Annotated in this window: 175 protein-coding genes, 4 tRNA genes and 6 pseudogenes (1 of these 185 cut by a window edge); 109 read left to right on the forward strand and 76 right to left on the reverse strand. The window is 67.3% G+C overall.

Annotated features, from left to right (window positions below):
- Positions 1 to 231 precede the first annotated feature (231 nt).
- Positions 232 to 1,707: a chromosomal replication initiator protein DnaA gene (dnaA, locus tag RM25_RS00005; protein WP_036941572.1), complete on the forward strand. Its 1,476-nt coding sequence runs from the start codon at positions 232 to 234 to the stop codon at positions 1,705 to 1,707.
- Here the strand turns inward: dnaA and RM25_RS00010 are convergent.
- A complete protein-coding gene (locus tag RM25_RS00010; protein ID WP_052809037.1) occupies positions 1,682 to 3,151 on the reverse strand; it encodes a DHA2 family efflux MFS transporter permease subunit in 1,470 nt (489 codons plus the stop codon). The genes dnaA and RM25_RS00010 overlap by 26 nt on opposite strands.
- 241 nt (positions 3,152 to 3,392) lie before the next feature.
- Here RM25_RS00010 and RM25_RS00015 point away from each other — a divergent pair, with 241 nt between their 5' ends.
- Complete coding sequence (locus RM25_RS00015; protein ID WP_013159930.1) at positions 3,393 to 4,010, forward strand: MerR family transcriptional regulator; 618 nt, start codon at positions 3,393 to 3,395, stop codon at positions 4,008 to 4,010.
- On the opposite strand, the gene RM25_RS00020 is transcribed toward RM25_RS00015, so the two are convergent.
- Complete coding sequence (locus tag RM25_RS00020; protein WP_044635814.1) at positions 4,007 to 5,188, reverse strand: glycosyltransferase family 4 protein; 1,182 nt, start codon at positions 5,186 to 5,188, stop codon at positions 4,007 to 4,009. The two genes, RM25_RS00015 and RM25_RS00020, sit on opposite strands and share 4 nt — an antisense overlap.
- A gap of 13 nt (positions 5,189 to 5,201) precedes the next feature.
- A complete protein-coding gene (locus RM25_RS00025) occupies positions 5,202 to 6,449 on the reverse strand; it encodes an NAD-dependent epimerase/dehydratase family protein (protein ID WP_013159932.1) in 1,248 nt (415 codons plus the stop codon).
- 479 nt (positions 6,450 to 6,928) lie between these two features.
- On the opposite strand from RM25_RS00025, the gene RM25_RS00030 reads away from it, so the two are divergent.
- The 6 genes and pseudogenes from RM25_RS00030 to RM25_RS13445 all read left to right on the forward strand — a co-directional run.
- Positions 6,929 to 7,864, forward strand: a complete 936-nt coding sequence (locus RM25_RS00030) for an ABC transporter ATP-binding protein (protein WP_052809229.1) — start codon at positions 6,929 to 6,931, stop codon at positions 7,862 to 7,864.
- A 28-nt stretch (positions 7,865 to 7,892) separates the two neighbouring features.
- Positions 7,893 to 10,424 (forward strand): ABC transporter permease, encoded by a 2,532-nt coding sequence (locus tag RM25_RS00035; protein ID WP_158487013.1) that lies wholly within the window; start codon positions 7,893 to 7,895, stop codon positions 10,422 to 10,424.
- Positions 10,425 to 12,299: 1,875 nt separating this feature from the next.
- A complete protein-coding gene (gene dnaN / locus RM25_RS00040; RefSeq protein WP_013159935.1) occupies positions 12,300 to 13,460 on the forward strand; it encodes a DNA polymerase III subunit beta in 1,161 nt (386 codons plus the stop codon).
- A 73-nt stretch (positions 13,461 to 13,533) separates the two neighbouring features.
- Positions 13,534 to 14,835, forward strand: a complete 1,302-nt coding sequence (recF, locus tag RM25_RS00045) for a DNA replication/repair protein RecF (protein WP_044636531.1) — start codon at positions 13,534 to 13,536, stop codon at positions 14,833 to 14,835.
- 286 nt (positions 14,836 to 15,121) lie between these two features.
- Complete coding sequence (locus RM25_RS13375) at positions 15,122 to 15,610, forward strand: DciA family protein (RefSeq protein ID WP_044636532.1); 489 nt, start codon at positions 15,122 to 15,124, stop codon at positions 15,608 to 15,610.
- A 1,137-nt stretch (positions 15,611 to 16,747) separates the two neighbouring features.
- Positions 16,748 to 17,098: pseudogene (locus tag RM25_RS13445) on the forward strand (S-layer homology domain-containing protein); the annotation flags it as partial.
- Positions 17,099 to 17,182: 84 nt separating this feature from the next.
- Here the strand turns inward: RM25_RS13445 and RM25_RS00055 are convergent.
- Positions 17,183 to 18,217 carry an IS30 family transposase gene (locus RM25_RS00055; protein ID WP_044635816.1) on the reverse strand — a complete coding sequence of 345 codons (1,035 nt, stop codon included), beginning with the start codon at positions 18,215 to 18,217 and terminating at the stop codon, positions 17,183 to 17,185.
- 53 nt (positions 18,218 to 18,270) lie between these two features.
- Here RM25_RS00055 and RM25_RS00060 point away from each other — a divergent pair, with 53 nt between their 5' ends.
- The 5 genes from RM25_RS00060 to RM25_RS00080 all read left to right on the forward strand — a co-directional run bounded on the left by RM25_RS00060 (position 18,271) and on the right by RM25_RS00080 (position 26,252).
- Positions 18,271 to 18,636 carry an S-layer homology domain-containing protein gene (locus RM25_RS00060; RefSeq protein ID WP_044635817.1) on the forward strand — a complete coding sequence of 122 codons (366 nt, stop codon included), beginning with the start codon at positions 18,271 to 18,273 and terminating at the stop codon, positions 18,634 to 18,636.
- A gap of 242 nt (positions 18,637 to 18,878) precedes the next feature.
- Positions 18,879 to 19,901: a hypothetical protein gene (locus RM25_RS00065; protein ID WP_144406015.1), complete on the forward strand. Its 1,023-nt coding sequence runs from the start codon at positions 18,879 to 18,881 to the stop codon at positions 19,899 to 19,901.
- Positions 19,902 to 20,378: 477 nt separating this feature from the next.
- Positions 20,379 to 22,364 (forward strand): DNA topoisomerase (ATP-hydrolyzing) subunit B, encoded by a 1,986-nt coding sequence (gyrB, locus tag RM25_RS00070; protein ID WP_097776018.1) that lies wholly within the window; start codon positions 20,379 to 20,381, stop codon positions 22,362 to 22,364.
- A 46-nt stretch (positions 22,365 to 22,410) separates the two neighbouring features.
- Entirely contained in the window at positions 22,411 to 25,146 is a 2,736-nt protein-coding gene (gene gyrA / locus RM25_RS00075; protein WP_013159944.1) for a DNA gyrase subunit A, read from the forward strand.
- 221 nt (positions 25,147 to 25,367) lie between these two features.
- Positions 25,368 to 26,252 carry a hypothetical protein gene (locus tag RM25_RS00080; protein WP_144406016.1) on the forward strand — a complete coding sequence of 295 codons (885 nt, stop codon included), beginning with the start codon at positions 25,368 to 25,370 and terminating at the stop codon, positions 26,250 to 26,252.
- 130 nt (positions 26,253 to 26,382) lie between these two features.
- On the opposite strand, the gene RM25_RS00085 is transcribed toward RM25_RS00080, so the two are convergent.
- The gene (locus tag RM25_RS00085) at positions 26,383 to 26,658 is read right to left on the reverse strand and encodes a DUF1540 domain-containing protein (protein WP_013159946.1); all 276 of its coding nucleotides are present in this window, start codon (positions 26,656 to 26,658) and stop codon (positions 26,383 to 26,385) included.
- Between the two features lie 240 nt (positions 26,659 to 26,898).
- Here RM25_RS00085 and amrB point away from each other — a divergent pair, with 240 nt between their 5' ends.
- The 5 genes from amrB to RM25_RS00110 all read left to right on the forward strand — a co-directional run bounded on the left by amrB (position 26,899) and on the right by RM25_RS00110 (position 30,243).
- Positions 26,899 to 27,696, forward strand: coding sequence for an AmmeMemoRadiSam system protein B (amrB, locus tag RM25_RS00090; RefSeq protein WP_044635820.1), 798 nt, complete (start codon positions 26,899 to 26,901; stop codon positions 27,694 to 27,696).
- Positions 27,697 to 27,760: 64 nt separating this feature from the next.
- Positions 27,761 to 28,333: an AmmeMemoRadiSam system protein A gene (amrA, locus tag RM25_RS00095; RefSeq protein ID WP_013159948.1), complete on the forward strand. Its 573-nt coding sequence runs from the start codon at positions 27,761 to 27,763 to the stop codon at positions 28,331 to 28,333.
- Positions 28,330 to 29,418 carry an AmmeMemoRadiSam system radical SAM enzyme gene (gene amrS, locus RM25_RS00100; RefSeq protein ID WP_013159949.1) on the forward strand — a complete coding sequence of 363 codons (1,089 nt, stop codon included), beginning with the start codon at positions 28,330 to 28,332 and terminating at the stop codon, positions 29,416 to 29,418. The genes amrA and amrS overlap by 4 nt, the downstream gene beginning before the upstream one ends.
- A 156-nt stretch (positions 29,419 to 29,574) precedes the next feature.
- Positions 29,575 to 30,093 (forward strand): DUF3566 domain-containing protein, encoded by a 519-nt coding sequence (locus tag RM25_RS00105; RefSeq protein ID WP_013159950.1) that lies wholly within the window; start codon positions 29,575 to 29,577, stop codon positions 30,091 to 30,093.
- A 73-nt stretch (positions 30,094 to 30,166) separates the two neighbouring features.
- Positions 30,167 to 30,243: transfer RNA gene (locus RM25_RS00110), tRNA-Ile, on the forward strand.
- A 487-nt stretch (positions 30,244 to 30,730) separates the two neighbouring features.
- Here RM25_RS00110 and RM25_RS00115 read toward each other — a convergent pair.
- The 8 genes from RM25_RS00115 to RM25_RS00150 form a co-directional block, all read right to left on the reverse strand.
- Positions 30,731 to 31,411 (reverse strand): hypothetical protein, encoded by a 681-nt coding sequence (locus RM25_RS00115; protein WP_044635821.1) that lies wholly within the window; start codon positions 31,409 to 31,411, stop codon positions 30,731 to 30,733.
- Between the two features lie 44 nt (positions 31,412 to 31,455).
- The gene (locus RM25_RS00120; protein ID WP_044635822.1) at positions 31,456 to 31,740 is read right to left on the reverse strand and encodes a hypothetical protein; all 285 of its coding nucleotides are present in this window, start codon (positions 31,738 to 31,740) and stop codon (positions 31,456 to 31,458) included.
- Between the two features lie 203 nt (positions 31,741 to 31,943).
- Entirely contained in the window at positions 31,944 to 33,524 is a 1,581-nt protein-coding gene (locus tag RM25_RS00125; RefSeq protein ID WP_044635823.1) for an AAA family ATPase, read from the reverse strand.
- Positions 33,518 to 34,039 carry a protein kinase family protein gene (locus tag RM25_RS00130; RefSeq protein ID WP_044635824.1) on the reverse strand — a complete coding sequence of 174 codons (522 nt, stop codon included), beginning with the start codon at positions 34,037 to 34,039 and terminating at the stop codon, positions 33,518 to 33,520. Before RM25_RS00130 ends, RM25_RS00125 begins: the two co-directional genes overlap by 7 nt.
- The gene (locus RM25_RS00135) at positions 34,036 to 34,338 is read right to left on the reverse strand and encodes a hypothetical protein (protein WP_044635825.1); all 303 of its coding nucleotides are present in this window, start codon (positions 34,336 to 34,338) and stop codon (positions 34,036 to 34,038) included. The genes RM25_RS00130 and RM25_RS00135 overlap by 4 nt, the downstream gene beginning before the upstream one ends.
- A gap of 129 nt (positions 34,339 to 34,467) precedes the next feature.
- Positions 34,468 to 34,689 carry a helix-turn-helix domain-containing protein gene (locus RM25_RS00140; protein WP_044635826.1) on the reverse strand — a complete coding sequence of 74 codons (222 nt, stop codon included), beginning with the start codon at positions 34,687 to 34,689 and terminating at the stop codon, positions 34,468 to 34,470.
- A complete protein-coding gene (locus RM25_RS00145; protein WP_044635827.1) occupies positions 34,686 to 34,970 on the reverse strand; it encodes a hypothetical protein in 285 nt (94 codons plus the stop codon). Before RM25_RS00145 ends, RM25_RS00140 begins: the two co-directional genes overlap by 4 nt.
- A gap of 254 nt (positions 34,971 to 35,224) precedes the next feature.
- Positions 35,225 to 36,421, reverse strand: a complete 1,197-nt coding sequence (locus RM25_RS00150) for a tyrosine-type recombinase/integrase (RefSeq protein ID WP_052809038.1) — start codon at positions 36,419 to 36,421, stop codon at positions 35,225 to 35,227.
- A 329-nt stretch (positions 36,422 to 36,750) separates the two neighbouring features.
- Here RM25_RS00150 and RM25_RS00155 point away from each other — a divergent pair, with 329 nt between their 5' ends.
- Entirely contained in the window at positions 36,751 to 37,197 is a 447-nt protein-coding gene (locus RM25_RS00155; protein ID WP_013159951.1) for a YbjN domain-containing protein, read from the forward strand.
- 14 nt (positions 37,198 to 37,211) lie between these two features.
- Complete coding sequence (locus RM25_RS00160; protein WP_013159952.1) at positions 37,212 to 37,670, forward strand: YbjN domain-containing protein; 459 nt, start codon at positions 37,212 to 37,214, stop codon at positions 37,668 to 37,670.
- A 36-nt stretch (positions 37,671 to 37,706) separates the two neighbouring features.
- Here RM25_RS00160 and RM25_RS00165 read toward each other — a convergent pair whose 3' ends face one another.
- A complete protein-coding gene (locus tag RM25_RS00165; protein ID WP_144406017.1) occupies positions 37,707 to 38,129 on the reverse strand; it encodes a hypothetical protein in 423 nt (140 codons plus the stop codon).
- Positions 38,130 to 38,389: 260 nt separating this feature from the next.
- Between RM25_RS00165 and RM25_RS00170 the strand changes: the two genes are divergently transcribed.
- From RM25_RS00170 to RM25_RS00180, 5 genes and pseudogenes are all read left to right on the forward strand, one after another.
- Positions 38,390 to 39,172 (forward strand): LacI family DNA-binding transcriptional regulator, encoded by a 783-nt coding sequence (locus RM25_RS00170; RefSeq protein WP_048734422.1) that lies wholly within the window; start codon positions 38,390 to 38,392, stop codon positions 39,170 to 39,172.
- Between the two features lie 15 nt (positions 39,173 to 39,187).
- Positions 39,188 to 39,277, forward strand: a pseudogene (locus RM25_RS13450) (substrate-binding domain-containing protein); the annotation flags it as partial.
- A 29-nt stretch (positions 39,278 to 39,306) separates the two neighbouring features.
- Entirely contained in the window at positions 39,307 to 39,465 is a 159-nt protein-coding gene (locus tag RM25_RS13065) for a hypothetical protein (protein ID WP_013159954.1), read from the forward strand.
- Positions 39,466 to 39,887: 422 nt separating this feature from the next.
- Positions 39,888 to 41,032 (forward strand): annotated as a pseudogene (locus tag RM25_RS00175) (Gfo/Idh/MocA family protein).
- Between the two features lie 52 nt (positions 41,033 to 41,084).
- Positions 41,085 to 42,701, forward strand: a complete 1,617-nt coding sequence (locus RM25_RS00180; RefSeq protein ID WP_196487421.1) for an MFS transporter — start codon at positions 41,085 to 41,087, stop codon at positions 42,699 to 42,701.
- Between the two features lie 213 nt (positions 42,702 to 42,914).
- On the opposite strand, the gene RM25_RS00185 is transcribed toward RM25_RS00180, so the two are convergent.
- The 4 genes from RM25_RS00185 to RM25_RS00200 all read right to left on the reverse strand — a co-directional run bounded on the left by RM25_RS00185 (position 42,915) and on the right by RM25_RS00200 (position 47,838).
- On the reverse strand, positions 42,915 to 43,574 hold the full coding sequence (locus RM25_RS00185) for a response regulator transcription factor (protein ID WP_013159957.1): 660 nt from the start codon (positions 43,572 to 43,574) through the stop codon (positions 42,915 to 42,917).
- Positions 43,575 to 43,593: 19 nt separating this feature from the next.
- On the reverse strand, positions 43,594 to 45,072 hold the full coding sequence (locus tag RM25_RS00190) for a sensor histidine kinase (protein WP_080774410.1): 1,479 nt from the start codon (positions 45,070 to 45,072) through the stop codon (positions 43,594 to 43,596).
- Between the two features lie 201 nt (positions 45,073 to 45,273).
- Entirely contained in the window at positions 45,274 to 46,608 is a 1,335-nt protein-coding gene (locus tag RM25_RS00195; protein ID WP_013159959.1) for an MFS transporter, read from the reverse strand.
- Positions 46,609 to 46,626: 18 nt separating this feature from the next.
- Entirely contained in the window at positions 46,627 to 47,838 is a 1,212-nt protein-coding gene (locus RM25_RS00200) for a M20 metallopeptidase family protein (RefSeq protein WP_013159960.1), read from the reverse strand.
- A gap of 689 nt (positions 47,839 to 48,527) precedes the next feature.
- Here RM25_RS00200 and RM25_RS00205 point away from each other — a divergent pair.
- The 4 genes and pseudogenes from RM25_RS00205 to RM25_RS00220 all read left to right on the forward strand — a co-directional run bounded on the left by RM25_RS00205 (position 48,528) and on the right by RM25_RS00220 (position 55,479).
- Positions 48,528 to 50,267: an ABC transporter ATP-binding protein gene (locus RM25_RS00205; RefSeq protein ID WP_013159961.1), complete on the forward strand. Its 1,740-nt coding sequence runs from the start codon at positions 48,528 to 48,530 to the stop codon at positions 50,265 to 50,267.
- Positions 50,267 to 51,997, forward strand: a pseudogene (locus tag RM25_RS00210) (ATP-binding cassette domain-containing protein); the annotation flags it as partial. The gene RM25_RS00205 and the pseudogene RM25_RS00210, both read left to right, overlap by 1 nt.
- A 460-nt stretch (positions 51,998 to 52,457) precedes the next feature.
- Positions 52,458 to 53,573, forward strand: a complete 1,116-nt coding sequence (gene ald, locus RM25_RS00215) for an alanine dehydrogenase (RefSeq protein ID WP_044635832.1) — start codon at positions 52,458 to 52,460, stop codon at positions 53,571 to 53,573.
- Between the two features lie 367 nt (positions 53,574 to 53,940).
- Positions 53,941 to 55,479 carry an amino acid permease gene (locus tag RM25_RS00220; RefSeq protein ID WP_044635833.1) on the forward strand — a complete coding sequence of 513 codons (1,539 nt, stop codon included), beginning with the start codon at positions 53,941 to 53,943 and terminating at the stop codon, positions 55,477 to 55,479.
- Positions 55,480 to 55,695: 216 nt separating this feature from the next.
- Here RM25_RS00220 and RM25_RS00225 read toward each other — a convergent pair whose 3' ends face one another.
- A complete protein-coding gene (locus RM25_RS00225; RefSeq protein ID WP_080774411.1) occupies positions 55,696 to 56,895 on the reverse strand; it encodes a L,D-transpeptidase in 1,200 nt (399 codons plus the stop codon).
- 296 nt (positions 56,896 to 57,191) lie between these two features.
- On the opposite strand from RM25_RS00225, the gene RM25_RS00230 reads away from it, so the two are divergent.
- A complete protein-coding gene (locus RM25_RS00230; RefSeq protein WP_044635834.1) occupies positions 57,192 to 57,479 on the forward strand; it encodes an acylphosphatase in 288 nt (95 codons plus the stop codon).
- Between the two features lie 46 nt (positions 57,480 to 57,525).
- Here RM25_RS00230 and RM25_RS00235 read toward each other — a convergent pair whose 3' ends face one another.
- The gene (locus RM25_RS00235; protein WP_044635835.1) at positions 57,526 to 58,209 is read right to left on the reverse strand and encodes an IMPACT family protein; all 684 of its coding nucleotides are present in this window, start codon (positions 58,207 to 58,209) and stop codon (positions 57,526 to 57,528) included.
- A 130-nt stretch (positions 58,210 to 58,339) separates the two neighbouring features.
- Between RM25_RS00235 and RM25_RS00240 the strand changes: the two genes are divergently transcribed.
- Positions 58,340 to 58,849, forward strand: a complete 510-nt coding sequence (locus RM25_RS00240) for a nitroreductase family protein (RefSeq protein ID WP_013159968.1) — start codon at positions 58,340 to 58,342, stop codon at positions 58,847 to 58,849.
- A gap of 236 nt (positions 58,850 to 59,085) precedes the next feature.
- On the forward strand, positions 59,086 to 60,735 hold the full coding sequence (locus RM25_RS00245) for a glycosyltransferase family 39 protein (protein WP_044635836.1): 1,650 nt from the start codon (positions 59,086 to 59,088) through the stop codon (positions 60,733 to 60,735).
- Between the two features lie 37 nt (positions 60,736 to 60,772).
- Here RM25_RS00245 and RM25_RS12675 read toward each other — a convergent pair whose 3' ends face one another.
- The 4 genes from RM25_RS12675 to rfbA are packed head-to-tail and all read right to left on the reverse strand — an operon-like array spanning position 60,773 to position 65,352.
- Positions 60,773 to 61,351, reverse strand: coding sequence for a hypothetical protein (locus RM25_RS12675; RefSeq protein WP_044635837.1), 579 nt, complete (start codon positions 61,349 to 61,351; stop codon positions 60,773 to 60,775).
- On the reverse strand, positions 61,324 to 62,340 hold the full coding sequence (locus RM25_RS00255; RefSeq protein ID WP_013159971.1) for a putative glycosyltransferase family protein: 1,017 nt from the start codon (positions 62,338 to 62,340) through the stop codon (positions 61,324 to 61,326). Before RM25_RS00255 ends, RM25_RS12675 begins: the two co-directional genes overlap by 28 nt.
- The gene (locus RM25_RS00260; RefSeq protein ID WP_044635838.1) at positions 62,337 to 64,427 is read right to left on the reverse strand and encodes a DUF6541 family protein; all 2,091 of its coding nucleotides are present in this window, start codon (positions 64,425 to 64,427) and stop codon (positions 62,337 to 62,339) included. Before RM25_RS00260 ends, RM25_RS00255 begins: the two co-directional genes overlap by 4 nt.
- A gap of 55 nt (positions 64,428 to 64,482) precedes the next feature.
- A complete protein-coding gene (rfbA, locus tag RM25_RS00265) occupies positions 64,483 to 65,352 on the reverse strand; it encodes a glucose-1-phosphate thymidylyltransferase RfbA (RefSeq protein WP_044635839.1) in 870 nt (289 codons plus the stop codon).
- A 163-nt stretch (positions 65,353 to 65,515) separates the two neighbouring features.
- Between rfbA and RM25_RS00270 the strand changes: the two genes are divergently transcribed.
- The 5 genes from RM25_RS00270 (at position 65,516) to RM25_RS11630 (ending at position 70,428) form a co-directional block, all read left to right on the forward strand.
- On the forward strand, positions 65,516 to 66,262 hold the full coding sequence (locus RM25_RS00270; RefSeq protein WP_230954647.1) for a glycosyltransferase family 2 protein: 747 nt from the start codon (positions 65,516 to 65,518) through the stop codon (positions 66,260 to 66,262).
- Complete coding sequence (locus RM25_RS00275) at positions 66,259 to 66,684, forward strand: DUF2304 domain-containing protein (RefSeq protein ID WP_052809040.1); 426 nt, start codon at positions 66,259 to 66,261, stop codon at positions 66,682 to 66,684. Before RM25_RS00270 ends, RM25_RS00275 begins: the two co-directional genes overlap by 4 nt.
- A 138-nt stretch (positions 66,685 to 66,822) precedes the next feature.
- Positions 66,823 to 67,704 (forward strand): glycosyltransferase family 2 protein, encoded by an 882-nt coding sequence (locus tag RM25_RS00280; RefSeq protein ID WP_036940954.1) that lies wholly within the window; start codon positions 66,823 to 66,825, stop codon positions 67,702 to 67,704.
- Positions 67,705 to 67,714: 10 nt separating this feature from the next.
- Complete coding sequence (locus RM25_RS00285; RefSeq protein WP_044635841.1) at positions 67,715 to 68,506, forward strand: glycosyltransferase; 792 nt, start codon at positions 67,715 to 67,717, stop codon at positions 68,504 to 68,506.
- Positions 68,507 to 68,520: 14 nt separating this feature from the next.
- Complete coding sequence (locus tag RM25_RS11630) at positions 68,521 to 70,428, forward strand: glycosyltransferase (protein ID WP_060759089.1); 1,908 nt, start codon at positions 68,521 to 68,523, stop codon at positions 70,426 to 70,428.
- Here RM25_RS11630 and RM25_RS00300 read toward each other — a convergent pair.
- The 5 genes from RM25_RS00300 to RM25_RS11635 all read right to left on the reverse strand — a co-directional run bounded on the left by RM25_RS00300 (position 70,416) and on the right by RM25_RS11635 (position 79,964).
- The gene (locus tag RM25_RS00300; RefSeq protein WP_048769702.1) at positions 70,416 to 71,693 is read right to left on the reverse strand and encodes a lipopolysaccharide biosynthesis protein; all 1,278 of its coding nucleotides are present in this window, start codon (positions 71,691 to 71,693) and stop codon (positions 70,416 to 70,418) included. The genes RM25_RS11630 and RM25_RS00300 overlap by 13 nt on opposite strands.
- A 247-nt stretch (positions 71,694 to 71,940) precedes the next feature.
- A complete protein-coding gene (locus RM25_RS00305; RefSeq protein WP_129931201.1) occupies positions 71,941 to 73,116 on the reverse strand; it encodes a hypothetical protein in 1,176 nt (391 codons plus the stop codon).
- 510 nt (positions 73,117 to 73,626) lie between these two features.
- Positions 73,627 to 75,087: a sugar nucleotide-binding protein gene (locus RM25_RS00310; RefSeq protein ID WP_044636541.1), complete on the reverse strand. Its 1,461-nt coding sequence runs from the start codon at positions 75,085 to 75,087 to the stop codon at positions 73,627 to 73,629.
- 4 nt (positions 75,088 to 75,091) lie between these two features.
- The gene (gene rfbB / locus RM25_RS00315; protein WP_013159981.1) at positions 75,092 to 76,090 is read right to left on the reverse strand and encodes a dTDP-glucose 4,6-dehydratase; all 999 of its coding nucleotides are present in this window, start codon (positions 76,088 to 76,090) and stop codon (positions 75,092 to 75,094) included.
- Between the two features lie 130 nt (positions 76,091 to 76,220).
- Positions 76,221 to 79,964 carry a glucosaminidase domain-containing protein gene (locus RM25_RS11635; protein WP_052809042.1) on the reverse strand — a complete coding sequence of 1,248 codons (3,744 nt, stop codon included), beginning with the start codon at positions 79,962 to 79,964 and terminating at the stop codon, positions 76,221 to 76,223.
- A 19-nt stretch (positions 79,965 to 79,983) separates the two neighbouring features.
- On the opposite strand from RM25_RS11635, the gene RM25_RS12680 reads away from it, so the two are divergent.
- The 5 genes from RM25_RS12680 (at position 79,984) to RM25_RS00350 (ending at position 85,403) form a co-directional block, all read left to right on the forward strand.
- Complete coding sequence (locus RM25_RS12680) at positions 79,984 to 80,223, forward strand: hypothetical protein (RefSeq protein WP_041703941.1); 240 nt, start codon at positions 79,984 to 79,986, stop codon at positions 80,221 to 80,223.
- 324 nt (positions 80,224 to 80,547) lie between these two features.
- Positions 80,548 to 81,735: a UDP-galactopyranose mutase gene (gene glf, locus RM25_RS00335; RefSeq protein WP_044635843.1), complete on the forward strand. Its 1,188-nt coding sequence runs from the start codon at positions 80,548 to 80,550 to the stop codon at positions 81,733 to 81,735.
- Positions 81,732 to 83,744: a glycosyltransferase gene (locus RM25_RS00340; RefSeq protein WP_080774414.1), complete on the forward strand. Its 2,013-nt coding sequence runs from the start codon at positions 81,732 to 81,734 to the stop codon at positions 83,742 to 83,744. Before glf ends, RM25_RS00340 begins: the two co-directional genes overlap by 4 nt.
- Before the next feature lie 4 nt (positions 83,745 to 83,748).
- On the forward strand, positions 83,749 to 84,633 hold the full coding sequence (locus tag RM25_RS00345) for an ABC transporter permease (protein WP_044635844.1): 885 nt from the start codon (positions 83,749 to 83,751) through the stop codon (positions 84,631 to 84,633).
- Positions 84,633 to 85,403 (forward strand): ABC transporter ATP-binding protein, encoded by a 771-nt coding sequence (locus RM25_RS00350; protein WP_044635845.1) that lies wholly within the window; start codon positions 84,633 to 84,635, stop codon positions 85,401 to 85,403. Before RM25_RS00345 ends, RM25_RS00350 begins: the two co-directional genes overlap by 1 nt.
- Before the next feature lie 112 nt (positions 85,404 to 85,515).
- On the opposite strand, the gene RM25_RS11640 is transcribed toward RM25_RS00350, so the two are convergent.
- From RM25_RS11640 to RM25_RS00400, 10 genes are all read right to left on the reverse strand, one after another.
- Positions 85,516 to 87,924, reverse strand: coding sequence for a polysaccharide pyruvyl transferase family protein (locus RM25_RS11640; RefSeq protein ID WP_052809043.1), 2,409 nt, complete (start codon positions 87,922 to 87,924; stop codon positions 85,516 to 85,518).
- Positions 87,925 to 88,099: 175 nt separating this feature from the next.
- A complete protein-coding gene (locus RM25_RS00360; protein ID WP_013159988.1) occupies positions 88,100 to 88,957 on the reverse strand; it encodes a glycosyltransferase in 858 nt (285 codons plus the stop codon).
- Positions 88,954 to 89,916: a glycosyltransferase gene (locus RM25_RS00365; RefSeq protein WP_044635846.1), complete on the reverse strand. Its 963-nt coding sequence runs from the start codon at positions 89,914 to 89,916 to the stop codon at positions 88,954 to 88,956. The genes RM25_RS00360 and RM25_RS00365 overlap by 4 nt, the downstream gene beginning before the upstream one ends.
- Positions 89,917 to 90,139: 223 nt before the next feature.
- Positions 90,140 to 90,556, reverse strand: coding sequence for a thioredoxin family protein (locus RM25_RS00370; protein WP_036940972.1), 417 nt, complete (start codon positions 90,554 to 90,556; stop codon positions 90,140 to 90,142).
- Between the two features lie 4 nt (positions 90,557 to 90,560).
- On the reverse strand, positions 90,561 to 91,070 hold the full coding sequence (locus RM25_RS00375) for a DUF4395 domain-containing protein (protein ID WP_044635847.1): 510 nt from the start codon (positions 91,068 to 91,070) through the stop codon (positions 90,561 to 90,563).
- A gap of 1,118 nt (positions 91,071 to 92,188) precedes the next feature.
- Positions 92,189 to 92,983, reverse strand: coding sequence for a lysophospholipid acyltransferase family protein (locus RM25_RS00380; RefSeq protein ID WP_036940975.1), 795 nt, complete (start codon positions 92,981 to 92,983; stop codon positions 92,189 to 92,191).
- Positions 92,983 to 93,789, reverse strand: a complete 807-nt coding sequence (locus RM25_RS00385; RefSeq protein WP_044635848.1) for an SDR family NAD(P)-dependent oxidoreductase — start codon at positions 93,787 to 93,789, stop codon at positions 92,983 to 92,985. The genes RM25_RS00380 and RM25_RS00385 overlap by 1 nt, the downstream gene beginning before the upstream one ends.
- A 102-nt stretch (positions 93,790 to 93,891) precedes the next feature.
- Positions 93,892 to 95,082 (reverse strand): acetate/propionate family kinase, encoded by a 1,191-nt coding sequence (locus RM25_RS00390; protein WP_044635849.1) that lies wholly within the window; start codon positions 95,080 to 95,082, stop codon positions 93,892 to 93,894.
- 160 nt (positions 95,083 to 95,242) lie between these two features.
- Positions 95,243 to 96,775, reverse strand: a complete 1,533-nt coding sequence (gene pta, locus RM25_RS00395) for a phosphate acetyltransferase (RefSeq protein WP_044635850.1) — start codon at positions 96,773 to 96,775, stop codon at positions 95,243 to 95,245.
- A 599-nt stretch (positions 96,776 to 97,374) separates the two neighbouring features.
- Positions 97,375 to 98,682, reverse strand: a complete 1,308-nt coding sequence (locus RM25_RS00400) for an ISL3-like element ISPfr1 family transposase (RefSeq protein WP_013159941.1) — start codon at positions 98,680 to 98,682, stop codon at positions 97,375 to 97,377.
- Positions 98,683 to 98,906: 224 nt separating this feature from the next.
- Here RM25_RS00400 and RM25_RS00405 point away from each other — a divergent pair, with 224 nt between their 5' ends.
- On the forward strand, positions 98,907 to 99,272 hold the full coding sequence (locus tag RM25_RS00405; protein ID WP_044635851.1) for a hypothetical protein: 366 nt from the start codon (positions 98,907 to 98,909) through the stop codon (positions 99,270 to 99,272).
- 140 nt (positions 99,273 to 99,412) lie between these two features.
- Here RM25_RS00405 and RM25_RS00410 read toward each other — a convergent pair whose 3' ends face one another.
- The 3 genes from RM25_RS00410 to RM25_RS00420 form a co-directional block, all read right to left on the reverse strand.
- Positions 99,413 to 100,723, reverse strand: coding sequence for an ISL3-like element ISPfr18 family transposase (locus tag RM25_RS00410; protein ID WP_044635852.1), 1,311 nt, complete (start codon positions 100,721 to 100,723; stop codon positions 99,413 to 99,415).
- 244 nt (positions 100,724 to 100,967) lie between these two features.
- A complete protein-coding gene (locus RM25_RS00415; RefSeq protein ID WP_013160219.1) occupies positions 100,968 to 101,384 on the reverse strand; it encodes a hypothetical protein in 417 nt (138 codons plus the stop codon).
- Positions 101,385 to 101,437: 53 nt separating this feature from the next.
- Complete coding sequence (locus RM25_RS00420) at positions 101,438 to 102,598, reverse strand: glycoside hydrolase domain-containing protein (protein WP_158487017.1); 1,161 nt, start codon at positions 102,596 to 102,598, stop codon at positions 101,438 to 101,440.
- On the opposite strand from RM25_RS00420, the gene tnpC reads away from it, so the two are divergent.
- The gene (gene tnpC, locus RM25_RS00425; RefSeq protein ID WP_097784151.1) at positions 102,512 to 103,891 is read left to right on the forward strand and encodes an IS66 family transposase; all 1,380 of its coding nucleotides are present in this window, start codon (positions 102,512 to 102,514) and stop codon (positions 103,889 to 103,891) included. The two genes, RM25_RS00420 and tnpC, sit on opposite strands and share 87 nt — an antisense overlap.
- Here tnpC and RM25_RS00430 read toward each other — a convergent pair.
- A complete protein-coding gene (locus tag RM25_RS00430; RefSeq protein WP_158487019.1) occupies positions 103,834 to 105,177 on the reverse strand; it encodes a glycoside hydrolase domain-containing protein in 1,344 nt (447 codons plus the stop codon). The two genes, tnpC and RM25_RS00430, sit on opposite strands and share 58 nt — an antisense overlap.
- Before the next feature lie 540 nt (positions 105,178 to 105,717).
- On the opposite strand from RM25_RS00430, the gene RM25_RS11645 reads away from it, so the two are divergent.
- The 6 genes from RM25_RS11645 (at position 105,718) to RM25_RS00460 (ending at position 112,493) form a co-directional block, all read left to right on the forward strand.
- Complete coding sequence (locus tag RM25_RS11645; RefSeq protein ID WP_257009064.1) at positions 105,718 to 106,983, forward strand: ISL3 family transposase; 1,266 nt, start codon at positions 105,718 to 105,720, stop codon at positions 106,981 to 106,983.
- A 154-nt stretch (positions 106,984 to 107,137) separates the two neighbouring features.
- Positions 107,138 to 107,647 (forward strand): hypothetical protein, encoded by a 510-nt coding sequence (locus RM25_RS00440; protein WP_048734242.1) that lies wholly within the window; start codon positions 107,138 to 107,140, stop codon positions 107,645 to 107,647.
- 445 nt (positions 107,648 to 108,092) lie between these two features.
- Entirely contained in the window at positions 108,093 to 109,418 is a 1,326-nt protein-coding gene (locus RM25_RS00445) for an ISL3-like element ISPfr2 family transposase (protein ID WP_026138135.1), read from the forward strand.
- A gap of 227 nt (positions 109,419 to 109,645) precedes the next feature.
- The gene (locus RM25_RS00450; RefSeq protein WP_138427876.1) at positions 109,646 to 110,659 is read left to right on the forward strand and encodes an efflux RND transporter periplasmic adaptor subunit; all 1,014 of its coding nucleotides are present in this window, start codon (positions 109,646 to 109,648) and stop codon (positions 110,657 to 110,659) included.
- A complete protein-coding gene (locus RM25_RS00455) occupies positions 110,656 to 111,348 on the forward strand; it encodes an ABC transporter ATP-binding protein (protein ID WP_196482710.1) in 693 nt (230 codons plus the stop codon). Before RM25_RS00450 ends, RM25_RS00455 begins: the two co-directional genes overlap by 4 nt.
- Positions 111,345 to 112,493, forward strand: a complete 1,149-nt coding sequence (locus RM25_RS00460) for an ABC transporter permease (RefSeq protein ID WP_036940993.1) — start codon at positions 111,345 to 111,347, stop codon at positions 112,491 to 112,493. The genes RM25_RS00455 and RM25_RS00460 overlap by 4 nt, the downstream gene beginning before the upstream one ends.
- Before the next feature lie 157 nt (positions 112,494 to 112,650).
- On the opposite strand, the gene RM25_RS00465 is transcribed toward RM25_RS00460, so the two are convergent.
- Positions 112,651 to 115,905 (reverse strand): DEAD/DEAH box helicase, encoded by a 3,255-nt coding sequence (locus tag RM25_RS00465; protein ID WP_052809046.1) that lies wholly within the window; start codon positions 115,903 to 115,905, stop codon positions 112,651 to 112,653.
- A gap of 809 nt (positions 115,906 to 116,714) precedes the next feature.
- Between RM25_RS00465 and RM25_RS00470 the strand changes: the two genes are divergently transcribed.
- The 5 genes from RM25_RS00470 to RM25_RS00490 all read left to right on the forward strand — a co-directional run bounded on the left by RM25_RS00470 (position 116,715) and on the right by RM25_RS00490 (position 123,326).
- Complete coding sequence (locus RM25_RS00470) at positions 116,715 to 117,749, forward strand: IS30 family transposase (RefSeq protein ID WP_044635816.1); 1,035 nt, start codon at positions 116,715 to 116,717, stop codon at positions 117,747 to 117,749.
- Entirely contained in the window at positions 117,730 to 119,466 is a 1,737-nt protein-coding gene (locus tag RM25_RS11650) for an S-layer homology domain-containing protein (RefSeq protein WP_052809047.1), read from the forward strand. Before RM25_RS00470 ends, RM25_RS11650 begins: the two co-directional genes overlap by 20 nt.
- 102 nt (positions 119,467 to 119,568) lie before the next feature.
- Positions 119,569 to 120,288: a hypothetical protein gene (locus RM25_RS00480; protein WP_036940996.1), complete on the forward strand. Its 720-nt coding sequence runs from the start codon at positions 119,569 to 119,571 to the stop codon at positions 120,286 to 120,288.
- Positions 120,289 to 120,519: 231 nt separating this feature from the next.
- The gene (locus tag RM25_RS00485) at positions 120,520 to 121,323 is read left to right on the forward strand and encodes a deoxyribonuclease IV (protein ID WP_036940999.1); all 804 of its coding nucleotides are present in this window, start codon (positions 120,520 to 120,522) and stop codon (positions 121,321 to 121,323) included.
- The gene (locus tag RM25_RS00490) at positions 121,320 to 123,326 is read left to right on the forward strand and encodes an AMP-dependent synthetase/ligase (protein WP_044635855.1); all 2,007 of its coding nucleotides are present in this window, start codon (positions 121,320 to 121,322) and stop codon (positions 123,324 to 123,326) included. The genes RM25_RS00485 and RM25_RS00490 overlap by 4 nt, the downstream gene beginning before the upstream one ends.
- 39 nt (positions 123,327 to 123,365) lie before the next feature.
- Here RM25_RS00490 and RM25_RS00495 read toward each other — a convergent pair whose 3' ends face one another.
- Entirely contained in the window at positions 123,366 to 124,739 is a 1,374-nt protein-coding gene (locus RM25_RS00495; protein WP_196488126.1) for a sugar porter family MFS transporter, read from the reverse strand.
- A gap of 399 nt (positions 124,740 to 125,138) precedes the next feature.
- Positions 125,139 to 125,936: a TIM barrel protein gene (locus RM25_RS00500; protein ID WP_044635856.1), complete on the reverse strand. Its 798-nt coding sequence runs from the start codon at positions 125,934 to 125,936 to the stop codon at positions 125,139 to 125,141.
- A gap of 491 nt (positions 125,937 to 126,427) precedes the next feature.
- On the opposite strand from RM25_RS00500, the gene RM25_RS00505 reads away from it, so the two are divergent.
- The 8 genes from RM25_RS00505 to RM25_RS12160 all read left to right on the forward strand — a co-directional run bounded on the left by RM25_RS00505 (position 126,428) and on the right by RM25_RS12160 (position 135,447).
- Positions 126,428 to 127,450: a LacI family DNA-binding transcriptional regulator gene (locus tag RM25_RS00505; RefSeq protein ID WP_158487021.1), complete on the forward strand. Its 1,023-nt coding sequence runs from the start codon at positions 126,428 to 126,430 to the stop codon at positions 127,448 to 127,450.
- A gap of 265 nt (positions 127,451 to 127,715) precedes the next feature.
- Entirely contained in the window at positions 127,716 to 128,288 is a 573-nt protein-coding gene (locus RM25_RS00515) for an isochorismatase family protein (RefSeq protein ID WP_013162128.1), read from the forward strand.
- A gap of 380 nt (positions 128,289 to 128,668) precedes the next feature.
- Positions 128,669 to 129,529 carry a transporter substrate-binding domain-containing protein gene (locus RM25_RS00520; RefSeq protein WP_060759093.1) on the forward strand — a complete coding sequence of 287 codons (861 nt, stop codon included), beginning with the start codon at positions 128,669 to 128,671 and terminating at the stop codon, positions 129,527 to 129,529.
- A gap of 293 nt (positions 129,530 to 129,822) precedes the next feature.
- Positions 129,823 to 130,734: an ABC transporter substrate-binding protein gene (locus RM25_RS00525; protein ID WP_044635860.1), complete on the forward strand. Its 912-nt coding sequence runs from the start codon at positions 129,823 to 129,825 to the stop codon at positions 130,732 to 130,734.
- A gap of 166 nt (positions 130,735 to 130,900) precedes the next feature.
- Positions 130,901 to 131,812 carry an ABC transporter substrate-binding protein gene (locus tag RM25_RS00530; protein WP_044635861.1) on the forward strand — a complete coding sequence of 304 codons (912 nt, stop codon included), beginning with the start codon at positions 130,901 to 130,903 and terminating at the stop codon, positions 131,810 to 131,812.
- A 93-nt stretch (positions 131,813 to 131,905) separates the two neighbouring features.
- The gene (locus tag RM25_RS00535) at positions 131,906 to 132,874 is read left to right on the forward strand and encodes an amino acid ABC transporter permease (RefSeq protein WP_230579873.1); all 969 of its coding nucleotides are present in this window, start codon (positions 131,906 to 131,908) and stop codon (positions 132,872 to 132,874) included.
- Position 132,875: 1 nt separating this feature from the next.
- Entirely contained in the window at positions 132,876 to 133,703 is an 828-nt protein-coding gene (locus tag RM25_RS00540; protein ID WP_044635862.1) for an amino acid ABC transporter ATP-binding protein, read from the forward strand.
- Between the two features lie 862 nt (positions 133,704 to 134,565).
- Positions 134,566 to 135,447, forward strand: coding sequence for a PadR family transcriptional regulator (locus RM25_RS12160; protein ID WP_055346808.1), 882 nt, complete (start codon positions 134,566 to 134,568; stop codon positions 135,445 to 135,447).
- Between the two features lie 257 nt (positions 135,448 to 135,704).
- Here the strand turns inward: RM25_RS12160 and RM25_RS00555 are convergent, their stop codons facing one another.
- On the reverse strand, positions 135,705 to 137,819 hold the full coding sequence (locus tag RM25_RS00555; protein WP_404908164.1) for an NAD(+) synthase: 2,115 nt from the start codon (positions 137,817 to 137,819) through the stop codon (positions 135,705 to 135,707).
- A 179-nt stretch (positions 137,820 to 137,998) separates the two neighbouring features.
- Here RM25_RS00555 and RM25_RS00560 point away from each other — a divergent pair, with 179 nt between their 5' ends.
- From RM25_RS00560 to RM25_RS00580, 5 genes are all read left to right on the forward strand, one after another.
- The gene (locus RM25_RS00560) at positions 137,999 to 139,192 is read left to right on the forward strand and encodes a MalY/PatB family protein (RefSeq protein ID WP_013162120.1); all 1,194 of its coding nucleotides are present in this window, start codon (positions 137,999 to 138,001) and stop codon (positions 139,190 to 139,192) included.
- 102 nt (positions 139,193 to 139,294) lie between these two features.
- Positions 139,295 to 139,741: a ribose 5-phosphate isomerase B gene (gene rpiB, locus RM25_RS00565; RefSeq protein ID WP_044635863.1), complete on the forward strand. Its 447-nt coding sequence runs from the start codon at positions 139,295 to 139,297 to the stop codon at positions 139,739 to 139,741.
- Positions 139,742 to 140,033: 292 nt separating this feature from the next.
- Positions 140,034 to 141,044: a 4-hydroxythreonine-4-phosphate dehydrogenase PdxA gene (locus tag RM25_RS00570; RefSeq protein ID WP_036941015.1), complete on the forward strand. Its 1,011-nt coding sequence runs from the start codon at positions 140,034 to 140,036 to the stop codon at positions 141,042 to 141,044.
- 5 nt (positions 141,045 to 141,049) lie between these two features.
- Positions 141,050 to 142,393, forward strand: coding sequence for a GntT/GntP/DsdX family permease (locus RM25_RS00575; protein ID WP_013162117.1), 1,344 nt, complete (start codon positions 141,050 to 141,052; stop codon positions 142,391 to 142,393).
- A 113-nt stretch (positions 142,394 to 142,506) separates the two neighbouring features.
- Positions 142,507 to 143,418 (forward strand): sugar phosphate isomerase/epimerase family protein, encoded by a 912-nt coding sequence (locus tag RM25_RS00580; RefSeq protein WP_013162116.1) that lies wholly within the window; start codon positions 142,507 to 142,509, stop codon positions 143,416 to 143,418.
- A 345-nt stretch (positions 143,419 to 143,763) separates the two neighbouring features.
- Here RM25_RS00580 and RM25_RS00585 read toward each other — a convergent pair whose 3' ends face one another.
- Positions 143,764 to 145,071, reverse strand: coding sequence for an ISL3-like element ISPfr1 family transposase (locus tag RM25_RS00585; protein WP_044635864.1), 1,308 nt, complete (start codon positions 145,069 to 145,071; stop codon positions 143,764 to 143,766).
- A 27-nt stretch (positions 145,072 to 145,098) separates the two neighbouring features.
- Between RM25_RS00585 and RM25_RS00590 the strand changes: the two genes are divergently transcribed.
- The 6 genes from RM25_RS00590 (at position 145,099) to RM25_RS11660 (ending at position 151,781) form a co-directional block, all read left to right on the forward strand.
- Positions 145,099 to 145,842, forward strand: a complete 744-nt coding sequence (locus RM25_RS00590; RefSeq protein ID WP_158487023.1) for an oxidoreductase — start codon at positions 145,099 to 145,101, stop codon at positions 145,840 to 145,842.
- A 2-nt stretch (positions 145,843 to 145,844) separates the two neighbouring features.
- On the forward strand, positions 145,845 to 146,189 hold the full coding sequence (locus tag RM25_RS00595; protein WP_013160047.1) for an ArsR/SmtB family transcription factor: 345 nt from the start codon (positions 145,845 to 145,847) through the stop codon (positions 146,187 to 146,189).
- 43 nt (positions 146,190 to 146,232) lie between these two features.
- Positions 146,233 to 147,786: a bifunctional phosphopantothenoylcysteine decarboxylase/phosphopantothenate synthase gene (locus RM25_RS12905; protein ID WP_044635865.1), complete on the forward strand. Its 1,554-nt coding sequence runs from the start codon at positions 146,233 to 146,235 to the stop codon at positions 147,784 to 147,786.
- Positions 147,787 to 147,958: 172 nt separating this feature from the next.
- Entirely contained in the window at positions 147,959 to 149,107 is a 1,149-nt protein-coding gene (gene alr / locus RM25_RS00605) for an alanine racemase (protein WP_013160045.1), read from the forward strand.
- Between the two features lie 21 nt (positions 149,108 to 149,128).
- A complete protein-coding gene (locus RM25_RS00610; RefSeq protein WP_158487025.1) occupies positions 149,129 to 150,733 on the forward strand; it encodes a S8 family serine peptidase in 1,605 nt (534 codons plus the stop codon).
- A gap of 214 nt (positions 150,734 to 150,947) precedes the next feature.
- The gene (locus tag RM25_RS11660; protein ID WP_055346839.1) at positions 150,948 to 151,781 is read left to right on the forward strand and encodes an SdpI family protein; all 834 of its coding nucleotides are present in this window, start codon (positions 150,948 to 150,950) and stop codon (positions 151,779 to 151,781) included.
- 110 nt (positions 151,782 to 151,891) lie between these two features.
- Here the strand turns inward: RM25_RS11660 and RM25_RS00620 are convergent, their stop codons facing one another.
- The gene (locus RM25_RS00620) at positions 151,892 to 152,695 is read right to left on the reverse strand and encodes an EcsC family protein (protein ID WP_044635866.1); all 804 of its coding nucleotides are present in this window, start codon (positions 152,693 to 152,695) and stop codon (positions 151,892 to 151,894) included.
- 518 nt (positions 152,696 to 153,213) lie between these two features.
- Here RM25_RS00620 and RM25_RS00625 point away from each other — a divergent pair.
- The 6 genes from RM25_RS00625 to RM25_RS00650 all read left to right on the forward strand — a co-directional run bounded on the left by RM25_RS00625 (position 153,214) and on the right by RM25_RS00650 (position 161,539).
- The gene (locus RM25_RS00625) at positions 153,214 to 154,518 is read left to right on the forward strand and encodes a citrate synthase (protein ID WP_044635867.1); all 1,305 of its coding nucleotides are present in this window, start codon (positions 153,214 to 153,216) and stop codon (positions 154,516 to 154,518) included.
- 212 nt (positions 154,519 to 154,730) lie between these two features.
- Positions 154,731 to 155,339, forward strand: coding sequence for a LysM peptidoglycan-binding domain-containing protein (locus tag RM25_RS13350; RefSeq protein ID WP_044635868.1), 609 nt, complete (start codon positions 154,731 to 154,733; stop codon positions 155,337 to 155,339).
- A gap of 310 nt (positions 155,340 to 155,649) precedes the next feature.
- On the forward strand, positions 155,650 to 157,707 hold the full coding sequence (locus RM25_RS00635; RefSeq protein ID WP_044635869.1) for a serine/threonine-protein kinase: 2,058 nt from the start codon (positions 155,650 to 155,652) through the stop codon (positions 157,705 to 157,707).
- A gap of 408 nt (positions 157,708 to 158,115) precedes the next feature.
- Positions 158,116 to 158,841 (forward strand): leucyl/phenylalanyl-tRNA--protein transferase, encoded by a 726-nt coding sequence (gene aat / locus RM25_RS00640; RefSeq protein WP_044635870.1) that lies wholly within the window; start codon positions 158,116 to 158,118, stop codon positions 158,839 to 158,841.
- Positions 158,834 to 159,697, forward strand: coding sequence for an Fpg/Nei family DNA glycosylase (locus tag RM25_RS00645; RefSeq protein WP_013160037.1), 864 nt, complete (start codon positions 158,834 to 158,836; stop codon positions 159,695 to 159,697). Before aat ends, RM25_RS00645 begins: the two co-directional genes overlap by 8 nt.
- 306 nt (positions 159,698 to 160,003) lie before the next feature.
- Positions 160,004 to 161,539: a gluconokinase gene (locus RM25_RS00650; RefSeq protein WP_158487027.1), complete on the forward strand. Its 1,536-nt coding sequence runs from the start codon at positions 160,004 to 160,006 to the stop codon at positions 161,537 to 161,539.
- Positions 161,540 to 161,569: 30 nt separating this feature from the next.
- Here RM25_RS00650 and RM25_RS12490 read toward each other — a convergent pair whose 3' ends face one another.
- The 7 genes from RM25_RS12490 to RM25_RS00680 all read right to left on the reverse strand — a co-directional run bounded on the left by RM25_RS12490 (position 161,570) and on the right by RM25_RS00680 (position 172,366).
- Positions 161,570 to 162,172 carry a hypothetical protein gene (locus RM25_RS12490; protein ID WP_155641070.1) on the reverse strand — a complete coding sequence of 201 codons (603 nt, stop codon included), beginning with the start codon at positions 162,170 to 162,172 and terminating at the stop codon, positions 161,570 to 161,572.
- A gap of 142 nt (positions 162,173 to 162,314) precedes the next feature.
- On the reverse strand, positions 162,315 to 165,374 hold the full coding sequence (locus RM25_RS00655) for a type I restriction endonuclease subunit R (RefSeq protein WP_044635871.1): 3,060 nt from the start codon (positions 165,372 to 165,374) through the stop codon (positions 162,315 to 162,317).
- On the reverse strand, positions 165,371 to 166,555 hold the full coding sequence (locus RM25_RS00660; protein WP_052809051.1) for a restriction endonuclease subunit S: 1,185 nt from the start codon (positions 166,553 to 166,555) through the stop codon (positions 165,371 to 165,373). Before RM25_RS00660 ends, RM25_RS00655 begins: the two co-directional genes overlap by 4 nt.
- The gene (locus RM25_RS00665) at positions 166,552 to 168,120 is read right to left on the reverse strand and encodes a type I restriction-modification system subunit M (RefSeq protein ID WP_044635872.1); all 1,569 of its coding nucleotides are present in this window, start codon (positions 168,118 to 168,120) and stop codon (positions 166,552 to 166,554) included. Before RM25_RS00665 ends, RM25_RS00660 begins: the two co-directional genes overlap by 4 nt.
- Before the next feature lie 54 nt (positions 168,121 to 168,174).
- A complete protein-coding gene (locus RM25_RS00670; protein ID WP_044635873.1) occupies positions 168,175 to 169,992 on the reverse strand; it encodes an ATP-binding cassette domain-containing protein in 1,818 nt (605 codons plus the stop codon).
- Positions 169,989 to 171,176: an ABC transporter permease gene (locus tag RM25_RS00675; protein ID WP_044635874.1), complete on the reverse strand. Its 1,188-nt coding sequence runs from the start codon at positions 171,174 to 171,176 to the stop codon at positions 169,989 to 169,991. The genes RM25_RS00670 and RM25_RS00675 overlap by 4 nt, the downstream gene beginning before the upstream one ends.
- 200 nt (positions 171,177 to 171,376) lie before the next feature.
- Positions 171,377 to 172,366: a ketopantoate reductase family protein gene (locus tag RM25_RS00680; protein WP_044635875.1), complete on the reverse strand. Its 990-nt coding sequence runs from the start codon at positions 172,364 to 172,366 to the stop codon at positions 171,377 to 171,379.
- A gap of 236 nt (positions 172,367 to 172,602) precedes the next feature.
- On the opposite strand from RM25_RS00680, the gene RM25_RS00685 reads away from it, so the two are divergent.
- Entirely contained in the window at positions 172,603 to 174,336 is a 1,734-nt protein-coding gene (locus tag RM25_RS00685) for an anthranilate synthase component I family protein (protein WP_158487029.1), read from the forward strand.
- Positions 174,329 to 175,282 carry an aminotransferase class IV gene (locus RM25_RS11665; RefSeq protein WP_157761606.1) on the forward strand — a complete coding sequence of 318 codons (954 nt, stop codon included), beginning with the start codon at positions 174,329 to 174,331 and terminating at the stop codon, positions 175,280 to 175,282. The genes RM25_RS00685 and RM25_RS11665 overlap by 8 nt, the downstream gene beginning before the upstream one ends.
- Positions 175,283 to 175,575: 293 nt before the next feature.
- Here the strand turns inward: RM25_RS11665 and RM25_RS11670 are convergent, their stop codons facing one another.
- Positions 175,576 to 176,256, reverse strand: a complete 681-nt coding sequence (locus tag RM25_RS11670; RefSeq protein ID WP_052809053.1) for a hypothetical protein — start codon at positions 176,254 to 176,256, stop codon at positions 175,576 to 175,578.
- 478 nt (positions 176,257 to 176,734) lie between these two features.
- Between RM25_RS11670 and pheA the strand changes: the two genes are divergently transcribed.
- Entirely contained in the window at positions 176,735 to 177,721 is a 987-nt protein-coding gene (pheA, locus tag RM25_RS13080) for a prephenate dehydratase (RefSeq protein ID WP_013160061.1), read from the forward strand.
- Here the strand turns inward: pheA and RM25_RS00705 are convergent.
- Positions 177,694 to 179,241 (reverse strand): annotated as a pseudogene (locus tag RM25_RS00705) (bifunctional phosphatase PAP2/diacylglycerol kinase family protein); the annotation flags it as partial. The gene pheA and the pseudogene RM25_RS00705 overlap by 28 nt on opposite strands.
- Positions 179,242 to 179,352: 111 nt before the next feature.
- Here RM25_RS00705 and serS point away from each other — a divergent pair.
- Both serS and RM25_RS11675 read left to right on the forward strand, forming a co-directional pair.
- Positions 179,353 to 180,627, forward strand: a complete 1,275-nt coding sequence (serS, locus tag RM25_RS00710; RefSeq protein WP_013160063.1) for a serine--tRNA ligase — start codon at positions 179,353 to 179,355, stop codon at positions 180,625 to 180,627.
- 120 nt (positions 180,628 to 180,747) lie between these two features.
- Positions 180,748 to 181,428 carry a GOLPH3/VPS74 family protein gene (locus RM25_RS11675; protein ID WP_013160064.1) on the forward strand — a complete coding sequence of 227 codons (681 nt, stop codon included), beginning with the start codon at positions 180,748 to 180,750 and terminating at the stop codon, positions 181,426 to 181,428.
- A 139-nt stretch (positions 181,429 to 181,567) separates the two neighbouring features.
- Here RM25_RS11675 and RM25_RS00720 read toward each other — a convergent pair whose 3' ends face one another.
- Positions 181,568 to 184,528 carry a glucose PTS transporter subunit IIA gene (locus RM25_RS00720; protein WP_338110440.1) on the reverse strand — a complete coding sequence of 987 codons (2,961 nt, stop codon included), beginning with the start codon at positions 184,526 to 184,528 and terminating at the stop codon, positions 181,568 to 181,570.
- A gap of 261 nt (positions 184,529 to 184,789) precedes the next feature.
- Between RM25_RS00720 and RM25_RS00725 the strand changes: the two genes are divergently transcribed.
- From RM25_RS00725 to RM25_RS00735, 3 genes are all read left to right on the forward strand, one after another.
- Positions 184,790 to 186,184: an MBL fold metallo-hydrolase RNA specificity domain-containing protein gene (locus tag RM25_RS00725; RefSeq protein WP_044635878.1), complete on the forward strand. Its 1,395-nt coding sequence runs from the start codon at positions 184,790 to 184,792 to the stop codon at positions 186,182 to 186,184.
- The gene (locus RM25_RS00730) at positions 186,181 to 186,900 is read left to right on the forward strand and encodes a winged helix-turn-helix domain-containing protein (RefSeq protein ID WP_196488131.1); all 720 of its coding nucleotides are present in this window, start codon (positions 186,181 to 186,183) and stop codon (positions 186,898 to 186,900) included. The genes RM25_RS00725 and RM25_RS00730 overlap by 4 nt, the downstream gene beginning before the upstream one ends.
- A 164-nt stretch (positions 186,901 to 187,064) precedes the next feature.
- Positions 187,065 to 188,186 (forward strand): sensor histidine kinase, encoded by a 1,122-nt coding sequence (locus RM25_RS00735; RefSeq protein WP_013160069.1) that lies wholly within the window; start codon positions 187,065 to 187,067, stop codon positions 188,184 to 188,186.
- A gap of 61 nt (positions 188,187 to 188,247) precedes the next feature.
- Here RM25_RS00735 and RM25_RS00740 read toward each other — a convergent pair whose 3' ends face one another.
- Positions 188,248 to 188,895: a CueP family metal-binding protein gene (locus tag RM25_RS00740; RefSeq protein ID WP_080774423.1), complete on the reverse strand. Its 648-nt coding sequence runs from the start codon at positions 188,893 to 188,895 to the stop codon at positions 188,248 to 188,250.
- A gap of 333 nt (positions 188,896 to 189,228) precedes the next feature.
- On the opposite strand from RM25_RS00740, the gene tpx reads away from it, so the two are divergent.
- Positions 189,229 to 189,726 (forward strand): thiol peroxidase, encoded by a 498-nt coding sequence (gene tpx / locus RM25_RS00745; RefSeq protein WP_013160071.1) that lies wholly within the window; start codon positions 189,229 to 189,231, stop codon positions 189,724 to 189,726.
- 167 nt (positions 189,727 to 189,893) lie between these two features.
- Here tpx and RM25_RS00750 read toward each other — a convergent pair whose 3' ends face one another.
- A complete protein-coding gene (locus RM25_RS00750; protein ID WP_044635879.1) occupies positions 189,894 to 190,640 on the reverse strand; it encodes an NAD-dependent protein deacylase in 747 nt (248 codons plus the stop codon).
- Between the two features lie 200 nt (positions 190,641 to 190,840).
- Here RM25_RS00750 and RM25_RS00755 point away from each other — a divergent pair, with 200 nt between their 5' ends.
- Complete coding sequence (locus tag RM25_RS00755) at positions 190,841 to 192,550, forward strand: LCP family protein (RefSeq protein ID WP_013160073.1); 1,710 nt, start codon at positions 190,841 to 190,843, stop codon at positions 192,548 to 192,550.
- Between the two features lie 653 nt (positions 192,551 to 193,203).
- Here RM25_RS00755 and argG read toward each other — a convergent pair.
- Together argG and RM25_RS00765 are read right to left on the reverse strand one after the other, a co-directional pair.
- The gene (gene argG, locus RM25_RS00760) at positions 193,204 to 194,637 is read right to left on the reverse strand and encodes an argininosuccinate synthase (RefSeq protein ID WP_216847331.1); all 1,434 of its coding nucleotides are present in this window, start codon (positions 194,635 to 194,637) and stop codon (positions 193,204 to 193,206) included.
- A 164-nt stretch (positions 194,638 to 194,801) separates the two neighbouring features.
- Positions 194,802 to 195,773, reverse strand: a complete 972-nt coding sequence (locus tag RM25_RS00765) for an NAD(P)H-quinone oxidoreductase (protein ID WP_013160075.1) — start codon at positions 195,771 to 195,773, stop codon at positions 194,802 to 194,804.
- Positions 195,774 to 195,832: 59 nt separating this feature from the next.
- On the opposite strand from RM25_RS00765, the gene RM25_RS00770 reads away from it, so the two are divergent.
- Positions 195,833 to 195,918 (forward strand) — tRNA-Ser (locus RM25_RS00770).
- Between the two features lie 104 nt (positions 195,919 to 196,022).
- A complete protein-coding gene (locus RM25_RS00775; protein WP_036942942.1) occupies positions 196,023 to 196,460 on the forward strand; it encodes a hypothetical protein in 438 nt (145 codons plus the stop codon).
- Positions 196,461 to 196,841: 381 nt separating this feature from the next.
- Here the strand turns inward: RM25_RS00775 and RM25_RS00780 are convergent, their stop codons facing one another.
- Positions 196,842 to 199,451: an LCP family glycopolymer transferase gene (locus tag RM25_RS00780; protein ID WP_155641127.1), complete on the reverse strand. Its 2,610-nt coding sequence runs from the start codon at positions 199,449 to 199,451 to the stop codon at positions 196,842 to 196,844.
- Positions 199,452 to 199,699: 248 nt separating this feature from the next.
- Between RM25_RS00780 and RM25_RS00785 the strand changes: the two genes are divergently transcribed.
- Together RM25_RS00785 and RM25_RS00790 are read left to right on the forward strand one after the other, a co-directional pair.
- Positions 199,700 to 199,792, forward strand: a tRNA-Ser gene (locus RM25_RS00785).
- 184 nt (positions 199,793 to 199,976) lie between these two features.
- A tRNA-Arg gene (locus tag RM25_RS00790) sits at positions 199,977 to 200,052 on the forward strand.
- Between the two features lie 365 nt (positions 200,053 to 200,417).
- On the opposite strand, the gene RM25_RS11680 is transcribed toward RM25_RS00790, so the two are convergent.
- Entirely contained in the window at positions 200,418 to 201,773 is a 1,356-nt protein-coding gene (locus tag RM25_RS11680) for a VanZ family protein (protein ID WP_052809054.1), read from the reverse strand.
- Between the two features lie 132 nt (positions 201,774 to 201,905).
- Between RM25_RS11680 and RM25_RS00800 the strand changes: the two genes are divergently transcribed.
- Entirely contained in the window at positions 201,906 to 202,589 is a 684-nt protein-coding gene (locus RM25_RS00800; protein ID WP_013160081.1) for an SDR family oxidoreductase, read from the forward strand.
- Positions 202,586 to 203,305: a glycerophosphodiester phosphodiesterase gene (locus RM25_RS00805; RefSeq protein ID WP_013160082.1), complete on the forward strand. Its 720-nt coding sequence runs from the start codon at positions 202,586 to 202,588 to the stop codon at positions 203,303 to 203,305. Before RM25_RS00800 ends, RM25_RS00805 begins: the two co-directional genes overlap by 4 nt.
- A gap of 90 nt (positions 203,306 to 203,395) precedes the next feature.
- Here the strand turns inward: RM25_RS00805 and RM25_RS00810 are convergent, their stop codons facing one another.
- Positions 203,396 to 204,214 (reverse strand): shikimate dehydrogenase, encoded by an 819-nt coding sequence (locus RM25_RS00810; RefSeq protein ID WP_044635881.1) that lies wholly within the window; start codon positions 204,212 to 204,214, stop codon positions 203,396 to 203,398.
- A gap of 86 nt (positions 204,215 to 204,300) precedes the next feature.
- On the opposite strand from RM25_RS00810, the gene RM25_RS00815 reads away from it, so the two are divergent.
- Together RM25_RS00815 and RM25_RS00820 are read left to right on the forward strand one after the other, a co-directional pair.
- A complete protein-coding gene (locus RM25_RS00815; protein ID WP_044635882.1) occupies positions 204,301 to 205,350 on the forward strand; it encodes a lactonase family protein in 1,050 nt (349 codons plus the stop codon).
- 104 nt (positions 205,351 to 205,454) lie between these two features.
- The gene (locus RM25_RS00820; protein ID WP_013160085.1) at positions 205,455 to 206,297 is read left to right on the forward strand and encodes an aldo/keto reductase; all 843 of its coding nucleotides are present in this window, start codon (positions 205,455 to 205,457) and stop codon (positions 206,295 to 206,297) included.
- 153 nt (positions 206,298 to 206,450) lie between these two features.
- On the opposite strand, the gene RM25_RS00825 is transcribed toward RM25_RS00820, so the two are convergent.
- From RM25_RS00825 to RM25_RS00845, 5 genes are all read right to left on the reverse strand, one after another.
- A complete protein-coding gene (locus RM25_RS00825; protein WP_044635883.1) occupies positions 206,451 to 208,904 on the reverse strand; it encodes an ABC transporter permease in 2,454 nt (817 codons plus the stop codon).
- The gene (locus RM25_RS00830; RefSeq protein ID WP_048770099.1) at positions 208,904 to 209,842 is read right to left on the reverse strand and encodes an ABC transporter ATP-binding protein; all 939 of its coding nucleotides are present in this window, start codon (positions 209,840 to 209,842) and stop codon (positions 208,904 to 208,906) included. The genes RM25_RS00825 and RM25_RS00830 overlap by 1 nt, the downstream gene beginning before the upstream one ends.
- A 354-nt stretch (positions 209,843 to 210,196) precedes the next feature.
- Positions 210,197 to 210,883 (reverse strand): response regulator, encoded by a 687-nt coding sequence (locus RM25_RS00835; RefSeq protein WP_044635884.1) that lies wholly within the window; start codon positions 210,881 to 210,883, stop codon positions 210,197 to 210,199.
- Entirely contained in the window at positions 210,873 to 212,192 is a 1,320-nt protein-coding gene (locus tag RM25_RS00840) for a sensor histidine kinase (RefSeq protein ID WP_052809055.1), read from the reverse strand. The genes RM25_RS00835 and RM25_RS00840 overlap by 11 nt, the downstream gene beginning before the upstream one ends.
- 163 nt (positions 212,193 to 212,355) lie before the next feature.
- Positions 212,356 to 213,009 (reverse strand): class F sortase, encoded by a 654-nt coding sequence (locus RM25_RS00845; RefSeq protein WP_044636565.1) that lies wholly within the window; start codon positions 213,007 to 213,009, stop codon positions 212,356 to 212,358.
- Between the two features lie 128 nt (positions 213,010 to 213,137).
- On the opposite strand from RM25_RS00845, the gene RM25_RS00850 reads away from it, so the two are divergent.
- The 3 genes from RM25_RS00850 to RM25_RS00860 all read left to right on the forward strand — a co-directional run bounded on the left by RM25_RS00850 (position 213,138) and on the right by RM25_RS00860 (position 214,543).
- Positions 213,138 to 213,743, forward strand: coding sequence for a TMEM175 family protein (locus RM25_RS00850; RefSeq protein ID WP_044635885.1), 606 nt, complete (start codon positions 213,138 to 213,140; stop codon positions 213,741 to 213,743).
- A gap of 103 nt (positions 213,744 to 213,846) precedes the next feature.
- On the forward strand, positions 213,847 to 214,221 hold the full coding sequence (locus RM25_RS00855) for a GNAT family N-acetyltransferase (protein WP_080774426.1): 375 nt from the start codon (positions 213,847 to 213,849) through the stop codon (positions 214,219 to 214,221).
- An 88-nt stretch (positions 214,222 to 214,309) separates the two neighbouring features.
- Positions 214,310 to 214,543, forward strand: coding sequence for a (4Fe-4S)-binding protein (locus RM25_RS00860; protein ID WP_013160093.1), 234 nt, complete (start codon positions 214,310 to 214,312; stop codon positions 214,541 to 214,543).
- Between the two features lie 133 nt (positions 214,544 to 214,676).
- Here RM25_RS00860 and RM25_RS00865 read toward each other — a convergent pair whose 3' ends face one another.
- The gene (locus RM25_RS00865; RefSeq protein WP_044635887.1) at positions 214,677 to 215,051 is read right to left on the reverse strand and encodes an FKBP-type peptidyl-prolyl cis-trans isomerase; all 375 of its coding nucleotides are present in this window, start codon (positions 215,049 to 215,051) and stop codon (positions 214,677 to 214,679) included.
- 73 nt (positions 215,052 to 215,124) lie between these two features.
- Entirely contained in the window at positions 215,125 to 215,739 is a 615-nt protein-coding gene (locus tag RM25_RS00870; protein ID WP_173425122.1) for a nucleoside/nucleotide kinase family protein, read from the reverse strand.
- A 147-nt stretch (positions 215,740 to 215,886) separates the two neighbouring features.
- Here RM25_RS00870 and RM25_RS00875 point away from each other — a divergent pair, with 147 nt between their 5' ends.
- The 5 genes and pseudogenes from RM25_RS00875 to cydC all read left to right on the forward strand — a co-directional run bounded on the left by RM25_RS00875 (position 215,887) and on the right by cydC (position 223,245).
- Complete coding sequence (locus tag RM25_RS00875) at positions 215,887 to 216,498, forward strand: 3'-5' exonuclease (protein ID WP_013160096.1); 612 nt, start codon at positions 215,887 to 215,889, stop codon at positions 216,496 to 216,498.
- A gap of 351 nt (positions 216,499 to 216,849) precedes the next feature.
- Positions 216,850 to 218,352, forward strand: a complete 1,503-nt coding sequence (locus RM25_RS00880; RefSeq protein WP_044635889.1) for a cytochrome ubiquinol oxidase subunit I — start codon at positions 216,850 to 216,852, stop codon at positions 218,350 to 218,352.
- Between the two features lie 16 nt (positions 218,353 to 218,368).
- A complete protein-coding gene (gene cydB / locus RM25_RS00885) occupies positions 218,369 to 219,502 on the forward strand; it encodes a cytochrome d ubiquinol oxidase subunit II (RefSeq protein ID WP_013160098.1) in 1,134 nt (377 codons plus the stop codon).
- An 83-nt stretch (positions 219,503 to 219,585) separates the two neighbouring features.
- Positions 219,586 to 221,154: pseudogene (gene cydD / locus RM25_RS13455) on the forward strand (thiol reductant ABC exporter subunit CydD); the annotation flags it as partial.
- Positions 221,155 to 221,556: 402 nt separating this feature from the next.
- On the forward strand, positions 221,557 to 223,245 hold the full coding sequence (gene cydC / locus RM25_RS13460; protein WP_230845429.1) for a thiol reductant ABC exporter subunit CydC: 1,689 nt from the start codon (positions 221,557 to 221,559) through the stop codon (positions 223,243 to 223,245).
- A gap of 348 nt (positions 223,246 to 223,593) precedes the next feature.
- Here cydC and RM25_RS00895 read toward each other — a convergent pair whose 3' ends face one another.
- The 3 genes from RM25_RS00895 to RM25_RS00905 form a co-directional block, all read right to left on the reverse strand.
- Entirely contained in the window at positions 223,594 to 224,775 is a 1,182-nt protein-coding gene (locus RM25_RS00895; protein ID WP_080713599.1) for an ArgE/DapE family deacylase, read from the reverse strand.
- 137 nt (positions 224,776 to 224,912) lie between these two features.
- Positions 224,913 to 226,610 (reverse strand): MDR family MFS transporter, encoded by a 1,698-nt coding sequence (locus tag RM25_RS00900; protein ID WP_052809057.1) that lies wholly within the window; start codon positions 226,608 to 226,610, stop codon positions 224,913 to 224,915.
- 453 nt (positions 226,611 to 227,063) lie between these two features.
- A complete protein-coding gene (locus tag RM25_RS00905) occupies positions 227,064 to 227,687 on the reverse strand; it encodes a TetR/AcrR family transcriptional regulator (protein WP_157761803.1) in 624 nt (207 codons plus the stop codon).
- 203 nt (positions 227,688 to 227,890) lie between these two features.
- Here RM25_RS00905 and RM25_RS00910 point away from each other — a divergent pair, with 203 nt between their 5' ends.
- The 3 genes from RM25_RS00910 to nifJ all read left to right on the forward strand — a co-directional run.
- The gene (locus RM25_RS00910; RefSeq protein WP_013160106.1) at positions 227,891 to 228,208 is read left to right on the forward strand and encodes a thiamine-binding protein; all 318 of its coding nucleotides are present in this window, start codon (positions 227,891 to 227,893) and stop codon (positions 228,206 to 228,208) included.
- Between the two features lie 325 nt (positions 228,209 to 228,533).
- A complete protein-coding gene (locus tag RM25_RS00915) occupies positions 228,534 to 230,165 on the forward strand; it encodes an NAD(P)-binding protein (protein ID WP_044635891.1) in 1,632 nt (543 codons plus the stop codon).
- 179 nt (positions 230,166 to 230,344) lie between these two features.
- Positions 230,345 to 230,686, forward strand: the beginning of a protein-coding gene (gene nifJ / locus RM25_RS00920; protein WP_044636569.1) for a pyruvate:ferredoxin (flavodoxin) oxidoreductase. The gene runs 3,252 nt beyond the window's last position; 342 of the gene's 3,594 nt are visible here — the first part of the coding sequence; it begins with the start codon at positions 230,345 to 230,347; its stop codon lies beyond the right edge, outside the window.

Raw genomic sequence — 230,686 nt, forward strand, 5'->3', positions numbered from 1 at the left:
TTTGGCCAGTCGACACGCCGTAATCGGGTGTGTTCGCCGGTCATGGCTTTGCAAGTACTCGGCTGGGAAAGTAGCGTACTCAGCCGACCCCCCGATCCGATGCACGATGGTCCCGCTTCCCCCGGAAGCGCCCGTTCGGCGTCCCCTCCCGGGTGGTCAGTGACAAAAGCAGACACGACCGCGGCGTGTGATCCGAGTAGGGTCGGCACAATCCGCCGACGAGAGCGAAGGATGGACGGTGTGACTCGGGCTACAGACAGTGCTCAAGGGGCCCCCGACCTCCCTGATGCGTGGAAGCACGTGCTCTCTGACTTCGGTGGCCGCGACAAGGCCTACCTCAGGGGTGCCAAGGCCCTCACCGTGCATGAGTCCACCGTGATGATCGCGGTGCCCAATGACTACACGCGCGAGAACATCGAATCGAAGCTGCGCGACACCATCGAGTCGCGCCTGTCCGATGTGTACCACCGCGAGATGCGCCTGGCCATCACCGTCGAGCCGAGCCTGGAGCTCGACCTGCGTCCCCCCGAACGCGACGAGGAGGCCGAGCGCGAGGTGGAGCCGGTGCAGTTCATCCCGCGCCAGGACGCCCCGGCGCCGAGCCTGCGTGCGGTGGAGACCCCGCAACCGGCCAGCGCGGAATCCGCCGATGACACCGCGATCGCCGATGGACGCCTCAATCCGCGCTACACCTTCGACAACTTCGTGATCGGCTCGTCGAACCGCTTCGCCCATGCTGCCGCGGTGGCCGTGGCCGAGGCACCCGGCAAGGCGTACAACCCGCTGATGATCTATGGCGAATCAGGGCTGGGCAAGACGCACCTGCTGCATGCGCTGGGTCACTATGTGCGCAACTACTACTCCAATGTGCGCGTGAAGTACGTGAGCACCGAGGAGATGACCAATGAGTTCATCAACGCGGTGGGCGAGAACCGCACGGCCGAGTTCCGCCGCAAGTACCGCGACGACGTCGATGTGTTGCTGATCGACGACATCCAGTTCCTGGAGGGCAAGACCCAGACCCAGGAGGAGTTCTTCTACACGTTCAATGCGCTGCACAATGCCCAGCGCCAGATCGTGCTCACCTCCGACCGTCCGCCCAAGGCGCTGGAACAGCTCGAATCACGCCTGCGCAGCCGCTTCGAATGGGGGCTGATCACCGATATCCAGCCGCCCGACCCCGAGACGCGCATCGCGATCCTGCAGCGCAAGGCCGCCGCGGACAACCTTTCGGTGCCCCCGGGCGTGCTGGAGTTCATTGCCTCGAAGATCCAGACCAACATCCGTGAACTGGAGGGAGCGCTCATCCGCGTGACCGCCTTCGCCTCGCTCAATCGCGAGGAGGTGTCGCTGGCCGTGGCCGAGCAGGTGCTGCGCGACCTGATTCCCGACGGTGCCGAGGCCGATGTGACCGCCCCGACGATCATCCACGAGACCGCCAACTACTTCGGCGTGAGCGTCGACGACCTCATCGGCCCGAGCCGCAACCAGACCCTGGTGATGGCCCGCCAGATCGCCATGTACCTGTGCCGCGAGCTCACCGACCTGTCGTTGCCGAAGATCGGCCAGGAATTCGGTGGCAAGGACCACACCACGGTGATGCACGCCGATCGCAAGATCCGCAAGCTGATGAGTGAGCGCCGCAGCGTCTACAACCAGGTAACCGAGCTCACCAACCGCATCAAGCAGAATTCCGCGCGCCGCTAGTCGCAGGCGAGATGAGGCCGCAGACGCCGACCCCCACCACGAGCACCCCCACGCACATCCACAACGCGGGCAGCAGCCCATCGACGAACGGCTGACCGGGACGATAGCTGCCGGCGCTGGTGAAGATGGCCGTGCAGACGGCGACCCCCAGCGTCACGCCCACCTGGCGCAGGGTGGAGTTCACGCCCGACGCCACTGCGTACTCGGGGCCCTGGCGACCCTGCAGCGCCGCCGTGGACAGCGGTGCGAAGCTCAGGCCCATGCCGACGCCACCGACGAACATCGGGGCGATCACGGCGCCGTAGGTGACGCCCGGCGACAGCACGAGGGCCATCCACAGCAGCGCCACCGCCTCCAGGCCGAGTCCGATCATGAGCACCAGGCGCACGCCGATGCGCTGCACGATCAATCCGACGATCGGCGCCATCACCATCGGCATCAGCGTCCAGGGCGCGGCGCGCCAGCCGGCACCCAGCGCCGAGTAGCCCATCGACACCTCCAGGAACTGGCTCAGCAGGAAGATCGCGCCGAACACCCCGCCAGCGAACAGGAAGGTGGCGGCATTGGCGGCGCTGAACACCCGGTCGCGGAACATGGCAACCGGCAGGAAGGCCGAGCGCGCGCGACGCTCACGCATCAGGAAGCAGACGATGCACACCAGGGCCACGGCCAGTCCGAGCAGTGTGCGGGCGCTGGTCCAGCCGTGGTCGGGGGCCTCCACGATCGTCCACACGAGCATGAAGATCGACGCGATACCCAGGGCCATGCCAAGCAGGTCGATGCCCCGACGCTCCTGCGACCCACGCGCGGCGGCGGCACCCCGCAGGCTCACCAGGGCGAGCACGATGGCCACCACGCCGACGGGCACGTTGATCCAGAAGATCGCGCTCCAGTGCAGGCCCTGGATCACCGCGCCACCGACGATCGGACCCGCGGCAGTGCCGATGCCATTGACCCCGCCCCAGATGCCGATCGCCATCGGACGCTTCGCCGGCGGCACCATGTCGGCCAACAGGGCCAGCGACAGGGTGACGATCGCCGCCGCCCCGGCCCCCTCCACGGCACGCGCCGCGATGAGCATGGCCGATGAACCACTCACCGCGGCCCAGGCGGAGGCGCCGGTGAACACGGTGATGCCGATGAGGAAGACGCGACGGCGTCCGAAGCGGTCACCCAACGCGGCCGCGGGCAACAAGAGCGCCGCGAAAACGATCGTGTAGGCGTTCACGAACCACTGCAACTGCGTCACCGAGGCGTTCATCGCCTTCTGGATCACCGGCAACGCAAAGGTCATCACCAGGTCGTCCAGGGCGGTCATCAGGGTGGGGAGGGCGGCGGCGATGATCACCATCGCCAGGCCGTGGCCGGCGCGCCCGCTTGGTCGGCGCGCATCGGACTCGGGTGCCTCGGGGGCGCCCGGGGACTGCCTCAGGATTATCGTCATGTTGACTCCGTTCCACTAGATAGTGTTTCTATCTAACAAAACTAGATAGTATGTCTATCCAGTGGCGGGTGCAAGATCGTCCCATGGCAGGCGCCGACGATGCGTTCGACACCGGGACGCCGAACCCCGGGCGCTGGGCCCCAACGCAATGGGAACAGTGCAATGAACAACAGTGCAGCGAACAACGGGGCAACGGAGAACAGGGCGAAGGACGACAGGGACCTCAGGGAAGGGTGCATCGATGCGCATCTCGGAGCTGGCGCATGCGGCGAAGGTGCCGCTGCCAACCGTGAAGTACTACCAACGCGAGGGGCTGCTTCCCCCCGGACGGGCGGTCAACGCCCGCGAGTCGCAGTACGGCGAGGAGCACCTGTCCCGGCTGCGCGTGGTGCGCGTCCTGGTCACCGGGCTGGGCCTGACCATTGCCCAGGTGCGTCATGTGCTCGACGTGCTCGACGGCCCCCAGCGCGATCCCTACCAGGCGATGGGCGAGGCGACGAAGAACCTGCCGCTCACGGCACCGGCGTCGCAGACCAGCACCCCCGACGATGACGTCGCCATGGTGCGCGCCCTGGGTTTCACCCACATCATCGATCCGCAGTTGGCCGGCCAGCTCGGCAATGCCCTGCGCTGGGCGGCCGAATCAGGCGTCAGCGTGACCCCGGAGCTCCTCGGCGCCTACCTGGACGCCACCCGGCAGATCGCCCGGGCCGACTTCGAGGTGATTCCCCGCACGAACTCCCGGGAGTCGGTCTCCTTCGCCGTGGTCGGCACCGTGGTGATGGAACCGGTGTTGCTCGCGCTGCGTCGACTGGCCCACGAGGAGCTTGCCCAGGAGATGGAGGACGACGAGGGCTAGCCGGGCCCGCGGCGCGACCGGCCACCCCGTGCGCGCTCGATCCCGTGCCGCTCGATGGCCTCGCGATAGCGCTCCACCAGGCTGCGGGTGGCCGCGGCCCAGTCGTGGCGCTCGGCCTCGGCCCGGGCCGCCACGGCCATGAGGGTACGCAGCCGACGCGCGGCGTCGTCGTCGCCCAGCAGGCGTCGGGCACGGTCGGCAAACCCGGCGCCGTCATGGGGCGTCACCAGAAAGCCATCGGTGCCGTCGTGGATCACATCGGGCAGCCCGCCCGCCGCGGCCGCGATCACCGGCACGCCCGAGGCCATCGATTCCAGCGCCACCAGGCCGAGCGTCTCGGTGGTGGAGGGAAAGACGAAGGCGTCGGCGCTGGCATAGGCGGCAGCCAGCTCACTGCCCGCCAGGTAGCCGGTGAACACGGTGGGCGTACCCACGAAGGCCCGCTCCAGCTCGGCGCGGGCCGGGCCCGAACCCACCATCGCCAGGCGATATCCCTGCGCGCCCAGCACGCGCATCGGCTCCACCAGGTCGGCCAGGTCCTTCTCCCGACTCAGCCGCCCCACGTAGATCAGCAGCCGGGCATCGGGGTGGCCGTCGGTGAGCCGGGCGCGCATCGCGGCACTGGCCCGCCCGGGCCGGAACGTCTGCACGTCCACCGCCTTGGGCCACAGTTCCACGTGGCGCACGCCGCGACGCCGGGCCCGGCGCACCATCGTCGGCGAGGTGCACAGGTTCACCTGCGCCCGGTTGTGCAGGAACCGCGTCCACCCGACCATGGGACGCCGCGCCCACCCGACGCCCAGCTTGCCCAGGTAGTCGGCCAGGTCGGTGTGATAGCTCGCCAACAGCGGCAGCCTGCGATGCACGGCCACCTCGACGCCGAACGCCGCCAGCGCCACGGGGTTGACCGCATGCACCACGTCGGGACGAAAGTGCACCATCTTGTCGGCGATGCTCGGTGTGGGCAGCCCCACCTTGATCTCGGGATAGATGGGGCGCAGCGAGAAGGAGCGCACCCGCGACACCGGTTGACCCGCATGGCTGGCCGGTGGATTCCCGGGCGCGAAGACGAGCACCTCATGGCCGATCTCGCCGAGCTGCTCCAGGGTGTGGGTGAGCCGGGTGACCACCCCGTCGACCTTGGGCAGGAAGACCTCGGTGAACATGGCGACGCGCATGGCGTCGGTTCCCCTAGCCCGCGTCGATCGCGGTCACCGGATCGGTCGGCAAGCCGCCGGGGGAATCCTCGCGGTATGCGGCCGGGATACCGGGCTGGCGGTCCTTCGTCCACAGGGAGCGGGCCGGGATGTGGGCGAAGTCCACCCGGTCGCGATATTTGGCGGCGGTCTGGTTGATCTCGCCGAGCAGCCCCTGGCTCAGCGTGGTGGGATGCAGGCCCAGGTCGAGGAATGCCTCGGCGGTGACGTGCAGTTCGTTCTCGTCGGCCTCGTTGCGCGGATCGGGCACGTTCTCCACCACGGCCCCGGTGAGGCGTGCCACCATCGCGGCCAGGTCGCGCACCCGGTGGGTCTCGGTCATCTGGTTGAAGATCTTCACCCGCACGCCGCGCTCGGGAGGGTTGGCCAGCGCCAACTCGATACAGCGGGTCATGTCCTGGATGTGGATGAACGCCCGCGTCTGACCGCCGGTGCCGTGCACGGTGAGCGGATAGCCGACCGCGGCCTGCACCAGGAAGCGGTTCAACACGGTGCCGTAGTCGCCGTCGTAATCGAAGCGGTTCACCAGCCGCTCATCGAGCTGCGTCTCGGGGGTGGACGTGCCCCAGATGATGCCCTGGTGCAGGTCGGTGATGCGCAGCGCGTCGTTCTTCGCGTAGTAGGCGAACAGGTCCTGGTCGAGCACCTTGGTCATGTGGTAGATCGAGCCGGGGCTGGTGGGATAGAGGATCTCGCGGTGCATCTCGCCGGCCTCGCCGTTCACGGCGACGTCGAGATATCCCTCGGGGATCTTCATGCCGGCGGTGCCGTAGCCGTAGACGCCCATCGTGCCCAGGTGCACCAGGTGGATGTCCAGGCCCGATTCGACGATGGCGCACAGCACATTGTCGGTGGCGTTGACGTTGTTGTTCACCGTGTAGCGCTTGTGGCGCGATGACTTCATGGAATAGGGCGCCGAGCGCTGTTCGGCGAAGTGCACGATGGCGTCGGGACGCAGCGTGACCAGCAGGTCGAGCAGGCGCTCGTAGTCGGTGGCGACGTCGAGCTCCACCAGGTCGAGATGGCGTCCGGTGGCCTCGGCCCAGGCAGCACGGCGCTCGGCGTTCGAGCGGATGGGGGTCAGTGATCCGGCCCCGAGTTCCTCGTCGATGCGGCGTCGGGAGAAGTTGTCGACGATGGTCACCTCGTTGCCCAGCGCCGACAGGTGCAGGCTTGCGGGCCACCCGCAGAAGCCGTCGCCACCGAGAACCACAATCTTCATCTGCGTCATCCTTTGCTCACGAGGTCGGGCCCCGGGGGTGCTTCGCGTGTGAACGCCGTCGCTCACCACATTAACCAGACGGCCCTGCCACACTTCGCCCACCTGCGGCCGGCCTGACGCGAACGGACGGCCGCAGCCATCAGATTTCACCAAGTTTTCATGCGGTTCTCCCTGTCCGCAGACCTGTGGATAACTCGCCGTTCATGGGGAGATCATGTGGACGCCCATCCCCAACCCTCCGCCGCTGTCCACAGGCGTCCACAGGCGCATGGCGTGTCGTCAACAGCGCATCAACAGGCAGATCGGGCCGAATCACGCCTGAAACGGCAGTTGTCCACCGGATCCACACGTGTGAAGAGGGGTACTGAATGGACATACAAAGAAGAAATTCCAAGTCTGCTGCACCCATCTGTGGACGGCCCCACGAGCCACGGGAAGACGGCTCGGCAGGGCCCCGAAGGTGCGCTAACGTGACCGTCGTGCCCCCACAAGACAGTCCACGAGCACGTCGTGCCGCAGCCGACGATCCGGGTGTATCAGACGGCGTTCCCGAAGCGACGTCCGCCGCCCTGCATGCCGACGAGCAGCCCCCGCTGGGCGAGGTCCCCGTACCGCGGGATGACAACTCGGAGATCGCTGCGTACACCAGGGACCTGACCAAGGTCTACGGCAGCGGCGACGCCGAGGTGGTGGCGCTCGACCATGTTGACGTCGACTTCTTCAAGGCACGCTTCACCGCCGTGATGGGCCCCTCGGGGTCGGGCAAGTCAACGCTGATGCACTGCGTGGCCGGCCTGGACGCACCCACCTCAGGCGAGGTGGTGATCGGCGACACCAACATCGCCACCCTCAAGGACTCCAGGCTCACCGAACTGCGCCGTGACCGCATCGGCTTCGTGTTCCAGTCATTCAACCTGATTCCCACGCTCACCGCGCTGGAGAACATCGAGTTGCCGATGGCGATCGCCGGGCGCAAGCCCGACCCGGAATGGCTCGACCACGTGATCGACATCGTGGGGCTGCGCAGCCGCCTCAAGCACAAGCCGTCGCAGCTTTCCGGCGGCCAGCAGCAGCGCGTGGCGTGTGCCCGCGCCCTGGTGGGCAAGCCCGACATCATCTTCGCCGACGAACCCACCGGCAACCTCGACTCGGCGGCCTCCGCCGAGATCCTGGGCTTCCTGGCCTCCAGCGTCACCGACCTGGGCCAGACCATCGTGATGGTCACCCACGACCCCACCGCGGCCGCCTACGCCAATCGGGCGTTGTTCCTGGCCGACGGGCGCATCGTCGCCGACATGGACGATCCCGACCGCGACAAGGTGCTCGCCCGCATGGTCGAGCTGAGCTCCCCGGTTGACGCGTCCGCACCCGGTGCGTCGACGCAGGCTGCCGGTCCTTCGACAGTTCAGGGCTGACATGTGGAAGGCGTCGTGGAAGTCCCTGATGGGACACAAGGTCCGGCTGCTGTTGTCCGCCCTGTCGGTGGTGTTGGGCATCGCCTTCCTGTCGGGTGCGCTCACCTTCACCGGCATGCTGTCGAACACCTTCGCCGCGATCACCCAGGGCACGATCGCCGATGTGTCGGTGGGGGTGAAGGGCACCCAGAGCATTGACTCGGTGGTGACCCCGGATTACACGAAGAACCACCTGACCAACGCCGATATCGACCGCATCCGCGGCGTGGCGGGTGTGGAGTCAGCCTCGGGGCAGATCACCCAGATGAACACGGTCTACCTGTTGGGCACCAACAACAAGGTGGTCGGCATGGCCGGGCCACCGTCGATCGCCAGCAATTTCACCACCGAGCCGGCAATGAATCACAAGCCCGGCATCGAGGTGCGCAGCGGGCAGGCACCCACCACCGACGACGAGGTGGCGGTGGATCCCAGCTCGTTGGAGCGCAGTGGCTATCACCTCGGTGACACGGTGAAACTGCTTGCCAATGGACAGACCATCACCAAGAAGCTGGTGGGCACGGCTGCCTGGGGTTCGGGTGGCAGTGCCGGTGCCGCCTATGTCTTCTTCGACGACGTCACCGCTTCCCAGCTGTTCATGGGTGGCGCACCGGGCTATATGCAGGCGGCCGTCACGGTGAAGGCTGGCTCCGATGTCGACGCCGTGACCAAGGCTGTCGCTGCCGCGGTGCCGGATGGGTTCGAGGCGGTTCCGGGACATCAGGTGGCCGACCAGTTGAAGACCGCGCTCGACCAGGCGATGGACTTCGTCAACATCTTCCTGGGGGTCTTCGCGGCGATATCCCTGGTGGTGGCCTGCTTCCTCATTGTGAACACCTTCTCAATGCTGGTGGCTCAACGCAGTCGTGAGCTGGCGCTGTACCGGGCACTGGGCGCGTCCCGCGGTCAGGTGGCACGGTCGGTGATCTTCGAGGCCCTGCTGACCGGTCTGGTCGGCGGGGTCATCGGGGTTGGGCTGGGTGCCTTTCTGGCTTATGGAATCGGAGAAGCCGTGACGGCGGCTGGCATGGATATGGTCTCTTCGGTGCCCATGCCGTCGTGGCAGAACGCATTGTTGTCGGTGGTGATCGCCGTGGTGGTCACGGTGGTCGCCGCCTGGTTCCCCTCGCGGCGCGCGAGCCGGGTGCCGCCGATCGCGGCAATGACTGGTGAGGTGACGTCGGGCGAGGGGGGTCTGGGGCGTCGCACGCTGGTCGGCACGATCATGCTGGTGGTCGGCATCGCGGGCATCTGGTCGGGTGTCACCCTGAAGGTCAGCAAGAATATGTGGCTGCTGGGTGGAGGTGCCTTCCTGGTGCTCATCGCGGTCACCTTGATGAGCCCGGTGATCGGGCGTCCGCTCATCTGGGTGATGGGACGGGCCTACCGGTTGTTGTTCGGTGAGACGGGAAAGCTTGCCGAGCTGAATGCGATCCGACTGCCCCGACGCACCGCCGCCACCGCGTCGGCGTTGATGATCGGCATCACATTGGTGTCAACCCTGTCGATCCTGGGCGCCTCCGCGAGCACATCCACCGAGCACTCCGTGCGGGACAGCCTTCGTGGCGACTTTGTCATATCGAGCCTCAATTATGGGCCGCTGCCTGCCAGCCTCTTCGACGAGGTGAAATCGACGCAGGGCGTCGCCTCGGTGCATCGGGCACGGACGGCGGCGACCACAATCAACGGCGCGCGCGCCCGGGTCATCGGCTATCCGACCAGCGATTTCAACAAGATCCAGGCGCAGTCGATGGTCACCGGCACCATGGGCGATGCGCTGGGCGAGGTGATCGTCTCGCAGGCCTACGCCGACGAGCAGAAGCTGCAGGTGGGCGGCACGCTCGAGTCGGTGGACGCCGCCACCATGGCGCCGCTGAAGCTCACCGTCACCGGCATCTTCACCACGCCCAAGGGAGGTGGCTTCGGATCGATCAACGCGAACCTTGCCACCGTGGCAGCCCTGGGCAACCGTGACCGCGACAGCCAACTGTCGGTGGACGCCGCACCGGGCGCGTCGCACCAGTCGGTGCAGGACGCCCTCGATTCGGCCACCAGCGACAACCCGCTGATCGTGGTGCAGAACCAGCAGGAATATGCCAAGGCGCAGAGCGCCCAGATCGACCAGATGCTCACCACTGTGTACGCCCTGCTGGGGTTGGCCGTGGTGATCGCGGTGCTGGGCATCGTGAACACGCTGGCCCTGTCGGTGGTGGAACGTACCCGCGAGATCGGGTTACTGCGCGCCGTGGGCATGAAGCGTGGCCAGCTGAGGCTGATGATCACCCTGGAATCGGTGATCATCGCCGTGCTTGGTGCCGTGCTCGGCCTGGTGATGGGCCTGGGCTTCGGCGTGGCCCTGCAGCACGTGCTGGTTGACCAGGGACTGTCGATCCTGTCGATCCCGTGGGGCCGGTTGGGAATCTTCCTGGCCGTGTCGGTGGTGGTGGGCGTGCTGGCCGCAGTGGTGCCCGCCCGACGCGCCACCAAGCTGAACATGCTCGACGCCATTTCCAGCGAATAGGGATATTGCGACGCCGTGCTGCGATATTCCCCGGAGTTATCGCTTGCGGATATCGATTATTGGCCTCGTGGGGCCCGCCCGGTGACGAGCAGGTGAATTCCCTGCCGGACGCCCATCCCTGACGCCCAGCTCCGCGCGCCGGCGGGTGGCTCGGTGTCCCGCCCGGTGGTGCAACCCGGTGGCGCGACCCATGTCCCCTGCCGATACCCCGGATGGCATGGCACGTCGCCCGAGGCGGGGCTTCGGGGTGTGGGGGCTCGCAGGGTGGGGGCTGGCCCGTCTCGTCGGATGAACGCGCCCCGGACGGCGTCGTGGCTGGTCAGGGCCGTGTGGCCGCAACGACGGCCCTGCACGCGGTCGCGTCCCGGGCCCGATGACGCCTGGTGAGGGACGCCATGGTCGGTGTGCTCGTCCCGGCGGTTTCCCATGCCGGCAGTCCCCCATGCCGGTGGTGAGTTCGCGGTCCTGACTGGTGGGCTGGCCGGGGCGTCCACCGGAAGTGGGCCCAACCCGGCGGAATCTGCTTTCGCGACGCTGTTGCCGCAACTATCGCGTCGACAAACCGCGCTCGTGGATTGGCGCGACATCCGCCGACTGCGACGCCGTGATCGGCCCGTGATGGCGCGCGCTCAGTGGAATCGGGTCGCCTGGGGAAGCTGCGCACACCGGTGGACAAACTGTTGATAACTTCGCTGATCGGAGCCGATGTGCGGTGTTTCCTGCTTGTCGGGCTGTGGTGTTGTGGCGGTTCGCGTGCCGGGGCGCCACCGACGGAGTGACGCTTTTCCCGCGTGAAAGTGCGATCGTTGAAGCATTTACGGCCTCGCCGGTCGGTGCCTGCGGGTGCTCCGCGGGCAGCCGATGGTTACCCAGAGAGTTATCCACAGGGCGGTGGGTTGATTGGTGGATAAGTCGACAGGCGGTGGGTTCGGCGTCGCCAGCGCGGCGCAGGGCTTGGGGGTGACGATGCGTCACGATCGGGCCCGCTTGTCAACCGACACGAAGGTGACCACTGCCCCCACCGTGACGGGGCCGGCACAGCACAGATCTTGCGGCCGAATGCCCCCTGTGGCGCATGATTTCCCGGGATGGGTACGTCGCCGATCACGACGCGCCAAGGGCTCGGGGCGAGGTCGGTCTGCGATGCGCCGGTCGATCCCCCCGTCCGGTGTTGCGGCCGTGCCGTCCCATGTCGGCCGGGACGCCGCAGGGCGCCGTGGCACGCCCTCGCCGCGCCCCGCTATTGGGGCACTCCGCTGTTGGGGCTGCCACCGAAGGAACCGGTGTCCTGAGGCGGAACCCAGGTCGCCGTCGAGCCCCTGCGGCCATGACGCAGGAAATCCGTGGGTTCGCTGCCCTACGCGCTCGATTTCTTCGGCCCGGCGGCGGTCACCGCAGGCGGCGTCAGAGTGACGTCGGGCGGGACGTCGGGCGGTCGGCAAGGCGGTCGGAATGGGTGAACAACGCGTGAACACATTGCGGGGTGCTTTCAGGGAGCGCCATAAGGGAGCGCGATAAGGCAGCGCCATAGGTGATCTCGCAGAGATAAGGGATTGGCACAAGGGATTTCGTGCCGGAACCGCTATTTTCTTCACCCGGTCCTCGTCCGCGCGGGATATCGCCGCCATCCCGCGGGATTGACGGGGCAACGCCGCGTCCACACGACCATTCCATGGGTGCATCGGCGTCCGCTCGCCGCTATTGCCGGCCGATGGGGTGCCCGCAGCTCTGTGATGTCGCGGGGTCATGCGTCAACCCTCAACCGTCACTTGCCACCGCTGAACAGAACGTCGGAGCAGGCCGATATGATGCAAGCGCCGCGGTAGGCGGCTTGCCGAGTGGTCGAGAAAGACAGCACAACGGAGCGAGGAATCAGTGAAGATCACAGTCGAGCGCGATGTCATGGCGGAGGCTGTTGCCTGGGTGGCACGCAGCCTGCCCAATCGCCCGAGCGTTCCGATCCTTGCCGGCCTGCTCATGAGGGCCACGGGGAGCCAGCTCGTGCTGTCGAGCTTCGACTATGAGACCAGTGCACGCATCACCATTGACGCGCAGGTCGATGAGGAGGGCGAGGCCCTCGTCTCGGGGCGCCTGCTGTCAGAGATCGCCCGCAGCCTGCCCAATCGTCCGGCCCGCTTCACCGCCAACTCCAACCACGTGGAACTGGTGTGTGGCTCGGCCCGCTTCACCCTGCAGATGCTGCCGGTGGAGGACTACCCGCAGCTGCCCGAGATGCCCGCCGAGAGCGGCACCGTCCCCAGCGACGAGTTCACCCGTTCCGTGGCCCAGGTGGTGGTGGCCGCCGGTCGCGACGAGCTGCTGCCCGTGTTCACCGGCGTGCGCATCGAGATCAACGACGATCGCCTCTCGCTGCTGGCCACCGACCGCTACCGCATGGCGTTGAAGGAACTCACCTGGAATCCGGCCACCACGCAGGCCGAGAGCGCCGCCCTGGTGCCCGCCCGCGTGCTGTCGGAATCGGCCCGTTCCATGGGTGGTGGCGAGGCCGTTGCCCTGGCATTGTCCAATGGCATCGAGGGCGAGGGGCTCATCGGATTGTCCGGCGAGGGCGCCGGCGGACGCCGCGAACTCACCACCCGGCTGCTCGACGGCGAATTCCCCAAAGTGCGCCACCTGATGGACATCAAGCCCAATGTCACCGTGCGCGTGAAGACCGAGGAGGTGCTCGAGTCGGTCAAGCGCGTCTCCCTGGTCGCCGAGCGCAACACCTCGGTGCGCATGGTCATCGAGGACGACCGCATCGCACTCGACGCCGCCACCGGCGACCAGGCGCAGGCCACCGAGGCCATTGAGGCCCAGGTGAACAATGTGGCCGGCGGCGAGATGGCCGTATCGGCCGTGGGGTTCAACCCCCGCTACCTGACCGATGCGCTCTCGGCGCTTGATACGCCCTATGTGCAGTTCTCGTTCACGGCCCCCGGCAAGCCCTGCCTGGTGCAGGGACTGCCCGACGTCGATGGCGAGCCCGAGGCCGACTACAAGCATGTGATCATGCTGATGCGCCTGCCCGGCTGACCGATCGACCGCGGAGCGGGGCTGGCCTAGGCTGGCACCGTCGCATTGATGTCGTTCGGGAGGGGTGCAGCCGATGTTCGTCGAGCACCTCGAGCTGAAGGACTTTCGTTCCTACGAGGCCGCCAAGCTCGATATCGGCCCGGGTGTGTCGGTGTTCGTGGGGCCCAACGGCCACGGCAAGACCAACCTGGTGGAGGCCGTCGAATACCTGTCGACGCTGTCGAGCCACCGGGTGTCGGCCGATGCGCCATTGATCCGCGCCGGCACCAGCCAGGCGATCGTCAGGGCGCTGGTGGTGGCGGGTCGCGACGACCCCCGCAAGCTGCTGCTGGAGCTCGAGATCAACGCCGGACGCGCCAACCATGCGCGCATCAACCGGGCGCCGGTGCGGCGGATGCGCGATTTCATCGGGGCGCTGCGCACGGTGGTGTTCAGCCCCGAGGACCTGGCGATGGTGAAGGGCGATCCCACCGACCGGCGTGCCTTCCTCGATGCCCTGGTGATCACCCGGTGGCCGCGGCTGGCCGGCGTGAAATCTGACTACGACCGGGTGCTGCGGCAACGTAATACCCTGCTGAAGACGCTGGCGCGACGCTCGTCGCGCGTCGATGGGGGCGACGTGGCCACCCTCGACGTGTGGAACGAGCGGCTGGCCCAGTTCGGCGCTGAGCTGTTGGCGGCGCGGCTGGCAACCCTGTCCGACCTGATGCCCTATGCGCGGGCGAGCTATGCGGCGATCGCGCCGGTGAACAACCGGGTGGACGCCCGCTACAAGTCGTCGTTGGGTGGGCTGTCCGAGCTGCTGGGCTATGCCACCGACGGTGCACCCGGTGAGCTTCCGGAGGCCGCGGACACCGACGACGAAGTGCGCACCCCGGCGCCCGGGCCCGACCAGCTGGCGGTGCTCATGATGGACGCCATGGCTGCGCGGCGCGGCGACGAACTCGCCCGCGGCGTCACCCTGGTGGGTCCCCACCGCGATGATGTGACCCTGACGATCGGCACCCTGCCGGCGAAGGGCTATGCCAGCCACGGTGAGAGCTGGTCGCTCGCCCTGGCGCTGCGGTTGGGATCACTCGACATGCTGCGCGCCGACGACGTGGAGCCGGTGCTGGTGCTCGACGATGTGTTCGCCGAGCTCGACGTGACGCGACGTGATCGCCTTGCCGACGCCGTCGCGAAGGCCGAGCAGGTGCTGGTGACTGCCGCGGTCGGCTCCGACGTGCCCGGGCAGCTGAATGGGCAGCGCTTCGACGTCGACCTGCGCGGATCGGCGCACGCCGGGCATGAGGAGAGCGCCACCGGGCCGCGTGTTTCGATCGTGTCCCCAGCCTTGTCCACAGGCTCTGTCCACAGGTCTGTGGACAATGACTGAGCGCGAACGGCACCCCGGTGAGGCGCCGATGCCCTGGGGCGATGGGCTGCCGCCGTGGCAGCGCGACCAGGAAGCCCCGCCGGAGCCTCCCGATCCGACCCCGCCGGATCCGATCCTCCCCGATTCGACCGAACCCGTTTCCACAGGGCCCGATCCCGCGGAAGATGATCCGACGAGCTCTGGCTCGTCGAACGGCGAGCGCTGGGACCCATCGGGGGGCGACCCATCGGCAGGCGGGCCGGATGAGGGGGCGGTTCCGGACGACCACGATCCCGAGGGCTTCGAGGTGGCCACCAGCGTGGCCCACCAGCTGTCGGGGATGTTGCCCCCGGCCAGGTTGGGCCCGCGCAAGAAGGGCAGAAAGCGCCGTCGGCGTGCCCGACTGTTCGACGAGGAGCGATCCGGTGCCGGCCCCGATGTGCGCGACCCGCAGGCGGTCGGATCGGCGATGGAGAAGCTCGTCAACGAGCGTGGCTGGCGCACCCAGTTGGGCCTGCGCCTGATCGTCGGGCGCTGGGCCGAGTTGGTGGGGCCGACGAATGCCGCCCATTCGCGTCCCGAGAGCTATCGCGACCGGGTGTTGGTGGTGCGGGCCGAGTCGAGCACCTGGGCGTCGGCATTGCGGCTGCTGGCGCCCCAGCTGGTGGCGGAGCTGAATCGTCGCCTGGGCGATGGTTCGGTGATCCGGGTGGACGTGCGTGGCCCCGCCGCGCCCAGTTGGCGCCATGGGCGTCGAACGGTGAATGGACGCGGTCCCCGCGACACCTATGGGTGAGTGATGCGGTGGGCGAGTGACGCCGGGACGAGTGGGCAGTGGCTGAGTGACGCCCCGACGGGCCGGCTCTGGCAAGGGGATTCGTGGCGAATCCGGCCGCCCCACGGTCACCACGGTGGGCGCATGTGACCACGATGTGAAAGTCGGGGACAGGGTCTTCACAGGAACCTATGAGTTCCAGTAATCTGCACTACAGGACGACCGGGTGCCGTTCAGCCCTTGTTTCAACCCCACCTCAAGGAGCACTGCCCCATGAAGACTCGTGTTCGCTCCCGCAAGCCGGCCGCTGGCCTTGCCGGGATAGCCCTTTTCGCCAGCGGCCTCAGCCTCATGTCAACCGTCGCATCCCGTGCCGATTCCGGGCTGCCCAGTGGAGTCCACGAGGGGGTGTGCATCCCGAAGGACGGTGCTGGATCGTTCAACATCATCAACAATGACGACCAGATGAGTCGAACGAAGTACACCGACAGCTACGACAACATCTACCGATGCATTACTCCCCCAGCAGCCCAGGCAGCTGGGCTGACCTATTCATCACCGATGAAGTCATTCCTGCATGCGGCCGGATTTACGTCAACCGATGTCTCTGACAAGTCAATTCTTGCCCAGGATGATCAGTGGAAGGGCTATACAAATGGCGCAGATGGTACGCCGCTGACGAATTCCTACGGGGCCCCTTTGAACTCGATGATCGCCGCTTATGATCGTGATGGATCCGTTACCACGAAAATTGACGGAAATCCGAGCAAGTACGGTCAGGATCTGCCGATTCCGGGCTACTGGGATACGCAAGTGGGAACGGCATCAAGTGGTAACTGGTGGATTCCAAACAACGGCCCGACCGGAACCGGCGGGGTCGTGGCAGGGTCGTATCTCTGGAACCAGCGAGTAGCTGCTGGAACACTCGGCCAGCAGGACGACGGCACGCCTTTTGAGGAGATACAGAAGGGTAATCCGGCACTGAAGCGAGATTGGAACACGATACATTGGAACACAATCCAATTCAATTTCAATCCATCGAACACACCCGCGTTCACATTTATTGATTATTTAGGCTTTCGTGACCTGAATAATCTGCCTCCGATTGACGTAACTCAGCGGGACATCAATGCAAATGTGACGCTCAAACTCTCGACCATGTATGAGGGATATCCTGGAACATCCTTCCCGGCGCGTCCAGAGAGTGACTTCGCGGCCGGAAAACTCAAGACAGTTCAGCGAACGCACGAGAACGATCCTGACGTGATACCTGCAGATGACGTGTCGGAACCCTCCACCCCAGGTGTGAGCACTCCGTCACCGCAGCCTTCTTCGCCGCAGCCGTCGTCTCCTGCGACGGGTGGTGATGGTGGTGGTACCACGGTGCCGCCGGCGGGTGATTGCTTCGTGGATGTGCATGCGGGTGATCAGTTCGCGGATGATATTTGCTGGGCGAAGTCCCAGGGGATCACCACGGGTTGGCCTGATGGTACGTATCGTCCGGTGACGCCGATCAATCGTGATGCGTTGATTGCCTATATCTATCGTTTGGCTGGTTCTCCGGCGTTTACGCCGTCGGGTCAGACGGCGATGTCAAGGCGTCGAAGCAACATGGGGCTCGCCGGCGAGCAGTCGAGCGAATGCCTCGGTGGGCGTGAGATAGCCCAGTCGGCGGCGGGGTCGATTGTTGATCTCCTCGGCGATGGTGGTGAGGTAGGGCTGGTGATCGGGGATCACCGTGCCCTTGGGCAGATACTCCCGGTAGAGCCGGTTCGTGTTCTCGTTGCTGGGCCTCTGCCAGGGCGAGTGGGGATCGGCGAAGTAGACCGGCATCGCCGTGGCCAGGGAGACCTTCGCGTGCTGGGCCATCTCGCTGCCCTGGTCCCACGCCAACGATGCCTTCATCATCTCGGGCAAGTCGTTGAAAAACTCGATGACCGCGTCAGCGGTTGGCTCGGCGTGTTTCGAGGACAGGGCCAGCAGCCCGGTGAACCCGCTCATCCGCTCCACCAGCGTCGCCGCGCACGAGGTGCCGTTCTTCCCGATGATCAGGTCACCCTCCCAGTGCCCCGGCACCCGACGCTGGGCGGCGTCCTCACCTCGCTCCGCGATCGGGACCATACCTACGATTGGGCCACCGCGCGTCCGCCCGGTCGTACGTGGTCGGCGCTTGGTCCGCTTGGACTGCAGGAAGATGCCCTTGCGGGCGAGCTCACCCTTCGGGATTGCGTAGATGTACTGGTAGATAGCCTCACCGGAGACGGTTCGGCCGCGTGCGTCAGCAGAGTTCGCCATGCGTTCAACGGTCGGGTCTGTCGCCTCCAGACGCAACCGGCCCGCTATCTCGTTCGGCGTCCACGACGCGGCCAGATCCGCCTCCACCCTCGCCTGCAGCACCGGATCCCCCGCGACCTTCCGCTGCTGCGGGCGAGCCCGCCGACGCTGCGCTCTGACGTCTGCGGTCACGGCCTGGTAGCCGCGGGTCTTCGTCGAGTTCCGGTGAAGCTCCCGCAAGATCACCGACGGGCAACGCCCCAGGTGACGGGCGATCCTCCGCACCGACCAGCCCGCTTTCGAGGCCGTCGAGATCTCCGACCTGTCACTGAACGACAACCCCACCCGCGCCATCCGCACACTCCACCGATCAGACCCCCGCCGACCGGGAGTGTTGCTTCGACGCTATGACACCACCGACGTTCTCGGATGTGGCCCCGTCGAATCAGTTCTACAAGGAGATCGAGTGGGCCGCGAGCACCGCTATCACCACTGGTTGGCCTGATGGCACGTTCCGTCCGACGACTCCGGTGGCGCGTGATGCGATGGCTGCTTTCTTGTATCGGCGTGCCGGGTCTCCTGCTTTCCTGGCTCCTGGTGTTCCGTCGTTCACTGATGTGGGTGCGGGGAACATGTTCTATCAGCAGATCGAGTGGATGAAGTCGACTGGTGTGTCCACGGGTTGGGTTGATGGGACGTATCGTCCATTGGACGCTACGAACCGTGACGCGATGGCAGCATTCCTGCACCGCTACAGCAACATCGGGAAGTAACCACCCGAACAAACAAACCAGCTGAGGGCTTGTGGGCGCGGCATTGAATCGTCGCCCCGCAAGCCCTTACTGCGAGCCCTGATGTTTCGCGAACCAGGCCGATGCCCACCCACGTGGCATTGGCCACCTCATTGGCGGGAATGGCCCTGATCGTCCGACAAGGACCGCGCCATCTACCGCCGCCTTGTGCCCCCGGGATGGACCTGTTGGGCAATGACAGTGCAATCAGAAGGGATGTGGCGATGGCCAGCGAAGGTGAATGGGCCAGGTGGCGTGGCGACATGAGGAGTTCCGCGCGCGGCGTGGAGAATTCGGCCGCGAACATTGAGCAATCGTCGGCGCGGGCCGCGGCGGCATCCGACCGGACCGCCGAGAACTCGGCCCGCACCGCCAGGGCGTCAGAGGACACGGCGCGTTCGGCGCGTTCGGCGCGCAGTGCGGCCACCGCTTCATGGGTCAGCGCTGGATTCGCCGCCGTCTCGGCCATCCAGAACGCACGTGCCGCCCGGGCAGCCGAGGAACAGACCGCCATCACGCAGTCGATGGCCGCACAGGAACAGACCCACCAGTTCGCCATGTGGCGCCAGACCGAGGAGGGCAAGCAGTACGTGGCGTGGCGCAACCAGGCCATTCCGCTGGCGCAACTGCTGCGCGATCGCCAGACGCAGTGGCAGCTGGCGTGGGCCCAGGCCATCGGCAACGCCCAGGACTCGGTGTCCGCCCAGGAACTGGAACACATGAAGCCCCACACCGTCCAGGTGCGGTCGGGGCGACTTAAGATCGCCGCAGTGATCCTGTTCATCCTGGGAGGCTTCGGCCTCATAACCACCCTGGCCGGTGCGTCCATGACGCGCGTCACCGTCCTGGGTGTGGCTGGTCCGCTGCTGCTCGCGCTACTCATGCTCGCGGTGGCGGTCTACCTCACCGTGAACGGCAAGCGCCGCCGCCAGGAGGAACAGACGGGCATCACCTGGATGAACACCGAGCTGAGGAGCATCGTGGCCGCCGAGGCGGCCCAGCGCGTCGCGCGCTTCGGCTTCGACCCGCTGGCGGTGCCGCAGGGCTACACCGGCTTCGCGTGGGGCGCCACCTTCGACCCGAGCGCCTATGCCGACCAGCTCATGTGGATGATCATCAATGGGCCGGTGAACTTCCCCGAGCCCGATGAGTTGCCGGCGCTGGTGATGCCCGACGTGTTGGCTCCCAACCCCGCCTTCCGGCCGGAGGTGAATGCTGCGCTGGCCGACTTCCAGCAGCAGTCCTGAATCAATCCGCTCGCCCGGGACGACCGCGTCCCTACCGATCCGACGCGAGGTGCCCCCACCGGGGGCCGGACGCGCAGGACAGGGGCGACAAGGGCACCGTCCACAGTGCCCTTGTCGCCCCTGTCCTGCGTTGAGCCCTCGGCGTCCACGTCCAACCCACCCGGTGCGCCCGGCCGTCCACGCGCTGCACGCACCGACCCGGCGAAAACCGCCACAACGCCCTGAGCGCCGCAGCACCGTCGCAAGTGGAGGGGCACGCGAAACGGGGTTAATCGGCTCTGAGCGCCGATTTTGCCGCGATTTAGGGCAGGCGGCCCCCGATCGACCCCGTCCAGACATGGGTATCGGGCACTTTGGCTGGTAGAATCGTCAGGGTGTGCTGCGAGCATTCGCGCACTGTGATGACAGGAGTCCCCACCGGTGAGTGAACAGCTGAACGAATCAGCCGTGACTGAGAAGACCGAAGACGAGAAGAGGATGGACGCCCTCACCCTCACAGACACCGAGGACGACTCGGTTGACGGCGAGTACGGCGCTGACGAGATCCAGGTGCTGGAAGGCCTGGAGGCCGTGCGCAAGCGTCCCGGCATGTACATCGGCTCAACCGGCGAACGCGGCCTGCACCACCTGGTGCGCGAGATCGTCGACAACTCCGTGGACGAGGCCCTGGCCGGCTATGCCGACTCCATCGAGGTGACGCTGCTCAACGGCGGCGGCTGCCGCGTGGTGGACAACGGCCGTGGCATCCCCGTGGCCGAGCACCCCGCCGAGCACATCTCCACGCTCACCCTGGTGCTCACCGTGCTGCACGCCGGCGGCAAGTTCGGCGGCGGCGGATACAAGGTGTCCGGCGGCCTGCACGGCGTCGGCTCGTCGGTGGTCAACGCGCTCAGCTCGCGCTTCGACGCCGACGTCTACCGCGACGGCTACCACTGGCACCAGAGCTTCACGCTCGGCGATCCGGTGGCCCCCGTCGAGCGCCTGGAGGAAACCGAGCGCACCGGCACCACGATCACCTTCTACCCCAGCGCCGACATCTTCGAGACCACCGACTTCAGCTACGAGACGCTGGCCACCGGCTTCCGTGAGATCGCCTTCCTCAACAAGGGCCTGCGCATCGCCATCACCGACGAGCGCACCGACCATGTGGACGAGGACGGCAAGCAGCTGCACGACGTCTTCAAGTTCGACAACGGCCTGGTCGACTATGTGACCTTCCTCAACGGCAACCGCGAGACCATGACCCCGGTGATCGACGTGGAGGCACACGCCCCCGAGGTGGGCATGGGCGTCGAGGTGGCCATGCAGTGGAACACCAGCTACGTCACCAGCCTGCACACCTTCGCCAACACCATCAACACCCGCGAGGGCGGCACCCACGAGGAGGGCTTCCGCGCCGCGCTCACCACCACCATCAACAAGTGGGGTGAGAACTGGGGCCTGATCAAGAAGCGCGAGGACCGCGTCAGCAATGACGACATCCGCGAGGGCCTCACCGCCATCGTCTCGGTGAAGCTGGTGAACCCGCAGTTCGAGGGCCAGACCAAGACGCGGCTCGGCAACACCGAGGCGCGTGGCTTCGTGCAGCGCGCCGTCAACGAGCGCCTGGGCGACTGGATGGAGCAGAACCCCGGCGACGGCAAGCTCATCGTGCGCAAGGCACAGGCTGCCGCGTCGGCACGCATCGCCGCCCGCAAGGCCCGCGACATGGCCCGCAACCGCAAGGGCCTGCTCGGCTCCGGCGGCCTGCCCGGCAAGCTCGCCGACTGCTCCAGCAACAACCCGGAGGAGTGCGAGATCTTCATCGTGGAGGGCGACTCCGCAGGTGGCTCGGCCAAGGGCGGGCGCAACCCCCGCATCCAGGCGATCCTGCCGCTGCGCGGAAAGATCCTCAACGTCGAGAAGGCACGCATCGACCGGGCCCTGCAGTCCGAGACCATCGAGGCGATCATCTCGGCGCTCGGCACCGGTGTGCACGAGGAGTTCGACATCAACAAGCTGCGCTATCACAAGATCGTGCTGATGGCCGATGCCGACGTCGACGGCGCCCACATCCGCACGCTGCTGCTGACGCTGCTGTTCCGGTTCATGCCCGAGCTCATCGACGGCGGCTACGTCTACCTGGCCCAGCCGCCGCTGTTCCGGCTGCGCTGGACCAACGCCCCCCACGAGCTGGCCTACAACGACGGCGAGCGCGACTCGCTGCGCGACAAGGGCCTCGAGGCGGGCAAGAAGCTGCCCTCGGTGAACCCGATCCAGCGCTACAAGGGCCTCGGCGAGATGGACGCCCAGGACCTGTGGACCACCACCATGGACCCCGACAACCGGATCCTGCTGCAGGTGAACCTCGACGACGCCGCACGCGCCGACCAGACCTTCTCGATCCTGATGGGTGAAGACGTGGAGGAGCGGCGACGCTTCATCCAGCGCAACGCCAAGGACGTCCGTTTCCTCGACGTCTGATCCGCGCGCGCCCCGCGTCCCCATCCGTGCCTGACAAGGAAGAACAATGAGCGAAACACCACAAGGCCCCGGCGACAACGCCGAGACGCCCACCAACAACCAGCGGGCCCGCAAGGGCTCCGGCGTCGATGCCATCGCCGGCCCCGCCAAGGGCCGCGTCGACCCGGTTGACCTCACCTCCGAGATCCAGAACTCGTTCCTCGACTATGCGATGAGCGTGATCGTCGAGCGTGCCCTGCCCGATGTGCGCGACGGCCTCAAGCCCGTGCATCGCCGCGTGATCTACACGATGTACGACGGCGGCTATCGTCCCGACCGCGGCTGGAACAAGTGCTCGCGCGTCGTGGGCGATGTGATGGGCAAGTACCACCCGCACGGCGACTCGGCCATCTACGACACCCTGGTGCGCCTGGCCCAGCCGTGGGCCATGCGCTATCCGCTGGTGTCGGGCCAGGGCAACTTCGGCTCGCCCGGCAACGACGGCGCCGCCGCCATGCGTTACACCGAGTGCCGCATGGCGCCGCTGGCGATGGAGATGGTGCGCGACATCGACCAGGGCACCGTCGACTTCCAGCCCAACTACGACAACCGCGACACCGAGCCCACCGTGCTGCCGGCGCGCTTCCCCAACCTGCTGGTCAACGGGTCCACCGGCATCGCCGTGGGCATGGCCACCAACATCCCGCCGCACAACCTGCGCGAGGTGAACGAGGCCGTGCAGTGGTTCCTCGAACACCCCGAGGCCTCCGATGAGGAGCTGCTCGAGGCGTCGATGGCACGCGTGAAGGGCCCCGACTTCCCCAACGGCGCGCTGATCGTGGGCCGCAAGGGCATCGAGGACGCCTATCGCACCGGGCGTGGCTCGGTGACGATGCGCGCGGTGATCAACATCGAGGAGGACCGCAAGGGCCGCACCGAGCTGGTGGTCACTGAACTGCCCTATATGTGCAACCCCGACAACCTGGCCCAGAAGATCGCCGACCTGGTGAACTCCGGGCGCCTCACCGGCATCTCCGACATCCGCGACGACAGCTCGGCGCGTACCGGCCAGCGGCTGGCCATCATGCTCAAGCGCGACGCCCAGCCGCGCGTCGTGATGAACAACCTGTACAAGCACACCCAGCTGCAGGACACCTTCGGGTGCAACATGCTGGCGCTGGTCGACAATGTGCCGCGCACGCTGCGCCTCGACCAGTTCATCCGCTACTGGGTGCTGCACCAGATCGAGGTGATCGTCCGGCGCACCGAGCACCAGCTGCAGCAGGCCGAGAAGGAAGCGCACATCTACCGCGGCCTGGTGAAGGCCCTCGACATGCTCGACGAGGTGATCGCCCTGATCCGGCGCTCGCCCACCACCGAGCAGGCGTCGGCAGGCCTGCAGAAGCTGCTCGACATCGATGACGTGCAGGCTGCCGCCATCCTGAACATGCAGCTGCGTCGCCTGGCCGCCCTGGAGCGCCAGAAGATCATCGACAAGATGAAGGAGCTCGACACCCTCATCGCCGACCTGAAGGACATCCTGGCCAACCGGGAGCGCCAGCGTTCGATCGTCAGCAATGAGCTGGGCGAGATCGTCGGCAAGTACGGCGACGAGCGTCGCACCCAGATCATCGCCGCCGAGGGCGATTTCAGCGACGAGGACTTCATCCCCGACGACGACATGGTGGTGACCATCACCCGTGGTGGCTACGCCAAGCGCACCCGCACCGACCAGTACCGCCCGCAGCGTCGTGGCGGCAAGGGCGTGCGCGGGGCAACGCTGCGTGCCGACGACGAGGTGCAGCACCTGTTCGCCACCACCAACCACCAGTGGATCCTGTTCTTCACCGACCACGGGCGCGTCTACCGCATCAAGACCTGGCAACTGCCCGAGGGCGGCCGCGACGCGAAGGGCGGCCACGTGGCGGGGCTGTTGAGCTTCCTGCCCGACGAGAAGATCGCCCAGGTGTTGGCGCTGCGTTCCTACGAGGACGCCGAATACCTGGTGCTCGCCACCAAGCAGGGATTGGTGAAGAAGACGGCCCTGTCCGCCTACGACTCACCGCGCCAGGCGGGCCTCATCGCGGTGAACTTCCGTGCCGACGACGATGAGCTGATCGGCGCCGAGCTGGTGGACGCCAGCGACGACGTGCTGCTCATCTCCCGGCTCGGCCAGGCGATCCGCTTCCGTGCCGACGACGAACAGATGCGTCCGATGGGTCGCACGACGTCGGGCGTCACCGGCATGCGCTTCCGCGAGGGCGATGAACTGCTCTCGATGAGCGTGGTGCCCGCCGAACGTGGCGAGGCCAGCGACGAGCATGCCGACGAGGAGGATGAGCCGCTGTACGTGTTCACCGTGACCAATGGTGGATTCGCCAAGCGCACCCCGGTGGGCGACTACCGCGTGCAGAATCGTGGCGGACTGGGCATCAAGGCGATGCGCATGGACGACGAGCGCGGCCACCTGGTGGGTGGCCTGGTGGTGACCGACTCCGACGAGGTGATCGCGATCAAGGCGTCGGGCCAGGTGACCCGCAGCTCGGTGGCCGAGGTGAATCCGACCGGGCGCGACACGATGGGCGTGAAGTTCGTCGGCGTGCGCGGCAAGGACGAGGTGATCGCCATCGCGCTCAACCCGGAGAAGCCCGAGGAGGAGGGTGAGGGCGACGAGACCGAGCCCGAGGCCACCGACGAGATGGGCAATGCGGTGCCGGCCACCGATGTGATCGAGGCCGACGCCAGCGAGGACGGAACCGCCGCGGCCGATGACGACGAGGACGCGCGAGCGTCCGACGAGTAGTTGCCGGGCAACTGGCATTAGCGGGAGTCTCCCGCAACCGGCATGAGCGCTGGTTGCGGGAGATTCCTGCGTTCGGGGCTTGATCGGCGAACCACCGCGTCCACATGGCGGAAATATTCCCCACCGGCTTGAACTGCGGCCGGTCATGCGAGAAGGTAAGGCTAACCTAACTAGCTGATCCCACCAGTTGGTTTGACCTGTTCGCAGAGAGGCTGCCGACGTTGTCACCTTCCTCAAGCAACTCGCATGACCTGGAGCCCACCGTCTCCGACCAGTCACTGTCGGTTGCCCGACGACTCATGCGCGGCCAGGGCCGTGCATCAATGCTTGCCTACCGCATGGACCCCGCACAGTCCGTGCAATCGATGGCCCATGGCGTCGACGCCAAGGGCCGCTTCCTCGTGTCGTGGATCGGCAATGCCTGCTGCCCGGTCCCCGAATCGGCCGAGGTGAATCCTGTGCGCACCGGGGGCCAGCCCGAGCCGGTGCCGGTGCGCCTGGAGATCCTGCGTCAATCACCTGATCCGATGACGCGGATCGCTGCAGCGAGCCTCCACCTGCTCGGCTCGCTGTATGTCTTGAGCGACGATGAGCGCATCGACCTGCTCGCCGAGCGCGCACTGCCCACCATGGTGGGCGACGTGGCCGGCATGCGCGGCGCCCATGTGGGCGTCCTCGTCTCCGACCGCGTGCTGCTGCACGATTGCTACGGCGTCACGCCGCTGTCCTTCGATGCGTTGGTCGGCGAATCCGCCGACGCGGCCCCGGTGTTCCCCACCATGGCCGACGACCTGGAGGCCTTCGAATGCGTGGCCTGCCTGGCGGAGCCGACGCTGCGCCGCGTCTGCGATTCGGTGATGTGCGGGCTGCTGCGCGGCCGCGTGCATTCCACCAAGGCCGTGGTCAATCCCTGCCCCGCCGTGGCCGACAAGGTGTTCTGCGTGGACGTTGACCAGACCGGCATCCTGTTCATGCGGGTGCTCAACGGCCGCGCCACCTCCGTGGTGGCCGACTTCTCACGCAATGTGCATTCACTCGAGGGCCTGGACGCCGAAGTGTCCGCCCTGGTCGAGAGCTCGACGCTGGTTGACGATTACTGCGTCTGACAAGGCCGGCGTCGGGAGTGGGCGGGCCCGGGACAACCGGGCCCGCACGCTTCATTGCACCGTCGCCGGAACATGAACAGGCGGGCCACCGCACATGGGGATGTTGGTGGCCCGCCTGCAAGTTGTGGAACTACTTGGCCTGGTAGGCGAGGCAATCAGCCTGCGAGCCACCGACCTCGATGGAGCTTGCGGTGCACATGAGGTCCTTGTTGTGCGTGCACTCGAGACGCTGGCAGGCACCGACCTTGCCATTGGCCGACGACAGGCCGCCGCGGGCGTCGAGTTCGATGAAGGTGCGGCAGGTGGGCTTCGCGTCGCTGCCACCGATGGTGACGGCGAATGCGGTGCAGCCGTTGTGGTTGAAGGCGCAGGCCGAGGTGGAACAGGACTTGATGGCGGTTTCCATGATGATTCTCCCTTTGTTCGTGACCACGTCTGACAATTACCAATGTAAGTGCGCATACCGCCCCTGACAATCAAGGTCATCCTAAGAAATAGGGCCGGGAAAGGTTAGGTTCACCTACATTCTGAGTATTCACACGGCGTGCACGGCCCATTCCTGAGAAATTCATGTCACCAGGGTTTCTCCCCGCGTTTTCCCGGCTGGCCTACCCTTGGGGTGGAGCACTTCTTAGGGGTGGCGCATATGGTGACCAGGCCGACAGCAGTGGCCGGCAGCTTCTATCCGGGCCAGCGGGGGCGGCTCGCCCGCGAGCTGAACACGCTCTTCGAGCAGGCGGATCGTCCACCGGCGCAGGTGAGCCCGGCCAGGGTGAAGGCGATCGTGGTGCCGCACGCCGGCTATGTCTACTCGGGCACCACGGCCGCAACCGGCTACGAACTGCTGCGGGGACGCCCCATCAACCGCGTGGTGGTGCTGGGGCCCACGCACCGGGTGGGGATCCGCGGCATGGCGCTTGCCGGTGCCGACGCCTTCGACACGCCGCTGGGCTCCGTGCCGGTCGATCCCGACCTCACCGCCATCGCCGAGGCGGTGCCGTTGGTGGTGACGCGTCCCGATGTGCACGCCCGGGAACACAGCCTGGAGGTGCAGCTGCCGTTCATCAGGACGGTACTGCCGCAGGCCAGCGTGCTTCCGGTGGCCGTGGGCGACGCGCTGCCCGACGAGGTGGCCGCGCTGCTGGACGCGGTGTGGGGCGAGTCCGACACCGCAATCGTCATCAGCTCCGACCTGTCGCACTACCACTCCTATGACGACGCCCGGAAGCTTGATGCCGGCACCATCGACAAGGTGCTGGCGCTGGACGACACCGTGGCGCCCAACCGGGCCTGCGGTTGCTTCTCGTTGAACGGGCTGCTGCTCGCCAGCGGGGAACACCATCTGACGCCCACCCTGCTTTCCGCCCGCAATTCCGGGGATACCGCCGGCGACAAGGGACGCGTCGTGGGATATGCGTCCTTTGCATTCCAGGCGGACCAGTGATGTCGCACCGCGACAATCCCGTAGCCCAACAACACCGCATAACCACACAGTGAGGAGCCAGATCATGAATGACATCCCCGCGGGTGCCCGCGAGACCCTCATCGACATGGCGCGCGGAGCCATCGAGCGCCAGTTCGGCATGACCGTGCACCACCGCGAGCAGGCAACCGGCGAGCTGGCGAAGTGGTTGGCGCGTCCGGGCGCGTCGTTCGTCACGCTGACCCTCGACGGGCGGCTGCGCGGCTGCATCGGCACCCTGGAGGCCTATCGGCCGCTGGGCCAGGACGTGCGCGACAATGCGGTGCTCGCCGCCTTCCACGACCGGCGCTTCACCCCGCTGCGGGTTGCCGAATACCCCGGACTGCACGTTGAGGTGTCGGTGTTGTCGGCGCCCGAGCCGATGGAGGTGACCAGCGAGGCGGACGCGATCCGCCAGCTGCGTCCCGGCGTCGACGGGGTGGTGCTCACCGAGGGTTCCCACCGGGCCACCTACCTGCCCCAGGTGTGGGACCAGCTGCCCGACCCGCATGAATTTCTGTCCACGCTGCGCGAGAAGGCCGGCCTGGCCCCCGATCGGTGGGGGCCGGACACCCGGCTGGCGCGCTACGCCGTCACCGCCTTCGAGGACACCCGATGACGACCTCGCCCACCCGACGGGACCCCGCGGGCACGGACAGGGCCGTCCACGACACCGATGGGCTGCCCGGACGCACCGCCCGCTGGTGGCATGCGCTGCCCGACGGACGGCTGCGCTGTGAGCTGTGCCCGCGCGAATGCACCCTGCGCGACGGCCAACGCGGCTTCTGCTTCGTGCGCGCCCGCCACGGCGACGAGATCCGCCTGGACACCTACGGGCACTGCTCGGGCCTGGCGGTCGACCCCATCGAGAAGAAGCCGCTCAACCACGTGCTGCCCGGGTCGCGGGTGCTCAGCTTCGGCACCGCCGGCTGCGACCTGGCCTGCCGCTTCTGCCAGAACTGGGAGATCTCCACGGCCCGGTCGATGACCGCGGTGGGCGTGCCGGCCATGCCCCGCGACATCGCCCACGACGCGTCGGCACGCGGCTGCAGCGCCGTGGCCTTCACCTACAACGATCCGGTGGTGTTCGCCGAGTACGCCATGGACACCGCCAGGGCGGTCAACGAGCAGCAGATGCTGTCGATCGCCGTGACGGCCGGATACATCAATCCGGAACCGCGCGACGAGTTCTTCGCCTGCATGGACGCCGCCAATATCGACCTGAAGGGCTTCACCGAGGGCTTCTACCGGCGTATTACCGGCGGACGCCTCGACGTGGTGCTCGACACGATCGATGCCGTGGTGCACAACGGACGCACCTGGGTGGAGCTCACCACCCTGCTGATCCCCGGCATGAACGACTCCGACGAGGAGTTGCGGGCGATGTGCGGGTGGATCGTGCGCCAGCTCGGCCCCGATGTGCCGCTGCACTTCACGGCGTTCCACCCGTCGAACCGCATGAGGGATGTGCCGCCCACCACCGCCACATCGGTGGAGCGGGCCCGCCAGATCGCACTCGATGCCGGCATCCACTTCGTCTACACCGGCAATGTGCACGATCCGGCCGGTCAGACCACCTGGTGCCCGCAGTGCGGGACGGCGCTCATCGAGCGTGATGGCTACCGGGTGGGGCCGGTGCGCCTGGACGACCTGGGGCGCTGCCGTTCCTGCGGCTACGCGTTGCCCGGCATCTTCCGGCGCTGACGGGGCACCGGGTGGGCGCTGGACGCACCGGCGATCCCTGCCGCGGCGACGCGGTGCGCATGCGGTGGCCGCGCCCGGTAGTCTGAACACGCCCGAAACCGTCGGTGTGGCCCAGCAGGGTGGTCGCGTTGCCGACATGCACGCAGGAGGGTCTGGATGGCTGACAATTCCGATGCCACAACCGCGAAGGCGGATGGCGGCTCGCGACGCTTCGCGCGTCCCGGCAGCCGACGCAGGTCGGGGCGCAAGCCGGCGCTGTCCTTCGCCACGCTGAAGGAGAAGGCCGGGGCCGGACGTCCCGAGGGTCCCACGCGCAAGGCGCAGCTGCGCATCTCGCGGGTCGACCCGTGGTCGGTGATGAAGACCTCATTCCTGTTCTCGGTGGTCGGCGGCATCGCGTTGATCATTGCGGTGTGGGTGTTGTGGGGCATCATCAGCCTGTCCGGTGGCCTCAACGCCATGCAGCAGGGCATCACGGCCATGGTCGGCGCCGATAGTGGCGGCGGGTCCAACCTGGCCAACTATGTGACCATGTGGCGCGTGCTGGGGTTCACCGTGCTGGTGTCGGTGGTGAGCATCGTGCTGGTCACGGCCATCACCACGCTGTTCAGTTTCGTGTACAACGTGGCCGCCAATGTGATCGGCGGCCTCGAGGTGACACTGGCCGAGGACTGAGTGAGTTGAGCGTGAGGGACGTCGTGCGATAAAGTCTCTCTTCGGTACGGGGGACAACCTCCCCAGCACCGATGGGCCTATAGCTCAGTTGGTTAGAGCGCGTCCCTGATAAGGACGAGGTCACTGGTTCAAGTCCAGTTAGGCCCACCAAAGAATGTGCCTCTGACAAGCTTCGATGCTCTGAGCCCTCTCGACAGGGTACGAATCGGGTACGAATTCCCGTCGGTCCTCGCGTACGCGCGCGTGTGAGAGCGGGCCCGCCCACGCGCTCACCGGCGTGGCTCTCGCACGGCCTACACATAGCCCTGACACCGCGAATCATGGGTGACAACTGATACCCCCCTGGGGTATCAGTTCCGTGGGGAATGCCGCTATGTCTGGTCGGGTCGAGGGATACAGTCCAGACTTTCCCCCCATGTTTTGTGGAAAGGGTGCCCATACAGGGCATGCAGGGTGATTGGGGTTGGGCGACCGGAAACCGCGTTCTCCCGGGTCCAGGATCACCGACCCTACGACTACACCACCCATGGGCTGCAAGTCCGGGAGATCTGCGACGGTGGGCCTCTAATCATGACTGGAGCACAGCAGCGCCCCGGGTAGTTCGCGGTGAACCACTCGGGGCGGTGATGTTGGTCGGTCAGACGGCCACGTCCGCAGACGTGAGCTGTTGCCTCTGACCGAACGGCTGGACATTTGTCACCGGCAGCGCGTCGGCATCGTCCAGCTCGCGGAACAGATCGGGGTCGCCGTCGGCCAGGCCCAGGAGGTCCTGGGAATCCAGCTCCCCGCCCAACGCGATCTTGTGCGCAGCCCGGGCCACACCTGCCTCCTGCTGTGCCGTCGCGAGTTGGCTGGCCAGGGCGCCGTAGAGTTCCTGGTTCTCGGGCAGCGCCGGGTACGCCCGGACCACGGCCTCGGGGATGTACGCGGCCTCGTCCTCGGGCAGCTCGTGGGCGCCGATCGTGGCCAGGGTCTCCAGCTCGTGGGCGGAGGCGGACGGGGCGATTGTGTCGACGTTCGCCGTCCCGGCTGCGATACGTGCCGAAAGCCGCTGCCAGGTCAACTCTCGGGCGATGACGGTCTGGGGATCGGACGACGGCGCCAGGTCCTTGGCGAACTGATCGTTGAGAGCCTGCTGAGCCTTCTCTTCCCGGGCCAGCGCCACCTTCACCTCCGAGATGACCCATTCGCGGGTTGGCGCGATCTGCTTCTCTCGGTACTCGGCCAGGCCGCTCGCTGACAGGCTCGGGTTGGTGTAGGCATCGGCGGCCTTCTTGTCTGCCATGAACTTGCGGAATGCATCGGTGATGCTAGACATGATGGACTTCCTTTCGAGGAGCTATCTGATGGTTGGGGGTGTAGTTATGCGGGATCGGGCTGCGCGGCTGGGAGATCTGCGACGGTGGGCCTCCAATCGTCACTTCCGGGCCAGTGCCATACGCCCTTGGCATTCCGCACGAGGCCCTTGGCGGCTATCTCGTCGGGTGTGAGGCAGCGGCGCGGTATGTAGGGGCGCTGCGGGTCGTGGTGGTCGTAGTAGTCACCAACCCGGTGCAGGTCCCCCGCCGATGTGCCCGAGAACAGCTCGTTGCAGACGGGGCAGAGCTCTGTCTTGAAGCCAGGGATTGCGGGGCGCTTCGCGCTCATGCTGGATTCCCCTCCCGAGCCAGGGGGGCATCCAATCGGAGGGCAGAACATACCGGCGTTTTCTTGGCCCCCGGTATGTTCCGCCGGATCTACCGATGAAGAACCTACCTCGAACCCCCCTAAAGGGGTACGTTCGGTAGGTTTCTTCGAACCTACCGAGCCGGTATGTTCCGGTATGTTCCGGTACCTTCTGGAAGGGCACCTCATTTCGCTCCTCCTGGCTCGGTATTTTCGGCCAGCTTGTAGTAGAACCCGCCACCCTGTTTGTGGCGAGGCACGGTTCCGACTACCCCGTTCTTGACCAGCTGATCGCGCGCCTTGGTGAGGGACGAATCCTTGATCCCTGTCGCGTCTCCCAGCTCCTTCCCCGATAGACCCTCCGGGCGAACGGGGCGAGGATCGGCCTGATAGTCGGACAGCGCCTTCAGGACGGCTTGGGTGGCCTTCTGCTGGTCTCGGGAGGCCTTGGCGGTCTTCCGGCTACCGACGCCGGACAGACGAACGTGCTGGGTTCTTGGGTCGAAGTCCATCTGGTCCTCGGGCACGTCCACGTCTCGCCCGTAGGCGGAGAAGTAGCGCGGCGCAGCATCCTCGGTGTTGCCCTGCTGGTCGTGCTCTTTTGTGAGCTTCCACGTGGCATCTGGCCAGTCGAGAATGCGGCTGTCACCCCGGCTGCGCTCCCCGCTGTGGCCCATGTGGTGCACCACGAGCAAGTTGGGAATGCCCGCCTCAGCTACGAGAGAGTCGAGGGCGTCGAGAATCCGCCCTGCATCGTGGTCCTCGTCTAGCCCCAGAGCATCCATGAGTGGCCGGAGGCAGTCGAGGATGAGCACTTGGTGGCCGCGCAGCAGGTCGGCCCACTGGTGGCGGACATCCTCGTCAAGGATGTCGAAGGAGGAAACACGGCCCCGCAGAGGGACGATAGACACCCGGTCCTGGTTGACTATCCCCTGCTGGGTCAGCCACCGGCGGAGCATGTTCCGGCTGAGTTCGTCGTCGATGATGGCGGTCCTCCACTGGCCAGGCATCGGGGCGAACCTGTTCAGCAGAGGCACCCCGTCCACGATGGCGCGGGTCACGTTGCCGACCAGAGTCGTCTTGCCTGCCTTGAACTGGGCTGCCAGGACAATGTGCCCGTCCATCGGCCACACCTGCTCTACAAAGTAGACGGGCGCATCATCCGGTTCCGAGGCCAGGGCGTCGAGGGTAACGATGGGCGGGATTGTGGACTCCCGGCCTTCGGCCTTGAGTTCACGGGCTGCGATCTGGCGGGCCTGCTGGCGCAGCTTCTCCCGATCGATCAGCTCGCGCAGCTCATCCTTTCCCCCCGCCTCCCGCCCTGGCTCGGGCTTCCCGCTCATGTACGGGCCGAAGTCTTCGTCCGCGCTGGGATTCTGGGGATGAAGAGGATCGTCGCCTGCCTTCTCGAGCGCGTCGCTCCACTTGTGCGCCACCCTGTCAGGACCGAACCCGTCGTCCGTCGGGCAGCGATTCTTGAAGTCCTTCTCGGCCTGCTCGATCGTGTAGTCCGTGCCAGAGTTAGCAGCGCGGACGAGCTGGCAGGCGACAGCGAAGCATCCCGAGTCCCACCCGTCGCCGCGCTCGGTGCGATCCCCAGGTGCCAGGGCTTCGAGCTTGTCGAGGTCGCCCAGCACGCCCGCCACGGTCCGGCGGACGTAGTCGGCAGAGACAGGATCCTCCTGGCCAGGAGCGGTAGCTGGAGCCGGAACGGTCTCCGCGTCCTTCTCGGCCGTCTCGGCCAGTATCTCGTCAGGGCTCAGCATGCGTCTGCCCCCTCGTAAATCTCGTAATCGTTCCAGCGCCGATTGTTCGAGGGCAGGAACGAGAACTGGATGGGGTCGGCGCACGTCTGGTCGAACTGCTCGGTGCCGAGTTGTCGGATGAGCTTGCCAGCGATGATCGTGTACTCGTCGGGCATCACCGGGCGCGATAGCGGGATGATGATGCGGTAGCGGGGGGCCTTGGGCCTGCTTCTCCAGGTGCTGTGCACAAGGCACCGCACTCCGAGCGCCAGAACTTTGTCGGGAAGATCGGGCCAGGCCGCGTCGGCATCCAGCAGGACCGCTGAGCGGGACAGGATGGTCGTCTTCCGGCGGTACACCTCACCGGTCAGCGGGTCGCGCATGAGTGTGCCAAACAGCCAGCACCCGCATTCCTTGTGGTTTGCGGGATGCCGAACCACCTCGATAATCTCGTCCCAGGTCATGGAGCCGTTGGTCCAGACCTTGGAGTCCTTGCGTGGGGCACGCGCGACGGCATACGTGGTTGGCTCAGTCATCGGGAGTCACCACCGTAGGGCCGCTGGCGTGTCTGCTGCTCAAATTCCAGCGAGACGAAGTTGGCATGGTCGTCGCCACCGTCGTAGAGGAACTGGCGGGACCGCCAGCCCGGTCGTAGCTCGGTGATCCGGACACGAGTTGGAAGGGCGACGCCCATCGTCTCTGCCTCTGCGCGTTCACCCCACGTCGTGTCGCGCTCATAGCTATCCTGGCCAGGATGAAGGATGAACCACGCTTCATCGCGGGCCTGGGCGCGGTCGGCCTTGAGGCCTGCCGGGCACGTCGGCTCGTGAACCATTCCTCCAGCTGGAGAGAACGTCGCTCCGCAATCGGGGCAGGCGGTAGCCTTGAAGGCACGTTGCTTAGCTGATCTACCTTGAGCCGCCCAGTCGCCCGCTGGGCGGTTTCTCTTTGATCGAGACATTGCTTAGGCCACCCTCTCTACGAGTGAGAGGACATCGGCCGTCTTGACGCGCAGAGTGCGGGTCCGGCCGATGCGGTAGCACGGCAGCTGACCGTCGGCGGTCAGGCGCTTGAGGGTGCGCACGGAGCAGCCGAGGAGCTCTGCTGCCTGGGGATAGCCCACGAACTTTCCGTGCTGCTGGAGCGCGGCGGAGCGGTCCTGCGGGGTGAAGGCTGAGGTGGTCATCGTTCCACCGCCGCATCGAGCAGCATGGACGCGAGGAAGTCGGTCTGCTCCGGCGTGAAGGCTGGCCCCTTGGCGAGCGCGTCGGCAATGTGGCGAGCCAGCACAACCGTGTTGATTTCGCCCTTTGCCTTGGCCACGGCGGCAGGGTCGGGCGTTGGGTTGCCCACGTAGAGCCGAGCCAGGCGGGCCTTGGCATCCGCGATGGCGGGGTCTCTACGGTGATCGAGATTGGGGTCAATGAGCTGTCGGTAGGGCCTCTTCGGATGGGTAGATTTGGACATGCGGAACTCCGGGAGATCGTTCTCGCGGCTTCCGCTGGCGCCTCTGCGACGAGACGGCGGACTGTGTTGCCGATACCCAATCCCGGCCCACCCGGGATGCCCTAGCATGATCTGTCCGCCACGGGGAATCGCACCCGTGGTAAGGCTCCGTGTATGTTGCCTAGGAATGACGCGGCTACCTGGCTGGACTACAGAAGTTGAGCCACTTCCTCCGGCGACTCAGACTACCCAACTTGAGGCAAGTATACGCCGATTCAACTAGTTCCGCTGCTCTGCACCTTCGACAGCTCCGACACCCGATCTGCGAGCTCAGCAATGCGGCTGTGGGCGGCATGCTGATACCGCATGGCGATCTCGGGATCGGCGTGACCCATGAGTGTCATGAGTTCCTTGGTGGTGGCACCGGCCACGGCGTAGTTGGTGGCGGCGAAGTGGCGGAGCTTGTGGAAGCTCAGGTCATCTCGTCCCAGCATGTGCCTGGCTCGGTAATAGCCACCGCCCTGCTTCTTGACGTTCCCGTCCTTGTCGTACGTGGGCCGGTGACCGTACAGCTGCCCCGGTGTGAGGTAGTCCGTGCCGGGCGTGGTCGGTGGGAACAGGAGGCCGTCCTTGCCCCACTGCGCGTAGCGCTTCAGGTGTTCGCGTAGGTCTGGCCAGATGTTGCGAGGGATGGGCACGCGGCGCTCTCCGCTGTCGCTCTTCGGTGTCGTGACCTGCTGGTGCCCGTCCACCGTCACAATGCCCCGAGCCACGGAGATGTAGCCCCCGGTGTCGTTGAGCTCGATGTCGGATCGGCGGAGCGCTGCAAGCTCACCGAACCGCAACCCGCACCATGCGGCGATCAGGACCGCTGCACGATGCTGAGGAGGCATGAGATCGGCTAGCTGGCCAACTTGTTCGACGGTGAACAGCTCGACCTCGGGATGACGACGGCCCCCGCTGGCGCCCCGCACGTGCACAGGGTTGGTGGCGATGATGCCGTCCTCCACAGCGCTGGCCAGGATGGAGCGGAAGAGCGCATAGGCATGAGACCGGGCAACCGGCGCGCCCGGGTCCATGGACTCGTACCATGCCAGCGTTTGAGCCCGGTCTATGGCGGTGATCGGCACGTCGAGGAACCGAGCCAGGGCATGAGCACGCATGGCCCGGTAGTCCGCTGCGGTGCGGGCCTTGAGCGGTCGCCCACGAACCTGCCGGTGCTCGATCCAGCGTGCGGAGTAGACACCGAACGTGATCTGGTCGGCTTCCTCAACCGCGCGGCGTTGCGCGGGAGGAGTCCACTCGTCACGGTCGATGAGAAGTTGCTCGCCGATGAGCCACTGGTCCGCGAGCTCGAAGCTGGCGAAAGTGTGCCCCGGCGTGTGCAGCACTCCCAGACGCCAGTAGCGGGCCTTGAATCCTCGGTCCTTGGCCATGATGGTGCCCAGCGTGGACTTCCGACGGCGCTTCATCGCTGGGCCGTCCTATGGAAGTTGTGGCTCAGTTCGCTCATTTCGGTTCCTCAAACAGGGTACGATCCGGGTACGATCCGGGTACGATTTGAGGCTAGTTTAGCCCGTTGAGCCCGCTTAGCGCTACAACGAGAGTGGTTTCTGTGGTCTCCATATTCCCTAGCCAGGAGGCATATCTCCTCGTCGGGGTGGGATCAGCGATTTCCAGAGGCTAACGGGTTCAAGTCCAGTTAGGCCCACCGCACCACGAAGGCCGGTTGACGGGTGAAAGCCCTTGTCAACCGGCCTTTTGCATGTGCCGGGTGCGTGCCCGGCCGGAGGGGGAGTCCATGTCGCAACGAGCCGCACCGCATGCGGTCACGCCGTGCCCGGAGGTGACCTACGACCGCATCCAGAAGGCGGTGAAGCGGGCCATGCGCTCGGCGCCCGTCGAGCACGAGGGGGTGCTGGCGCTGCAGACCGAGCGCGCCATCCTCACCTTCCAGCTGATCGCCGAGGCGGAACTGCTGCGCGTGGCGGCCCTGATCGGCCTGCGCCTGCGCGCCGACGACAGCGCCGCTGCCGCCATCGAGGCCATCAACCGGCTCAACTCGCAGTCGGTCGACGGCACGATCTACCTGTATCCCAGCGACGACCCCGGCACGCGCAGCGTCGGCATCGACTCCTTCATCCCGGTTGACCAGGGACTCACCGATGCCCAGCTCAATCGATCGGTGGCGCTGGCGCTGTCGTCGATCGGCGACCTGATCGGGGCCCTCCCCGGGCCCTCGGACTAAGGACTTCCGCCATCATGTTCTTCACCAGGAAAACAGTCGCGACGCCGGCCATGACGCCCGACCGGCTCGCCGAGGCCCTCGACGGGCTGCCCGAGGTGTTCGTCCTCGACGACGCAGGGAACTACCACTACCGCGACGACGTGGGCATTGCGGTGCAACTGGGCTACAACGACGATTCGACCCTGCTGGAGGCGCATTTCACGGGCGTGCCCGTGGTGCAGGAGCTGATGCCGCGCGCGCTCGACATGGTGAACCAGTGGAACCTGGCCGCGCGTCCCGTGCGCGCCTACCTGGGCCGGGTGTCCGAGGAGTTGCCCTTCCAGGCGCCCCACCTGCGTGCCATCCTCACCACCGGGGTCGGCGTCACCGACGGGCAGCTGGTCAGCTGGTTGCGTCGCTGCGACGAAGGGATCGGCGCCTTCAACGACCACCTGCGGCAGTTCTTCTCGCAGGTGGGCACGCCCGGGAACTAGTGGCACCCGGGCCAGTGGCGCCCAAGCCAGTGACACTCAGGTGACATTGGCGGGCCGCAGCCGGGTGGCCGGCAACCACTCGGCATAGAAGTCGTCGACCCCACCCGCCTGGGCCACCAGGCCCTCCCAACCCTGCGGAGTGTGGCGCCACCGGGCGATCAACCCCGGCTTGGCGCCGTCGATGAGCACCACCACCACGGTGGGGATGCGATTGGCATCGGGTGCCGACATGGATTGGGGGGAACCCGGCGCGCGGTACGGGCCGGGTGGCGGCTGGGGCGGCGGTGACTGTGCGGGCCGCGACTGTGTGGGCGGGGACTGCCGGCCCGCCCGGTCGCCCAGCTCGTCCTCCGCCTGCGCCGCAGCGCGTTCTGCCGCCTCACGTGCCTCGGCCGCATGGGTATTGGCCACACGCTGCGACAGTGGCACCCCGGCGCCGCGATTCATACCTCCAGACATGTCAGTGAGTGTAGATGCCAGCGCCTACATTTTCGAACACGCGTTCGACACGGACGTGCTCCGGACAGCCCTCCCGGCGCGATAACACCATGTGAGTCACAATGGGGAGGGAACCCTCCCTCCGGCCAGTGCTGACCGGGGTGGACGCCCGGCGACGGGCGTCAGCGCGAGGGACCCACGACCGTGGGGTCGGTAGGCCCTGCGGGGCGGCGGCCCACATGGGCAGCGGAGCGGTACGACAGCTGACAAGGGGGAATGACATGCACGCAACGGCACCGGATGACGCGCGGGTTCCCGGGGATGCCGAGCGTCCGGTGCCCCGACGCCGGGTGACGATCCGCGACGTCGCACGCGCCTCCTTCACATCGGTGGCCACCGTCTCCGTGGCGCTGTCCGGCGGCGCCGGCGTGGCCGCCGAGACTCGCGCCCATGTGCAGGAGGTGGCAGACCGGCTGGGTTGGCGTCCCAACAGGTACGCGTCGAACCTGCGCAAGACCGACTCGCGGCTCATCGGCTTCGTCTGCGAGGTGGAACAGGTGTTCCAGATGGGCCTGGTGGACTCGCTGTACGTTGCCGCGCAACGCAAGGGCCTGGAGCTCGTGCTCGCGGGCGCGACCGCCCACCACGACGAGCGCACCTGCGTCGACGAATCGCTGCGCGCCCGGTGCCAGGCGATCATCCTCACCGGATCGGGACTGACCGAGGCCGAGATGAGCGAGCTGGCCGGGGCCGTGCCGTTGGTGAGCCTGTGCCGGCTGGTGCATGCGCCCGGCGTCAACGTGGTGGTCTCCGACGACCGGATGGGGTTGGGGCAGGCCGTCGACCACCTCTCGCAGCTGGGCCACCGGCGCATCTACTACGCCGACGGTGGGCCGGCCTATCCGTTGGCGGCAAGCCGCTCGAACGCCTACCTGTCGGCCATGGACGCCTGTGGGCTCGGCGACAATGCACGGGTGATCGAGGGCGGGAACACCGCCGCCGACGGGGTGCGCGCCGCGGGACGCGTGCTCGACTGCAAGCCGTTGCCCACCGCGGTGATCTGATTCAACGACGCATCGGCTGCAGCGCTGGTGCGTGAGCTCAACCGCCAGGGCGTGCGGGTGCCCGCCGCCATCTCGGTGGTGGGCTTCGACGACACGGAGATGGCTGCCGAACCGTCGACCTGCCCACCACGATCGTGCAGGACCCCCGGCGGCTGGCAGAGGCCGCCATCGACCTGGTGGCCGCCCGGATCAATGGGCCGCAGGGGTCGGGCGACAATCCGACGTCGGAGGAGTTGGTGGTGCTGCCCACCGAGTTGCGCGTCCGCAAGACGACGGCCCCACCCAAGCGCTGAGCCACCGGCAGCGGCCACCCGATGGTCCAACTGCCCGCAGCTTCGTCGGAAAGGGCCATTAAGTGGTCAACTGTGCGGCAATGACGCCGCACAACTGTCCACCTAGCCGTCCTTCCCGCAAGGCCCTGCACTCGGCTCGGGGCGCACCCGGGGGCGTCGGGCACGGCGCCGGAGCGACCCATGGCCTGAGCGGCCCGGAGCCCGGGCCTGCCAGAGCGCTGGTCCGGACCGCCCCCACCTCCGACCGCGCCGCGACAAGCGTCGATGGGCAAGTCCGAAACGTTTCGGACGCCCAATTTGTCCTGACATGGCGCCTTTCGTGCAACGGTGAGCATGCGCCACATCGCAGTGGCGCTAAAAAGCACAAGGAGACATCCGTGTCAGAGAAGACATTGGGCGTTGGCGTGATCAGCCTGGGTTGGATGGGCCGGTTGCACACCCGCGGATACAAGACATTGGCCGAGAAATTCCCCGAACTCGACGCCCGGATCCGGCTGGTGAGCGTCTGCGATCCCGTGGAGGCGAACCAGGCCTTCGCCACCGAGCACCTCGGCTTCGCCCGCGCCGTCGCCGGGTACCAGGAACTGCTCGACGACCCCGAGGTTGACGTGGTGTCGATCTGCTCGCCGAACTACCTGCACCGCGAGATCGCCCTGGCCACCGTGGCCGCCGGCAAGCCTTTCTGGATCGAGAAGCCATGGGCACCTCGGCCGCCCAGTCCCGCGAGATCGCCGAAGCCGCCGCGGCCGCCGGCCTGGTGACCAGCGTCGGCTTCAACTACCGTCACACCCCGGACATCGAGAAGGCCCGCGAGGTGATCCGGTCGGGACGCCTGGGCCGCATCACCAATGTGCGCTGCTGGCTGATCGCCGACTACGCCTCGTCGCCGCTCGGCCCGCTCACCTGGCGCTACGACCCCGACAAGGCCGGCTCCGGCGTGGTGGGTGACCTGATGAGCCACGGCGCCGACCTGGTGCAGTACCTGTGCGGACGCATCTCACCGGTCTCCGCACTCACCGACACCTTCATCACCGAACGCCCGATCCCCACCAAGGTGGGCGTCGGCCACTCCGGCTGGGAGGTCTCCGACGAACTCGGCCCGGTGGGCAACGAGGACTATGTGGCCATGATCGCCCGGCTCGACTCCGGCGCGGTTGGCACCTTCGAATCAAGCCGCGTGTCAGTGGGCCCGCGTGCCGAATACATCATCGAGGTCTACGGCACCGACGGCTCGCTGCGCTGGAACTTCGAGCACCTCAACGACCTGGAGGTCTGCCTGGGCGCCGACAACGAATTCCAGGGCTACACCCGCGTGATGGCCGGACCCACCTTCCCGAACTTCTCGCGCTTCCAGCCCGGCGCCGGCACGTCCATGGGCTTCGACGATCTGAAGGCCATCGAGGCAGCCCAGTTCATCGAATCGGTGCTCACCGGCAAGCAGCTGGCACCCTCGGCAGCCGACGGATGGGCGGCCGCAGAGGTGGACCAGGCAACGGTGGCGTCGGCACGCGACGGCCAATGGCACGACGTGGCGCCCGTGACCGGCCCGACAACCTACGACGCATGAGGCGGGGGGACCAACCATGAGCACAAACAATCAGCTCGACATCCGGCTGGACATGCCGCGCGCCGAGCTCGATGCCGCCGTCGCCAAGGTGCCGGCCGGGGGCAAGCACCGCTCCATCGGCCTGATCGCCCTGGTGGCGACGCTCGGATCATTCCTGTTCGGCTATGACACCGGCGTGATCTCGGGCGCACTGCCCTATATGTACATGCCCTTCGGGGCCCACGGACTGGAGATCACCGCCAGCGAGGAGGGCTGGATCGGCGGCACGTTGCTGGTCGGCGCAGCCGTCGGTGCACTGATCGGCGGACGCCTGTCAGACCGCTACGGACGACGCCACAACATCCTGCTGCTCGCCTTCATCTTCGCGATCGGCGCCATCGGCACGGCCCTGGCACCCAACATCTGGGTGATGTACCCGATGCGCTTCGTGCTCGGCTTCGCCGTCGGCGGTGCGTCCGCAACGGTGCCGGTGTACCTGTCGGAGACCGCACCCAAGCGCATCCGCGGCCGCATCGTGGCCATCGACCAGGTGATGATCGTCACCGGCCAGCTGCTCGCCTTCACCTTCAACGCGCTCATCGACAACGCGGTGGGTGGCCCGCAGCTGGACGTGGCCGGCAACACCCAGGGCCACCTGCAGACCGGCACGCAGACCTGGGACAATGTGCTGGCCCTGCAAACCTCACAGGGCGGCCCCTTCGACCCGGCCGCCTGGCACTCATTCGTCAACGCGCTGCTCGTGGACGGCGGCAACGGCATGGCCTGGCGGGTCATGTTGATGCTGTGCACCATTCCCGCCATCGCCCTGTGGATCGGCATGCGGTTCATGCCCGAATCGCCGCGCTGGTACGCCGCGAACAGGCGCTACTACGAGTCGATCGGCGCACTGAAGCAGGTGCGCGACCCGCACCGCGACGGCGACCCCGCCGACGAGTTCGACGAGATGCTCGTCTCGCACCGGCGCGAGGAGGGCCAGAAGAAGGGCACCTTCGGGGACATCTGGCGTACGCCATGGCTGCGCAAGCTGTTCCTGGTGGGCGTCTTCCTGGCCATCTGCAACCAGACCACCGGCGTCAACACGGTGATGTACTACGCCCCCAAGGTGTTGCAGTACGCCGGCATGGGCACGTCGGCATCGATCACCGCCCAGACCGCCAACGGCATCATGTCGGTGATCGGCTGCTCGGTGGCGCTGTGGCTGATCGGACGCTTCCGCCGCCGCCAGATCCTCATCACCTGCCTGTTCAGCGTGTTCGTCACGCTCGGCGTGATCGCCCTGCTGTTCGAGGTGACGATCGCCCCGGCAATCACCGAGGGTGGACGCCCGCCGTCGTGGGCACCGATGGTGATCCTGGCCATGATGGGCCTGTTCATGCTGGTGGTGCAGGCCGGCAACGGCCCGGTGGTGTGGACGATGCTGGGCGAGATGTTCCCCAGCAAGGTGCGTGGCATCGCCAACGGCACCGCAGTGTTCTGCATGTGGATGGTCAATGCACTGATCACCGCCACCTTCCCCACCATGATGGAGGGCCTGGGTGGCGGCATCACCTACGGCATCTACGCCGTGATCAACCTGGTGTTCGCGTTCATCCTCATCAAGATCATGCCCGAGACGTCGAACAAGTCGCTCGAGGAGATCGAGGTGTACGCAGAGGCGCGCTACTCGTGACCCACGCCGTGGGGAGGACGCACTCCTGCTGAAGATGTGGTGGGTGGCCGGTTCGGGGGGATCGGCCACCCACCCTCATCCCCGAACCCCCGACGAGTTCTCGCCCACCCCGGTGATGACCCGCGAACGCGCGACCCGATCGGGTTGCGCGTTCGTGCGTGCGTCAATGCCCCCGGGAACAGCGACGCGGATTATTGGCTGAAGCCGCGCGGATTACTGGGCGCGCAACCACGCGAGGACGGCCCGCACCCGTCGGTGTTCGGTGCCGGTATCGGCCAGCCCCAGCTTCGCGAACACGGCCGCGATGTGCTTCTCCAGCGTGCCGACGCCGATATGCATCTGGCGGGCGATCTCGGTGTTGGAATAGCCCTGGGCCATCAGCTCCAGCGACTGCGCCTCGCGGGCCGTCAGCGCGGCCAGCGGATCATGCTTCGAGCGCAGCAGCCCCGACACCACCTGCGGATCGAGCGCCGTGCCGCCGGCATGGACGCGTCGGATCGCGTCGGTGAGCGAATCCAGCGACGTCACCCGCTCCTTGAGCAGATAGCCCAGGCCGCCCTGCCCGCTGGCGAACAGCTCCTCGGCATACAACGACTCGAGGTATTGCGACAGGATCAGGATCGCCACCCCGGGATGGTCGCGACGCAGCCGCAATGCCGCCCGGATGCCCTCATCGGTGAAATCCGGCGGCAGGCGCACGTCGAGCATCGCCACATCGGGACGCGCCCGGCCCACGTCGGCCAGCAACTGCTCGGCATCGCCATAGGCGCCGGCAACCTCGAACCCGGCCTCGTCGAGCAGCCGCACCAGGCCCTCGCGCAGCAGCGTGGAGTCCTCGGCCAGCACCACCCGCACCGCCGGGCCGGACATCATGCTCGATTGCTCCAATCGGTCAGGGGAATGCGCAGGGTGATCGTGGTGGGACCGCCGGCCGGCTGGCCAGCGTGAAGCTGCCACCCAGGCCCTGCATCCTGCGGGCCACCCCGTCGAGGCCGTGGCCGGGCACCACCACGGCACCACCCACACCATTGTCACGCACCCTCACCTGCACCGCCGGCGGCTGATCGGTGCGGGCCGGGTCGGTGAGCGTCGGGCAGGGGCCCTGCGCGCCCGGATTGGTGGCCTGCGGGGAGCCGGCGGGCAACGCGTCCACCATGATCTCGGCGCTGCTCGCCTGTGCGTGCTTGGCCACATTGGCCAACAATTCCGAGGTGGCCAGCAGCAGCCCCTGGGCGCTGGTCTGCTCGATGCCCTGGGGACGGTCGAGCTGCTCGGGCAGGTGGTTGGTCACCCGCACCGGAAGCGTGGCGCGCTCCGCCAACGACTCCAGGGCGGCACCCAGCCCGCGCTCCACGAGCAAGGGGTGCACCAGGCCGCGCGACAGGTCGCGCAGCTCCTCCAGGGTGTCCTGCGAACGGTCGCGCAGCTCGTCGAGCATCGCCGCGGCCCGCTGCGGGTCGTCGGCAAGGTGTCGCTTGGCGGTGTCCAGGTCCATCTGCATGCGCAGCAACTGCTGTTGGGGCCCGTCGTGCACATTGCGCTCCAGGCGACGCAGGGCCTCACCCTCGGCGTCGGCCGAGGCCGAATGGGCGTCGGCCAGCTTGCCGACGCGCCGGTTGAGCTCGGAGATGCGCCGCGTGAGTTCGCGGCTCTTGTTGGCCGACAGCAGCGCGCCACCCAGCAGGCGGTGCATCCACACCAGTGCGAAGGTGAGCACCGGCAGCGTGACCAGCGCGATCACCGCCAGCGCGGTGTCGGCGATGTGCACCCCCATCGCGGAGCGCATCGACGCCGGCAGCAGCAGGTCGCCCAGCGTGTTGATGTCAGCGCTGAGCCGAATCCAATGGGTGTCCAGCCAGGTGCTGACGCCCTGCGCGATCACCGCCAGCCAGACCGCCACCAGGCTGAAGCTGACCATCGACACGATGAAGTTGACGACATTGTGGGCCACGGCGCGCCAGGCGTCGACGTCCAGGATCGCCTGCCACGCCCGGCGCCACAGCGTGGGACTACCGCTCGGGGCAGGGGCGGGTGCCTCGATCGGGGTGGTTCCGGCCCACCGCAGGCGTGCGCGCTCACCGGCGCCGACGGCGCGTGCGCAGATCACCAGCGCCCACAGGCAGGCCATGCCCAGGGGCGTGAGGATCAGCAGCGGGATGCCGGCGGACAGCAGGGAGATGAGCACGCTGAAGGTGACCACCGCCCATGGCAGGCCGCCGAGCAGGTAGCCGAGTCGGCCGGGCACATGGCGCCACGACCACACCCCGCCGAGCATGAGCGACGGCGGTTCAGTTGGCGCATCGGATCGGGTCACGGTGGGGTCTCCGTTCGCAGTGCGCAGGGAGGCTGGGGAACCACTGATTGAGGTCATGCCTCCACTCTTGTCGCGCGGGGCTCATCCTAGAAGGTGGTTGGCCTCCGCATCGGGTGGGGGACAGCCCCCATGTCGCGGTCCGGGCCGGTTCAGGCGACTGTCCGATCTGGTCGGCGGCCCCCACCCCGGCACCGGACGCAGCAGGGTCCCGGACCGATCGGCCCGGGACCCTGCTGGTCACGACAAGGAGGCGTCGAGTCAGCTCGTCGCCACGTCGTCGGGCCTCGGATTGAACTTCGGGTGGTACGACAGGTCGATGCCCTTGGTCTCGGGCAGCGTGAGGATCGTCGCCGCCGATATCAGCAACAGCACGATCACATAGATCACGAACCGATTCGGCGTGGCCGCCCAGGCCGACATGATGTAGGGCGCGGTGCCGCCGAACAGGGCGATCGCAATCGCATAGGGCACGCCGAACGCGGTGGCGCGCACCTCGGTGGGGAACATCTCGGCGTAGGCCGCCGGGGCAATGGCCAGGTAGGCACCCAGCAGCACCAGCATCACGCAGATGGCCACCACCAGACGCCAGAACTCATTGCCACCACGCACCATGTTGTTGAGCGGCACATAGAGCACGGCGCAGCCGATCATGGCGATCAGCATGTTGGTCTTGCGTCCGAACCGGTCGGAGAACATGCCCCACAGCGGCAGCGAGACCATGAACACCAGGTTGCCGATGATGGACGCGCCGAAGGCGTCATTCGTCGAATAGCCCAGGTTCTTCTGCGCCACCGACGCGGTGGACACCGACCAGATGTAGTAGGCGACGGTGAGGCCACAGGTCATGCCGATCACCTGCAGGGCGATCTTCTTGTGCTTGAGCACCTCGCGCACCAGGCTCTTCTTGAGCTCGCCGGCCTTCTTCTCGTCCTCGAAGGCCTCGGTCTCCTCCATGCGTTCGCGAATCCAGAAGGCGAACACGCCCAACACGGCACCGGCCGCGAACGGGATGCGCCAGCCGTACTGGTTCATCGCGTCGGAGCCCAGCGTGTCGCGCAGCACCACACCGAACAGCAGGCCCAGCGTCAGGCCGAACGAACCGGTGACGTAGATGGCGCTCGCCCACAGGCCACGACGGTTGGGCGGGGCCATCTCCGACAGGTAGGTCTGTGCCGACGGCAGCTCACCTCCGTGCGCCAGGCCCTGGATCAGCCGCGCCAACAACAGGATCAGCGACGACCAGGCACCCACCTGGTGGTAGGTCGGGCACACCGCGATGAGCAGCGAGCCACCCGAGGCGAAGATCACGGCGATCGCCAGGGCGTGCTTGCGGCCGATGCGGTCGGCCAGCCAGCCGAAGAAGGCACCACCGAAGGGACGCGCCACGAAGGCGACGGCGAAGATGCCCATCGTCTCCAGGAACGCCGACGTGGGGTCCTTCGAGCTGAACAGTTCGCGGGACATGTAGATGGCGAAACTGGCGTAGATGTTCCAGTCGTACCATTCCAGCGCGTTGCCGACGCCGGTACCCAGCAGGGTACGGAACGCGGATTGACGCGGTGCCGGCGGCGCGGCCGCGGGAATCGTGGTCATAGTTGGGCCTTCTGGGTACTAGTTGGCGTCAGCGAGCGTGCGGGTTGCCAGCTCGGAAAGCAGGGCGGCTGCGTCCAACAGGACGGAGTCGTCGTACAGGGCGAACGGCGAGTGGTTGCCGTGCACCTGTGCGGGGTCCTTGTCGGGCGGGGTGGCCGGCAGGATCGCGAAGGCCCCGGGCACCTGCTCGAGCACCAGCGAGAAGTCCTCGGCGGCGCCCATCGGGTTGGCCATCTCCACGAAGTGGTCGGCACCGAACAGGTCGGTGGCGGTCTTCGCGACCAGGGCGGCACCCTCGTCGTGGTTGATGGTGGCCGGGTAGAGGTTGGTCAGCTTCACATTGGCGGTGACGCCGTGCGAGGCGGCCACGTCGGTGACCACGCGGGGCACCATGTCGAACAGCTGCTGCTGGGCCTGCTTGGAGAAGGCGCGCATCGTGGCCTCGATGGTGGCGGTCTCAGGGATGATGTTGCGTGCCACGCCGGCCTCGACGTGGCCACAGGTGATCACCACCGGGTCCCAGATGTTGAAGTGGCGGGCGATCATCACCTGCAGGGCGGTGATCACCTCGGCCATCGCGGGCACCGGGTCAACGGCCAGGTGCGGCGCGGAGCCGTGGCCGCCCTTGCCGACGAATTCGAAGTCGGCCATGTCGGACGACGCCATGATCGTGCCGGGACGGCAGTAGAAGATGCCGGCCTTGTCGAGGCCCGACCACACGTGCAGGCCATAGGCCGCGTCGACGCGCTTGCCGGCGGCGTCGAGCACGCCCTCGGCGATCATCAGTTCGGCGCCGCGGTCGCTCTCCTCACCGGGCTGGAACATGAACACCACGTCGCCGGGCAGCTCGTCGACCTTGTGCGACAGGGCGCGGGCGGCGCCCACCAGGCCGGTCATGTGGCAGTCGTGGCCGCAGGCGTGCATGGCGCCGTTGGTGCTGGCCCAGGCCAGTCCGGTCTGCTCGACCACGGGCAGCGCGTCCATGTCGCCGCGCAGCAGCACCGTCCTACGGGGGCCGTTCGAGGGGGCCTTGCCGCGCAGCACTGCGGTGATCGAGCTCAGCTTCTTGCCCAGGGTGATCTCCAGCGGCAGTCCCTCGAGCGCCTTGAGGACGCGCTGTTGGGTCTGGGGCAGGTCGAGACCGACCTCCGGGATCTGGTGCAGTTCGTGGCGTAGCGCCACCAGCTCGTCCTGGATGGAGACGAGATACGGGTCTGGGCCAAGCGGCATGTGTTGTTCTCCTCGATGATTCCTGACTGTGCCTATTCGAGCACCGACGGGACCCCTGTGGCCCGTTCGCACAGCCTTGATGCGTAGTTACACGGTGTTTACATGCGCCGTTAGGCTATTGCGCCCGCTTCGTGGGATCTGCCGCGTCCATTGTTGGTGTGGGCGGGTGTGGGTCGGCTCGGGTGTGGGTCGGCCGTCGCCCGCTCCGGTCGGTTAGGTGGGCACCTGTGCGGCGTCATTGCCGCACAACTGTCCACTTAGGACCGAACCGCGGTGGGTAGTGGGTGCAATCGGCACTCAGGGAGGGCCTTTGCAGGGCAGATGACGCAAAAGTCCTCCCTGAAGCGCGGTGGACCACCAGGGCCGACCCGAAACCCCACAAAGTGGGCACCTGTGCGGCGTCATTGCCGCACAACTGTCCACTCAGTGGTGGTGGGCCGGTGGTGGCCGACGGCGATGCAGCGGGTGGACGCGGGTCGCCGGCGGGGGATGGCATTTCGCCGACTTGGGATGATGGGTGCCGTGAGGCACTTCCTGTGACCGGTACCGATACGACCGGCTCCCCCGCGGCCGGCACCCCCGCAACCGGACATGTTGCAGCTGGGCGACATCGTGCAGCTGGACAACGTGCAGCCGGAACCCGTCGGGCCCGCTGGTGGGCGACGTTGTGGCCGCACGGCCTGGCGGGTGTGGCACCTGACCAGGACGCCACCCTGATCGACCTTGCGACGCTGCGTTCCAGCGGTGCCGTCCTGCGCGCCATGGTGCGCCGCGATCCACTCAAGTTCAGCCTCGGGGCACTGGGGGCCGCGCTGGTGAGCGTGGCGAATGTGTCCATCCCGCTGGCCATGGGACGCGCCGTGCAGGTGGGCCTGGTGGACCACCGGTTCAGCGGGTTCGCGCTGTGGCTGGGCGTGGTGGCACTGGCCTATCTGTTGCGTGCGGGCGCCACCACCCTGCGCCTGCACTCGAACATGTCCGCGTCGATGCTGCAGCACGACATGCGCGTGCAGGCCCTGGCCCGCACCGTCGATCCCACCGGGCTGGGCTCGGCCCGGCGCCTGCCCGGCGACCTGCTCACCGTGATGATCACCGACGCCCGCACCACCTCGCGCGCGCTGGTGGCGCTCACCGGCGTCCCCGGCCAGCTGGTCACGCTGATCGGCGCGCTGGTGGCCCTGCTGCTCATCGATTGGCGCCTGTCGGTGGCCGTGCTGGTGCTCACCCCCTTATTGGTGCTGATGTCGCTGAAGGGCCTGGCACCGATCCAGGAGCGCACCCGCGCCGAGCGACGCGCCGAGGCCGCCGCTGCCGGCATCGCCGCCGACCTCACCGAGGGCCTGCGCGTGGTGCAGGGGCTCGGGGCGTCGGCCCGCGCGTCGTCACGTTTCCGCACCGCGAGCCAGACCGGCCTGGCCGCCACGCTGCGCACCCGCACCGCCCGCGGCATCTACAACGCCGTGGTGAGTGGTGCGGTCGGCATCTTCACCGCGCTGCTCACCCTGCTGGGGGCCGTGCTCGCCCTCAACGGCCAGATCACCATCGGCGCGCTGGTCACCGTCGTCGGCCTCGGCCAGACGCTCGCCCCTCCGTTGCGCTCGCTGGGCGTGGACACGGCGTCCACCCTGGCGTCGGCACGCGCCTCTGCCGACCGGGTGCGCGAGCTCGTGGCCACCCCACCGGCCCAGCAGTTCGGCACCGCCGACGAACCGCCGGCCGGCCCGGTGCACCTGGAGCTGCGCGGGGTGACCACGCCGACGATCACGGTGCCGCTCAACCTGGCCGTGCCGCCCGGGCGCCAACTGGGCATGGTGGGTCCCGAACCGGTGATCGACGAGCTGGCGGCCCTGGTCGCCCGCGAACGCCGCCCGGCCACCGGACAGCTGCTGGTGGACGCCCGTCCCGCCGCCGAATGGAGCGACGACGGCTACCGCGCCCGGGTGCTGGCCGCTCCCCGCGAGCCCGAACTGTTCGACGGCACCCTGCGCGAGAACCTCACCCTGGCCCCCGACGGCCCGCTGCAGGCCGAGGCCGACAAGGCCCTGGACGCCGCCATCTGGGCGTCGGCAAGCGGCGACACCGTGGCCGGCCTGCCTGCCGGCGTCGACGAGATGATCGGCGAGGGCGGCCAGGAACTGTCGGGTGGGCAACGCCAGCGCATCGCCCTGGCCCGCGCCCTGCTGCACGCCGACGACCTGCTCATGCTCGTGGAACCCACCACCAGCGTCGACCCGATCACCGACCGCGAGATCGCCGAGCGGATGCGTGAGTTCCGCGCCGGACGCACCACCATGGTCGCCTGCTCGTCGGCCAACGAGCTGGCGCAGGCCGACGAGGTGGTCTTCTTCGGCGAGGACGGCGCGATCATCGCCCGCGGCCCCCACGAATCGCTGCTGGCGCTCGACGCCTACCGGGAGGTGTTGTCGTAATGCGCGCCCATGGTCCGGTCTGGCTGCCGCGCGGCCCCGCGAACCGCTGGCTGCCCCTGGCGTCCGGACGCCAGATCGCTGCGCAGGTGCGCTCCCATTCCCACGGCCTGTGGCGGTGGCTCGTGCTGGCCGTGGTGGCCATGACCATCTCGGCGCTCACCTCGCTGGCGCTGCCGGTGGCCACCGGCATGGTGGTTGACCAGGTGCGTACCCACGGTCCGCTGAGCGGGCTGATCGCGCCGGGCGTCATGGTGGTCACGGCCGTGATCATCGGAGCCGTCGCCTCGGGTGCCGGCCAGGCGCTCACCCCGTCGTATTTCGCCGCGGTGCTGGCCCGGCTGCGTGAGGACATGCTGGCCCGCGCGCTCGACCTCGACCAGCAGCTGATCGAGCAGGCCGGCAGCGCCGACCTCGTGGCCCGCGTGGGTGACGACGTGGCGACCGTGCGCGATTCGGTGAACGCCGGACTGCCGCGCATGGTGAACACCTCCATCCTGCTCGTCGTGGCGGCGAGCGGCCTGGCGGCGATGAGCCCACTGTTCCTGCTGCCGCTGGCCGCGGGGGCCGTGGTGTTCACGGCGTCGGTGCGCTGGTTCCTCAAGCGCGCCCCGGCGATCTACCGCAACGAACGCCAGGCGTCGGCTCGCCAGTCGCAGGACATCCTGTCGACGCTGCACGGCCTGGATGCCGTGCGCGCCTTCGGGCTGGCCGGCCTGCGCACCGGCATCGTGGCCCGCAGCTCGTGGCAGGCGGTGCGCTGGGAACTGCGCGGCCGCTTCCTGTCCAACGCCCTGGTGGTGCGCCTGGTGATCGGCGAGGCCGTGGTGATCATCGGCCAACTGCTCGTGAGCTATCCGTTGGTCACCGGCGGGCACGTGAGCGTCGGCCAGGCGTCGGCCGCCGGGCTGTTGCTGCTGTCATTGATGGGTCCGCTGCGCTTCCTGCTGATGTTCATCGACGACCTGCAGGCCGCCTACGCCTCGCTGCAGCGCATCGTGGGCGTGCTGGGTGTGGACGCCCACCACGCGCCACAGGGGGACGATTCCTTTGCTGCTCCGACGGACGGAGCAGGGGCAGGGCAGCCCGGGGCGGGTTCCCCGGCGGGCGCGCGCTCGGGGGTGGGGCCCTCGGACACCGGCCCCGTCGAGAGCCGGCCCGTGGGTGTTGGCCCCATGGACACCGGTGCCATGGAAGCGGGCCCCATCGAAGCAGCGCGCATCGAAGCAGGGCGCATCGAAGCGGGCCCCATGGAAACCGGGCGCATCGAGATCCGCCACCTCGGCTTCGCCTACCGGCCCGACCAGCCGGTGCTGTCCGACATCAACCTGACCATCGCGCCGGGCGAGCATGTGGCGGTGATCGGTGAATCGGGCGCCGGCAAGTCGACGCTGGCGAAGCTGATCGCCGGCACCCTGTCGAGCTCATCGGGTGAGGTCGCGGTGGGCGCGCGTCCGGGCACCCGGGGCCCCGCCGTGGTGCTCGTCTCGCAGGACATCCACACCTTCTCGGGGTCGCTTGCCGACGATGTGACGATGGGTGCCCCCGCCAGCACCGTCGATGACCAGCTGGCCGCCCTGGCCCGCGACGCCCTCGACCGGGTGGGCGCCGACTGGGCCACCGACCTGTCCATGGTCGTCGGACGCCTGGGCACCGCGCTCAGCCCGGCGCAGGCCCAACAAGTCGCCCTGGCCCGCGTGCTGGTGGCCGATCCGGCGATCGTGATCCTCGACGAGGCCACCGCCGAGGCCGGCAGTGCCGGCGCACGGATGCTCGACCGGGCCGCCGACCAGGCGATCGCCGGACGCACCGCGCTGGTGATCGCCCACCGGCTGTCGCAGGCGGCGCACGCCGACCGCATCGTGGTGATGGCCCGCGACCGCATCGCCGAGGTGGGCACCCCCGATGAACTGCTGGCCCGCGACGGCGAGTTCACCCGGTTGTGGAGGGCCTGGCAGGCCGAGCGCTGAGCGGGGAAGGGCCCGGCACGCCCCATCCACAGGCCGGGAGGCCACTTTGACCCCTCCCTGCACATTTGCTATGTCGCGCCCGCGCGTGCGCGCACGTATGTGCACTGCGTGCAGGCTGATCACATGGTTTCCGCCGGCCCTGCCCCCGGCCCAGAACCCGCTGATATACAAGAAACAACCCGGCAACGAAGCCGGAGATTGCTCGTCAAAGGAGAAGAGCATCATGCGTATCGGAGTGCCTACAGAGATCAAGAACAACGAGTTCCGCGTGGCGATTACACCGGCCGGCGTCCACAGCCTGGCGGCGCACGGCCACGAAGTATTCGTCCAGAAGGGGGCCGGTGAGGGCTCGTCGATCACCGACGAGGAGTTCACCAAGGCCGGCGCCACCATCCTCGACACCGCCGAGCAGGTCTGGGACGACGCCGAGATGATCATCAAGGTGAAGGAGCCCATCGCCAGCGAATACGGCCTCATGCGCGAGGGCCAGCTGCTGTTCACCTACCTGCACCTGGCCGCTGACCGTCCGCTCACCGAGGAGCTGCTGCGCCGCAAGGTGACGTCGATCGCCTACGAGACGGTTGAGCTCGCCGACGGCTCCCTCCCCCTGCTGGCCCCCATGTCAGAGGTGGCCGGACGCCTGTCTGCCCAGGTGGGTGCCTACAACCTGATGCAGCCCTATGGCGGACGTGGCGTGCTGTTGGGCGGGGCAAGCGGCGTTAAGAAGGGACGTGCCGTGGTGCTCGGCGGCGGCACGGCGGGTTTCTGCTCGGCACGCGTGCTCGACGGCATGGGTGCAGACGTCACGATCTTCGACGTCGACGCGGCGCGCATGGAATACATCGAGGACATCACCCACGGCGATATCCACACCGAGTACTCCACGCCGTTCGCGGTGGAGGAGGCCTGCGTACTGGCTGACCTGGTGGTGGGTTCGGTGCTGGTACCCGGGGCCCGCACGCCGAAGTTGGTGAGCCACGAGCTGGTCACCAAGATGAAGAAGGGTTCGGTGCTCGTCGACATCGCCATCGACCAGGGCGGCTGCTTCGAGGACTCGCATCCGACCACACACGCCGACCCCACCTTCAAGGTGGAGGGGTCGATCTTCTACTGCGTGGCCAATATGCCCGGCGCCGTGCCGTTCACCTCCACCTATGCCCTCACCAATGCCACGTTGCGCTACGCACAGTTGCTGGCTGACAAGGGCTGGGAAGAGGCCATTCGGCTGCGTCACGACCTGGCGCTGGGGCTGAGCACCTACGACGGCCAGCTGTTCACCGACGGCGTCGGCGAGGCACTCGGCATCGACGTCGAGCCGCTGTCGACCGTGCTGGGCTGAGCCGGGCGCGTTCACGACATGTCTCCTCCACCGGGGGCCTCCTCGCGGAGGCCTCCTGAGGGGGAGTCCCCTCCACAGCAACAAGCAATCTCGTTCTGGATCAATCTCGTTCCAGATCAATGTTGTTCCAGATACAGTCCCGTGCGGCCCACGCCGACATGGGACGACGGCCGGGGATGGCCCGGCGCGCCACGGATGGTGAGCCATGCGTCGGCCCGTCGGGACCCACCCCTCCGGTGGCATCCACCGGCGGCCGCCACGTGGTGAGGTGATGGGTCGGGCGGCCCTCTGGGCAGTCCCCCCGCCATGGCTTCCAGGACCTCTTGTCGCACCGCGATCGGTCAATCCTCAAGGGAGAGGTTTTGTCATGGCACTGGATTGGACTGGTATACCACCTGAGGTGGACCTTCCTGACGGTGAACCTGAACTGAGTCGCGGGCTGAAGAATCGCCATCTCCAGCTCATAGCCATAGGTGGTGCGATCGGAACCGGCCTGTTCCTGGGCGCTGGCCGCACCATCCACCTGGCAGGCCCGTCGATCGTCCTGGTTTATGTGATCATCGGTTTCTTCTTGTTCTTCGTCATGCGCGCGATGGGTGAGCTGCTCCTGTCGAACCTGGCGTACAAGTCGTTCGCGGACTTCGCGACCGACCTGATCGGCCCCTGGGCCGGCTTCTACATCGGCTGGACGTACTGGATGTGCTGGGTGGTGATCGGCATCGCCGACACGACGGCCATCTGTGGATACCTGGCCCTGTGGTTCCCCGACTTGCCCAAGTGGATCCCCGCCCTGTGCGTGGTGTTGTTGCTCACCGGGCTCAACATGGTGGCGGTGCGGGTGTTCGGCGAGCTGGAGTTCTGGTTCGCCATGATCAAGATCGTCACGATCATCGCGCTGATCCTGGTGGGCGCCTACCTGGCGTTCACGGCCTTCCAGCCGCCGATGGCGGGGGCGCCGGCCGCGTCATTCGCCCACATGTGGGATCGCGGCGGGTTCTTCCCGACGGGCTTTGCCGGATTCATGGCCGGCTTCCAGATTGCGATCTTCTCCTTCCAGGGCATCGAGATGGCCGGCACGGCTGCTGCCGAAACGGCCGATCCCGAGCACAACCTGCCGAAGGCCATCAACTCGATCCCGGCCCGTGTGCTGATCTTCTACGTGCTGGCCCTGATCGTCATCATGTCGGTGCAGCCCTGGGACCTGATTGATCCCAACAACAGCCCGTTCGTCGAGATGTTCAGCTTCATCGGGGTGCTGATCGCCTTCCACGTGATCAACTTCGTGGTGCTCACCTCGGCGGCGTCGTCGGCCAACTCGGGGGTGTTCTCCACCTCGCGCATCATGTACGGACTGGCGCGCGAGAAGAACGCGCCCAAGCGGTTCGCGAAGCTGTCGGGACGCCACATCCCGCGCAATGCGCTGTTCCTCACCGCCCTGTGCATCTCGCCGTCGATCATCCTGGTGATGTTGTCCGATTCGGTGATGGACGCCTTCAGCCTGGTGGCCGGCATCTCGTCGGTGCTCTACCTGTCGGTGTGGGGGCTGATCGTCGCCTGCTACATCGCCTACCTGCGCAAGCACCCCGAGCGGCATGCCGAGTCGATCTTCCCGATGCCGCTGGCGCGCATCATGCCCCGGGCCACGCTGGTGTTCTTCGTGGCGATCCTGGTGGTGCTGGGCTTCGCGAAGGATTCACGGATCGCGTTGTTCTTCGCGCCGGTGTGGATCCTGTTCATGGCGCTCATGTACCGCTTCCTGCGTTCGACGCGTGCCGAGGCCGAGCCGATCGACTTCGATGCGGAGCGTGATCGGGCCCGGGAGCTGGTTGAGCAGCATGTCACCGAGACCGGCGGCAAGGGTGCCTCCGAGCGGCTCAAGAAGACCGGCCGGCGCACCCTGGACTGATCGCACGCCCGGTGGGCGGCAGGGTTGCGCCCACGACATGTGAGCCCGGTGGGCGGCAGGCTCGCGCCCACCACAAGTGCACACAGCATTCGTCCCCGTCACCTGGCGTTCACCAGGGGCGGGGACGAATGCTGTGTTGTCGGGGAAATTCGTGTTGTCGAGGATGGGTGTGGGGCCCGGGTTGCCTCAGTCCGGGCCGTCCCAGATCCCGCTGCCTCAGACCAGGGCGCTGCGCTGCTGCCAGGAATCCCAGTCGTAGACCCAGCAGCCGACTCCGTCGCCGGGCTGGAACGAGGGGCCGCCGCCGGTGAACTCCACCGGGTCGCCCACCTGGGTGAAGCTCATCAGCCAGGCCGCCTCGGTGGGACTCACGTTGACGCAGCCGTGGCTGGAGGGCGTATTGCCCTGCTGGGCCACCGACCAGGGCGCGGCATGGATGAACTCGCCGCTCCACGTGACCCGCTGGCAGCTGTCGACCTTGAGCTTGTAGCCCTCGGCACTGGTGGCCGGCACGCCGTAGGTGGACGAATCCATGATCATCGAGGTGAGCTTCTCCATGATCACCTTGGTGCCCGACAGCGTCGGATGTGCCGCGGTGCCGGTGCTCACCGGCAGGTTCTTCACCAGGTTGTCGTTCTGGTAGACGCCCATGTACTGGCTCGAGTTGTTGCAACGCAGCACGTGGGCCTCGCCGAAGCTGATCGAGTAGTTCGTGTCGTCGGCAAGGTAGAGGCCGTCACCCACCACGAGTCCGGCGAACGCCAGTGACACCTTCGCGGTGCTGCCGGCCTGCCAATAGGTCTTGGGACGCCACATGAGGATGCGGTTCTCCACCCAACCCCACGAACCCTCCTGCACCGGTGACGTGGTGACGGTGGCGTGACGCTCGATGTCGGCGCGGATCGCCTTGTCGGTGATCGGGCTGTTGAACTGGATGTACACCGGCATGCCCACGCCCAGGCCCTGCTGCACGTACACCGGCGAATAGACGATGGTCTCGACCTTCGCGGTGGTGAACGACGCGGTGAGCGTGTGCGGGCCGTCCTTGGCGTCGGTGGCCTCGACGGTCACGTTGTAGTTCGCTGCCGGCCAGAAGGCGCGGTCGCAGGTCCAGGTGCTGCCGTTGAGCTGGCCGCTGTAGGCGTTGCCATTGCTGTCGGCCACCACGATGGACTTCAGGGTGCCGTCATTGACGGCCACGGTGAGCGCGTCCTGCGGCAGCACGGCGTCGAGGCCGTGCGGGGCGGTCAGCGACAGGGTGGGGGTGGCGGGCCCCTTGCTCGATGCCGATGCGCCGGTTGAGCCGGGGCGCGCCTTGGAACAGGCGGCCAGCCCTACTGCGCCAGCACCCACCGCGACGGCGGCAAGTGCCCCTCGCCGGCTGAACCGGCTGGTGGGGTGAAGGCGACGTGGCATCGGAACTCCCGAACATGTTGCGCCGGCGGGCCGGCTTGGAGATGGACGATTCTGCGGGGGTGATCGGCTTGGCGGGTCCGACCACACAGGTGCGGGGCTGGACCTTTCGCATCCCGGTGAATGCAGTGCGGCGGGAGATGTCACCCGCCTGAGCAATCAAGCCAAGAGTGTAGCTCGTGGCACTTCCATTTCTGAGACGCCAGCGGCTTGTTCGCCACAGGCTGTTATTGAGGCAGGTCGCCGGCGTGCTGGGCCAGGGATCGGTGGGTGGCCGCCGCAGGCCCCACAATGGAGCCATGTCAAGGGGTGTGGAAAACCTGCGTGCGGTGCGGCTTGTGGCGTCCGGACGCGTGCAGGGCGTCGGCTTCCGGTGGCAGGCCCGTCAGCAGGCCCGCGCGCTGGGTATCGACGGCTGGGTGAAGAACCGCGGCGACGGGCGTGTCGAGATGGTGGCCCAGGGCGAGCGCACAGCCGTCGGACGGTTCATCGCCTGGGCGCGCAGCGGCCCCGGTTACGGATACGTGGAGCACCTCGAGGTCACCGACGAGCCCGTCCGGGGCATGACCGGCTTCGACGTCCGCTGAGTTCGGACGCACCGGGTTCGGGTGCGGGGTTCACACCGCCCGACCCTCACAACGCGCGGGTGGTCCACTCACTGCCGGCGTCGATGAGGCGTGCCAGGCCGCCGGTCAACGCCGCGACCGCCTCGCGGGTCAGCTCGTCCTCGCCGGGGACGTGTGCCACCTGCACGATGCCCTCGGTGGACGTCCAGCGCGTCGCCACCACGTGCAGCGACGAGTTGCGCAGGGCCGCCTCGATGGCGCCGGCCTCGGCCAGCGGCAGGTGCACGTCAACCAGCTGCATGCGCTGGCGCACCACGAAGCTGGCCCGCGTCAGTGCCTCACTCACCGCGCCGCCATATGCCCTTGTCAGGCCGCCGGCGCCCAATTTGATGCCGCCGAAATAGCGCACCACCACTGCGAGCACGTCCGACAGGTCCCGCCGTCCCGGTGCCGTGTGGTGGGCCACGAGCGCCTGCAGCATCGGTGCGCCCGCGGTGCCGGCCGGTTCCCCGTCGTCGCTGGTGCGCGCCTCGGTGTGCCCGGCGCCGAGCACGAAGGCGCTCGGGCGGTGCCGTGCGTCGTAGAACTCCTTGCGCAGCTCGGCGATGTGCTCGCGGGCCTGCTGCGAACTGGACACCGGATACAGGCAGGCAATGAACCGGGACCGCTTGATCTCCTGTTCATTGCGCATCGGTGCGCGCAGCGTCACGAAGCGGTCGCCCGACGACGCGGGCTCCACCGACTGCGACATGACACCTCCACGACGACAACTCCCGGCCACCACGGAACGCCTCCCCGGACCTGATGGGAGGTCCGGCGTCCACAGATCCGGCATCCACACACATCGTGTCATGACCTTCCCGGGGCGTTAGCGTGGATGCATGGCAGACATCACCCCACTGTTGGCAGACCGCTGGAGCCCCCACGCATTCGACAAGACCCACGTGATCTCCGAGGACCAGGTGCAACTGTTGCTCGAGGCGGCCCGCTGGGCGCCGTCGGCAATGAACCGCCAGCCCTGGTCGTTCGTGGTCGGCGTGCGCGACGACGACGTCTTCGCCCGCCTGCGCCCCGCCATCGAGGGCTTCTCCGACTGGGCGCTGGACGCGTCGGCAATCATCCTCGGCGCCTATCAGAACGCCGGAAGTGAGCCTGACTACGCCCTTTACGACCTCGGGCAGTCGATGGCCCACCTGACCGTGCAGGCCGAGGCACTGGGCCTGCACGTGCGCCAGTTCGCCACCTTCGACCGCCCCATGGCCGGACGCGCCTTCAACATCGCCGCGCCGTGGGAGCCGATCATCATGGCTGCGGTGGGCCTGCCGGCACCCGGCCAGAAGCCCGAGGGGCGCGCCCGCAAGCCGCTCAGCGAGCTGACCGCCTGGCAGTGAGCTGATCCTCGGCCGGCACCCGCCGGTCACCTGCCACACGCCTGCCCACGGGCCTGCGTGGGCTCCGAACACGCCCGGCCAGCGACCGCCCCTGCGGACGACGGGATGCCACAATGGGCGGCCGGGGTCGCGTCCGGCCCCGATCGAGGATGCACGGCATCGAGGGTGGTCGGCCTGTTGGGAGAAGAGCGCGTATGAGTGGTGGGACTGCTGTTGGTTCCCAAGAATTTCCCCCGGTGGGCACGTTCCCACAGGAGGACGAACTCCCCCCATCGGGCACGACCCGCAGGACGCGCGATGCGTCGTCAGCGGACCTCGTGGCCAATGGTTCCGCAACCACTGACCCCTCACCGGCCCCTCGCCACCGCATCCGGCGTCGGCTGATCCCGCTCGACGGGCACGGCGACATCCGGTTGGGCGTCCTCGCCGCACTGCTGTGCATGATCGGCTCGTGGTACGTGTCGACGTGGCTCGACGAGTCGGCCACCGCGCACATCATCAGCTATCCCCCCGCGCAGATGAATGGGCTGTTCACCTGGACCGACCTTGTGTACGCGCCCTACTACTACCTGATGCACTACTGGACGGCGCTGGTGGGCATCAATCCGTTCACCCTGCGCCTGCCCAGCGTGCTGGCGGTCGGCGTCGGCACGGCCGCCATGGCCGCCACTGGCCGGGTGCTGGTGGCACGTCGTGGCCAGCTGCTCTATGCCGCCTGCTTCGCGCTGCTTCCCCGCGTCATGGCGATGGGCATCGAGGCGCGTCCCTATGCACTCGCCGCGATGTTCGTGGCCTGTGCGGTGTGGTTGGTGGTGCTCATCGGGCGACGTCCGACGGCATGGCGCGTCATCGGCCTGACCGCGGCGATGGCGCTTGCGGTGTACGCACAGATGTATGCGGTGTTGCCGGTGATCGGGCTCACGCTTGTTGGCCTGCTGACGATCCGGACGCGGCACCGCTGGCTCGTGGCGGCGGCCGCCGTGGCAGCCGGCACGCTCTGCCTGCCCTTCGGGGTGGCCGCCGTGGGCCAGTTGAGGCAGGTGGGGTGGATCGCCGACCTGTCCCACGACTGGTTCGACCATGCGCTCGTGGAGTCGTGGGCGGCGTCGCGCACGAACGTGAACGTGACGGCCACCGACCTGGTGCCGCACGTGATCGCGGTGACGATGGCCGTGCTGGCGGCCCTGCTGGTGGTGTTGGCCCTGGTGAGCCGCTTCAGCGGCACCGCCGCCGAGCGGGCCGGCCGCCGCCCCGGCGTGGCCCGGATGCTGTGGGCGATGGTGCCGATCGTGCTCACCGTGGTGGTGTTGTGGACCTATTCGCTGCTGGCCACCGACGTGCTGCTGGCGCGCTATTTCACGGCCGCCGCGCCGTTCTATGCCGTGGTGTTGGCCGAGGCGACCATGGCATTGCGCTGGAGGTGGGCGCGCGTCGTGCCGGTGTTGTTGCTGGTGGGTGCGCTGGCGCTGGCCGGATTCCAGCGCCGCCCCTACGCGAAGGTCACCTGGGAGGACTATTCGCTGCTCGCGACGGTGATGCGCACCGAGGCCCAGCCCGGTGATGGACTGCTCACCGAACGCAATCCGCAGCCCAACGAGAACTACCAGGTGGCGCTTGCCTGCGATCCGGACGCCTTCACCCACGTGATCAACCTCGCCCAGCCCAACAAGCCGCCGCTGGACGGACCCTTCCGCAGGGATCCGCCGCGCATCCGGCTGGTCACCTATCCCCAGCTGCCGCAGCGCATCTGGCTGGCGGTGCCGTTCGGTCAGTGGAGCGAATACGGCCAGCAGCTGGAGCACCTGGGCTACCAGCCGACGCTCACCGAGCGCGGCCCGCAGGGCGATCCGGGTGGCCATGCCATCACGCTGTGGCAACGGCGGTGATGCGCGTCGGCCCAGCGGTCCCGGTTGTCGCGGGCGGTCAGCAGTCGGCCGAGCGCTGCACCCACAGGGTGGAGCTGCCCGCCACTGCGAAGCTTGGGTAGTGCACCGTCTCCACCATCGCCATGTCGGGCAGTGGAGATTGCGAGACCGTGTAGCAGGCCCGCGTGTCAGCAAAGGACGAGGTGTAGCCGTGGGCGCCCACCACACCCGAGCCGGTGACCATCGGCCGTGACGAGTGCCAGCCCAACCACTCGAAGCCGGCGTCGATGTCGGTGGCGGACACACCGCGGGCCACGAGTCGTTCGGCTGCCCGCCACTGGGCCCCGTCGCGGGCCAGTGTGCTGGCGGTCACCGACCAGCTCAGCGCCGCGACGACCACCAATCCCACGGCGCCGGCCCACCGGGAGGTCGTCGGCACGCTGGCCCTTGAAGGGCTCGAAGACCGCGGAGGGACGGCCCGGGGAGTGGCCGAGGCTCCCGGCGAGGCGGCGGACGTCGCAGCCGGCCGTGCCGCCAGCGATCCCAACAGCGGCCCGCACAACAGCGGCACCAGTGTGATCAGGTAGCGGTCGTAGATCTCCTGGCCGATCAGCGCCTGCCCGAGCGTGCCCGCCACCAACAGGCCTGCCGCTGCCGCGGTGAGCGGGTCGACGCGCCGACCTCGTGGCGCAGCCGTCTGCCCGGGGGCGCGCAGGCGCGCCTGCACCGCCGTGCCGACGAGCAGGCCCGCCGACAGGCAGGTGAGCACCAGCACCGCGTTCCACACCGACGCCGCAAAGATCGTCTGACGGCCGTGTTCGGCGCTGGCATAGGCGCCGCCGGCAGGTACAGGGCCAGGGTCAGCAGGCCCATCGGCAGCCCTGCCAGCACGGTGCGCAGTGCCCGGGACGCCGTCCGCCGGATGGCACACCAGATGAGGAAGGCAACGAAGGCGAACACCACCATCACCGTGCCCTGCACATAGGCCACGGTGATGGTCAGGTAGCCGGCCGCGAAGGCGGGCCAATATGACTTCTTCTGCACGATGAAGCGCCACAGGCCCCACAACACCCACGGGAAATAGGCCCAGACCTCCAGGTTCGTCACCCACGACGTGGCATCCAGGAACAGCGTGAAACCGCCAAGCGGTGCCGCCACCCCTGCCATCACGGACAAGCAGCGCCGAGCACCGAATTGCCGGGCCAGGGCATAGACGCCCGCGCCGCCGACCATCATGAAGAACAGCTTGACGCCGGTGGCCATCACGGCCGCATTCGACACCAGCTGGGTGATCAGGCCGATCACGATCACCACCGGGTTGAGCAGCCCGAACTGTTCCACGGTGTAGTTGCCCGCCATCCACGCGCTCGGGTTGAGCAGTGGCCAATGCCCGTGCGAGATCTGACGGCCGAGCTCGAACCATTGCCCGTAGGCGCCACCGGCCGAGTCGTCGTACCAGTAGAAGTGGCTGTTGGTCAGCAGCGGGGTGAGTCCGATGAGTGCCACCAGCGCGGCCACCAGTCCGATCGCCACGAGCTCGCGACGCAGGGAGCCCGTCGTCGAGCGGGGCCGGGGTGAGTGGTGGGCGTCGTCGGCCAGCTCGACCTCATGGCCCGGCTGGCTCATCGGCAGGCCTCGATCCGGTAGAGCACCGCGTGGCCGTTGTTGGCCACCGGCACGAAGCCGGGCGCCTCATAGAGGCGGGCGAATCCCGGGGCGTACTGGGCATAGTTCGACCTGTTCACCTCATACCACCCGAAGTCGAGCGCATAATGCACATTGAGGTCGCTCAATGCGTGACAGACTTCCGGGTTGAATTCCGCGAAGCGGAGATTCTGATTGATGGTGTAGACATCGCGACTCGGCGTGTAGAGAATATGGGTGGTGGTGGTCTTCACATTCTCCAGTGCATATGCCATGGAGCTCCCGTTGTACGGCACGGTGGCCACCGTCTCGTCGGCCGGCACCAGCTCGGGCAGGCGCTTGAGCAGCGCATATTCGTCGGTGTCCACCACGTTGCCGTTCCAGGTGATGCGGTAGCTGTCCGCGGCGTCGCGCAGGGTGGTGCGCAGCGTCGGCGCCAGCAGGGTGGCGGGCACGAGCACCACGGCCAGCAGCAGCGTCACCGTCGCCACGATCGGGGTGGTCGGGGCGGTGAGCTGGCGGCGGGCGGTGAGCCAGCCGACGAGCCACCGCGCCATCGCTGAGCAGCCGATGACGGCCAGCGGTAGCGCGGTGAGGGGCAGGGCTGCGGCCAGGCGACTGGGATCGTTGTACCAGATGCCCACCAGGGCGTTGCGGAGCCACCCGCTGGGGAAGCATGACACCGCCATCCACAGGAAGATCAGCAACCCATGGGCTGCGAGCAGCCAGATCTGCCGGCGGGTGACGATCACCACCACGGCGCCGACCACCACCAGCACCGAGATGGGCAGCACGGTGATCGTTGCGGTGCTGGGCGTCATGGTCAGGGCCTGCCATAGTGCGCGGCGGGGTCCGATGATGGCGTTCCAGACGGCCGCATCCTCGGGTGGGCGGATCTTTGCCCAGATGGCGATGATCACCAGCGCCGCGAGTGCCGTCAGGCCGATGGCCCCGCGACGTTGCCAACGCGGCTGGTCGGAATCGCGGGCACGCAGAATGCGGGTGAGCCAAGTGGCCAGCATCGGGATGAGCACCACGCAGAACAGCGCGATCGTATTGGGGTGGGCGATCGCCATGCCGAACATCGCCAGCAGTCCCACGGGAAGCGCGGAGCGCAGCGGCGTGCGATGCTCACCGAGCCCGAGGGCCTGGTAGGCCAGGGCGATGGTTGCCGGGATCAGGGCGATGCCGAACATGTTCGGGTAGAGCACGCCCCACGACGCGGGCAGGTAGGGGAACGCCGGGAAGGCGCCCACCATCAGGCCGGCGGCAACGAGTGCCGGCGCATTGACGCGTCCCAGCACGTGCAGCAGGTAGAAGCAGCCGAGGACCCAGACGACGGCGGGCACGGCCACCACCATGGCGTTGTTGGCGGCCACCACGTCGGTGGAGTGCACCATCTTGAGTGCGAGGGTGGCCACGTCGTGCCAGGCCAGCGGATAGAACGCCGCGGGATTGTCGCCCGTGGTCATCGTGATGGCCAGCGACGAGCCATTCGAGTTGTCCAGGATCCAGCGGATCGCGCTGAGGTGGAACACATTGTCGAACGACTGCGAGAAGTTGTCGGGGCGGCCCAGGATGGTGATGATGTGCCAGCAGGTGAGCACCATGCCCAGTGCGCCGGCGCCGAGCCACCACCCGGTGGCCAGGGGTCGGGGGGCACCCCGCGTGGCGGACCCGGTCACCTCGGGGGAGCCGGGCGACGCCGCAGAACTAGGCGACGCGGATGCGGATGCGGCGGACGCCGCGACGCGCCGCGGGCCCGGTGCGCCGTCGGCGTGCGGGGCATGGCCCGTGCGTGCGTCCACGAGGCGATGTGCCAGCCAACGCACCGCCAGGCAGCCGAGCGCACACACCACCGTCAGCAGTGCCGGCGGCAGCAGGTTCCAGCCCAGGCCCACCTTGTTGGCGACGATGGCCGACGCGGCGATGATGGCGGTGGACACGCCCGGCGCGAGCGCCAGGGAGACCTTCCACGACAGTTTCGCGCAACGGTTCACGATGCCGCCGGGCAGCACCAGCAGCACCACTGAGGCTGCGACGAGTGCACAGAAGCCGAGCCAGCTCATGGATGCCTCCTGGATGCCGGACGCTGGTGCGTTGCCATGGCCACCTGCGGCCCGTTCAATGGCCGATTGCCACGAGCTGGGCCAGGTAATCGCCGTAGCCCGACTTCGCGAGCAGCCGGGCGCGCTCCAGCAGGTCGTCGTCGGACAGCCAACCCTGGCGCCAGGCGATCTCCTCGGGGCATCCCACCTGCAGTCCCTGGCGGGCCTGGATGGTGCGCACGAAGTCGGACGCGTCGTTCAGCGAGTCGAAGGTGCCGGTGTCGAGCCAGGCGGTGCCACGCGGCAACACCTCGACGTGCAGGCGGTTGGCCGCCATGTAGATGCGGTTGATGTCGGTGATCTCGAGCTCGCCGCGGGGGCTGGGGGCCAGGTTGCGGGCGAAGCCGACCACGTCATTGTCATAGAAGTAGAGGCCCGGCACGGCCAGGTGCGAACGCGGCTCGGCGGGCTTCTCCTCGATCGAGACGGCCATGCCCAGGGCGTTCACCTCCACCACGCCGTAGGCCTGCGGATCGGCCACCCAGTAGCCGAAGATCGCCGCGCCCTCGACGTCGGTGTTGCGGGCCAGGCGCGTGCCCAGCCCGGGGCCGTAGAAGATGTTGTCGCCCAACACCAGGGCCACCTTGTCGCCACCGATGAAGTCGGCGCCGATGGTGAATGCCTGCGCCAGGCCCTTGGGGGCGTCCTGCACCGCGTAGGTGAGGTTGATGCCGAAGCCCGAGCCGTCACCGAGCAGTCGGTGGAAGGAATCGGCGTCCTCGGGGGTGGTGATCACCAGCACGTCGCGGATGCCAGCGAACATCAGCGTCGACAGCGGGTAGTACACCATCGGCTTGTCATACACCGGCACCAATTGCTTGCTGGTGCCCATGGTGATCGGGTGCAATCGGCTTCCCGTGCCGCCCGCCAGAATGATGCCCTTCATGACTGCTCCCAGATTCGGCTGCTGCTAGTGGCGACGCCCCGGTCGCACCCACGCGCACGTTCCTGTGCGCCGCAGGCTGATCAGGCGTCGGGGTCAATCTATCGGGCCGGCGGGCCAGCCTCGATAGACTGGGGCGACGATGTCGCGCGACCGGAGGGTGGGGATGACCAGAACGCTGATCATCATGCCTGCCTGGAACGAGGACGAGGTCATCGGCGACACGATCAGGGAGCTGCGCTCGGTGCTGCCCGACATCGACCTGCTCGTGGTCAACGACGGCTCCACCGATGCCACCGTGAGCGTGGCCGAGGCGGCGGGCGCGCTGGTGCTCAACCTGCCCTACAACATGGGTGTGGGCGGCGCGATGCGGGCCGGCTACAAGTACGCGCGCCGCTTCGACTACGACCAGGCCATCCAGGTGGACTCCGACGGCCAGCATGATCCGCGCGATGTACGCACGGTGTTGGCGGGCCTCAAGCAGGCCAACATCAGCATCGGGGCGCGTTTCGCCGGCCGTGGCGAATACACGGTGCGCGGTCCGCGGGCCTGGGCGATGCGCTTCCTGGCCGGCATCGTGTCGCGGCTGGCGCACTACAAGCTCACCGACATCACCAGTGGCTTCCGTGCCGCCGATCGGCTCGCGATCGAGCAGTACTGCCGTCACTTCCCGGTGGAATACCTGGGCGACACCATCGACTCGCTGGTGGTGGCGATCCGCTCGGGGCTCACCGTGTGCCAGGTGCCGGTGGAGATGCGTCCGCGCCAGGCCGGCACGCCATCGCACAATCCGCTCAAGGCGGCCCTGTACCTGAGCCGGGCGGTGGTGTCGCTGTTCATCGCGATGACGCGTCGCCCGGTGAAGCACGACCCGTCGCTGCGTGCCGCACACGGCGAGGAGGCCGCACTGTGAAAAGCACCATCTTCTTCGTGATCCTCACCGTGATCATGCTGTTCGTCGTGGGCAACCTGTTGCGCAGCCGCCGCATCCGCGAGCGCTATGCGGTGCTGTGGGTGCTCGTGGGGCTGTTCATGCTGGTGCTGGTGGCCTTCCCCGTGCTGCTCGACCGGTTGGCCCACCTGGTGGGCATCGCCGTGCCGTCGAACCTGCTGTTCATCCTGGTGATCGCCATGCTGCTGGGCATCACCCTGCAGTTGACCCTCGAGGTGTCGCGCGCCGAGGACCGCAGCCGCGTGCTCGCCGAGAACGTTGCCATCCTCAACCTCGAGATGCGCGAGGCCGGGCTCACCCACCTGCCGACGCATGGCGCGCCCGGCGACGAGATGAGCGACACCACCGACGATGGGCCCGAGGGTCCCGACGCGTCCCGGTAGCCATGCGGCCCGGTAGCCACGCGTCGCATCCGGCAAGTGGGCCGGCTCGTCCCCGTCCCCCCGGCGCCGGTCGATAGGCTGGCCACCTGCCCGCCGACCGTATGCGGCAGGGTCTTCCCGGAGAGGTTGCGACGAGCGATGACTGTTGATGTGCTGTTCCCCTTCTACGGCGACGTGGAGCTGATGAAGCAGGCGGTGCACAGCGTGCTGCGCCAGAGCCATCGCGACTTCCGGCTGATCGTCATCGACGACGGTTACCCCGACGCGTCGATCCCCGGCTGGTTCGCCGCGCTGGGCGACGACCGCGTGTCGTATGAGCGCAACGCCACCAACCTCGGAGCGAACGGCAACTACCGCAAGGCACTCACCCGGGTGACCAACGAGCTGGTGGTGGTGATGGGCGCCGACGACGTGATGCTGCCCAACTACCTGCAGTGGCTCGTCGACCGTGCCGGGGAGCACCCCGAGGTGCAGATCTTCCAGCCCGGCGTCGTGGTGATCGACGAGCACGGCAGTGGCGTCAATGGCCTTGTCGACGCCGTGAAGTCCGTCTACCGGCCCCGCGGCAGTGGCGTGCGCGTGCTCACCGGTGAGGCGTTGGCGGTGTCACTGCTGCGCGGCGACTGGCTGTACTTCCCGTCGGTGGGCTGGCGCGCCGAGACCATCACCTCCATCGGGTTCCGCGAGGGCTACGACGTGGTGCAGGACCTCGCCCTGGCGCTCGACGTGGCGATGCACGGCGGTTCACTGCTCGTCGACTCGCAGCTGGCCTTCATGTACCGGCGCCACTCGTCGTCGGATTCGTCGGTGCGCGCGCTGTCGGGCACCCGCTTCGATGAGGAGCGCCGCTTCTTCGAGAACATGGCCGCCGAGATGGCCGAGCGGGGTTGGAACCACGCCGCCCGGGTGGCCAGGCTGCACCTGTCATCGCGCTTCCACGCCGCCACGCTGCTGCCCGGCGCGCTGCGCCACGGCAACCGTGAGGGCCTGCGCAACCTCGGCCGTCACCTGGTGAAGTAGACCGATACCCATGCCCACGGATTCGTCCGACGCCACCCCACGGGGGATGGTCAGCGTATGCATGGCCACCTACAACGGGGCCGCCTTCGTCACCGAGCAGATCGCCTCGATCCTGCCGCAACTCGCAGCCGGCGATGAGCTGGTCATCGTCGATGACGCCTCCCGTGACGACACGGTCGAGGTGATCTCGCGCCTTGACGATCCACGCATCCGGCTGGTGGCACGCGACGAGAACCGGGGCTATGTGCGCACCTTCGAACAGGCTCTCGGCCTGGCGCGCGGCGAATACCTGTTCCTGTGCGACCAGGACGACGTATGGATCCCCGGGCGCGTCGACATCATGGTGGAGGCGCTTGGCGAGCACCAGGTGATTGCGTCCAACCTGGCGACCCTGGGGGGCCCTGACCGCATTCCGGGCCCGTTCTGGATCACCGACTGGCGCGTCAGCTCACGCGACTCCGACCACTCGGTGCGCAACCTGGTGCAGTTGCTCGCCGGGCTGCAGTGCTACTGGGGATGTGCCATGGCCGTGCGTCGTGACGCCCTGGACTACCTGCTCCCCTTCCCGCGCTTCCTGGACGAGACCCATGACCAGTGGATCGGACTGTGCGGGAACATGGCGCATTCGATGGGCCATGTTGATGCGCGCACGGTGTGGCGGCGCATCCATGACTCGAATCTCACGCCCACGCAGCCGCGGGGGCTCATCCCTGCCCTGCGTTCGAGGTTGATGCTCCTGCGCTGCCTGGCGGTTGCCTGGCAAAGGGGCCTGCATGTCGGCAATCCACGAAAGCACGGGTGAAACGAGGAATGGCTGTGAACCATGCGGGTCTGTCGCCGGTGGCGGTGGTGGTGTCGCTGTTCAACCCCCCACCGCAGGTCGTCGAGCGGTGCGCGGGTTGGGTGCAGTCGATCGGGCCGGTGTTCGCCGTGGACGACGGCTCGCCAGACCCGGCCGTGCACCGCGTGCTCGATGCGCTGGTGGCGCACGGCGTCACGGTGCTGGTGAACCACCGCAACGAGGGGATCGCCCGGGCCCTCAACGTGGGCATATCCCGCGCCCTGCGCGATGTCGCACCCGCGTGGATCCTGACCATGGACCAGGATTCCGAACTCGGTGACGGCTATCTCGCGGCGGCGCAGGCCACGTTGGCCACGGCCCGGCGAAAAGACCGGGTGGGCATGCTGTGTGCGGAGTGGATCGGTGACCTGCGCGCTCCCACGATCCGCAGCCGCGGCGTCGTCGAGGTACGTGAGCCGATCCAGTCGGGCATGCTCATGCGGGTCTCCATGCTCCGCCAGCTTGGCCTGTTCGATGAGTCATTGTTCATCGACGCGGTGGACACCGACTTCGTGGCGCGGGCGCGGCAGCGGCGATGGAGCGCGGTGCCGATCGTGGGTGGGCACCTGCACCATGCGCTGGGACAGACCGTTCCGGTGACGGTGCGGGGTCGGCCGTTGACATGGCGTGGACGGCAGCGCCACATCACCTACCACCCCCCATTGCGCAGCTACTACACGGCGCGCAACCAGCTGCACCTTGCCGGACGCTATGCGTTCAGGTGCCCGGGGGTCCCGCTGCGGACCTATGCCACGCAGGCCACCATCCTGGCCTCGCTCGCGGCCTTCGCCCGGGACCGTCGGCTGCAGTGCACGGCGCTCGGCCTGGGGGTCCGCGACGCGCTCCTGGCCAGGTATGGCTCGATCGGCATCGGGGCGTCCCGGGCACTCGGCCTGCCGGAACCCGGCGCCAACCCCGCCCCCGGTGCGGTGCCACGGAACTTCGAACGCCAACCGGTGGTGGCCCAGATACTGCTCAGCACCTGGAACGGGCAGGAATACGTGGCCGAGTTGCTGGAGAGCCTGCTGCGCCAGGAGACGCAGGCGCAGGTGCGCATCCTGGTGCGGGACGACGGGTCCACCGACGACACCCTCACGGTGCTTGACGGATTCGCCGAACGGGACCCCCGGATCACCGTGGTCAGGGGCGAGAACCGCGGTGTCGACCGATCGTTCCATGCGCTCATGCAGATGGCTGATCCCGACGCGGACCTGTACTTCTTCTGCGACCAGGACGATGTCTGGTTCACCGACAAGGTGCAGGCGGCAGTGGAGGCCCTCAGCGACCAACTGGGCCTGTCCGACGCGTCCGGTGGTCCGCGCCCGGCGCTGTACTGCTCGCGCTCCATGGTCACCGATTCGTCGTTGGAGCCCATCGGCCCGACGCGGGACTACGAGCGCGCCTCGCTGGCGCATGCCCTGGTGATGAACATCGCGCCCGGCCACACGATGGCGCTGACCGCACCGCTGCTGCGGCTGGTGCGCGATCATTTCGATCCCGACAAGATCATGGTCTTCGACCACTGGATCTACCTGGTGGCGGCGGGCCTGGGCAGTGTGGTCTTCGACCACACCTGGCACACCTGGTACCGCAATCACGATTCGAATGCCATCGGATATTCGGTGAAGGACTCATGGTCCACCCGCATCGCCGCGGTGCGTGAGGCGGACTTCGGCGCCTACACCCGTCAGGCGGCACAGTTCGAGCGGGATTTCGGAAGCCAGCTCCATGGGCGTCGGGCGGCCCGGCTGCGCGGGTTCGTCCACCAGGGATCGCTGCTGTCGCGGCTGCGCTATGTGCGTCGCTTCGGGATCGAGCACGGCTCAACGCTCGCCTCGGTGAGCGCGGCCGTGCTGTTCATCGTGGGCAGCTACCGGCCCTGATCCCCGTGGTGGGTGGCAGCCCCGGTGCCCACGTCGTAGCGGGCACGCAGCACCCGCAGGGCGGGCAGCACGGTGGCCGCCATGATCACCGCCTCGCTCAGCGCGAGGCCGGCGGCGATCCCGGCCGCGCTGTGGTGCAATCCGGCGAACACCATCGCGATGATTCCGAAGAGCGCGGCAACCGACGTTGCCAGCAGGACCGTCCTCTGTCGTCCGTTGGGCACCAACAGGTTGCGCAGGAACGGCGTTGAGGCCGAAATGAACAGGAACGCCAGCGCGTACCAGGACGTGAGTGCGAAGCCGGCGGCGACCTGCGGGCCGAACAGCACCTGGGTGGCCCACGGTCCGAGCAGCGCGATGCCCACTGCGCCCAGGAGGCCCAGGAGCAGGTGCAGGGCGATGGCCGCGTGGTGGCGCCTGCGCCCGGACGCACCCTCCACCTCGAGGGTCCAGCCCTGCAGGGCATTCCCCAGGGCGGTCACGGCGAACAGCGCATAGCGGTAGAGCTGGTCGGCAGAGGCGAAGCGGCTCGAATCGATGCTGAGCAACAGCGCCGTGGCGATGGGCACCGGGGCATAGGCGTAGGCAACCCCGACGAGGCTGGCCGACGCGATCGACGTCATCGATCGGATCGAGCGCCATGCGTCCCCGAGGCTCACGGGTGAGGAGGGGGCGGTGGTGATCACGCGTCGTGGGAACAGCCACAGGGCGACCAGGATTGCGATGATCAGGAGCACGGGGTAGGCGATCATCGACCGCGTCCACAACATGATCGGCACCGAGACGATGGTGCCGATCACCCGCGGCAGGGTGTCGTAGAGGCCGAGTAGCTTGGGCCGGCCCACCCCGATGCAGAACCACTGGGGCGACAGGGCCCCCATTGTGAATGCGCACGCCACGAGTGCCGCGGGGAGTCGGACGGAGGCCGGCGCGAGCAGCAGCGTGACCACCACGGTGGCCGGCAGCACGAAGGCCAGCATGAGCAGGCGGCTGTAGACGCTCTCGGTGTACAGGCGGGAGCGTTCGGCCTCGGAGGCCTGGGCCACCATGGCGGGCCCCACATAGCTCCAACCCCAGGTGGCCAGGCTCATGCCGAATGTGCCGATGGACATGGCCGCGACAACGCCCGACCAGCCGTCGCCCACGAAGCGCGCGATGATCGGCGTCGCCACCAACGGAGTGACCAGCGACAGCAGCGGCCAGCCGGTGAAGCCGGCGAGCCGACGCACCACCTCGGTGGCGGCGCCCGCGTTGTCACGATTCACTCAGTCACTCTTTCGGCTCGGGACGCGCCGCAGGTGTGCCCGTGTGGTGGTCATCGGGCGCCAACATGGCACTCGGGACGCGAATCGTCGTCACGTGTGCAGCGCGTGCGTTGACAATATCAGCGCGCCAGGATGCGGCACGCGGGCGCCTTCGTGGCCGGTGGGACAGCCCACGAGGCTGCGGCTGCGTCCCCGGCAGGGTGCCCTGCCTCTCCCACAGGGTGCCCTACTTCTCCCAGAGGGTGCCCTATTTCTCCCACAGGGTGATGGTGTGCCCCTGCGGCACGCCGCTCTTCGCGTAGACGCTGTGGTAGCCGAGCTCGGCGAGTTGGGAACCGTACACGGCGCGCCGGGTGTGCCAGGAGGCAACCCAGATGCGCGGGGGAAGCCATTCCTGGGCGGCCAGGTTGAGCTCCGGCGGGTCGTGCGCCCAGGCGAAGTCCAGGGGTGGCTTGGTCGGCTGGGCCAGGTCGATGAGCGTCGAGAAGGCGCCCGGATCCACCGAGACCGCGCCGCGATAGGAGAAGACCCAGTCCTGGATCGGGTCGATCAGGAAGCCATCCCCGGCCCGGGCGGATTGCCGCATGACCCTGGACATCAGGTTGTAATCGGTCCCCGAAGCCTTCGCATAGGTACGCTGCTGGAACCCGAACAGGGTGAGGGAGCCCACCATCAGGAGGATGACCAGGCCCCGTATCCAGCGTCGCTGCGCATGGATCGCCAATTCTGCAAGGGCCATGGCGAAGAAAGGTGCCACCGGCGTCAGATAGCGGCCCTGCAGCACATTGGTCCACACCAGGGAGGCGATCCACAGGATGCCCACCCCGGTGGCGACCGGGACCAGGGCAAACGCCAGCCGGCGTAGGTGCCGGCCGCGGGACTCGACGACGACTGCGATCAGGAGGATGGCGGCAACCACCGCCATAGCTGCGGCAATTGCATCGGGCACCCTGTCCGATATCTCCGGCACCGGAGGGGTTCGTGACGCGGCCCAGGACTGCACCAGGGCTGTCTCGATGAGGGAATACTTCTCGCTGGCCAACCATCCGATCTGGCCCAGTTGGCGTGAGGTCGCCACGCCGAACGGCGCGACCAACGCGGCGCTGACGATCCCGGCGGCGGCGAGCATCCATCGTCGCCTGCCCTTGGTGAAGAACCAGGCGGCAGCAACCAGGCCAGCCATGGGAAGCGCCGCATACAGGTGCACCAGCATCGCGGCCGCAATGGCCAGCACAAGGCCCACCCAACGCAGCCACGAGGGGCGCCGGCGATAGACCACCACGAGCAACAGTGCGAGCGCCGCGAACATCGACGACATCGCATAGGGCCGTGCTTCGATGGCCATGAGCAGTGTGCGGGGGAGCAGTCCGTAGGCGGCCGCATAGGCGAGTTGCCCCCGTCGGCCGACCAGTCTTCGTCCCACGCCCGCCATCGCCATCGTGCCACACCGGCAGCGATCACGCTGGGCAGCCGCAGCGTGAAGGGCGTGATGCCGACCAGGTCGACCCACCAGTGCACCACCTCGTAATAGGCGGCATGGACCATGTCGGACCCGGACGGCAGCGTCGGAATGCCCTGCCACATGCTGGCCATGTCCCGGCTTGAATAACTCACGACGTGTGCCGTGGCGACCTCGTCCAGCCACGGCGATACGCGCCAGGCGCCAACCAGAGTGAGAAGAACCACGACCAGCCCCAGGACCGCGTCGCCCCGCACACTCTGCGGCACGAGACGCTGCACCACTCCGATTCTCGTGGGCGATGCTTCGTTCCGGGGCATGACGACAAGACTAGTTGTCGCAGCGGTATATCAGTGGGCGGCGCGCAAGCGCATCACTCGCTCATGCCTGGCCTCGAAATGATTCTGGTACCAGATTGTTGGGGATATTGATTCGGATCTACCGCGACTGGCAAACAGCCGTTCATATTCCCAATCAATCAGGGCGGTTCACTGTCGGCTGTTGTCCGGACCCGTCCCGGCGCAACTGCGCCACATAGGCGTCCAGGCGCTCCTCCATGGAGGGCGGACGGAAGCCGGTGGCCTCGATGCGGGTGAGGTCCAGCGTGCTGTCGGCGGGGCGCGGTGCGGCGTCCTTGCCGGCGAAGTACTCCGCCGTGCTGATCGGTGACACATCCTGCGGGTCGTGGCCGCTCAGGGCGAAGACGCGCTTGGCCACCGCGGCCCAGCTCAGCGGGGTGCCCTCGTTGGACAGGTTGTAGGTGCCCCAGGCGGCGCCGTGGCGCAGCAGGTGGATGATGCCGGCGGCCAGGTCGGTGGTGAAGGTGAGGCGTCCCACCTGGTCGTCCACCACCTTGGGGGCGATGCCGCGCCCGGCCAGGTCAACCATGGTGCGCACGAAGTTCTTGCCCTCGCCCACCACCCAGCTGGTGCGCACCAGGTAATGCCTGGGCGTGGCGGCCACGGCGGCGTCGCCGCCGGCCTTCGACTGCCCGTAGACGCCCAGGGGGCTCGGCATCTCGTCCTCGCGATGCGGTGCCCGGGTGCCGTCAAAGGTGTATTCCGACGAGATGTGCACCAGCGTGAGCCCGTGCTCGGTGGCAACCCGGGCGAGGTTTGCCGGCCCGGTGGCGTTCGCGGCCCATGCCCGCGGCCTGCCCTGGGCGGTCTCGGCACCATCGACGTCGGTCCAGGCCGCCGCATTCACGATGACGTCGACGGTGCTCCAGTCGTAGGCGTCCACACTGGCCCGGTCGGCGATGTTGAGCTTGTCGAGGTCGACGCCCACCGGGAGGAAGCCGGCATCGGGCAGCTGCGCCATGAGCGCGCGTCCCAGCTGGCCGTGGGCACCGGTCACCAGCACCCTCGGCATCGCCGGGGGGAAGGGCGTCACCGCGTCGAGGCGCGGATGGGCGCGGTCCTTGTCCGACAGGATCGCGTCGTCCAGCGCAATGGGCCAGTCGATGGCCACGGTCTCATCGGCCAGGTTGAGGAAGGTGTACTTCGCCTCGGGCGACCAGTGCGCATTCACCAGGTAGGTGTAGGCGGTGTTCGGCTCCAGCGTCTGGTAGGCGTTGCCCACGCCCCGCGGCACGTAGACGGCCACGCCGGGATCGATCTCGCAGGTGAACACGGTGCCGAAGCTGGGACCCTCGCGCAGGTCCACCCAGGCGCCGAAGACGCGGCCGGTGGCCACCGAGATGAACTTGTCCCAGGGCTCGGCATGGATGCCGCGGGTGACGCCCACCTCATCGTTGAACGAGATGTTGTTCTGCACCGGGCCGAAGTCGGGCAGACCCAGCGCGGTCATCTTGGCGCGCTGCCAGTTCTCCTTGAACCAGCCCCGGTTGTCGCCGTGCACGGTGAGGTCGAACACCAGGAAGCCCGGAATCGGGGTGGTGGTGGCGGCCAGCTGCTTCTCGTGGTCAAGCGCCATGGTGTCAGTGCCCCTGCGCCGCATACTTGGCTTCGACGGCGGCCTTCTGTGGGCGCCACCACGATTCGTTGGCGCGATACCAGTCGATGGTGTGCGCCAGGCCGGCATCGAAGTCGCGGTAGTGCGGCTGCCAGCCCAGCTCGGTGCGCAACCTGGTGGAATCGATCGCATAGCGCCGGTCGTGTCCGGGGCGATCGGTGACATGGTCATAGGCGTCGGCGGGCTGGCCCATGGCCACCAGGATCTTCTCGATCACCGTCTTGTTGTTGAGTTCGCCGTCGGCCCCGATCAGGTAGGTCTCGCCGTAGCGTCCCTTGTCGAGGATCGTGAGCACCGCGGCATTGTGGTCGTCCACGTGGATCCAGTCGCGCACATTGAGCCCGTCGCCGTACAGCCGGGGGCGCACGCCGTCGATGATGTTGGTGATCTGGCGGGGAATCAGCTTTTCGACGTGCTGACGCGGCCCGTAGTTGTTGGAGCAGTTGCTGATGGTGGCGCGCACGCCGAAGCTGCGCACCCAGGCGCGCACGAGCAGATCGGACCCCGCCTTGGTCGACGAATAGGGGCTCGACGGGTTGTACGCGGTCTCGGGCTCGAACTTTGCCGGATCGTCCAGGGCGAGGTCGCCGTAGACCTCATCGGTGGAGATGTGGTGATAGCGCACGTCATGGGCGCGGACGGCCTCCAGCAGGCTGAAGGTGCCCACCAGATTCGTCTGCACGAAGGGCGCCGGGTCGAGGAGCGAATTGTCATTGTGCGATTCGGCGGCGAAGTGAACCACGGCATCGGCATCCGCTACCAGCTTGTCGACGAGCTCACGATCGCAGACGTCTCCCTTGACGAAGCTGTAGCGGTCGGCCGGAAGGCCCTCCAGCGAGCCCATATTTCCGGCGTAGGTGAGCTTGTCGAGCACCACCACCGTGTCGTCGGTGTGGTCGAGCACATGGTGAACGAAGTTGGAGCCGATGAAACCGGCACCGCCGGTGACGAGTAGTCGAGCCATAGCGGCAGCCTAGCAATCAGGGCCTTCACCGAGCTGGCACGATCTCCCGCCCGGCGAACGGGGACAGATGTGGATGGGGCCGGGCAGTCGCAATGACTGCCCGGCCCCATCTGCGTGAGTATGGCGTCGATCAGACGTCGTACTGATAGAGGTTGTAGCGATCCATGATCGAGATGATCTTGTTCGCATAGGTGGGATCGGTGGCATATCCGGCAGCCGCGATCGCCCGCACGAAGTCCCGATCATTGGTGGTCAGGAAGGCCGGGTAATAGCGGTTGGCCGAGTTGCTCGGATCGCCCAGGCTCAGGAAGAAGCCATGGTCGAGGAAGGAATCACCCGGGCTGTTGTAGCTGCGGAAGCCCGCCTGAATGGTGACATAACCGCCATTCACCCACTCGCTGGTCGAGTACGAGGTGCACCCCGAGACGAAGGGGCTGCCGTAGGCAGGGCACTTGATGCCGAAGTAGTTGTTGTCCACTGCGGTCAAGCTGCTCTGGCCCCAGCCACTCTCGATGATCGACTGGGCAATCGACACGGCAGCCGGAACCCGATATCGGCGCTGCTCTTCCTGGGCGAACCCAGCAACCCATCGGATATAGCCGGCCTCGTCACCCGCGGCTGGCTTGGAGCCGCCCGTATTGACCACATTGACCACGGTGCCACCGGAGTTCTTCCAGGCGATAGTGCCATTCTGGAAGGTCTGGATGGTGCCGTCGTCGGTGGGTGCCTCATCGCTGGTGGGGAAGCCTAGTGCGCCATCGGACGCACCCCAGGCGAAGTAGGTTGCTCCGACGGCGCCGCGCACCGCATAGGCGTAGTTGTTCGGTCGCCAGTAGATGCGTCCGCCCTCGAAATCTTGGGAGACGCCGCCATTGATAGCGGCCTCGCCGGCACGGGGGAACTGAAGCAGGCCTGAGGATGCGCCAAGCTTGAGATACTCGTCAAGCATCGCGCCACGCACAGTGGCGTTCCCAAGGCCGTCCTTCCAGTAGATGCGCCCGCCTTGGAACACCTGGTAGCTCCCTCCGTCGGCGCTGATCTCGCTGCTTGTCGGCAGTCCGAGTAGTCCGGTTGACGCGCCTTGGTTGATGTAGGAGTCGCCGATGCCGCCGCGCACCATATGGCCACCAGTTGGGCCGCTCCAGTAGATGCGGCCGCCCTGGAACTGCTGGTACCAACCGTTGGGCAGGGTGATCTCGTTGCTCGTGGGCAATCCGAGTAGGCCGTAGGCTGAGTTGCCCATTGCTGTGAAGGTGTCGCCGATGCCTCCCTTGACCACATTGACCACGGTGCCACCGGAGTTCTTCCAGGCGATAGTGCCATTCTGGAAGCTCTGGATGGTGCCGTCAGCGGTTGGATTCTCATTGCTGGTGGCAAAGCCCAGCGCGCCGCTCGAACCACCCCATGCGTCATAGGTGGCTCCGATGGCGCCGCGCACCAGGTAGGCATAGCTGTTGGGATGCCAGTAGAGGCGTCCGCCCTCGAAGTCCTGTAGGGCGCCGCCAGCGATGGCGACCTCTCCTCCCCGCGGGAAGGCGAGCAGGCCCGACGACGCATTCATGCTGAGGTAGGCGTCAAGCATCGCGCCGCGCACGGTGCCGCTTCCCAGTCCGTCCTTCCAGTAGATGCGACCACCCTGGAAGACCTGGTAACTCCCCCCGTCCGCACTGATCTCGCTGCTGGTAGGCAGGCCGAGCAGACCGGTTGAGGCACCCTGGTTGACATAGGAGTCCCCGATGCCGCCCCGCACCATATGACCACCGGTCGGACCGAACCAGTAGATGCGGCCGCCCTGGAACTGCTGGTACCAACCGGCAGGCAGGGAGACCTCGTCGCCAGTGGGCAGGCCGAGCAGCCCATAGGCCGAGTCGCCCATTGCCGCGAAGGTGTCGCCGATTCCGCCCTTGATGGCGTGTCCGCCGGTGGCGCCGCTCCAATAGATGCGGCCGTTCTGGAACTGCTGCATCCATGCACCATTGCCGAGGCTGAGTTCACCACTGACGGGGGCGCCGAGGGTAGACAAGGCGGATTCCCCGAGCGCCGCGAAGGTGTCGCCAATGCCGCCCTTGACGAGAATGCCGGCAGTGGGATAGCTCCAGAAAATGCTTCCGTTCTGGAAGTGCTGGAACCAGCCATTGGAAAGAACCGTCTCGTCGCCGGTGGGCAGGCCGAGCAGCCCATAGGCCGAGTCGCCCATTGCCGCGAAGGTGTCGCCGATTCCGCCCTTGATGGCGTGTCCGCCGGTGGCGCCGCTCCAATAGATGCGGCCGTTCTGGAACTGCTGCATCCATGCACCATTGCCGAGATCAACTTCGTCGCCGGTGGGCATGCCCATGGCACTTGGCGCGCTTGCCATGGCTGCGAAGGTGTCGCCGATGCCGTTATGCACGATGCGTGCACCGCTCGCCTGGCTCCAATAGATGAGTCCGCGCTGGAACTGCTGGTACTGGGAGCCATCGGCCAAAGTAGTTACCTGCCCAGAGGGCAGACCAAGACTTGCTGGCCCATCAGTGCCGAGGCTGGCATAGATCGCACCGATATTGCCATGGACAACGACTCCAGCGGTGGCATAACTCCAGAAGATGCTGCCCTTCTCAAACTGCTGTGCCCATCCATTCGCAACCGCAGCCTCGTCGCTTGTGGGGAGTCCCAGATCAGCGAACGCGGAGGAACCCAGGGACGTGTAGGTGTCGTTGATCCCACCGTGGACGATATGGGCTCCAGTGGTTGGCGACCAGAAGATGCGGCCGCTCTGGAAGCTCTGCATTACGCCACTTCGAACGGAGACTGGGTCAGCCGTGGGCAACCCGAGATAGCTGTATGCCGAATCCCCAAGTGCCGCATAGGCCGCTGCAATATCGCCGTTGGTGGCGTGTCCGCCAGTGGCTCCGCTCCAGAAGATGCGGCCGTTCTGGAACTGCTGCACCCACATGCCGTTGCCGAGATCCCTCTCGTCGCCCGTGGGCAGTCCGATATCGGTGAGCGCAGAATCACCCATCGCAAAGTAGACATCGCCGATGCCGCCCTTGATGGCATGCGCGCCGGTGGCCTGCGACCAATAGATGCGTCCGTTGGCGAACTGCTGCCAGGCGCCGCCCCCGCTGAGGGCAGTTTCTGACGAGGTGGCCGCACCAAGCACTCCGTTGGCACCGCCCAGCTGGTTGTACAGATCTCCGATCGCACCCGAAGTCGCGATCTGCGCAGATGGCGCCACCGCATCAGCGATGGCGCTGGTCGGGGCCTGGGTCGTCGGGGCCTGGGCGGTCGGTGACTGGGTTGTTGAGGGGGCTGCCGCCGAGGGGGTCGCTGGGCTTGCACTCGACGAGCTGGAGCTGTTCGCGGGGGTTGGCGTTGCCGGCGTCGACGCGCTCGTGGCCGCGGTGGTGGGCTGCGCGGTGCTCTTGGCCGATGCCGTGTTGGCGGCTGATGAGTTGCTACTGGTCTTGGTGGTCGCATCCGCTGCGGAGTTGGCGCTCGTGGCCGTGGTTGCTGTCGACGTGGAAGCGGTTGCAGACGGCGCGCTCGACGCCGTCGCGGTTGCGGACGTGGTCTTGCCCAGGGCGGCGTACTTTGCCGCCACATCGCTGGTGACGACCTTTCCGCCGTCATTGGTCCAGTAGATGCCAGCGTTCTGGAACTGCTGGTACCAACCGTCAGGCAGCTTCACCTCATCGTAGGTGGGCAGACCGAGCTTGGTCAGCGCGGCATCGCCCAACGCGACATAGGTATCGCCGATGCCGCCCTTGATGGCATGCGCGCCGGTGGCCTGCGACCAGTAGATGCGTCCATGCTGGAACTGCTGCCAGACGCCACCACCGGTAAGGGGGGTCTCCGATGCAGTGGCCAGGCCGAGCTCGCCGTCGGCGCCATCCATGGCCGTGTAGAGATCGCCGATGGCACCCGAGACGGTGATGGTCTTTGGCGTGGTGGACGTCTCACTTGTGGCTAGGACAGGTGTCGCAGAGCTGCTGGAGCTGGTGGTGCCCGACGACGCAGAGGTGCTGGCCGACGTTGCCGCCGGACTGGCAGGGGTCTCAGAGACGGTGTCGGCAGAGGCATGTGAGGGGGCTAGGGCGAGGGACAGGCCTACCGCTGGGATGGCTGCCAGAATGAAACCGGCAGTGCGCGTATAGGGAATGCTCTTCTTAGAGGGCCCTGCTAGCACGAGCTCGTCCTCCTGTTGGTTGAGTGGGCACAAAAACTTCAGCGTGATGCATACTGCGCGCCGTCGGTGGTTTGTGCCACTCTGGACCTCAACCCACGGTTGACCGTTAGACCTGTGGGCACAGGCGGCAATTGGCGGTGTCGGTCCATGGTGCGGACCATGACAGGCATTGCCCCATGGGTCGGGATGCGACCGGGTTGGCTCCCACCCGTGCGGGGCGTCGTCGGTTATCGTGAAGGGGCGGTAGCCATGGGGTGTCCGCCACAACGTTGACCTATGAGGGAGTACTTCGGTGCAAGCAGACTTGGTGGTCGTGGGCGCTGGCCTGTTCGGCCTGACCATCGCGGAGCGCGCGGCCAATGAGCTCGGTCTCAAGGTGGTGGTGCTCGATCGGCGGGACCATATCGGGGGCAATGCCTATTCCGAGAAGGACGAGGCCACCGGCATTGAGGTGCACCGCTATGGCGCGCATCTGTTCCACACCTCCAATGAGAAGGTGTGGGAGTACGTCAACCAGTTCACCGACTTCACCGGCTATGTGCACCACGTGTACACAAACCATCAGGGCGAAGTCTTCCCGATGCCCATCAATCTGGGCACCATCAACCAATTCCTGCGCTCGGCACTGTCGCCAGCACAGGCCCGTGACTGGGTGCGCGAACAGGCCGGAGAACTCGCCGGCACGAACCCGACGAACCTCAATGACAAGGGCATTCAGCTCATTGGGCGTCCGCTCTATGAGGCGTTCATCAAGTACTACACCGGCAAGCAGTGGCAGACCGACCCGAAGGACCTGCCCGCGTCGATCATCAGCCGCCTTCCGGTGCGCTACACCTACGACAACCGCTACTTCAACGACACCCACGAGGGCCTTCCAGTGCACGGCTACACCGCCTGGTTCGAGCGGATGATCACCAATCCCAATATTGAGGTGCGATTGAACACCGACTTCTTCGATGACTCGCAGGAGTACTCGAAGTCGAAGGTCATTGGCTCGATCCCGGTGATCTACACCGGCCCGGTTGACCGCTACTTCGACTACGCCGATGGCAACCTGGGCTGGCGCACCATCGATCTGAAGGAAGAGATCCTCGACATTGAGGACTTCCAGGGTTGCTCTGTTATGAACTACCCCGACGCCGATGTTGACTTCACCCGCATCATCGAGTTCCGCCACTTCCATCCCGAGCGGGATTACACCAAGGACGCCACCGTGATCATGCGCGAGTATTCGCGTTTTGCGGGGCGTGACGACGAGCCCTATTACCCGGTGAACACCGCTGAGGATCGGGAGACCCTGCTGAAATATCGCGAGCGGGTCAAGCACGAATCGCAGATCCTGTTCGGCGGACGCCTGGGCAGTTACAAGTACCTCGACATGCACATGGCCATCGGCTCGGCGCTGAGCATGTATGAGAACAAGGTGCGGCCGCACTTCGCCAATGGCGAGGCGCTGGTCAGCGGAGGAGTGGACGAGTGAGCGTCAGCACGGCAAAGCAGCCCATGGTCTCCGACTTCAGCGACACCCCGGTGTCGTCGGTCGAGAGCAATGGCTACCGGGTTGCCACCCGGGTGATCTTCCCCAGCGACGCCGACCTCGACGTGATGCCGCTGTACATCGACCTCGACGAGGACGAGTCGGAGTCGCACATCCACCCAGAGGACGTGCGTGGACGCGACTCGATCGCCGTGCGCCCCGGCGTGCGCATGAGCCTCGGCTCCTATTTCAATGCCTTCCCCGCCAGCTACTGGCGTCGGTGGAGCGTCGTGCGCACGGTGCGCCTGGTGGTCAACACCTCCGGGCAGGGCACCGTCGTGGTGTACAAGTCGAACGCGCGCGGCAACCGCCAGCGCGTGCAGTCGGTGCAGGTGTCGGGCGAGCACAACCAGCAGGTCTTCGACCTTCCGCTGGAGACCTTCGGCGACGGCGGCTTCTACTGGTTCGACCTGGTGGCCGGCGACAACGAGATGGTGCTCGAGTCGGCGCAGTGGTGGGTGCCCACCGCCAGCCAGCCGCACGGCACCGCCACCTTCGCCACCACCACCCTCAACAAGCCCGACTATGTGGTGAAGAACCTGCGCGCGATGGCCGGCGACGTCAGCCTGCGCGACGTGGTCGACGAGATCCTGATCATCGACCAGGGCACGAAGAAGGTGGCCGAATACGCCGGCTTCGACGAGGTGAAGGCCGAGCTGGGCGACCAGCTGGTGGTGATCGACCAGGCCAACCTCGGCGGCTCGGGCGGTTTCTCGCGCGGCATGTACGAGGGCGCCACCCGCGGCAAGTCCGACTATGTGATCCTGCTTGACGACGACATCAGCCTGGAGACCGAGAGCATCATCCGGCTGGTCACCTTCGCCGACATGTGCAAGAAGCCCACCCTGGTGGGCGGCCACATGTTCGACCTGTTCAACCGCACGGTGCTGCACACCTACGGCGAAGTGGTCGAGCCCTATTACTGGCAGCCGGCACTGCCCCATCCCGACCAGTCGCTGGGCCATGACTTCGTGCACGGCGGCGGCAAGCCCGACGATGGCGGCCTGCGCTCCACCGAATGGCTGCACCAGCGCACCGACGTCGACTACAACGGCTGGTGGATGGACCTCATCCCGGTGAGCGTCATCAAGGAGATCGGCCTGTCGTTGCCCGTCTTCATCAAGTGGGACGACGCCGAGTACGGCCTGCGCGCCAAGGAGGCCGGCTACAACACGGTCTCCCTGCCCGGTGCCGCCGTCTGGCACATCAGCTGGGTGGACAAGGACGACCTGGTGGGCTGGCAGGCCTACTTCCACGATCGCAACCGCTATATCTCGGCGCTGCTGCACAGCCCGTTCCCGCGCGGCGGCGACATCGTCAGCAATTCGCAGAAGCTCGATCTGAAGCACCTGGTGTCGATGCAGTACTACACGGTGATGGGACGCCTGCAGGCCCAGCGTGACCTGTTGGCGGGGCCCGGCACGCTGCCCGGCCTGCTGGCCACCAAGCTGCCCGCCATCCGCGCCGCCGCGAAGGACTTCTCCGATTCGACGCTGAAGAAGGAATACGAGGACTTCCCCGACATCCATGCGCCGAAGCCGAAGCGTCCCCGCAAGCGGTCGGTGGAGAGCTCCCGGTTCCTGAAGATGGCCGAGGGTGCCAAGGCGGTGCTGCGCCAGTTCCGGCGTCCGCGCCCGGGCCACCTCGACAACCCGCAGACCGAGATCGCCTTCAAGGACAACAAGTGGTGGAACACCGCGCAGTGGGATTCCGCGCTGGTGACCAACGCCGAGGGCACCGGCATCGCTTGGTACAAGCGCGAGCCGGCCGAGATGCGTCGGATGCTTGCCGAGTCGGCGGCCAACCAGGCCCGGATCCTGCACGAGTGGCCGCGCCTGCGCGACGAGTACAAGGAGGCGCTGCCGCAGCTGACGTCCTTCGAGCAATGGGAGGAACTGTTCGGCATTGAGCATCGTCCCCTTGGCGAGCCGCCTGCGGGCGAGGAAAATTGAGCCTGTGAGTTCGTCTGATCTGGCGTCGCTGCCGTTGCATGCCCCCGGGCACTCCAACGGCCTGCTCGACGTGCCGAAGTGGCACTTCCTCCTCAACCTGTTGGTGAAGAAGGAACTGCGCGTCCGCTACCGCGGCTCGGTGCTTGGCATGCTGTGGAGCTACGTCAAGCCGGCCGTGCAGCTGCTCGTCTACTACATGGCGATGGGTAAGTTCCTGCGCCTGTCGGCGTCGATGACCAACTACGTCATCTACCTGTTCGCCGGCATGGTGATGATCAACTTCTTCAATGAGGTGATGGGCAACACCACCCGCTCGATCGTCAACAATGCGCCACTGGTGGGCAAGATCTACCTGCCCCGCGAATTGTTCCCGGTGTCGAGCCTGTGGGTGGCGTTCGTGCACTTCGTGCCCCAGCTGGCCGTGTTGCTGCTGGGGGCGTTGATCGTCGGCTGGCGGCCCACGATGCTCAATGTGATGGCCGGACTGCTGTCGATCGCCATGGTCGCCATCTTCGCGCTGGGCCTGGGCCTGGCCTTTGCCGCGTGGAATGTGATGTTCCGCGACGCCGAGAACCTGGTTGACCTGATCGCCATGGTGGCCCTGTGGGTGTCGCCGGTGTTCTACAACTGGAGCATGGTGCAGTCGGTGGTGCCCGGCTGGCTGTGGAACATCTACCAGTGCAATCCGCTGGCGATGTCGGTGGAGCTGTCGCACTATGCGTTCTGGGTGCCCACCCGGGGCGTCACCGCCACCCGGTCGATGGCCGAGCTGATGCCACCGCACTGGGTGATGTGGTCGGGTGTGGCGCTGCTCATCTCGCTGATCATCCTGGTGCTGGGCCAGATGGTCTTCCGTGCCAACGAGGGCAAGTTTGCCCAGGAGCTGTGATGAGCGAGCCTGTTGAATCCACGGTGATGGTCGATCCCAACCTGGTGGTCGCGCGGCTGCGCGATGTGGACAAGCGCTTCACCCTGCACCACACGCACTCCATCAAGGAGTACTTGGTGTGGACGATGAAGGGCCGCAAGGGCGAGCTCTCGGAGAGCTTCCTGGCCCTCGACGACGTCAACCTCGACATCCACCAGGGCGAGTCGGTGGCGCTGCTGGGCTTCAACGGCTCGGGAAAGTCCACCTCACTGAAGCTGCTGTCGGGCGTCATGATGCCCGACAAGGGCGAGGTGGCCATTCGTGGCCGCATCGCCGGCCTGATCGAGGTGGGCGCCGGCTTCCATCCCGACCTCACCGGGCGTGAGAACGTCTACCTCAACGGCGCGATCCTCGGCATGAGCGAGTCGGAGATCGACGAGAAGTTCCAGCGCATCGTCGACTTCAGCGAGATCGAGAAGTTCATCGACACCGAGGTGAAGTTCTACTCCTCGGGCATGTTCCTGCGCCTGGCCTTCGCGGTTGCCGCACACTCCGAGCCCGACATCTTCCTCATCGACGAGATCCTCACGGTGGGCGACGAGCCGTTCCAGCGCAAGTGCATCGCCAAGATCAAGGAACTCAAGGCCGGCGGGCAGACACTTGTGGTGGTCAGCCACGACCTCGACATGGTGCGCGGCATCTGCGATCGCGGCGTGGTGCTGGCGCAGGGCCGGGTGACCTTCGACGGCGACGTCGACGACGCGGTGGAGTTCCTGCGCAGCACCGAGTGACCCTCGGCCCCGCTCCAGGCTCGGGCCCGGGTTCAGGGCCCCGGTTCAGGCTCCGGACCTGCCACGGCCGCGCCGTGCCACGACCCCGACATCGGTGCCCGGAACCGTGCCACTACAGGCGGCCGGTGATGCGTCCCGCCGCGCGGCTCAGATAGCCGCGGGCCACTTGGTACTGGCGCTTGGCGAAGTTGAACCCGCCCCCGGCGCGCACCGCATGGTCGGTGGCGCGTAGCTGCACCTGCAGGTCGGCGATGAGCTGCTGCTGGGTGCCCAGGGCGTCCACCACCTCCTGGATCTTCTGCTCCAGGTGGTCGGTCTCGCGCTCCAGTTCCTTGCTGATGAACAGGGGCAGGCCCAGGCCGTTCTTGTCGGTCCATTCCTTGAGGGCCTTGTTGCGCAGCAACAGGTCGTACTCGGTGTGGTCGGAGCTGTTGGTGTACATCGAGTTGCCGGCCGTCCCCTCGGCGGGCTGCAGCGGACGATGGTGCCAGTTGGCCAGGGCGTGGTCGATGAAGCCCACCTCGCCGGCCTGTAGCAGGCGCAGGTGGAAGACGTAGTCGCCGATCACCGGATAGTCCTCGGCGTACAGCCCCACCCGGTCGTGCACGGCACGCCGGTAGACCAGGCAGATCGGCACGATGCGGTTGAGCTTCACGAAGTCGAGCAGGCGCATCGCATGCAGATCGGGCCACGACGGGAAGCGCTCATAGGTCACCCAGTCGGGGCCCACCTGCCGCTCCATCACGATCGTGGTGCGGGTGGCGACGGCCTCCTCGTCGGGATGGGCACGCAGGTGCGTGAGCGTCTCGAGCAGGAACCGCGGCTGCCAGCTGTCGTCGTCGTCGTGGATGTTGACGAATTCACTGTGCGAGTTGGCCAGCCCCACGTTGGAGGCGGCCTCCATGCCGTGCGACACGGGATTGTTCACCACGGTGAGTCGATCGCCGAGCTCGCTGCGGTAGCGGTCGAGTACGGACGCCACCTGGTCGGTGTCGCCGGCGTCGTTGACCACCACCAGCTGCCAGTCAGCCCAGGCCTGCTCCAGCACGTCCTGGACGGCGCGGTCGAGGAAGCCGGGGCGGTTCTGCGTGCGCATGATCAACGCCACCGTGCGGTCGGCGCCGGCAGCCGGTGCATAGCGGAAGGGGGCAATCGCCGCGGCGACGTCGCCGGTGAAGCGGTCGACCTGGTCGAGCGCGGCGGGTCCGCCGAGCGGGGCGGCGCTGTCGGGGGTGGCAGCGTCGTGTGTGGCATCGCGGGGGGCCTCGGCCGGGTTGCTCGCGTCGGCGCGATCACTGTCATCGGCGGTGTCACTGGCCTCGTCGAGCACGGCAACCACCTGGTCCCACCAGCGGCTGGCGGCGTCCAGGCGCTCGGGGCGCACGGCCAGCGCGGCGCTGCGTTCGGCGTCGGCGCCGGCCACCAGGGCATCGAGCACCGCGTCGGCGACATCGGCACGCAGGGCACCGGTCGCCGGGTCCCACAGGGCCGCGAAGGGCACCGACGCGTTGCTGCGGCCCCAGTTCGCCAGGGCGCCATCGACGCGGCTGCGGGCATAGCGGCCGAGGGTGATCGGCAGCACCGGGGTGCCGGACAGCAGTCCGAAGACCACCGGATGGAAGCGGGTGGTGAGCGCCCATCGCGAGGCGGCCAGCCGGGTGGTGGCGTCAACCGCCTGTTCGATGGGCAGCAGCGTGGCCTGATGGCTCATCTGCGCGGCCACCAGCTTGTGGATGCGCACATCGCTGCGCGGACGGTCGGGATCGGCCATGTGCGGCACGAACTCCACCTCGGCGCCGGTGCGCTGCGCCAGGCCGTCGATCAGGGCAGCCATGATGGACACATAGTCGTGTTCGGCGAAGGGTTCGGCGTTGTCGCCGAGCGTGACGCTGATCCGGTTGGCCTTGGGATGGTCCCAGTCGGCGTCCAGCAGCACGGCGTCGTCGAGGGTCTGGAAGATCGCCGGATGCTCGGGGCACAGTTGCGTGGCCAGCCGATAGCTGTCGGCGTCGCGCACGCCCACCAGCTGGCACAGCTCGAGCAGTTCTTTGAGTGCGGCGCGGTCGCTGAGCAGCAGGAAGGGCCCCAGGCTCTGCCCGCTGAGCACCACCGGGATGTCGAGGAAGGACGCCACCAGGGCGGTGGCCAGGCGCTCATAGACCAGCCAGCCGAAGTTGGAGTTGAGGCTGCCGCCGCCACCGATCACCAGGGCGTCGACGCCGCGCAGCTGGTTCATGATCTTGAACAGCTTGTCCTTGGCAGGCAGGGCCACGTGGTTTCCCGACAGCACCTTGCGGATCTCGGCCAGGTAGCGGTCGCGCTCGTCCAGCGGCCAGGGGAAGGTGAGTGCCGGGATCGACTCGGCGTGTGGCTGCCCGCCGGGTCCGTACTTCTCCTGACGCGAGATCATCACCACCTCGTGTCCGCGCTGCCGCAGCTGTGCCGCGCTGGCGATTCCGATGGCCTCGTCGCCGACGTGATAAACCGCCTGGTCAACCTCGCACAGAAGCGCTACCCGCATACGAAGCTCCTTGATACCGGGACGTGTGGCCGGCCGGTACCCTCGCCACCACAGATCTTTTGGACGTTATCATGCGCGGCCGCACGATCCGGGCGCGCGAAACCGGCCCCCAGCGCGCCCACGGGCGCTGCGGCGAACAGGCGTCGCGCCTGCTCGCGCGACGGGCCGGCAGCTCTCAACGCCTGCCCACCAGCCTCATCATCGTGCGGTATGCACGCTGCCGCAGGCCGGTGGGGACCAGGCGGTACAACCCACGCACCGCGACATTGCGCGCCCCCACCAGGTGGCTGACGAATCCGGAGCGCACGAAGGCTCGTTGCAGCGCCAGCTCGCTGCCCAGCATCTCGACGCCGCCGCGCCGCTTGTAGGCACCCGATCCCACCCGGTAGAGCACCAGCGGATCGGGCAGGTTCGTCACCCGCGCGCCGCACTGCAGCATGCGGGCGAACAGCCAGTAGTCCTCCATCTTGGACAGATGCTGGTAGCCACCCGCACGGGCGACGGCACTCTTGCGGTACACGACGGTGGGGTGGTTGAAGGGGTCGCGGAAGTGGGCCACCCGGCGGATCTCGTCGCCGTCCTGGGGCAGCCGACGGACCATGCCCGGATGGTGCTCGTCGTCGTTGAATTCCTGGATGGCCGAGCCCACCAGGTCGTAGCCGTCGGGCTCGCCCGGCGCGTCGCCGGCGATCACCGGGAGTTGGCGTGAGAACCGGTGTGGCACCGAGATGTCGTCGGCGTCGGCGCGAGCCACGATCTCGTAGCGGCATGCCTCCAGGCCCAGCTCGAGGGCGGCGGCCAGGCCCCGGTTCCGGTTGATGCGCACCAGCGTCACGGGGATGTCCCCCACGGCACTGCCGTCGGACGCGTGGGCGATCACCTCTTCCAACTCGGGCGGCACCGGCCCGTCGCGCACGATCACGATCTCATTGGGACGCAGGATCTGGTCGGTGCTGATCGACGCCAGTGCGCGGGCGAAGAACTCCGGCTCGTCGCCGGCGTAGACCGGCAGCAGCACGCTGAACGCCGTCATGCGGGCTCCTTCGCCAGGGCCTCGATGTCCGACTCGGCGGGGGTGCCGGCAAGCACCCGGCCATTGCTGCGTGGCCCGGCGCGCAGTCCGTCGCGCAGGCCGGTGCGCAGGCCACGCGACAGCACCCGGCGGTTGCCCGAGGTGCGCAGCGTGTGCGCCCAGCGCCGCAGCGTCGACGCGCCGTAGATCAGCTTCTCCCAGCGCGTCAGGGCGCGGGAGCGGGTGAACAGCCAGACCTTGTTGCGCACCTCCTGGTAGAAGCGCGGCCCCGGATCCGCCCCCGAATCGCCGAACGCCCGGGTGAGGTGGCGCACGCGGCTGGCCGGCACGTAGAGCCCCTCATGGTGGCGCAGCAGGCGCGCGGTGTACTCGAAGTCGTCGTTCCACAGGAAGTAGTCGGCCATCGGCAGGCCGCATTCGCGCACTGCCTCGGCGTTGATCAGGATGGACACGAACGACGCCGAGCGGATCGGGCGGCATCCCAGCCGTGCGGCGTCGGCCTTCTCGCGGGGCGAGGCGTCCAGTCGGGTGCGGGGGGTGTTCATGGGGTGCTCGCGGCCGTCGGACCAGTCGGCGCGGCTGGCCAGCACGGCAAGCTCGCGGGGATAGAGCCGGGCCGTGTCGAGAAGGGCCTGCAGGGCGGTGCTGGTGGGCACGGTGTCGTCGTCCATGATCCAGATGCCGTCGGCCCGCTGACGCGCCATGGCGGCGGCGATGCCGGTGGTGAAGCCGCCTGCCCCACCGGTATTGGTGGGCATGGTGATCACCTCGGTGACCACCGGGTGATCGCGGGCGATGTCGCCGGAACCATCGGTGGACGCATTGTCCACGACGATGACGGCATCGGCCGGCCGGGTCTGGCCGGCCAGGCCATCAAGGCACTGGGTGAGCAGCTCACGACGGTTCCAGGCCACGACCACCGCAACGATGCGGGGCGGGTTACCGGGGGTGGGCTTCATGCGCTCAGCCTAGCGATTGCCACCGACATTCCGGGCGCCTGTCGGATTGCCGCGGGCCGCCGATGCCGGGGACGGGCCGGCGGCCGGTCGCGCGCGGTTCCCGGTAGTCGCGGGGGCATGTCCAGGGTGCCGTGATCCGCATCGGGGCGCACAAATGGGCGCGAACTCCCCGCAGGGAGCCGCGCCCATTCGCGTCGCCGAAGGCCTCGCGGGGACGGCGACGTCAGGCGGCCTGTAGTTCCGCCAATGCGTCGACGAACTCGGCCTTGCGTGAGGGCCCGACGAAGCGATAGCGGATGGCGCCATCGGGGTCGAGCAGGAAGACGGTGGGGGTGCGGTTGATGCCGAACTCGCGCACCAGGTCGAGGCGTTCCTCGCCGTCGATCTCCACGTGGTTCACGTCGTCACGCTGGGCGGTGAGGCCCGACAGCAACCTGCCGGTGGCCACGCACGGCGCGCACACCTTCGACGAGAACTGCACGAAGGTTGCGGTGGAACCCAGCGGTGTGCCGAGCTCGGTGGGGCCCAGGGTGGGTTCGTCGAGGGCGGCCTCACGGGCCCGGCCGTCGGTGAGCTTGCGGTAGCCGCCGAAGGCGAGCACCACGGCCACCGCGCCGATTGCTACCCATAGTCCTGTCATGGTGTCATCCCGTCTGTGTGGCGTTGCCGGTGGAGGGCCGGGAGCTGCCGAAGAGGCGCTTGCCCAGCAGGTACATCTCGCACCCGAGGCAGAACCCGAACAGCGCATTGAGGCCCGCTGCCACCAGGGCGAACGCGACGGCCACGTAGAACAGCACCGGCAGCGAGAAGACGACGCCGGCAAGTCCGGCGATGGCGAAGGCCAGTCCGACGCCCTGGGCGAAGCGGGGCGCTGCGGCGTCCTCGAATTCGCTGGCCGGTGCGATGCGCGGACGCACGACGCTGCGGAAGAACAGGCCGTAGGGCTGGCGCGAGACGCCCAGCACCGCGCCCGCCGCGAAGGCGAGCGTCTGGATGGCCAGCACGATCACGCCGGGCCACGGGCCGAGCACGAGGGCGGCGATGAGCAGCACCGAGGTGATCGCGGCGCCGAAGCGGGGCCCGCGCACGTCAACCTGCCCGGGGCCGGGCCGGACACGCCCGGTGAGGGGAGCGGAGGCAGCTGTTGCAGACATATGGAAACTCCTGAAGCGGAAGGAACTGTGAAGGTGAGGGGGATTGTGAGGGGGCCGGGATCGGGGGACTGCTGGCATCGGGTCGGTCATCGTGCTGGGGCTCCCGGGTGGTGACCCCGCGGCGATCCCGCTCGGGTCTGGTGCCTCCGGGAGTCGGTCGGGGCGGGTGAATCCCTGCGCGACACCAGTTGGGGAGAACCGGTGTGGACAACCAGTTGTGTGGATCACAAGTGGGGAACCAGTGCGGGGAATCCGGTGTGAGGGCCGAGGGGTCCGTACCCGGTTCGGTAGGGGCCGGGTCCTCACGAGCGGGACCCTTCAGGAGCTGGGTGCTCCCGGGCTCTGGTCCTTCCGGAGCCGAGCGATCTCAGCGGGGTGGACGTCGCACAGGTCCGGTTGTTCCGGGTTGGTGGGTGCGTCCACGGGGATGCCAGGCGTCAACGCCGATGATTCAGCAGCGGACGGTCAGCTGGCTCAGCAACAACAGGAATGCGAAGAGTACGCAGAGCTCCGCACGGCGGCGAGGGCAAGTACCTGATGCATGTGTTGAGAGTAACACCGTGCGTTCAGTGCACCAAGGGTGATCAGCCAGCGGCTGACAGGCGCGCGAAGGGCTGCGGGTTCTTGGGGCTGCTGGTTCTTGCCGGGCGCCCATGTCCACTTAGTGCTCGGTGGGGCGGGCGTCGGCCGGTCAATCTGCTTCAGGGAGGACTTTTACGTCGTCTACCCTGCAAAAGTCCTCACTGAAGCTACTTCGCGCTGCGGACGCCGGGTCCTGGCTCGTTTCGCCGCCGGTTTTCCCCCTGAGTGGGCAGTTGTGCGGTAATGACGCCGCACAGGTGTCCACTGAGTGCTCGGTGGGGTGGGCGTCGGCCGGTCCACAGAAGATAGGTGCGGATAAAGCACTGTCTACGGTGCTCAATCCGCACCTATGTGTGCCCGGTGTGTGCTCGGGCCGTCCGATCATGGTCTGGGACGCGCACCCGCCGCGGCCGAATCGCGCCGCAGGAGTCGCCACACACCGGATCACGGCCCGGGACGACCACCCGCCGCGGCCGAATCACACCGCAGGAGTCGCCACGCACCCGATCACGGCACCCAATCACGGCGCACCGCACCTACTCGTCGTCGCGGTGCTTCTTGTCGCGGGAACGCTTCTTCTTCTGCTCGGCCTCGATGTCCTTCTTGGCGCCCTCGATGGCGGCCAGGTGCATCATCTCGGCCTGCGTGGGCATCGAATAGGCGCGCGCCGTGGTGTCGTGCATCTCGATGATCTTGCGGCGCACCCGCTCGCTGAAGGCATGCGCGATCTCGCCGGGGTCGGCCCGCATCGGCGAGCCGTAGACCACGTGCACGTCAGGACGCCCGGGCACCCAGCGCGCCCGGCTCGGCGGCCACGCCGCCCAGGCACCCACCAGCGCGACGGGCACGATCGGCACATTGTGCGAGATCGCCAGCGCGGCCGTACCCGGCTTGAACCGACCCATCCCGCCAGTACGCGACCGCGTGCCCTCGGGGAAGATCAGCAGCGAGATGCCGCTCTCGAGCAGCGCCGACGCCAGGCCGCGATGGCCATGCATCGAGCCGCGGTCCACGGGGAAGGCGTTCATCAGCAGCTGCGTGCCGAAGGCCTTGTACCAGTGGTTGAAGAAATAGTCGGCGGCCGCACCGGTCGCCAGGTTCTTGGTGAGCCGCTTGGGCATCGTCAACATCACCAGGGGGCCGTCGAAATGGCCCGAATGGTTGGGCGTCACGATGAACGGCGACTCCAGCCCGTCAAGGTGTTCCAGCCCGTGCACGTGCACCTTGATGGCGGCGTCGACGGCAGGCCTTATCAGCGCCATCCGCACCATATTGCGGGCGATGGACGCCGTCGTCGACTTGTACAGCTTCGGGTTGCGCGCGAGATCCATCAGACGTCCTCCGGGCGGGGCTCGTCAGGGCCGCCGATGCGATTGTTGTCGTGCTCCGACTGCACCCAGTGCGACACCCGGCGGGGAAGGGCCAACGGCCCGTGCTGCAGCACCCAGGCGGCGAAGCGCCAGCGCAGGGTGGGCACCGACCGCACCTTGCCGCGTCGCACATCGGCCAGGGCGAGCCTGACCACCGATTTCACCGGCACCCACACCCAGTCGGGGATCCGCGGACGATCAAGGCCCGCCGCCGCATGGAATTCGGTCTTCACCCAGGCGGTGATCGTCACATTGGCGTGCACCCCCGTGCCGTCCAGACGCGCCGCCAGGCCCTCGGTGTAGCTGTTCACCCACGCCTTGATGGCCGCATAGTTGTCGGCCGGGATGAGGGAGTTCATGCTCGAGATGTTGATGATCTCACCGCGGCCGCGCTTGACCATCTCGCGCGCCGCCGCACCCGACAGCACCAATACCGCCAGGCACATCAGGTCAAGGGCCCGCACCTGCCCCGACCAGTCGTCGCTCAGCAGGTCGTCGTGGGCGGCGAATCCGGCGTCGTTCACGAGCAGGTCGATGGGCCGGTCGGCGAAGACCTGCTCGACGCGGGCGATGTCGTCGTGGTCGGACAGGTCGGCGCTGAGCTCGTGCACCTGCACGCCGAACTTGTTGCGCACCGCACGGGCGGCCGATCCCAACCGCTGTGGGTCGCGCGCCACCAACACCAGGTCGTATCCGCGGCGGGCGAGCTCGGTGGCGAATGCATAGCCGATACCGCTGCTGCCGCCGGTGACCAGTGCAGTAGGCATGTTCTCCAATCTAGCCGAGAAGCGGAGCGATTGACGTTCCACAGGAGCGCAGCGGACGGCCCGCCGGGTGGTGCCGGGCGGGCCGTCCATCAAGCAGTGGGCTCAGGAAGCCAGCAGATGCTCGGTCTGCTTGGCCATGGCGAGCTCCTCGTTGGTGCGCACCACCAGTACCTTGACCTTCGACTCGGGGGCCGAAATCAGGTGCGGGGCCTTGTCGCGGGCCTCGTTCTTGGCCTCGTCGAGCACCACGCCCAGGCCGGCGAGCCGGTCGCAGACCATCTTGCGCACGAACGACGAGTTCTCGCCGACGCCCGCGGTGAAGGTGAGCGTGTCCAGGCGGCCCAGCAGTGCTGCGTAGCCGCCGATGTAGAACACCAGGCGGTGGATGTACACATTCATGCCGGTGACGGCGGCCTCGTCGCCCTTCTCGAAGGCGGCCTCGACGTCACGCATGTCGGTGTCACCGGTGAGTCCGAGCATTCCCGAGTTCTTGTTGAGCTCGGAGTCGATGCGCTCGGTGCTCCAGCCCTCGGAGCGTGCGGCGTAGGCGAACACGCCCGGGTCGATGTCACCCGAGCGGGTGCCCATCACCAGGCCGGCCAGCGGCGTGAGGCCCATCGACGTGTCAATCGGCTTGCCACCCTTGATGGCGCTGATGGACGCACCGTTGCCCAGGTGGCAGACGATCTGGTTGAGCTCGCCGAGGTCGGTGCCCACTACGGCCGGCACCTGCTGGCTCACGTACTGGTGGCTGGTGCCGTGGAAGCCGTACTTGCGGATGGCGTTGCGCTTGGCCAGGTCGCGGTCGATCGCGTAGGTGTAGGCCTCTTCGGGCAGCTGCGTGAAGAAGGCGGTGTCGAAGATGGCCACGTGGGGCACATTGCCCAGCAGCGACTGCGCTGCCCGGATGCCCTCGATCACGGCCGGATTGTGCAGGGGCGCCAGCGGCACGAGCTCCTGCATGGTCGCGATCACCTCGTCGTCGATCACCACGGGTGCGGCGAAGCGGTCGCCACCGTGCACGGCACGGTGTGCCACGGCGGTCACGTTCTTCAGGCCGGGGCCGTGGTCGTCGAACATCTTGAACACGGCCTGCAGCGCCACGGTGTGGTTGTGCAGCTGCGGGGTGATGGTCCACTCCTGGCCGTCGGTCTCGTGGGTGACGATGCCGTTGCCGGCGTCACCGATGCGCTCGACGAGGCCCTTGGCGAGCACGGTCTCCTCGTCCGGGTCGATCAGCTGGTACTTGATGGAACTGGAACCACAGTTGAGCACCAGGATGGGCTTGGCCATGTTTCTCCTTGTCAGTGCGTATTGATGGGGCAGTGTTGGTGGGGCAGGAGGTGCGGGGTGTTGCGGGTGCGGCGGGCAGCCCGGTGTCGGGCCACCCACCGCGGGGCATGCGTGGTGCGGGCGCGTGGACGCCCATGGCGTCGCGTCCGCAGCCGCTGGATCAGGCCAGCGGGCCGGTCTCGCCCTGTGCCTGGATGGCGGTCATGATGATCGTGTTGACGATGTCGTCAACGGTCGCGCCACGCGACAGGTCGTTCACGGGACGTCGCAGTCCCTGCAGCAGCGGTCCGACGGCCACCGCGTTGGCGGTGCGCTGGGCCACCTTGTAACCGATGTTGCCCGAGTTCAGGTTGGGGAACACGAACACGGTGGCGTCGCCGGCCACCGGGTTCTCGGGCATCTTCTTCTTGCCGACGACCGGGTCGATGGCGGCGTCGAACTGGATCGGGCCGGCCAGCTTGGCCTGCGGGTCGCGCTGGGTGGCGAGTTCGTAGCCCTCGCGCACGGCGTCAACCTCGGGGCCCTTGCCGCTGGTGCCGGTGGAGTAGCTGAGCAGTGCGATGCGCGGATCGATGCCGAACATCTTGGCGGTCTCGTTGGAGGCGATGGCGATGTCGGCCAGCTGCTCGGGGGTGGGGTCGATGGTGACGGCGCAGTCGGCGAACAGCAGCACGCGGTCGGCCAGGCTCATCAGGAAGGCGCCCGACACGGTCTTGGTGCCCGGCTTGGTCTTGATGAACTGCAGGGCCGGACGGATGGTGTTGGCGGTGGTGTGGTTGGCGCCGGACACGAGGCCGTCGGCGGCACCCATGTACACCATCATGGTGCCGAAGTAGGCGCCGTCCTTCATGGTCTCGCGGGCCTGGTCGAGCGTGACGCCCTTCTTGGCGCGCAGCTCCGCGAACTTGGCGGCGTAGCTCTCGATGAGCTGCGGGTCGTTCATCGAGATGATCTTGGCGCCGCTCACGTCGAAGCCGTGTGCCTTGGCGTTGGCGATCACTTCGTCGCGCTCGCCGAGCAGCACGATGTTGGCGGTGCCGCGGGCGAGGGTGATGCTGGCGGCCTCGAGGATGCGCAGGTCTTCGCTCTCGGGCATCACGATGGTCTTGAGCTCGCTCTTGGCGCGGCTCATGAGCTCATAGTTGAAGTGTGCCGGGGTGCGGGTGGTCACCTTGGTGGCTGCGGCATTGGCCAGCAGCGGCTCCAGGTTGCCGTCCAGGCTGGCGGTCGGCAGGCCGTTGAGGGTGGGGGCGGCGCCGTTCGTGAATACGACGCCGGCCACGGTGGCATGTTCCTTGGCGAAGGCCGCGGTGGTGGTGCAGGCGTAGGCCGCAGCGAACTCGGGGCCCTGCGCGGCATCAACCACGAGGATCACCGGCAGCGCCAGGTCGGCGGCGAGGCTGGCGTTGAGCGCCAGCTCGGTGGGTGCGGTGGGGCCGGTGTAGTCGGTGCCCACCGCGACGACTGCTCCGTCGATGGCGGCGCAGCGCTCGAGGATGGCCGCGCGGGCGGCATCCTCGTCGTTGGTGAAGTCGGCGAAGGTGGCGCCCACCGCAGCGCCGGCCGTGTGGCTCAGCGGGGTGAAAACCGTGGTCGAGGATTCCTGGCGTCCCAGCGCCTTGGCAATAGCCTGTGCCGCGGAATTAAGGTCAACGCGGCCGTCGGGGGACGCAACAAATACAGATGTGGTCACAGGCTGAGAATACGCCGTCCGTGCTGCGACTGCCCGCGGTCCAGCCAGACGCGGGTTACCGGCGATGTTCCTGCAGCCTACGCCTGCCGGCGAGCAGGCTGGTGCTTCGTGACGCCCGGTGCGGTCGGGCAGGGTGCCCTTGCCGGGTGGACGCGCCCACGGTCCGCCGGGACTCACCGATCGCCCCATGGCAGATTCCAGTGGCGGAGCAGTGCCATCAGGAGAATAACGGTGCAATTCTTCGCGCTGGGAAGAATCGCATTGTGATCCGCCGGTTCCGACGCGGGTATCTGCTTGGATTTCCTTCACGGGTGTACATCGCGGAGGATGTGGCCACGACGAACTCGTGAAGGCGGGAAATATGGCATGCCCGCAATGCGGGCGAGCATCCGCGGCTTCGCGGTGCTCGGCGCGGCGATGACAGTGATCCTGTCAATGTTCTCTGTTCAAGAGTAAATAGAAGGCGGCCGGCGGCTGCTAGGTCGGTGTAGCTGCCCGTTCTTCGGGCCGTATTGGCGTCTCGCCAGGGGGAGATCCCTCTTTGGTGATCACTTGCGCCGAAATACGCATGATCCATTGGTGGGAGGATATGAGGCTCTTCACGAACGAGGGTGTAGCGCGGGTCTGAATCCGCCGGCTTCGAGCAGCGACCGAGCGATGTAGTGGCTGAGGTTGCGGAAGCCGAGGGCCGTGCCGCGGAGGTGTTCGAGTCGGCCGTTGATCGCTTCGGTGGGGCCGTTGCTGGTGCCGGGGCGGTCGAAGTAGCCGAGCACGTCCGAAGCGCGCTGTGTGAGGGTGCGGGCGAGTTTGCGGATCTCGACGAGCTGCTCCGGGACGCTGGCGCTGATCTTGTCGATCGTGTGCGCGAGGAAGAATCTGCCCAGGCCGCGGTCCTTGTCCCGGTAGGCGGTGATCATGTCTTGGTAGATGCCCCACGTCGCTTCGACCTCGACGTGCCTGTCCTCGGCGAACAGGGCATCTAGCCGCGCCTGCTGCTTGTCGGTGAGCAGACCGGCACCGGTGAGCAGGGTCCGTCTGGCCTGGTAGAGCGGATCGCCCTTCATGCCCCGCCGGCCGAAGACGTCGTGCTGTACCCGGCGTCGGCAGTTCTCCAGCGCGTCACCGGCGAGCCGGATCACGTGGAACGGATCCATGACCGGGGCCGCGTCGGGCAGTTCTTCGGCGGCGGCGGTCTTGAACCCGGTGAATCCGTCCATGGCGACGACCTCGATCCCCTCTCGCCAGGGCTTCGGTCTGGCGGCGAGCCAGGTCTTGAACACGGCTTTCGAGCGTCCGGCGACCATGTCCAGCAGCCGTGCCGGGCCGGTCTTGTCGCGCACCGGGGTCAGGTCGATGATCACGGTCACGTACGTGTCGCCGTGGCGGGTGTGTCGCCACACGTGCTCGTCGACGCCGATCGTGGTCACGCCCTCGAACCGCGCCGGGTCATCGATCAGCCGCCGGCGGCCCTCGGCGAGGATCGCGTCGTTCGCGGCGGACCAGGACACCCCCAGCCCTGCCGCGACACGCGTGACCGAGAGATGATCGAGGACCAAGCCCGCCAGCCCCCACGCCAACCCACCGCGGGAGATCTTCGCCCGTACCGGCGCGGCGGCCGTGGTGTCTTGCCGCCAGACCCGCCCACACCCGCAGCATTTGTAGCGCCGGACCCGGATCAGCAGGGTCGTGGGCCGATGCCCGAATGGCTCATGCGCGAGCCGACGGATCACCGTGTCGCGCGGGGCGCCCTCGCATCCACACTCGCGGCACCACCGGTCCGGCTCCACGACACGGCACTCGATCACCGCCCGATCCGGGTCCAGACGCTGCCCGACAGCCTCCAGGCCGAGCTCGTCGAGACCGCAGAACGTGGTCAGGCAAGGTGTAGTGAAAGTAGGGTGTGACACGTCGAGGTCTTCCGGCAGATGGCGAGTGTGAGAACTTCCATCCTCAGGGAGACCTCGACCCCTACCCGGCCACCGACACGCTCAACCCGCTACACCCTCGTTCGTGAAGAGCCGGATATGAGTCAGTGAAATCAATGCGCCTTTATTCGAAGATGGCATTTCTGGGCCTGTGCGTCAGTCTCTTGGCAGTTGGTGGCTGTTCAAGAAGCCACGACGATAATTCGATGGACGGATTCCAGACCGAGGCGGAGTACAACGCCGAGGCGGCGAGTCTCGCCTGGCCTCCCGGACGTTCCGCTCCAAGCCCCTGGCATCACCTGGAGACCGATGTCCACAACGAGAAGGGGGTCGGCGTCACCGACGCTGACCGTCAGTGGCTCTGTGCCTGGGAGGTCCATTATTTGGAAGATCCCGCCACGCGGGGCGGTAGTGCGCTGGCCGAACTCAAGAAATTCAAGGGCCTCCACGCCTACACCAAGGCCTATGACGTTTCTGCGAAGGAATCGTTTGACAAGGCCCTCGGCTCGCTGGAGCTCGGCGATGCGGGTCCCTTGCAGCGGGACGTCACTGTGAACTGCATGGTCGAATGACGCCGCTTCGGGGAGCTCCAGGCAGGACGCCTGCGCCGCGCGGGTCTGACCGACGAGCGGGTGATGATGGCGTCCACGCGCGTGCACTGCAATTTCAAGGGTGGGAAGGTCCCATCAGGTGATCAAGGTAATAAAGCGGCTCATCGCGAATGAGAGTGTAGGAGCGGTCTGAATCCGCCGGCTTCGAGGAGCGATCTGGCGACGTAGTGCGTGAGGTTCCGGAAGCCGAGGGCGGAACCGCGAAGGTGCTCGAGCCGGCCGTTGATGGCCTCCGTTGGGCCGTTGCTCGTTCCGGGGCGGTCGAAGAACGCGAGGATGTCCGCGGCGCGCTGCTTCAGCGTGCGGCCGAGGCGACGGATCTCTTTGAGCAGCGCGGGGACGCCGTTGCTGACAGAGTCGATCACCGCCCGCATCATCTCCTTCGCCTTGTTCTTGTCGGGTTCGCGGTAGGCGGCGACGATGCGCTGGTAGATGCCCCAGGTCGCTTCGACCTCGACGTGCTCCTCGGCGGCGAACACCGCGTCGAGCCGCGCGGTCTGTTTCTTGGTGAGGAAGCTCGCGCCGGTGTGGAGGGTGCGGCGGACCCCGTAGAGCGGGTCGCCGGCGTGACCGCGGTGCCCGAGTGTGTCTTGCTGGACGCGCTGCCGGGTCCGGTCGAGCGCGTCGCCGGCCAGGCGGACGACGTGGAACGGGTCCATCACCGGGACCGCGTCGGGGAGCTCTTCGGCCGCGGCGGTCTTGAACCCGGAGAACCCGTCCATCGCGACCACCTCGATCCGGCTCGACCACTCCGCAGGCCGGGCGGCGAGCCACTCCTTGAACACCTGCTTCGAGCGGCCCTCGACCATGTCCAGCAGCCTGGCCGGGCCCGTCTTGTTCCTCGCGGGGGTGAGGTCGATGATCACGGTCACGTACTTCTCGCCAAACCGTGTGTGACGCCAGACGTGCTCATCGACACCGATCGTGGTGACCCCGTCGAACCTCGCCGGGTCGTCGATCAGGCGACGCTTGCCTTCGGCGATGATCGCGGTGTTCGCGGTATGCCACGACACCCCGAGCCCTGCTGCGGCGCGGGAGACGGTGAGGTGGTCGACCACGATCGCCGTGAGTGCCCACCCGATCCCGCCGCGGGAGATCTTCTCCCTGGGCGCCGCCGCCTTCGACGTGTCCTGCCGCCAGGTCCGGCGGCAGTGCGTGCACCGGTAGCGGCGCACCCGGACCAGCAGCGTCGTCGGCCGATGCCCGAACGGCTCATGCGCCAGCGGCCGCGTCACCGTGTCACGCGGCACGCCCTCCGCGCCGCACTTCCGACACCACGGGTCGTCCTCGACGACGCGGCACTCCAGCACCGCCCGATCAGCCTCGAGCAGCTGCCCGACGGCTTGAAGGCCGAGCTCGTCGAGACGGCAGAACGTGGTCAGGTCAGGGGTCACGAACGTAGGGTGGTGCAAGTCGAGGTCTTCCGGCGGATGGTGAGCGTGAGAACTTCCATCCTGGAAGACCTCGACGCCTATCCGCGAACCAGCCGGCGGTCCCGGGCTACACCCTCAACTGCGAAGAGCCCCGTAAGTTCACGATTCGTGAAGCCTGAATCGCGGGAACACGCGGATTCATGCCCGCTATAGAAGGGTGTGGGGGCTCCTGCCGAAGCGATCTTCGGCATCGGCCGACTCGTAGGGAACCTGGGCCGGTTGTCTACCACCAGTGTGTTGCTCTGTACCAGATCTCGTTCATGGTCAGCGGGGCCACTACCGCAGCGACGGCCGGTGCGAGGATCACGGCGGCGGCGACCGCGACGCAGACACGTGGTGGCCAGCCCGCCCGGCGGCGCAGGGCCAGGTTGCCGATCACTGCCGGAAGCACGGCCAACATCAGCACCACGATTGCGCTGACGACGTAGAAAACCATGAAGGCCAAGCTGTCCTCGCCGGCACCGACAATGTGCTCCGCTGGACCGATGACGTTGGCCTTGACCTGCATGAGGACGAGTCCGATCATCACAAGCGGCCAGTAGGACAATGCCGCGCTGAGCAGATCACACAAGAGGATCGCGACGCCGAACATGACGCGTCGGAAAACAGTCGGCTGCGAACTCACAGCTTGGTCGTTCACCGGCACAACGTTAGTCTCGCCTTGAGGCGACGAGCGGGACATCGGTCATTGATTCATCCCCTGAGTGCCGCGTTGTACTGTTCGAACACGTTGTAGACGCCGCGAACCTCCTGGCCATAATCAGCGGCAGCACTACCGGTTCCATTGTATCGGGCGAGGATCGATGTGATCTGCGCGGAGGTGTAGTCAAGACGTGGAGATCCAGTGATCCCGACATCGGCGGCACCCGCCATCAGTACTTGTGGAACGGCGGAAAGATTGTAGTCGTCGTCTCCGTGCAGGTCCTGCCACACCGCCCACACGGTGTGCCAATCGGACGCATCCCACGTCGACCCAGAAATCAATCCTTGGCCCAGAGCCCAGTTGTGGGCCCAGATCGCGGTGGCGGAGAAGATCTGAGCGAAACCCGTGCTGCTGTCTTGGCTCATAACTACTGGTGGGGTAGGTGCTACTCCAATGGGGTTCGCCTCCCAGGCTTCTAGCGCTTCGAGATACACATAGGTGCTTTCGACAACGGCATCTGCCGCAGGGTCGAGCGCGGTGGTCTTCCAGTACTCCCAGAAAGACACAGCCTGGATGAGAGCTTTCCTGATCCCCCACGCTCTAGACAGGTTTGTGATCAGTGTGTCGTGCTGAAGGACATCTCCCACAACGTCCGTTGGACTGCCGTGGATGAGCCCTATGGTGTTGGAAGTGACGGTGTCGCAATAGGCGTCCATGTCGCTGGCGAGGCTGGCCTCTTGCGACATGTCGAAGGCAACGTCCAGAACCTCTCCGGACGGAAGGGCATTGACGGATGCTTGTCCCGTGTCCCGTCCGGAATAGATGTCGTTATCGATCTCGATTGCACCAGTGCCACTTCCAACAGTGATCGTAGAGATCTGGTCAAATGCCCAGTTTGAGGGGAGGGTAAACCCTAGGTTCCCGCTGTACCCGTAGGACATTCCCGCCACGAAACTGTACTGTATGAGATCGGCGTCGGTGAGCTGTCGACAAACATTACGGGTGCCGTAGGCACCGACATGATAGAGGTTTCGTAACTGTTCAGCTGGTGGGTTCGGGGGTCTGGCGGGGTGTGCGGCGTGTCGCGTCGCTGGTCCGGGGGCTGGAGGTGGAGTATTCGGGGCATGCCGCGGTCGCGTAAACCCACCTATGACGAGCTGGTCGGGCTGGTGGCCGCCCAGGCGGCCCAGATCGCTGAGTTGGAACGCCAACTCGGGTCGACCTCGCGCAACTCGTCGAAGCCACCCTCGGCAGACGGGTTGGCCAAGCCGGCCCCGAAATCCTTGCGGCGCCCCTCAGAACGGCACCCGGGCGGCCAGCCCGGCCATCCGGGTGCGGCCCTGCGCCAGGTCGATCATCCCGATCACATCGTGACCCACGCCCCGGACCGGTGCCCGGCCTGCGGCGGGGTCCTGGACGAGTGCTGCGACGTGGGTGTGGTGGCCCGGCAGGTGGTCGACCTGCCCCAGGTGCGCGCGGTGGTGACCGAGCACCAGATCCTCACCCGCCGGTGCGCCTGCGGGCACCTGACGGCGGGGACGGCTCCGGCCGGGGTGGCCGCGCCGGTCTCCTACGGGCCGGCGGCCCGTGCGGCGATGGTCTACCTGGCCGCCGGCCAGTACATACCGATCAGGCGGGTCGCGGTGACCATGGCCGACCTGCTGGGGATGCCCGTGTCGACCGGGGCGGTGGCCGCCGCCGTCGAACAGGCGGGCGGTGAGCCCCTGGACGCCTTCACCGGCCAGGTGGCGGGCCGGATCGCCGCATCCCCTGTCGTCCACGCCGATGAGACCGGGCTGCGGGTCGCTGGGAAGCTGCACTGGGTCCACTCGGCCTCCACCGGTCAGTACTCGCATATCAGTGTGCACCGGCGGCGGGGCCGGGCGGGGATGGATGCCGCCGGCATCCTGCCCGGCTGCACCGGTGTGCTGGTCCATGACGCGTGGGCCCCCTACGACACCTACGAGCACGTGGACCACCAACTGTGCTGCGCCCACCTGATCCGCGAACTGGTCGCGGTGGCCGACCACCACGACGCCCACGACCCGCCCGGGGCGTTCTGCTGGGCCCGCCAGGTCCTCGACGCCCTCCTGCCGCTGATCCGCGATCCCCACGCCGCCGCAGGACAGGCCGACCCCGGACTGCTGGAGGCCGGGCGGCGTCTCATCGTCGACGCAGCACGACTGGGTGCGGATTCGGGAGTGCCCGGGAAGGTCGGGGCGAAGCACCGCGCCCTGGCCCGGCGGATCAGTGCCCGGATCGACGACTACCTGCGCTTCGCCACCACACCGGGCCTGGCACCCGACAACAACGCCGCTGAACGCGAGATCCGCATGGTCAAGGTGCATCAGAAGGTCTCGGGATGCCACCGCACTCTGACCGGCGCCGAGGGCTTCCTCCGGCTGCGCTCCTACCTGTCCACCGCCACCAAGCAGGCCTGCAACACCTACCAGGTCCTCGTCGACCTGTTCAACGGACAGGCCTGGACCCCAGCCACCACCTGAACAGTTACGAGGTTTCCAAACCTCTGCATCGCGCGATTAACGCCTTGGAAGTAAGGGATGATCGAACCGGGGATGTCATCACCGAGCACGTCGACGTCAACCGCAAAGTATATCGTTGTTCCGCGCTTGAACCCGTAGCCGGTCGCCGCCTGAACAGCGTCCCCAGCATCGGAGTATCCTTGTGCATCCGAGAAATAGGAGAGGCTGTCCCCGAGAGTCTGAAAGATCGGGAAAACTCGCAATCCGGCACCTAGGATGACGCTGAGTTCGCCGGTTTGGATCTTCTTGTTCAGGGTCGAGCCCTCGACATTCGTCAGGTACCGGCCGACGACGACGCGCCCATCGGCGACCAACGCGCTTGCACGGGCTGCGGTCACCTCGCTCGCGCAGTCCGCAGCTCTTCCATTGCGCGTGGGGTCTCCGTTGCTGACGAGCAAAGACGACCACGTTTCATAATCGCCTTGGCCGTTGACGGTCAAGAGACAGAACGCTTGGAAGGACAAGACGATTGAAGAATCCGCCGAAGTGAATGTTCCCGTGAACGAGGCGTCATAGGTGTTGAACCTCAAAGCGGCCTGGAAGAGTCTCACCCAGTAATGGCCGGCGGCGTCGCTGGAACCAACCGTGATATTCGGCTGGGCGGCGACGGCGGCACGTGTTCCTGGGCCGTAGTTGCCGTTAGCGCCAGCTACGCCTAGTTCATCCTGAATCGCGTAGACAAGAGCTTCCTGCACATCCCGCGAATAGCTCCCATCAGCGGGAATGATGTAGAACCACGACTTATCGATATAGGTGGCGTTCATCCACCGTTGGACTTCACGGACAGGGCCGGTGCCCGTGCCGATCAGGATATACGCGTCCATCGTCAAGAGCGCCTTGAACACCTTGGGGCTGACTGTGCCCGTTGTAGGAACTCCGATATCTGATTGCAGGCTAGTTACGGCAGCCGTTGTGGTCGTCGTCCAGGTACCGTCGAGGTTTCCATTGTCGCCGTTGTATCCCTTGCAATAGAGCCCGCCGACCACAATATTGTATATGTTCGCGATGTTCGCGTTCGATGTGCTTGGCCCGATATTTCCTATCGCCGTAAGGGCGGAGAGCGTGCCGGTCCCAAAGTTGTCCGATAGAGCCGTTAAGCCAACCTCGTGCTGTAGCGCGCGTGTTAGTGCGTACATTGTCGTCCAGCCCGTCTGACCATCGACGGTAACCGGGCTCCAACCCGACACACCCGTATAAGTATCATTCAGCCATTGTTGAACTTTCCTAACCCAAGGATCATCAGCCATGATCTCACTTCTCCCTTTTTCTGCCCTCGTCTTGCGGCGATGCATGACTTGCTGCTAACGGGCACTGCGTGGAGTCCGCGCGGTGTTCCCTTCCAGTGTGCTCCTCCGATCATCGGATCGCTAGGCCGGGACTTCCAATAGGTCACTGTTCGCTGCATGATCAGCGCATGCTGACCGTGGCTTCGCGGACCGCCGTGAGGAGCCGGCTGGGCCGGACACTGGTTGATTCGACCCGGAGGGCAGGTAGACCCGGTAAGAGATCGCCGGGCCACGCCTAGCAAAGGCGCTGTCGATGCTGCTGGACGTCATGCTGGCTCTTCGTCATTCAGCGTGGTTTGGTGAGGCTGGCCTGAGTGGTTTGAAGCGCTGAGAGGGTGTGTCGGTGCTGGTGAGAGGGGTCGGGGCCTTCTTGAATGGGAAGCGTTCAGACTCACCCGTTCGAAGAAGACCCCGACCGTGTTCCACACTACCTGCACTCATCCCGGCTACTGCACGCTCGCTGATGCCATCGCTGACCTCCCCGGCTTCCACGTCACGCGTGTGGACCGCTCACCTGCGGGCCTGCGTCTGAACGTCGAGACCGACCCTGGCATCGTGTTCTGTCCCGCCTGTGGGGTCCAGGCTGTGGCGGATGGTCGCCAACAACGTCTCCTCCACGACATCGGTGTCTTCGGTGTCCCTGTCCTCCTCGTGTGGTCCAGGCGCACCTGGCGGTGCAGGCAACACTCCTGCCCCCAGGTCTCGTGGGGGGAAGAGACGCAGTTGGCTCCACCCCGCAAGCACTTCACGACCCGAGCCATCACCTGGGCTGTGAACCAGCTTCTCACCCGAGACGTTGTCATCTCCGCCCTGGCCCGGGACCTCCAGGTGGGGTGGCGCACCTTGTGGAAGGCAATCGAGGGACCCCTCCAGGAGCGCCTCAAGGAGATCAGCGACCAGGCCAGCGTGGAAGCCCTGGGCCTCGACGAGCACGTGTGGCGTCATTGCGGGCCCCACAAGAATCGGATGATCACCGGGGTGGTGGACCACACGAGGCCGAAGAGAGGCAAGGACGGGAAGACGAAGCCGTTCGCGAGGCTCCTGGATGTCCAGGTCGGGCGCTCGGGAGCGGTCGCTGAGGACTGGTTGGCCTCCCAAGGCAAGGAGTTCGCGAGCAAGATCCTCATCGCTGCCATCGACCCCTACAGGGGCTATGCCAACGCGATCTCAGCGACCCTGAAAGAGGCGGACATGGTCGTCGACATCTTCCACGTGACAAAGCTGGCCAGTCAGGCCCTGGACGAGGTGCGTCGCCGAGTCCAGCAGGACACCCTGGGGCGCAGGGGACACGCCAAAGACCCCTTGTATCGGGCTCGGAGACTCCTCCTCACCGGGGCCAGCCACCTCACGGAGAAGATGGCGACCAAGCTGGATGCCCTCCTCCAAGAAGGCGACCCGAACTGGGAGGTGACCATCACCTGGACCGTCTACCAGAAGCTGATCGATGCCTACCAGCAGCCCGACTCCCACGACATGGTCACCCTCATCGATGCTCTCAAGGACTGCCCGATTCCTGAGGTCGCCAGGCTGGGGCGCACCTTGAAGTCCTGGAAGAGGGAGATCCTGGCCTATTGGCACACCGACCGCTCGAATGCGGGTCCCACCGAGGCCATCAACAACGTCATCGAGACCACCCGACGCATCGCCCGCGGATTCCGCAACTTCGAGAACTACCGCCTCCGGATCCTCGCCTCAGCCTCCGGACAACGCCCCTACCGCCAACCCCCCAAGCCGGTCAGGAAAGGACAACCAAACCACGCTGAATGACGAAGAGCCGTCATGCTCGCGGTCGACGAGGGCAGGGCGTGTACCGCTCTGTGTCCTTGCCCGGTGTTGGCTGCGCGGGGGCGTGCGTGCGATGACCGCCCCAACACTGAGCAAAGAGCGGAGTACCGTCCTACATCCGCGGGTACGGTTCATCGTGTTCTACACGATCAGCTGCGTCATGCAGTCCGCCGTACGGACGATCGAGATGATCTTCTTCGTGTTGGCGGTCTGTGTCACCGTTGTGGAGATCTTCGCCCTGACCGGCGTGCGCGAGGCAGAGCACAGCCTGGTCGGGCTGGCAATCACGATCCTCAGCCTGATCATGATGCCGGGCCTGGCCTGGTTCGAGTTCCGCACCGGCCGCGCTCGGTTCCCGCAGCGTCCAGGCCGAGGCGACACAGCTGCTGTGTATCTGTCTGTCCGACACGGTCCTGATCGGCCTGCTTTCAAACAGCCTGCTCGGACGGGCGCCCTCGTCGACGCTGAACGCGAGTGTTGTGCTTTCGCCCGTTGGGGTATCGACGACAGCCATCGCCTGCTGCAGCTCACCGTCACCACGCCCTCGGGACAGCTACAAGCACTCAATATCCCATTGCGCTCGCACACCCCGGCCGCGGCAGCCGGATTGAGCTGCGAGCCTTTCACGAATCCCAAGACCCACTGAGCAATCATCGAACAGAGGAGTCAGCCACAGAATGACGACCGCCATCCCCAACCAGGCACTTCCTCGCGAGTGTGACGCGTACCTGATGGTCATGGACAGATCGTGGGATACATGCACCGCCGACGCTACCGAACCGCATGAGACCCGGGTCCGTGGAGCACTTTGCTGCCGTAGCGACGCAGCGTCGGCCGGGACAGACGCAAGGAGAGGCCGGTGAGGCGCGGGCGCAAGCGTCGCGGGAGCACCGATCCGGTCCCGGCGGTGTTGCCGCAGATCATCGCGGAGGTCGTCTCCGATGAGCACGTTGTGCTGTCGGTGGGCGGGCAGCGTTTGTCGGGTCTTCTCAGATGAGGGTGTAGGTCGGCCGGGCGCGTCGGTCCGCAGATAGACGTCGAGGTCTCCCGACGATGGAGGTTCCTACGCCATCCATCCGAAAGACCTCGACGTGTCCGACGCTACCCCGCCGGCCGGCTTCGGCCGCCCTGACCTGACCGCCTTCGCTCGACTCGACGGCCTCGGTCTGAGCGTGACCGGACAACGACTTGAACCGGATCGTGCGGTCCTCGCGTGCCGCGTGGTGGAACCAGATCAGTGGTGCCGACGGTGCGGCAGCGAAGGCGCTGCTCGTGACACCGTGATCCGGCGGTTGGCCCACGAGCCGCTGGGCTGGCGACCGACCGTGCTGGAAGTTGTAGTGCGCCGCTACCGCTGTGCCGACTGCGGACACGTGTGGCGCCAAGACACCAGCGCCGCGGCGGAGCCACGCGCGAAGCTCTCGCGCACCGGGCTGCGGTGGGCGCTGGAAGGGATCGTGGTCGCACACCTCACCGTCGCCCGTGTCGCCGAGGGACTCGGGGTCGCGTGGGACACCGCCAACAACGCGGTCCTGGCTGAAGGCAAGCGGCTGCTGATCAACGACCCCACGCGGTTTGAGGGCGTGAAGGTCATTGGCGTCGATGAGCACGTCTGGCGCCACACCAGGCGTGGCGACAAGTACGTCACCGTGATCATCGACCTCACCCCGGTCCGCGATGGCGCCGGCCCAGCAAGGCTGCTGGACATGGTCGAGGGCCGGTCGAAGGCGGCGTTCAAGACCTGGCTCGCCGACCGCGACGACGCCTTCCGTGACGCGGTCGAGGTGGTCGCGATGGACGGCTTCACCGGGTTCAAGACCGCCGCTGCAGAGGAGATCCCGGACGCGGTCACGGTGATGGATCCCTTCCACGTCGTGCGCCTGGCCGGTGACGCCCTCGACAGGTGCCGGCGCCGGGTCCAACTCGCGATCCACGGGCACCGTGGGTTCAGGGACGACCCGCTCTACAAGTCGCGGCGCACGCTGCACACCGGCGCGGACCTGCTCACCGACAAGCAGAGCGACAGGCTACGCGCGCTGTTCGTTGATGACGCTCACGTCGAGGTCGAGGCGACCTGGGGTGTCTACCAGCGCATGATCGCCGCCTATCGCCACGAGGACCGGCAACGTGGCCGCGAGCTCATGGAGAAGCTGATCACCGACCTCAGCGCCGGCGTCCCCAAGGTGCTCACCGAGCTCACCACCCTGGGCCGGACCCTGAAGAAGCGAGCCGCTGACGTGCTCGCCTACTTCGAACGACCCGGCACCAGCAACGGGCCGACCGAGGCGCTCAACGGACGGCTCGAACACCTGCGCGGCTCCGCACTCGGGTTCCGCAACCTGACCAACTACATCGCCCGAAGCCTGCTCGAGACCGGCGGCTTCAGACCCCAACTCCTACACCCCCGATTGGGATGAGCCACGAAAGACCAAGCCGCAGTGATGTAAACCACCAGACTCTGGTGATCCACAGAGGGGTGCGCGGGGCGAGGAATGAATGCCATTTGTCGGTAAGTCACACATGTCGTGATTTCTCGGCGCGGTAGTGGCGACAGATCCGCCGCATCTCGTGAAGTATCTCTAAACCAGCCCTCGGCAATCCAAGTATTCAGTGGTGATCCAGGGCGCAACGAAGGGTGAGTCGAATGGCGGTTCCGGGGGCGCGGCGCGGGCGGCGTCGTGTGGTGGGGATTGTGTTGTTGGTGGTGGCATTGGTTGCTGCTGGGGCTGGTGTGGTGTGGCTGGTCGTTGACGGCACCGGCCACAAGGACGCCTCGGCGGTGCGGGCCTCCGCGCCGGCGGGTGGGCCGGCGATGGTGTCGGTGCGGCGTCAGGACATTGCCCCGGTGCTCACGAGCACGAGCCAGTCGAGTGCGCAGCCGCATTACCTGGTGACGGCCCCGGCTGCGGGCCATATTGAGTACACGCGGGGGCTGACCACTGCGGTGCAGGCCGCCCAGCCGGCACCGGCGGCGCAACCCGTTGCCAGTGCAGCCCCGGCCACCGCAGTCCCGGAGGATGGGGCGCAGCCAGCGCCGGCCGCGCCCGCGACCACGGCCCCGGTGGCCGCGGCGCCGGTGGTGCCGAAGACGGCGGCGGACGTGAAGGCCGGCGAGGTGCTGTTCTGGGTTGACGACCTGGCGGTGGTGGCGCCGGCCGACTGCCTGCTGCAGAACTGGGTGTCCGGCGAGGTCGACGTGCCGGGCGATATTCCGGTGGCCGAGTGCACCTACCCGGGGTTCGGCCTGGTTACCCAGATCAAGCCGGTTGACTCCTACCGCATCCTGTCGGGCATCGTCGGGGCCAAGGGCGTGTTCGACGACGGCCCGGGCCCCTTCGACTGCCCGATGCTGCCGGCGACCGGCGGTGGTGACGGTGGCACCCCGATGGTGTGCCTGGTGCCCACCACGGTGCGTGCCCTGGCCGGGGTGCCCGGGCGGGTCGCGATCCGCAGTCAGCTGGTGGCCGGCGCCCTGGTGGTGCCGCGCAGCGCGGTGCGGGGCCTGGTGGACACCGGAGTGGTGGGCCTGCAACAGGGCAACCAGATCGTGCAGCGCACCGTGAAGCTCGGCGTCACCGACGGGGCCGTGGTGCAGGTGATCGACGGCCTGTCGCTCGACCAGCAGGTCACCCGCGACGCTCCCGAGGTCGGGTCGTGACCAGCCGCGTGGGCCCCGCCCTGGCGCTGGCCGGGGTGCACAAGGGCGTCGACCTGCCCGACGGGCAGCGCTTGGAGATCCTGCGCGGCGTCGACCTGGAGATTCCCGCCGCCAGCTCCACCGCCATCGTCGGACGCTCCGGCAGCGGCAAGTCAACCCTGCTGAGCCTCATGGGACTGCTGGCGGCCCCCGACGCGGGCACCATCCAGATCGACGGCGTGGCCGCCGCCGGGCTGAGCGGCAAGCAGTCCGCCCGGCTGCGCAACGGCCACATCGGCTTCATCTTCCAGAACTATTCGCTGGTGCCCACCTGGAATGTCTTCCAGAACTGCGCCCTGCCGCTGCTGTACAGCTCTGGGGTGAGCGGACGCCAACAACGCGAACGCGTTCGCTCGGCGCTCGCCGAAATGGGCTTGGCCGACCGTGCCGACGCCCTACCGGGGCACCTGTCGGGCGGTGAGCAGCAGCGCGTGGCCATCGCCCGCGCACTGGTCACCGAGCCGACGGTGGTGCTGGCCGACGAACCCACCGGCGCCCTCGACCAGACCACCGCCGAGGCCGTGCTCGACGTGCTGTTCGCCACCGCACAGCGCACCGGCACCGCGCTGGTCGTGGTCACCCACGACGACCAGGTGGCTGCCCGGGCACAGACCCGGCGCGAACTCGATGGGGGGCGATTCGTCGCATGAGAAGCTTCGGTCGCGAGCTGTGGTGGGACCTGCTGGGCAACAAGACCAACTTCTGGCTGTCCTGCCTGGCCCTGTTCGTGGCACTGTTCTCGTTCATCGCCGTGGTGTCCACCGGCACGCTCGCCCACGACTCACTGCTGGCCAAGACCCTGATGGTCGACGGCGTGCCCACCAGCTACCGGGCCGAGATCGCCCCGGCCGCGCTGCGCGCCAACTCGCTCACCGGCCAACTCGCCGACGACGTATCGGCATGGAACCGCGCCGGCCTGGAATCGGCCGTGGCCATGGACTTCAGCCAACAACTCGCCGGCCAACCCATCACGGTGCGCGCCATCGCCGGCAACTACCAGGCGATCAAGCGCGTGAAGCTCACCGACGGCCGCTGGAACCAGGCGCGTCCCTATCCCGGCGAAGTCGTGGCCAACCAGCCCCTCGCCGCCCGGCAGGGGAGCAACACCCAATTGTCGCTCGGCACCACCTCGGGGGCCGTCGAACCCTTCGTCGTCACCGGATCGCTGGCCGACGGCGACGCCAGGCCCGTCGCCTACACCGACCTGACCTCCTATTTCGCCACCACGGGCTGGTATCCCACCCCGGCGACGGTCGAACTGCTGTTCCACACCGACAAGACCCCCGACCAGATCGCCGCCGCCATCGCCCCGTCCCTGACCGCACTCGGGCTGGCAACCAACGACAAGCCGATGCGCATCGACCGGGTCGACTCCATGGCCGACCAGGTGACCATGTTCACCGCCGCATTCACCGCCGTGACGCTCATCGGCCTGGTCGTGGCCGCCCTCGGCATGATGAACGTCGGACTGGCCAGTGTGCGCGAACGCTCCCGCGACTTCACGATCCGCCGCGCACTCGGCGCCACCCAGGGCCGCATCATCGCCCAGGTGCTCGCCGAGACCCTCGCCACCGGAATCGTCGCCACCCTGGCCGCGATCGGCACCACCTGGGCACTGCTCAACGTGCTCCTGCCCCGCCTGCTACCGCCCTCATGGGGGCTGTCCGTCCCCGCCTACCCATGGCCCATCACCCTGCTCGCCGCTGCAGCCGGACTCACCATCTCAGCCGCCAGCGGCCTCATCCCGGCACTACGCGTCCGCAAGCTCGAACTCGCCGCCATCCTGCGCGCCTAGCACCCGCACCATGCCTCCCGCACCATGCCGGACGCGCAAATGCCCGCCCACCCCGAGGGGTGGGCGGGCATTTGCCTGCGTCGTCGTGCATGCGGCCTCGTGCGGGCGATTCCGCATAGGGGAATCGGCGCGTGGCCTCCGGCGCATGGCCTCCGCGTCAGGCCAGCAGTGCGCGGATGTCGTCCACGCTGATCGCGCCCGATGCCAGCGCCTGGTCGCCGACCACCTGGTCGAAGAGATCGCGCTTGCGCTGCTGCAGCGCCACCACCTTCTCCTCGATCGTGTTGGTCGACACCATGCGGTAGACCATCACCTGCTTGTCCTGGCCGATGCGGTGCGTACGGTCGATCGCCTGGTTCTCGGCCGCCGGGTTCCACCACGGGTCCAGCACGTACACATAGTCGGCCTCGGTCAGCGTCAGGCCGAAACCGCCGGCCTTGAGGCTGATCAGGAAGGCCGTGGCATTGCCGTCCTTGAAGCGCTGCACGCGCTCATCGCGGTGCCGGGTGCGTCCGTCGAGGTACTCCCACTCGATGCCCTCGGTGGTCAGCCGGTCGCGCACCAGGTGCAGGAAGCTGGTGAACTGGCTGAACACCAGGGCCCGGTGGTTCTCGCCGGCCAGTGCGCGCAGGTGCTCCACCAGGGTGTCGATCTTGGCCGAGCCGATGTTGAGCATCTTCTCGTCCACCAGGCCGGGCGCCAGGCTCAGCTGGCGCAGGCGGGTGAGCGCGGCAAGGATCTCGATGCGGTGGTGGCGGGCGTCGCCCAACAGTCCCAGCGTGTTCATCCGCTCGGCCTGCAGCTGGCGATCGTAGATGCGGCGGTGCTCGCGGCCCAGCGTCACCGGCAGGATGAACTCCTGCTTCGGCGGCAACTCGGCGGCCACCTCATGCTTGGTGCGGCGCAGCATGAGCGGACGGATCCGTCGCTTCAGCTCGTCGACGCGTCCCGGCCCGGTGCCGGTCTCCACCGGCTTCACATAGCGCTCGGTGAACGCCTTCGGATCGGGGAAGACGCCCGGCGCGGTGATCGACAGCAGCGACCACAGGTCCATCAGCGAGTTCTCCAGCGGCGTGCCGGTGATGGCCAGGCGCAGGTGGGCGCGCAGTTCGCGGATCACTGCGTAGGTCTTGGCCTCGCGGTTCTTGATGAACTGGGCCTCGTCGAGCACCAGCATGCTCCAGTCGAGTGCCTGGAACTGCTTGGCGTCCAGACGGGTCAACGTGTATGAGGTGACCACCAGGTCGGCGTCCTTGATGGCCTCGGCCAGCGGCACACCCGACTTGCGGGAGGTCTCGTCGATCATCACCACGTTGAGGCCCGGCACGAACTTCTTCGCCTCGCCCGTCCAGGCGCCCATCACCGACGTGGGGGCGATCACCAGGGAGGGATTGCGGGGACGCGAGTCCTCGTGCAGGCGCTCCACCAGGCACAGGGTCTGCAGTGTCTTGCCCAGGCCCATGTCGTCGGCGAGGATGCCGCCGAGCCCGGCGTCCCACAGCGCGGAGAGCCAGCCATAGCCCTCCACCTGGTAGGGCCGCAGCTCGGCATGCACGCCGGCGGGCACCGGCGGGGTGGGGGCGGTGCCGACGTCGAGCAACGCTTGCACGCGACGACGCCAGCGCGCCGATTCGATCGTGGCGATTCCCGACGTGGCCAGTTCCTCCCACAGCCCCAGTTGCCAGCGGCTGATGCCCACGGTGCCGGCGCCGGGTTCCACCATCGTGGACGCCTCCTGCACCAGCGCGCGCAGGGGATCGAGCTCGCGGCGGTCGAGTGCCAGCCACGAGCCGGAGTCGAGGATCAGGTAGTCCTGGCCGGCCACCAGCGCGGCCAGCAGTTCGCGGGCCGGCACCGGTTCGTCGCCGATGCGCACATCGATGTCAAGGTCGAACCAGTCGGTGGCGGGGCGTTCCTGGGATTCCTCGGCCGCCGAACTCACGTCATCGGACGCGTCGGCGTCGGCGTCCTCCTCGTGGCCCTCGGCGTCGCGGTCGGTGACGGTCAGCCGCACGTCGGCGGTGCCGGTGAGCTCCTCGAAGCTGGGGCGCTTGCCCACGATGTCGACGCGCACGCGCTCGTCGGCCTGCAGCGTGTCCAGGTAGTTGCTGACGAAGTCGAGCATGTCGCGTCCGGTCAGCACGCTGTGTCCGGGGCCCCCGGCCATGTCGCGCAGTTCGGAGTACAGGGCCATCGTGTCGCGGTCCAGGCGCACCCGCTTGGCCTCGTCGGGCGTCAGCTCGGCGACCTGGCCGTCGGACGACAGGTAGATGCCGATGTCCAGGGTGAGTTCGCCGGCGGTGCTGAAATCGGCGCGCACCCAACATCCGGCGGTCGGCTGCTGGTCGGGCTCGACGCTGCCGTCGGTGCTCACCAGGTCCATCCGGTCGCGCAGGAAGGGCGCGTAGAGGCCCAGGAAGCGCGGCAGGTCCTCGGCCGGGAGCTTCAGCGCCGTGCTGTCCTCCAGCAGGGGACGCAGGCTCGCGTCCACATTGTCGGCCAGCGGGGTGAGGCGCAGTGCACCGCGCGGTTCGGTGCGCAGCAGGCCGTGCGGCGGGTTGCCCAGCAGCAGCCATCCGCTGCGGAAGGGCTCCACCGTGTCGCCCTCACGCAGGATGGTGCGCAGTTCGAAATCCGAGGGGTCCTTCGTGTCCGTGGTGTCATCGGCGTTCTTGCCCGAGGGCTTGGACGTGCCTGCAGGCCGCGACGCGCTCGCGGAATGGGGCGCGGCCACGATGTCGAGGCCCAGGGTGGCCGGGTGGTCGTCCACGGTCACCGGCGCCCACGCATTGTCGCCGAGCTTGTGCAGGAAGGTGACGCCGGTGTTGGCGGCTCGACGCAGCACGCGCCACAGCTCGGGGGGCATCCGCTCCAACAGGATGTCGCCGGCGCGGCGTCCGCCCTGGGTGGCCAGGCGTTCGAGTCCGCGCAGCGCGTTGAGCTGGTCGGCGCGCGCGGCCAGCGTGATGCCGGGGTGGTTGATGTCGTGCCAGCTCATGTGGGCGCGCTGCCACTCGCCGTCGGGTCCGGCACGCAGGGCGCTGATGCGCCACCGGGAGTCGGCACCGAAGCCTGCGACGCCCTCCACCTGCTCGAACTGCAGGGCCAGCTCGCGCTCGCCGTCGGAGTCGAAGCGGGGCAGCGCGGGGGACAGCGCCGTCTCCCAGGCCGCCTTCTCGTGGCCGTGCTGCACGGGGGCCTGCGTGGCGACCACCTCGGTGGCGTCCGCCTTGGCCGTGAGCATCAGGGCCGTTGCGTGCACACAGGGGTTGGGGTTCCCGCAGTCGCAGCGATCAGACCAGGTGGCGATGCGCACCGGGTAGCCGATCAGCTGGATCTCGGGGTGGAACTCGTGGGTCTGGCCGCTGCTGGAATCGGCCACGTCGGCCTTGATGCGCCCGCCGTCTGCCACGAGATTCGTGACGACACGAGCGCCTTCGCTGAGCGCGGAAGCCTGATCGATCAGATCCTGCCCATAGTGGGCCCGCAGTATTCCCTCCGAGAGTCCACGTAGCCACTGCCTAGTGATGTCCGGGGTTCGACTGCGCGCATTCATCCTTTCCACTCTACGTGTTGTTGCCGATCGACGCCTGTCGACGACTTCCGGTGGGCATCGCCCAGCAGGTCCCACGGGCCCCGGTTCACGCTCAGGAGACCCTCTTATAGGGCGGCCACCCGGTGCTGCGTGGTGCGGCTCCCGGGTGGCCCTGTGTGCTCCCACAGGAAGCCGGTGGGTCGGCCCGCCGAACGCTGCGCCGATGACAGCACGGGGCCGTTCCTGCGGGGCTGTGGGGCCGCCGACCCCGTCACAGGCTATGAAAACCCTGTGGACTGCATGTCAGGACACTCTCAAGCTTGACTTGTGCCATGGCGGCATAGCCGGTTGACAGCGCGGACCCAAACGTTGTTAGACCTCAATTGCCTCCACTGCGTGGGGGTGCTTCCCGCAAGGGTGTCGAGCTAGCGAGACGCGAGTGATCGTTCTCCGGAGTACTCACGGACGTGTCGCGGACATCCAGGTTTGAAGCTTTCGGTCTCAAGAAACGAGGATTCTTGCGAGTTCTGTTTGGAAGCGTGCAGCTGTCGCTGCACTCGCCGCAACCGTCGGTAGCGTGGGCCTTGTTGGCACCGCCGCTGCCGCCCCCGCCGACGCCACCGGTGGTGTCATAGCGTCGAAGCAACACTCCCGGTCGGCGGGGGTCTGATCGGTGGAGTGTGCGGATGGCGCGGGTGGGGTTGTCGTTCAGTGACAGGTCGGAGATCTCGACGGCCTCGAAAGCGGGCTGGTCGGTGCGGAGGATCGCCCGTCACCTGGGGCGTTGCCCGTCGGTGATCTTGCGGGAGCTTCACCGGAACTCGACGAAGACCCGCGGCTACCAGGCCGTGACCGCAGACGTCAGAGCGCAGCGTCGGCGGGCTCGCCCGCAGCAGCGGAAGGTCGCGGGGGATCCGGTGCTGCAGGCGAGGGTGGAGGCGGATCTGGCCGCGTCGTGGACGCCGAACGAGATAGCGGGCCGGTTGCGTCTGGAGGCGACAGACCCGACCGTTGAACGCATGGCGAACTCTGCTGACGCACGCGGCCGAACCGTCTCCGGTGAGGCTATCTACCAGTACATCTACGCAATCCCGAAGGGTGAGCTCGCCCGCAAGGGCATCTTCCTGCAGTCCAAGCGGACCAAGCGCCGACCACGTACGACCGGGCGGACGCGCGGTGGCCCAATCGTAGGTATGGTCCCGATCGCGGAGCGAGGTGAGGACGCCGCCCAGCGTCGGGTGCCGGGGCACTGGGAGGGTGACCTGATCATCGGGAAGAACGGCACCTCGTGCGCGGCGACGCTGGTGGAGCGGATGAGCGGGTTCACCGGGCTGCTGGCCCTGTCCTCGAAACACGCCGAGCCAACCGCTGACGCGGTCATCGAGTTTTTCAACGACTTGCCCGAGATGATGAAGGCATCGTTGGCGTGGGACCAGGGCAGCGAGATGGCCCAGCACGCGAAGGTCTCCCTGGCCACGGCGATGCCGGTCTACTTCGCCGATCCCCACTCGCCCTGGCAGAGGCCCAGCAACGAGAACACGAACCGGCTCTACCGGGAGTATCTGCCCAAGGGCACGGTGATCCCCGATCACCAGCCCTACCTCACCACCATCGCCGAGGAGATCAACAATCGACCCCGCCGCCGACTGGGCTATCTCACGCCCACCGAGGCATTCGCTCGACTGCTCGCCGGCGAGCCCCATGTTGCTTCGACGCCTTGACATCGCCACCAGCCCGACGCCCACTTCGGCGTTCGCCAAGGGCTCTTCCTACCTGCCCGGTTTCGACACCAGCTCGGATCAGGCCAAGTCGGAATGGTTCTTCGGCCGCGCTCGTAGCCAGGCTGCCTCCATCAATGGCAGCCTTCTCTCGGCTTCCGGTGGCGTGAACCTGTACGGCGACTACGCCTACTCCGATTCCCGTGGCTTCAAGTACGACAACACGTACAAGAGCGAGTCCACGGAAAACTGGGGCATTCTCAACGACAACCAGCTTGAGGGTCAGGACAACCGTTCCTACTCCGCCAACGTCGTCATCCATGGCGCCGTTGCCAACAACTGGCTGATCAACTTCGCTTGGTCGCCCGAGGCCTTCGCCACGCACACGCTGGCAACCGTCTCTGACAATGGTGGCAAGGCTTACGGTGGCAACACCGCCGTCAACACCGGCTTCTTCAACCTGAAGCTCGGCACCATCCAGCAGGAGAGCAACTGGCCCGCCGTCATCAACGGCACCAGCAACACGCTCGCCTCGTCGCAGATCAGCGACTCCACCGGTTGGGCCATCAAGAGCATTCTTGGTTGGGACGGTCAGATTCTTGACTGGACCGGCATGAAGTTCCTGCCCGTGCTCGATCTGGGCGTGTTCTCCAGCGCTGACAACGTGACCCTGGCCGATCAGGCCAACGGCACCAAGTCGGTCACCGCGAGCTCGACCCTCAACCAGGGTCAGTTCAGCCTGCTGGGCGACCTGCTGAAGCTCAAGTGGGGCGAGGGCGAGCGCACCGCGACCGCCACTGGTGTTGCTGGTACCGCGACGGCGACCACCGCACCGCTGAGCGACATCACCGTGTCGACGATCTTCGGCCTGGGCGCCACCATCAAGCCCGGCGCCACCTGGGATCTCTCGAAGCTGGGCCTCATTGGCCAGGCCGCGAGCGTCCTTGCTGATCTGTCCCTCGGCCTGCCCGGTCAGAACAAGACCGTGGTTGCCGACGACGGCACGCACGCTGAAGCCCACCAGACCGGCCTCGGTATCACCGCTGGCCTGAAGATCGCTGCCAACACCGGTCAGCTGCTCTCCTTCTCCGCGACCCTCGGTTCGCAGGACGTTGAGGCGCAGGCTCCCGAAGGCGGCATCGTTCTTCCTGGCGCTGAGTGCAACACTCAGTACTTCAGCGATGTCACCCCGGACATGCAGTTCTTCAATGACATCTGCTGGCTGAAGGAAAAGGGCATCACCACCGGTTGGCCTGACGGCACCTACCGTCCCGTCACCCCGATCAACCGTGACGCCATGATCGCCTTCATCTACCGCCTCGCTGGTAGCCCGGCCTACACGCCCACCAAGCAGACCTTCTCCGATGTTGACCCGAGCAACATGTACTACAAGGAGATCGAGTGGGCAGCTGCTAACGGCATCACCACCGGTTGGCCTGACGGAACCTTCCGTCCTGTCACCCCGGTTGCTCGTGACGCCATGGCCGCCTTCCTCTACCGTCAGGCCGGTAGCCCCGACGTGACGCTGCCGAAGGACCCGAGCTTCACCGATGTTCCTGCAGACAACATGTTCTACAAGGAGATCGAGTGGATGCAGGCCAAGGGCATCGCTGCTGGCTGGGATGACGGCACCTACCGTCCGCTCAATGACACCAACCGCGACGCGATGGCTGCATTCATCCACCGCGCTGTGAACCAGGGCATCATCACCCTCAAGTGATTGATTTAGCACCCTAAGTATGTAGAAGGGGGTGTCCCCCACCTCAAGGTGGGGGACACCCCCTTCTCATGTAATCTGTAGCGGGACAGGAAAAGTTGGTTTATGAGCTCGGAAGACAGCACCCAGGCAGGCCCCCAACGCGGCGAAACGCCCGATGGCGGCAACAGGAAAAAGGCACTGATCATCGGCGCGATCGTTGTCGCGGTGGTCGTGATTGCTGCGGTCGTGTTCTTCGCCGTGCGCGGCAGTGGTAACAGTGGTTCGTCCAAGTCGGCCTCTGCAGCTGCATCGACGTCCGTGGCCCAGGCCTCAGGCGACATGGGTTCGGCCTCCGCCAGTGGTAGTTACTCCGGCGTGATGCGCTCGATGATCGATGAGGAGAAGTCGGCCGGTGTGCCCAGCCTGAAGCAGGAGCACGTTGACATCCCGCCTGCCGAGAATGGTGGCACCGGTTACTGCGGTCGCATCCAGGACTTCAAGAAGTTCACCGATGCGAACAGCCAGGCCGGCACCGTGCAAACAGCCCAGGAGCTGAATGCACGCTGGACCGAGATGGCCAATGCGGCCCAGAAGATCTCTGACGAGGCTCCCGACCAGGGTGCCAAGGACGCATGGAAGAAGTACGCCGACGCCACCAACGCGGTGAACAACGCCATTGGTCCGGTCAGCAATCCTGATGACGTGGCCAAGAAGCTCAATGACCAGGGCTTCGCCACCGCCTTCAACAACTTCAACAACTCCTGGAACGACCTGGTGAAGAACTACAAGGACGCGATCGCTGGATCGTGCTCCGTCACCCTCGTCGGCCAGGCAACTGCATAAGCACCTGTTGAGCCCAGCTCAATCCTGAGGTTCGGCCCGCCATCCTTCGTGGATGGCGGGCCGAACCCGTTCGCTGGCCATCGGCTCCCGATGCGAGGACGCGCCCGCGTCGGCACCCGGGTCGGCAGGTGGGTTGCGGCACTGCGGACTTCGCAGGCATCCGGGGCAGGCCATGGATACCCGGGCCTGACATTTCCGGGCGAGCGAGTACGCACCCACTAGGCTCGACGCATGGCGCTATTGATCGGATCGCACGTAGAGCAGGAAGACCCCATCGCGGGGGCAAGGGTGCATGGCGCCGAGATTGCGCAGATCTCCCTGGGCGATCCACGAAGTTGGAAGGGCCCGGTGGTGGAGTTCCCCGGCGGGGCACCGGCGCTGCGCGAGGCCGCGCAGCAGGCGAACCTGCCGCTGGTGGTGCACGCCCCCTTCGTGATCAACGTGGCCAGCACCAACAACCGCATCCGCATTCCGAGCCGCAAGCTGCTGCAGAAGCACGTCGATGCAGCCGCCGAGATCGGAGCCCTCGGGGTGGTGATCCACGGCGGGCATGTGGTCAAGGATGCCGATCCGGCCGATGGCTTCGCGCACTGGCACAAGGCGGTGGACGGCCTGGACGCCAAGGTGCCGATCTTCATTGAGAACACCGCCGGGGGACAGCACGCGATGGCGTGCACGCTCGAGGCGATCGAAAGGCTGTGGGATTCCATCTCCACCGCCGCGGCCTTTGCGCAGGTCGGCTTCTGCCTGGACACCTGCCACGCCCACGCCGCCGGCCTGGAACTGCACGGACTGGTCGACCGCATCAAGGCGATCACCGGCCGCATCGACCTGGTGCACGCCAACGACTCGCGTGATGCCTTCGGCTCGGGTGCCGATCGTCACGCCAACCTGGGCAAGGGCAAGGCTGATGCCGCCGGCATCGTCGAGGTGGTGGCCACCTCCGGTGCCCCCGCCGTCGTGGAGACGCCTGGTGGCGCCGAGGACCAAGCAGCCGACATCGTGTGGCTGCGGGACAGGATTGCACAACTATGACCGATCTTCGCGAACTGCCGTCACAGCCATTGGCGGTCGAGCCGGCGCACGTCGGCCTGATGGTGAAGGCGAGTGTGCAGGCCTTCGGTGACCGTCCCGCCACGCGCGTGCTGGTGGGCAAGCGATGGGTGGTGGCCAGCTACCGCGAGCTCGACGCCCGCGCCATGCAGATCGCCGCGGCGCTCATGTACTCCGGTGTCGAGAAGGGCGACCGGGTGGGTTTCTACTCGCGCAATCGCCCCGAATGGACCCAGGTTGACCTGGCGTGCCAGTTCATCGGCGCCGTCTCGGTGCCCATCTACGCCACCGACACCGTCGATGAGGTGGTGTACATCGCCAATGACTGCGGCATGGTGGTGGCGTTTGCCGGACGCGCCGACGAGGCCGAGCGGATGGGCCAGGCGTCCGAACGCATCCCGAGCCTGCGCCGGGTGATCAGCTTCGACAGCTGCCCGCGCACCGATGTCACCTGGCTCGAATACTTTGCGCCGAGCGATCGCCCGGTGCCCGAGCAGGTGGTCTCGCGCATCAACGCCCGACTCAACAAGGCCAGCGGCGACGACCTCTTCTCGATCATCTACACCTCCGGCACCACGGGCGCCCCGAAGGGCGTCAAGCTGGCGCACCGGGCCATCATGTCGGAGCTGGGTGCCCTGCACCGCAGCTTCCCGATCAGCACCCGCGACCATTCACTGTGCTTCCTGCCGCTGTCGCATGCCCTGGAGCGCGGCTGGACCTGCTACCTGTGGGCGCACGGCTGCATGAACACCTATGTGGTGGACACCCGCAACGTCGGCGAGATGATGCGCCGGGCGCGTCCGACACTGATGGTTGCGGTGCCCAAGCTGTTCGAGACCGTGCTCGCCGAGGTGCACAAGGCGTCGGCGGTCACGCCACGACGCAAGCGCATCCTGCAGTGGGCGGTCAGCGTGGGCCAGCACCTGCAGTTCGACTACCGGCAGGGCCGCAAGCCCCTGCTGTTCTGGCGCGCCCAGCTACCGCTGGCCGATCGCCTGGTGCTGCGCAAGATCCGGGAGGCCATGGGCGGCCAGAAGACGATGCTGGTCAGCGGCGGGGCACCCCTGCGTCGCGAGACCGAACTGTTCTTCGGGGCGGCCGGGCTGCAGATCCTCAACGGTTATGGCATGACCGAGGCGGCGCCGCTCATCTCGTACAACACGCACAGTGCGTACCGGGTGGGCAGCGTGGGACGCGTGATGCCCGGCGGGCGCATCAAGCTCGGCGACAAGCACGAGATCCTCTACCAGGGCCCCAATGTGATGGACGGCTACTGGGACAACGAAGAGGCAACCCGCGAGGCCTTCCTCACCGATGACGAGGGCACCTGGCTGCGCACCGGCGACGTGGGACGCATCGACCGTCGCGGCTTCCTGTTCGTCACCGACCGGCTGAAGGACATCATCGTCACCGAGGGCGGCAAGAACATCTCGCCCCAGCCGATCGAAGAGCTGTTGCAGTCCGATCCGATGTTCGAACACGTGGTGGTGCTGGGCGACAACCGACCCTTCCTCACGCTGCTGGTGCAGCCGTCGATGGCCAACCTGCAGAAGCTGGCCGAGGCATTGCACATCGACTACGGGCATGTCAGTGAGCTGTTCAACAACCAGAACATCCTCGATGAGATCAAGAAGAGCGCGGAGGCGTTGACCAAGAACCTGCCGAAGTACCAGCAGTTCCGTGACCTGCGGATGAGCAGTGAGGGGTTCAGCATCGCCAACGGCCTGCTGACGCCGACGCTCAAGGTGAAGCGCCGTGAGGTGGAGCTTCGCTTCCGCGGGCTGATCGACGAGATGTACACCAAGATCGGCCTGCACCATGATCCCAAGTCCGCCTCCGGCAGGGACCCCAAATCTGCCTCCGGCAGGGATTCTCGGTCTGCCTCCGGCAGGGATTCAGGGACGGCCTCGGGCGGGGACCGCGGGCGCACCCACGGGCAGGCCCCCCGGTCCACCCGCGGCGGGGATTCGCCCACCGCGCGCTGAGCGCTGGCGGCCGCCGCGGGCGTCCCGATGCGCCCCCACTCAGGGTGATTCGGGCAACGCCCGGCCGTGCATGGCGAAGTCCTCCTCCAGCTGCTCCAGGGAGCGTCCCTTGGTCTCGGGGATGAACTTCAGGTAGAAGAAGATCGTCGCGAAGTTGATGGCGGCGAAGATGAAGAACAGGTTCCCGCCCAGCGCGGCCTCCAGCGGCGGGAAGAGCGAGGCGACCAGGAAGTTGGCCATCCAGTTGGCGATCACCGCCAGGCCCATCGCCATGCCGCGGATGCGCAGCGGGAAGATCTCGGCCAGCATCAGCCAGAAGATCACCGCCACGAAGCCCTGCATGAAGAACAGGAACAGCATCATGAAGGCCAACACCAGGTAGGCGCGGGTGGGCCCCGGTGCGATCACGGTGAACATGGCGCCTATCAGCGCCAGCGCACAGGTGACGCCGATCTGTCCGATCAGCAGCATCGGGCGTCGTCGGAACCGCGGCAGCAGCACGATCGACCCGAAGGCCACCGAGCAGACTGCCACCACGCCGTTGCCGATGGTGGCCACCAGCGCGGCGTTGGTGCCCAGGCCGGTGTCGATGAGGATCATCGGGGCGTAGTACATCACCGAGTTCACGCCGGTCATCTGCGACAGGAAGGCCAACGCGATGCCGATCAGCGTGATGCGCCGCATCCAGGGCACGCGCAGGTCGTCGAAGAAGCTTGTGGACGCCTCCCTGCGCGTCCACTGCACGTGCTTCTCCAGGGCATTGAGCTCCTCGCTCACGTCGTCGTCATGGCGCAGCTGCCACAACACCTTCTCGGCGTCGTCGCGACGTCCCTTCGACACCAGCCAACGCGGCGATTCGGTGAGGTGGAAGGTGCCGAAGAACAGGGCCAGCGCCGGCAGGGTGCACAGCACCAGCATGAAGCGCCACGCGTGCGGATGGCCGGGGAAGACGTTGGCGATTACCGCATTGGTCGTATAGGCGAGCAGCTGGCCGGTGACGATCGTCAGCTCGTTGCGCGCCACCAGGGTGCCGCGGATGTGGGTGGGCGCCAGCTCGCCGATGAACACCGGCACCGTGGCGGACGCGCCGCCCACGGCCAGTCCCAGGATGAAGCGGAAGATCACCATCACGGCGGCCGTCGGCGCCAGCGACGTGCCCAGCGCGCCGATGATGAACAGCGCGGCGAGCACCAGCAGGGTCTTCTTGCGGCCATTGCGGTCGGCAAGTCCGCCCGACAGGATGCCGCCGAACGCCGCTCCCAGCACCAGCGATGAGGTGACCCAGCCGACCATGTTCGGGCTCAGTGCCAGGCCGCCGTCGGCGGTGGGCAGCTTGAGGAAGGGGATGGCCCCCGAGATCACGCCGGTGTCGAAGCCGAAGGCCAGTGCGCCCATCGTGGCCACCAGCACCACGCCGTTGATGTTCTTCTTCTTGAGCCCGGCATGGCCCGGTTGGCCCGCGGCCTGACCCGGGGCGGACGAGGGAGCTGCGTCGGCCGGCGGCCTTCCGGACGAGGGGGCCGGGGAGGTGCCGGCGGACGCGTCGGTGGAGCTGACGGGGTTGGGCGTCCCGGTGTTGGGGTCTCGGGGTTGGGTGCCTCGGTCTTGGCGGGTGCGGCGGTGTTGGCAGGTACTTCGGTGGGAATGGGATCGAGCTCAGTGCTCATGGTGCAACTCCTGGCAGGTCATCGTTGACGGAAAGGGAGCCGTGATGGTGGTCTTCGGGGCGGCATCCGCCGGGCGGTGATGCCGTGGCGGGCCCCGGCGGTCGGGGATGTTTGCGCGGGTGTTTAGTGGGTGCTCAGTGGGTGCTCAGCCGGCGGGTGTGAAGGCGTCGATGAACGCGTCCAGTGCCCGGTCGGGATCACCGGAGGCCCAGGCCTCCATGGCGACCACGCCGGTGTAGCCCATCTGTTGCAGGGCGACCGCGATCCTTGGGTAGTTGATCTCCCCGGTCCCCGGTTCGCAGCGTCCGGGCACGTCGGCCACCTGGATCTCGCCGATCCAGGGCAGGCACTGCCGGCAGGTCTCGATGAGTTGCCCGTCACCGATCTGGGCGTGGTAGAGGTCGAGGTTCATCCTCAGGGCCGGCGAATCGATGGCCGACACCAGCGCGCGGGTGTCGTCGGGATGGCTGAAGGGGGTGCCGGGATGGTCGACGGGCAGGTTGAGGTTCTCCATGGTGAACACCACCGAGGCGTCGGCGCCCAGTCGGGCGAGTTCCTGCAGGGTCAGGGTGGCCCGGGCCCACATGGCGCCGGTGACGTGCTCGACGGGTGTGACGGGCAGGCCCTGGTCGCCCAGGCCGGTGCCGTGGAAGTTCAGGCGGCCCACTCCCAGGGTGTGGGCGACCTCGATGGACGCCCTGGCCGATTCGAGGAAGTCATGGCGTCCGGTGTCGGTCACCAGGTCACCGGTGAGGTAGCCGGTCATGGACCCGATGTCGGCGCCGGTGGCCGCCAGCGCGGTCAGGTCCTTGTCGGGGGCGTTCCAGTTCCACATCTCCACTTGCAGGCCGCGCGCGGCGATGCGCTCGACCCGCTCGACGAACGGCAGGTCGAGATAGACCATCTCAGCACACGCCGCCAACGTGAACGGGCTCGCGGTCATGAGCGGGCCCCCTGTCCGTGGCGGTGCGCTGGAGGTGCGGACGGCGTCGTCCGCGGGGGCTGCGTCGGGGTCTGGAATGTCATGGATGGTGCCCACTTCCTTGTCGGGCTGCAGGCAGGGGGCCCGTCGTTGGGTTCCCCGGCCTGCCGGCGGTGCCCTGCGGGGATCGCGGTCGGGATGGCGACCGGGTTCCTGCGCGGGCAATGTGTGTGCGAGAGTGGCCTACTAGTTCGTACTAGTAGTACGTGGTTATGATTGTAAGAACAATCGTCGTCGGCTGTCAACGGTCAACCGCCCATGGGACAGGTGCCGGGGAGATCCGGTTCGCAGGCGGGCCGGCCCTCCCGGGGCTCGACCAGCAGGGTTGTGGCGTCCGTGGGCACCCTCCGGTCCCGGGATCGGGCCCCGGGAGCCGTCGGCAACCGGTTGAATGGATCCGCGCACCGGGCGCGGGGTGTCGTGGCCGGCAGGGACGTTGGGAGGCAGTGCTCATGAGCGGCTCATCAATGGGGCGTCGACCCACGATGCGCGATGTGGCCAGGGCGGCCGGCGTCTCGCAGTCGCTGGTGTCCATCGTCTTCCGGGGCGCTCCCGGTGCCGGCGCCCAGACCCGCGACCGCGTGCTCGCAGCCGCCCGCGAGCTCGGCTATGTGCGCGACGAGAGTGCGCGCTCGCTGCGCGCCAGCCAATCCACCAGCATCGGGGTGTGCTTCCAGACGCGCCAGCCCTTCCACCACGTGCTGTTGGACGGGATGTACGCCCATACGGCCGGCACGAGCCATCCCCTGGTGTTGTCGGCCGTCTCCGATGCCCGTGACGAGGCGACCGCCATCAGGGGCCTGTTGGCCTACCGTTGCGGGGCGCTGGTGTTGCTGGGGCCGCGCGGCGACGAGCAGTCCCTGTCGGCGTTGGCGGGGGATACGCCGGTGGTAGTGGTGGGCCGGCGCGTGGACGACCGCAGTATCGACTGGGTCACCTCCGATGATGGGCTGGGCATGGACCAGGCCGTCACCCACCTGCGCACGCTGGGCCATCGGCGCGTGCTCTACCTGTCGTGCTCCCGGGCGGCGGGCGGACCGGACCGCCTGCAGGCCTTCCATGATGCGGCGGCTGCCAATGGCATCAGTCGGTCGGTCACCGTGGCCGAGGGTGAGATGACCGAGCAGCGCGGGGCGCGGGCGGCGGAGCGGCTGCTGGCGGGGTCGATAGTGCCGACGGCCGTGATCGCCTTCAACGATCGGGTGGCGCTCGGCCTCATGGAGGTGCTGATCCGTCGCGGCGTCGCCGTGCCGAAGGATCTCTCGGTGGTCGGCTTCGACGACTCCGAGATCGCCCAGCGCGATCCGGTGTTGATGACCTCCGTGCACCAGGACGCCGAGAGCTTGGCCCGGATAGCCGTCGAGCGGGCCAGCCAGCGCATCCATCCGAGCAGCCCGCCCACTGATCCGCACGGCACCCTGGTGCCCACCCACCTGGTGGTGCGTTCAACCAGCGGCGAGGCGCCGCGCCGCTGACTTGCTCGTTGGGCGAGCTGCCCGTTCGGTGGGTGGCCATGCTGTGGGCCGGCATGCAGTGGGTCGGCACTGGACAGGTCGACGTTGGGCAGGTCGGCGTTGGGCGGGTCGGCGTTGGGCGGGTCGGCGTTGGGTGGGTCGGCGTTGGGCGGGTCGGCGTTGGGTGGGTCGGCGACAATGGGAACCGCGGGAACAATCGGCGCCACGCCGGCGCTGACGGCTGAGTAGGCGGTGCGGCCCGGCGGCCGCCGGACAAGGAGTCACGATGACTGACAAGGCTTTGCTCGTGGTGGACGTGCAGAACGACTTTGTCGAGGGCGGGGCCCTTGGCTGTGAGGGTGGGAAGGCGGCTGCGGCCGCCATCACGCAGCTGATCGCCGGGCTCGATCCGGCCACCGAACTGGTCGCGGCCTCGCGCGATGATCACACTCCCGGCAGCGACAATGGCGGGCACATCAGCGAGCATCCCGATTTCGTGGACAGCTGGCCCCCGCACTGCATCGACGGCACGCCCGGTCAGGCCTACGCGGAGCCCTTTGCCACGGCGCATCGCGATATCGAGGTGCAGAAGGGTCAGGGGGTGCCGGCCTATTCGGCGTTCGAGGGGCACACGGCCGATGGTCGCAGCCTTGACCAGGCGCTGAGGGACGCTGGCGTGACGCAGCTCGACGTGTGCGGCATCGCCACGGACTACTGCGTGCGGGCGTCGGCACTCGATGCGGTGCGCCTTGGTTACCAGGTGCGGTTGCTGGGCGCCCTGTGCGCCGCAGTGAACCCCGAGTCGGGCGCCAGGGCCGTCGACGAGATGCGGGACGCGGGCGTCACCATCGTTGCGTGAGGTCGGGCGTCGGCAGCTGGGCCCTGCGCACGCCCGTTCCGCCTCACAGTGGGCAGTTGTGCGGGAATGACGCCGCACAGGTGTCCACCTAACGGCCGAGTCTCGGCTGTCAGCGGGATAGGTGCGGATAAAGCACCGTGGACGGTGCTTTTGTCGACCCTGTCTTTTCCCGGGGGATGCCGGGACGTCGACATGACCGGGCAGTGCCGGATGCAGTCCTGCGAACGTCCGCGCTGGACGCCATCGGGCGGGCCATGCGGACGACGCTGGGGATGAATCCCACTTGATCCGGCACTTCCTGTGGATAACTCACGCGCGCGGCCAGTTCCTGCCAGTGTGGGCGGACATTGTTGCCATCATCGTGACGAGGAAGTCCCCCCATGACCCATGTATCCGTGACCCGTCCACGCCGCATCGGCGCCCTTGCCCTGGCCGCGGCGGCGGCCGTCGCCCTGTCCGCGTGTGGTGCCAGCGGCATGCTGGCGCAATCACCACCGACCGACGCCGACGTCGCCACCGGCACCGGGCCATCGGCCGGGCGGCCTGCCGCAACGAGGTCGGCCAGCGCCTCGGTGAAGGCCGACCCCGCCCTGGCAGCGCTGGTGCCCCAGGAGATCCGGGACTCCGGCGAACTGGTGGTGGACAGCAATCCCACCCTGCCGCCCATGTCATTCAAGGCCGATGACGGCACGGTCGCCGGCGTCGATGCTGACCTGGCGAAGGCCATCGCGGGTCGGCTCGGGCTGAGGCCCCAGGTGCAGCCGTACTCACTGGACGGATCCAGCTGGCACGTCATTGGCAGGTCGCTGGGCGATGCCGACATCTCCGTGTCGAATTCGGTGATCACGGCGTCCAGCAGGTGGAATTGGAAGAACGTGCAGTACATGAAGACCGGATTGCGATGGATCGTGCGCGCAGGCAATCCCACCGGCTTCAATGCCGATCGGCTCTGCGGGCATGCCCTGCAATATGAGGCCAACTATGACGAGGGTGGAAACCGCCCATCCATCGCGGCCGCGCACGTGGCGCAGCGGGTCAAGGAGTGCGCCAAGTTGGGCCTGCCCGAAGCCCACGCCAATGGAGTCCACAATGTGGATGAGGAGGCCACCGCCGTGACCGACGGCAGCGTCGAGGCGGCCGTGATGGAATCGCCGGCCGCCGAATATGTGGTGGCACGCAGCAATGGCGCACTCGAGCTGGCCGGCACCAGTGGGAGGCAACCGTCTATGGAATTCAGCTGAACACCGGGGCCGGCGACTTCGCCGATCTGATCAGTCGCACGCTGGCCTCGCTGGCCGACGACGGCACCTACGGGCGCATCCTCGAGAAGTGGGGCCTGTCGGCCTATGCCAGCAGTGAGTTCCCGGTGGATCCCTCGACGCCCGAGGTCGGGGAGTGAGGCCCCCGGCCTACCAGGGCCGGCCGTTGGCCTGCCCCACCGGCCCGACCGCGTGCCCGCCGGTGGGATATCAGGCTGTTATCAGTGCGATCGTGAGAAGCTGTGTGCACACGAATCTTGTAGGAGTCCCACACCATGTTCATTTCGCGCTTCCGTCGTGCGGCTGCGGTCGGCCTGGCCGCCGTCACCGCATTGTCCGCCACTGCCTGTAGCGGTTCCTCGTCGTCGTCCAGCTCATCCGCGAGCTCGGCGCTGCCCTCGGTGAGCGCAGACTCCACCCTGGTGAACCAGGTGCCCGAGAAGTTCAAGACCAAGGGCACCCTGCAGGTGGGCACCAACGCCACCTTCGCGCCGATCGAGTTCATGGCCGAGGACGGCAAGACCATCGTCGGCCTGGACGCCGACCTGTCCAAGGCCGTGGCGTCCAAGCTCGGACTGCAGGTGCAGATGCAGCAGGCCGAGTTCGGCACCATCATCCTGGGTGTCACCTCCGGCAAGTTCGACATGGGCGCCAGCGGCTTCACCATCAACTCCGAGCGCATCCAGCAGGTCAACATGGTGCAGTACATGAAGGCCGGACTGCGCTGGGCGGTGCAGAACGGCAACCCCAAGAAGGTTGACGTCAACGAACTGTGTGGCCGCACCGTCTCGGTGCAGCGCGACACGGTCTCCGCCGACCAGCTGGCCGAGAAGGCCAAGGCCTGCACTGACGCCGGGAAGGCCGCCATCACCCAGGTGGTCGAGGACGACCAGTCGAAGACCACCACCGACCTCAACAGCGGCAAGTCCGACGCGATGCTGGCCGACTCGCCCATCGTCGACTACGCCATCGAGCAGAGCAATGGCTCGCTGGAGGCCCTCGGCGACATGTACGACGCCGCCCCCTACGGCATCGTGCTGGCCAAGGGTGACACCGACATGGCCAACCTGGTGAGCAAGGCCCTCGCCTCGCTGAAGCAGGACGGCACCTACCAGAAGATCCTCGACAAGTGGGGCAACAGCGCCGGCGGAGTCGATGACTTCGCGGTGAACCCGACTGTCAGCTGATCACCCCCACGTCGAAGAAGCCCCACCCCTCCCCGTAAGATCTGTGCTTACCGGCCGTGTTGGTGGGGCTTCTTTTCGTCCATGTAACAAAGTCCCAGTTTGGACGCCAAATCTTCCTTCGTGCCGGCGTGCAAAGCTGAGCGAACCACAGCCAAAAGGAGCCCAGATGTCCCGCTCGTCCCTGCGTATTGCCACTGCCGGCCTGGCGGCAGTCACGCTGCTGTCCACCGCCGCCTGTAGCGGGTCGTCATCATCGACCTCCTCGTCGTCGACATCCGCCCTGCCGTCGGTGAGCGCCGACGCCAATCTGTCGGGCCAGGTGCCGCAGAAGTACAAGTCCAAGGGCACCCTGGAAGTGGGCATGGACGCCAGCTATGCGCCCAATGAATTCGTCGCCGAGGACGGCAAGACGATCGTCGGGCTCGATGCGGACATCGTGAACGCGGTGGCAGCACGCCTCGGACTCAAGACCGAGCGCGTCAATGCCGACTTCGGCACCATCATCCTGGGGGTCAGCTCGGGCAAGTTCGACCTGGGCGCCAGCTCGTTCACCATCAACACGGTGCGCGAGGAACAGGTGAACATGGTGCAGTACATGAAGGCCGGTACCGCCTGGGCCGTGCTGAAGGGCAATCCGAAGAAGATCGACGTCGACAACGTCTGTGGCCAGACCGTGGCCGTGCAGAAGGACACCACCCAGGTGGACGACCTCAACGCGCGCTCGAAGAAGTGCACCGACGTCGGCCAGCCCGCCGTCACCCAGGTGGTGGAGGTGCAGCAGTCCAAGGTGACTGCCGACCTGGTGAGCGGCAAGGCCGATGCGATGCTGGCCGATTCGCCGGTGATCAACTACGCCATCCAGCAGCAGGGCGATCAGCTCGAGCGCCTCGGCGACATGTATGACGCCGCGCCCTATGGACTTCTCGTGGCCAAGGCTGACACCGACATGGCCGACCTGGTGAGCCGGGCGCTCACCTCGCTGAAGGACGACGGCACCTACAAGGCGATTCTGGACAAGTGGGGAAATGCCTCCGGCTCGGTTGATGATTACCCGGTGAACCCCTCAGTCGGTGGCTGAAACCAGCCACGAACTGAGACACTGTTGAGCGCGCCGCCCGGCCAGGGCGACTGAGCGGGCGGAAGGACCTGACGACAACCCATGAGTGAGCAAGTGAGCGCGGGCACAACCGCACAGACAGCCGAGAAGCGGCCCGGCCGTATCGACGCCGTTCCCGTGCGTCACCCCTGGCGCTGGGTCGCCGTGGCATTCATTGCCGTGCTCGTCGCCATGGTGGTGCACTCCTTCGTCACCAACCCGCGATGGGACTGGGCCAGCACCTTCGAGTTCCTGTTCCGTCCCCCGATCATCGAAGGCCTGATCAAGGGCACCATCTTGGGCACCGTGATCGCGATGATCATCGGCGTCGGGCTCGGCGTGTTGCTGGCCGTGCTGCGGCTCAGCAAGAACCCGGTGCTCAAATATGCGTCGGCCGGCTTCACGTGGTTCTTCCGGGCGATCCCGCGCTATGTGTTGCTGACGATCCTCGGCGTGGGGCTGATCTACCTCTATCCCACCATTGACATCGGCATTCCCTTCGGCCAACAGATCTCGCACTGGCTCGGCCTGGGCTGGGACATGACCTGGTGGCACATCGACATGCGCAATGTGTCCAGCGGCATCGGCATCGGTGCGCTCGGGCTGGGCCTGTCCGAGTCGGCCTACATGGCCGAGATCGCGCGCGCCGGCATCGTTTCGGTGGATGACGGCCAGACCGAGGCCGCCGAGGCCCTGGGCATGAGCCACCGCAAGACCATGCGCCGCATCGTGCTGCCGCAGGCGATGCGCGTGATCGTGCCGCCCACCGGCAACGAGTTCATTGCCATGATCAAGGACACCTCGCTGCTGGCCGCCATCCCGGTGGGCATGGAGCTGTTCTACCAGGCCACCATCATCGCCAACCGCACCTACAAGGTGATGTCGGCCTACGTGGCCGCCACCATCTGGTACCTGGTGGTGTGCTCGGTGCTGATGTTCCTGCAGAGCCTGCTCGAGAAGCGCTTCGGACGTGGGTTCTCCAACGGCGACGACGAACTCAATCCCAGGGCCCGACGGCTGCTGCAGAAGACGGGAGAGCACTGAGATGAGCCAGGACAACGCGTCACGCAGCACCGGATCGTCGTCGTCACGAGGCGAGGTGGCCGCGGTCAACGCGGTGAACGTGCACAAGTTCTTCGGCCGCACCCATGTGCTCAAGGGCATCGACATGGAGGTGGCGCCCAGCGAGGTGGTGTGCCTGATCGGGCCCTCCGGCTCGGGCAAGACCACCTTCCTGCGCTGCATCAACCAGCTGGAGGAGATCGACGGGGGCCGCATCTGGGTCAACGGCGACCTGATGGGCTATTACGAGAAGAACGGGCGCCTGCACGTGCTGGACGACGCGGCGAAGGCTCGCCAGCGGCGTCCGATCGGCATGGTGTTCCAGAGGTTCAACCTGTTCCCGCACATGACCGCAGTGCAGAACATCATCGAGGCACCCACCCAGGTGCTCGGCGTCTCCAAGGCCGACGCCACGAGTGAGGCGATGAACCTGCTCGACCAGGTGGGCCTGGCCGATCGTGCCGAGAACTATCCCTCGCAGCTGTCGGGTGGCCAGCAACAACGCGTGGCTATCGCCCGCGCCCTGGCGATGCACCCCAAGCTGATGCTGTTCGACGAGCCGACCTCGGCGCTCGACCCCGAGCTGGTGGGTGATGTGCTCAAGGTGATGCGCGACCTGGCCGAGGAGGGCATGACCATGGTGGTGGTCACCCACGAGATGGCCTTCGCCCGTGATGTCGCCGACCGTGTGGTGTTCATGGACGCCGGCAAGGTGGTGGAAGAGGGCACGCCCGACCAGGTGATCAACCACCCCAGCCAGGAGCGCACCCAGCAGTTCCTCAGCAGGATGGTTGCCGACCCGCACGTGTGAGCCACTGCCCCGCAGGATGACCTGCACGCAGGGGTCAAACTGCGCGCCGGGTCAACGCCCATGAAACTCAGACGACCGCCGGTCCCCGTCACGGGGCCGGCGGTAGTGCGTTCCCGCCCGGCGCTGCTTCCGGCGCGGTTCCCGACATCCTGTTTCCCGCGGCCGGGGCACGACATTCCCGCGGTCGCACCAGTGCGGCCGTGGGGTCGGCAGGGGACCGGATCGCCGGCTCCGGGGTCGTTCACCGTGGGCATGACTGCCCGGGAATGTTTCGATACATCGATGAGTTGAGTGGAGCATGCTCAACGCGACGGTTACCACGAGACGACCGGCCGGGTGGGCCGGATTCGGATATTCGGTGTCCGCATTCCCCGCGTCGGCATGCCCTGCTCCGGCTTCGTTCGCGGCGTTTCACCTTCGGGCCCACGTGCGTCGTGGGCGCAGGCCCGGCGTCCATGGCTCCCGCCCGACTTCCGGGAGCACCGACCGGCCGTGGGTCCACACGCGACGTTCGCTGGCGGCGATCCGGAACCCCGGACTTGCGTGAAGTCACTCGTCGAGGTATCTTCGATATATCGACGGGCGATCGATGAGAAGAACCGGCAACGAGCAGGAAGCCCGCCAGCCCGATCAGGCTCCTCGCGCAGCAACTCCGGGGCGTCAGCCCGGAGCGCAAGACCCGCAGGACGGGTCCCGCGGGGCAACACGGTGAGACCGGGCCCCGCAAACCCCAACACGTCAACATCACCGGGCCCGATCGGCTGAGAGGCCAGGCCCTGCCTGGATGGGTGCCGATCCGGGCCCGGATACAGATACCGGGACGCGCGAACAGCCGTCCCACAACACTTAAGGATTCAACACAATGCGTTATTACTTCATGATTCAGGAAGATCCAAGGTCGGGCGGCCCCGGTCCCCGTGGCCATCACGGCCATGGCGGTTGCGGCGGACGTCGGGACTTCGACGGACCTCGCGGCAGGGACTTCGGCCCCCGCGGCGGCGACTTTGAGGGTCCCCGCGGTGGCGGCGACCTTGAGGGTCCCCGTGACGGCTTCGGTCGTCGGGGTGGACGCCCGGGCTTCGGCGGACGCGGTGAGGGAGACCCCCGTGGCCGCGGCGAGGCCGGTGGCTTCGGTGGCGACGGCTTCGGCGGCCCCGAGTTCGGTCCCGGCTTCGGCCCCGGTCCGCGCGGCCCGCGTGGCGGCATGGGCTTCGGCCCCCGTGGACCCCACCATGGCCATCACGGCCGTGGCAAGGGACGTCGCGGCGACGTGCGCGCCGCCGTGCTGAACCTGCTCAACGAGCAGTCGATGACCGGCTACCAGCTGATGGGTGCCATCGAGGAGAAGTCGCAGGGCCTGTGGAAGCCCGGCCCCGGCTCCATCTACCCGGCGCTGCAGTTGCTTGCCGACGAGGGCCTGATCACCCTCACCGGCGCCGATGAGGCGGGCAAGAAGCCCTATGCCATCACCGACGAGGGCAAGAAGTACCTTGCCGAGCACCCCGAGCAGACGAAGGCTCCCTGGGACCGCGTCACCCGCGACCTCCAGGGTGTGCTGAGCCTGCGTCCCGAGCTCGAGCAGCTCGCCGCGGCCGTGCGCCAGGCAGCCACTGTGGCCGCCGAGGGTCAGCAGGCCAAGGTCAAGGACGTGCTCACCCGAGCCCGCAAGGAGGTGTACCGCATCCTCGCCTCCGATGAGGACGATGCCGGCACCAACACCCCCGATGGTGACTCGAACAACTAAATGCCGACGCAGGGTCCGTCCGACGTAGGTCGGCGGCAACCCGAAGCCCGTCCGACGTAGGTCGGCGGCAACCAGGAGCATGCGGCATCTGCTGACCCGACCGGTCAGCACCGTGATGGCCCCGGCCCCACCAGCAGTGGTGGGTGCCGGGGCCATCGTCGTCCCCCGGTTGTCTCGGGGTTGGTTGCCAAGCGCTGGTTGCCCAGTGTTGGTTGCCAAGTGCCGATTACCCAGTCCCGACTATGAGTGCCGATTGTTCAGTGCTGGTCGGGCACCTTGTCCAGGTCGGCCAGCCAGGCCCGGGCATTGCCGTCGGACGGTGAACGCCAGTCGCCGCGTGGCGAGAGGGAACCACCGGCCATCACCTTCGGGCCGTTGGGGATGGCGGTGCGCTTGAACTGGTTGGCCATGAAGCGCTTGCAGAACACGGTGAGCCACTTCTTGATGTCGGCCAGCGAGTAGGCGATCCGTTCGTCGGCGGGGAAGTTAGCCGGCCACTCGCCCAGGCCGGCGTCGGTCCAGATGTGCGAGGCCAGGAAGGCGATCTTCGACGGACGCAGGCCGTGGCGTAGCCAGTAGTAGAGCGCGAAGTCGTGCAGGGCATAGGGGCCGATGGTGTCCTGGGTGCTCTGCGGCTTGGCACCCTCGGCCACGGGGATGAGCTCGGGGCTGATCTCGGTGTCGAGGATCGACTGGAGCACGCGCCCCACCCGGTCGTCGAACTGCCCCGAGGCGATCACCCAACGGATCAGGTGTTGCATCAGCGTCTTGGGCACTCCGCAGTTCACGGCGTAGTGGCTCATCTGGTCGCCGACGCCGTAGGTGGCCCAGCCCAGGGCGAGCTCGGACAGGTCGCCGGTGCCCAGCACGATGCCGCCGCGCTGGTTGGCGATGCGGAACAGGTAGTCGGTGCGCAGGCCGGCCTGGACGTTCTCGTAGGTCACGTCGTAGTCGTCGAGCGGGTGGCCCAGGTCGGAGAGCATCTGCTCCGCGGCGGGACGGATGTCCAGGGTCTCGAAGGTGGTGCCGAGGGCCTGCGACAGTTCCACGGCGTTGTTGCGGGTGTGGGCGCTGGTGGCGAAGCCGGGCATCGTGAAGGTGAGGATGTCGGTGCGGGGGCGTCCGGCAAGGTCCATGGCGCGTGCGGCCACGAGCAGTGCCTGGGTGGAATCCAGGCCACCCGAGATGCCGATCACCACCTTGGCCCCGCCGATGGCGGCCAGCCGCTGGCTCAGCGCGGACACCTGGATGTTGTAGGCCTCGTAGCAGTCCTGGTTCAGGCGTGCCGGGTCGGACGGCACGAAGGGGAAGCGTTCGAGGGGACGACGCAGGCCCAGGTCGGAGCGGGGCGGGTGCAGGGTGAAGCCGATGGTGCGCATCGCGGGGCGTTCGTGGCGGGCATTGTCGTCGAAGGTGCCCTCGCGCAGCCGTTCCTGGCGCAGCAGGTCGAGGTCGATGTCGGCGATCGATTCGCCCGGGGTGGTGGGGAAGCGCTCGGTTTCGGCAAGCAGGCGGCCGTTCTCGTAGATCATCGTCTGCCCGTCCCACGACAGGTCGGTGGTGGGTTCCCCCAGGCCGGCGGCGCAATAGACGTAGGCGGCGAGGTTGCGTGAGCTGGTCGAGCGGCACAGCAGGTGGCGTTGCTCGGCCTTGCCCACGGTGATGGGCGAGCTGGAGATGTTCACCAGCACGGTGGCGCCGCCCAGGGCGGCCAGGGAGCTGGGCGGCACGGGCACCCAGACGTCCTCGCAGACCTCCACGTGCACGGCCAGGTCGGGCAGGTCGTCGGCGCGGAAGATGAGGTCGGGACCGAAGGGCACGACGAGGTGGTCGGCGGCGTCGCCGGGCCCCTCGCCTGCTTGCGCGCCCGGATCGTTGGCGTCCCGGTGGTCTGTTCCCACGTTCTCTGTTGCCGGGTGGTGTGCGCCCAAGTCGATGACCCCGCCCTGGTCGGCGCCGTCGGCAAAGTGGCGGCGCTCGTAGAACTCGCGGTAGGTCGGCAGATAGCTCTTGGGCACCACGCCCAGCACGTCGCCGTGGTGCAGGACGACTGCGCAGTTGAACAGGCGCGAACCATTGCGCAGCGGTGCGCCGACGATGATCAGCGCGGCGAGGTCGCGGGTGGCGTCGGCCACGGTGTGCAAGGCGTCGAGGGCGGCGTCGAGCACGGTGTCCTGCAGCAGGAGGTCGTCGATCGCGTAGCCGGTGAGGCACAGCTCCGGAAACGCGATGACGGATGCCCCCGTGGCCGCGATGCGCCGGGCGTGCTCGATCACGCGGGTGGCGTTGGTGGCGGGGTCGGCGATGGCGGTGTTGCTGGTCGCGGCGGCGACGCGTGCGAAGCCCTGGTCGTAGAGCGACGAGAAATTCATGATGCTCCTCATCTGTGCCACTCCAGTGTCCCAGACCGGTGGAGTGCCGGATCGTCGGCTGCCCGGGGCCGTCGGGTGCGGTGGTGATTGGGGTCTCAATGGAAGAATGCAGGGGTAGGCACTTGTCGGCGCCGGCATCCCGGATTGCCGCGCCGAGAACCACCGGAATGGGGTCACAGATGGATCTGCAGGATTTCGTCGAGCAGTACGCCGTCGAGCGCAAGGGCACCGATTCACTCAAATGGGACGCCCTGGGCCAGCGCTTCGGCAATGCCGGCCTGTTGCCCATGTGGGTGGCCGACATGGAGTTCAAGGCCCCCGAGGCGGTGATCGAGGCGCTGCGGACGCGCGTCTCCCACGGTGCATTCGGCTACACCTATGTGGACGATGCGTACTTCGAGGCCTTCGACGACTGGGCGGCGCGGCACAATGAGGCCCGCGTGCAGCGTGACTGGGTGCGCTTCTCCACCGGCGTGGTGTCCAGCTTCTACTGGATGGTCAATGCCTTCACCCAGCCCGGCGATGCGGTGCTGCTGGCGACGCCGGTGTACTACCCGATGCACAATGCCGTGAAGGACACCGGACGCAAGCTGGTGACCACGGCGTTGCAGCCCGACGAGCGCGGCATCTACCGCTACGACATGGCCGACATGGAGCAGGTGATCACCGAGAATTCGGTGAAGCTGTTCATCATGTGCTCGCCGCACAATCCGGTGGGGCGCGTGTGGACGCCCGAAGAGCTGGTCGACGTGCTGGAGCTGTGCCGCAGCCATGGCGTGCTGGTCGTGTCCGATGAGATCCACCAGGACATCATCCTGGGCGAACGTCCGTTCGTGGCGGCCCAGCAGGTACAGGACGGCGCGTTCACCGACAACCTGATCACGCTGAATGCGGCGTCCAAGACGTTCAACCTGGCCGGGCTGGTGCACTCGCACATCATCATCCCCGACAAGGACCTGCGCGCCCGCTATGACGCGTGGGCGAAGGGATATGTGCAGACCGAGACCAACATCATGGGCATCACCGCCACCGAGGCCGCGTGGCGCCATGGCCAGGATTGGCTCGACGGGCTGCTGGCGGTGGTGCGTCGCAACGAGGCCGAGTTCCGCCGCCGCATCGGTGAGGTGGCGCCGAAGGCCGCGATCCCGCCGTTGGAGGGCACCTACCTGCTGTGGCTCGACCTGCGTGAGTATGTCGACCGTCGCGAGGTGAAGAAGTTCATCCAGGACCAGTGCAATCTTGCCGTTGACTACGGGGAATGGTTCAGCCCGGCGTCGCGGGGCTTCGTGCGGTTCAACCTGGCGACCACCCCGCAGATTGCCGACGAGGCGATCAGCCAGCTGGTGGAGGGCCTCGGCACGCTCGACGAGTGAGTCGTCGCACGGCGGTGGGACGCGATCGGTTGACTGCGGCACCATCGGGACTATTCGCACAAATCATGTGGTTTTCCACACGAGCCATGGGAAGATGGGATCATGCGTATTGCGATGGGAAGTGACCATGCAGGTTTCGAGCTCAAGGAACACCTGAAGGGCTACCTGCAGGACAAGGGTCACGACGTGATTGATGTGGGCACCCACAGCACGGAGAGCGTCGACTACCCCGTGTATGGCGCCGGGGCGGCACGCAAGGTGGCCGCCGGTGAGGCCGATCGCGCGATCGTGGTGTGTGGCACCGGGTTGGGCATCGGCATGGCCGCCGGCAAGGTGCCCGGCATCCGCTGCGCCATCGTCTCCGAGGTGTACTCCGCGCAGATGTCGCGCCTGCACAATGACGCCAATGCGCTCGCGCTGGGTGCGCGGGTGATCGGCACCGGCGTGGCCGAGGAAATCGTCGACGTGTGGACCACCACCGACTTCCTGGGCGGACGCCACGGGCGTCGCGTCGACATGATCGAGGATCCGCCGGCGCTGGACGCGTAGGTGACGTGAGGCGTTGTGACGAGTGCAGGTGGCTCCCCCGGATGGTCGGGGGAGCCATTTGTGCGTTGGGGGAGTGGGCTGGGTGGTGAGGGTTGACGTCCCGAGGAACGCGAGAATATGATCTTTCCTATAGGATTATTACGAGCGCTCCCGGTCCGAAGATGCTCCGGGTGGCCTCCCTCGTGAACCCAATCTGAATACGGCTGATGTCGACATCGCAGAAGATGCGCCCCTCATGGGGCCAGCAGCCAGGGGCCAGAGGAGGCAGGCGCGAGAAGGGACAGGACTGATCATGAGCACCATTCCCCGCATTGCAATGACAATCGGTGACCCCTCGGGAGTTGGCCCGGAGATCGCAGTCAAGATCCTCAGCAAGCCTGAAAACCGCGACAAGGCGCTCGTCTCGCTGCTGGCCTCTCCCGAGGAGGTGGAGTCGCTCGCCGCGGAATTCAAGGTCTCCGTGCCGCTCTCGGACGTTGCCAAGCAGGGCTATGTGCAGGCCATTGGGACGACCTACGACGGTCCCGCAGCCAAGCGCGGCGTCGCATCGATCGCCGGCGGAACCAGGGCGATGCTCGACCTTGAGCGTGCCCTTGAGCTGTTCAAGCAGGACCAGGCCGATGCGATCCTCTTCGAGTCGTTGAACAAGAGTGCCCTGCACAATGCCGGCATGCACGAGCAGGATGAACTGCGCTGGTTTGCCCGGATCCTCGGCTACGACGGCTTCACCTCGGAACTCAACTTCATCCCCGGGCTCACCACGTCCCGGGTGACCTCCCACGTGGCCATCAAGGACGTCGCCGCCGGCATCAACGCCCGCTCGGTGCATGACGCCATCACCCTCCTGAACCGCGTGATCCAGGGAACGGGCATCGAACGCCCGAAGCTTGCCGTGTGCGCCCTCAACCCCCATGCGGGTGAGTCCGGCCAGTTCGGGCGCGAGGAGATCGATCACATCGCACCCGGCATCAGGCTGGCACAGGACGAGGGCGTGGATGCCAAGGGGCCGTTCCCCTGCGACACCATCTTCATCAAGGCCCGCGCCGGCGAATACGACGGCGTTGTCACGATGTTCCACGACCAGGGCCAGATCGCGATGAAGCTCATCGGGTTTGACGAGGGCGTGACGGTGCAAGGCGGTCTCCCCGTTCCGATCGCGACGCCGGCGCACGGCACCGCCTATGAGATCGTCGGCCAGGGGATCGCCAACGACACCCCCAGCCAACGCGCCTTTGACATCGCAACCGGTCTGGGTCGTCAGACCCAGGAGGCACGCGTCGCCGCTGGCAACGAGCAGGAGTAACGCGCATGCTCCCCGTCATCAGTGGGGCTGCGGCGATCGTTGTTCTGATCCTCCTGATCGTCAAGCTCAAGCTGCATCCCTTCATTGCCCTCATGATTTCGTCCATCATCCTTGGACTCGTGAACGGGTTGGGCTCCACCAAGAGCGTCAGCACGTTCACCAAGGGCTTCGGCGATCAGCTGTCGGTCTCCGGTGTCGTGATCGGCCTGGGCGCCATCATCGGCGGCCTGCTGGTCAGCAGCGGAGGCGGAACCAAGATCGCCGACATCATCATCGGGAAGAGCAAGAAGGCCCTCATCCCGATGGCGATCGGCCTTGTCGCCCTGATCATCGAGCTCCCGAACCTGTTCGAGGTCACCTTCGTCCTCATGGTGCCGATTGTCTTCTCGGTCGCGAAGAGCCTGGGCAAGAGCCCCCTCTACGTCGCCATCCCCATGGCAGCCGGCATGATGACCGCCCATGGACTCCTGCCACCCGGCCCCGCCACCATCATCGGTGGCACCGCGCTGGGAGCCGATCTGGGGATGGTCACGGCACTGGGCCTGATCATTGCGGTGCCGGTCTTTGCCAGCGGCGTCTGGTTGTTCCCCAAGCTGATGCAGAAGCAATACCTCACCTACGCAGTGAACGACGGGTCGGAGTTCGACCAGTCGGCAACCGCGGGCGAGGACCGGTCGCCCTCCCTGGCGGCGGCCCTGACCTCTGTGCTGCTGGCTCCGGCGATGATGGTCATCGGGACCCTGGGCGACGCCGTGTTCCCCAAGTCGTCGATCGCGTGGACGGTGACCCATTTCATGGGGAATGCGGTGATCTCGCTCCTGATCGCGGCGCTGTTCTCGATGGTCTTCCTGGGCCTGCGGCTCGGGATGAGCGGGAACAAGGTGCTGGGCCTCAGCAAGACGAGCCTCAAGCCGATCGTCAACGTGCTGCTCATCATCGGCGCAGGCGGCGGGCTGAAGGCCATGCTCGAGGGTGTCGGCCTGAGCAAGATCATTGCGACGACAACTGCCGAGTGGGCCATCCCCATGGTGCTGCTTGCGTGGCTCATCGCCGCCCTGTTCCGTATCGCGCTCGGGTCGGGGACTGTGGCGGTGACGGCCGCCGCCGGCATCGTGGCACCCATGCTGGCCCAATCCGACAGCGTGCACAAGGCGATGATGGTGCTTGCAATCTGCACCGGGTCGATGATCTTCTCGCATGTCAATGACGGCGCCTTCTGGCTCTTCCAGGAGTACTTCGGAATGACCGTCCCCCAGACGCTCAAGACGTGGAGCCTCCTGGTCACGATCCAATCGGTTGTGGGCCTGCTCGGGCTGCTTGCCATGGAAGGCGTCATCTCACTTGTGTGAATGCGACCTCTGAAGCAGCGCACCCCCGGTGATCCGCCTCGGGAATGCCCCACAAGGTGGAATGGGTCCGGCGCATCTTCCGTGCCCAATCCCTTGACGAAGAAAGAACCCTCATGCTCAATGCAGAAGAATGGCCCATTGCGTGCAAGGTCAACTTTGGACCCACCACGGAACTGGGTGAACCCGTCGCCAGTGCCCCGGCGAAGGTGTGGCGCGAGCAGCTCGCCCAGGTGGCCGACCTCGGATTCAAGTACATCGACCCGATGGATGACTGGGTGCCCTTGGCTGATCTGGACGCCGGCCGGTTTGCCCAGTTCCGGCAAGTGCTCACCGACACGCATCTGAGCGTTGCGGCCATCTCAATCGGCCGTCACAGCATCGTTGACGTGGATCGGGGCAGGGAGAACCTGCAAACCATCCACCGGACGATCGACAGGGCCGCTGAGCTGGGGGCGTCGGTGGTTGACCTGGGGTTCATGCAGGCACTGACGCCGGCCCAACGAGGGGCACTGTGGTTCTGGCTTGCCGAGGGCCACCATGATGACCCGACGCTTCGTCCGTTGGCCATCGAACGCGTTCGGGAGCTTGCCGACCACGCGGAGCGCCGGGGGATCGAGCTGAGCCTCGAGATGTATGAGGACACATTCCTGGGGACACCCCAGGATGCGGTCCGGTTCATCAACGACGTTGACCATCCTGCGGTGGGGCTCAATCCTGACATCGGAAACCTCGTGCGGCTGCACCGCCCGATGCCGAGTGCCCGCGAGATGTACAGCCAGGTCCTTCCCTATGCGAACTATTGGCATATCAAGAATTACATCCGCGACGAGGACCCGATGACGGGCTCATACATGTCGGCGCCCGCTCCCCTGAAGTACGGAGTGATCAATTACCGCGAGATCATCCGAATGGCGATACGTCTCGGTTTCAGGGGTGCCTTCATGACTGAACAGTACGGAGGGGACTGGCTCGGCGTGGGGGCGGAGAATGCCGACTACATCAGGCAGGTGATCCGATCAGCGTGAACCGCCCCGCAGCAATGCCGACCCCTGTCAACACTGCCCATGCTCATCGGGGCCTGCCCTGCCCTTTCCGGGGGCACTCAACTCCCCGAATCCAGTAGGGCGCCCTGAGGTCCTCACAGCAGAGGGCCGGGGCACCAGGCGCACGGTGAACGCTGCTTGTCCCCCCCACGATCCCAAGCGCCGCCCCACATCGTTGTGGATGCGGCCCATGCCAGATGAGGAAACCATGTCTCCCACCACAAAGAAGGCTTCGAGGGCCCGGCTGAAGGTATTCGGGGTTCTTTGGGTCATCATTCTGTTGAATTACATTGACCGCGCCACGCTGTCGATCGCAATACCGGCTCTTCACGAACGAGGGTGTAGCGCGGGTCTGAATCCGCCGGCTTCGAGCAGCGACCGAGCGATGTAGTGGCTGAGGTTGCGGAAGCCGAGGGCCGTGCCGCGGAGGTGTTCGAGTCGGCCGTTGATCGCTTCGGTGGGGCCGTTGCTGGTGCCGGGGCGGTCGAAGTAGCCGAGCACGTCCGAAGCGCGCTGTGTGAGGGTGCGGGCGAGTTTGCGGATCTCGACGAGCTGCTCCGGGACGCTGGCGCTGATCTTGTCGATCGTGTGCGCGAGGAAGAATCTGCCCAGGCCGCGGTCCTTGTCCCGGTAGGCGGTGATCATGTCTTGGTAGATGCCCCACGTCGCTTCGACCTCGACGTGCCTGTCGTCGGCGAACAGGGCATCTAGCCGCGCCTGCTGCTTGTCGGTGAGCAGACCGGCACCGGTGAGCAGGGTCCGTCTGGCCTGGTAGAGCGGATCGCCCTTCATGCCCCGCCGGCCGAAGACGTCGTGCTGTACCCGGCGTCGGCAGTTCTCCAGCGCGTCACCGGCGAGCCGGATCACGTGGAACGGATCCATGACCGGGGCCGCGTCGGGCAGTTCTTCGGCGGCGGCGGTCTTGAACCCGGTGAATCCGTCCATGGCGACGACCTCGATCCCCTCTCGCCAGGGCTTCGGTCTGGCGGCGAGCCAGGTCTTGAACACGGCTTTCGAGCGTCCGGCGACCATGTCCAGCAGCCGTGCCGGGCCGGTCTTGTCGCGCACCGGGGTCAGGTCGATGATCACGGTCACGTACGTGTCGCCGTGGCGGGTGTGTCGCCACACGTGCTCGTCGACGCCGATCGTGGTCACGCCCTCGAACCGCGCCGGGTCATCGATCAGCCGCCGGCGGCCCTCGGCGAGGATCGCGTCGTTCGCGGCGGACCAGGACACCCCCAGCCCTGCCGCGACACGCGTGACCGAGAGATGATCGAGGACCAAGCCCGCCAGCCCCCACGCCAACCCACCGCGGGAGATCTTCGCCCGTACCGGCGCGGCGGCCGTGGTGTCTTGCCGCCAGACCCGCCCACACCCGCAGCATTTGTAGCGCCGGACCCGGATCAGCAGGGTCGTGGGCCGATGCCCGAATGGCTCATGCGCGAGCCGACGGATCACCGTGTCGCGCGGGGCGCCCTCGCATCCACACTCGCGGCACCACCGGTCCGGCTCCACGACACGGCACTCGATCACCGCCCGATCCGGGTCCAGACGCTGCCCGACAGCCTCCAGGCCGAGCTCGTCGAGACCGCAGAACGTGGTCAGGCAAGGTGTAGTGAAAGTAGGGTGTGACACGTCGAGGTCTTCCGGCAGATGGCGAGTGTGAGAACTTCCATCCTCAGGGAGACCTCGACCCCTACCCGGCCACCGACACGCTCAACCCGCTACACCCTCGTTCGTGAAGAGCCGGAAAACCGGATGCGCTTCCTGACGCAGATCTACCGGGCCATGCGCGATGCGCTGGGTGATGATTTCCCGATCGGACTGAAGCTGAACTCGTCCGATGGTGTGGAGGGTGGTTTTTCGGAACAGGACGCCTTGTCGGTGATCGAGACGATGGCGGCCATGGGGCTCGACCTCGTGGAGATTTCGGGGGGAACCTACACAAAGCCGCCGGTCGACGTTGTGGACGGTGTCGACCCTCGCCGTGGCACGATCTTCCTCCTCGATTTCGCCCGGCGCCTGCAGGGCAGGGTCGACATCCCTGTGGCTCTGACCGGTGGATTCCTGGCGGCCCCCGATATGGAGGAAGTCCTGGCCAGTGGGGCCGCTGACATGATCGGCATCGGTCGCGGTCTGGTGGTGAGTCCCGACCTGCCCAACAAGATTCTGGATGGGGGCAGTCATGAGACTGTCTCCTTGCCGCGCGTGACCACTCCGGTCTCGGCGGTTGATCGTGCGCTGGGCTCCATTCTCGTGATCAGTTGGTACGAACACCAGATGTGCCGACTTGCCGAGGGTAAGCAGGTCGCATCGAGTGGGGACGCCACGGTGGCGCTCATGAGTACGTTGAGGAGTCATGGTCTTGGCGCGCTGGCGCCACGGCGGAATTCGGGAAGGAAGTAGCGATGACTGCATCGCACGACGACTGTGCGCTCGAGAGCCTGCTGATCCTCAATCAGTGCATCCCGCTGTTTGAGACCCTGAAGGATCCTGAGCGGCAGTCGATTCTCGTGCGACTCATCGAGCACGGCCCGCTGACCGTCAATGAGGTGGCCGAGAGTTCCTCACTGTCGCGTCCCGCTGTGTCACACCATCTGAAGATTCTTGAGCGCAACGGATTGGTCTCCATGACGAAGGAGGGCACCCGCCGGATCTGTCGGGCGGAGACCCAGACCGGGCTCAGCCTGCTGAAGCGGCTCGTGTCGGCTCTGGAGGCCGATCTGGCTGAAGTCCCCGGCGTGGCACACTGACGACAAGTACGGTTGCGCACCCAATGTCCAGGAGAACATCGGCATGACATCTGCCTCATCCACCCATTCGCGTGAGCGTCACATCCTGCTGGGGGTGACGGGCAGCATCGCTGCTTTCAAGGCCGCCCAATTGGCGTCTGACTGGGTGAAACAGGGCCATCAGGTGCGCGTGCTGATGACCGCTGCCGCCGCGCAGTTCGTGTCGCCGCTCACCTTCCAGTCGCTCACCCACCAGTCGGTGCGCATCGCGATGTTCGACGACTCGGGGGCCAGCCAGACCGCCACCGATGACGGCATGCATGTGGGAATCACCCACATTGACGATGCCAAATGGGCCGATGTGTTCGTGATCGCCCCCGCCAGTGCCGATGTGATCGCCCGCACCGCGGCCGGCATGGCCAACGACCACCTGACCGCCACCCTGCTGGCCGCCACCTGTCCCGTCGTGCTGGCGCCGGCGATGAACACGCGGATGTATGACAATCCGGTCACCCAACGCAATATGACCACCTGCCGCCAGCTGGGCATGAGCTTCGTCGAACCGTCGTCGGGCCTGCTGGCCTGCGAGGACGTCGGCAAGGGGCGGCTGGCCGAGTTGTCCGACATCGAGTGGGCCGTTGACGAGGCGCTCGAGGGCATGTCGGCACCGCGTTTCGATGCGGACGTCGCCGGGCCCGGTCGGTCCGGGGCGGCGCGTGCCGAGGCCCCGCGGCCCACATCTGATGTCGAATCGGCTGGTGCGACGCCGTCTGATGCGGGTTCGTCTGACGCTGGGCCGATCGATGCCGCGGTGATCGATGCGGCGATGGCGGACGCCGAGCCCTCCACCACCCTCGTCGTCCCGGATTCGGTGACCTCCGATGTGGTGGTCCCCGATGCCGGTGCGATGCCGCCGCTGCGCGCCGGAGGGCCGGCCGGTGGCGCCGAGGGGCTGCTGTCGGGGGTGCGCGTGCTGATCACCGCCGGGCCCACCCGCGAGCCGATCGATCCGGTGCGCTTCCTGAGTAACCATTCCAGTGGCCGCATGGGCTATGCGCTGGCCAGTGCCGCGCACGACCTGGGGGCGGCGGTGACGCTGGTGTCGGGGCCGGTGTCGTTGCCCGAGCCGGCCGGCGTCACGATGGTGCAGGTGCAGACCGCCGCCGAGATGTTCGACGCCGTGACCGCCCGCTTCGAACAGGCAGATTTGGTGGTGATGGCGGCTGCCGTCGCAGATTTTGCGGTTGCAGCGCAGGCTGACCAGAAGATCAAGAAGCGCGGGCGTCGAGCGCTGACCCTGCAGCTGGAGGCGACCCCCGACATCCTCGCCTGGTGTGGTGAGCATCGCCATCCCGGCCAGGTGCTGTGTGGCTTTGCGATGGAGACCACGGAGCTGGTGGCCCACGCCACCGAGAAGCTTGCCCGCAAGGGCGCCGACATGATCGTCGCGAATTCGCTCACCACGCCGGGGGCCGGTTTCGGCACCGACACCAACGTGGTCACCATCCTCACCGCCACCGACGGCGAGCCCCACCGCGACGACCTGCCGATGATGACCAAGCGCGAACTGGCCGGCCAGATCCTGGCCAGGATGGCGGCCCTGCGCGTCAGCGCGTAGAAGGGGAACTGCGCATCAGCGCGTAGAAGGGGTTACCGCGCGTCAGCGCCGGGGGAGATTGCGGCGCGTCGTGAGGTCATCGGCCGTCAGCACGCACCGGGGCGACGCGTCCCGCGGGCCCGTTTTCGTGAGCGGCGGCGTCCCCGCGCGTCCGTCGGTGCAAGATATTCCCATGCTCTACACCACTCATCTCGAGATCGACCTTGATGCACTGCGCCACAACGCCCGGGCCATCAAGCAGCTGGTGGGTGACCGCAAGGTGCTGGTGGCCGTGAAGGCCGATGGCTACGGCCACGGCGCGGTGCCCATCGCCCGCCTGTTCCAGCGCGAGCACCTGGCTGACTGGTTGGGCGTGGCCACCGTCTCGGAGGCGATGGCGCTGCGCGAGGGCGGCGTCACCCTGCCGATCCTGAAGCTGTCCCATGCGTTCCCCGAGGAACTGCCCACCGCCATCGACGCGGACATTGCGCTCACCGTGGTGGACGAGCAGAGCGCCGACGAGGCGGCCGAGGCCGCCAAGGTGGTGGGCAAGCCGGTGAACGTGCACCTGGCGCTCGACACCGGCATGCGCCGCATCGGCGCCGAACCCGAGCATGCGGTGGCGTTGGCCCGCCACATCGACGAGGACGCCCTCAACCTGCAGGGCATCTTCACCCATATGCCGGTGTCGGACACGACCCAGGGTTACGACTTCACCGTCGAGGAGCTGGCGCGCTTCGCGAAGGCCGTCGACGACGTCCAGGCCGATCGGGCAACCCGGGGCCTGCCGGCGGTACCCCTGGTGCACGCCGCGGCGTCGGCCGGCGTGCTGGGCCACGACCTGTCCGGGCTGACGATGGTGCGCCCCGGCATCGCGATCTACGGGGCCTATCCCGACGCGCAGACCCCGCGCACCGCCGCGCTGCGTCCGGTGGTGACGATGCGCTCGAAGGTGAGCTTCATCAAGCGCATCCGGGCCGGCGAGACGGTCAGCTACGGGCGCACGTGGACGGCGCCCACCGACCGCTGGATCGCCACCGTGCCGGTGGGCTATGCCGACGGCTTCAACCGGCTCAACTCGAACCGTGGCCGCATGCTCATCAACGGCCGCAGCTTCCCGGTGGCCGGACGCGTGTGCATGGACCAGACGATGCTTGACCTGGGCGAGGCCGACGACCACGGGGTGCACCGCGGCGACGATGTGATCATCATCGGCGCCAGCGGCGACGAGTACATCAGCACCGACGAGCTCGCGGAGCTGGCCGGAACCATCAGCTACGAGGTGACGGCGGTCATCCCGCCGCGCGTTTCGCGCCAGTACTTCGATTCCGCCGCCGAATAGGGGCGCGCGATGGATGGGTGGATGCACCGCATCGGGTCGGCGCGCCGAGCGCGGACGGGTCGGTCGCGGGGTGGTCGCCGTCTCGCGGGTCGGGTACTCGCGGCGCTGTGCGCCCTGACGGTGGGCCTCTCGTCGTCGGCCATTGCGCGTGCCGACGACGGCCTGTGGTACCTCGACCAGTTCGGCGTGCGCGACGCCCATGCGCAGGGCCTCGACGGCTCCGGCGTCACCATCTCGGTGATCGACAGCCCGCTGGTATCGGACTATCCGGCCTTGTCAGACGCCAATATCAGCTATGACACGGTGCCCCAGTCAACCCGCGCGCCCGCTGGTCGCTCGGAGGGATACGACGCCTGCTACCAGAACGGGCAGAAGATCGTCGCGTCGTTCAAGTCGGGGCAGGCGATGGACCCGGACGCCCCCGGTGATCCGATCTTCATCACCCATGGCACCGAGATGACCTCGCGGATCGTTGGCAACGGGAAGGGCTACGGCAGTGATCCCGGGTTCGAGGGCATCGCGCCGCGGGCAGCGGTGAAGTTCTTCGCCAACTCGGGCGGTATCGGCAGCGGCGACGTGGCCGACAACAGCTGCGAGGGCCCCGATGGCTCGGCCCTGGGCACCGACCTGGCGACCACCGGGCTGGGTATCGCCAGGGCGGTGGGCGCCGGTGCCCGCGTGGTGAGCATGTCGTTCCTCACCAGCGTCGACGCCGATGACTACCCGGGCTTCCTCAGCGCCCTGCAGCACGGCGTGATCATGGTCAGCGCCCGCGACAACAGCCAGGAGCCCGGACTGCCCGACATGGTGGGCGATCCCTCGCGGTTGACGGGCCTGCCGGGGTTGGTGACGGTGAACTCCATCGGTCCGTCCGGTCCGCTGGCGCCCAGTTCGGACACCACCGATGGCTCGGTGGCGATCCTGAGCCCGGGCAATGAGGTGCTCATCGCCCCCGCCATGGACACCCGCGTGCTCGACGTGGCCAACGGCGGCACCTCTTCAGCGGTGGCGAACCTGTCGGGGATGCTCACCCTGGCCCTGCAGAAATGGCCCGACGCCACCGGGAACCAGATCATGCAGTCGCTGGTGGCCAATACCCGCGACTCGGACGGCACCGCCACCCTCGACGAGGGCCACGAACGCGGCTTCGGGGTGGTTGACCTCACCAAGCTGCTTGCCGTTGACCCCACCGGGTACCCCGACGTCAATCCGATCCTCGACCAGGAGGTCACCCGCGCCGCCGAGCACGGCGAGACCGCCGACATGTACGACGCGCAGTGCGCGGCCGATTCCGCCCAGACCACCGAATACCAGTTCGGCGACGTCACCATGAAGGTGCCCTGCCAGGCCGGCCAGTTCAAGCAGGAACTGGTGCGCCAACAGGACGCCTGGGCGGCGGTGCAACAGTGCCGTGCCGACGGCGGAGCCGACTGCATGAGGCTGTCGGCCACCAACACCGCGCCGGCGGTGAGCAAGCAGGCCGGCGCGGTGCAGGCCCCCGCGGCGCCCGTCCGCACGTCCACCCATGCGGGTGTCTGGGTCGCGGCCGCCACCGGCGCACTAGCAGTCGTTGCGGTGGCCACCGGCGGTGTGATCCTGCATCGACGCCGACGCTCGTCCCACTGAGGCGGGGGAGGGTCGCCTGTCTGATTCCCGAGCGGTGCAGTGCTGGTGGGGACCCACCCCCCGGAAGAAGATGCTGAGAAAGGCCCGCACCCTCTGCGGCCGAACCGGAACCGGCCTAGCGTGAAGGCGTTGCTTCATTGCGGCGATGGCGCCGCAAGGGTCCGAAAGGGGCAGGGTCATGGTCCTGTTGGCAATAGTGAATCTGGCAGCGGCGGTGCTTCTCATCGCGATGGGCGTCCTGGGTCAGCGGCACGCCCTGCCGCGCAATGGCTGGGCGGGCATCCGCACCGCCACCACGATGACCAATGACGACACCTGGGACGCGGCTCATGTGGCGGCGGCCCCGGCGTTCGTGATCGGCGGCCTGGTGCAGTTGCTGCTGGCCGCCACCGCACTGGTGCTCGCCGGCAACGACGACCTGAACGGCGCCGGCGTCGCCATCGTGTTCACGGTCGTCTGGCTGGTGACGCTCACCGCAGCGGTCGCGATGGCCGCCGTCGTCGGCGTCCGGGCGTCGAAGGCGGTGCTCGTGCGCCAGCAGCAGCAACTGGTGGCAGTCGGCGCGCACGGCCATTCCGCCAGCGCCTCCGACGAGGTGCTGGGCGCCGAACCGCCCGGTGAGTGGATCAGCCGCGATCCCGCCCGCACGGTGGCGGCGATCGTGATGGCGCTGGTGCCGGCCGCGCTGATGATGGTGTTGCGGTCGTCGGTGTTCGCCGACCTGCCCGCCAAGGTGCCGCAGCACTGGGGGCTCAGCGGCCCACCGGACGCCTGGGTGTCGAGCAATACCGCGTTCTGGTTGGGGTTCGTCGCCGCCTGCGTGCTGGGGGTCGCGGCCATTTCCGTGCTGCTCGTCGCACGCACCGCGCGGGCCCGCCGCGGCTACTACTCGTTGTTCACGATCATGGCGTTCATCGCCAGTGGCGGATGGCTCGCCTCGGCCCTGTACGGCATCGGCATCGCGATCGGCGGCTGGCAGAGCGGCCTGATCATCGCGGCTGCGGCCGTGCTCGGGCTCGTCGCCCGCTACATCGTGCCTGACGCCTGATCCCACCGGGCACCTGATCGTCCCGGTCAACGATGCACACGAGTTGGGGGCGGGTGAAGCACCGTCAACGATGCTTCACCCGCCCCCATCCTCACGTGGCTTCGCGCGCCTCAGTCGTCCTCCTCGGACCACTCGGCGTCGCGCACATCGGACTCCGGCTGCGGTGCCGGCTGTTCCTCGTCGACAACCTGCTCGGGGCCGGGCAGTTCGGGCAGGCGGCGCGGGGCGAACACATCGCGGGCATAGCTCGCCACGGTCCAGGTGAACCAGCCATCGGTCGCCATGCCGACGCCGCCGCCCACCAGGGGGATCCGCTTGCTCATCATGGCCAGGGTCTGCTTGCCGCCCGAACGGCCCACCAGGGTGGCCAGCACCTGCTCGGCAATGCGTTGTTCCAGCGCCGAATCCAGCACGGGGGCCGTGGCGACGCCCAGCGGGGTGCTCGGCAGCTTGCCGGCAGCCACCAGGTCGTCCACGTCATGGCGTCCCAGCAGGGTCATCCAGATCGCCTCGCGCACCCGCAGGTCCGACAGGTCGTAGCCGCGCAGGTGGGCGATGGTGGCCACCATGCGCGTCTGCACCACGGCCACGGCGGCCAGGTTCGCGGGGATGGCGGCAATCGCGGTGACCACGCCACCAAGGTTGGTGACGAAGCCCTGCGCGCCGGCCATCGCGACGTGATTGCGCACCAGCGCGTCGAGGGCCGCCTCGACATCTCCGGTCTTGTGCTCCAGGGCATGCCCGGCGGCCATGCGCGCCCCCGGCAACGGACCCACGCCGTCGATGGCATAGTCCGCCAACCGGCGCAGCAGGTTCGCTGATGGTCCGGGGGCAATGGTGGGGGCCATGGCAACGACCGTGGCGCCGATTGCACCGACGGTCGAACCCGTGTTTGACCTCTTACGAGTGGGCATGGATACCTCCTGTCCAGCTCCCTCCAACGTAGTCGCACCGCCAATCCTCGGCAGCAGTAGGCGCCACCCAGATCGCCCTGATCGAGCGCGGACCGGCCGATCCCCGGCGCAGGTGGCGGCCATGCCGCATGTCCATCCGCCACACATCCCGCCCGTCGAGCGTCTCCTTCCGTCCGGCATCCCTGCCGGCGCCGATCCGGCCACCTGCACAGATCCGGGCGATCGGCGGGCAGGCGCGCCTGCTGGCGTCGCCCGTGGGAGTGGGTGGCCCGGCGCTACTGTTGGCGCACGGATATGGGGCATGCACACATGCAGGTCCCATCCCATCGACGATTCATGGTCACCGACGTCCCAGCCGGTGGGCACCTGCTGCACCGGTTCAGGCCCCAGTGGTCTCGGGCCCCAGTGATGGAGCCGGGCCGGGCGGGGCCGACAGGGCTGGCCGCGGACAAGATCAGACCGACAAGGCACGACCACACAGGCAAGACCAGGCGAATGAAAAGGGTGAGGAGGACGAGATGGGCGAGACGGCAAGGCTCGAAATCGACGGCGAGGTCTATGAGCTCCCGGTGGTGCAGGGTACTACGGGTGAGAAGGCCATCGACATCAGCAAGCTGCGCAACACCACCGGCCTGATCACCCTCGACGAGGGTTACGCCAACACCGGCTCATGCCGTTCGGCGATCACCCACATCGACGGTGAGAAGGGCGAGCTCAGCTATCGCGGCATCCCCATCGAGACGCTCGCCGAGCACTCCACCTTCATCGAGACCGCCTGGCTGGTGATCTTCGGACGCCTGCCCACCGAGTTGGAGCGCGAGCACTTCAGCGAGCTGCTCAGCCAGAACGCGGCGCTGCACACCCAGATGCGCGCCCACTTCGCGGCCTTCCCCGAGCAGGCCCACCCGATGGCGATCCTGTCGGCCATGATCAATGCGATCTCCACCCACGACCGTCCCAAGATCGCCCCCGACGACGACGCGACCCTCGAGCGCTACGCGGCCAACCTGATGAGCAAGGTGCGCACGATTGCCGCCGGCTCGTACAAGACCTCGATCGGCGAGCCGCTGATCTACCCGCGCCGCGACCTGCTCTACACGCAGAACTTCCTGCACATGATGTTCTCGCTGCCCTACCAGGAATATGAGGCGAGCCCGCAGGCCGTCCACGCGCTCAACCTGTTCTGGCTGCTGCATGCCGACCATGAGCAGAACTGCTCCACGTCCACCGTGCGCATGGTCGCCTCCGGTGAGGCGAACCTGTACGCCTCGTGCTCGGCCGGCGTGGTGGCGCTGTGGGGTGGACGCCATGGTGGCGCCAATGTGGCCACGGTGCAGATGCTGCAGCGCATCCGCAATGAGGGGCTGAGCCCCAAGCAGTTCCTGGCGCAGGTGAAGGACAAGGAGTCCAACATCCGCCTGTCGGGCTTCGGGCACCGCATCTACAAGAGCTACGACCCGCGCGCCCGGCTGCTCGAGAAGGCCGCCACCGAGCTGCTGGACGCCACCGACAGCAAGGACCCGTTGCTGCCGCTGGCCCAGGAGCTGGCCGCCGAGGCGCTCAGCGACGACTACTTCGCCGAGCGTTCGCTGTACCCCAACGTCGACTTCTACTCCGGGGTGATCCTGCGCGCAGTGGGCATCCCGCTCAATATGTTCACCGTGATGTTCGCGATCGGACGCATGCCCGGCTGGATCGCCAACTGGCGTGAGATCAACAACGACCCCAACGGACGCATCTACCGTCCGCGTCAGGTGTACACGGGCCCGCCCTATGTGCAGTGGCGCGAGTACGCCGACCGCATCTCCCAGCCCGGCGAGTAATCGGGCGACGGGGGGGGGTACTTGGAGCCGAAAGGCGTCCCGGTGCTATGGCACGCGGGCCCGGATGGCTGAGGGATTCTCTCAGGTTTGTCACAGGTTCACTGGATCCTGCACGCTCACAACCACGGGAAACGCGCTCCGGGAAGTCCAGTTCCTGAGAAAACTGAGCCAAAGTTTTGGTTTTTCTCAGGTTTGGGTTCATAGTGGTGGACATGTCAAAGACACTCTCTCGGATCGCATCCGTCGCTTCGGTTGCCGCGCTCGCCGGCAGCATCACCGTCATCGCCGGGCAGAACGCGTCCGCCGACAGCGTGAACTGGGACGCAGTCGCAGCCTGCGAGTCGGGCGGCAACTGGGGTACCAACACCGGGAACGGCTACCAGGGTGGCCTGCAGTTCTCGTCCAGCACCTGGAACGCATACGGTGGCGGCCAGTACGCCTCCAGCGCCAACCAGGCCTCGCGTGACCAGCAGATCGCGGTCGCCGAAAAGGTCCTCGCCGGTCAGGGCATTGGTGCATGGCCCGTGTGCGGCGCCAACGCCGGTTCCGCCGGCTCCTACACGTCAACCAACACCGGTGGCACCGCTGCTTCGACCAGCAACGCGGCCAGCTCCACCACCCGCAGCACCGCTCGCACCGAGTCCACTTACACTCCTGCGCGCGCTGCCTCCACCGGTGGCAACTACACCGTCCAGTCGGGCGACACGCTGAGCACCATCGCAGCTGCCCATGGCACCACCTGGCAGGCCCTGTACGCGGCCAACAAGTCCAACATCACCGATGCCAACCTCATCTACGCGGGCGAGACCCTCAACGTCTGATCCTCACCCCCGCACGTTCGTAAGTCCCCCCGAATCAACCACTGAACGTCCATAGCGTCCGGTAGGGCCTCGCAGTCTCTGGCTGCGGGGCCCTCACCATGTCCGGGGTCCCGCAGCCCCTTGTCGCGGGCGGCGCGGGCCCTGCCACCGTTCGCGGGGTGCGTGGCCCCGGGACCGATGGACGTCAGCCTGCCGGTGGCGGTGGGCGGCTTGATAGCCTGCTCGCGTTGGTCGAATGGCCCCTGAACGTGCGATCAGGGGTGGCCACCGATGATGTTGCGGGAGATCACCCCCAAGAAGGACGTGCACCATGACGCAGGACAACAGCGGATCTGCCGAGAAGCCCTTCCGGCTCGGCACGAACTACCAGGTGGAGACCCCACTGGGCCACGGCGTGATCGGCACCACCTGGCGGGGCACCGGCGTGGGTGGCGCAGAGCTCGCCTTCACCGTGCTCAACAAGCGATTCGCCTCGAACCCGCAGGTGGTGCGCCATCTGCTGGCACAGCGTCCCGTGCTCGCCACCGTGCGCGGCGATCACGTGGTGCCGGTGGTCGACATGGTTGCCGACGCCGATGTGGTGGCGGTGGTCTCGCCCTATATCAAGGGCACCGACCTGCGCTCCCGCCTCGACGACGAGGGCACGCTGCCGCCCGCCGAGGCCTGCCGCATCATCTCCGAGACGGCCCAGGGCCTGGCGACGCTGCACGCCACCGGCCTGACCCATCGCGATGTGAAGCCCAGCAACATCCTGCTCGACGACACCCAGCAGCCCGCCTCGGCCAAGGTCACCGACTATGCCGTCGGCGGCATCGTCGAGGAATGGGCCGGCGGCGGCCACTCGGCCGTGCTGGCCAGCACCCCGGCCTATCTGTCGCCCGAGGTGATCGCCGGCGATCCGGTGACCGTCCAGTCCGACATGTATGCCCTGGGCGTGGTGCTCTACGAGTCGCTGTGCGGCGTGACCCCCTTCGCGCCGCTGCAGCCCGAGGGCACGATGCAGGCCATCCTCACGCTCGACCCCGGCCGTCCACGCGGCGTGGACGACGCCCTGTGGGAAGTGCTGTCGATGCTGCTCAACCGCGATCCGCGCCAGCGTGGCAGCGCGGACGCCCTGTCGTGGCGACTGTCGGAGCTGCAAAATGCCCTCGCGGACGCCCCGAAGCTGCCGAGGTTGGACGTCTCCCCGCCGCCGAGTCCCCTGCCGCAGGTAATGGCCTTCCCGGGCGCGGCGCCCACCACGGCCCCCCACGTTGTGGGTCAGGAACCCGATGTGAACCAGGCTGGCGCAGACCAGTTGGCCGCACGGGATGGGGCCACCCGCGGGTCGGCCGCCGGTGTTTTGTCAGCCGGTGCGGTGATCGGTGCGGCGGCCGCAACAGTGGTGCCGGCGCAGCAGGCCGCCGCGCAGCCTGCTCAGGCCACATCAGGTCCGTCTGACGGGGCTCAGGTTGCTGGCGGCCAAGCGGTCCCGGGGCAGGCCGGTCTCGCCGAAGGCCAGTCCGGCCCCGCCCAGAACCAGAGTGGCCAGGGTCAACCCGTCCAGGGTCAGCCGGGTCAGCAGACCAGCCCCCAGTCAGGTGTCTCGGGACAGGCCCCCGTGCAGCCCGCATCCGACCAGCCGGCCCCGCGTCAGGGTGCCGCGTCCCAGCCCGGCGGGGCCTCCCAACCCGGCGGGGCCCCACAGGATTCACCGGCCCAGCAGCCAGCAGCGGCGCTTGCCGCGCAGCAGGCCCCTACCCAGGAGCTGCCCGCGCAGCCTGCGGCCCAGGTGAGTGGATCGCAGACCCCGCCGCCCGTGCCGCCGGCGCCGCAGCGCGCCCATCCCGAGCCCGAACCCCAGCGCGGTCGGCCCCTGCGTCGTCGTCCCAAGTTCATTGTCGGCCTGGTTCTCGTGATCGTCCTCGGACTGGCTGCTGCCGCAGCCATCGCGGTGGCCGTGACGCGGCTGAGCTCGTCGTCAAGCTCGTCGTCGGCGTCGCAGTCGAGCGTGACGCCCACGCCCAGTGAGACGCCCACCCCGACCCCCACTCCGACTCCCACGCCGACTCCTGAGGTCTGGCCGCCCGACGCCAATGCGGTGATCTGCACCTCCGGCGGCACGATGGCCGTCAAGCGCGGCACCACCTATTGCACCTTCGGCACCACCGTGCAGCAGGCATTGGCTGCCGGCACCCTCACGGCGCCCAGCGCGGCACCGGGTGCGGCTGGCACTCCGGCCACGGGCACCACGCCCGCTGCGGGTGGGCCCACGGTGTCGTTGCGCAATACACAGACCGGCACCTCGGTGGCGGTCAGCTGCACCTCCGGTGCCACCATCACGACCTGCTCGGGCAACGACGGATCAGTGGTGTGGGTGCGCAGGTAGCCCGGCGGTGTATCTTGCCCAGCTAGGTGTTGGTCCCCGTCACGCGGCCGAATGTCGTGTCATGGGGGCCTTTCGCCTATGATGGACATGCTTGAACGCACAATCATCAAGCAGGGTCTTACGCGCCAGCCAGTGGTTGGCGCCCCATAAGCAGCGCCGTGGTCGCGAGACAACGTCGTGAGAGCGGGTCGTTTGTCCAACTAGTCGGGGGGACTGTTGGACGGGCGGCCCGTTCGGTCCGTCATGGGTCCCTGGGGCGGGTCTGCCGTGCGGTCTGTCAGAGGCGTTGGGGCGGGTTCCCCGTCCCGTGTGTCAGAGGCTTGGGGCGGGTTCCCCGTCCCGTCTGTCAGAGGCCCTGAGGACGGGTCTCCCGTCCGGTTTGTCAGAACCCAGTGCCACACTGGAAGCATGCTTGCCCATGTCTTCGGTCCCGAGGCCAGCTGGCCCAGCCAGGACCTCGTGGGCTTCACCGAGCAGATTGACGCCGGCCTCACGATGGCCGCCTATGCCTCGGGCCTGTTCCCGATGCCCCTGCACGAGTCCGACTTCCACGGCATGGGCTGGTGGTCGCCGATGCAGCGCGGCATCATCCCGTTGCCGTCCCTGCGCGTCAGCCATTCGCTGCGGCAGGCCCTGCGCCGCTATCGCACCACCATCGACACCTCCTTCGACGAGGTGTTGGCCGGCTGTGCCGACCCCACGCGTCCCGGCAGTTGGATCGACGACGACGTGAAGGCCATCTACACCGGGCTGTTCGAGCGCGGCGTGGTGCACTCCGTGGAGACCTGGGACGACGACAACCGCCTGGTCGGCGGCCTGTACGGGGTGGGCCTGCGCGGATTGTTCGCCGGCGAATCCATGTTCCACGACCGCGAGCACGGCCGCGATGCGTCCAAGGTGGCCCTTGTGCGGCTGGTGGACACGCTGTCGGCGCGTCCCGACGGCAAGGCCCTGCTCGACACCCAGTGGTTGACGCCCCACCTGGCGAGCCTGGGTGGAGTGGAGATCCCGCGGCACCGCTATTTGGAACTACTCGACGACGCGCTGGATGCCCCCGAGACAGCCTGGCCGGCGCCGGGCGTGTTCACGCGTGGCCGGGCCCTGCCCCCGGCGCAAGGAGGTTCCCATGCCTGAGCTGCCCCAGGTGGAGGCCCTGGCCGATTTCCTGCGCACCGATCTGGTGGGTTCGGTGATCGAACGCCTCGAGGTGGGCGCGATCAGCGCGCTGAAGACCTTTGACCCGCCGCCCGATGCGCTGGTGGGCCGCACCGTCACCGCCATCAACCGCTTCGGCAAGCACCTCGACGTGGATGCCGGGGGCCTGCACCTGGTGTTCCACCTGGCGCGGGCCGGCTGGCTGGTGTGGCGCGAGAAGGTGCCGTCCACCGTGATCAAGCCGGGCAAGAGCCGCATCGCGCTGCGGGTGCGGCTGCAGGGTGGCGCCGGCTTCGACCTCACCGAGGCCGGCACGCAACGCAAGCTGGCCGTGTGGATCGTGCGCGACCCCCAGCAGGTGCCGTCGATCGCCAGCCTGGGGCCCGATCCGATGGCGCCCGGGTTCACGCCGGCGGTGTTCCGGCAGATCCTGGCAGGGGCCGGGCGCGCCCAGTTGAAGGGCATCCTGCGTGACCAGCACGTGATTGCCGGCATCGGCAACGCCTACAGCGACGAGATCCTGCACGATGCAAAGTTGAGCCCCTTCAAGCCGGCCGCCAACCTGACCGATGACGAGGTCGAGCGGCTGTATGCCGCCATCCGCGACGGCCTGGCCGCCGCCACCGAGCGGGCGCGGGGGTTGGCCGCCAGGGACATCAAGGCCGACAAGCGCGCCCAGCTGCGCATCCATGGCCATGCCGGCGATCCCTGCCCCGTGTGCGGCACGCCGATCGCGTCGGTGAACTTCGCCGACTCGTCGCTGCAGTACTGCCCGGTGTGCCAGACCGGCGGCAAGAAGCTGGCCGATCGGCGCATGAGCAAGCTGCTCAAATAGCGCTGGCGGTGCTGTCGGGCGGCGGATGTGGCGGGCGGTGGGTGTGGCGGGCGGTGGGTGTGGCGGGCGGTGGGTGTTTCGGCCGGAGGATGTTCCGGGCAGTGGATGTCTCGCGCAGCAGGTGCGCTGGCCAGCAGGCGTGCCCGGGTGGGGCCGGTGTGGCGCGCGTTCGCCCCGGGGGCGTTCGGCCTTGTCGTGGCGGCCATTGTGCTTGTGACGAAGCCGGCGCCGCGCGAGGGATTAGTTGTGCGCGAATGGGCCCGCGAGTGGGGGCGTCCTCGTAGGATGCCGAGCAAGGAGGTCACCATGACCGAGACAATGATGCCCGGAAACCAGACCACTGAGATCCCCGAAGCCCGCCCCGTGCCGTTCGCGCGCGCGATCGGTCCGTTCGTGCTGGCCATGGATATCGGGTCGACGTCCACCCGCGCGGCGCTCTACGACGCGATGGCGCGTCCCGTGCTCGAGCAGAACGCAGTGGCCGAGCACCACTTCGTGGAGGGTGCCGACGGCACCTCGGAGATCGACGCCGACCAGATGGCCGATGAGGTGGCCGAGGTGATCACCGGGGCGCTGGCAGGTTTGGAGGCCGGCACCGTGTCTGCCGTGTCGATGGACACCTTCGCGGCGTCCCTCATCTGCGTTGACGCGCGGGGCAAGGCGTTGAGCCCGTGTATGACCTACGCCGATTCCCGTTCGGCACCGCAGCTGGCCGAGCTGCGCAAGGTGCTCGACCTGGATGAGGCGCAGCAGGCGGTCGGCGTCCGGCTGCACACCAGTTACCATCCGCCGCGCCTGCTGTGGATCAAGCAGAACCATCCGGAGATCTGGGAGCACACGGCGAAGTTCGTCTCGCTGGGTGAATATGTGTTCACCAAGTTGGCCGGCGTTGACGCCTGCGCCACCTCGACGATGGCCTGGGCGGGCATGCTCAACCGCCATTCGGGCAAGATCGATGAGTATCTGCTGAAGAACACGGATACGCGGGCCGAGCAGTACGCCGACATCGTTGATCCCGATCAGCCCCAGGTGGCGGATCGGGCGCTGGCCGATGACCGCTGGCCGGCGTTGGCGGGAGCGAAGTGGTTCCCCACGATTCCCGACGGCTATGCGTCGAATATCGGTGTGGGCGCTGTGGGCGCTGAGACGGTGGCGCTGTCGGCGGCGACGTCGGGTGCCATGCGTGTGATCGTGCCCGGCACGCCCGAGAAGCTGCCCTCGGGGCTGTGGGCCTATCGGGTGTCGCGTCACGAGTCGATCGTGGGCGGGGCGCTCAACGATGTGGGACGCGTGATGACCTGGCTCATCACGACTTTTGCGCCGATCGACGCCGCCGAGCGCGATACGGCGTTGCGCGCGGCACCGCGTCCGGATACGCCACTGGTGTTGCCCTTCCTTACTGGTGAGCGGGCAACCGGCTGGTCGGGCAATGCGCGGGCGGTGTTCTGCGGTGTTACCGCGGCCAGCACGCCCTGGGATATGTGGCGCGGCACGGTGGAGGGCGTCGCGATCAGTTATCGGCGCATCTTCGAGCAGCTGAGCAGCATCGACGGGAACATCAAGCGCATCCTGGCATCGGGTGGGGTGACGCATCACTTCCCGGCGACGCTCGACGTGATCACCAATGCGCTGGGGTATCCGGTGCATGTGGTGAATATGGAGCGCATGACCATGCGCGGCACCGCCATGATGGCGCTGAGCGTGATCAATCCCGACGGCCAGTTCGCCACCGCGCCGCAGCACTCGGTGAACAATCCCGATCCCTCGCAGGCGCCCTATTACGACGATCTGCGCAAGCGCTTCGAGGAGGTCTACGACGAGGTGATTGCCGGTAAGGAGTAGGGGTGTGCCGGTGATTCGGACTTTGAGGGCTTAAGCAGCTTTACGGGCTTCACGATCCAGCATCTGCCTAATGTCCCGTGGGGATTCATCGGCATTGAGCCGCCGGATCACCGACCATCCATGAAGAGTTTTCCCCAAATCGCTGGGGAGGAGTCCCGCCTCGCGGAAAAGTGATGCCTTCTTGGCCTGCGTTGTTTGAACTCCTGCGGCTATCCATGCATCCTTCTCGACCTCAGCGAACCCAAAGAAGGACCATGAGGCGCTTGCCCAGGCCATGGCAACGTCATCGGTTGTCTCTCGGAGGCCACCATCATGAGCTGATTCAGTCCGAAATGGTTCGAAACGGTCCCGGCGGCGGAGTACCGGCTCGCCATGGAAGCGAGAGCCTAGGACTGCTTGGCTCGTTCCTCGTGTATTACGGGTCGGCGCGGTGCCTCGTCGCTCCCATTGGGGGATCGGCTTGATCGGAGCGGGCGTCTGCGGCTCATCAAGCTCCGCACGAATCTGATTAACGGTGGGGCTCTCAAGCGTTCGTTTGCGGGGGGACTCGACGAATTCTCCGATAGTGTGCGCCGCAGCCATGATCTCTTCCACTGGGCGGTGAAGTTGTTGCGCCAGTTCTTGCGCGCTCACGCGTCTGGGTGGATCAGGGCTGTGGAGCTTGGACTGAAAGGCCATTTCGATCTCCTAGCAGTATGCCGACGCCACCGATTATATCGAACGCATGGACGATAACCGGGTCAGCTCCCGTTGTAGCCGGTGGCGCGGCCCCGCCTTAGTCCCAGTCCCGCACGTCCTTCAACAATCCGGCATAACGGTCGAAGAATGCCTGCAGCTTGGCCAGCACTCGATCCTTCAGCTGCTCGTGGTTGTTGGTCTTCGAGAACCGTGAGGCGGGCGGCAGGATGCGCGTGACCGCAGTGCCCGTTGTGGTGATTGCCCCATCGATGAAGGCGTCATGCATGAAACGCCGCGTGGGTTCTGGCCTGAGTCTCTCCTCGGCGATGATCTCTTCGAGTTCAGCGTCGCGGTGGCCTTCGACGAATTCGCGCCATTCCTGGCCGACGTGGGAGTCGACATTGAGGGAGTCAACGAAGGCGTTGATCAGGTCGAGCTTGTTACGCAGGGTGGGGCTGGCGCTGGCATCCCGGTTTATCTTGGCGCGGATTTCGTTGATCTCCTTGTCGCGCGGCCCGTCCTTCACCTCGAGGTACTGCTGGGCCAGCATGAGGATGTAGTCAACATTCACCTCCACCTGGCGCACGAGTTCGATCTCGAAGACCACGTCGTCGTCAATCGATTCCTTCTCGGCGTCAAGATGACTCACGAACTCGTCGCGCAGCGTGAGATAGCGGCTCTGGTAGTCAGCCATCTCACGTTGGGTCAGCAGTTCCTGTCCCTCGAACTCATCGAACACGCTGAGGATGTTGATCGTGCGCAGGAGCGCACCAAACTGCCTGATGAACTCCTTCTTGGCGTCTTCCCCGATGATCGGTTCCCCGTTCGGGAACTGGGTCAGCAGGTCGTGCGTGATCTCCTGATATTGCGCGTAGTAATGCCCGAACGGCATCAGCAGCACCACGCCGCCAGCATCCTCATCGCCGAAGAGCCTCAATGCCTCGTCGGTCTCATCTTGGAGGTCACGGAAGCAGACGACGTTGCCGAAGGCCTTCACCGAGTTGAGGATGCGGTTGGTCCGGGAGAAGGCTTGGATAAGGCCGTGCTGGCGCAGGTTCTTGTCTACCCACAGGGTGTTGAGCGTTTTGGCGTCGAAGCCGGTGAGCAGCATATTCACCACGATCGCCATATCGAGCTCACGGTTCTTCAACCGCCGCGTGACGTCCTTGTAGTAGTCACCGAACTGCTGGGGACTGGTGTCGTAGCTGGTGGCGAACATCGCGTTGTAGTCGGCGATGGCATCGTCGAGGAAGTCGCGCGACGACTGGTCCAGGCTTCCGGTCTCGAAGTCCTCTTCACCGAGCAAGCCGTCGGGCTGGGCCTCGTTGGGAGCGAAGCTGTAGAGCAGTGCGATCTTCAGCGGCTCGCTGGTGGCAGGCAGCTCGGCCCGGCGCGCCTTGAAGGCCGCGTAGTAGCGCTTGGCGGCTTCGATCGAGGCCGTGGCAAACAGCGAGTTGAATCCCCGGACCCGCCGTTCCTTAAGCGAATAAGACTGCTGGCGCTTGGTCTTCTGGTCGAAGTGGCTCAGCACATAGTCGACCACCCCATTGATCCGCTTCGGATTGAGCAGCGCGGCCTCGCTGTTGATGCCTGCCACCTGCTCATCGACGATCCCGGCCTTCACCTTGATCGTGTCGACATAGTCCACGTGGAAGGGCAGCACATTCCGGTCGTCGATGGCGTTGACGACCGTGTAGAGGTGCAGCCGGTCGCCAAAGATCTGCTCGGTGCTGCGCATTGCTGGCGACCCGGCAGAGCTTGAGTTCTGGGCAAAGATCGGCGTGCCGGTGAATCCGAAGATGTGGTAATTGCGGAAGGTCTTGGTGATCGCCTCGTGCATGGCGCCGAACTGGCTTCGGTGGCATTCGTCGAAGATGATCACCGTGTGGCCGTCGTAGACGCGGCTGTCAGGGTTCTTTCCGATGTAGCGCGAGAGCTTCTGGATGGTGGTGATGATGATCTTGGCTGTGGGATTGTCGAGTTGGCGCTTGAGCTCGCGGGTCGATGCGTTGGAGTTCACCGCGCCCTTCTGGAAGCGCTCATATTCGACCATCGTCTGGTAGTCGAGGTCTTTGCGGTCGACCACGAACAGCACCTTGTCGATGGTGGGCATATCGATGGCCAGCTGCGCCGTCTTGAAGCTGGTGAGCGTCTTGCCCGATCCGGTGGTGTGCCAGATATACCCACCAGCCCTGACCGTGCCCACCTGGCGTGCGTTGGTGGAGGTCTCAATGCGGTTGAGGATTCGCTCGGTGGCCGCAATTTGGTACGGACGCATCACCAACAGCTTGTTGTCAGAATCAAAGACGCAGTAGCGGGTGAGAATCGCCAGCAAAGTGTGGCTGGAGAAGAAAGTGCGCGTGAATCCGACCAGATCGGTGATGGCCTTATTGGTGGCGTCGGCCCACCAACTGGTGAATTCGAAGGTGTTGGACACCTGGCTGCGCGACCGGCTGGAGCCCGCGGCCTGGTCAACGTGAGTGGCGCGGGTGGTGTTGGAGTAGTACTTGGTGAAGGTGCCATTGCTGATCACGAATAGCTGCACATATTCGTAGAGGCCCGAGTCGGCCCAGAAGCTGTCGCGCTGGTAACGGTTGATCTGGTTGAAGGCCTCGCGGATGGCAACGCCTCGGCGCTTGAGCTCCACCTGCACCATCGGCAGGCCGTTCACCAGGATGGTGACGTCGTAGCGGTTGGACCGCGCGCCCGAATCGGTGGCGTATTGGTTGATCACCTGCAGGCGATTGTTGTGGATCTGGTCCTTGTCGAGCAGGAGAATGTTCTTGTCGGTGCCGTCGTCGCGGTGCAGCAACTGGATGTGCTCGCGCTGGATGCGGCGGGTCTTCTCAACGATGCCGTCGCGGCTTCCTGCAATTGACTCGGCGAAGAAACGGGCCCATTCGTCGTCGCTGAAGGTGACCTGGTTGAGTGCTTCGAGCTGCGCCCGCAGGTTCGCGACAAGCCCGTCGGAGCTGTGAATCGGCAAGTATTCATAGGCCTGCTCCTGCAGGAGCTTGATGAAGTGTGCTTCAAGGGCAGCTTCGCTCTCATAGCCCTGATCATCGTCGGAGGGCTCAGGAACATATTGGGCAACGACGGTGCGTTCGTTGCTGACGGCGATCGGTGCGTAGCGTGGAGCCGCATAGGAATCGGTCATGACTTCAGCTCCTTGAAGGTAAGCAACTTGTCTCTGTAGTACTCGTACTGCTGACGACGTGCGTTAAGTTCGGCTGGGAGCCCCGAGGTGAGGCCGTTAACGAGGGTGTCAAAGGAATCTAGAGTGCGTCCGATCGCGCGTTGTCTATCCAATGGAGGGATAGGGATCATCAATTTCCCGAATCTCGTGCGGGACACGTTAAAGCGAGTCACCCCCGCTGCAGCCTTAGGAATCTCCTTGCGGAAGGCTCGGGAGCGAAAGACATGAGATAGATAGGGGAGGTCCAGGCCGTCAGTATGGGAAGGTCTCAGGCCAAAACAGAAGCTATTAAGGAATAGATTGGCCTCAGGTTGCCCCCGAATAACCGATGACGTAGCGCATTCGTTCAGGTTCTCGGAGGAAAGGGTGAACAGAATATCGCCATGTTGAACTCTGTTTTGGCGCTCATCTGGGCCGATGGAAACGTGGCGCGTATCAGTTAAGTCAGTTGTCGGGTTCTGGAACACATTCATATAGGGGATAAAGAGAGACTCTCCTCGATCAAAGTCGCTCTTGGTCTTCCCGGTCAGTCCCGAGTAAAAGATGCCCGTATCATTCAACGTGACCCACCTGATCTGCGAGGGGGGGGTCTCGTTGAATGACAGTAACTGGTCGCGGTAGTACTCGTACTGCGCGCGGCGAGCTTCCAGCTCCGCTTCCAGCTCCGCTTCCAGCTCCGCTTCCAAGTCTGTGAATGTGTCCAGAATCTTTACGATCTCATGCTGCACCACGAGCGGGGGGACAGGGATCCCAATTCTATTAAGGATGGTCTGGGTGAGACTCGGGACGCCCCCGGCTTGATTCATTTCTTCGAGATGAAGGGTCGCCAGGTAGTAATAGAAGAATTTTGGATTCAGTTCGGGGCCGATCTCGGTGTAAAAAATCGTGTCAACGGTCCAAAAAGGCGTGTCAACAAAGTAGAGCTTGTTCAGTGATCCCTTTCGGGGGATGAGGACGGACGGTCCGGCGAACGCCGCGGTATCCACATGCGCCATCACGCCGCCGGTGCCGAATACCGGGACGGTACCGATGCCCAAGTGTTTGTAGTCTTTGCCGTTCCGGATTCGGGTGACTTCACCTAGGGGGCGGAACGGGACTCCATCCGGACACAGCCGCTCGACCAGCTCCTCAACCCGGCTCACTGTGCGTCCTCCAGGTCGGCCACGATCGCATCGATCTGGGTGCGCAGCTCCAATTGCCGGGCCACGATCTTGGCGATGCGGGCGTTCAACTCGGTGATGTCGATCTTCTCCGTGGTGTCCTCGGGCTGCACATAGGACGACACCGACAGGTTGTAGTCGTTGTCGGCGATCTCTGAGGCAGGAACCAGCTTGGCAAAATAGTCGGCATCTTCCCGTGCTGTGAAGACGTCGAGGATCTTCTGGCGGTTCGCGTCATCAAGCTTGTTCTTGTTGCCGGGGCGCACGAACTCGGCCGAGCCGTCAATGAACAGCACGGAGTTGTCACGCTTCGACTTCTTCAACACGATGATGCAGGTGCCGATCGTGGTGCCGAAGAACAGATCCGGGGGCAGCTGGATCACCGTGTCGACGAAGTTGTTGTCGATCAGGTACTTGCGGATCTTGCGTTCAGCGCCACCGCGGTAGAGCACGCCGGGGAACTCGACGATCGCCGCCGTGCCGTTGACGGCCAGCCAACTGAGGATGTGCATCGTGAAGGCCAGGTCGGCCTTCGACTTGGGTGCCAGCACACCGGCCGGGGAAAACCGCGGATCATTGATGAGCGTCGGATTGTCGTTACCAGCCCAATGGATCGAATAGGGCGGATTCGACACGATCGCCTCGAACGGCTCCTCGTCCCAGTGCTTCGGCTCGGTGAGCGTGTCACCCAGGGCGATGTCGAAGTCGGAGTAGTTGATGCCGTGCAGGAACATGTTGATGCGGCACAGGTTGTAGGTGGACAGGTTGATCTCCTGCCCGAAGTAGCCCTTGCGTACACCACCCTGCCCAAGCACCTGCCCGAACTTCAACAGCAGCGAGCCCGAACCGCACGCGGGGTCGTACACCTTGTTCACGTGGGTCTTGCCGACCACCGTGATGCGGGTGAGCAGCTCGGACACCTCCTGGGGTGTGTAGAACTCCCCGCCCGACTTGCCGGCGCTGGAGGCATACATCGTCATGAGGTATTCGTAGGCGTCGCCGAACAGGTCAATCGTGTGCTCGCCGAAGTTGCCCAGGGGTAGATCACCCACCGCGTCGAGCAGCTTCACCAGCTTCTCATTGCGCTGCATCACCGAGTTGCCGAGCCGGTTGCTGTTCACGTCGAGGTCATCGAACAAGCCCTTCAGATCGCCCTCCGACGACGTGTCGGCCGCCGAATTCTCGATATTGGCGAAGGCATTGGCGAGCGTCTCATTGAGGTTCGGGTTGTGCGGGGCGTCGCGGCGCACGTTCTCGAAAAGGTCGGAGGGCAGGATGAAGAAGCCCTTCTCATCCACCGTCTCCCGCAACGCCATCGCAGCATCGGAATCGGGGAGGTCGGCGTAGTTGAAATCGACGTCGCCCGCCGCATGCTCGCCCTTGTTGATATAGGCGGTCAGGTTCTCCGAGATGAACCGGTAGAACAGCATGCCCAGCACATAGCTCTTGAAGTCCCACCCATCGACGCTGCCGCGCAGGTCGTTCGCGATGCGCCAGATGGTCTTGTGCAGCTCTGCACGTTCGGATTCCTTCGTCGACTCAGTCACGGGTGAAGTATCCCAGCTGGATCGGACAATTTCCGGGGCAGCACGCTCAGCCCCTCACTTGCCGCCCGCGTCCCCACCCCGCTCGGCAAGCATCATCGTCTCCTCCAGCGTGGACGCCGCCTCGGCGATCGAGTAGCCGCCAGCCAACCCATCGAGCACGCGCGCGATCTCGTCGCGGGACGCCCCGGGCACCCGCAGCATGCGTCGGTCAAGCGCCACCGGCAGGTCCGCGTCGCGCAGCAGGGCGAACGCGCGCTGCCACTGCGGCGCGTGCACCACGAGCGACCGGCGTCCGGCGGTGATGTCGGCCACCGAACCCGACGCGCTCACGTGTCCGGCGGTCAACATCTCCAGGCGGTCACACTGCGCGGCCTCGGCCATGTAATGCGTGCTCACCAGGATGCCCACCCCACGGTCGGCGACCTCGCGCAGCTCGCGCCACAGCCGCGCACGCGACAGCGGGTCCATGCCCGACGTCGGCTCGTCAAGGATCAACAGCTCGGGGTCATGCTCGATCGCACACAGATAGGCCAACATGCGACGCGCCCCCAGCGGCAACGCGCCCACCGGGCCGCGTCCCAGGTCATGCGCATAGGCAAGGGCCCGCTCACCGAGCCGGACACCGTCCCGCGCCCCGCGCGCCGCACTGAACTCCCGACCACCGCTGCGCGCACCGAACACCCGCGCCGTGAAGCGCAGGTTCTCGGTGGCACTCAACGTCGGATACAGGCCCAGCCCCTGCGCCACATAACCCAGCCGTCGACGCACCGCGATGGACGGCACCTGCCCGAACAACAACACCCGGCCCGACGCCACCTGCTCCAGGCCCAGCACGCACCGCATGAGCGTGGTCTTGCCGGCCCCGTTGCCGCCCAACAGCCCGACGATCTCGCCGGGATGCACCGCCAGCGACACATCGTGCAGCGCCGTGAAGTCGCCGAAGGTCTTCGTCACGCGCGACGCCAACACCACCGGCGCATCCGAGGCTCGTGGATGGCCCGGCGCCGTGGCGGCATCGTCGAGGCTGTCGGCACCCAGCGTCGCCCCGCCGGCCAGCAGCAGCGCAATCGACGTGTTCTCCAGGTCGGGCACCGACGCGGCGAACCCGGCCGGTGCCTCCCGGCCCGACGGAGTCCAGGCGAACAGCTGGTCGCCGCGACGCCAACTCGTGGCCCGGGGGACATCGTCGGCCGCGCCGGTCGCACTGGCAGGCGCCTGCCACACCGTGCCGGGGCAGGACGCGATCACCTCGTCGGGGGTGCCCGACGTCACCAGACGTCCCTGATCGAGCAGGAACAACTGGTCGCAGCGTTCGGCCTCGTCCAGGTAGGTGGTGGCGAACACCACCGTCGCCCCCTCGGCGGCCGCCCCCGCGATGAGTGACCAGATCTCGCCGCGGCTCACCGGGTCGACGCCGGTGGTCGGCTCGTCGAGCAACACCACCGACGGCGAGTGGAGCGTCGCCAACACGAAGCCCAGCTTCTGACGCATCCCGCCCGACAGCTTGCCGGCTTCCCGATCACCCACCTGCGCCAATCCGGCGCGGGCCAACAGCAGCTGCGAGCGCTGGCTCGTCTGCTCGGGCGACATGGCGAAGACCCTCGCCACGAAGGCGATGTTCTGCGCCACCGACAGGTTGTTCCACACCCCGGCGTCGGCGGGCATATAGCCCAGTTGGGTGCGTGGCGTCACCGCTCCCGATTGCGCCGGCGTCGCCGCCACCCGGCCGGTCAGCACCCGCAGCAGGGTGGACTTGCCGGCCCCATCACCGCCGACAAGGGCCGTTACCTGCCCCGGCGCGAACGAGCCGGAGAAATCGTCCAGCGCCGCCCGTGCGCCGAAATGCACCGACGCGCCACGAAGGGTGATCATGCCCGCGCGCCCCCGTGCGTCAGCGAGAAGCGCATCTGCAACGTCGCGATGCCGAAGAACACCACGGCCATCGCCGCCAGGATCACGAAGGGCCACAGCAGGGAGCCGGCCGGGGCGTCGCGCAGCATGATGCCCTGCGCAATCTGGTTGAACCAGGTGAGCGGCAGGCAGTAGCCGATCCACCGCACCCCGGCTGCCATCGAGTCGAGCGGGAAGATCAGGCCCGACAGGAGCACCTGCGGCAGCACGGTCATGATCGCGAGCTGGATTGCCTGTCCGGTGGTCTGCGAGGCGGTGGAGATCAACACTCCGAAGCCCAGCACCACGAACAGGAAGATCACCGCCGCCGCGGCGAACAACAACAAGCTGCCGCGGAACGGCACCCCGAACAGCCACACGCCCACCGCGGTGATGAGCACCATGTCGAACAGCGCCAGCAGGAAATAGGGGATGATCTTGCCCAGGATGATCGAGCTCGACCGCAGCGGCACCACCGCCAGCTGCTCCAGGGTGCCGGTCTCGCGCTCGCGCACCAGGCCGATCGAGGTGATCACGGTGCCGATAAACGTGAGGATCAACCCGATCAGGCCGGGCACCATCACCCACGAGGTCTTCAGGTCAGGGTTGAACAGCACAGTCACCACGCTGCCCGGATTGGACGCGGCCTGTGCGGCGCTTCCCACCGCGGCACTGCCCTGCGCCGAACTGCCGGCGGGGGCACCGGCTGCCGCCGCGGCCTGGATCTGGGCCAGGTGCTGCTGGGTGTCCTGGGCAACCAGCGTGGTGAACGCCCGCTGCGCCGCCTGGGCGGCGAACAGGCGCGAGCCGTCGGCATAGACGTGCATGCGCTCGCTGATCGGTGCGCTGGAGGGTGTCGCGGAGGTCGACTCCTCGACGGCCTGCACCACCACGTCGGCGCGGCGTTCACGCAGCAGCTGCTCGGGGTCAGTGGCGCCCGCGGCGGTGCTGATGTCCAGGTTCTGACCGGCCACCGGATAGCGGGACAGATCGTCGGCCAGGGTGGGGGCGTCGCGGCCGATCACCGTCACCGACACCTTGCTCACCGAAAAGTTGGCCGCGTAGCCGAAGATCACGAGCAGCAACAACGGCAACAGCAACAACATGGCCAGCGTGCGCCGGTCACGGACGAGCTCCTGGAACTCCTTGACAACCAGTGCGCGCATGCGTCAACTCCTTGCTGCGATGTGGTGGGGGCCACTACTGGAATGATCCCGCATATGTGCTTGACGCATGCGCAGGAGGGCCCGGACGTGAAGGAGCCGGGAGCGTTGCGCTCCCGACTCCCTTGGTTGTGTCCGGGCCCACTGCAGCCGCGCGAGGTGTTCCGGTTGCAGTTGACCGGCGGACGGTCCGGCCTGATCGCTCAGGCGGCCTGCTCCGCCTCGACCTTCTCGGCCTCTTCCTTGTGGATGTGCCAGGCCAGCTCGGCCAGGTGCACGCCGCGGGTCAGGAATTCGTGGGTCTGTGCCGGGTAGTCATTCTCGCGACCGAGCTTGGCGATATACCCATTGATGTAGTCGACCTCGGTGGGGCGTCCCTTCGACATGTCCTGATACATCGACGGGTAATGCAGCGGGTTACCGACGCGGCTCACATAGTCAATTGACTTCAGCTCGTCCTGTCGACTTTCGATCAGGCGAATTCCGGCGCGATCGCACACGTCATAGGCCTCGTCGATCAGCTGCTTGGCCATTGCCATGGCGCCGTCGAATTCGATGAACTGGCCCATCGTGATCTCATACATGGTGCACAGCGTGTTGACCACGGAATTGAAGATCACCTTGGCCATGCAGGTGCCCATGAAGTTCTCGGTGATGATCGGGTTCAGGTTGGCGGCCTTGAAATCCTCGGCGATCTTCTTCTCGATGTCGGTGACCTTCTCGGTGTACGCACACATGTGCATCTCGCCGGCGCCAGACTTGCCGATGAAGTCCACGTCGCCGGGGCCGTTGAGCACGGTGGCGATCATCGCCGTGCCACCGTAGATGCGGTCGTCGCTGAAGTATTTCTGGATCTTCTCGAAGTGCCCATATCCATTCATGGCAGAGAAGACAACCTGCTTGTCATTGAACAGGTGTGCGCACCGCTCGAGCACCCCTTCGAGCTGCATCTGCTTCACGAAGATGATCCAGACATCAGGATTGCCCTTGTAATCCTCGGGGCTATAAAGGTTGATCGGCACGAGGTGGCGTCCCTCATGGTCGCGCGAGACATAAACCCCGCCCTGTTCGGCAACCTTCGCAAGGTTCGGCTCCCAGGTATCGACGAAGTCGACATCCACGCCAGCATTTTCCTGGAGCAGGACGCCATACCGGTATCCCATTGCGCCGGCGCCGATCACTGCATACTTCATAATCTCCCCTTGACTGAACCTCTGGGACTTGTAACCCGTCCGTTATGCACCGATGGTAGGCGTGCCTCGTGGTGCCGGGGCTTGCGTCTCAGATGCTCAAGGGGCCAAGAATTGCCGGCGGATCGGCCCTCAGATCGGGCCGCCGGGGCCACCGTGGCGCACCGTGGCATGATGTGCCCGGATTCGTGCGCGGCTCCGGCGGCCGTATCCACGACCAGAGGTGGACGACCTTGACCATGGTGCACAGCAAGCACGGCCCCCGGCTGCAACTGCATGTCCGCTCAGTGCGCCCGGCTCCTGGGACATCACCGTGGGACGTCGAGGCGCTCTTCCGGCGGCTGTCGGACGGTGCGAACGCCGCGTTCTGGCTCGACAGTGCACAGTCGGTGGGCGCGCAGTCCGCGGTTGCGCAGTCCGCGGTTGCGCAGCATGTCGGACCCCGACCGGCTGGCACGACGTCCGAGCGGGGACGCTTCTCCCTGCTCGGCACCGACGCCGGTGACTTGTCGGAGGTGCTGCGCTACTGCCGTCACGACGACGCCGGCCACACCCGCCTGCAACGCGGCCACGGTGCCGGACGGGTCAGCCAGACGCTCGACGGGGACATCCTCGACGTGTTGGCCGAACGGCTTGCGGCGCGGCCCATCGGTGAGGTCCCCGAGGGCATCCCCTTCGCCGGCGGCTACATCGGATACCTCGGCTATGAGGCCAAGGCGCTGGTGTTCCCCGACGATCCCACCCGCCATTCCCCGACCCCCGAGGGCTATTGGCTGCGTCCCCAGGCGTCCATCGTGATCGATCACGCCATCAACGTGGCACACCTGCTCGTGCTCACCGCCGAGGGCGACGACGACGCGGCAGCGCGCTGGTTCGGGCGTCTGGAGGACGTCCTCAGCCGTGCCGGGACGACGCCATCGAGCCCCGTGCCATCACGCGCTGCGCCGACCCCCACCGCGCCCACCGCCACGCCTCCCCGCGTGGCCGGATCATGGCGCCTTACCCGCGCTGACTACGAGGAACACGTGCGCCGCGCCCAGGACTTCTTGCGCGCGGGCGACTCCTACGAGGTCTGCCTCACCGACACCTTCGAGGGGCCCTATCCGGCCGGCATCGATGCCCTGGACCTCTACGGCGTCCTGCGCCGCATCAACCCGGCGCCCTACGCCGCCTACCTGCGCTTCGACACCTTCGGCGACCACCTCGAGGTGTTGTCCGCCTCACCCGAACAGTTCCTCAAGGTGCGCGACGACGGCCTGGTGTCGTCCAAGCCCATCAAGGGCACCGCCCCCAGGTCAGCCGACCCGGCCGAGGATCAGCGCCTCGCCGCCGAATTGGCCACCGACCCGAAGTCGCGGGCCGAGAACCTCATGATCGCCGACCTGCTGCGCAACGACCTGGGGCGGGTGTGCGTCACCGGCTCGATCCGCGTGCCGGCCCTCATGCAGGTGGAGAGCTACGCCACCGTGCACCAGCTCGTCACCACCGTGCAGGGCATGCTGCGCGACGACGTCGACCTGGTGGGGCTGCTGCGCGCCACCTTCCCCGGCGGCTCGATGACCGGCGCCCCCAAGCAACGCACCCTGCAGATCATCGACGCGCTCGAACCCGGCCCCCGCGGCATCTACTCCGGCGCGCTCGGCTACCTGGGTTACGGACGCCGCGCCGAGCTGTCGATCGTGATCCGCACCATCGTGCGCAACCATGACCGTCTGAGCATTGGTGCCGGCGGGGCGATCGTGTTGGACTCGCAGGCACCTGCCGAGTTCGACGAGAAGGAGCTCAAGGCCGCCGCCCTGCTGAGCGCCCTGCGCCGTGCGGGCACCCCGGCCGGACGCCCAGCGCCGTACGGTGGATCCAGCACCCACGACGCGAACAGTGCGCCGGGCGCGGGGCATGATGACACCGGCGTCCACCGCGCGGCACGCGACGCCCATGCCGCAGACCATCAAGGAGGCGAGCCCGATGACTGAGTCCCAGCCCGCCGATGACGCGTCCGACGGCCCCCTGACGCCGGGTGGAGCGGAACTATCGGGCGTAGTCAGGCGGCCTTTCACCCCGCGAGCGCTGGTGTGGAACGGCGAGGCCTTCGTCGACGACGTGCGCGCCATCGAGCCGGCCCTCGACATCCTGGCAGCCGATTCCTGGCGCAGCAGCCACGGCGCCGCCGCCCATTTCGACCTGCACTGCCTGCGCTTCGAGGCGGGCGTGGCGCGCTGGGCGCTCGACGCCGGGTTGCCCATCCCCAGCGCCCGCGAATGGGCGTCGATGCGGCGCGCCATGATCGCCGCAATCCTGACGGCCCACCATGACACCCACCGCGACGCCGGCCTCGAAACGGGACAGGACCTGTTCCCGCGCATCGGCTGGGAGATGATCGGCGGCCACGCCGGGCCCGTCTTCGTGCTGCGCATCCGCGCCTGCCCGCCGATGCGCGACGACACCACCCTGCTGTGGACCGGCCTGACCGACCCGCGCCTGCACCCCACCGTCAAGGGCCCCGACATCGAGCGCCTCGGCAAGCTGCGGGGCGTCGCGGCCTCACGCGGCTGCGACGACGCGATCCTGGCCGACCCGAACCGCACCGTGCTGGAGGCGTCCACCGGCTCGCTCGTGTGGTGGTACGAGGGCAAGATCGTGCTCCCGGCCCACCGTGAACGCGTGCTACCGGGGGTTACCGAGACGATGGTGGCGCGTCGGGCCGCGTCGCTGGGCATGCAGGTGGTGCGCGCCAACGCCCGCACCGACGACTGGGGCTCGGGGCAGGGCGTGTGGTTCCTCAATTCGGTGCAGGGCATCTCGCCGGTCACCCGCGTGGTGATCGGCAGCCGCGCGATGCACCTGGCCCCGTTCGTGGCGACCGCCGAATGGCGTCATTGGTGGGGTAGCCAGTTCCGGCCCTATTCCCCGTCGCTGTAGGTGGCCGACGCGGGGCATCCCGCATAAGGGGTCGACAAATGCACCGTCCATGGTGCTTTTCCCGACCCCTTATGTGTTGCTGGGTGTGTTGCTGGTGGGGGTTCCGTGTGGACACCCGTCGGTGCCGGCTTCGCCTGGGTGGTGACCGGCTTTTCCCCCTAGGTGGGCAGTTGTGCGGGAATGACGCCGCACAGGTGTCCACTTAGTGGAGCTTGCGCGGGTTGCGGGGGCACACAACCGGAAATCGACACGGCGCGTCGACCCGATGACGGATCGCCGGTCGACCGACGGAACTACTTGTCGTCGCGTCCCCACTTGAAACCGGTGGTGATGAAGGCCACGAGGAGCACGCCCACCCAAGCCATGGCCATGCCGACCAACCCGTAATCGGACGCGATGGCGGTGAGCGGGATGGCGATGCCCAGCGAGATCGAGAGGGCGGCGGTGCGGCCGCTGCGACGCTTGTCCTCCTGCTTCGCCTTCCGCTTCTCGATCTCGGCGTTCTGCTGGTGCTGCGCGCCCAGCTGGGAGTCGACGCGCGCCAGGAACGAATCGATCACGGCGTCGGAGTACTGGGGCCCCATCTCGCCGAAGGCCTCCAGGCTCGCCCGGGCATCGTTACGCGCCTCGTCGGAGTAGCGCGGTGGCTGTTGCGGCCGGCCCTGGGGCTGCTGGGGCATGGGCGCCTGCGGACGTTGCTGCGGCATCGGGGCCTGCGGATGCTGGGGAGGCATCGGCTGGCGGGCCTGCAACGGCGGCGGGGCCTGGTATTGCCCCTGGCCGGGCCGCGCACCCGGGTACTGCCCCTGATCGGGCGCCGCACCCTGCCTGCCGTACTGCCCCTGGCCGGGATGTCCGCCCGGGCGGGGCTGATAGCCCCTGATGGGCGCCCAGCCACCCGGTGCCGTCGGATCGCGCACCCAGCCCTCGGGATCGTTCTGACCGGACGAATCGGGCGGCATGGGCTGGGACATGGCTCAATTCAACCCTCGAAAGCCACCGCGTGCCATCCGTGCCCAGAAAACACCGGGTCGGGTCGGGGCAAGGCCCTGCGTCACCGATAGCGCCAGTTGCGCCCGCGACGCGCAATCCGGCCCTATGCCGCCTAGTGTTCGTATCAGCCGGACGGGCCCCCGAGACCACCCACCCCGTCCGGTGCGACGCCCTGATCTGACGCGCTGACGTGGACGCAATGATGTGACGCGACGACGTGACGACAGGACCAGTTCCATCGCCCCTGCAGTATTCAACGTGCCCCACCAGCGCGGCAGACGCAGGGGCGATCGGCGGCACTGGGGGCTACCCCACCCCGGCCCCCAGTGCCCAACCGAAGCTGTGCCCAACCGAAGCTGCCCGGCTGAAGCTGTGCAATCGAACCCCGCGCCGCGCCCCACCCCCCGCCGTCACCCCTCGGCTTTCCGCGCCTTGCCAGGTGACCGTAGGCTCGTGCCCATGCTCGGATATTTCGGCCCGGAGGGCACCTTCACGCATCAGGCCCTGCTCAGCGTGAGCGAGGACGAGGCGACGCCCTTCAGCACCGTGGCCGCCGCACTCGATGCGGTGCGCGCCGAGGAGATCGACGCCGCCATGGTGCCCATCGAGAACTCGGTGGAGGGCTCGGTCTCGGCAACCATCGACAACCTGGGCAGCCTCGACGCGCCGCGCCTGCAGATCATGCAGGAGGTGCTCGTGGAGGTCACCTTCGACCTGTGCGCCCGCCCCGGCACCACCCTCGACCAGGTGCACCGCATCATCACCCATCCGCACGCGGCCGCGCAGGTGCGTGACTGGCTGAGCCTGCACCTGCCCGAAGCCGAGGTGATCGAACGCGGCTCCACGGCAGCTGCCGCCCAGGCGGTCTCCGACCCCGATTCGGGTTTCGACGCAGCCGTCTGCGCCCCCATCGCCGGACGCCTCTACGGGCTCGTGCCGCTGGCCACCGACATCGCCGACAACGACGCCGCCGTCACCCGCTTCGTGCTGGTGGGACGCCCCGGCCGCCCGGCACTGGCCACCGGCGCCGACAAGACCACGCTGGTGGCCTATATGCGCCATGACGAGCCCGGCGCGCTGCTCAGCATCCTGCAGCAGTTCGCGGTGCGCGGGGTGAACCTGTGCCGCATCGAGTCGCGTCCCACCAAGACCACCCTGGGCAACTACTGCTTCAACATGGACGCCGAGGGACACCTCGACGACTTCCGCGTCGCGGCCGCCCTGATGGGCCTCAAGCGGGTCTGCAAGGACGTGATCTTCCTGGGCAGCTATGCCCGCGCCGACCAGCAGCTGCCCAATGTCCCGGTGGGCGCCAAGGACTCCGACTACCGCGCCGCCGGCGCCTGGCTGGAGGGCCTGGGCGGCAACATGATCATCAACGCGCCCGGATCCACCTCCGCCTCGAACAGCGACCCCGACCCCACCAGGTCGCCGTCCAACTCGTAGGGCATCGGCTCGTCCACCTCGACGCTCATCGCGACGCCCGCGTACTGCTCCAGCGTCGGGTCGGCACCCATCCGGGTGAGCACCTGCGCGGTCGCACGCGCCCACGCCGACAGGCCCACCGGGGAACCCACCACCATCTCCATGCGCCCGTCGGTGGGGTCGGCGTCGGGCATGAGCTCCACCCCGCCACCGATCGAGGGCACATTGCCCATCACGGTGAGCACCGCATTGCGCCTGGTCTGCTTCGAGCCGTCCACGCTGATCTCCACCCGGTGCGGCTTGGTGAACAGCTCGGGCATCGCCGAGAACACATAGGCAGCCGCACCCAGCGCCTTCTTCAGCGACTCATTGGTGCGCTGCATCAGGCGCGCGTCGAAGCCGATGCCGGCCATCACCGCAAAGTAAAGGGGCTTGTCAGCCTGCGCATCGACGACCATCCGCACCAGGTCGAGCGGCGTCGGCTCGCCACCCACGGCCACCGAGATGGCATCCTCCATGTCAATCGGGATGCCCACGTTCTTGGCCAGCAGGTTGGCGGTGCCCGAGGGCACGATGCCCATCGGAATGCCGCTGCCTGCCAGCGCGCCCGACACCTCGCGCACGGTGCCGTCGCCGCCGGCGGCCACCACCAGGTCGGCCCCCCGGGCGATCGCCTCCCGCGCCTGTGCCGCGCCGGGTTGGGCGATGGTGGTGGGCAGCCACAACGGGATCTCCCAGTGCGCCCCGGCCAGCTCGCTGACCAGCTGGCGGCGGAACACCATCTCGTCGCGCATCTTGGCCGGGTTGTAGATCACCGCGCACAGGCCGCCGCGGGGACGCACCGCGTTGGCCGGATGCCGCGGGACGATCAGCGGCAGCATGCGCACCCGGGCGAACAGCATGACGGCGCTCACCACGGCCGCACCCAGCAGGACGCCCGCGATGATGTCGGTGAAGTGGTGGGCGTTCATCAGCCAGCGGTCGAAGCCCATCGCCACCACGAAGGCGAAGCCGACCAGGCGCCACAGCACCACGGCCCAGCGCGGCTGGCGCGTCGTGGTGGTGACGCCCACGACCACGGCGGCGGTGGCGGTGGCCATCGCCATGTGCAGGCTCGGATACGACGACCCCTGGTAGGTGATCGCATCGGCCATCGGCGAGGGCGGCCGGGCCCGGTTCACCGACGCCTTGATGGCCTGGCAGATCAGCATCGTCAGCGCGCCCGACACCAGCGAGGTGACCGCCAGGTGACGCAGGCGACGTCGCCACGCCCAGATGGCGATCACCACGAGCAGCAGGCACATCACCGCCGGATGCGCCACGATCGCGAATGCGGACGCCACCTGGGCCACCGGGGAGTCACGCACCAGGCGCGGCACATTGCTCGAGGCGTCCAGCCCCGCGAACACCTGGGTGCGCAGCGTCAGGCGCGTCCAGGCCAGGAAGCAGGCGGTGAAGACCGCAGTCGCCCACGCAGTGAAGCGGCTGAACGGTCGGGTGGTCACATCGCGATTCTCCCAGAGCATGCAACCCGGGCACATCCGGCACCGGCAGCTCGTGGCGGCCCGGGCACGTCCACGCGCCCCACCGGATCGCGGTACGCGCGCAGACGGGGGCGCTGGCCGGGCGCTGCGAACGCTAACCTTGAGCCCATGATCGACCCGAAATTGTTGCGCACCGATCCTGACCGCGTCCGCCGTTCCCAGCGGGCCCGGGGCGAGTCCGTCGAGCTTGTTGACCAGGCCCTGGCGGCAGACGAGGCGCGCCGCTCGTCGATCAGCGCCTTCGAGCAGGCCCGCGCCGAGCAGAAGTCGCTGGGCGCGTTGATCGCCAAGGCCTCCGGCGACGAGCGCAATGCGCTGCTGTCGCGCACCAAGGAGCTGGCCGCGAAGGTGCGCGAGCTGGACGCGTCGGCCCACGAGGCCGATGAGCACTACACCGAGGTGGTCAAGCAGTTCGGCAACATCGTCTTCGAGGACGTGCCGGAGGGCGGCGAGGACGACCTGTTCGTCATCGACACCGAGGGCACGCCGCGCGACTTCGCCGGCGAGGGCATCACGATCCGCGACCACCTCGAGCTCGGCGAGATGCTCGACGCCATCGACATGGAGCGCGGCGCCAAGGTGTCGGGCAGCCGCTTCTACTACCTCAAGGGCCCGGGCGCGATGCTCGAGTTCGCCCTGATCCAGTTCGCGCTGCACAAGGCGCTGGAATGGGGCCTCACCCCGATGATCCCGCCGGCGCTGGTGAACCCGGCCGCCATGGAGGGCACCGGATTCCTCGGCCAGGCCGCCGACGACGTCTACTACCTCGAACGCGACAACCAATACCTGGTCGGCACCGCCGAGGTGCCGCTGGCCGCCTACCACTCCGACGAGATCCTCGATTCCAAGGAACTGCCGCTGCGCTACGCCGGATTCAGCCCGGCCTATCGTCGCGAGGCCGGCAGCTACGGCAAGGACACCCGCGGCATCTTCCGGGTGCACTGGTTCGACAAGTTCGAGATGTTCACCTACTGCCGTCCCGAGGACGCGGTGGCCGAGCACGAGCGGCTGCTGGCCCACGAGAAGGAGTTCATCAGCGCACTCGGCATCCCGTTCGAGGTGCTCGACGTCGCCTCCGGCGACCTGGGGCTGTCGGCCGCGCGCAAGTACGACTGCTACGGCTGGGTGCCCTCGCAGGACAAGTACCGCGAGATCACGTCCACCTCGAACTGCACCGAGTTCCAGGCGCGCCGGCTCAACATCCGCATGCGCGATGGCAAGCAGGTGACGCCCCTGGCGACGCTCAACGGCACGCTGTGCGCGATGACCCGCATGATCGTGATGATCCTCGAGAACTACCAGCAGGTTGATGGTTCCGTGGTGATCCCCGAGGTGCTACGTCCCTACCTGGGTGGACGCGAGGTCTTCACGCCCAAGGGCTGAGGCCCTGCGGCCCGGCCGCTTCCCTGCTGCGCGATACTGGGTGACAACACCGTTCCCGGGTGCCTGTCGCGCACAGGGCACGTCCCGTACCGAGAATGTCCCGCAAAGAGGGGGGTCGTCATGGAACACACGGTCGATCTGGCCGGCGAGTACCTGCTGTTGGTGCTCGACGACCACAAGGGTGGCTTCCGCCAGGACCTGACCACCATCGATTACACGGTTGCGGCCGCCGAGCTGGTCGACCTGGTGGGCATGGGCGCCCTCGAGTTCACCGGCACCGGCGAGAACCGCACCTTCGTGCCCGGTGAGAAGGCGCCGCAGGACCCCCTGCTGGCCGAGCTTGCCGAGCTGGCAGCCGGACGCAGCTACGACGAGGCCATCACCGCGCTGAGCGGTGGCGTCTCGGTGGGCGACGACAAGCCCCGCTCACTGCGCAGCCTGGAGTTGGAACGGCTGGTGAACGCCGGCATCCTGCGGGCCCAGCACGGCAAGCTGCTCGGGCTCATCCCGCGCACCCGCTATCCGCAGGCCGATCCCACCGTGGAACTGGAACTGCGCGCCCGGCTCAGCGGCGCACTCGTCGGTACCACCGACCTTGATGACCGCTCCCGCGCCCTCATCGCGCTGCTCTATGCCGCCCACGCGCTGGGCAAGGCCTTCCCCGACCTCGACCAGAAGCGCATCTGGCGTCGCGGCAAGGAAATCGCCAACGAGTCCTGGGAGGACGACGGCCTGGCGCTGGCGCTGGCGCAGTACGCCACCTACATGGCCACCCTGTCCGCCGCCTCTCTGGGGCGCTGAGCCGCAGCGGAGCCGGTCACCCGGTCAGGCGCGCAGGTCGTCCGTCAGGGCCTCGACAGAATCGAAGGACTCCCCGATGTGGTGCTCCGCTTCGTAGCGGGCATGCGCGTGTCGAGTGAACTCACGGCCTCGGTCGAACTCATTGCTTCGCCGTCACGGTGATGATCCCCTCACCCGGCGTGACCGCGCCCTGCGCAGCTTGGGTGACCGAGGCGAACTTGCGGGGGTTGGTGACCAGCACGGGCGTGATCATGGAGTAGCCGGCTGATTCGATCACCTTGCGGTCGAAGCGGACGAGGACGTCGCCGGTGGTGACGCGGTCGCCGCGGGCGACGTGGACGTCGAAGCCGGTGCCGCCCAGGTTGACGGTGTCGATGCCCACGTGGATGAGCAGTTCGATGCCGTTGTCGAGCTTGATGCCGAAGGCGTGTCCGGTGTCCTGGGCGACGATGATCTTGCCGTCGCCCGGTGAGGTGATCGTGTCCCCGGTGGGATCGATACCCACACCCAATCCGACGATGCCCTTGCTGAACACCGGATCGGGCACATCCGACAACGCCACCACGCGACCCGCCACCGGCGAGCCGATCTCGGTGACCGCCCCGGCGACCAGCGCCGAACCCGGCGCGGCGCCCGACGCAGCAGCACTGCCGGATGAATCTGCAGCCCCCGCGGTGGTGGCAGCCCGTCGCGCCCCATCCGCTGTGCCAGTGCCCTGCGGACTGGCCTGCGCATCCCCGTGCGCGGAAACCCCGTGTGCGGAAACCCCCGGGACGGTGCTTCCGGGAGCGGGGGACCCGCCCACTGATGCCCCGCCCACTGATGACCCGGGCGCCTCGGTGGACGCGCTCGCCCCGGCCTTGCTGTCGCCGGCGGCAACCGCCTGCGCGGCGCTGCGATGGGCCGGTGCCGGCGGCGTGCCGGGCGCTGCGGCGGCTCCGTCCTTCGGGGGCTTGGCCGTCACGGTGATGATCGTGTCGCCGGGGGCCACCAGCGCCGACGACAGCGTCGCCGGGGCCTGGGTGACCGAGGCGAACTTGCGCGGGTTGGTGACCAGCACGGGCGTGATCATGGAGTAGCCGGCTGATTCGATCACCTTGCGGTCGAAGCGGACGAGGACGTCGCCGGTGGTGACGCGGTCGCCGCGGGCGACGTGGACGTCGAAGCCGGTGCCGCCCAGGTTGACGGTGTCGATGCCCACGTGGATGAGCAGTTCGATGCCGTTGTCGAGCTTGATGCCGAAGGCGTGTCCGGTGTCCTGGGCGACGATGATCTTGCCGTCGCCCGGTGAGGTGATCGTGTCCCCGGTGGGATCGATGCCCACACCCAGGCCCACCGTGCCCTTCGCGAAGACGGGATCGGGGACCTTGTCCAACGGCACCACATAGCCGGCCACCGGCGAGGCGATCTGCGTGACCGCATTGGGGGCCAGGGCGGTGCGGGCCGGGGCCACGGCCGTCGCGACCTGCGCGGCCCGTTCGGCTGCCACCGTCGTGGTGGCCGCCCGCTGCTCGGCCTGGTCGGCCCGGGCCTCGGCGTCGTCGGCGCGCAGCTCGGCCTTGTGGGCCTCGGCGCTCGCCTTCCGGGCCTCCTCGGCGGCCTGGTCGGCGTCCTCGGTGGCGCGCACCTTGGCAGCCTCGGCGCGCTCGTCGGCCGTGCGGTAGTCGAAGAAGACCACCAGCAACATCGAGCTGAAGAACGCCACCGCGATCGAGATGGCATACAGCGGGATGTTGCTGAACGCCGGAATCGTCAACAGCGAGGTGAACACGAAGGCGTTCGTGGTGAGGCCTCCGCCGATGCCCTGCACCAGGCCACCCAGGAAGCAGCCCACCAGGATGCGTGGATAGATCCGCTTGAACCGCAGGTGGATGCCGTACAGGCTCGGCTCGGAGATGCCACCCAACAACCCGGCCGCCAGGGCGCCGGTGGCGGTCTGGCGCATCGTCACGTCACGGTCGCGCACCAACAGGAACAGCACGCCGGCGGTGGCGCCGAAGCAGGCGAAGTTCCAGGCACCCATCGGGCCCTGGATGAAGTCGAAGCCCAGCGTCTGGATGTTGAGCAGCATGATGGCGTTCAACGGCCAGTGCAGGCCCAGCGGCACCATGAACGGGTACAGCATCGGGATGAGGATCGCGAAGATGAACGGCGAGAAGTCATTGACCGCCTTGAGCCCATTGGCCAGCCCGGCGCCCGCATAGACGCCCAGCGGCCCGATGAGGAAGGCGGTGAGCGGAATCATGATGAGCATCGACAGGAAGGGCACGAAGATCAGCTGCACATTGGGCGAGATGATCTTCTTGAGCAGCTTGTACAAGGGCCCCAGCACCGCCGCCATCAACAGGGGTGGGAACACCTGCGAGCCGTAGTCGAAGATCGTCAGCGGCAGGTGGCCGCCGAACAGCCGCACCACGTTGATCTCGGAACCGGCGAAGGTGAGGTGGGTGGCGTACTGGCCCAGCGAGGTGAACCCGGGCAGCATCACCACGGCCATCACCGCAAACCCGATCCACGGGTCGGCGCCGAGCTTCTTGGACGCGTTGTAGGCCACCATCAGCGGCAGGAAGTAGAACACGCAGCGCCAGCACAGGTTGATGAACTGCCAGGTGGGCGACAGCTCGGTGCGCGGATCGGCCCAGTTGCCGATCACGCCCAGGGTGCCCATCAGCGCCATGAAGGTGATGATCAGCGACGCGCCCAGCAGCGAGCCCAGGATCGGCCGGAAGGAATCACCCAGGAAGTCGAAGAAGCTGTCCAGCCAGGTGAACCTGCCGCGCGGGCCCTTCTCCTTGGCAGCGCTCTTGACGTCGGCATTGCTGCCGGACTTCTGTGTGCCGGTCGCCGAGCCGCCCTCCTTCATCTCGGGCAGCGCCATGATGTCGTTGTAGACGCTCTCGACCGCCCCGCCGATCACCACCTGGTAGCGGTTGCCGCTCTGCGAGACCGCACCCATCACGCCGGGGATCGACTCCACCTGCTTCTCGTCGATGCCCGAGTTGTCATGCAACTGGAAACGCAGGCGGGTGGCGCAATGGGTCAGGTTCTCGACGTTGTCGGCGCCCCCGATGCTGGCAAGGATCTCTGCTGGGGCGTTGATATCTGAGGTCATGTCGAATCCCCGTTCTGGCAAGGACGTGTCAGCGGTGTGTCGCTGAGCAATCGCGCGCTGTTCATATCGTAAGGAAGCCGCGGCTGAATTGTTGCCACCGGGAAAGACCGGTCGGCGCCCCGATGCCGTGACGCGCCAGTGTAACGGCAGCCCGCCCCCGGCTGCGGTGATGCGCTCCGCTTGGTCCGGCGGCTCGCCGAATTATGTACAAGGCGGACACGGCGGGGCGGTGCGCGACAGAGTAGGGATATGAGCAAACCAGTGGCCACCCTCACCTTCCTCGGCGCGGCGCGCACCGTGACCGGCTCAAAGTTCCTGCTCGACCTCAATGAGCGCCGGCTCATGGTTGACGCCGGCATGTTCCAGGGTGCCCGGGAATGGCGTCGTCGCAATTGGGACGACTTCCCGGTGGACCCGGCGACGATCACCGACCTGCTCATCACCCATGCCCACATGGACCACAGTGGCTACATTCCCGCCCTGGTCAAGCACGGCTTCCACGGACGCATCCACTGCACGCCCCAGACCCGCGAACTCACCGCCATCGTGCTGCGCGACTCGGCGAACCTGCAGGTGAACGAGGCCCGCGACGCCGCACGGGGCGGCTATTCCAAGCACAATCCGCCACTGCCGCTCTACGACGAGGCCGACGTCGAGCGCTCCCTGCCGCTGTTCCACGACGTCGCCTTCGACCGCGACCTCGACCTGGGCGGCGGGGTGCATGCGCGCTTCACCCGCGCCGGGCACATCCTCGGATCGGCGAGCATCCGGGTCTGGCTGGCCGACGACCCGCAGATCTCGGTGCTGTTCTCCGGCGACCTGGGACGCGACCAGCATCCGGTGCTGCGCCGCCGCGAGGAACCCGAGGGCGCCACCTCGGTGCTCATCGAATCGACCTACGGCAACCGGGAACATCCCACCGGCGACGAGGAGGACCATGAGCCCCTGGCCGGACTGATCCGGCGCACCATCGCCCGGGGCGGCTCGGTGCTCATCCCGGCCTTCGCCGTGGACCGCACCGAGATCGTCATCAAGGTGCTGGGCGAGATGCAGCATGCCGGACGCATCCCCCCGGTGCCCATCTTCATCAACTCGCCGATGGGCTCGGCGGCACTTGACGTCTACCAGGGCACCGGGGCCCACGCCGAGCTGCGCGCCGACATCGACATCTCGGCCCTGCTCAACCTGCCGACGCTGCGCGATGTGCGCACCAAGGAGGAGTCGGTGGCGCTCAACCGGCCGGCGCAGCCGTGCATCATCATCAGCGCCTCGGGCATGGCCACCGGCGGACGCGTCGTGCACCACCTGCGCCATATGCTGCCCGATCCGCGCAATGCGGTGGTCTTCACCGGCTACCAGGCCCTCGGCACCCGTGGAAGATCTCTCGTGGAGGGCGCCAAGCAGATCAAGATGTATGGCCGATATGTGCCGGTGAAGGCAGAAGTGTTGCTGGACACCGCCTTCAGCGTGCATGCCGACGCCCCCGAACTGCTCGAGTGGCTGGCCGCATTGAGCCCGGCCCCGCAGGTGGTCTACTGCGTGCACGGTGAGCCGAAGTCCGCCGAACACCTGGCCGACACCATCAGCGAGGAGCTCGGCCTGATGGCCGTGGTGCCCCGCTACGGCGAGGTGGTGCGGTTGTGAGCGCCGTGCAGGACGCCCCCGGCGACGCGCCGTGCATCCTGATCGTCGAGGACGAACACTCGCTGGCCACCGTGATGGCCGGCTATTTCACCCGCAACGGGTACCGCGCCGAGGTGGTCGGTGACGGACTCGAGGCGGTGGCGGCAGCCCGTCGCCTCGACCCCTCGGTGGTGATCCTCGACCTGGGCCTGCCGAGCCTGGACGGTGTGGAGGTGGCGTGTCGCATCCGCACCTTCTCTGATTGCTACATCCTCATGCTCACCGCCCGCGCCGACGAGGTGGATGAGCTCATCGGCCTGTCGGTGGGTGCCGACGACTACCTCACCAAGCCGTTCAGCCCGCGGCTGCTGATCGCCCGGGTGCAGGCGATGCAACGCCGCCCCCGCAGCGCCATCACCCCGCCCGACGAGCAGCCCCTGCGCATAGGGGAGCTGACGATCGACCCGGCGGCCCGCGAGGTGCAGCTGGGCACCCGCGAGATCGCCCTCACCCGCACCGAGTTCGACCTGTTGGCGCACCTGGCGCGCAATCCACGCCGCGCCATCAGCCGCGATGAGTTGATCGAGGCCGTCTGGGGCGTCGGCTGGTCGGGGGACGACCAGCTGGTGGACACCCACATCGGCCACCTGCGCAAGAAGCTGGGCGATTCGGCGGCCAACGCCCGGTTCATCGAGACCGTGCGCGGCGTCGGCTATCGGATGGGACAGGGCCGGTGAGCGAGCCCCGGACCCCCGATCGGCCGGCGGACACGCACCCGGCAACCCCGTCCGCACCCGACGTGCCGAGGGACGCCGCACTCGGGGACGGAAGGGACGCCGCGGGCACCGGGGACCGCAGGGACAGCAGGGACAGTGGGGCTGGCGTCCGGCGCTGGTGGCATGTGCTCACCCGCCGATCGATCGCGCGTCGGTTCCTCACCGGTGCCGCCGTGGTGGTGGGCGTGGCGGTGGTGACCATCTTCGTGGTGGACGCCCTGGTGAGCCCGGCGATCTTCCATGCGCACCTCATGCAGGCCGACCTGTCGAACCCCGAGACCGTGCTGCGTCACGTGGAGGAGGGCATGCGCTCGTCCAACATGATCGCCCTGGCGGTGGCGATCCTCATCGCCGTGCTGGCCGCGCTGCTCGTCTCGCTCTACCTGGCCACCCGGGTCTCGGCGTCGCTGGCACCCCTGGCCGCCGCCGCCCGCCAGGTGGCCGCCGGCGACTACACCGCACGGGTGGACGCCGGCCCCCTGGGCGCGGAGTTCGACGAGCTCACCGAGGCGGTCAATGCCATGTCGCAGCGGCTGGCCAGCGTCGAACAGTCACGCACCCGGTTGTTCAGCGACCTGGCCCACGAGATGCGCACCCCGATCGCGGTGGTGCAGGCTCAGCTGGAGGGCATCGAGGACGGTGTGGTCGGGGTGGAGGACTCCATCCCGGTGCTGCGCGCCCAGGCCGAGCGCCTCACCCGGCTGTCGAGCGACATCGGGCTGTTGTCGCAGGCCCAGGAACATGCGCTGCGCTACGAGTTCGCCCCCGGTGAGGTGGCGTCGGTGGTGCGGGGTTGCGTCGACGACATGGCGCTGCGCTACCGCGAGGCAGGCGTGCAGCTCACCCTGGACGTGGCCACCCATGCCCGCGCGCAGCTGGACACCGCCCGCTTCGCGCAGGTGATCACGAACCTGCTGGCCAATGCGCTCAATGCCACCGTGTCCGCCGGCCGCGGGCGTACTGGTGACCGGGGCGGCCATGTGCACGTGGGCGTGCGCCGCCACGGCAACGAGGTGGCGGTGCAGGTGCGCGACGATGGCGTGGGGATCTCACCCGAGGAGCTGCCGCATGTCTTTGACCGCTTCGCGCGGGTGGGGCCCGCCCGCGACCGCAGCAGCGGAGGCTTCGGCATCGGGTTGACGGTGGCCCGTGCCATCATGTCGGCCCATCACGGACGCATCAGTGCCGACAGCCCCGGACCGGGACGCGGCGCGACGTTCACCGTGACGGTGCCGGTGCTGCACTGATCGGGCCGGGCGTGCCCCCGAGTGCCGGGCGAATCCCCAGCCGGCCCGGCGTTCCCCCTGCTCAGGCCAGGTGCAGCGTCGTCAGGCAGGTGGGGTCGTCGGCCTTGGCGGTGGAGATCTGCTGGCTGGCCGACTTGCCGTCGTAGCTCACGGTCAGCGTGCCGGTGATGTTGCGCGGCAGCCAGACCCCGATGAAGCCGTTGTCGGCGGCGGTCAGGTCCTGGTCGATCACCGTGGCGCCCGCGGCGTCGGTGATGGTCACGTGCATCTGCTTGTTGCCCAACTCCGCCTTGCAGGTGGTGAGGCTGTGGTAGGTGCAGTCATGGGTCTTGTTCACATAGGGCGCGAACGACAGGTAGAACTGGTCGGCCGGCATCTTCACCGACGCCTTGTTGCCCGAGGTGTCCGACAACTGCAGCTCGTCGGCGCGCACCGAGGCCCGCAGGTCGGTGCGGCGCTGGCTCAGCGGGGTGGCCTCCAGCTTGTCCACCAACGTGCGCGCGTCGGCGCCCTTGAGCTCCTCGACGCCGGCCTTCGCCACGTCCACCGAACCGTTGGCGGCAGCGGAGCTGGTGTTCGACGCCGCACCGGCAGCGACGGTGCCCGAGGGGGTGCCTGACGACGGGCCGGCGGTGGCGGTGGAACATCCGGCAAGCACCACGAGGCTCAGGGCACTGGCGGCGAGGGTGGTGGCGAAGCGGCGCGACATGTGGCGGATCTCTCCTGTGTGGTCGGGTTCCCCAAGGGGGCTGTGTGCATAGCCTGCTCGCGCGCCGCCGCGCGGCTCAATGGTTGGGCCACGATCTTCATAGGAACTCCATGCAGCGGAGCTGCGTCTGGGTGACCTGCAGCGCAGCTGCGTCTGGGGGTGGCATGCAGCGCGGCTGCGTCTGGGGGTGGCATGCAGCGCGGCTGCGTCTGGGGGTGACCTGCAGCGCCGTCACGCCCAATCACCACCCGGCGCGCCCGGACGGCCTATTCCCGCCTGCGCCTTCAGCCAAAAAACTGGCCATCACGGGTGCATCCGTCGTAGACATGAGTCATGTCAACGACTGCATTCCAAGGAACCCCCGTCCACACCGTCGGCGAACTGCCGGCCGTCGGAAGCCAGGCGCCCGACTTCGAACTGGTGGGCAAGGACCTGTCCACCATCACCCTGAAGTCCCTGCGTGGACGCCGCGTCGTGCTGAACATCTTCCCGAGCCTCGACACGGGCGTGTGCGCCACCAGCGTGCGCACCTTCAACAAGCTGGCCGCCGGGCTCGACAACACCACCGTGCTGGCCGTGTCGAAGGACCTGCCCTTCGCCGCCGAGCGCTTCTGCGTCGCCGAGGGCATTGAGAACGTGGTGCCCGCCTCCGCGTTCCGCAAGCATTCCTTCAGCAACTACGGCGTGCTGATGACCGACGGCCCGCTGGCCGGACTGCTCGCGCGCAGCGTCGTGGTGATCGATGAGAACGGCACGGTGGTCTACAACCAGCTCGTCCCCGAGATCGGCAATGAGCCCGACTACGACGACGCGGTGGCCGCACTGAAGTAGGCACGCCTGCTGGTCCGACGCCGCGCGGCGGACCATGGCACCGACTTGCGGCGACATCCGGTCGCAGCGGCGTCCAGTAACACTGCCGCGGAATGACCAAGGGACTGCGTTCACCTGAACGCAGTCCCTGTTTGTTGTCCGGTCCCGCCTGCGCCGGGCCCGACCGCTCAGGCCTTGTCGCCGAGCACCTCGTCGACGGCCTGGCCCAGCACCTTGCCGATCGAGTCGTGGATCACCAGCTGGGCCCTGTTGTCGGCCGGCGTCGCCGACTTGTTGATGAGCACGAGCTTGTCGCCGCGGTAGTACTCCAACAGCCCGGCGGCCGGGTACACGTTCAGGGAGGTGCCGCCCACGATCAGCACGTCGGCGGCCATGATGGCGCGCGTGGCGCCGTCCATCACGTCGGGGTCCAGGCCCTCCTCGTAGAGCACCACGTCGGGCTTGATGATGCCATTGCACACGGTGCAGCGCGGGATGCCGGTGCTCTGCTCGATCACTTCCACGGGATAGCTGCGGTGGCAATCGACGCAGTGGTTGCGCAGCACCGAGCCGTGCAGCTCATAGACCCTCTTCGAGCCGGCCATCTGGTGGAGCCCGTCGATGTTCTGGGTGACCACGGCGGTGAGCCGGCCCGCCTTCTCAAGCCTGGCCAACGCATAGTGCGCCGCATTCGGCTTCGCCTCGGGATGCAACATGTTCTCGCGGTAGAAGGCATAGAAGTCTTCGGGGTGATCGGCCCAGCAGCTGTGCGAGAGCATGTATTCGGGCGGGAATTCGCCCCCGGCCTGCGTCTTGTAGAGGCCGGTGGCCGACCTGAAATCGGGAATCCCGCTCTCGGTGGACACGCCTGCGCCGCCGAAAAAGACCACGTGGTCTGCCGGGGCAAGTATTCTGCTCAACTGATCTGCACTCACAGCTCCACCCTAGGGCGAGCTGGCAGAATGCAAGCGTGTCGGTGCGGGGGAGTCCCCGCCGCGCCAACATTTCCGGCTCCCCACAGGCGCCGGGGAGCGAGTGGACGACTGGCCGACGCGCCGGCCGCCGGATGGTCGGGCCGCGCAGCGCGCGCTGGCGTCCGCACGACTCGCCGTCACAGGTACGGAAGGACCGGCAGATGAGCGAAGAGCCCCAGGGCGGGCATGTCGACGACCCCTCGTCGGCCTCCCGCGCACGCCGGGCTGCCCGCGCGGCCGACGATCCCGGTGACGGCGCCAACACCCCCAGGTATGCCGACTCGGCCGCCAAGCGCCGCAGGGGACGGCTGCGTCCCCGCTGGGGTCGCATCGCCGCCCTCGCCATGGCCCTGGTGCTGTTCGTCGTCGTGGCCGCCGCCGGCATCTACATCTGGCGCGCCAACGCCGGCATCAAGCGATCCGGCGCGATCGCCGACAAGACCTCGCAGAGCTCCGACCTCGACCTGCTGGTGATGGGGCTCGACTCGCGCGTCGACGTCAACGGCAATGCCCTGCCCTCCGACATCTACGACGCCCTGCATTCGGGCGACGCCTCCGACGGCGGCCTCAATTCCAATGTGCTCATGTACGTGCACGTGCCGGCCGACGGCTCGCAGGCCAGCGTCTTCGCGATCCCGCGCGACGACTATGTCGACTTCCCGGGCTGCCCCGATGGTGTCTGCAAGGGCAAGATCAAGGAGGCCTACGGCTACGCCGCCGACGCCAAGACCCAGGAGCTCGACAAGCAGGGCAAGACCGGTCAGGACGCCTACCAGCAGGCCCGCGATGCCGGACGTGCCGCCGAGGTGAGGACGGTGGAGCAGTTCCTCGGGGTGGAGATCGACCACTTCATCGAGGTGACGATGGTGGCCTTCTTCCAGATCGCCCAGGTGGTGCAGCCCATCACGGTGTGCGTCAACGAGAAGACCGTCGACACCTATTCGGGCGCTGACTTCAAGGCCGGCGAGCAGGACATCAACGCCGAGCAGGCGATGGCCTTCGTGCGCCAGCGCCGCGACACCGACAATCCCGACCTGGCGTTCACCGACCTCGACCGCTCCCGGCGCCAGCAGGCGTTCATCGCCTCGTTGCTGGTGAAGCTGAAGAAGACGAACCTGCTCACCAACCCCGGCCAGCTCGACAAGCTGGTGCAGGTGGCCCAGCAGAACACGGTGCTCGACAAGAACCTCAAGATCTCCCAGCTCACCTCGCTGGCCACGTCGCTGGAGGGTTCCAAGCTGAACTTCTACACCCTGCCGGTGGAGAGCTTCGGCACCGCCGACGACGGCGCCGCGATCAATGTGGTCGACAAGGCCAAGATCCAGGGCATCGTGCGCTCGATCCTGCACCCGGGGCAGAGCGCGAGCCCCTCGGCCAGCGCGAGCGCCAGCGGCTCGGCGAGCTACAGCCCCACCTACGGGATGGGTGCCACCGTGTCGGTGATGAACGAGTCGGGCGTCACCGGGGCCGCTGCCTCGCTGGTGGGCCAGCTCACCGGTTTCGGGTTCACGGCCGGCCAGGCGACCAATGGGGCCGACATCCTGCAGGAGTCCAGCGTCAGCTACGGCTCCGCGGTGGCGGGCCAGGCCAAGCAGTTGGCCCAGCAGTTGGGCGGGTTGTCCGCCAATGCCGATTCGACGCTCGGGGCCAATGCGGTGGTGGTGCACATGGGCACCGGCTTCACCGGGTGGCCCTCGGCTTCGCCCAGTGCGGCGTCCAGCGCCGCGAGCACCGGGGGCTCGTCGGTGTCGCCGTCGGCCAGCAGCACCGCCATTCCCAGCGCCGTGGACGCCAATAGCGGCGGCCAGAGCGGCCCGGAGCCCAGCCAGCTGACCCAGATCAGCGGCGGCGGTATCCCCTGCGTGAAGTAACCCCGGGGACGATTCATCCCATCAGTTGAGACTTCACCGTCCGCATCGTGAGCGGGTAACGGGGTTGCCCGCGTGGGGCCGCATTTTGCACCTTCCCGCACTTGCACCCGGTGCAGGATTGGTCTGTACTAGGTAGAGCCGCACATGAGGCAGCCCGCGCGGTCCTGTTCGCAGGATCGCCGAATGGTCACCGGGAGGATGGGGGTGTTCTCCCAGTGATCAGGAGCCTCGAGCGGTTCGGCGCTCGTCCGGAGCAGGGGGTCTTCGGGCGGGCGCCTTCCACATTGCCTGCGATCTACATCGTGTGCATTCCACATTGCCTGCGTTCCATATGACGTGCGTTGTTGCGTGCGTTCCGGGTGGTGCGCCGTCCGCATCGCCGGATGCCACGGCCGTGGACGTGGACGAGCCCCCGCAGATCAGTCTTGTGGGCAGTGTCCCCACACAAGCCGAGCGCCCCGCGACGAACCACCCGGAGGCGGTGCGCTGCGGAGCGCTCGGTTGTTCATGCCGGTCGGCCCGTCATCAGATCGGGCCCGGGGGCTACGACCTGTGCTGTATGGGCCGGGTGACTGGTCCACACTGGCGGGTGGCCGGCGATGGTGACTGTGTGCGGCCCACGGGGGTGGGCCGGTTGTGAAGGGGTTGGCGACCTAGTCGGCGCCGGTCTCCATGGCTGCGTTGTCCAGCGGCGTGGCGTGCGACGTGCCGGCATGCTCGGGATGGTCTGCGATCTCGGAGGCCTTGCCGGGCTCCAGGGCACCGACCAGCTTGGCGGCCTCGCCGCCGGTGAGCTGGCCCTGGCTCGCATACTGCTCAAGGCGCGAGCGCGAATCCGAGATGTCGAGATTGCGCATGGTGAGCTGGCCGATCCGGTCGAGCGGACCGAAGGCGGCGTCCTGCACGCGCTCCATCGACAGGCGCTCGGGGTGGTAGCTGAACGCCGGGCCGTCGGTGTTGACGATCGTGTAGTCCTCGCCGCGACGCAGCCGCAGCGTCACCTCGCCGGTGACCACGCTGGCGACCCAGCGCTGGATGGACTCGCGGATCATGAGCGACTGCGGGTCGAGCCAGCGACCCTCGTACAGCAGCCGGCCCAGGCGCATGCCCTCGTTGCGGTAGTTGATGATCGTGTCCTCGTTGTGGATCGCGTTCACCAGGCGCTCGTAGGCGATGAACAACAGGGCCATGCCGGGGGCCTCGTAGATGCCGCGGCTCTTGGCCTCGATGATGCGGTTCTCGATCTGGTCGCTCATGCCCAGACCGTGGCGTCCGCCCACCTTGTTGGCCTCCAGCACCAGGTCGACGGCCGAATCGAACTTCTTGCCGTTGATGGTCACCGGACGGCCCTGCTCGAAGCCGATGGTCACGTCCTCGGTGTCGATCGTGACCGACGGATCCCAGAACTTCACGCCCATGATCGGCTCGACGGTCTCCAACGACACGTCAAGGTGCTCCAGGGTCTTGGCCTCGTGCGTGGCGCCCCAGATATTGGCGTCGGTGGAGTAGGCCTTCTCCTTGGAGTCGCGGTAGGGCAGGTTGCGCTTCTGCAGCCACACGCTCATCTCGTCGCGGCCACCAAGCTCGGAGACGAAGTCCTCGTCGAGCCAGGGCTTGTAGATGCGCAGTGACGGGTTGGCCATCAGGCCGTAGCGGTAGAACCGCTCGATGTCATTGCCCTTGTAGGTGGAGCCGTCGCCCCAGATGGAGACGTTGTCGTCGTTCATGGCCCGCACCAGCAGCGTGCCGGTGACGGCGCGGCCGATCGGGGTGGTGTTGAAATATGCGCGACCCGCGCTCTGCACGTGGAAGGCGCCGCAGGCCAGGGCCGACAGGCCCTCCTCGACCAGCGATTCTCTGCAGTCGACCAGGCGGCTGAGTTCAGCCCCGTACTGGCCGGCGCGCCCGGGCACCGACGCGATGTCGGGCTCGTCGTACTGGCCGATGTCGGCGGTGTAGGTGCAGGGGATGGCGCCCTTTTCGCGCATCCAGGCGACGGCGCAGCTCGTATCGAGGCCGCCGCTGAAGGCGATGCCGACCCGCTGGCCGACCGGAAGAGATGTCAGAACCTTACTCACAACATCCAGCATAACCCGAAACTTATGCGATGTCGATCCATCGGCTGAGCGTGAATCAGCCGACACTTATGCTTTTGAAGGAATATCTATGCCATCAGGCTGTCGTGACCGGGGATGGGTCGGCGTCCCACGTGGCGACGCCAACCCTCCCCGGCAGCACGAGCATGTGCGGCTCAGACCACCAGGATGATCTTGCCGGTGTTGTCGCCCGATTCGAGCAGCTCATGGGCCTTGGAGGCATGTGCCATCGGCACCTGCGTCTGGTTGCCGGGCTTGATCGCGCCCGACGAGAGGAGCGGCCAGATGGCCTCCTCCACGCGACGGCAGATGGCCGCCTTGCTGGCCAGCGAGCGGAACCGCAGGCTGGTGGCCGTCACGGTGCCGCGCTTGTTCAGCAGCACGGCGATGTTCAGGGTGCCCTTGGTGCCCTTCTGCATGCCGATGATCACCAGGCGTCCGTCGTCGGCCAGGCAACGCACATTCGCCTCGAGGTACTTGGCGCCCACGATGTCGAGGATCACGTCGACGCCGCGATCCTGCGTGGCCATCATCACCTGGGGCTCCCAGTCGTCGTGGTAGTCGAAGCCCTCGTCAGCGCCCAGCTTGCGGCAATAGGCAAGCTTCTTGGCCGACCCGGCGGTGACGATCACGTGCGCACCCAGGGCCTTCGCGTACTGGATGGCCAGCGTGCCGATGCCGCCCGCGCCACCGTGGATGAGCACGGTCTCGCCGGCCGACAGGTGCACCCGGTCGAAGTTGGACACCACCGTGGCGGCCACCTCCACCAGTCCCGCCGCGGCCAACGGGTCGATGCCGGCGGGCAGCTTCAGCAGCTGGCCCGCGGGCACCACGAAGAACTCGGCATAGGCGCCGCCGCTGACCAGCGCCAGCACCTGCTCGCCCACCTGGTGCCCCTCGACACCGTCGCCAAGCTTCTCGATGACACCGAGGGCCTCCATGCCCATGATGTCGGTGATGCCGGCCGGCGGGGGATAGTGCCCCTGGCGCTGCAGCACATCGCCGCGGTTCACGCCCGCAGCCTGCGTGCGCACCAGCACCTCGCCCGGTCCGGGATCGGGGATGGGCACCTCGGCCCAGCTCATGACATCGACGCCGCCCGGTTCGTCCACTGTGATCGCGTGCATGTCCCCAGACTGCCAGACCCGCGCGTCCGCTACCATGAAAATGCGTCCACCGGACGCGTGGCGAGGTCGCATAGTGGACGAGTGCAGCCGCCTTGAAAGCGGCCGAGCGAAAGCTCCGTGGGTTCGAATCCCACCCTCGCCGCCACCGATGATGTCGCGGGCGGGAGTTCGCGTGATCGTCGAGCCTGGAGGGTCGTCCCTGCGAGGTGGCCCTGACGGCAGCAGGCCAACGCGTGATGAGGGAGAGATATGAGCAGCTACATCCTGCGCCCCCGCATACCGCGTCGTGCGTTCGTGCTGGGCAGTGCGGCCACCGTGGTGGGCCTGGTGCTGGTGGTGATCGGGCTGGTGCAGAACTGGGCGATCCTGGCAATCATCGTGTTGGCGGCGCTGCTTGCCGTCGGCCTGCTGACGCTGCTGATGGTGGCCTACTCGATGGTCAACCACCGCATCCACATCGACCTCGACGCGAAGGGCTACCGCGTGCACGGTCCCGGCATGGACCGACGCGGCACCTGGGCCAAGGTCACCCGGGTGGCCGTGACGCCCGATGGTTCACGGCTGATGATTGCCTCCGGACCGGTGAAGCGCACCTACATCAGCTGCCCCAAGGGCGGGGACGATCCGGCCATGCAGGCGCTGATCAAGGAGATCTCGGCGCACCTGCCCGAGCACTCGCGGCGCTAGCGGGCTGGTTGGCGGCGCGCGGCGGTGCCGGTTCTCCGGGGGCTGGGTGGTCATGGCGGCGCGGTACGTCGAACCATGAACGCGAGGCCTTGTCGGGTCCCATCCACTGAATCCGGATCCACTGGTTCGGGCCACGACCCTTGTCACTCAGTGGGCAGTTGTGCGGGAATGACGCCGCACAGGTGACCACTCAGGGAGGGTTTCCGGCTGGGGCGGCGTCGGGCCACTCGATCGGGCATACCCACGTGAATACCCACGTGATAGGTGCGGATAAAGCACCGTCTACGGTGCTTTATCCGCACCTATCACCGCGTCCGGCATCAGGATCAGACCGGCTCGACCGCAGGTGGAATCAGACCGGCTCCACCGCAGGTGGAATCATCAGTTCGGGTGGTAGTCGCAGGCACCGCTCATGTTCTCTGCGGTGCCGGACGGGGTTGCTGCCGCACCGGCCGCGCTGGCACTCGTCGACCCGCTGCCGGCCGCTGATGCGACGCTGCTCGCCGATCCCGCACTGCCCGTGGCCATCGGTGAGCTGGACGCCGATGCCGGCGCCGACGGCGTGGTGCCATTGTCGCTGGCGGTGATGGCACCGGAGATGCGGTTCCGGATCGCGTTGTAGTCGGGGTTGCCCGGATTGATGTCACCGACCTGCGGGGCGGTGCCGATGGCCTGCGAGAACACCACGCGGCTCACCTGGGCGTCCTTCACCTGCAGGGCCAGGTTGGTGGCGTCGTCGAGCAGGCTCTCGGGGATGTCGGTGCTCATCATGTTCTTGCCGGCGGCCGCGATCGCCTCATAGCGGGTGAGCATGGTCTGCGGATTGGCCTGCCGGATGATCGCATTCACCAGGCAGCTCTGCCGGCGCATGCGCCCGTAGTCGTAGTCGGGGTCGTTGCAGCGGCTGCGGGCGTACCACATGGCATCGGCGCCATCGAGCTTCTGGTCGGGCCCCACCGACAGGTTGCCGTCGACGCCACACTCCTCGTCGCCGTATCCGTCGACATGGCCACCCTTGGCGATCGGGAAGTTGATGTTGACCACCACGCCGCCCATGGCGTCGACCAGCGCCTGGATGCCGTCGATGTTGATCATCGCGTAGTAGTCGACGGTGAGCCCGGTGATGCCGCTGACGGCCAGCTTCGTGGCGTCGGCGCCGGGCTGATCGGTGTTCCTGAACAGCTCCGGATGCTCCAGCGGCACCTCATTCCACACCGCGTTGAGCATGTAGTTGTCCTCGGTGCCCGACGACCGGTCCCAGACGCGTCCATTGGGGTAGACCTTCGCCAGGTCGCTGCCGGCGGGGAAGGGCACGTTCTCGAGGTTGCGGGGCAGCTGGATGAACACCGTATTGCCGGTGTGGGTGTTGATCGACGCGAGCATCACCGTGTCGGTGCGCAGGCCGAGGTCCTCGTCGCGGTCCGCGCCCGAGTCGCCCCCCAGCAACAGGATGTTCACCCGGTCCTTGTTGGCCCAGTCGCCGAGCGGACGCGTCTGCGAGCGGGTCTTGGAGTTGCCGAAGACGTCGCTGACGACGATCGCCGATTCGAACGCGTAGGCGGCGCCCACCGAACTCACCGAGCCCACCAGGGCGGCCATCAGGAAGACGACGATGGCGCCCGCGATGCGTTGCCAGCGCTTCATGCGCCGCGGCCGGGTCACCAGGTAGGTGCCGGCGACGATGGCCATCCAGATGATCGTGACGGCCACCAACATGATGCCGATGGCGGTCAGGCCCACCGAGTTCATCACGGTGGCCATCAGCGCGGGCGGGTGCACCACGGCGGCCAGGATCACGCCGGAGCCGAAGACCACCGTCATCATGAACAGCAGCGTGCCGATCATCGTGAGGCGGGTGCCGATCAGGCCGGCGCCGGGGATCAGGGAGCCGAGTGTGGTGCGCAGCATCGTCCAGCCGAAGCCGTGCGAGCCGGTGTCGTCGCTGCGCTCGGTGAACGCGGCGAAGCGACTGCGCAGCGAGGCCGGTTCGGGTTCGGGCGGTGGCGGTGGCGGTTCGCGCAGCCCCACCTGCTCGACGTCGAACAGTTCGCCGTCGTGTGCGGCAGGTTCGGTGCCGGCTGCGGCGCGTCGGGCGCGCTCCCTGGCCGCGGCCCGGGCGGCGGCGTCGGCCCTGCCCGGTGCGGCGTTGGCATGCCGGTAGTCGGGGGCATGCAGGAAGGCGGTGTGCTCGCCGAGCGGCTCACCGCCCAGCGTGAGGTTGGCGCCCCGCTCGGAGCGGGGCGCGGTCGGTGTGCCGGGTGTGGGGGCGTGGGTCGTCGGGCTGGGGGGCGTCGGGTCATGGGGTGCTGGGCTGTGGGGTGCGGCACTGTGCGGCGTGGCTGCGGCCGGGGGCGTGGTCGCGGGCGTGCGCCGGGAGGCTACGTGCTTGTCGGGTGCGGACGCACGTGGGGTCGGGGCGTCGTGTTGGCGTCCCCGGGGTGTCGCGGCGGCTGGCGGTGCCGGACGCGTGGGTGCCTGCTCGGCCGGGGCGGGGGATGGCGTCGTCGCATCTGCGGCGGCGGTGCTGCGGGGGGCATCGGGGTGGGAGAGGTCGCTTTCGACCGGCTTGTGGATCGGCGCGGAGCGGCGTGCGTGGCGCGGACCCGTGCCCTCGCCGGTGGGATGGCCCGATCCGACCGGGGGCTGGTCTCCCGTGGACTCGGCGCGTCGACGCGACCAGGAGCGGCGCGGTGTGGCGCTCGCCGTGGGCTCCGGCGTCGACTCGCGGGTGCCCCACTTGCTGACGTGGGGTTCGTTCGTGCCCATGCCGCGCCGCGAGGAGCCGCCGGTGGGCGTGGGATCTGCCGGTGTGGAAGGGGCTGCCGGCGCTTCGGGGGCTGCCGGAGGGGTGGTCGGCGGGTCCTCGGGCTGCGGGCGGGCCCAGATGCGCCGCGGCGTGCCCGGGGTGCCGGACGCGGGGGGCGTGGCGGAGTGTGCATCGTCGGCGGCGCGCCGGACCCTGCGGGGTCGCTGAACGTCGTCGTCTGCCATGTCACCCATTCTTCAGTCGCGTTCTTCGGCCGCGTCGAACCCTCGTGGCCACCCGCGCGGGCAGTTTATGCCTGCGTCGGTGGGCCCCGGCGACGCCCTGGCTTGCCCGGACGCGCGGGCCCCATCTCGTCGGCCGGGGATGTACGCCAACCATCATGCCGTGCGAACATGTGTGAGGCACATTGCGACGTGAAGCTTGGCTCGAGCTTTGCTCTGGGCCCTGCCAGCCGATAGTCTTTCGTGTCGCTGGAGGTGTCGCCTAGTTGGTCTATGGCGCCCGCCTGCTAAGCGGGTTTGGGACACAAATCCCATCGCGGGTTCGAATCCCGCCACCTCCGCCAGCTTTTTGCGGTCCGTCATCCTCGGTGGCGGACCGCTTTTCGTTGCCCACGACGACGCCTGCCGTGGGCCCCGGTTGCCCGGTCGGTGGGCGACGCGGACTGCCGCGCAGCCGGTCGTCGCCGACAACTCGGCTTGGATCAGATGGCACCCATGTACTAGCATGGTGAGGCGCCGCAAGGCGATGCGCCCATGGCTTAACGGATAGAGCATCTGACTACGGATCAGAAGGTTGGGGGTTCGAATCCCTCTGGGCGCGCCACTCAAGAAGGCCCCGCGAAAGCGGGGCCTTCTTTTTGCGTTTGGGGCCTGTACGTCCGTGGGTTCGGGGCCGGGACCGCGTCCGGCCAGACGCCGCGGGCCGATCCTGATGCCCGACGCGGTGAGACGCGACGACAGGTACGGATGAAGCACCGTCCGTGGTGCTCAATCCGCACCTATCTCGTGGGCATGCCTGCCTGACCGTCCCGGCTGCGTGGTCCGGCGTCCGCCCGGCCTGACGTCCACTCGGGCTGACATCCACTTGGCCTGACCCCCTTGGGTGGGCACCTGTGCGACGTCATTGCCGCACAACTGCCCAGTGAGAGACCAGACAGCGGCAGAACCAGGGCGGAGCAGGACGCGTCGTCAGGCTGGGTCGGCCGCGCCGGAACCACCCACGCCGGTATCACCCGCGCCGGGACCCGCCACGGTGGGCGTCACGCTCCGGGAGTCGACCATGTCGGCACCGGTCAACCAGCCCGACAATGACCGGTGGCTGCGGGTGGGCACCACCATCACCACGGCGAGCACGATCACCAGCGTGGACAGCGCATTGAGCGCGCCCGACACCGGCTCACCGATGAACAGCTGGAGCACCCGCGTGGCCACCAGCGGGCCGACGACCACCAGCGAACGCGCCAGGCGTCGCCACAGCGGCCCATTGGCCAGGGTTCGACTGTCCAACAGCCCACTGCTCGCAGATCCACTGTCCAGCGACCCACCGCGGTACGTTCCACCGCCCATCTGCCCTCCGTCAGGCGCTGCGTCGTCCGGCCAACCGCCGCCGACCGTGCCACCCGACGAATCAGCGCCGACCGACCCGCCCGACCCGTCACCCGAGCCAGCCGCCGCAGGCCACCGCGGCGTCAGCCAGACCACCCGCTGGCCAAGGGACCCGCCCCGACCGGTCAGCGAGGGGATCACGAACACCATCAACAACGCCACCACATCACCCGCCGGTGAGATCCACTCGGGCTCGGCCTCCACCGGCCACCACGACAGCAGGCGTCCGGCCACCAGCACGGCGATGGAGCTGCTGGCGGCGATCAGGTAGAACAGGAAGCCATCCACCACCATGCCCACCCAGCGGCGCATCGAGGTGACCGGCCGGGCCACCAGCCGGGTGGACGTCAACGTGCGCGAGGCCGGCATCCAGAACAACAGCAGCGGCGCGATGAGCGCCCCGATCAGCGTGCCGGCGGTATTGGTGATCACATCGTCCACATCGGCCACGCGATAGGCGCACGGCAGCAGGCCGAAGAAGCCCGTGTACTGCGTGGTCTCAATGCACACCGACACGATGAGGCCGATGAGCGTGCTGGTGATCACGCCGCGCCGGAAATAGCGGTGCAGCAGCACGCCGAGTGGCACGAACAGCACCACGTTGAACACCACCTGCAACACCACGGCGCTGGTCAGCGCGGTCCGCAGGCCCATGCCGGCGGTCTGCGTGCGGATATCGGTGATGAACTCGAGGGGATGCAGGTTGTAGCCCACGTGCGTCGACGCGCAGAAGGCCTGCGGGTCCTCGGGGAACGGCACCAGCGTGTACACGGCCAGGCCGGTGAAATAGACGCACACTGCGGCCCACCCGATGATCCGCCGGAAGCTCAGCTGGCCGAACCGGTGGAATGACCACACCACATAGGGAAGGAACAGCACCAGGAAGGCGACGCCTCCCACCAGCACCGTGACGAAGGCGTTGTTCTGCCAGACTTCCATTGCTTCCTCTCGAACCAGCGTGTGCTCGCAGGGCCGCACCAGTATTCCAGCCGGGACGCCGGTCGCCGGCGTCGACTGGATAACGATCGGTCGGGTGCCCCACCCCCGCGGCGCGCTCATTAGGCTGAGGCCATGGCTGAACGCAGAGCGGTTCTCATCACCGGCGCAACCCGTGGCATCGGGCGTGCGATCGCCGACGAGCTGGCGGACGACTGGCATGTGCTGGTCGGCGGCCGGCATCCCGACCAGGTGAGGAAGGTGGTGCAGGCCCTGCCCAGCGCCGAGCCCTTCATCGCCGACCTCACCGACGCCGGCGCGATGCAGGCCGCAGTGGAACAGATCGGCCACCTCGACGCGGTGGTGCACTCGGCCGGCGCGGTGGTGATGGGCCCGGTGTCCGAACTGAGCCGCCAGGACTGGCGCGACCTCTACGAGATCAACGTGGTGGCGGTGGCCGACCTCACCGCCGAACTGCTGCCCAAGCTGCGCGAGGCGCACGGCCAGGTGGTTACCATCAACTCCGGCTCGGGATTCCACACCGGTCCCGGCCAGACCTGCTACGCCGCCACCAAGCACGCACTGGTTGCCTTCACCGACGGCCTGCGCGAGGAGGAACGCGGCGTCGTGCGCGTCACCTCGGTGCACCCGGGCCGCGTCGACACCGACATGCAGGTGGACATCCAGCGCCAGCTCGGTGCGCAGTACCAACCCGAGCGCTACCTGCAGCCCGCCGACGTCGCCCGTGCCGTGGAGCTGGCCCTGACGATGCGTCCGGGCGCCAATGTCGACACGGTGTCGGTCAGGCCGGCACTGTGACCGCCGTCTGGGCCCACCGCGGCGCCTCCGCGGCCGCCCCCGAGAACACCCTGCCCGCCTTCCAGGCGGCCGCCACCCTGGGTGCCGACGGGGTTGAGCTCGACGTGCAACGCACCCGTGACGGCCAGCTGGTGGTCTGCCACGACGAGACGATCGACCGCACGAGCAATGGCGTCGGCAACCTGGCTGATTACACCTTGTCGCAGCTCAAGGAGTTCGACTTCTCGGCGGGCCATCCGGAGTTCACCAATGTGGCCATCCCCACGCTGGCCGAGGTGTTCGACGTGCTCGGCCCCACCGGGCTGATGATCAACATCGAGCTGAAGAACTCGGTGGTGCCCTATGAGGGCATGGAGGCCCAGGTGCTCGCGCTGGTGCATGCCGCGGGGTGGGATGACAAGGTGTTCTACTCGTCGTTCAACCACCGCTCGATGCGCCGGCTTGCCGAGCGCGACTATCCGGTGGGCCTGCTCTACGACTCGGTGCTGTGGCGTGCCGCGAAATACGCCGCCGAGCTCGGCGCCAGTGCCCTGCATCCCTCGGGACGGGCGGTGCGGGTGAACCCGGGCGTCGTGCGCGCAGCCCACAAGCGCGGCCTGTCGGTGAACGTGTGGACGATCGACAAGCCCGCCCAGATCCAGGCGCTGCTCGACCTCGAGGTGGATGCGATCATCACCAATGTGCCCGACGTGGCCCTGGGCGTGCGCGACGCCTGACGCCCTTTCGTGGCCTGAATCGGCCTGACCGGACCGGCGCCCGGGGTGTTCACAGTTCAACCGAACGGGGCGTCCCCGCGCCCCCGCAGCTCAACGCTTGGCGAGCTCCGCGCGGCAGACCTCGATCAGCGGCTCGGCCAAGGGCTCCTCGCCGGTCATCAGGCGCACCTGGTCGATGGCCTGGTGCACCAGCAGGTCGACGCCGTCGACGCTCACCCGGCCGGCCTTGATGGCGGCCCGGCTGAGGTTGGTGGGGTAGTTCTGGTAGACGATGTCGAAGATCACCTGCGAGACGGCGGCCAGCTGGGCGGCCTCCTCGGGCGTGTACTGCACCGGGGCGGTGGAGATGAGCACATCGGCGCTGTCGGCACCCAGGGCGTCGAAGCCCGACCAGTCAACGATCTCCAGGTCGGTGCCGTACAGGGCGGCAACCCGGTCGAGGCTGGCGTGGGCGCGTCCGGCGTCGCGGGCGACCACCCGGATCACCCGGCAGCCGAGGCGCACCAGCGTCGAGATGGCGCTGCGGGCGGTGGCGCCGGCCCCCATGATCACCGCGGTGCCGGGCATGATCACGTCGTAGCTGGCCATCGCGTCGCGCAGGCCGGTCACGTCGGTGTTGAACAGCCGGTTGGGGTGTCCGAAGATCAGCGTGTTGGCGCTCTGCAGCTCCGACGATTGCTGGTCGGGACGCCCGAACTCGATGAGCGCCTCCTTCAGCGGGGCGGTCACCGACAGGCCGGCCCAGCTGTTGTCGCGGCTGGCGATGAACTCGCCCAGGGTGTCGGGAGTCACCTCGATGGCGTCGTACTCCCAGTCGTGCAGGCCGAGCTGCTGGTAGGCCGCACGGTGCAACACCGGCGACAACGAATGCGCGATCGGGCTGCCAATGACAGCTGCGTGATGGGTCATCCGAACTCCTTGGGGTGGGCCTGTCGACGTGTTTCAGCCTACCGGCCGGCCATGGACGCGAAGCGCGGCGTGGTTAGGTTGGGAACATGTCCACCCAGCTGTGTTATGTCAGTGGCAGGCGCGACGGCCTCATCACCACGGTGCGCTTCGACGACAAGGCCGAGACCGCCGAGGTCGTGTCGCGGCTCAACCTCGGGCCCAAGCCGATGCCCCTGGAACTCAACCGCGAACGCCGGCTGTTGCGGGTGGCCACGGGCGCCGATCCCCTGCGCGTCAGCACGCTCAAGTTGCTGCCCGACGGCAGTTGCCAGGTGCTCAGCGAGGTCAACTGCCCCCTGTCGGCCACCTACCTGAGCTTCACGCCCGACGACCGGATGGCCTTCGTGGTGAGCTACCACGCCAGCCGCCTGGCCTGGGCGCCGGTGTGGGACAACCACCTGATCGACGATTCGGCCTGGCATGTGGAGCAGGTGGGCGAGCAACCACACTGCGTCGAACCCTCGCCCGACGGACGCCACGTCTATGTGGTGGAACTGGGTGCCAACCGGGTGCAGGGCTTCCGCGTGTCCGACGGCGAACTGGTGGCCGACGAGCAGATCGGCGTGCAGTTCGAGCACGGCACCGGCCCGCGCCACCTGGTGTTCGACGCGTCGGGGGAGCACGGCTACCTCATCGAGGAACTGGGCGGCCACATCGTGCACCTCACCCGCGACCCCGACAGCGGCCGGCTGACGGTGGCCGAGCGCGTGCCCTATTCGGACCGCGCCGATGACCTGCGTCCCGGCGTGCACGTGCCCAGCGGCAGCACCCCCAGCCTCGACGACCAGACCTTGCGCCACTGGGGCGCCGAGTTGGCCCTCGACCCGCAACGCCACTGGATCGTGGCCAGCGAGCGGCGCGCGTCCACGCTCAACCTGCAGGCCCTCGACGACGACGGCAGCTTCGGGGCCCGGCTCGACCACGTGCCCACCGAGAAGCAGCCGCGCGGCATGGGCCTGATCGGTGACCATCACGTGATTGCCGGCGCCGAGCTGGGCGACACCGCAACGATCTACCGGGTGGACGACCAGCTGGAGCCCGTGGCCGAGGTGGAGGGCCTGGGCGGGCCGGTCTGGTTCGCCAGCATCGGGAGCTGACGGCGGTTCACGCGGCCCCAGACTTGAGTCTGGTCGTATCAAGTGGCAAGACTGGTAACAGGAGACGCCACTGATCCGGTGGCCCGCCCCCAGGAAGGAAAACGATGATCATTCCCACCACACCCACCCCCACCGTCGAACTGTCAGGCGGCACCAGGATGCCGATGCTCGGCATGGGCACCTGGCCGCTGAAGGGCGAGGAGTGCCGCGCCGCCGTGGCCAGCGCCATCGAGCAGGGCTACCGGCTGGTCGACACCGCTGAGGCCTACGGCAACGAGGAGGCCGTCGGCAAGGCGGTGCGTGAGGCCGGCCCCGATCGCGCCGAGATCTTCGTCACCACCAAGTTCTCCAAGCAGTGGCACAGCAGGAAGGGCGTGCATGAGGCCCTGGAGCATTCCCTGGAGCGCCTCGGGCTCGATTACGTCGACCTGTTCCTGATGCACTGGCCGATGCCCGGCGAGGGCAGCTACGTTGACGCCTACCGCGGCATGGTCGAGCTCAAGGAACAGGGCCTGGCCAAGGCGATCGGCGTCTCCAACTTCAAGGTGCACCACCTCGACGACCTGATCACCGAGGGCATGACCCCCGAGGTGAACCAGATCCAGCTCGACCCCTCGCGTCCGCGCCTGGAGGTGCGCGACTTCCTCGACAACCACGACATCGTCACCGAGGCATGGAGCCCGCTGGGACGTGGCGCCGACGGCGTGCTCAATGCGCCGGCCGTGCTGGACGCCGCCAAGAAGCACGGCATCACGCCGGCCGCTGCGGTGCTGGCCTGGGAACTCAACCAGGGGATCGTCACGATTCCGAAGTCGGCGAACCCCGAGCACCAGCGCACGAACCTCGAGGCAATCGGCGTCGAGCTGTCGGCCCAGGAGATGAAGGCCATCGACGCGTTGGCCGATCCGAACGCCAAGATCGACGATTCCGACAAGACCGGCAACTGAGCCGGTCGGCTGTATGTGTGGCGCCCGGCGCGGTCTTGACCGGGGTCCCTCGGGACGGCCTGCAGCAAGAGCAAGGACCCACGTCCGGTGGCGAGCGGGTGACAACCCGCCGTCGGACATGGGTCCTTGTTGCTGTGCCAACTGGTGGGTCGGCTACTCGGTGGCCAGTGCCGCCGAGGGAGAGATGCGGTTGGCCCGCGATGCGGGGATCAACGAGGCCAACCATCCGGCCGCCACCGCGATCACGCCGATGGCCGCCAGGCGCACCCACGGCAGTCCCGCCACGAACGGGGTGCTGGTGATGGAGCCAAGCATGACCTTCGCGCCGATCAGGCCATAGGCCACGCCGAGAGCCAGGCCGAGCGCCGCGGCAACCACGGCGATCATCACCGCCTCCCAGCTGATCATTGACCGCACCTGGCGGCGGGTCATGCCCAGCGCCCGCAACAGGCCGATTTCCTGAGTGCGCTCCAGCACCGACAACCCCAATGTGTTGGCCACACCGATCACGGCGATCGCCACGGCCACCGCCAACAGGCCCACGGCCACGGCCAGGACGATGTCGATCATCTGCCCGAACTGGGCACGTGCCTGGGCGCCGCTGTCGATGGACGAATGTCCCAGGTTGCCGATCGCCTTGCCCAGGTCGGTGGTCACGGTGTTCACGTTCGCGCCCGCCTTGTACTGCACCCAGGCACTGTCGGGGGCATCGGCGTCGATCTTGTTCAGCACGGTGGTGCTGACGATCAACGTCGGGGCGTAGTCGTCGGACACCTTGGCGGTGAGCTGCACCGTGGTGCCGGCGGTGCCCTTGATGGTCACCGTCTCGCCATCGTGGAGGCTCGTGTCGGAGGTGCGGACGGTGTTGTCGTCCAGGTTCTCGTAGCGCTGGGGGAAGTGCGTCAGGTGCGCGGCGGCGTTGTCAACGCCATCCACCTTGCGCTCGGTGTTCGTGGTGCCATAGCTCACATCGGCGGTGGTGCTGGGCACCAGGGCGGCGTCCTGCACGCCATCGGTGGCCTTGATCCTGGTCAGGGTCTGCTCGTCGACGCTCTTGACGGCTGACACCACCGCATCCTGCGGGTAGGTGGCCGACAGATAACGGTCGAGGCTGGCCTGCGACGCGGAGGCACCGACGGTCAGCAGCGTGATGAGCGTCACGCCCACCAACAGCGCATTGGCGGTGGCCGCGGCGCGTCCGGGATTGCGGCGGGTGTTGCCCACCGCGAGGTCACCCGACACGCTCGACTTGGCCAGCGGCGTGCCAATGAGCCGGGCCAGTGCGGGGATCAGGCCGCGACCCACCAGCAATACGCCGATGAAGCTGAGCAGGCCGCCGCCGATGGCGATCACCAGTCCGCTCATGCCCGAGTTGGGCTTGGCGCGCACCATGCCCATGGCCAACATCGCGGCACCACCGGCCACCAGCAGCACGCCGATGATGGCGCGCACGATGCCCAGGCGCTTGGCCTTGCCGACGGCCAGTTCGGGACGCATGGCGGCCAGGGGAGCCACCCGCGTGGCCTTGCGCGCCGGCGAGATCGACGCGGCCAGGGTGATGAGCACGCCCACCACGAGCGGCACGATCACCGCTGCGGGTGAAATGGAGAACGCCAGCGGGATCTGCGCACCCTTCGAGGCCAGCGGGATCAGCGCGGCGGCCAGGCCGAAGCCGGCCAGGATGCCTGCCACGGAACCGACCAGGCCCAGGAGCGCGGCTTCACCGAAGACCATGCCGAACACCTGGTTGCGGGTTGCTCCCACGCAGCGCAGCAGGGCCAGCTGGCGCACGCGTTGGGCCACCAGGATCGAGAAGGTGTTGGCGATCACGATGATGCCCACGAACAGGGCGATCGCGGCGAAGCCGAGCAGCACGTACTGGATGGAGTTGGTGCTGCCGGTCATCTGCTTCATGGCCGCCTTCACCTCGTCCTGCCCGGTGCGCACGGTCAGCTGGGCGTCCGAGACGCCCTGGGCCGACTGCACCGCATCGCGCAGCGCGGTGTCGTCGCCGTTGCCGTAGAGCAGCACCAGGTTGTAGCCATTGGTGGACGCCATGGCCATGGCCTGCTCGGTGGGGGCGAAGACCCAGCTGGCGAGCGGCTGGGTGACCGCGTCGTTGCCGGCGTTGATGATGCCGACGACGGTCTCGTCGAAGGTCTGGTTGTCGAAGGTCTCCAGCGTCACCTTGTCGCCCAGCTTGAGGTGATAGGCGTCGGCGGCTGACTTGCTGATGCTCACCTGGCCATCACCCTTGGCGAGCGTGCCCTCGAACAGCGTGGTCTCGGAGCTCAGGTCGGGCTGCGAGCTGATCAGCGCCCGGTTGTCCTGGCCGTCGACCTGCAGGGTGGCGCTGCCCTGCACGATCTTCTTCGCACGGGTGATGCCCGGCACCTTGCTGACGGTATCGGCCTGCTGCGGGGTCACCGGGGTGTAGGTGTTTTCCGAGGGGCTGACGGCAACCTTCGCGTCGCCCACCATGCCGGCGACCAGCTTGGTCATGCCGGCGTTCAACGAGGCGCTGAACACGAAGGTGGCGGCCACGAAGGCCACCCCCAACAGGATCGCGATGCCTGCGCTGATGAGTTGTCGTGGCTGGCGCAGCATCAGGCGTCACCGGCCTGGCGCTTGAGTCCGGTGCCGTTGGCGTCGTCGGGGCGCTGCGGGGTGGCCGCCGGCGCCTGCGGGGCAGGCATCTGGGGCGGTGGCATCTGGGGATTGGGCATCTGCGGGGTCGGCATCTGCGGGGGAGTCGACGGCGCCGGCGCATAGTTCGTGGCACCCGCGACGGCGCCGGCGGTGAAGCCGGTGGTCGGCACGGGGGTCTGCCCGGCCACCGGGTGGTTCACCGGCTCGTCGGAGACGATGCGTCCGTCGGCCAGGCGCAGCACGCGGTCGGAGAAGCCGGCGGCGTGCGCGTCGTGGGTAACCATCACGATGGTCTGGCCCAACTCATGGACGCTGCGCGACAGGAAGTCCAGCAGCTCATTGCTGGCGGCGGAATCGAGGGCGCCGGTGGGCTCATCGGCGAAGATCACCTCGGGACGCGTGATGAGTGCGCGTGCGACGGCGACGCGCTGCTGCTGGCCGCCCGACAGCTCGGCGGGACGATGGCTGAGCCGGTCCTGCAGGCCGAGCACCTTCACGATCGTGTCGAGCCATTGCCTGTCGGGCTTGCTGTGGGCCAGCTTGAGCGGCAGCAGGATGTTCTGCTCGGCGGTCATCGTGGGCAGCAGGTTGAACGCCTGGAACACGAATCCGACGCGTTCGCGCCGCAACAGCGTGAGGTTGGTGTCGCTCAGCGAGGTGGCGTCCACCTGGCCGATGAACACCTGTCCACTGGTGGGGGTGTCGAGGCCGGCAGCACAGTGCATCAGCGTCGACTTGCCCGAACCGGAGGGGCCCATGATGGCGGTGAACTGGCCGCGGATGAACTCGACGCTCACATCGTCCAGGGCGGTCACCTGTGTGTCACCCTGCCCGTAGATCTTCGTGAGGTGCACGGTGCGCACCGCGGCCGTTGTCGGCTGCGTCATGGTCGTCATGATTCTCCTTGTCAGGTCCGGGCCGGTTGGTCCGGGGAAGCTGGATCAGGTTCGAAGGGGCGGGCTGCGTGGCGTGCTGGCATCAGCACCGCCTGCGCACCGGACATCGGGCGCCGGCAGCACACTGCCCCGACCTTCGCATCAACTCTGACAGCGCGACCCCTCGGCGCACATCGGGCGCAGGTCGGGTTCTTGTCTCCTCCTCAGGGGGGAGGCTCTCAGGGAAGCGCCCCAAAAGTGGAGGTATCCACAGGGTCGCGGAAATTCGACGGGCGCCTTGTGGAAGGGTCGCGTCGTCAGACGAGTTGTGTGGACGAGTCGTGTACCGGCGGGATCGGGTCCGCTCGAACGCGCTCAGCCGCGCGGGTGCACCAGGCCGGCGTCGTAGGCGAAGACCACCATGTGCACCCGGTCGCGCAGCTCCAGCTTGGCCAGGATGTGGCCGATATGGGTCTTCACGGTGGCGCCGCCCAGGAACAGCGTCTCGGCGATCTCGGTGTTGTTGAGCCCCTGGCCCACCAGCGTGAGCACCTCGCGCTCGCGGTCGGTCAGCGCCTCCAGCCGCTTCTTGGTGTCGCCCCCCGACTGGGCAGTGGGCAGCGTGGGCACGAAGCGCTCAAGCAGGCGTCGGGTGGCGCTGGGTGCCACCACGGAGTCGCCCGAGGCCACGGCCCGGATGGCGGCCAGCAGCTCGGTGGGTCCGGCGTCCTTCAGCAGGAAGCCCGAGGCGCCGGCCTGCAGCGCCGAATAGACATATTCGTCGAGGTCGAAGGTGGTGAGGATCAGCACGCGGGTGTCGCTGCCGGCCACGATCTCGCTGGTGGCGGCCACCCCGTCGAGCACGGGCATCCGGATGTCCATCAGGGCGACGTCGGGGGCCTGTCCGGGTGCGGCCCGCAGCACCGCATCGACGGCGTCGCGGCCATTGGGGGCCTCGGCGACCACGGTCATATCGGGTTGGGAGTCGAGCACCATGCGGAATCCCACCCGCACCATCTCCTGGTCGTCGGCCAGCAGCAGCCGGATCGGCTCATCGGGCATTGTCTTCTCCCCTGCGACCATTGTCGTTCCCCCTGCGATGCGTGTCCGGGCGTGGACCTGCCGCCTGGGCGGCGGCGGATTGATCGCCCACCGGCAGCGTAGCGATCACCTCGAACCCGCCGTCGAGGCGATTGCGCGCCGTCAGCGTGCCGTGCGACGAGGCGACGCGTTCGCGCATGCCGATCAGGCCGTGCCCCAGGCCATCATTGTCCAGGGTGCCCTGGCCGTCATCGCGCACCCAGATGGTGAGTCCGGACGGGTCGTGGATGAGGCGCACCCAGGCCTGTGCGCCGGGTCCGGCGTGCTTGATCACATTGGTCAGTGACTCCTGCACGATGCGGTAGGCGGCCGCTTGCTGGGCGGGGCCGAGCGGGGCGTGCCATGCGGGGTCGCCGTCGATCGTGAGCTCGACGGGCAGCCCGGAGTTCGCCGTGGACGCCACCAGCTGGGGGATGTCGTCGAGTTGGGGTTGGGGCGCCATCTCGACGCTCTCGCCGTCGCGCAGCGCGCCCACCAGGGCGCGGGTGTCGCGTAACGCGGTGCGGGCCGTCTGTCCGATGGTGTCGAGAGCGCCGCGGGCCTGTTCCACCTGGGCGGCAGGGTCGCCGGGTTGGTCGAGCGCGTAGCGAATCCCGTCGGTCTGCACCACGATCACGCTGAGGGAGTGGGCCACCACGTCGTGCATCTCGCGTGAGATGCGGGAGCGCTCCTGCTCGGCGGCCAGCTCGGCAAAGCGGTCGCGTTCGCGTTCCAGGGCCTCGGCGCGGTCACGCAAGGATGCCACGGTGGCATGGCGTTCCCGGTTGAAGGCCCCCAGCAGCCAGCTGGCGAGCACCAAGGCCGACAGGCCGAGGAAGTTGAAGATGGCGACGGTCAGGAACTGTTCGAGGCCGTTGCCCTGATAGCTCCACCGCAGCCCGGCGGCCGCCGCGGCGAGGATTCCGACGCCCAGCCAGATGCGTCCGGCGCGCTGCGAGCCGTGCACCGCCACGGCATACATCATCATGATCACCGTGATGTTGCCCGGCATCGGTTGCGAGGTGACCACCAGCTGCACCACATGGGGGATCAGCAGCAGCCAACAGGCCAGCACGGGACGGGTGCGCCGCCAGATCATCGGGATGGCGAAAGAGAGGGCCCACACGATGGAGAGGACCTCCAACGTCGGCACGGGGCTGATGTGGACCCACCGGCTGTTGAGGTTGGCGGTGGCCACCAGGCTCGCAATGCCGATCAGGCCGGCCCATACCGAGTCGGCGAACATGGGATGGGCCCCGAACCAGTCGCTGACCTGTTTCACCCTGGGCACGACGACACCTTAGGCGGCAGGGGCAGCGGGGAGGTCATCACCCCATTGTGCGTGCGACGACGCCGCGAGCGCGTCCACCCCCAGTCGGATTCAGCGGGGTTGGATTCGGCGGGGCTGGATTCAGCGGGCTTGGATTCGCGGGGGTTGGCTTCCCGGCCCGTCCTCACCGCAGCTGGGCGACCACCACGAGGTTGTCCGGGGAGCTGCCGTCGGGCTGCTCGAGGCAGGTGATGAGCACCAGGCGTCCGGGCACGGCGTCCCACAGGTCCTGTGCCGCGGGAAGCTGCGTCTTGCCGACCGCCCGCCACGACTGGGCGATGTAGTCGTGGCCGTCCACGTCGATCAGGTCGCCGGGGTTCACCGCCGAACTGCCCTTGTCCACATTGAGCAGGTAGTTGCCCGGCGCGCGGCCCCTGCTCACCGAATGGCTCACCACATAGACCGTGCCGCTGGTCGCGTCGGCGGGCGCCACGCCCACATTGCGCACCCAATAGGCCTGCGTGAAGCCCGGGGGATTGACCACATTGTCGACGGCCAGCATCGAGCCCAGGGGCACGTCCAACCCCACCGAGGGCACCTGCAGGCGCCCCGAATCGGCGTCGCGCACCTGCATCTGGTCGATTGTCGAGGGGGCCGGGGTATTGCCCGGCGCGAAGCGCACCGGATTGCCGGCCATGTCGCGTGGCGCGTCACGCGACGCATTGAGCGAACGCACCACCAGCACCGCGCCTGCCGCCACGAGCACCAGGGCGACGAGTGCCGCCACCAGGGCCACGAGCCGACGGGGCCGGCGCGTGGCATGCCGTTGGGTTGTCATGATCCGGTTGCGCCGTCCTCCCAAGGTCACGTCCGCCGATTCGCGCCCCACGTTAGTCCGCCCGACAAGGCCCGATGCCGCGTTCCGGAGTCCTTCTGGGCTGCCCCGCACGGTGGCAGGATTTCGCCATGAAGAGCACTCGCTTGGAAGCGTTCAGCGATGGCGTGCTGGCCATCATCATCACGATCATGGTGTTGGAGCTGCACACCCCCGAGGGCAATGGCTTCTCCGACCTGGTGCATGAGACCGGCCTGGGCTTCCTCAGCTATTTGCTGAGCTTCGTCTACGTCGGCATCTACTGGACCAACCACCACCATTACTTCCAACTGGTGGAGCGGGTCGACGGGCGGGTGCTGTGGGGCAACCTCAACCTGCTGTTCTGGCTGTCGCTGCTGCCGATGACCACCGACTGGATGGATGCCTCAGATCTGTCACGCGTACCGGTACTGATCTATGGCGTTGACCTGCTACTGGCCGCGGCGTCGTACTGGCTGTTGTCGCACACGCTGGTGCGTAGCCAGCCCTCCGAGTCGCTGCTCAACCAGGCGCTGGGCGATGATCGCAAGGGATTCTGGTCTCCCATCCTGTACGGCATCGGCATCGCCGCGGCTGCGGGGGCCGACTACCTGCCGGGACATCTGGGCGTGGGTATCGCGATCGCGATGTACCTGCTCACCGGTCTGCTCTGGGTGATTCCCGATCGTCGTGTCGAGCGTCTGGTGGCCTTGAGCTGAGCGTTGCCCGCGAACGGCGCGGCGGCGTCGCATCGGGCCAGCTGCGAGGACGCTGGACGGGAGTCTGTGTTCGGGGCATTTCCCCTTGTGTTTCACAAGTAGGATGGTGTTATCTGGCGGGGCCTCCCCTCCGGGGAGCCCCCCGTGTTGCCAAGGAGGCACCGTGAGCACTGTCAACGTTGAGAACAACCCGAAGCAGGGACGCTACGAAGCACATATCGACGGCGATCTCGCCGGCTTCGCCGAGTACATGTTGTCGGGTGACAAGCTTATCGTGTTCACCCACACCGAGGTGGAGCCCAACTTCGAGGGCCAGGGCGTGGGCAGCAAGATCGCCCGCTTCGCGCTGGACGACGTCCGCGACGATGGTTCGCGTTCGGTCCTGCCGCTGTGCCCCTTCATCAAGGGCTGGATCCTGCGTCACCCCGATTACAAGGACCTCGTGTACCGCGCCAAGCCGTCCAATGTGAAGGACTGACGCCGGGCTGAGCGGCGTCGATCGGATCCGTGCTGAGGAGTCGGGCCCGATCCCCATGGAGCATCAACAGAACAACAAGGAGTGACTTATGGCCCGCAAGACATACACCGGCCCCGAGGTCGACGTGACCTTCGACGGCGAGGTCTGCCGGCACGCTGCGGAGTGCGTACGCGGCATGCCCGAGGTCTTCGACATCGACAAGCGTCCCTGGATCAACCCGACGGTGGCTGACACCCCTGAGCTGGCACAGCATCTGCGCGATGTCGTCTCGCGTTGCCCCTCCGGTGCGCTGCGCATCGTGGAGCATCCCGTCGAGGCATAGGGGGCCTTCCTCCATGCGGGGGAGTTCCTGAACAGGCAGCAACAAGGGCCGGGCCCGAAGGTTTTCCTTCGGGCCCGGCCCTTGTCATCCCAGCGGTGTTCCGGGTTCGCCGAGTCACGCAGTCGGTTCGCAGTTAGTGGATGCCCACCAGGTCACAGACGAACACGAGCGTCTCATTGGGCTTGATCACGCCACCGGCGCCGCGCGCGCCGTAGCCGAGCTGCGGGGGGATCACGAGGCGGCGTCGGCCACCGACCTTCATGCCCTGCACGCCATTGTCCCATCCGCTGATCACCTGGCCGACACCCAGCTGGAAGCTGAGCGGCTCGCCACGGCCGTAGCTGGAATCGAATTCCTGGCCGTTGCTCAGGGCCACGCCCACATAGTGCACGTCCACCAGGTCGCCGGCCTTCGCCTCCGGGCCAGTGCCCTCCACGATGTCTTCGATCACCAGGTCGTCGGGTGCCTCATCGGGCAGCGTGACCTCGGGCTTGTTCGGATTAGTCATGCACGCCAGCCTATGCGCGGGCCGGTGGGGTGGGCGCCCACTGGGCAGCGCGTTTCGGTACGATCCGGTGCGCTCAGCTGAGTTCGATCACCGCATCGGCCCGGCCGATCTGGGCGCGCACGGTGCGGGCGTTGCGCTCGTCGGGACCCAGCGTCCACCGTTCGGCGTGCTGGGCGGTCTTGCCGAAGGCCATGTGGCGGTTGATGAGGCGCTTGTGGCGCAGGTCCTGGTTGGTCTGCAGGAACCAGATCTCGTCGAACATGTCGTGGGCCAGGCCCCAGGGGCGTCCGGGCAGCAGCAGGTAGTTGCCCTCGGCGATCACCAGCGGCACGTGCTTGTCCACGCGGATGGCACCGGCCACGGGGTTGTGGAGTTCCCGGTGGTACTCGGGCGCATAGACGGCCGGGGCGTCATTTGTGGTGAGCCGCTGCATCAGCGACAGAAAGCCCCACGAATCGAAGGTGTCGGGTGCTCCCTTCCGGCTCGCGCGCCCGAGCCGTTCGAGCTCCTTCTGGGCGAGATGGAAACCATCCATCGACACGGCCACTGCGTCGGCGCCGAGGTCGGCGGCAAGCAGTGCTGCCAGGGTCGACTTGCCGACGCCGGGCTCGCCGGTGAGGCCCAGCAGATGCCGTTCACCGTGCTTCGCCAATTCGTGGGCTGCCGTCAGCGATTCGGAAACGGTCATCGTGCGCATGTGCGAAGCCTACGGCGCAGCATGCGTGACCCCGTGTTCGTGAGCTTGTGTTCGTGGTTCGCCGACCCGTGATCAGGCGGGCTCGGCGGCGGCATGCGGACGCCGGTTTTGTCACAGGCGCGTGTCACAATCGAGATCATGGCCGGATACGCAGTGCTGGACCTCGAGACCACAGGCTTCTCGCCCGCCCGGGGCGATCGCATCATCGAGATCGGCCTGGTGCGCCTTGACCCGCAGGGCCATGTGGACGACGAGTGGTCCACGCTGGTGAATCCCCGGCGCACGGTGCGCGCCACGCGCGTGCACCACATCACCTCGGCGGATGTCGCGGCGGCCCCCACAATGGCCGAGCTGGCCCCCGGGCTCGTCGACAAGCTGCGTGACCGGGTGGTGGTGGCGCACAATTCGTCGTTCGACGTGGGCTTCCTCACCGCCGAGCTGCGTACCGCCGGCATGACGATTCCGCCCGAGCCGATTCCCTCGGTGTGCACGATGCGCCAGTCCACCCGCTTCCTGCATGCCCGCAGCCGTCGGCTGGTCGATTGCTGTGAGGCGGCGGGCGTCTCGTTGCGCGATGCGCATTCGGCACTGGGCGATGCCCGGGCCACCGCCGAGCTGTTCGGCCATTACCTGCGGGCGGCCGGTGGCGAGCTGCCCTGGCAGGACGTGGTCGATCGCGCGCGGCGCTACCCGTGGCCGCAGGCGCTGTTCGTGGAGCCTCAGACGCACCTGGTGCAGCGTCCTGAGTGAGCCCCCCGGGTGCGTCGCGTGGGGGTGCGCGCACCGCAAGCGAAGCGGTCTGATTCCGGGGACCCCCGCCTTGCGACCGGAAGCCATCGTGCCCCGGTTTTCCCCTGACCCTTGCGCTGTGATAGCCCCTGTATCGAGCGTGGATCGAGGGTTACCCGGCATCTGTTCGCTGCAGGCGAAATCGGCGTCGGTCCGGCCGAGATTTGAGCGCATCGCCGCTACATAGACCCCCCCTTACGAGGCCCCCAAGAACGTCTTGTATGCTTGCGGGCGGCCGAGATCTGGACCGATTTGGTCCGTTTCTGTGCGCGAAGGATGCGATACACCCTGTCTCCGCAGTAGGTTGCGGCTATGGACGCTCAGGTACTAGCGCGGTGGCAGTTCGGCATCACCACCGTCTATCACTACTTCTTTGTGCCGATTACGCTCGGCATCACATGGCTTCTGGCGATCCTTCAGACGCTGTGGGTGCGTTCGGGCAATGACCAGTGGCTTCGCCTGGTGAAGTTCTTCGGCAAGCTCTTCCTGATCAACTTCGCGGCCGGTGTCGTGACGGGCATCGTGCAGGAGTTCCAGTTCGGGATGAACTGGTCTGAGTACTCCCGGTTCGTGGGCGACATCTTCGGCGCCCCGCTGGCCCTCGAGGCCCTGATCGCCTTCTTCCTCGAGTCGACGTTCGTCGGCCTGTGGATCTTCGGCTGGAATCGGCTTCCCAAGGGCCTGCACCTGGCCACCATCTGGCTCACCGCGCTCGGCAGCTTCATCTCGTCGATCTTCATCCTGGCTGCCAACTCCTGGATGCAGAACCCCGTGGGTGCCGTCTACAACGCAGCCACCGGTCGCGCTGAGCTGTCCGACTTCCTGGCGCTGATCACCAACCCGGTGTTCCTCGCCACCCTCCCGCACACCATCGGTGCTGCGTTCATGACCGCCGGTGCATTGCTGCTCGGCGTCTCCGGCTGGTGGCTCGCCAAGAAGCGTCGCGACGCCCAGCCGGCCGATTCGCTGGACACCTCCACGTGGCGCAAGTCGGCACGTTTCTCCGCCTGGGTGCTCATCCTGGCCTCGCTGGTCACCTTCATCTCCGGTGACTTCCAGGGCAAGGTCGAGGCTGAATACCAGCCGATGAAGCTGGCCGCCGCAGAGGGCCTGCTCGAGACCCAGGAGAGCGCCCCGTTCTCGGTGGTCGCCATCATCACCACCGAGGGATCCGGCCAGGACAAGACGTACCACAAGGTCTTCAGCCTGGACGTGCCCGGTGTGTTGAGCATCCTGGCCAAGAACGATCCGAACGCCAAGGTCCAGGGCATCCAGGACCTGCGTGAGTCCTACCTGCAGGAGGGCTACGCCACCGACAACGGCACGCAGAACGCCCTGCAGTCGCAGTTCGCCGACGAACTGAAGGCCATGCCGGTCGATCCGGTGCCGAATGTGATGGTCAACTACTACAGCTTCCGGCTCATGATCGGGCTCGGCGTGCTGGCCTTCATCATCGGCATCGCCACGCTGGTGCAGACCCGCCGCGATCACCTGCCAAAGGGCGGCAAGTTCTACGCCGTGCTGATGGCCTGCCTGCCGTTCATGCCGCTGTTCGCCAACTCCTTCGGCTGGATCCTCACCGAGCTCGGGCGGCAGCCATGGATCGTCAATGGCGTATTGCCCACCTGGACGGCCGCCTCACCGGGCAACGGTGCCGGCGCCATGTGGCTGACGATGATCCTGTACACGCTGGTGTACGCGGTCGTGGCGGTCATCGTGCTGAAGCTGTTCATCAAGACGATCAAGGAAGGACTCCCCGCGCTGGTGAAGGTGGAGAAGCCGACCGACGACGCCCCACTGTCCTTCGCGTACTGAGGCTGGAGACATAGACATGCTCACGAATTCTCTTATTCCGCTGCAGGCGAGCCTGGACGCGTCGCCGCTGCAGATTGTGTGGTTCCTGCTCATCGCGGTGCTGTGGATCGGCTTCTTCTTCCTTGAGGGCTTCGACTTCGGCGTCTCGATGCTGTATCCCATCCTCGGCAAGGATCCCAAGGAACGCCGGGTGATGATCAACACGATCGGACCCACCTGGGACGGCAATGAGGTCTGGCTGATCACCGCTGGTGGCGCCACCTTCGCGGCCTTCCCCGGCTGGTACGCAACCCTGTTCAGCGGCCTGTACCTGCCGCTGTTCCTGGTGCTGGTGGGGCTGATCCTGCGAGGCATCTCGTTCGAATACCGCGCCAAGATGCCCGACGACCGTTGGCGCAATGCCTTCGACGCCTGCGCCTCGATCGGTTCGCTGATCGTCTCGCTCGTGTTCGGCATCGGCTTCGCCAACTTCGTCAAGGGCATGGACGTCGCCCCCCTGACGAGCGCAGCATTCGGCGAGCCCAACCTGTACACCGGCGGCTTCTGGGCGCTGTTCAGCCCCTTCGGCCTGCTCGGCGGCGTGCTGTTCATCCTGCTGTTCTGCACCCACGGCTCGATGTTCCTGGCACTGAAGACCTATGGCTCGATCCACGACAAGACCGTCAAGTTCGTGCACACGCTGGCCCCGGTCACCGTGGCCGTGCTACTGATCTTCGTGCTGGCCGCCAACATCTTCTACGGCACGAGCAAGAACCCCTACCTGGGTTCGCTGTCCACCGTGCTGATGTGGGCCGCCGGCCTGCTGTCCGTCGTGGTGCTCGGCCTGGCTGCCCTGGCGCAGCGCGCCGAGCGCAATGGCTGGGCGTTCATCGGCACCGGCGCCTCGATCCTGCTGATGCTGGCCATGATCTTCGTCAAGATGTACGGCACGCTCGGCTTCATCTCGGCTGACATGAGCAACCCGCTCAATATGGTCACCGCGTCGAGCTCGCCGCTCACCCTGAAGCTTATGACGTGGTTTGCCTGCTTCCTGGTGCCGGTCGTGCTGGCCTACCAGGGATGGAGCTACTGGGTGTTCAGCAAGCGCCTGTCCACCAAGGAGATGCCCGAGCACGAGCATGAGCCGAATGTGGCCGAGGTGCACGTGTGATCACCACAATGTTGAGGGTTTGAGTGGCCGGGCCGCTCGACCCGCGACTGGTCAAGAGGGCGACTGCCACCAGGGGATTCCTGGTGGCAGTCGCCCTTGTCGGCGTCGCCACGGCCTTCCTGGTGCTGGCCCAGGCACGCCTGATCTCCGACGCCGTCGCGCATGTCTTCGACACCCACAACACCGATGGCGTGCTGGCCGCCTGCGGCCTGTTGATGGCCGTCTTCGTGGCACGTGCGGGGCTCAACTGGCTCAACCAGTGGCTGGCGCACCGCGCGTCGGCTGCCGTGAAGTCGCAGTTGCGCACTGATGTGATGACGGCTCGCCTGGCGCGCCCCACCGATGCGTCCACGCCCACCGGCACGCTGATCACCCTGGTCACCCAGGGGCTGGACTCGCTGGACGGCTATTTCTCCAAGTACCTGCCGCAACTCATGATGGCCGTGGGCGTGCCGCTCGTGGTGGGCGTGGCGATCCTCACCCAGGACCTCGAGTCCACCATCATCATCGCGATCACGGTGCCACTCATCCCCCTGTTCATGGCCCTGATCGGCATGGCCACCCAGAAGCAGGTCGACCGCCGCTTCGCCGTGGAGACGCGCCTGGCCAACCACTTCGCCGACCTGGTCGCCGGACTGCCGACGCTGCAGGTGTTCGGCCGGGCCCGCGCACAGCTGGTGGGCCTGCGACGCACCGAGGCGGCGCACCGCACCGAGACCATGAAGACGCTGCGCTTGGCCTTCCTGTCCTCATTCGTCCTCGAGCTGCTGTCGACGCTGTCGGTGGCCCTGGTGGCGGTGAGCATGGGCTTCCGCGTGGTGGCCGGCCACTTCGACCTGCGCACCTCGCTGTTCGTGCTGATCCTCACCCCCGAGGTCTACCTGCCGATTCGCCAGGTGGGCGTCCACTTCCACGACTCCGCCGACGGCACTGCTGCCGCCGACAAGGCCTTCGAGCTGATCGAGGCGGCCGAGGCCACCCACATCGGCGGTGACGCGCCCGCCCCCGATCCCGCCGCGGCGACGATCAACTTCAACGACCTGTCCGTGCGCTATCCGGGCACCGGCCGCCCGGCACTGGCCGGGTTCTCGTGCCGGGTGCGCCCCGGCGAGGTCGTGGTGCTCCGCGGCACCTCCGGTGGCGGCAAGTCCACCGCGCTGTCGGTGCTGATGGGCTTCCAACCGGCCACCTCCGGCCAGATCCGCGTCGGCGACCAGGACCTTGCCGAGGTCAACATGGCCGACTGGCGCGGCCACATCGCCTATGTGTCGCAGGACCCGGGCATGGTCAACGGCACCATCGCCGACAATGTGCGGATGGGGCACTCGGACGCCACTGATGCCCAGGTGCGCGACGCCCTCGACCGGGCCGGTGGACGCAGCCTTGCGCTCAGCCACGTGGTGGCCGACGAGGGGGAGGGCCTGTCCTCGGGGGAGCGACGCCGCGTGGCGCTCGCCAGGGCCCTGCTGCGCATCGAGCTGGGCGGTGCCCGCCTGTTGGTGCTCGACGAACCGACTGCGGGCCTCGACCAGTCCACCGAGGCGATCGCGATCAGGGCCGTGCGGGCCTCCGGGGCCTCGGCCCTGGTGGTGAGCCACCGCCCGGCCGTCATCGCCATGGCCGACCAGGTGGTTGACGTCGTGGCGCCCGCCGCCGAACCGGCAGACGGCTCCGACCAACGCCCGGATGATTCCCGCGCAACTGATTCACACACGAGTGGAAACGCCCGGGCCGCCGCGGCGGCCGTCCACGCGCTGAGTTCGACCGCCGGGGAGCCGTCGGACGTCAAGCAGGGCACGACGCCGCGTGGGGTGAGTGCCCCCGTGGGTCCCGCGCCCGGGCAAGCAGCGACGTCCCCGAGCAAACTGTCGAAGCGCGAGGCCCGCAAGCAGCATCGCGTCTGGTCCACCGAGTCGGGTGATTCCGCAGACTTCCTGCTGGGCGAGGACCAATACCCCAGCTCGGTGCTGCCCCACGTCGCAGAGGCCCGGCCCGACCGGCCGGCGAGCGCCAAGGGCCTCGAGGCCGAGAGCGCGCCCGGCCAGACCAGCGCCCTGGTGCGCCAGCTCATCCGCGGCATTCCGCATGGCACGCGCCGACTGGTCACCAGCATCATCCTGGCCGTCTGCGCCACCGGTTCGTCGGTGGGATTGATGGCGTTGTCCGGCTGGCTGCTCAGCCGCGCCGCCGAACATCCCCCGGTGCTGTACCTGCTGGCAGCCAGCGTCGGCGTGCGCTTCTTCGGCATCGGACGCGGCGTCTTCCGCTACGCCGAGCGACTCGTGGGTCACGACCTCGCGCTGCGCATGGAGGGTTCGCTGCGGGAGACCGTCTATGCCAAGCTCGCCCGCACCACCTTGCTGGGCCGCCACCAGGGCGACCTGCTGGTGCGCGTGACCGCCGACGTCGATGCCGTGATGGACGTGGTGGTGCGCATCGTGGTGCCCTTCGTCAGCTCCGTGCTGGTGATCGGCCTCACCAGCGTGCTCATCGCGTTCTTCTCGCCCGGGGCGGCCGTGATCCTGTTGCTCACCAGCCTCATTGCGGGCATCGGGCTGCCCTGGCTGGGTCAGCGGCTCTCGCGCCGTGCGGACGAGGCCGCCGTGCCGCTGCGTGGCGCGCTGGCCGACGAGGTGCGCCAGCTTGCCCGTTGTGCTCCCGACCTGGTGGCCTTCGGCGCCGACGGGGCCCAGCTCGACCGGATGCGCGCCACCGACATCAGGCTGCGCGACGCCGAGGCGCGCGACGCCTGGACGCGCGGCATCGCCAGCGCCGGGCAGATGCTCAGCAGCGGCCTGGCCGTGGTGGGCGGCCTGCTCGTGGGCGGTCCCTCGGTCGCCGGTGGCCAGCTGCTGGGACGCGACCTGGCGATCCTGGTGCTGACGCCGCTTGCGCTGCACGAGAGCCTGTCCGATCTGACCACCGCCGCCCAGACGATGACCAGGGCGCGTGCCGCCCTGCGGCGGGTGATCGCGCTGCTGCGTGAGCCTCCGGTCGGCAAGGGCGATCGCAGCGTGCCGGAGGCAACAGGTGCCCCGCAGGCAACGGGTACGCCGCAGACAGGTGCCCCCTCGACAAGGGCGGATGTCCCCCAGCCGGCTGTCCCGAGCGCTGGCGGCGCCGTCGCTGGTGCTGGCACCCCGCCGGGTGAACTGGTGCTCAGCAACCTTGCGGCCGGCTGGCCCGGGCATGGCGCGGTGATCAAGGGCGTCAACCTTCGCGTCGGGCCGGGGGAGCGGGTGGCGATCACCGGCGCCTCGGGCGTCGGCAAGACCACCCTGGCGGCCACCGTGATGGGCCTCATCGACCCGATCGCCGGCACCGTGCAGTCTCCGGCGGCCATCGGCTACCTTGCGCAGGACGCGCACATCTTTGCCACCTCGGTGGCCGAGAACGTGCGCATCGGCGACAAGGACGCCACCGATGCCCAAGTGGCGCAGGCCCTGTCCAAGGCGGGCCTTGCCACCATGGATCCCGCCCGCGTGGTGGGTGAGGAGGGCGCCACCCTGTCGGGCGGCGAGGCGCGCCGCATTGCGATGGCGCGCATCCTGGTGGGTGGACGCAACGACCAACTGGTGATCCTCGACGAACCCACCGAGCACCTGGACTCGGAGACCGCCGAGGCCCTGATGGACGATGTGTGGTCGGCCGTCGACAAGGCCGCCGTCGTCGTGATCACCCACGATCCGGAGCTGATGGAGGCCGCACCGTCGCGCCTCGACCTTGACGACTACCGGGCCTGAGTCCACGTCCACCGACAGACCCGCAGGATAGGGGCGGATAAAGCACCGTCTACGGTGCTTTATCCGCCCCTATCTTCTGTTTCCCCGCCAGCGCCGGGTGTGAGGCCGGGTCCGGTCGCCCGGGGGCTGAGCGGCGTCCTGACTGACGTCCTGATCGACGTCCATGCGGGCCGATCCCCCTTCGGGTGGCCGCGAATCCCCTTTAGGTGGGCAGTTGTGCGGCGTCATTCCCGCACAGGTGCCCACTCAGGAGCGGGACTGTGCCCACTCAGGAGCGTGGCTGCGGGACCGTGCCCCCGGTTGCCCTGGGCCGGCGACCAGCCCGATCTGCCACCCGGCCCGTTGCGGTCAGCCGGCCTGGCCGAGGTATTCCACGAACAGGCGCTGGTACAGCTGTACGAAATCGAGGTACATCTGCTTGTCGATGTTCTCGTTGACGGTGTGCATCGTCTCGTTGCCGGGCCCGAACATCATGAAGGGGAAGTCGGGTCCCTTGCCCCTGAGTAGGCTGGAAGCGTCCGTGACGCCCGCCACGCCGACCACCGGGGTCGTCACGCCGCTGATGCGCTCGCCGAGCTTGGTGGCAAGCCGCACGAGTAGTGAGTCCCGGGGAGCCTGCACCACGGGTTCCTGCATATAGGGGTCGAGCGAGATCCGGGCACCGCGCCGGTTCTGCTCGCCCACCAGGCCCTTGAGCAGGGCGATCGCCTCATCGTTGTCGAACTGCGGAATCGTGCGCACATTCACCTCGGCCACCGCCGCGTCCGGGATCGTGTTCACCTGGTCGCCGCCGTGGAACACGGTGGTGCTGAAGGTCAGCTCGCCGAGCACCGGGTCGGACGCCGGCCGGGCATTGAACTCCTGCTGCGCGCGCACCAACACCTCCATCAGCGGAGGAATCGCGTTGAACCCGGCCTCGGGCATCGAGCTGTGCGCCGCGGTGCCCTGCGAACGCAGCCGGAAGTCGACCGAGCCCTTGTGCGTGTAGATGATGTTCCATCCCGATGGTTCGCCGACCACCAACGCATCCGCGTCGCGCATATAGCCGGCCCGGGCCAGTTCCTTGGCACCGTATTCGCCGACCTCCTCGGCACGGCTGGCGAGCAGGCGCAGCGTCCCCTTGCGGGGCAGGCCCTGCGCCTTGAGCTCGATCATCGCGATCACCATCGCCGCCAGGCCCGCCTTCATGTCGGTGGTCCCGCGACCCTGGAGCAGCCCGTCGCGTTCGGTCACCGTGAAGGGGTCGGACGTCCATGCGTCGGCATCGCCAACGCTCACGGTGTCCATGTGCCCCGACAGCGCCAGCACCGGTGCGCCCGAACCGATCTCGGCCACCAGGTTGGCCCGGTCGGGTTCGGCCTGCTTGTGGTCTGCGTCGGGCTCGGCCGGCAGCACCGTGGCGGTGATCCCGTGGTCGCCCAGCAGCTTCGCCAGGTAGTTCGCCACCTGCAGCTCATGGTCGTTCGCTGACTGGATGGCCACCAGGTCCGACAGGATCCGTAGCTGCTGCTCGGGTGTGAATACCGCCATCATCGCTCCTTGCTTGCCGGCGTGTTGATTCTCGCGTCCTACCTGCGACGCTAGCCCGTCAGCGTTGCTGGCGCGGTGGGGCTCGCGCTGGCTGGGCTGTGCGTGGCGCCCGGGCCGGCATCGTCGGTGTCGGACGCCTACCGGTCGGACGATCCCGGTTCGTCGGGTGGCTGCAGGTGCCCCGACGGCTCCAGCCCACCCGGGGCCGCGTGGCCATCCAGAAGGTCCTGGCCATCCCGAAGGGCGCGGTCTTCTGGGGATCCCTGTTTCCCCGGGGACCCTTGGCCTTCAGGGGATCCCTGTTTCCCCGGGGGCTCTTGTGTTGCCGGGAGCCCCTCCCTTCCAGGAAGCCCCTGCCTTCCCGGGAGCCACAACGCAAGCACGCCGCCGGCCACCGTGATCGCGATGGTGGCCCAGAATGCCTGGTGGAAGGCGCCCGACCCGTCGACGCCGCCGGTGCGCAGCGAAGCCTCGAGCACCACGGCCACCACCGCCGTGCCGAATGACGCGCCCACCTGCTGCGCCACGCGGGTGATGATCGTGGCATTGGCCACCGCGGAGGCCGGGATGTCGAGGTAGGCGGCCAGCATCACCGGGATGAACAGGATGCCCAGCGCCAGGCCACGGAAGAACAACAGCCCCGACAACAATGCATCGGAGGTGCTGGCCGAGACGAAGGCGAACGGCAGCGTCATGAGCGCCACCAGGAAGAAGCCCGCAGTGGCCACCGTCCGGCTGCCGATGCGGTCGGTCAGGGGACCGGCCACCAGGCGGCTCAGCAACGAACCAATGCCCTGCGGCACCAGCAGGAGCGCTGCGACCAGCACGCTGTGGCCCCGCAGCTGCTGCCAGAACATCGGCAACAGGAACTGCGCGGCATACATGGTGCCGCCGGCCAGGAAATAGGACGCCGCGCCGGAGGCCACCGAGCGATAGCGCATCAGGGAGATGTCGATGAGGGCCCGACGTGGATCGCGGGTGCGCGGCTCGGCCAGGAACGCCGCCAGCATCACGACGCCCAACCCCAGCGGCAGGAGCACGCTGCGATGCCCGAAGCCGCCGTCGGTGGCCACATTGGTGAGGGCCAGCAGGATCGCCACCAGCCCGCCGGAGACGAGCACGAAGCCCAGCGGGTCGAAGCTCTGACGCGGCGTGGTGCCCTCCGGGGTGCCACCGTCGCGCGGCATCCACAGGAGGGCGAAGACGATGGCGACCAGGCCGATCGGCACGTTGATCAGGAACAACCAGTGCCAGCTGCCCCAGTGCAGCACCAGCCCGCCGAGCACCGGACCGAGGATCGGACCGGTGGCCACCGGCACCGAGATCACCGAGATGAGGCTGCCGATCTGCTCGATGCCGTGCCGACGGGCCTCCTGCACCGGAAGGGTCTGCATCAGCGTCATGAGCATGCCGGCCGCCATGCCCTGGCCCACCCGGAAGGCGATCAGGCTGATCTCATTCCACGACAGGGCGCAGGCCACCGACCCGGCCAGGAAGACCACCAGGCCCGCGATCCACAGGGAGCGCCCACCCAGGCGTGCCTGGAGCCAGCCCATGATGGGCACGGTCACGGCCAGTCCGAGCAGGTAGCCGGTGGACACCCATTGCATGGTGGCGGCGTTCGAGTGGAAGGCGGCGATCAGGTTCGGCATGCCGATGGCCACGATCGTGGAGTCCATGATCGGCATGACGCCGCCGGTGATCACGGCCGTCAGCTCGCCGCGCAGTCCGCTCAGTTGGCCCCCGCGCTGGGAGCGGCCGGGGTTGGCACTGCGCTGGGAGCGGCCGGGGTTGGCCGTCGCGTCATGGTCGGGGATGGCAGGGGAATCGTTCATGGTCAGGCTCGTGTTCATCGGGGATGCTGGCACCGCGCCGGGGGCGCGTGAAAGGCGGCCGCAACCGGCGATTCTGCCTGAGCCTAGAGCGATGACCGGGGGAATCAAGCGCAGGTTCCCCTGATGGTCGGGTCGCCCGGTGGTTGGGTTCCGGGGGCTGGGGCGCCCGGGTTATCCGGGCACGGGATGGCCCGGGCACGGGTTGCTGGGGTACACGGGTTGTTGGGGTACAGAGGGCCGCTGAGGTACAGAGGGCCGCCGGGCTCCAGAGGGCTGTTGGGCTCCAGGGAAGTTGGATGCCCGCTCGGATTGGTTGGGCAGTCGGCCACCCGAACCACCCGGTGACCGCGGCTGCGCGACCGGGACCGGCCGCCGGTGGCCGCGGGCAGCCCGGGCGTCGTCCCCCGATGGGCCGGGGACGCCTGTCCGGCTGACCGTGGCCACACCCGCCGGTCAGGCAGGTTGCTGCACGTAGAGTTCCTTCACCGCGTCGGCCACTTCGAGGGCGCCGGCCTGCTGTGCGAAGGCCGTCATGGCGCTGGCGAAGATCTGGCGCTCATAGGGCACCGCTCCGCTGGCGATCAGCAGCCCGTAGCCCTGCATGAAGGCGCTGGCCTTCACGAACAGCTCCCGCTGGCGCTCGTGGTCGACGTTCTCACCGAACAGCGCATCGAGGGTGTCCAGGGTGAGTGCCAACAGCGGCGAGCTGCGGTCGGGTTTGGTGACGCCCTGCCAGAAACGTCCCACGGGCAGTGCGGAGAACAGGAAGTCCATCAGCTCCCGGTCCTTCTCGAAGCGGTTCGACATCACCTCGCCCAGCAGCACCAGGCGCTCATGTGGCGTTGGCGTGAGGCCGGCCATCCTGGCCTGGGCCTCCTCGACGATCTGTTGGCCCACCGACGCGGCGGCGGCCGCCAACAACTCGTCCTTGCCCGAGAAACGTCGGTACAGCGCCCCGGTGGTCATGCCGGCTCGCGCCGCCAGTTCCCGCAACGACAGGTTGCGGTATCCGACGCGCCGGATCTCGCGGATTGCCACCGAGATGATCAGCATGCCGGTGGCATCGTAAGTAGTCATCATTCGCCCCTTGACTCGTTCTAACTCGTTGAGTTACTGCCCGGTCCGTCAAAACGGGGTGGGACTGCGAGCATCTGGGGGCAGAGGTCCTTCGGTGGTGGATGGTCACCACGTCAGGCGGGGGCGTGTGCAGTCGATCCGCGGATCGGTCAGCCAATGAAATTGTCGCTGCGGACACAGCGGACCAGCCCTAGGCTGGCAGCATGCTCGTAGCATTCACTATCAGCCCCATGGGCAACGACAACCCCGATGGTTCCGTCCACGACGCGGTGGCCGCAGCCGTCAAGGTCGTCCGGGATTCCGGACTCCCCAATGAGACCAACTCCATGTTCACCACCATTGAAGGTAGCTGGGACGAGTGTATGCGCGTCGTGCACGATTCCTGCGCAGCCGTGGAAAAAGTTGCACCGAGGGTCTCCCTGGTGCTGAAGGCGGACATCCGCCCGGGCCACACCGGCGAGCTCACCGGCAAGGTGGAGCGCCTCGACGCCGCCCTGGAGAAGTTGGACGAATCCAAGTAGTCCGCACCCCCCATCCGGCCACCGACGCCCTGCAGCAGCATCGCCTGTTGCAGGGCGTCTTTGCGCCTGCGTTGACAGGACAATCGGTCAGCGTGCGGGCTCGTCTGCAGGCGTGTCGGGGGATTTCCGACCAAAACAGTCCGTATTTGGAACCTCGCCTAGGCGCAGGCCAGATCCATGAGTAACATCGGCCTTGTGTGGGATTGGTGGGACCAATCTGACACAAGGCTGAATCGTCCTGCGGCACAGCAGCTGCGGGGCTGGATCAGACAACTGCCTCCGTCCGGAGGCAACGCACAGACGAGGTAGAGGAAAAGGTCTTTCCATGTCACCTGAACGTCGCGACATCACGCAGTTGCCCGACCTCACGACCGGAGAAGGTCGCGTTGGGCCGGTGCGCACGCGGATGCCCATCTATGTTGACCTGTTGCCCCCCTGTAACAACGCTTGCCCAGCGGGCGAGAATTGCCAGGAGTGGCTGCGGCTGGTCAAGGAAACGGACCCGGAGTCCGCATGGCGTCAGCTCGTGCGCGACAACCCGTTCCCCGCCATTCACGGTCGCGTGTGCTACCACCCCTGCGAGACCGCCTGCAACCGCGGCGACCTCGATTCGGCGGTCTCCATCCACTCGGTGGAGCGCTACCTGGGTGACCTAGCTATCGAGAAGGGCTGGGGCTTCGACAAGCCCCGCAACAACTCCGGCTTCCGCATCCTCGTGATCGGCGCCGGCCCCGCGGGATTGTCCGCGGCTTACCACCTGGCCCGTCTGGGCCATGAGGTGGAAATCCACGACGCCGGCAGCCAGGCCGGCGGCATGATGCGTTACGGCATCCCCGAATACCGCCTTCCGCGCGACGTCGTCGACGCCGAGATCAAGCGCGTCGAGAGCCTCGGGGTGAAGATCGAACTCAACCACCACGTCAAGGACCTCGTCGCCGAGCAGAAGTCGGGCCATTTCGATGCGGTCTTCGTGGCCGTCGGCGCGCACCTGTCGCGTCGCGTTGAGATCCCCAGCATGGATGCCGGCCACATGGTCGACGCCGTTGACTTCCTGCGCAATGTTGCCAGTGGCGACAAGCCGGTCATCGGCCGCCGCGTGGCCGTCTACGGCGGTGGCAATACCGCCATGGACGCCGCCCGTACCGCCCGCCGTCTGGGCGCCGAGGATGCCGTGATCATCTACCGGCGCACCGAGAACGAGATGCCCGCCCACAAGGAGGAGCTCGAGGAGGCCGAACGCGAGGGCGTGCAGGTGCACTGGCTGCGCACCATCAATGAGATGCAGCAGGGCGACATCAAGGTCGAGATCATGGAACTCGACAAGGACGGCAAGCCCCACGGCACCGGCAAGTACGAGACGCTGGCCGCTGATACCGTCATCATGGCCGTCGGCCAGGTTGCCGACACCGGCTTCCTGCACGACATCCCCGGCATGCAGTTCAACGGCGACGTGGTGAAGGTTGATCCCACCACCCTGATGACCGATGTTCCCGGCATCTTTGCCGGTGGCGATGCCGTTCCCTCCGAGCGCACCGTCACGGTGGGCGTCGGCCACGGGAAGCGTGCTGCCAAGCAGATCGATACCTGGTTGAACCACCAGAACCCGCAGACCAAGGTGAAGCACCCCATCGTGCACTTCGACGACCTGCACCTGTGGTACTTCGGTGATCACCCCCGCGAGGTGCAGCCCGAGCTCGACCCGGCCGCCCGCGTGAGCGATTTCGATGAGGTCGTGAAGGGCCTGTCCGCGGATGAGGCCATCTTCGAGGCCACGCGCTGCCTGTCGTGTGGCAACTGCTTCGAGTGCGACGGCTGCTACGGCTCGTGCCCCGAAGACGCAATCGTGAAGCTCGGCAAGGGACATCGCTACCGCTTCGACTATGACAAGTGCACCGGCTGTGGCACCTGCTTCGAGCAGTGCCCGGTGCATGCCATCGAGATGATTCCGGAGAAGTGAGCAATATGACTACAACTACCCGTGGGCCGGTTCCCGGCTCGAATGGCATGCCCGCCAATCCAGGTCTGAGCGGCGAGGCCGCCACCGCAACCCCGTCACCCGTTGACGTCGCTGCCGGCGCCAAGGACGCTGCCGATGAGCTGGCCCAGTCACGACGCGAGCAGGACATCACCCATCAGATGATCTGCGACGGCAACACCGCCGCCTCTGATGTGGCCTTCCGCATCAATGAGCTGTGCTCGATCTACCCGATCACGCCGAGCTCCCCGATGGCCGAACTGGCCGACGAGTGGAGTGCCCGCGACCGCATGAACATCTGGGGCCAGGTGCCCCATGTGATGGAGATGCAGTCGGAGGCCGGCGCGGCCGGTGCCATGCACGGCTCCCTGCAGGGCGGCGCCCTGGCGACCACCTTCACGGCGTCGCAGGGCCTGCTGCTGATGATCCCGAACATGTACAAGATCGCCGGTGAGCTCACCTCCACGGTGATGCACGTCGCCGCGCGCTCGCTGGCCACCCAG

Origin of the sequence: Propionibacterium freudenreichii subsp. freudenreichii, from assembly GCF_000940845.1 — a bacterium.
GTDB classification, from domain to species: domain Bacteria; phylum Actinomycetota; class Actinomycetes; order Propionibacteriales; family Propionibacteriaceae; genus Propionibacterium; species Propionibacterium freudenreichii.

Excerpts from the sequence above, each read along its gene's own strand:
- RM25_RS00185 (WP_013159957.1), bottom strand. The coding sequence starts at position 43,574 with ATGATGTCCGGCCCGGCGGTGCGGGTGGTGCTGGCCGAGGACTCCACG.
- dnaA (WP_036941572.1), top strand. The coding sequence starts at position 232 with ATGGACGGTGTGACTCGGGCTACAGACAGTGCTCAAGGGGCCCCCGAC.
- RM25_RS00800 (WP_013160081.1), top strand. The coding sequence starts at position 201,906 with ATGGCTGAACGCAGAGCGGTTCTCATCACCGGCGCAACCCGTGGCATC.
- RM25_RS00725 (WP_044635878.1), top strand. The coding sequence starts at position 184,790 with ATGAGCAAACCAGTGGCCACCCTCACCTTCCTCGGCGCGGCGCGCACC.
- RM25_RS11650 (WP_052809047.1), top strand. The coding sequence starts at position 117,730 with ATGTTGCTTCGACGCCTTGACATCGCCACCAGCCCGACGCCCACTTCG.
- RM25_RS00195 (WP_013159959.1), bottom strand. The coding sequence starts at position 46,608 with ATGACCACGATTCCCGCGGCCGCGCCGCCGGCACCGCGTCAATCCGCG.
- RM25_RS00755 (WP_013160073.1), top strand. The coding sequence starts at position 190,841 with ATGAGCGAAGAGCCCCAGGGCGGGCATGTCGACGACCCCTCGTCGGCC.
- RM25_RS00350 (WP_044635845.1), top strand. The coding sequence starts at position 84,633 with ATGAGCGAGCCTGTTGAATCCACGGTGATGGTCGATCCCAACCTGGTG.
- RM25_RS00255 (WP_013159971.1), bottom strand. The coding sequence starts at position 62,340 with ATGAGCCAGCCGGGCCATGAGGTCGAGCTGGCCGACGACGCCCACCAC.
- RM25_RS00530 (WP_044635861.1), top strand. The coding sequence starts at position 130,901 with ATGTCCCGCTCGTCCCTGCGTATTGCCACTGCCGGCCTGGCGGCAGTC.
- RM25_RS00165 (WP_144406017.1), bottom strand. The coding sequence starts at position 38,129 with ATGTCTGGAGGTATGAATCGCGGCGCCGGGGTGCCACTGTCGCAGCGT.
- RM25_RS00365 (WP_044635846.1), bottom strand. The coding sequence starts at position 89,916 with ATGAAGCCCACCCCCGGTAACCCGCCCCGCATCGTTGCGGTGGTCGTG.
- RM25_RS12680 (WP_041703941.1), top strand. The coding sequence starts at position 79,984 with ATGGCACCCGAGACGGTGATGGTCTTTGGCGTGGTGGACGTCTCACTT.
- RM25_RS00895 (WP_080713599.1), bottom strand. The coding sequence starts at position 224,775 with ATGGCGGTATTCACACCCGAGCAGCAGCTACGGATCCTGTCGGACCTG.
- RM25_RS00310 (WP_044636541.1), bottom strand. The coding sequence starts at position 75,087 with ATGGCGCTTGACCACGAGAAGCAGCTGGCCGCCACCACCACCCCGATT.
- RM25_RS00900 (WP_052809057.1), bottom strand. The coding sequence starts at position 226,610 with ATGAACGATTCCCCTGCCATCCCCGACCATGACGCGACGGCCAACCCC.
- RM25_RS00085 (WP_013159946.1), bottom strand. The coding sequence starts at position 26,658 with ATGGAAACCGCCATCAAGTCCTGTTCCACCTCGGCCTGCGCCTTCAAC.
- RM25_RS00560 (WP_013162120.1), top strand. The coding sequence starts at position 137,999 with ATGGATCTGCAGGATTTCGTCGAGCAGTACGCCGTCGAGCGCAAGGGC.
- RM25_RS00915 (WP_044635891.1), top strand. The coding sequence starts at position 228,534 with ATGTCACCTGAACGTCGCGACATCACGCAGTTGCCCGACCTCACGACC.
- RM25_RS00390 (WP_044635849.1), bottom strand. The coding sequence starts at position 95,082 with ATGGCCAAGCCCATCCTGGTGCTCAACTGTGGTTCCAGTTCCATCAAG.
- RM25_RS00405 (WP_044635851.1), top strand. The coding sequence starts at position 98,907 with ATGGACGGATTCCAGACCGAGGCGGAGTACAACGCCGAGGCGGCGAGT.
- RM25_RS00570 (WP_036941015.1), top strand. The coding sequence starts at position 140,034 with ATGAGCACCATTCCCCGCATTGCAATGACAATCGGTGACCCCTCGGGA.
- recF (WP_044636531.1), top strand. The coding sequence starts at position 13,534 with ATGTTCGTCGAGCACCTCGAGCTGAAGGACTTTCGTTCCTACGAGGCC.
- RM25_RS00830 (WP_048770099.1), bottom strand. The coding sequence starts at position 209,842 with ATGACGACCATGACGCAGCCGACAACGGCCGCGGTGCGCACCGTGCAC.
- amrB (WP_044635820.1), top strand. The coding sequence starts at position 26,899 with ATGGTGACCAGGCCGACAGCAGTGGCCGGCAGCTTCTATCCGGGCCAG.
- RM25_RS00105 (WP_013159950.1), top strand. The coding sequence starts at position 29,575 with ATGGCTGACAATTCCGATGCCACAACCGCGAAGGCGGATGGCGGCTCG.
- RM25_RS00360 (WP_013159988.1), bottom strand. The coding sequence starts at position 88,957 with ATGACGGCGTTCAGCGTGCTGCTGCCGGTCTACGCCGGCGACGAGCCG.
- RM25_RS00815 (WP_044635882.1), top strand. The coding sequence starts at position 204,301 with ATGTCCACCCAGCTGTGTTATGTCAGTGGCAGGCGCGACGGCCTCATC.
- RM25_RS00850 (WP_044635885.1), top strand. The coding sequence starts at position 213,138 with ATGAAGAGCACTCGCTTGGAAGCGTTCAGCGATGGCGTGCTGGCCATC.
- cydB (WP_013160098.1), top strand. The coding sequence starts at position 218,369 with ATGCTCACGAATTCTCTTATTCCGCTGCAGGCGAGCCTGGACGCGTCG.
- pheA (WP_013160061.1), top strand. The coding sequence starts at position 176,735 with ATGCTCGGATATTTCGGCCCGGAGGGCACCTTCACGCATCAGGCCCTG.
- RM25_RS00645 (WP_013160037.1), top strand. The coding sequence starts at position 158,834 with ATGCCTGAGCTGCCCCAGGTGGAGGCCCTGGCCGATTTCCTGCGCACC.
- RM25_RS11665 (WP_157761606.1), top strand. The coding sequence starts at position 174,329 with ATGACTGAGTCCCAGCCCGCCGATGACGCGTCCGACGGCCCCCTGACG.
- RM25_RS00610 (WP_158487025.1), top strand. The coding sequence starts at position 149,129 with ATGCACCGCATCGGGTCGGCGCGCCGAGCGCGGACGGGTCGGTCGCGG.
- RM25_RS00220 (WP_044635833.1), top strand. The coding sequence starts at position 53,941 with ATGGCACTGGATTGGACTGGTATACCACCTGAGGTGGACCTTCCTGAC.
- RM25_RS00875 (WP_013160096.1), top strand. The coding sequence starts at position 215,887 with ATGGCCGGATACGCAGTGCTGGACCTCGAGACCACAGGCTTCTCGCCC.
- RM25_RS00115 (WP_044635821.1), bottom strand. The coding sequence starts at position 31,411 with ATGTCTAGCATCACCGATGCATTCCGCAAGTTCATGGCAGACAAGAAG.
- RM25_RS00620 (WP_044635866.1), bottom strand. The coding sequence starts at position 152,695 with ATGCCCACTCGTAAGAGGTCAAACACGGGTTCGACCGTCGGTGCAATC.
- RM25_RS00675 (WP_044635874.1), bottom strand. The coding sequence starts at position 171,176 with ATGCGCGCACTGGTTGTCAAGGAGTTCCAGGAGCTCGTCCGTGACCGG.
- RM25_RS00765 (WP_013160075.1), bottom strand. The coding sequence starts at position 195,773 with ATGCACGCGATCACAGTGGACGAACCGGGCGGCGTCGATGTCATGAGC.
- RM25_RS00880 (WP_044635889.1), top strand. The coding sequence starts at position 216,850 with ATGGACGCTCAGGTACTAGCGCGGTGGCAGTTCGGCATCACCACCGTC.
- RM25_RS00370 (WP_036940972.1), bottom strand. The coding sequence starts at position 90,556 with ATGACAGGACTATGGGTAGCAATCGGCGCGGTGGCCGTGGTGCTCGCC.
- RM25_RS00780 (WP_155641127.1), bottom strand. The coding sequence starts at position 199,451 with ATGGCAGACGACGACGTTCAGCGACCCCGCAGGGTCCGGCGCGCCGCC.
- RM25_RS00515 (WP_013162128.1), top strand. The coding sequence starts at position 127,716 with ATGACTGACAAGGCTTTGCTCGTGGTGGACGTGCAGAACGACTTTGTC.
- RM25_RS00775 (WP_036942942.1), top strand. The coding sequence starts at position 196,023 with ATGAGCAGCTACATCCTGCGCCCCCGCATACCGCGTCGTGCGTTCGTG.
- RM25_RS12160 (WP_055346808.1), top strand. The coding sequence starts at position 134,566 with ATGCGTTATTACTTCATGATTCAGGAAGATCCAAGGTCGGGCGGCCCC.
- amrS (WP_013159949.1), top strand. The coding sequence starts at position 28,330 with ATGACGACCTCGCCCACCCGACGGGACCCCGCGGGCACGGACAGGGCC.
- RM25_RS00505 (WP_158487021.1), top strand. The coding sequence starts at position 126,428 with ATGAGCGGCTCATCAATGGGGCGTCGACCCACGATGCGCGATGTGGCC.
- RM25_RS00140 (WP_044635826.1), bottom strand. The coding sequence starts at position 34,689 with ATGACCACCTCAGCCTTCACCCCGCAGGACCGCTCCGCCGCGCTCCAG.
- RM25_RS11635 (WP_052809042.1), bottom strand. The coding sequence starts at position 79,964 with ATGGATGGCGCCGACGGCGAGCTCGGCCTGGCCACTGCATCGGAGACC.
- RM25_RS00010 (WP_052809037.1), bottom strand. The coding sequence starts at position 3,151 with ATGACGATAATCCTGAGGCAGTCCCCGGGCGCCCCCGAGGCACCCGAG.
- RM25_RS00520 (WP_060759093.1), top strand. The coding sequence starts at position 128,669 with ATGACCCATGTATCCGTGACCCGTCCACGCCGCATCGGCGCCCTTGCC.
- RM25_RS00655 (WP_044635871.1), bottom strand. The coding sequence starts at position 165,374 with ATGACCGATTCCTATGCGGCTCCACGCTACGCACCGATCGCCGTCAGC.
- RM25_RS00385 (WP_044635848.1), bottom strand. The coding sequence starts at position 93,789 with ATGCCTACTGCACTGGTCACCGGCGGCAGCAGCGGTATCGGCTATGCA.
- RM25_RS00240 (WP_013159968.1), top strand. The coding sequence starts at position 58,340 with ATGGCAGACATCACCCCACTGTTGGCAGACCGCTGGAGCCCCCACGCA.
- RM25_RS00380 (WP_036940975.1), bottom strand. The coding sequence starts at position 92,983 with ATGGATCTCGCGCGCAACCCGAAGCTGTACAAGTCGACGACGGCGTCC.
- RM25_RS00635 (WP_044635869.1), top strand. The coding sequence starts at position 155,650 with ATGACGCAGGACAACAGCGGATCTGCCGAGAAGCCCTTCCGGCTCGGC.
- RM25_RS00025 (WP_013159932.1), bottom strand. The coding sequence starts at position 6,449 with ATGAAGATTGTGGTTCTCGGTGGCGACGGCTTCTGCGGGTGGCCCGCA.
- aat (WP_044635870.1), top strand. The coding sequence starts at position 158,116 with ATGCTTGCCCATGTCTTCGGTCCCGAGGCCAGCTGGCCCAGCCAGGAC.
- tnpC (WP_097784151.1), top strand. The coding sequence starts at position 102,512 with ATGCCGCGGTCGCGTAAACCCACCTATGACGAGCTGGTCGGGCTGGTG.
- RM25_RS00150 (WP_052809038.1), bottom strand. The coding sequence starts at position 36,421 with ATGAAGCGCCGTCGGAAGTCCACGCTGGGCACCATCATGGCCAAGGAC.
- RM25_RS00155 (WP_013159951.1), top strand. The coding sequence starts at position 36,751 with ATGTCGCAACGAGCCGCACCGCATGCGGTCACGCCGTGCCCGGAGGTG.
- RM25_RS00650 (WP_158487027.1), top strand. The coding sequence starts at position 160,004 with ATGACCGAGACAATGATGCCCGGAAACCAGACCACTGAGATCCCCGAA.
- RM25_RS00670 (WP_044635873.1), bottom strand. The coding sequence starts at position 169,992 with ATGATCACCCTTCGTGGCGCGTCGGTGCATTTCGGCGCACGGGCGGCG.
- RM25_RS00065 (WP_144406015.1), top strand. The coding sequence starts at position 18,879 with ATGGCCAGCGAAGGTGAATGGGCCAGGTGGCGTGGCGACATGAGGAGT.
- RM25_RS00595 (WP_013160047.1), top strand. The coding sequence starts at position 145,845 with ATGACTGCATCGCACGACGACTGTGCGCTCGAGAGCCTGCTGATCCTC.
- RM25_RS11640 (WP_052809043.1), bottom strand. The coding sequence starts at position 87,924 with ATGCGGGTAGCGCTTCTGTGCGAGGTTGACCAGGCGGTTTATCACGTC.
- alr (WP_013160045.1), top strand. The coding sequence starts at position 147,959 with ATGCTCTACACCACTCATCTCGAGATCGACCTTGATGCACTGCGCCAC.
- tpx (WP_013160071.1), top strand. The coding sequence starts at position 189,229 with ATGTCAACGACTGCATTCCAAGGAACCCCCGTCCACACCGTCGGCGAA.
- RM25_RS00170 (WP_048734422.1), top strand. The coding sequence starts at position 38,390 with ATGCACGCAACGGCACCGGATGACGCGCGGGTTCCCGGGGATGCCGAG.
- RM25_RS11680 (WP_052809054.1), bottom strand. The coding sequence starts at position 201,773 with ATGGAAGTCTGGCAGAACAACGCCTTCGTCACGGTGCTGGTGGGAGGC.
- RM25_RS00845 (WP_044636565.1), bottom strand. The coding sequence starts at position 213,009 with ATGACAACCCAACGGCATGCCACGCGCCGGCCCCGTCGGCTCGTGGCC.
- amrA (WP_013159948.1), top strand. The coding sequence starts at position 27,761 with ATGAATGACATCCCCGCGGGTGCCCGCGAGACCCTCATCGACATGGCG.
- RM25_RS00450 (WP_138427876.1), top strand. The coding sequence starts at position 109,646 with ATGGCGGTTCCGGGGGCGCGGCGCGGGCGGCGTCGTGTGGTGGGGATT.
- rfbB (WP_013159981.1), bottom strand. The coding sequence starts at position 76,090 with ATGGCTCGACTACTCGTCACCGGCGGTGCCGGTTTCATCGGCTCCAAC.
- RM25_RS00480 (WP_036940996.1), top strand. The coding sequence starts at position 119,569 with ATGAGCTCGGAAGACAGCACCCAGGCAGGCCCCCAACGCGGCGAAACG.
- RM25_RS00060 (WP_044635817.1), top strand. The coding sequence starts at position 18,271 with ATGACACCACCGACGTTCTCGGATGTGGCCCCGTCGAATCAGTTCTAC.
- gyrA (WP_013159944.1), top strand. The coding sequence starts at position 22,411 with ATGAGCGAAACACCACAAGGCCCCGGCGACAACGCCGAGACGCCCACC.
- RM25_RS00260 (WP_044635838.1), bottom strand. The coding sequence starts at position 64,427 with ATGAGCTGGCTCGGCTTCTGTGCACTCGTCGCAGCCTCAGTGGTGCTG.
- serS (WP_013160063.1), top strand. The coding sequence starts at position 179,353 with ATGATCGACCCGAAATTGTTGCGCACCGATCCTGACCGCGTCCGCCGT.
- RM25_RS00145 (WP_044635827.1), bottom strand. The coding sequence starts at position 34,970 with ATGTCCAAATCTACCCATCCGAAGAGGCCCTACCGACAGCTCATTGAC.
- RM25_RS00375 (WP_044635847.1), bottom strand. The coding sequence starts at position 91,070 with ATGTCTGCAACAGCTGCCTCCGCTCCCCTCACCGGGCGTGTCCGGCCC.
- RM25_RS00835 (WP_044635884.1), bottom strand. The coding sequence starts at position 210,883 with ATGCCCGATGAGCCGATCCGGCTGCTGCTGGCCGACGACCAGGAGATG.
- RM25_RS00470 (WP_044635816.1), top strand. The coding sequence starts at position 116,715 with ATGGCGCGGGTGGGGTTGTCGTTCAGTGACAGGTCGGAGATCTCGACG.
- RM25_RS00810 (WP_044635881.1), bottom strand. The coding sequence starts at position 204,214 with ATGACCCATCACGCAGCTGTCATTGGCAGCCCGATCGCGCATTCGTTG.
- RM25_RS00825 (WP_044635883.1), bottom strand. The coding sequence starts at position 208,904 with ATGCTGCGCCAGCCACGACAACTCATCAGCGCAGGCATCGCGATCCTG.
- RM25_RS00625 (WP_044635867.1), top strand. The coding sequence starts at position 153,214 with ATGGGCGAGACGGCAAGGCTCGAAATCGACGGCGAGGTCTATGAGCTC.
- RM25_RS00870 (WP_173425122.1), bottom strand. The coding sequence starts at position 215,739 with ATGACCGTTTCCGAATCGCTGACGGCAGCCCACGAATTGGCGAAGCAC.
- RM25_RS00430 (WP_158487019.1), bottom strand. The coding sequence starts at position 105,177 with ATGGCTGATGATCCTTGGGTTAGGAAAGTTCAACAATGGCTGAATGAT.
- RM25_RS00460 (WP_036940993.1), top strand. The coding sequence starts at position 111,345 with ATGAGAAGCTTCGGTCGCGAGCTGTGGTGGGACCTGCTGGGCAACAAG.
- RM25_RS00180 (WP_196487421.1), top strand. The coding sequence starts at position 41,085 with ATGCCGCGCGCCGAGCTCGATGCCGCCGTCGCCAAGGTGCCGGCCGGG.
- RM25_RS00910 (WP_013160106.1), top strand. The coding sequence starts at position 227,891 with ATGCTCGTAGCATTCACTATCAGCCCCATGGGCAACGACAACCCCGAT.
- RM25_RS00280 (WP_036940954.1), top strand. The coding sequence starts at position 66,823 with ATGACTGTTGATGTGCTGTTCCCCTTCTACGGCGACGTGGAGCTGATG.
- RM25_RS00905 (WP_157761803.1), bottom strand. The coding sequence starts at position 227,687 with ATGACTACTTACGATGCCACCGGCATGCTGATCATCTCGGTGGCAATC.
- RM25_RS00540 (WP_044635862.1), top strand. The coding sequence starts at position 132,876 with ATGAGCCAGGACAACGCGTCACGCAGCACCGGATCGTCGTCGTCACGA.
- RM25_RS00485 (WP_036940999.1), top strand. The coding sequence starts at position 120,520 with ATGGCGCTATTGATCGGATCGCACGTAGAGCAGGAAGACCCCATCGCG.
- RM25_RS00130 (WP_044635824.1), bottom strand. The coding sequence starts at position 34,039 with ATGACTGAGCCAACCACGTATGCCGTCGCGCGTGCCCCACGCAAGGAC.
- RM25_RS00490 (WP_044635855.1), top strand. The coding sequence starts at position 121,320 with ATGACCGATCTTCGCGAACTGCCGTCACAGCCATTGGCGGTCGAGCCG.
- RM25_RS00230 (WP_044635834.1), top strand. The coding sequence starts at position 57,192 with ATGTCAAGGGGTGTGGAAAACCTGCGTGCGGTGCGGCTTGTGGCGTCC.
- RM25_RS11670 (WP_052809053.1), bottom strand. The coding sequence starts at position 176,256 with ATGTCCCAGCCCATGCCGCCCGATTCGTCCGGTCAGAACGATCCCGAG.
- RM25_RS00135 (WP_044635825.1), bottom strand. The coding sequence starts at position 34,338 with ATGGTTCACGAGCCGACGTGCCCGGCAGGCCTCAAGGCCGACCGCGCC.
- RM25_RS00525 (WP_044635860.1), top strand. The coding sequence starts at position 129,823 with ATGTTCATTTCGCGCTTCCGTCGTGCGGCTGCGGTCGGCCTGGCCGCC.
- RM25_RS00680 (WP_044635875.1), bottom strand. The coding sequence starts at position 172,366 with ATGAAGTATGCAGTGATCGGCGCCGGCGCAATGGGATACCGGTATGGC.
- RM25_RS00020 (WP_044635814.1), bottom strand. The coding sequence starts at position 5,188 with ATGCGCGTCGCCATGTTCACCGAGGTCTTCCTGCCCAAGGTCGACGGG.
- RM25_RS00225 (WP_080774411.1), bottom strand. The coding sequence starts at position 56,895 with ATGCCACGTCGCCTTCACCCCACCAGCCGGTTCAGCCGGCGAGGGGCA.
- RM25_RS00500 (WP_044635856.1), bottom strand. The coding sequence starts at position 125,936 with ATGACCGCGAGCCCGTTCACGTTGGCGGCGTGTGCTGAGATGGTCTAT.
- RM25_RS00270 (WP_230954647.1), top strand. The coding sequence starts at position 65,516 with ATGACCAGAACGCTGATCATCATGCCTGCCTGGAACGAGGACGAGGTC.
- RM25_RS00580 (WP_013162116.1), top strand. The coding sequence starts at position 142,507 with ATGCTCAATGCAGAAGAATGGCCCATTGCGTGCAAGGTCAACTTTGGA.
- gyrB (WP_097776018.1), top strand. The coding sequence starts at position 20,379 with ATGGACGCCCTCACCCTCACAGACACCGAGGACGACTCGGTTGACGGC.
- RM25_RS00555 (WP_404908164.1), bottom strand. The coding sequence starts at position 137,819 with ATGAATTTCTCGTCGCTCTACGACCAGGGCTTCGCACGCGTCGCCGCC.
- RM25_RS00860 (WP_013160093.1), top strand. The coding sequence starts at position 214,310 with ATGGCCCGCAAGACATACACCGGCCCCGAGGTCGACGTGACCTTCGAC.
- RM25_RS00740 (WP_080774423.1), bottom strand. The coding sequence starts at position 188,895 with ATGTCGCGCCGCTTCGCCACCACCCTCGCCGCCAGTGCCCTGAGCCTC.
- RM25_RS12905 (WP_044635865.1), top strand. The coding sequence starts at position 146,233 with ATGACATCTGCCTCATCCACCCATTCGCGTGAGCGTCACATCCTGCTG.
- RM25_RS00235 (WP_044635835.1), bottom strand. The coding sequence starts at position 58,209 with ATGTCGCAGTCGGTGGAGCCCGCGTCGTCGGGCGACCGCTTCGTGACG.
- RM25_RS13350 (WP_044635868.1), top strand. The coding sequence starts at position 154,731 with ATGTCAAAGACACTCTCTCGGATCGCATCCGTCGCTTCGGTTGCCGCG.
- RM25_RS00285 (WP_044635841.1), top strand. The coding sequence starts at position 67,715 with ATGCCCACGGATTCGTCCGACGCCACCCCACGGGGGATGGTCAGCGTA.
- rpiB (WP_044635863.1), top strand. The coding sequence starts at position 139,295 with ATGCGTATTGCGATGGGAAGTGACCATGCAGGTTTCGAGCTCAAGGAA.
- RM25_RS00200 (WP_013159960.1), bottom strand. The coding sequence starts at position 47,838 with ATGCCGCTTGGCCCAGACCCGTATCTCGTCTCCATCCAGGACGAGCTG.
- RM25_RS00865 (WP_044635887.1), bottom strand. The coding sequence starts at position 215,051 with ATGACTAATCCGAACAAGCCCGAGGTCACGCTGCCCGATGAGGCACCC.
- RM25_RS00015 (WP_013159930.1), top strand. The coding sequence starts at position 3,393 with ATGCGCATCTCGGAGCTGGCGCATGCGGCGAAGGTGCCGCTGCCAACC.
- RM25_RS00125 (WP_044635823.1), bottom strand. The coding sequence starts at position 33,524 with ATGCTGAGCCCTGACGAGATACTGGCCGAGACGGCCGAGAAGGACGCG.
- RM25_RS00575 (WP_013162117.1), top strand. The coding sequence starts at position 141,050 with ATGCTCCCCGTCATCAGTGGGGCTGCGGCGATCGTTGTTCTGATCCTC.
- RM25_RS00820 (WP_013160085.1), top strand. The coding sequence starts at position 205,455 with ATGATCATTCCCACCACACCCACCCCCACCGTCGAACTGTCAGGCGGC.
- RM25_RS00855 (WP_080774426.1), top strand. The coding sequence starts at position 213,847 with ATGGTGTTATCTGGCGGGGCCTCCCCTCCGGGGAGCCCCCCGTGTTGC.
- RM25_RS00035 (WP_158487013.1), top strand. The coding sequence starts at position 7,893 with ATGGGACACAAGGTCCGGCTGCTGTTGTCCGCCCTGTCGGTGGTGTTG.
- ald (WP_044635832.1), top strand. The coding sequence starts at position 52,458 with ATGCGTATCGGAGTGCCTACAGAGATCAAGAACAACGAGTTCCGCGTG.
- RM25_RS00685 (WP_158487029.1), top strand. The coding sequence starts at position 172,603 with ATGGTGCACAGCAAGCACGGCCCCCGGCTGCAACTGCATGTCCGCTCA.
- RM25_RS00160 (WP_013159952.1), top strand. The coding sequence starts at position 37,212 with ATGTTCTTCACCAGGAAAACAGTCGCGACGCCGGCCATGACGCCCGAC.
- RM25_RS00055 (WP_044635816.1), bottom strand. The coding sequence starts at position 18,217 with ATGGCGCGGGTGGGGTTGTCGTTCAGTGACAGGTCGGAGATCTCGACG.
- RM25_RS00190 (WP_080774410.1), bottom strand. The coding sequence starts at position 45,072 with ATGACCTCAATCAGTGGTTCCCCAGCCTCCCTGCGCACTGCGAACGGA.
- RM25_RS11675 (WP_013160064.1), top strand. The coding sequence starts at position 180,748 with ATGGAACACACGGTCGATCTGGCCGGCGAGTACCTGCTGTTGGTGCTC.
- rfbA (WP_044635839.1), bottom strand. The coding sequence starts at position 65,352 with ATGAAGGGCATCATTCTGGCGGGCGGCACGGGAAGCCGATTGCACCCG.
- RM25_RS00120 (WP_044635822.1), bottom strand. The coding sequence starts at position 31,740 with ATGAGCGCGAAGCGCCCCGCAATCCCTGGCTTCAAGACAGAGCTCTGC.